At 62.1% G+C, this 220836-nt stretch carries 213 protein-coding genes, 8 tRNA genes, 1 other RNA gene, 1 pseudogene and 1 riboswitch (1 of these 224 running past the window's edge); of the genes and pseudogenes, 132 read left to right on the forward strand and 91 right to left on the reverse strand.

The features are described 5' to 3' along the window. The 7 genes in view from murA to mlaF are tightly spaced (at most 19 nt apart) and all read right to left on the reverse strand, a layout consistent with a single transcriptional unit that may run on beyond the window. Window positions 1-159: the 5' portion of a UDP-N-acetylglucosamine 1-carboxyvinyltransferase gene (murA, locus tag BN1133_RS10815; protein ID WP_050666538.1), read on the reverse strand. Its footprint begins 1098 nt before the window's first position; the window shows 159 of its 1257 coding nt (coding positions 1-159); the start codon lies at window positions 157-159; its stop codon lies beyond the left edge, outside the window. Between the two features lie 19 nt (window positions 160-178). After that, a complete protein-coding gene (gene ibaG, locus BN1133_RS10820) occupies window positions 179-436 on the reverse strand; it encodes a BolA family iron metabolism protein IbaG (protein WP_005349627.1) in 258 nt (85 codons plus the stop codon). Between the two features lie 8 nt (window positions 437-444). Next, window positions 445-699, reverse strand: a complete 255-nt coding sequence (locus tag BN1133_RS10825) for an STAS domain-containing protein (protein ID WP_050666539.1) — start codon at window positions 697-699, stop codon at window positions 445-447. Further along, on the reverse strand, window positions 696-1328 hold the full coding sequence (gene mlaC / locus BN1133_RS10830) for a phospholipid-binding protein MlaC (protein ID WP_050666540.1): 633 nt from the start codon (window positions 1326-1328) through the stop codon (window positions 696-698). Before mlaC ends, BN1133_RS10825 begins: the two co-directional genes overlap by 4 nt. A 5-nt stretch (window positions 1329-1333) precedes the next feature. Next, window positions 1334-1816 (reverse strand): outer membrane lipid asymmetry maintenance protein MlaD, encoded by a 483-nt coding sequence (gene mlaD / locus BN1133_RS10835; RefSeq protein WP_050666541.1) that lies wholly within the window; start codon window positions 1814-1816, stop codon window positions 1334-1336. A gap of 4 nt (window positions 1817-1820) precedes the next feature. Continuing rightward, the gene (gene mlaE / locus BN1133_RS10840) at window positions 1821-2600 is read right to left on the reverse strand and encodes a lipid asymmetry maintenance ABC transporter permease subunit MlaE (protein ID WP_050666542.1); all 780 of its coding nucleotides are present in this window, start codon (window positions 2598-2600) and stop codon (window positions 1821-1823) included. Then, the gene (mlaF, locus tag BN1133_RS10845; RefSeq protein WP_050666543.1) at window positions 2600-3400 is read right to left on the reverse strand and encodes a phospholipid ABC transporter ATP-binding protein MlaF; all 801 of its coding nucleotides are present in this window, start codon (window positions 3398-3400) and stop codon (window positions 2600-2602) included. Before mlaF ends, mlaE begins: the two co-directional genes overlap by 1 nt. 207 nt (window positions 3401-3607) lie before the next feature. Here mlaF and BN1133_RS10850 point away from each other — a divergent pair, with 207 nt between their 5' ends. From BN1133_RS10850 to npr, 10 genes are read left to right on the forward strand one after another with little or no spacing between them, the layout of a single operon-like run. After that, window positions 3608-4603, forward strand: a complete 996-nt coding sequence (locus BN1133_RS10850) for a KpsF/GutQ family sugar-phosphate isomerase (RefSeq protein WP_050666544.1) — start codon at window positions 3608-3610, stop codon at window positions 4601-4603. Then, complete coding sequence (kdsC, locus tag BN1133_RS10855) at window positions 4603-5157, forward strand: 3-deoxy-manno-octulosonate-8-phosphatase KdsC (protein WP_050666545.1); 555 nt, start codon at window positions 4603-4605, stop codon at window positions 5155-5157. The genes BN1133_RS10850 and kdsC overlap by 1 nt, the downstream gene beginning before the upstream one ends. Further along, window positions 5154-5714, forward strand: coding sequence for an LPS export ABC transporter periplasmic protein LptC (lptC, locus tag BN1133_RS10860; RefSeq protein ID WP_050666546.1), 561 nt, complete (start codon window positions 5154-5156; stop codon window positions 5712-5714). Before kdsC ends, lptC begins: the two co-directional genes overlap by 4 nt. Then, window positions 5701-6222 (forward strand): lipopolysaccharide transport periplasmic protein LptA, encoded by a 522-nt coding sequence (gene lptA / locus BN1133_RS10865; protein WP_050666547.1) that lies wholly within the window; start codon window positions 5701-5703, stop codon window positions 6220-6222. Before lptC ends, lptA begins: the two co-directional genes overlap by 14 nt. Before the next feature lie 4 nt (window positions 6223-6226). Beyond that, the gene (gene lptB / locus BN1133_RS10870; protein ID WP_050666548.1) at window positions 6227-6952 is read left to right on the forward strand and encodes an LPS export ABC transporter ATP-binding protein; all 726 of its coding nucleotides are present in this window, start codon (window positions 6227-6229) and stop codon (window positions 6950-6952) included. Between the two features lie 53 nt (window positions 6953-7005). Then, window positions 7006-8454: an RNA polymerase factor sigma-54 gene (locus BN1133_RS10875; RefSeq protein ID WP_050666549.1), complete on the forward strand. Its 1449-nt coding sequence runs from the start codon at window positions 7006-7008 to the stop codon at window positions 8452-8454. 21 nt (window positions 8455-8475) lie between these two features. Beyond that, complete coding sequence (gene hpf, locus BN1133_RS10880) at window positions 8476-8763, forward strand: ribosome hibernation promoting factor (RefSeq protein ID WP_005349651.1); 288 nt, start codon at window positions 8476-8478, stop codon at window positions 8761-8763. Window position 8764: 1 nt separating this feature from the next. Further along, window positions 8765-9211 carry a PTS IIA-like nitrogen regulatory protein PtsN gene (ptsN, locus tag BN1133_RS10885; protein ID WP_050666550.1) on the forward strand — a complete coding sequence of 149 codons (447 nt, stop codon included), beginning with the start codon at window positions 8765-8767 and terminating at the stop codon, window positions 9209-9211. A 37-nt stretch (window positions 9212-9248) separates the two neighbouring features. After that, the gene (gene rapZ, locus BN1133_RS10890) at window positions 9249-10121 is read left to right on the forward strand and encodes an RNase adapter RapZ (protein WP_050666551.1); all 873 of its coding nucleotides are present in this window, start codon (window positions 9249-9251) and stop codon (window positions 10119-10121) included. Continuing rightward, a complete protein-coding gene (gene npr, locus BN1133_RS10895; protein WP_050666552.1) occupies window positions 10118-10390 on the forward strand; it encodes a PTS phosphocarrier protein NPr in 273 nt (90 codons plus the stop codon). Before rapZ ends, npr begins: the two co-directional genes overlap by 4 nt. Here npr and BN1133_RS10900 read toward each other — a convergent pair. The 12 genes from BN1133_RS10900 to BN1133_RS10955 form a co-directional block, all read right to left on the reverse strand. Then, on the reverse strand, window positions 10387-12294 hold the full coding sequence (locus BN1133_RS10900; protein WP_050666553.1) for a BglG family transcription antiterminator: 1908 nt from the start codon (window positions 12292-12294) through the stop codon (window positions 10387-10389). The two genes, npr and BN1133_RS10900, sit on opposite strands and share 4 nt — an antisense overlap. 65 nt (window positions 12295-12359) lie before the next feature. Then, window positions 12360-13100 (reverse strand): 2-dehydro-3-deoxy-phosphogluconate aldolase, encoded by a 741-nt coding sequence (gene dagF / locus BN1133_RS10905; protein ID WP_050666554.1) that lies wholly within the window; start codon window positions 13098-13100, stop codon window positions 12360-12362. A 3-nt stretch (window positions 13101-13103) separates the two neighbouring features. Continuing rightward, the gene (locus BN1133_RS10910) at window positions 13104-14222 is read right to left on the reverse strand and encodes a DgaE family pyridoxal phosphate-dependent ammonia lyase (protein ID WP_050666555.1); all 1119 of its coding nucleotides are present in this window, start codon (window positions 14220-14222) and stop codon (window positions 13104-13106) included. Next, window positions 14206-15345 (reverse strand): amidohydrolase/deacetylase family metallohydrolase, encoded by a 1140-nt coding sequence (locus BN1133_RS10915; protein ID WP_050666556.1) that lies wholly within the window; start codon window positions 15343-15345, stop codon window positions 14206-14208. Before BN1133_RS10915 ends, BN1133_RS10910 begins: the two co-directional genes overlap by 17 nt. A 10-nt stretch (window positions 15346-15355) precedes the next feature. Next, window positions 15356-16006, reverse strand: a complete 651-nt coding sequence (locus BN1133_RS10920; RefSeq protein WP_050666557.1) for a DUF4310 family protein — start codon at window positions 16004-16006, stop codon at window positions 15356-15358. A gap of 10 nt (window positions 16007-16016) precedes the next feature. Further along, window positions 16017-16793: a DUF4311 domain-containing protein gene (locus BN1133_RS10925; protein WP_050666558.1), complete on the reverse strand. Its 777-nt coding sequence runs from the start codon at window positions 16791-16793 to the stop codon at window positions 16017-16019. Between the two features lie 26 nt (window positions 16794-16819). Then, entirely contained in the window at window positions 16820-17116 is a 297-nt protein-coding gene (locus BN1133_RS10930) for a DUF4312 family protein (RefSeq protein ID WP_050666559.1), read from the reverse strand. Continuing rightward, a complete protein-coding gene (locus BN1133_RS10935; RefSeq protein WP_050666560.1) occupies window positions 17116-17481 on the reverse strand; it encodes a glycine-rich SFCGS family protein in 366 nt (121 codons plus the stop codon). Before BN1133_RS10935 ends, BN1133_RS10930 begins: the two co-directional genes overlap by 1 nt. Further along, a complete protein-coding gene (locus BN1133_RS10940) occupies window positions 17482-17817 on the reverse strand; it encodes a transcriptional regulator (RefSeq protein ID WP_050666561.1) in 336 nt (111 codons plus the stop codon). A 230-nt stretch (window positions 17818-18047) separates the two neighbouring features. Next, the gene (gene degS, locus BN1133_RS10945; RefSeq protein WP_050666562.1) at window positions 18048-19136 is read right to left on the reverse strand and encodes an outer membrane-stress sensor serine endopeptidase DegS; all 1089 of its coding nucleotides are present in this window, start codon (window positions 19134-19136) and stop codon (window positions 18048-18050) included. 103 nt (window positions 19137-19239) lie between these two features. After that, window positions 19240-20619, reverse strand: coding sequence for a Do family serine endopeptidase (locus BN1133_RS10950; RefSeq protein ID WP_050666563.1), 1380 nt, complete (start codon window positions 20617-20619; stop codon window positions 19240-19242). Window positions 20620-20694: 75 nt separating this feature from the next. Further along, window positions 20695-21072 (reverse strand): Z-ring associated ZapG family protein, encoded by a 378-nt coding sequence (locus BN1133_RS10955; protein ID WP_050666564.1) that lies wholly within the window; start codon window positions 21070-21072, stop codon window positions 20695-20697. 139 nt (window positions 21073-21211) lie between these two features. On the opposite strand from BN1133_RS10955, the gene zapE reads away from it, so the two are divergent. The 8 genes from zapE (at window position 21212) to BN1133_RS10995 (ending at window position 27386) form a co-directional block, all read left to right on the forward strand. Beyond that, window positions 21212-22303, forward strand: a complete 1092-nt coding sequence (zapE, locus tag BN1133_RS10960) for a cell division protein ZapE (protein ID WP_050666565.1) — start codon at window positions 21212-21214, stop codon at window positions 22301-22303. Between the two features lie 268 nt (window positions 22304-22571). Next, complete coding sequence (rplM, locus tag BN1133_RS10965) at window positions 22572-23000, forward strand: 50S ribosomal protein L13 (protein ID WP_050666566.1); 429 nt, start codon at window positions 22572-22574, stop codon at window positions 22998-23000. Window positions 23001-23015: 15 nt separating this feature from the next. Continuing rightward, window positions 23016-23408: a 30S ribosomal protein S9 gene (gene rpsI, locus BN1133_RS10970; RefSeq protein WP_050666567.1), complete on the forward strand. Its 393-nt coding sequence runs from the start codon at window positions 23016-23018 to the stop codon at window positions 23406-23408. Between the two features lie 296 nt (window positions 23409-23704). Further along, window positions 23705-24295: a ubiquinol-cytochrome c reductase iron-sulfur subunit gene (gene petA, locus BN1133_RS10975; protein WP_050666568.1), complete on the forward strand. Its 591-nt coding sequence runs from the start codon at window positions 23705-23707 to the stop codon at window positions 24293-24295. A gap of 2 nt (window positions 24296-24297) precedes the next feature. Next, window positions 24298-25515, forward strand: a complete 1218-nt coding sequence (locus BN1133_RS10980) for a cytochrome b (RefSeq protein ID WP_050666569.1) — start codon at window positions 24298-24300, stop codon at window positions 25513-25515. Beyond that, the gene (locus tag BN1133_RS10985; protein WP_050666570.1) at window positions 25512-26249 is read left to right on the forward strand and encodes a cytochrome c1; all 738 of its coding nucleotides are present in this window, start codon (window positions 25512-25514) and stop codon (window positions 26247-26249) included. Before BN1133_RS10980 ends, BN1133_RS10985 begins: the two co-directional genes overlap by 4 nt. 85 nt (window positions 26250-26334) lie before the next feature. After that, entirely contained in the window at window positions 26335-26964 is a 630-nt protein-coding gene (sspA, locus tag BN1133_RS10990) for a stringent starvation protein SspA (RefSeq protein ID WP_005349678.1), read from the forward strand. Further along, entirely contained in the window at window positions 26961-27386 is a 426-nt protein-coding gene (locus tag BN1133_RS10995; RefSeq protein WP_193556649.1) for a ClpXP protease specificity-enhancing factor, read from the forward strand. Before sspA ends, BN1133_RS10995 begins: the two co-directional genes overlap by 4 nt. Before the next feature lie 49 nt (window positions 27387-27435). Here BN1133_RS10995 and dolP read toward each other — a convergent pair whose 3' ends face one another. The 4 genes from dolP to BN1133_RS11015 are packed head-to-tail and all read right to left on the reverse strand — an operon-like array spanning window position 27436 to window position 30860. After that, complete coding sequence (gene dolP, locus BN1133_RS11000; protein ID WP_050666572.1) at window positions 27436-28014, reverse strand: division/outer membrane stress-associated lipid-binding lipoprotein; 579 nt, start codon at window positions 28012-28014, stop codon at window positions 27436-27438. 4 nt (window positions 28015-28018) lie between these two features. After that, window positions 28019-28609 (reverse strand): D-sedoheptulose-7-phosphate isomerase, encoded by a 591-nt coding sequence (locus BN1133_RS11005; protein ID WP_050666573.1) that lies wholly within the window; start codon window positions 28607-28609, stop codon window positions 28019-28021. 9 nt (window positions 28610-28618) lie between these two features. Beyond that, window positions 28619-29017, reverse strand: coding sequence for a YraN family protein (locus tag BN1133_RS11010; RefSeq protein ID WP_231686263.1), 399 nt, complete (start codon window positions 29015-29017; stop codon window positions 28619-28621). Next, entirely contained in the window at window positions 28932-30860 is a 1929-nt protein-coding gene (locus tag BN1133_RS11015) for a penicillin-binding protein activator (protein WP_050666575.1), read from the reverse strand. Before BN1133_RS11015 ends, BN1133_RS11010 begins: the two co-directional genes overlap by 86 nt. 82 nt (window positions 30861-30942) lie before the next feature. On the opposite strand from BN1133_RS11015, the gene rsmI reads away from it, so the two are divergent. The 20 genes from rsmI (at window position 30943) to mutT (ending at window position 53473) form a co-directional block, all read left to right on the forward strand. After that, window positions 30943-31785, forward strand: a complete 843-nt coding sequence (rsmI, locus tag BN1133_RS11020) for a 16S rRNA (cytidine(1402)-2'-O)-methyltransferase (RefSeq protein ID WP_050666576.1) — start codon at window positions 30943-30945, stop codon at window positions 31783-31785. A gap of 52 nt (window positions 31786-31837) precedes the next feature. Then, window positions 31838-32223: RNase P RNA component class A (gene rnpB, locus BN1133_RS11915), an RNA gene on the forward strand. Window positions 32224-32540: 317 nt separating this feature from the next. After that, window positions 32541-32999 (forward strand): division/cell wall cluster transcriptional repressor MraZ, encoded by a 459-nt coding sequence (gene mraZ / locus BN1133_RS11025; RefSeq protein WP_050666577.1) that lies wholly within the window; start codon window positions 32541-32543, stop codon window positions 32997-32999. Then, entirely contained in the window at window positions 33000-33938 is a 939-nt protein-coding gene (rsmH, locus tag BN1133_RS11030; protein WP_050666578.1) for a 16S rRNA (cytosine(1402)-N(4))-methyltransferase RsmH, read from the forward strand. 2 nt (window positions 33939-33940) lie between these two features. Further along, window positions 33941-34255: a cell division protein FtsL gene (gene ftsL, locus BN1133_RS11035; protein WP_050666579.1), complete on the forward strand. Its 315-nt coding sequence runs from the start codon at window positions 33941-33943 to the stop codon at window positions 34253-34255. After that, entirely contained in the window at window positions 34252-36006 is a 1755-nt protein-coding gene (locus BN1133_RS11040; RefSeq protein WP_050666580.1) for a penicillin-binding transpeptidase domain-containing protein, read from the forward strand. The genes ftsL and BN1133_RS11040 overlap by 4 nt, the downstream gene beginning before the upstream one ends. Continuing rightward, window positions 35990-37471, forward strand: coding sequence for a UDP-N-acetylmuramoyl-L-alanyl-D-glutamate--2,6-diaminopimelate ligase (murE, locus tag BN1133_RS11045; RefSeq protein ID WP_050666581.1), 1482 nt, complete (start codon window positions 35990-35992; stop codon window positions 37469-37471). The genes BN1133_RS11040 and murE overlap by 17 nt, the downstream gene beginning before the upstream one ends. Then, window positions 37468-38823, forward strand: coding sequence for a UDP-N-acetylmuramoyl-tripeptide--D-alanyl-D-alanine ligase (gene murF / locus BN1133_RS11050; protein ID WP_050666582.1), 1356 nt, complete (start codon window positions 37468-37470; stop codon window positions 38821-38823). Before murE ends, murF begins: the two co-directional genes overlap by 4 nt. Then, window positions 38817-39899: a phospho-N-acetylmuramoyl-pentapeptide-transferase gene (gene mraY / locus BN1133_RS11055; RefSeq protein WP_050666583.1), complete on the forward strand. Its 1083-nt coding sequence runs from the start codon at window positions 38817-38819 to the stop codon at window positions 39897-39899. Before murF ends, mraY begins: the two co-directional genes overlap by 7 nt. Window positions 39900-39903: 4 nt before the next feature. Beyond that, a complete protein-coding gene (gene murD / locus BN1133_RS11060) occupies window positions 39904-41187 on the forward strand; it encodes a UDP-N-acetylmuramoyl-L-alanine--D-glutamate ligase (RefSeq protein WP_050666584.1) in 1284 nt (427 codons plus the stop codon). Beyond that, window positions 41184-42368 (forward strand): cell division protein FtsW, encoded by a 1185-nt coding sequence (gene ftsW, locus BN1133_RS11065; protein WP_050666585.1) that lies wholly within the window; start codon window positions 41184-41186, stop codon window positions 42366-42368. Before murD ends, ftsW begins: the two co-directional genes overlap by 4 nt. Beyond that, window positions 42368-43438, forward strand: a complete 1071-nt coding sequence (murG, locus tag BN1133_RS11070; protein ID WP_050666586.1) for an undecaprenyldiphospho-muramoylpentapeptide beta-N-acetylglucosaminyltransferase — start codon at window positions 42368-42370, stop codon at window positions 43436-43438. Before ftsW ends, murG begins: the two co-directional genes overlap by 1 nt. Window positions 43439-43447: 9 nt before the next feature. After that, complete coding sequence (gene murC, locus BN1133_RS11075) at window positions 43448-44902, forward strand: UDP-N-acetylmuramate--L-alanine ligase (protein WP_050666587.1); 1455 nt, start codon at window positions 43448-43450, stop codon at window positions 44900-44902. A 97-nt stretch (window positions 44903-44999) separates the two neighbouring features. Beyond that, a complete protein-coding gene (locus tag BN1133_RS11080) occupies window positions 45000-45752 on the forward strand; it encodes a cell division protein FtsQ/DivIB (protein ID WP_050666588.1) in 753 nt (250 codons plus the stop codon). Next, complete coding sequence (gene ftsA / locus BN1133_RS11085) at window positions 45733-46992, forward strand: cell division protein FtsA (protein ID WP_050666589.1); 1260 nt, start codon at window positions 45733-45735, stop codon at window positions 46990-46992. The genes BN1133_RS11080 and ftsA overlap by 20 nt, the downstream gene beginning before the upstream one ends. A 39-nt stretch (window positions 46993-47031) precedes the next feature. Further along, complete coding sequence (gene ftsZ, locus BN1133_RS11090; RefSeq protein ID WP_050666590.1) at window positions 47032-48180, forward strand: cell division protein FtsZ; 1149 nt, start codon at window positions 47032-47034, stop codon at window positions 48178-48180. Between the two features lie 98 nt (window positions 48181-48278). Continuing rightward, a complete protein-coding gene (gene lpxC / locus BN1133_RS11095) occupies window positions 48279-49202 on the forward strand; it encodes a UDP-3-O-acyl-N-acetylglucosamine deacetylase (protein ID WP_050666591.1) in 924 nt (307 codons plus the stop codon). Window positions 49203-49324: 122 nt separating this feature from the next. Beyond that, complete coding sequence (locus BN1133_RS11100) at window positions 49325-50230, forward strand: M23 family metallopeptidase (protein ID WP_050666592.1); 906 nt, start codon at window positions 49325-49327, stop codon at window positions 50228-50230. A 58-nt stretch (window positions 50231-50288) separates the two neighbouring features. After that, window positions 50289-53000 (forward strand): preprotein translocase subunit SecA, encoded by a 2712-nt coding sequence (secA, locus tag BN1133_RS11105; protein ID WP_050666593.1) that lies wholly within the window; start codon window positions 50289-50291, stop codon window positions 52998-53000. A gap of 62 nt (window positions 53001-53062) precedes the next feature. Beyond that, window positions 53063-53473: an 8-oxo-dGTP diphosphatase MutT gene (gene mutT, locus BN1133_RS11110; RefSeq protein ID WP_050666594.1), complete on the forward strand. Its 411-nt coding sequence runs from the start codon at window positions 53063-53065 to the stop codon at window positions 53471-53473. A 31-nt stretch (window positions 53474-53504) separates the two neighbouring features. Here the strand turns inward: mutT and yacG are convergent, their stop codons facing one another. The 9 genes from yacG to BN1133_RS11150 all read right to left on the reverse strand — a co-directional run bounded on the left by yacG (window position 53505) and on the right by BN1133_RS11150 (window position 60994). Then, window positions 53505-53693 carry a DNA gyrase inhibitor YacG gene (gene yacG / locus BN1133_RS11115; protein WP_050666595.1) on the reverse strand — a complete coding sequence of 63 codons (189 nt, stop codon included), beginning with the start codon at window positions 53691-53693 and terminating at the stop codon, window positions 53505-53507. Window positions 53694-53702: 9 nt separating this feature from the next. Beyond that, complete coding sequence (zapD, locus tag BN1133_RS11120; protein WP_050666596.1) at window positions 53703-54425, reverse strand: cell division protein ZapD; 723 nt, start codon at window positions 54423-54425, stop codon at window positions 53703-53705. Window positions 54426-54463: 38 nt separating this feature from the next. Beyond that, entirely contained in the window at window positions 54464-55078 is a 615-nt protein-coding gene (coaE, locus tag BN1133_RS11125) for a dephospho-CoA kinase (protein WP_050666597.1), read from the reverse strand. A 10-nt stretch (window positions 55079-55088) separates the two neighbouring features. Next, a complete protein-coding gene (locus tag BN1133_RS11130; protein WP_050666598.1) occupies window positions 55089-55958 on the reverse strand; it encodes a prepilin peptidase in 870 nt (289 codons plus the stop codon). Window positions 55959-55983: 25 nt separating this feature from the next. Continuing rightward, entirely contained in the window at window positions 55984-57222 is a 1239-nt protein-coding gene (locus BN1133_RS11135; protein ID WP_050666599.1) for a type II secretion system F family protein, read from the reverse strand. A gap of 20 nt (window positions 57223-57242) precedes the next feature. Further along, window positions 57243-58949, reverse strand: a complete 1707-nt coding sequence (tapB, locus tag BN1133_RS11140) for a PilB family type IVa pilus assembly ATPase TapB (protein WP_050666600.1) — start codon at window positions 58947-58949, stop codon at window positions 57243-57245. A gap of 6 nt (window positions 58950-58955) precedes the next feature. Further along, window positions 58956-59384, reverse strand: a complete 429-nt coding sequence (gene tapA / locus BN1133_RS19720) for a type IVa pilus major pilin TapA (RefSeq protein WP_082177989.1) — start codon at window positions 59382-59384, stop codon at window positions 58956-58958. A gap of 261 nt (window positions 59385-59645) precedes the next feature. Further along, on the reverse strand, window positions 59646-60506 hold the full coding sequence (gene nadC, locus BN1133_RS11145; RefSeq protein WP_050666601.1) for a carboxylating nicotinate-nucleotide diphosphorylase: 861 nt from the start codon (window positions 60504-60506) through the stop codon (window positions 59646-59648). Window positions 60507-60511: 5 nt separating this feature from the next. After that, on the reverse strand, window positions 60512-60994 hold the full coding sequence (locus BN1133_RS11150; RefSeq protein ID WP_050666602.1) for a retropepsin-like aspartic protease family protein: 483 nt from the start codon (window positions 60992-60994) through the stop codon (window positions 60512-60514). Window positions 60995-61018: 24 nt separating this feature from the next. On the opposite strand from BN1133_RS11150, the gene ampD reads away from it, so the two are divergent. The 7 genes from ampD (at window position 61019) to BN1133_RS11185 (ending at window position 70950) form a co-directional block, all read left to right on the forward strand. Next, on the forward strand, window positions 61019-61591 hold the full coding sequence (ampD, locus tag BN1133_RS11155; RefSeq protein WP_050666603.1) for a 1,6-anhydro-N-acetylmuramyl-L-alanine amidase AmpD: 573 nt from the start codon (window positions 61019-61021) through the stop codon (window positions 61589-61591). A 265-nt stretch (window positions 61592-61856) separates the two neighbouring features. Then, complete coding sequence (gene pdhR, locus BN1133_RS11160; protein WP_050666604.1) at window positions 61857-62612, forward strand: pyruvate dehydrogenase complex transcriptional repressor PdhR; 756 nt, start codon at window positions 61857-61859, stop codon at window positions 62610-62612. Between the two features lie 74 nt (window positions 62613-62686). Next, window positions 62687-65347 carry a pyruvate dehydrogenase (acetyl-transferring), homodimeric type gene (gene aceE / locus BN1133_RS11165; RefSeq protein WP_050666605.1) on the forward strand — a complete coding sequence of 887 codons (2661 nt, stop codon included), beginning with the start codon at window positions 62687-62689 and terminating at the stop codon, window positions 65345-65347. A gap of 104 nt (window positions 65348-65451) precedes the next feature. Beyond that, window positions 65452-67296, forward strand: coding sequence for a pyruvate dehydrogenase complex dihydrolipoyllysine-residue acetyltransferase (aceF, locus tag BN1133_RS11170; RefSeq protein WP_050666606.1), 1845 nt, complete (start codon window positions 65452-65454; stop codon window positions 67294-67296). A 152-nt stretch (window positions 67297-67448) separates the two neighbouring features. After that, window positions 67449-68876 carry a dihydrolipoyl dehydrogenase gene (gene lpdA, locus BN1133_RS11175; protein WP_050666607.1) on the forward strand — a complete coding sequence of 476 codons (1428 nt, stop codon included), beginning with the start codon at window positions 67449-67451 and terminating at the stop codon, window positions 68874-68876. 111 nt (window positions 68877-68987) lie between these two features. After that, window positions 68988-69968: a sensor domain-containing diguanylate cyclase gene (locus BN1133_RS11180; RefSeq protein WP_050666608.1), complete on the forward strand. Its 981-nt coding sequence runs from the start codon at window positions 68988-68990 to the stop codon at window positions 69966-69968. A 25-nt stretch (window positions 69969-69993) separates the two neighbouring features. Beyond that, a complete protein-coding gene (locus BN1133_RS11185) occupies window positions 69994-70950 on the forward strand; it encodes a GGDEF domain-containing protein (RefSeq protein ID WP_050666609.1) in 957 nt (318 codons plus the stop codon). On the opposite strand, the gene BN1133_RS11190 is transcribed toward BN1133_RS11185, so the two are convergent. Continuing rightward, window positions 70947-71126 carry a hypothetical protein gene (locus BN1133_RS11190; RefSeq protein ID WP_050666610.1) on the reverse strand — a complete coding sequence of 60 codons (180 nt, stop codon included), beginning with the start codon at window positions 71124-71126 and terminating at the stop codon, window positions 70947-70949. The genes BN1133_RS11185 and BN1133_RS11190 overlap by 4 nt on opposite strands. A gap of 138 nt (window positions 71127-71264) precedes the next feature. Further along, on the reverse strand, window positions 71265-73175 hold the full coding sequence (locus BN1133_RS11195; RefSeq protein WP_050666611.1) for a methyl-accepting chemotaxis protein: 1911 nt from the start codon (window positions 73173-73175) through the stop codon (window positions 71265-71267). 178 nt (window positions 73176-73353) lie between these two features. On the opposite strand from BN1133_RS11195, the gene BN1133_RS11200 reads away from it, so the two are divergent. Both BN1133_RS11200 and acnB read left to right on the forward strand, forming a co-directional pair. Next, window positions 73354-75621 carry a patatin-like phospholipase family protein gene (locus BN1133_RS11200; protein WP_050666612.1) on the forward strand — a complete coding sequence of 756 codons (2268 nt, stop codon included), beginning with the start codon at window positions 73354-73356 and terminating at the stop codon, window positions 75619-75621. A gap of 208 nt (window positions 75622-75829) precedes the next feature. Then, window positions 75830-78427: a bifunctional aconitate hydratase 2/2-methylisocitrate dehydratase gene (gene acnB / locus BN1133_RS11205; RefSeq protein ID WP_050666613.1), complete on the forward strand. Its 2598-nt coding sequence runs from the start codon at window positions 75830-75832 to the stop codon at window positions 78425-78427. 104 nt (window positions 78428-78531) lie between these two features. On the opposite strand, the gene BN1133_RS11210 is transcribed toward acnB, so the two are convergent. The 3 genes from BN1133_RS11210 to mscM all read right to left on the reverse strand — a co-directional run bounded on the left by BN1133_RS11210 (window position 78532) and on the right by mscM (window position 84494). Further along, window positions 78532-80409 carry a methyl-accepting chemotaxis protein gene (locus BN1133_RS11210; RefSeq protein WP_050666614.1) on the reverse strand — a complete coding sequence of 626 codons (1878 nt, stop codon included), beginning with the start codon at window positions 80407-80409 and terminating at the stop codon, window positions 78532-78534. 129 nt (window positions 80410-80538) lie between these two features. After that, entirely contained in the window at window positions 80539-81231 is a 693-nt protein-coding gene (locus tag BN1133_RS11215) for a glycerophosphodiester phosphodiesterase (RefSeq protein WP_050666615.1), read from the reverse strand. Between the two features lie 11 nt (window positions 81232-81242). Further along, window positions 81243-84494 carry a miniconductance mechanosensitive channel MscM gene (gene mscM / locus BN1133_RS11220; RefSeq protein WP_050666616.1) on the reverse strand — a complete coding sequence of 1084 codons (3252 nt, stop codon included), beginning with the start codon at window positions 84492-84494 and terminating at the stop codon, window positions 81243-81245. Between the two features lie 131 nt (window positions 84495-84625). On the opposite strand from mscM, the gene BN1133_RS11225 reads away from it, so the two are divergent. Continuing rightward, entirely contained in the window at window positions 84626-85957 is a 1332-nt protein-coding gene (locus BN1133_RS11225; RefSeq protein WP_050666617.1) for an MATE family efflux transporter, read from the forward strand. Here BN1133_RS11225 and BN1133_RS11230 read toward each other — a convergent pair. Continuing rightward, window positions 85948-86763 (reverse strand): hypothetical protein, encoded by an 816-nt coding sequence (locus tag BN1133_RS11230; protein ID WP_050666618.1) that lies wholly within the window; start codon window positions 86761-86763, stop codon window positions 85948-85950. The two genes, BN1133_RS11225 and BN1133_RS11230, sit on opposite strands and share 10 nt — an antisense overlap. 158 nt (window positions 86764-86921) lie before the next feature. Here BN1133_RS11230 and BN1133_RS11235 point away from each other — a divergent pair, with 158 nt between their 5' ends. Continuing rightward, entirely contained in the window at window positions 86922-87701 is a 780-nt protein-coding gene (locus tag BN1133_RS11235; protein ID WP_050666619.1) for a BPSS1780 family membrane protein, read from the forward strand. A gap of 31 nt (window positions 87702-87732) precedes the next feature. On the opposite strand, the gene BN1133_RS11240 is transcribed toward BN1133_RS11235, so the two are convergent. Then, entirely contained in the window at window positions 87733-88638 is a 906-nt protein-coding gene (locus BN1133_RS11240) for a LysR family transcriptional regulator (RefSeq protein WP_050666620.1), read from the reverse strand. Window positions 88639-88749: 111 nt separating this feature from the next. Between BN1133_RS11240 and BN1133_RS11245 the strand changes: the two genes are divergently transcribed. The 3 genes from BN1133_RS11245 to BN1133_RS11255 all read left to right on the forward strand — a co-directional run bounded on the left by BN1133_RS11245 (window position 88750) and on the right by BN1133_RS11255 (window position 92114). Beyond that, entirely contained in the window at window positions 88750-89607 is an 858-nt protein-coding gene (locus BN1133_RS11245) for a Vmh family MBL fold metallo-hydrolase (RefSeq protein WP_050666621.1), read from the forward strand. Window positions 89608-89649: 42 nt separating this feature from the next. Continuing rightward, window positions 89650-90300, forward strand: a complete 651-nt coding sequence (locus BN1133_RS11250; protein ID WP_050666622.1) for a DsbA family protein — start codon at window positions 89650-89652, stop codon at window positions 90298-90300. A gap of 170 nt (window positions 90301-90470) precedes the next feature. Beyond that, entirely contained in the window at window positions 90471-92114 is a 1644-nt protein-coding gene (locus BN1133_RS11255) for a methyl-accepting chemotaxis protein (RefSeq protein ID WP_050666623.1), read from the forward strand. A gap of 35 nt (window positions 92115-92149) precedes the next feature. Here BN1133_RS11255 and BN1133_RS11260 read toward each other — a convergent pair whose 3' ends face one another. Further along, the gene (locus tag BN1133_RS11260; protein ID WP_050666624.1) at window positions 92150-92707 is read right to left on the reverse strand and encodes a DUF2799 domain-containing protein; all 558 of its coding nucleotides are present in this window, start codon (window positions 92705-92707) and stop codon (window positions 92150-92152) included. 129 nt (window positions 92708-92836) lie between these two features. Between BN1133_RS11260 and BN1133_RS11265 the strand changes: the two genes are divergently transcribed. After that, window positions 92837-93676, forward strand: coding sequence for an isopenicillin N synthase family dioxygenase (locus tag BN1133_RS11265; RefSeq protein WP_050666625.1), 840 nt, complete (start codon window positions 92837-92839; stop codon window positions 93674-93676). A gap of 178 nt (window positions 93677-93854) precedes the next feature. Next, the gene (locus tag BN1133_RS11270) at window positions 93855-95165 is read left to right on the forward strand and encodes a sodium-dependent transporter (protein ID WP_050666626.1); all 1311 of its coding nucleotides are present in this window, start codon (window positions 93855-93857) and stop codon (window positions 95163-95165) included. 3 nt (window positions 95166-95168) lie between these two features. Here the strand turns inward: BN1133_RS11270 and BN1133_RS11275 are convergent. The 3 genes and pseudogenes from BN1133_RS11275 to BN1133_RS11285 all read right to left on the reverse strand — a co-directional run. Continuing rightward, a pseudogene (locus BN1133_RS11275) lies at window positions 95169-95603 on the reverse strand (hypothetical protein); the annotation flags it as partial. Window positions 95604-95666: 63 nt separating this feature from the next. After that, window positions 95667-97280 carry a hypothetical protein gene (locus BN1133_RS11280; RefSeq protein WP_050666627.1) on the reverse strand — a complete coding sequence of 538 codons (1614 nt, stop codon included), beginning with the start codon at window positions 97278-97280 and terminating at the stop codon, window positions 95667-95669. A gap of 187 nt (window positions 97281-97467) precedes the next feature. Continuing rightward, entirely contained in the window at window positions 97468-98844 is a 1377-nt protein-coding gene (locus tag BN1133_RS11285; RefSeq protein ID WP_050666628.1) for an aminotransferase-like domain-containing protein, read from the reverse strand. 117 nt (window positions 98845-98961) lie between these two features. Here BN1133_RS11285 and BN1133_RS11290 point away from each other — a divergent pair, with 117 nt between their 5' ends. From BN1133_RS11290 to BN1133_RS11315, 6 genes are all read left to right on the forward strand, one after another. After that, complete coding sequence (locus BN1133_RS11290; RefSeq protein WP_050666629.1) at window positions 98962-99558, forward strand: LysE family translocator; 597 nt, start codon at window positions 98962-98964, stop codon at window positions 99556-99558. 96 nt (window positions 99559-99654) lie between these two features. Continuing rightward, window positions 99655-100245 (forward strand): LysE family translocator, encoded by a 591-nt coding sequence (locus tag BN1133_RS11295; protein ID WP_050666630.1) that lies wholly within the window; start codon window positions 99655-99657, stop codon window positions 100243-100245. A gap of 50 nt (window positions 100246-100295) precedes the next feature. Further along, a complete protein-coding gene (locus tag BN1133_RS11300) occupies window positions 100296-100997 on the forward strand; it encodes an aspartate/glutamate racemase family protein (RefSeq protein WP_050666631.1) in 702 nt (233 codons plus the stop codon). Window positions 100998-101122: 125 nt separating this feature from the next. Further along, on the forward strand, window positions 101123-102229 hold the full coding sequence (locus tag BN1133_RS11305; protein WP_050666632.1) for a 1-acyl-sn-glycerol-3-phosphate acyltransferase: 1107 nt from the start codon (window positions 101123-101125) through the stop codon (window positions 102227-102229). Between the two features lie 164 nt (window positions 102230-102393). Further along, entirely contained in the window at window positions 102394-102858 is a 465-nt protein-coding gene (locus tag BN1133_RS11310) for a NanQ anomerase/TabA/YiaL family protein (protein ID WP_050666633.1), read from the forward strand. 117 nt (window positions 102859-102975) lie between these two features. Further along, the gene (locus tag BN1133_RS11315) at window positions 102976-104175 is read left to right on the forward strand and encodes an acetate kinase (protein WP_050666634.1); all 1200 of its coding nucleotides are present in this window, start codon (window positions 102976-102978) and stop codon (window positions 104173-104175) included. 96 nt (window positions 104176-104271) lie between these two features. On the opposite strand, the gene lipA is transcribed toward BN1133_RS11315, so the two are convergent. The 13 genes from lipA to leuS all read right to left on the reverse strand — a co-directional run bounded on the left by lipA (window position 104272) and on the right by leuS (window position 117278). Then, entirely contained in the window at window positions 104272-105237 is a 966-nt protein-coding gene (gene lipA, locus BN1133_RS11320; RefSeq protein ID WP_050666635.1) for a lipoyl synthase, read from the reverse strand. Continuing rightward, the gene (gene lipB / locus BN1133_RS11325) at window positions 105234-105890 is read right to left on the reverse strand and encodes a lipoyl(octanoyl) transferase LipB (RefSeq protein ID WP_050666636.1); all 657 of its coding nucleotides are present in this window, start codon (window positions 105888-105890) and stop codon (window positions 105234-105236) included. The genes lipA and lipB overlap by 4 nt, the downstream gene beginning before the upstream one ends. 50 nt (window positions 105891-105940) lie before the next feature. Then, window positions 105941-106204, reverse strand: coding sequence for a DUF493 family protein YbeD (gene ybeD, locus BN1133_RS11330; RefSeq protein WP_050666637.1), 264 nt, complete (start codon window positions 106202-106204; stop codon window positions 105941-105943). A gap of 213 nt (window positions 106205-106417) precedes the next feature. Beyond that, window positions 106418-107587, reverse strand: coding sequence for a D-alanyl-D-alanine carboxypeptidase family protein (locus tag BN1133_RS11335; RefSeq protein WP_050666638.1), 1170 nt, complete (start codon window positions 107585-107587; stop codon window positions 106418-106420). 113 nt (window positions 107588-107700) lie between these two features. Next, a complete protein-coding gene (locus BN1133_RS11340) occupies window positions 107701-108495 on the reverse strand; it encodes a septal ring lytic transglycosylase RlpA family protein (protein WP_050666639.1) in 795 nt (264 codons plus the stop codon). A gap of 125 nt (window positions 108496-108620) precedes the next feature. Continuing rightward, the gene (gene rodA / locus BN1133_RS11345; protein ID WP_050666640.1) at window positions 108621-109724 is read right to left on the reverse strand and encodes a rod shape-determining protein RodA; all 1104 of its coding nucleotides are present in this window, start codon (window positions 109722-109724) and stop codon (window positions 108621-108623) included. Beyond that, complete coding sequence (gene mrdA / locus BN1133_RS11350) at window positions 109717-111633, reverse strand: penicillin-binding protein 2 (protein WP_050666641.1); 1917 nt, start codon at window positions 111631-111633, stop codon at window positions 109717-109719. Before mrdA ends, rodA begins: the two co-directional genes overlap by 8 nt. A 33-nt stretch (window positions 111634-111666) precedes the next feature. Beyond that, entirely contained in the window at window positions 111667-112134 is a 468-nt protein-coding gene (gene rlmH / locus BN1133_RS20130; protein ID WP_050666642.1) for a 23S rRNA (pseudouridine(1915)-N(3))-methyltransferase RlmH, read from the reverse strand. A 3-nt stretch (window positions 112135-112137) separates the two neighbouring features. Beyond that, the gene (gene rsfS / locus BN1133_RS20135; RefSeq protein WP_050666643.1) at window positions 112138-112476 is read right to left on the reverse strand and encodes a ribosome silencing factor; all 339 of its coding nucleotides are present in this window, start codon (window positions 112474-112476) and stop codon (window positions 112138-112140) included. Window positions 112477-112515: 39 nt separating this feature from the next. Then, window positions 112516-113175, reverse strand: coding sequence for a nicotinate-nucleotide adenylyltransferase (gene nadD, locus BN1133_RS11365; RefSeq protein ID WP_050666644.1), 660 nt, complete (start codon window positions 113173-113175; stop codon window positions 112516-112518). Beyond that, entirely contained in the window at window positions 113169-114203 is a 1035-nt protein-coding gene (gene holA, locus BN1133_RS11370; protein WP_050666645.1) for a DNA polymerase III subunit delta, read from the reverse strand. The genes nadD and holA overlap by 7 nt, the downstream gene beginning before the upstream one ends. Beyond that, window positions 114203-114685 carry an LPS-assembly lipoprotein LptE gene (locus BN1133_RS11375; RefSeq protein WP_050666646.1) on the reverse strand — a complete coding sequence of 161 codons (483 nt, stop codon included), beginning with the start codon at window positions 114683-114685 and terminating at the stop codon, window positions 114203-114205. Before BN1133_RS11375 ends, holA begins: the two co-directional genes overlap by 1 nt. Before the next feature lie 16 nt (window positions 114686-114701). Beyond that, window positions 114702-117278 carry a leucine--tRNA ligase gene (gene leuS, locus BN1133_RS11380; protein ID WP_050666647.1) on the reverse strand — a complete coding sequence of 859 codons (2577 nt, stop codon included), beginning with the start codon at window positions 117276-117278 and terminating at the stop codon, window positions 114702-114704. A 117-nt stretch (window positions 117279-117395) separates the two neighbouring features. On the opposite strand from leuS, the gene BN1133_RS11385 reads away from it, so the two are divergent. Then, window positions 117396-117878, forward strand: coding sequence for a zinc ribbon-containing protein (locus BN1133_RS11385; RefSeq protein ID WP_050666648.1), 483 nt, complete (start codon window positions 117396-117398; stop codon window positions 117876-117878). A 54-nt stretch (window positions 117879-117932) separates the two neighbouring features. Here BN1133_RS11385 and lnt read toward each other — a convergent pair whose 3' ends face one another. The 5 genes from lnt to miaB form a co-directional block, all read right to left on the reverse strand. After that, window positions 117933-119465: an apolipoprotein N-acyltransferase gene (lnt, locus tag BN1133_RS11390; protein WP_050666649.1), complete on the reverse strand. Its 1533-nt coding sequence runs from the start codon at window positions 119463-119465 to the stop codon at window positions 117933-117935. A gap of 3 nt (window positions 119466-119468) precedes the next feature. Beyond that, window positions 119469-120347, reverse strand: a complete 879-nt coding sequence (gene corC, locus BN1133_RS11395) for a CNNM family magnesium/cobalt transport protein CorC (RefSeq protein WP_050666650.1) — start codon at window positions 120345-120347, stop codon at window positions 119469-119471. Window positions 120348-120419: 72 nt separating this feature from the next. Then, window positions 120420-120884, reverse strand: a complete 465-nt coding sequence (gene ybeY / locus BN1133_RS11400; RefSeq protein ID WP_050666651.1) for an rRNA maturation RNase YbeY — start codon at window positions 120882-120884, stop codon at window positions 120420-120422. Continuing rightward, on the reverse strand, window positions 120881-121939 hold the full coding sequence (locus BN1133_RS11405) for a PhoH family protein (RefSeq protein ID WP_050666652.1): 1059 nt from the start codon (window positions 121937-121939) through the stop codon (window positions 120881-120883). The genes ybeY and BN1133_RS11405 overlap by 4 nt, the downstream gene beginning before the upstream one ends. Window positions 121940-121991: 52 nt before the next feature. Next, a complete protein-coding gene (miaB, locus tag BN1133_RS11410) occupies window positions 121992-123425 on the reverse strand; it encodes a tRNA (N6-isopentenyl adenosine(37)-C2)-methylthiotransferase MiaB (protein WP_050666653.1) in 1434 nt (477 codons plus the stop codon). Between the two features lie 207 nt (window positions 123426-123632). Between miaB and BN1133_RS11415 the strand changes: the two genes are divergently transcribed. From BN1133_RS11415 to BN1133_RS11425, 3 genes are all read left to right on the forward strand, one after another. Further along, window positions 123633-124796: an FAD-dependent oxidoreductase gene (locus tag BN1133_RS11415; protein WP_050666742.1), complete on the forward strand. Its 1164-nt coding sequence runs from the start codon at window positions 123633-123635 to the stop codon at window positions 124794-124796. A gap of 9 nt (window positions 124797-124805) precedes the next feature. Continuing rightward, a complete protein-coding gene (locus BN1133_RS11420; RefSeq protein WP_153006752.1) occupies window positions 124806-125198 on the forward strand; it encodes a hypothetical protein in 393 nt (130 codons plus the stop codon). A gap of 107 nt (window positions 125199-125305) precedes the next feature. Beyond that, window positions 125306-125764 carry a methylglyoxal synthase gene (locus BN1133_RS11425; protein ID WP_050666655.1) on the forward strand — a complete coding sequence of 153 codons (459 nt, stop codon included), beginning with the start codon at window positions 125306-125308 and terminating at the stop codon, window positions 125762-125764. An 81-nt stretch (window positions 125765-125845) separates the two neighbouring features. Here BN1133_RS11425 and BN1133_RS11430 read toward each other — a convergent pair whose 3' ends face one another. Further along, window positions 125846-126460: a trimeric intracellular cation channel family protein gene (locus BN1133_RS11430; RefSeq protein ID WP_050666656.1), complete on the reverse strand. Its 615-nt coding sequence runs from the start codon at window positions 126458-126460 to the stop codon at window positions 125846-125848. 118 nt (window positions 126461-126578) lie between these two features. Further along, window positions 126579-127346 (reverse strand): sulfate transporter CysZ, encoded by a 768-nt coding sequence (gene cysZ, locus BN1133_RS11435; RefSeq protein WP_050666657.1) that lies wholly within the window; start codon window positions 127344-127346, stop codon window positions 126579-126581. Between the two features lie 99 nt (window positions 127347-127445). Here cysZ and BN1133_RS11440 point away from each other — a divergent pair, with 99 nt between their 5' ends. From BN1133_RS11440 to ligA, 3 genes are all read left to right on the forward strand, one after another. Beyond that, a complete protein-coding gene (locus BN1133_RS11440) occupies window positions 127446-130802 on the forward strand; it encodes an AAA family ATPase (protein WP_050666658.1) in 3357 nt (1118 codons plus the stop codon). Window positions 130803-130817: 15 nt separating this feature from the next. Continuing rightward, window positions 130818-131918: a cell division protein ZipA gene (zipA, locus tag BN1133_RS11445; RefSeq protein ID WP_050666659.1), complete on the forward strand. Its 1101-nt coding sequence runs from the start codon at window positions 130818-130820 to the stop codon at window positions 131916-131918. An 80-nt stretch (window positions 131919-131998) separates the two neighbouring features. Then, on the forward strand, window positions 131999-134011 hold the full coding sequence (gene ligA / locus BN1133_RS11450) for an NAD-dependent DNA ligase LigA (protein ID WP_050666660.1): 2013 nt from the start codon (window positions 131999-132001) through the stop codon (window positions 134009-134011). A 30-nt stretch (window positions 134012-134041) separates the two neighbouring features. Here ligA and BN1133_RS11455 read toward each other — a convergent pair whose 3' ends face one another. Continuing rightward, a complete protein-coding gene (locus BN1133_RS11455) occupies window positions 134042-135013 on the reverse strand; it encodes an ABC transporter substrate-binding protein (protein ID WP_050666661.1) in 972 nt (323 codons plus the stop codon). A gap of 412 nt (window positions 135014-135425) precedes the next feature. On the opposite strand from BN1133_RS11455, the gene nrdD reads away from it, so the two are divergent. The 3 genes from nrdD (at window position 135426) to nrdG (ending at window position 138846) form a co-directional block, all read left to right on the forward strand. After that, the gene (gene nrdD, locus BN1133_RS11460) at window positions 135426-137543 is read left to right on the forward strand and encodes an anaerobic ribonucleoside-triphosphate reductase (protein WP_050666662.1); all 2118 of its coding nucleotides are present in this window, start codon (window positions 135426-135428) and stop codon (window positions 137541-137543) included. Between the two features lie 64 nt (window positions 137544-137607). Next, window positions 137608-138354, forward strand: coding sequence for a BRO-N domain-containing protein (locus BN1133_RS19730; protein WP_082177990.1), 747 nt, complete (start codon window positions 137608-137610; stop codon window positions 138352-138354). Beyond that, window positions 138355-138846 carry an anaerobic ribonucleoside-triphosphate reductase-activating protein gene (gene nrdG / locus BN1133_RS11470; RefSeq protein ID WP_050666664.1) on the forward strand — a complete coding sequence of 164 codons (492 nt, stop codon included), beginning with the start codon at window positions 138355-138357 and terminating at the stop codon, window positions 138844-138846. It abuts the gene before it with no gap. A gap of 41 nt (window positions 138847-138887) precedes the next feature. Here the strand turns inward: nrdG and BN1133_RS11475 are convergent, their stop codons facing one another. Then, a complete protein-coding gene (locus BN1133_RS11475; protein ID WP_050666665.1) occupies window positions 138888-140339 on the reverse strand; it encodes an aminoacyl-histidine dipeptidase in 1452 nt (483 codons plus the stop codon). Between the two features lie 671 nt (window positions 140340-141010). On the opposite strand from BN1133_RS11475, the gene gpt reads away from it, so the two are divergent. The 6 genes from gpt to BN1133_RS11505 all read left to right on the forward strand — a co-directional run bounded on the left by gpt (window position 141011) and on the right by BN1133_RS11505 (window position 146555). Then, entirely contained in the window at window positions 141011-141478 is a 468-nt protein-coding gene (gene gpt / locus BN1133_RS11480) for a xanthine phosphoribosyltransferase (protein WP_050666743.1), read from the forward strand. Between the two features lie 126 nt (window positions 141479-141604). Next, window positions 141605-142873, forward strand: a complete 1269-nt coding sequence (gene frsA / locus BN1133_RS11485; RefSeq protein WP_050666666.1) for an esterase FrsA — start codon at window positions 141605-141607, stop codon at window positions 142871-142873. Window positions 142874-142942: 69 nt separating this feature from the next. Next, on the forward strand, window positions 142943-143335 hold the full coding sequence (crl, locus tag BN1133_RS11490; RefSeq protein ID WP_050666667.1) for a sigma factor-binding protein Crl: 393 nt from the start codon (window positions 142943-142945) through the stop codon (window positions 143333-143335). Window positions 143336-143414: 79 nt separating this feature from the next. Further along, window positions 143415-144518 (forward strand): glutamate 5-kinase, encoded by a 1104-nt coding sequence (proB, locus tag BN1133_RS11495; RefSeq protein WP_050666668.1) that lies wholly within the window; start codon window positions 143415-143417, stop codon window positions 144516-144518. A 32-nt stretch (window positions 144519-144550) separates the two neighbouring features. Then, window positions 144551-145822 carry a glutamate-5-semialdehyde dehydrogenase gene (locus BN1133_RS11500; RefSeq protein WP_231686264.1) on the forward strand — a complete coding sequence of 424 codons (1272 nt, stop codon included), beginning with the start codon at window positions 144551-144553 and terminating at the stop codon, window positions 145820-145822. A 109-nt stretch (window positions 145823-145931) separates the two neighbouring features. Next, on the forward strand, window positions 145932-146555 hold the full coding sequence (locus tag BN1133_RS11505; protein WP_050666669.1) for a murein L,D-transpeptidase catalytic domain family protein: 624 nt from the start codon (window positions 145932-145934) through the stop codon (window positions 146553-146555). Between the two features lie 53 nt (window positions 146556-146608). On the opposite strand, the gene ushA is transcribed toward BN1133_RS11505, so the two are convergent. Continuing rightward, complete coding sequence (gene ushA, locus BN1133_RS11510; RefSeq protein WP_050666670.1) at window positions 146609-148312, reverse strand: bifunctional UDP-sugar hydrolase/5'-nucleotidase UshA; 1704 nt, start codon at window positions 148310-148312, stop codon at window positions 146609-146611. Window positions 148313-148574: 262 nt separating this feature from the next. On the opposite strand from ushA, the gene BN1133_RS11515 reads away from it, so the two are divergent. The 3 genes from BN1133_RS11515 to BN1133_RS11525 all read left to right on the forward strand — a co-directional run bounded on the left by BN1133_RS11515 (window position 148575) and on the right by BN1133_RS11525 (window position 150291). Further along, window positions 148575-148907 carry a DUF2956 domain-containing protein gene (locus BN1133_RS11515; protein ID WP_050666671.1) on the forward strand — a complete coding sequence of 111 codons (333 nt, stop codon included), beginning with the start codon at window positions 148575-148577 and terminating at the stop codon, window positions 148905-148907. A 102-nt stretch (window positions 148908-149009) separates the two neighbouring features. After that, complete coding sequence (locus BN1133_RS11520; protein WP_050666672.1) at window positions 149010-149345, forward strand: hypothetical protein; 336 nt, start codon at window positions 149010-149012, stop codon at window positions 149343-149345. 70 nt (window positions 149346-149415) lie between these two features. Continuing rightward, entirely contained in the window at window positions 149416-150291 is an 876-nt protein-coding gene (locus BN1133_RS11525) for a tetratricopeptide repeat protein (RefSeq protein ID WP_050666673.1), read from the forward strand. A 4-nt stretch (window positions 150292-150295) separates the two neighbouring features. On the opposite strand, the gene BN1133_RS11530 is transcribed toward BN1133_RS11525, so the two are convergent. From BN1133_RS11530 to BN1133_RS11540, 3 genes are all read right to left on the reverse strand, one after another. Continuing rightward, window positions 150296-151693: a sigma-54-dependent transcriptional regulator gene (locus BN1133_RS11530; RefSeq protein WP_050666674.1), complete on the reverse strand. Its 1398-nt coding sequence runs from the start codon at window positions 151691-151693 to the stop codon at window positions 150296-150298. A 137-nt stretch (window positions 151694-151830) separates the two neighbouring features. Next, window positions 151831-152268: a universal stress protein gene (locus tag BN1133_RS11535; RefSeq protein WP_050666675.1), complete on the reverse strand. Its 438-nt coding sequence runs from the start codon at window positions 152266-152268 to the stop codon at window positions 151831-151833. A 169-nt stretch (window positions 152269-152437) separates the two neighbouring features. Further along, complete coding sequence (locus BN1133_RS11540; protein WP_050666676.1) at window positions 152438-152893, reverse strand: RNA methyltransferase; 456 nt, start codon at window positions 152891-152893, stop codon at window positions 152438-152440. Window positions 152894-153053: 160 nt separating this feature from the next. On the opposite strand from BN1133_RS11540, the gene BN1133_RS11545 reads away from it, so the two are divergent. Next, window positions 153054-154145, forward strand: a complete 1092-nt coding sequence (locus BN1133_RS11545) for a PfkB family carbohydrate kinase (RefSeq protein WP_050666677.1) — start codon at window positions 153054-153056, stop codon at window positions 154143-154145. Next, complete coding sequence (locus tag BN1133_RS11550) at window positions 154139-155047, forward strand: pseudouridine-5'-phosphate glycosidase (protein WP_050666678.1); 909 nt, start codon at window positions 154139-154141, stop codon at window positions 155045-155047. The genes BN1133_RS11545 and BN1133_RS11550 overlap by 7 nt, the downstream gene beginning before the upstream one ends. Before the next feature lie 38 nt (window positions 155048-155085). On the opposite strand, the gene BN1133_RS11555 is transcribed toward BN1133_RS11550, so the two are convergent. From BN1133_RS11555 to BN1133_RS11565, 3 genes are read right to left on the reverse strand one after another with little or no spacing between them, the layout of a single operon-like run. Then, on the reverse strand, window positions 155086-155283 hold the full coding sequence (locus BN1133_RS11555) for a hypothetical protein (protein ID WP_050666679.1): 198 nt from the start codon (window positions 155281-155283) through the stop codon (window positions 155086-155088). Between the two features lie 42 nt (window positions 155284-155325). Beyond that, the gene (locus tag BN1133_RS11560; RefSeq protein WP_050666680.1) at window positions 155326-156387 is read right to left on the reverse strand and encodes a class I SAM-dependent methyltransferase; all 1062 of its coding nucleotides are present in this window, start codon (window positions 156385-156387) and stop codon (window positions 155326-155328) included. A 12-nt stretch (window positions 156388-156399) separates the two neighbouring features. Continuing rightward, window positions 156400-156795: a hypothetical protein gene (locus BN1133_RS11565; protein ID WP_050666681.1), complete on the reverse strand. Its 396-nt coding sequence runs from the start codon at window positions 156793-156795 to the stop codon at window positions 156400-156402. 314 nt (window positions 156796-157109) lie between these two features. On the opposite strand from BN1133_RS11565, the gene BN1133_RS11570 reads away from it, so the two are divergent. The 17 genes from BN1133_RS11570 to BN1133_RS11650 are packed head-to-tail and all read left to right on the forward strand — an operon-like array spanning window position 157110 to window position 172004. After that, complete coding sequence (locus tag BN1133_RS11570) at window positions 157110-157763, forward strand: beta-ketoacyl synthase chain length factor (protein WP_050666682.1); 654 nt, start codon at window positions 157110-157112, stop codon at window positions 157761-157763. Continuing rightward, window positions 157748-158536, forward strand: coding sequence for a lysophospholipid acyltransferase family protein (locus tag BN1133_RS11575; RefSeq protein ID WP_050666683.1), 789 nt, complete (start codon window positions 157748-157750; stop codon window positions 158534-158536). The genes BN1133_RS11570 and BN1133_RS11575 overlap by 16 nt, the downstream gene beginning before the upstream one ends. Further along, window positions 158517-158777: a phosphopantetheine-binding protein gene (locus tag BN1133_RS11580; protein ID WP_050666745.1), complete on the forward strand. Its 261-nt coding sequence runs from the start codon at window positions 158517-158519 to the stop codon at window positions 158775-158777. Before BN1133_RS11575 ends, BN1133_RS11580 begins: the two co-directional genes overlap by 20 nt. 4 nt (window positions 158778-158781) lie before the next feature. Next, window positions 158782-159027, forward strand: a complete 246-nt coding sequence (locus tag BN1133_RS11585; protein ID WP_050666684.1) for an acyl carrier protein — start codon at window positions 158782-158784, stop codon at window positions 159025-159027. Further along, complete coding sequence (locus BN1133_RS11590; RefSeq protein ID WP_050666685.1) at window positions 159027-159590, forward strand: COG4648 family protein; 564 nt, start codon at window positions 159027-159029, stop codon at window positions 159588-159590. Before BN1133_RS11585 ends, BN1133_RS11590 begins: the two co-directional genes overlap by 1 nt. Next, window positions 159587-160963, forward strand: a complete 1377-nt coding sequence (locus BN1133_RS11595) for an AMP-binding protein (protein ID WP_050666686.1) — start codon at window positions 159587-159589, stop codon at window positions 160961-160963. The genes BN1133_RS11590 and BN1133_RS11595 overlap by 4 nt, the downstream gene beginning before the upstream one ends. Then, complete coding sequence (locus tag BN1133_RS11600) at window positions 160963-161328, forward strand: ApeI family dehydratase (RefSeq protein WP_050666687.1); 366 nt, start codon at window positions 160963-160965, stop codon at window positions 161326-161328. The genes BN1133_RS11595 and BN1133_RS11600 overlap by 1 nt, the downstream gene beginning before the upstream one ends. Further along, window positions 161325-163001: a glycosyltransferase family 2 protein gene (locus BN1133_RS11605; RefSeq protein ID WP_050666688.1), complete on the forward strand. Its 1677-nt coding sequence runs from the start codon at window positions 161325-161327 to the stop codon at window positions 162999-163001. Before BN1133_RS11600 ends, BN1133_RS11605 begins: the two co-directional genes overlap by 4 nt. 7 nt (window positions 163002-163008) lie before the next feature. Then, the gene (locus BN1133_RS11610) at window positions 163009-164559 is read left to right on the forward strand and encodes an HAL/PAL/TAL family ammonia-lyase (protein WP_407922050.1); all 1551 of its coding nucleotides are present in this window, start codon (window positions 163009-163011) and stop codon (window positions 164557-164559) included. Continuing rightward, window positions 164552-164974 carry an acyl-CoA thioesterase gene (locus BN1133_RS11615; protein ID WP_050666690.1) on the forward strand — a complete coding sequence of 141 codons (423 nt, stop codon included), beginning with the start codon at window positions 164552-164554 and terminating at the stop codon, window positions 164972-164974. Before BN1133_RS11610 ends, BN1133_RS11615 begins: the two co-directional genes overlap by 8 nt. Beyond that, window positions 164971-165573 (forward strand): outer membrane lipoprotein carrier protein LolA, encoded by a 603-nt coding sequence (locus BN1133_RS11620; protein WP_050666691.1) that lies wholly within the window; start codon window positions 164971-164973, stop codon window positions 165571-165573. The genes BN1133_RS11615 and BN1133_RS11620 overlap by 4 nt, the downstream gene beginning before the upstream one ends. After that, a complete protein-coding gene (locus tag BN1133_RS11625) occupies window positions 165560-167875 on the forward strand; it encodes an MMPL family transporter (RefSeq protein ID WP_050666692.1) in 2316 nt (771 codons plus the stop codon). The genes BN1133_RS11620 and BN1133_RS11625 overlap by 14 nt, the downstream gene beginning before the upstream one ends. Continuing rightward, window positions 167875-168429, forward strand: coding sequence for a DUF3261 domain-containing protein (locus BN1133_RS11630; RefSeq protein ID WP_153006750.1), 555 nt, complete (start codon window positions 167875-167877; stop codon window positions 168427-168429). The genes BN1133_RS11625 and BN1133_RS11630 overlap by 1 nt, the downstream gene beginning before the upstream one ends. Then, window positions 168426-169592 (forward strand): beta-ketoacyl-[acyl-carrier-protein] synthase family protein, encoded by a 1167-nt coding sequence (locus BN1133_RS11635; RefSeq protein WP_050666694.1) that lies wholly within the window; start codon window positions 168426-168428, stop codon window positions 169590-169592. Before BN1133_RS11630 ends, BN1133_RS11635 begins: the two co-directional genes overlap by 4 nt. Then, complete coding sequence (locus BN1133_RS11640; protein ID WP_050666695.1) at window positions 169589-170047, forward strand: hotdog family protein; 459 nt, start codon at window positions 169589-169591, stop codon at window positions 170045-170047. The genes BN1133_RS11635 and BN1133_RS11640 overlap by 4 nt, the downstream gene beginning before the upstream one ends. Then, the gene (locus BN1133_RS11645; protein ID WP_050666696.1) at window positions 170044-170769 is read left to right on the forward strand and encodes a 3-ketoacyl-ACP reductase FabG2; all 726 of its coding nucleotides are present in this window, start codon (window positions 170044-170046) and stop codon (window positions 170767-170769) included. The genes BN1133_RS11640 and BN1133_RS11645 overlap by 4 nt, the downstream gene beginning before the upstream one ends. Continuing rightward, window positions 170766-172004, forward strand: coding sequence for a beta-ketoacyl-ACP synthase (locus BN1133_RS11650; protein WP_050666697.1), 1239 nt, complete (start codon window positions 170766-170768; stop codon window positions 172002-172004). The genes BN1133_RS11645 and BN1133_RS11650 overlap by 4 nt, the downstream gene beginning before the upstream one ends. Window positions 172005-172046: 42 nt before the next feature. Here the strand turns inward: BN1133_RS11650 and BN1133_RS11655 are convergent, their stop codons facing one another. Continuing rightward, complete coding sequence (locus BN1133_RS11655) at window positions 172047-172775, reverse strand: carbonic anhydrase (protein ID WP_050666698.1); 729 nt, start codon at window positions 172773-172775, stop codon at window positions 172047-172049. A 380-nt stretch (window positions 172776-173155) separates the two neighbouring features. Here BN1133_RS11655 and BN1133_RS11660 point away from each other — a divergent pair, with 380 nt between their 5' ends. Next, window positions 173156-173914: a DNA/RNA non-specific endonuclease gene (locus BN1133_RS11660; protein WP_050666699.1), complete on the forward strand. Its 759-nt coding sequence runs from the start codon at window positions 173156-173158 to the stop codon at window positions 173912-173914. Between the two features lie 98 nt (window positions 173915-174012). Further along, window positions 174013-174360 carry a DUF2541 family protein gene (locus tag BN1133_RS11665; protein WP_224160292.1) on the forward strand — a complete coding sequence of 116 codons (348 nt, stop codon included), beginning with the start codon at window positions 174013-174015 and terminating at the stop codon, window positions 174358-174360. Window positions 174361-174395: 35 nt separating this feature from the next. Here BN1133_RS11665 and mog read toward each other — a convergent pair whose 3' ends face one another. Then, window positions 174396-174932 (reverse strand): molybdopterin adenylyltransferase, encoded by a 537-nt coding sequence (gene mog / locus BN1133_RS11670; protein ID WP_231686265.1) that lies wholly within the window; start codon window positions 174930-174932, stop codon window positions 174396-174398. Between the two features lie 323 nt (window positions 174933-175255). Here mog and BN1133_RS11675 point away from each other — a divergent pair, with 323 nt between their 5' ends. Then, window positions 175256-175600 (forward strand): DUF3135 domain-containing protein, encoded by a 345-nt coding sequence (locus BN1133_RS11675; protein WP_050666702.1) that lies wholly within the window; start codon window positions 175256-175258, stop codon window positions 175598-175600. A 19-nt stretch (window positions 175601-175619) separates the two neighbouring features. Here the strand turns inward: BN1133_RS11675 and BN1133_RS11680 are convergent, their stop codons facing one another. The 3 genes from BN1133_RS11680 to ettA all read right to left on the reverse strand — a co-directional run bounded on the left by BN1133_RS11680 (window position 175620) and on the right by ettA (window position 179178). After that, the gene (locus tag BN1133_RS11680) at window positions 175620-176945 is read right to left on the reverse strand and encodes an NCS2 family permease (RefSeq protein ID WP_050666703.1); all 1326 of its coding nucleotides are present in this window, start codon (window positions 176943-176945) and stop codon (window positions 175620-175622) included. A gap of 149 nt (window positions 176946-177094) precedes the next feature. Then, the gene (locus tag BN1133_RS11685) at window positions 177095-177418 is read right to left on the reverse strand and encodes a hypothetical protein (protein WP_050666704.1); all 324 of its coding nucleotides are present in this window, start codon (window positions 177416-177418) and stop codon (window positions 177095-177097) included. A 92-nt stretch (window positions 177419-177510) separates the two neighbouring features. Beyond that, window positions 177511-179178: an energy-dependent translational throttle protein EttA gene (gene ettA / locus BN1133_RS11690; RefSeq protein WP_050666705.1), complete on the reverse strand. Its 1668-nt coding sequence runs from the start codon at window positions 179176-179178 to the stop codon at window positions 177511-177513. 312 nt (window positions 179179-179490) lie between these two features. On the opposite strand from ettA, the gene BN1133_RS11695 reads away from it, so the two are divergent. Further along, window positions 179491-180852 carry a nucleobase:cation symporter-2 family protein gene (locus BN1133_RS11695; protein WP_050666706.1) on the forward strand — a complete coding sequence of 454 codons (1362 nt, stop codon included), beginning with the start codon at window positions 179491-179493 and terminating at the stop codon, window positions 180850-180852. On the opposite strand, the gene BN1133_RS11700 is transcribed toward BN1133_RS11695, so the two are convergent. Both BN1133_RS11700 and BN1133_RS11705 read right to left on the reverse strand, forming a co-directional pair. Continuing rightward, on the reverse strand, window positions 180844-181659 hold the full coding sequence (locus tag BN1133_RS11700; protein WP_082177992.1) for a lytic transglycosylase domain-containing protein: 816 nt from the start codon (window positions 181657-181659) through the stop codon (window positions 180844-180846). The genes BN1133_RS11695 and BN1133_RS11700 overlap by 9 nt on opposite strands. Before the next feature lie 121 nt (window positions 181660-181780). Beyond that, window positions 181781-181960: a hypothetical protein gene (locus tag BN1133_RS11705; RefSeq protein WP_050666708.1), complete on the reverse strand. Its 180-nt coding sequence runs from the start codon at window positions 181958-181960 to the stop codon at window positions 181781-181783. Window positions 181961-182218: 258 nt separating this feature from the next. Between BN1133_RS11705 and BN1133_RS11710 the strand changes: the two genes are divergently transcribed. Continuing rightward, window positions 182219-182818 carry a YitT family protein gene (locus BN1133_RS11710; RefSeq protein WP_050666709.1) on the forward strand — a complete coding sequence of 200 codons (600 nt, stop codon included), beginning with the start codon at window positions 182219-182221 and terminating at the stop codon, window positions 182816-182818. Here BN1133_RS11710 and BN1133_RS11715 read toward each other — a convergent pair. From BN1133_RS11715 to BN1133_RS11730, 4 genes are read right to left on the reverse strand one after another with little or no spacing between them, the layout of a single operon-like run. Then, complete coding sequence (locus BN1133_RS11715) at window positions 182806-183621, reverse strand: substrate-binding periplasmic protein (protein ID WP_050666710.1); 816 nt, start codon at window positions 183619-183621, stop codon at window positions 182806-182808. The two genes, BN1133_RS11710 and BN1133_RS11715, sit on opposite strands and share 13 nt — an antisense overlap. A 50-nt stretch (window positions 183622-183671) precedes the next feature. Beyond that, complete coding sequence (locus tag BN1133_RS11720; protein ID WP_050666711.1) at window positions 183672-184448, reverse strand: heme ABC transporter ATP-binding protein; 777 nt, start codon at window positions 184446-184448, stop codon at window positions 183672-183674. An 8-nt stretch (window positions 184449-184456) separates the two neighbouring features. Next, window positions 184457-185491 carry a FecCD family ABC transporter permease gene (locus tag BN1133_RS11725; RefSeq protein WP_050666712.1) on the reverse strand — a complete coding sequence of 345 codons (1035 nt, stop codon included), beginning with the start codon at window positions 185489-185491 and terminating at the stop codon, window positions 184457-184459. Continuing rightward, window positions 185488-186318 carry a heme/hemin ABC transporter substrate-binding protein gene (locus BN1133_RS11730; RefSeq protein WP_050666713.1) on the reverse strand — a complete coding sequence of 277 codons (831 nt, stop codon included), beginning with the start codon at window positions 186316-186318 and terminating at the stop codon, window positions 185488-185490. Before BN1133_RS11730 ends, BN1133_RS11725 begins: the two co-directional genes overlap by 4 nt. A 151-nt stretch (window positions 186319-186469) precedes the next feature. On the opposite strand from BN1133_RS11730, the gene hutX reads away from it, so the two are divergent. Together hutX and hutZ are read left to right on the forward strand one after the other, a co-directional pair. Beyond that, window positions 186470-186970, forward strand: a complete 501-nt coding sequence (gene hutX / locus BN1133_RS11735; RefSeq protein WP_050666714.1) for a heme utilization cystosolic carrier protein HutX — start codon at window positions 186470-186472, stop codon at window positions 186968-186970. Beyond that, window positions 186967-187524 carry a heme utilization protein HutZ gene (gene hutZ / locus BN1133_RS11740; protein ID WP_050666715.1) on the forward strand — a complete coding sequence of 186 codons (558 nt, stop codon included), beginning with the start codon at window positions 186967-186969 and terminating at the stop codon, window positions 187522-187524. The genes hutX and hutZ overlap by 4 nt, the downstream gene beginning before the upstream one ends. Window positions 187525-187570: 46 nt before the next feature. Here the strand turns inward: hutZ and BN1133_RS11745 are convergent, their stop codons facing one another. The 3 genes from BN1133_RS11745 to BN1133_RS11755 are packed head-to-tail and all read right to left on the reverse strand — an operon-like array spanning window position 187571 to window position 189452. Then, a complete protein-coding gene (locus BN1133_RS11745) occupies window positions 187571-187954 on the reverse strand; it encodes a hypothetical protein (protein WP_050666746.1) in 384 nt (127 codons plus the stop codon). Between the two features lie 12 nt (window positions 187955-187966). Further along, a complete protein-coding gene (locus BN1133_RS11750; RefSeq protein ID WP_050666716.1) occupies window positions 187967-188494 on the reverse strand; it encodes an isochorismatase family protein in 528 nt (175 codons plus the stop codon). A gap of 19 nt (window positions 188495-188513) precedes the next feature. Further along, complete coding sequence (locus BN1133_RS11755; protein WP_050666717.1) at window positions 188514-189452, reverse strand: ChaN family lipoprotein; 939 nt, start codon at window positions 189450-189452, stop codon at window positions 188514-188516. 149 nt (window positions 189453-189601) lie between these two features. Between BN1133_RS11755 and BN1133_RS11760 the strand changes: the two genes are divergently transcribed. Both BN1133_RS11760 and BN1133_RS11765 read left to right on the forward strand, forming a co-directional pair. Continuing rightward, window positions 189602-191704, forward strand: a complete 2103-nt coding sequence (locus BN1133_RS11760; RefSeq protein WP_050666718.1) for a TonB-dependent hemoglobin/transferrin/lactoferrin family receptor — start codon at window positions 189602-189604, stop codon at window positions 191702-191704. A 97-nt stretch (window positions 191705-191801) separates the two neighbouring features. Further along, entirely contained in the window at window positions 191802-192923 is a 1122-nt protein-coding gene (locus tag BN1133_RS11765) for a 3-phenylpropionate MFS transporter (RefSeq protein ID WP_050666719.1), read from the forward strand. 28 nt (window positions 192924-192951) lie between these two features. On the opposite strand, the gene BN1133_RS11770 is transcribed toward BN1133_RS11765, so the two are convergent. Genes BN1133_RS11770 through BN1133_RS11780 form a run of 3 tightly spaced genes read right to left on the reverse strand, consistent with a single transcriptional unit; the run spans window position 192952 to window position 194919 of the window. After that, complete coding sequence (locus BN1133_RS11770) at window positions 192952-194100, reverse strand: hypothetical protein (protein WP_050666720.1); 1149 nt, start codon at window positions 194098-194100, stop codon at window positions 192952-192954. Then, complete coding sequence (locus BN1133_RS11775) at window positions 194100-194309, reverse strand: helix-turn-helix domain-containing protein (RefSeq protein ID WP_005352490.1); 210 nt, start codon at window positions 194307-194309, stop codon at window positions 194100-194102. The genes BN1133_RS11770 and BN1133_RS11775 overlap by 1 nt, the downstream gene beginning before the upstream one ends. 7 nt (window positions 194310-194316) lie before the next feature. Further along, on the reverse strand, window positions 194317-194919 hold the full coding sequence (locus BN1133_RS11780; protein WP_050666721.1) for a DUF2975 domain-containing protein: 603 nt from the start codon (window positions 194917-194919) through the stop codon (window positions 194317-194319). Window positions 194920-195138: 219 nt separating this feature from the next. On the opposite strand from BN1133_RS11780, the gene BN1133_RS11785 reads away from it, so the two are divergent. From BN1133_RS11785 to BN1133_RS11800, 4 genes are all read left to right on the forward strand, one after another. Further along, window positions 195139-198600 (forward strand): hybrid sensor histidine kinase/response regulator, encoded by a 3462-nt coding sequence (locus BN1133_RS11785; protein ID WP_050666722.1) that lies wholly within the window; start codon window positions 195139-195141, stop codon window positions 198598-198600. Window positions 198601-198805: 205 nt separating this feature from the next. After that, a riboswitch (cyclic di-GMP riboswitch) is annotated at window positions 198806-198893 on the forward strand. A 321-nt stretch (window positions 198894-199214) separates the two neighbouring features. Next, complete coding sequence (locus tag BN1133_RS11790) at window positions 199215-201812, forward strand: glycosyl hydrolase family 18 protein (RefSeq protein WP_050666723.1); 2598 nt, start codon at window positions 199215-199217, stop codon at window positions 201810-201812. A gap of 20 nt (window positions 201813-201832) precedes the next feature. Next, the gene (locus BN1133_RS11795; protein ID WP_082177993.1) at window positions 201833-204244 is read left to right on the forward strand and encodes a M66 family metalloprotease; all 2412 of its coding nucleotides are present in this window, start codon (window positions 201833-201835) and stop codon (window positions 204242-204244) included. Window positions 204245-204331: 87 nt separating this feature from the next. Next, a complete protein-coding gene (locus BN1133_RS11800; RefSeq protein ID WP_050666725.1) occupies window positions 204332-206230 on the forward strand; it encodes a glycoside hydrolase family 19 protein in 1899 nt (632 codons plus the stop codon). 53 nt (window positions 206231-206283) lie between these two features. Here the strand turns inward: BN1133_RS11800 and BN1133_RS11805 are convergent, their stop codons facing one another. Beyond that, window positions 206284-208008 carry a proline--tRNA ligase gene (locus tag BN1133_RS11805; protein WP_050666726.1) on the reverse strand — a complete coding sequence of 575 codons (1725 nt, stop codon included), beginning with the start codon at window positions 208006-208008 and terminating at the stop codon, window positions 206284-206286. Between the two features lie 100 nt (window positions 208009-208108). Further along, complete coding sequence (locus BN1133_RS11810) at window positions 208109-208546, reverse strand: globin domain-containing protein (protein WP_231686266.1); 438 nt, start codon at window positions 208544-208546, stop codon at window positions 208109-208111. Between the two features lie 137 nt (window positions 208547-208683). On the opposite strand from BN1133_RS11810, the gene ruvA reads away from it, so the two are divergent. From ruvA to BN1133_RS11910, 21 genes are all read left to right on the forward strand, one after another. Beyond that, window positions 208684-209298, forward strand: a complete 615-nt coding sequence (gene ruvA, locus BN1133_RS11815; protein WP_050666727.1) for a Holliday junction branch migration protein RuvA — start codon at window positions 208684-208686, stop codon at window positions 209296-209298. Window positions 209299-209309: 11 nt separating this feature from the next. Beyond that, entirely contained in the window at window positions 209310-210323 is a 1014-nt protein-coding gene (gene ruvB / locus BN1133_RS11820; RefSeq protein WP_050666728.1) for a Holliday junction branch migration DNA helicase RuvB, read from the forward strand. Window positions 210324-211240: 917 nt separating this feature from the next. Next, the gene (locus tag BN1133_RS11825) at window positions 211241-212797 is read left to right on the forward strand and encodes a cytochrome ubiquinol oxidase subunit I (protein ID WP_050666729.1); all 1557 of its coding nucleotides are present in this window, start codon (window positions 211241-211243) and stop codon (window positions 212795-212797) included. 12 nt (window positions 212798-212809) lie between these two features. Then, window positions 212810-213946 (forward strand): cytochrome d ubiquinol oxidase subunit II, encoded by a 1137-nt coding sequence (gene cydB, locus BN1133_RS11830; RefSeq protein ID WP_050666730.1) that lies wholly within the window; start codon window positions 212810-212812, stop codon window positions 213944-213946. 15 nt (window positions 213947-213961) lie between these two features. Beyond that, on the forward strand, window positions 213962-214072 hold the full coding sequence (cydX, locus tag BN1133_RS19735) for a cytochrome bd-I oxidase subunit CydX (RefSeq protein ID WP_005352460.1): 111 nt from the start codon (window positions 213962-213964) through the stop codon (window positions 214070-214072). Further along, window positions 214065-214373 carry a cyd operon YbgE family protein gene (locus tag BN1133_RS11835; RefSeq protein ID WP_082177994.1) on the forward strand — a complete coding sequence of 103 codons (309 nt, stop codon included), beginning with the start codon at window positions 214065-214067 and terminating at the stop codon, window positions 214371-214373. Before cydX ends, BN1133_RS11835 begins: the two co-directional genes overlap by 8 nt. 96 nt (window positions 214374-214469) lie before the next feature. Beyond that, window positions 214470-214865: a tol-pal system-associated acyl-CoA thioesterase gene (ybgC, locus tag BN1133_RS11840; protein WP_050666731.1), complete on the forward strand. Its 396-nt coding sequence runs from the start codon at window positions 214470-214472 to the stop codon at window positions 214863-214865. Then, window positions 214866-215555, forward strand: a complete 690-nt coding sequence (tolQ, locus tag BN1133_RS11845) for a protein TolQ (protein ID WP_050666732.1) — start codon at window positions 214866-214868, stop codon at window positions 215553-215555. Continuing rightward, window positions 215555-216001: a protein TolR gene (gene tolR / locus BN1133_RS11850; RefSeq protein WP_050666733.1), complete on the forward strand. Its 447-nt coding sequence runs from the start codon at window positions 215555-215557 to the stop codon at window positions 215999-216001. Before tolQ ends, tolR begins: the two co-directional genes overlap by 1 nt. An 11-nt stretch (window positions 216002-216012) precedes the next feature. After that, entirely contained in the window at window positions 216013-217101 is a 1089-nt protein-coding gene (gene tolA / locus BN1133_RS11855; RefSeq protein WP_050666734.1) for a cell envelope integrity protein TolA, read from the forward strand. Between the two features lie 71 nt (window positions 217102-217172). Continuing rightward, window positions 217173-218492 (forward strand): Tol-Pal system beta propeller repeat protein TolB, encoded by a 1320-nt coding sequence (gene tolB, locus BN1133_RS11860; RefSeq protein WP_050666735.1) that lies wholly within the window; start codon window positions 217173-217175, stop codon window positions 218490-218492. Between the two features lie 46 nt (window positions 218493-218538). Further along, entirely contained in the window at window positions 218539-219060 is a 522-nt protein-coding gene (gene pal, locus BN1133_RS11865) for a peptidoglycan-associated lipoprotein Pal (protein WP_050666736.1), read from the forward strand. Between the two features lie 11 nt (window positions 219061-219071). Continuing rightward, complete coding sequence (ybgF, locus tag BN1133_RS11870; protein WP_050666737.1) at window positions 219072-219860, forward strand: tol-pal system protein YbgF; 789 nt, start codon at window positions 219072-219074, stop codon at window positions 219858-219860. Between the two features lie 175 nt (window positions 219861-220035). Beyond that, window positions 220036-220111: transfer RNA gene (locus tag BN1133_RS11875), tRNA-Lys, on the forward strand. Between the two features lie 17 nt (window positions 220112-220128). After that, a tRNA-Val gene (locus BN1133_RS11880) sits at window positions 220129-220204 on the forward strand. A gap of 44 nt (window positions 220205-220248) precedes the next feature. Then, a tRNA-Lys gene (locus BN1133_RS11885) sits at window positions 220249-220324 on the forward strand. 9 nt (window positions 220325-220333) lie between these two features. Continuing rightward, a tRNA-Val gene (locus BN1133_RS11890) sits at window positions 220334-220409 on the forward strand. 44 nt (window positions 220410-220453) lie between these two features. After that, a tRNA-Lys gene (locus BN1133_RS11895) sits at window positions 220454-220529 on the forward strand. Window positions 220530-220538: 9 nt separating this feature from the next. Then, window positions 220539-220614, forward strand: a tRNA-Val gene (locus tag BN1133_RS11900). 44 nt (window positions 220615-220658) lie between these two features. Continuing rightward, a tRNA-Lys gene (locus BN1133_RS11905) sits at window positions 220659-220734 on the forward strand. A 19-nt stretch (window positions 220735-220753) separates the two neighbouring features. Continuing rightward, a tRNA-Val gene (locus tag BN1133_RS11910) sits at window positions 220754-220829 on the forward strand. The last annotated feature ends 7 nt before the right edge of the window (window positions 220830-220836 follow it).

Below are 220836 nucleotides of genomic sequence, written 5' to 3' on the forward strand. Positions count from 1 at the left end.
CGTGGTGGCCACATCCTTGAGGCGTGGCACGTTGGAGAGCTGCACCTCTTCGTCGCACAGCAGGGTGGCGAACAGGATCGGCAGGGCGGCGTTCTTGGCGCCGGAGATGGTCACTTCACCAGAGAGGGTGCAGGGGCCGGTGATCTTGAATTTTTCCATGGTTTACTTCTTTACCAAATCAGGAGGGTAGCTGGAATTTACGCTCGCGTTTCCACTCGGCCTCGGTGTAGGCCTTGATCGAGAGCGCGTGGATCTCGTTGGTGGCGATCTTGTCCATCAGGGGGGCATAGATGGCCTGCTGTTTCTTTACACGGCTCATGCCGTCGAACAGGTCGGCCACGGCAATCACCTGGAAGTGGCTGCCGTCACCGGTTACGTGAACCTCGGACAGGGGCAGGGCCTCACGCAGGATTGCTTCAATTTCAGAGACTTGCATAGTCGTCCTTAGGCTTGGGTAGAAAAGAGCCCGGCCACACCGTAGAGGGTGGCCAGCTTGTCGAAGTCGTCGGGCATGCCGATAAGGGCAGGGGTCTGGCCACGCTCGCGCACGGCCTTGGCCCACTTGACCATGATGGCCACGCCGGCCGAGTCGATGGCGATGAGTTCGCGCAGATCCATGGTCTCGTCCTGCCACCACTGGTCACGGATGGCCCAGAGACGCCGGACCTGTTCCCCCTGCAGATCGCCGCTCAGCTTCATTTTTTCAGCACCAGCGGCTTGGCGTTGTGCTCATTGAGCTGTTTGATCACCGCATCGATGCCGTTCTGGCGAATGAGGCCACCCAGCTCGCTCTGCTTGGCAGAGAGCAGGCTGATCCCTTCGGCCACCATGTCGAAGGCCTTCCACTGTTCGGTCTTGTTGTTCTTGCGCAGCTTGAACTCGAGGTTGATATCGGGCTTGCCGGCCTCTTTCACGCTCAGGTTGACGGCGGTGATCTCCTTGCCATCGAGCGGCTTGGCCGGCTCGACCTGAACAGTCTGCTTGTCGTAATGGGCAAGGGCATCGGCGTAGGAGCTGATCATGTACTCGGTGAAGGCGCTCACAAAAGCGTCACGCTGCTCCGGGGTGGTTTGTTTAATCTGGTTGCCGAGCACCTTGTAGGCGGCGAAGCGGTTGTCGATGTAGGGCAGCAGCTCCTCGCGGATGATCACCCGCAGGTGGTCCGGATTGGTCTTGATCTGGGGTTGATCGCTCTTGAGGCGGGCAAAGGTCTTGTCGGCGGCCAGCTGGATCAGAGCATAGGGGTCAGCCGGATAGGTGTCGGCCCGGGCCACCAGAGAGAAGAGCAGGCCGGCCATGATGCCGAGCACTAACAGAATCTTTTTCATCGTGATTACTCCTTGCCGCTGTCTGACTTGCTGTAGAGGAATTTGCCGATCAAGTCCTCCAGGACGATGGCAGACTTGGTATCTTCCAACGTGTCTCCATCCTTGAGCTCACGGGTGCCCATCTCTTCATCGCTGAACCCGGGGACCAGGCCGATATATTGCTCACCGAGCAGACCGGATGTGAGGATGGAGAGGGTGCTGGTTTCGGAAAACTGGCCCGCCGATTTCTGCATCTGCATGGTCACCAGAGGTACCTGATTCTTGGGATCCAGGGTGATGTTGCTGACGCGGCCGACGACCACACCACCGACCTTGACCGGAGAGCGTACTTTCAGGCCGCCGATATTATCGAAATGGGCGTGAATGGTATAGGTTTCCCCTTCGCTCTTGAAGCTTAACCCCGCCACCTGCAGGGCCAGGGCCAGGATGGCGCCCATACCAGCCAGCATGAAGCTGCCGACCAGGAATTCTGTCTTGCTGAATTTCATCGATTTATCCAAACATGATGGCTGTGAGTACGAAGTCCAGGCCGAGCACGGCCAGGGATGAGTGGACCACGGTTCGGGTGGTCGCCTGGCTGATGCCGGCAGAGGTCGGTTTGGCATCGTAGCCATTGAACAGGGCGATCCAGGTCACCACCATGGCGAAGATGAGGCTCTTGATGGCGCCTTGCATGATGTCTTCATGCCAGTCGACGGCGGCCTGCATGGCGGACCAGAAGCCCCCCTCGTCGACCCCCAGCCAGTCGACCCCGACCAGCTTGCCACCCAGAATACCGATAAGGCTGAACATAAAGGCGAGCAGGGGCATGCTGATGACTCCGGCCCAGAAACGGGGAGCCACCACCCGACGCAGGGGGTCGATGGCCATCATCTCCAGGCTGGAGAGCTGTTCGGTCGCCTTCATCAGGCCGATTTCGGCGGTCAGGGCCGAGCCGGCGCGGCCGGCGAAGAGCAGGGCGGTGACCACGGGACCGAGTTCCCGCAGCAGCGAGAGCGATACCAGAGGGCCCAGGCTCTGTTCTGCCCCGAAGTCCACCAGTACGTTGTAGCCCTGCAGGGAGAGCACCATGCCGATGAACAGACCCGACACCAGTATGATGGCGACCGACTGGACGCCGACCACATAGAGCTGCTGGACCAGCAGTGGAAAGTGCTTGCGCGGGGCCGGCTTGCCCACCAGGGCGTGGAACAGCATGATGCCGGCCCGCCCGACGGCGGTGATGGCGCGCACTCCGCGGTGGCCCAACTGGCCAATCAAATCAATCAACATCAGAGATCCTGTAGCAGCTCGCCGGCCGGGAAGTGGAAGGGGACTGGGCCATCCGGCAGGCCGTTGAGGAACTGGGCCACCTCCGGGTTATCCTCGCGGCGCAACTGCTCCGGAGTGCCCTGGGCCACCACCTTGCGGTTGGCGATGATGTAGGCGTAGTCGGCGATGGTCATCACCTCGGTGACGTCGTGGGTGACGATGACGGAGGTGATGCCGAGGGCATCGTTGAGATCGCGAATGAGTTTCACCAGCACGCCCATGGTGATGGGGTCCTGCCCGACGAAGGGTTCGTCATACATGATGAGCTCGGGGTCGAGGGCTATCGCCCGGGCCAGGGCGGCGCGACGGGCCATGCCACCGGAGAGTTGGGAGGGCATCAGTCTGGCGGCGCCACGCAGGCCCACCGCCTCGAGCTTCATCATGACGATGGTGTGGATGAGCTCCTCGGGCAGTCCCGAGTGCTCGCGCAGGGGAAAGGCCACGTTGTCGAAGACGGTCATCCCGGTGAACAGGGCGCCGCTTTGAAACAGCATGCTCATGCGCTTGCGCAGCTCGTAGAGTCGGCTGCGCGGCAGCGCCGGAACATTCTCTCCATCGAACAGTACCTCGCCACTGGTGGGCTTCAACTGCCCGCCGATGAGGCGCAGCAAGGTGGTCTTGCCGATCCCGCTGGGTCCCATGATGGCGGTCACCTTGCCTCGGGGAATATGCAGGCTGATGCCGTCATAGAGGAGGCGATCCCCATGACTGAAGGTGAGGTTGTTGATGGTAATCAGGTCAGGATTCAAGCCTTGGTCCATCCAGTTGTGACAAGGGGCAAATTTTAGGGGCTAGTCTAGTGGGAAGCAATCTTCCGGAACAACTATTGAACAGGGGGAGATCGCCGCAGATGCGACAAATTTGTGTTGCCAAATGTGTCAATACTGATGAAAACGGAGCCGATTCGCTTATCCTGTCAGAGTTTTTTATAATCCCGCCTTTCCACCCTGTTTCGGAGCCCCCTTTTCATGTCCGATGTCAGCGAAAACGTCTCTGTGGTCTCCCGTTTCAAACTCAGTGCCAGCCGGGTGCTGGAGATTGAGCAGGAGGCGATCGCCGGCCTGCAGCAGTACCTCGATGAGGCCTTTGATCGGGCCTGTGAGATGATTTTGCATTGCGGGGGAAAGATAGTGGTGACCGGCATGGGCAAGTCGGGCCATATCGGCAGCAAGATCGCCGCCACCCTGGCCAGCACAGGGACCCCGGCGTTTTTCCTGCATCCCGGTGAGGCGAGCCACGGGGATCTGGGCATGATTTCAGAGGGCGATCTCATCGTTGCCATCTCCAACTCGGGAGAGAGCGACGAGATCCTGGCCCTGCTGCCGGTGCTCAAGCGTCGCGGGGTGCCGCTCATCTGTATGACCGGCAATCCGGCCTCCACCATGGCCCGTGAGGCCAATGTGCACCTCTGCATCCGGGTTGCTCGTGAAGCCTGCCCCCTCGGACTGGCGCCCACCTCAAGCACCACGGCGACCCTGGTGATGGGGGATGCCCTGGCGGTTGCCCTGCTTGAGGCGCGCGGCTTCACCGCCGACGATTTCGCCCTCTCTCATCCCGGCGGCTCTCTGGGCAAGCGGCTCCTGCTGCGGGTCTGCGACATCATGCACAAGGAGGCGATGTTGCCCCTGGTGAGCGTCGATGCCTCCATCAGCGAGGCGCTGCTGGAGGTGAGTCGCAAGGGGCTCGGCATGACCGGCGTAGTGGCTGCCGACGGTACCCTGGCGGGCCTCTTCACCGACGGGGATCTGCGCCGCATTCTGGACCAGCAGGTGGATATCCATCACACCCCCATCAGCCGGGTGATGACGGCCAACTGCATTACCGTGGGGCCTGCTATGATGGCCGCCGAGGCGGTGAAATTGATGGAAACCCGTAAAATCAATGGATTACTTGTGGTCGATGAGCATCGACGCCCGCTTGGGGCCTTCAACATGCACGACCTGCTGCGCGCGAGGGTCATTTGATGTCTGATGTGATGACGCCCTATGGCACCGTGCCGGCCGAGCTGATGGCCCGTGCCGCTCGCATCCGGCTGCTGGTGTGCGACGTGGACGGAGTGCTCTCCAATGGCTTCATCTATATGGGGAATAATGGGGAGGAGTTCAAAACCTTCTGCACCCGGGATGGCGCCGGCATGAAGGCGGTGATGAGAGCCGGCGTCGAGCTGGCCATCATCACGGGGCGCAGCTCACGTATCGTCGCCGATCGGATGACGAGCCTGGGGGTGCGGCATCTGGTGCAGGGCGCGGATGAGAAGCTGCCCCACTTCGAACGACTGCTGGCCGAGCTGGGGCTGTCTCCCGAGGAGGCCGCCTACGTGGGGGATGACACCATCGATCTGCCCGTGATGCAGGCGTGCGGCCTGGGGGTGGCGGTGGCGGATGCGCATCCGCTGGTGCTGGCCAGAGCCCATATGGTGACCCGACTCGGGGGAGGGCTCGGGGCGGTGCGCGAGGTGTGCGATCTGCTACTGCAGGCCAGAGGGCTGCTCGATGGCGGTGCGGAGGTGTCCGTATGAACCGCCAGACCCTGCTCTTTGGCGTGCTCTTTATCGTGGCACTGGCCTGTTGGCAGGTGCTGAACAAGCCGGTTGCGACGGTGGAGCCGACGCAGAAAGAGCATTTTCAGCCCGATTTTGTCGCTCGGGACATGGTGACCCTTCAATATGACGAGGAGGGACGATTGCAGGACCGTCTCGAATCTGTCTACGCCGAGTATTTCCGTGCCATCGAGATGGTCAACATGACTCAACCCATCTTCTATCGCTACGATGAGCAAGGGCGGCCCGAATGGCGCCTTACCGCCGAGGAGGGGGTGCTTAACGTCGGTGATAACGCCATCTTGCGCCGCAAGGTACAGGTGGACGGACTGCTGGAGGAGGGGCCGGTGAAGCGCCTCGATACCGAATATATGGAGCTGGACCTGAATAATCAGGACATACGCAGCAATCAAGAGGTCAAGATGCTTGGCAAGGACCTGCAGACCGGGGGACTCGGTCTCAGGGGCAATCTGGACAAGCGCTACTTTGAGTTACTGGAACAGAGTCATGCGATCTATTTCAATGAAAAACGTTAATCTCGCCCTGGTGGCCCTGCTCTGCTGCGGCACCCTGCAGGCCAAGCAGTCGGATTTCGCCGAGCCGGTCTATGTGGATGCGGTGACCCAGACGGCCGAGTTGCAGGATAACCGCCTCACCTTTACCAAGGATGTGATCATCACCCAGGGAACTATCAAGATCCACGCCGACAAGGTGGTCGTGGTGCGCGGGGCCGAGAAGGGTTCCGAGGTGATGACCGCTTATGGCAAACCGGCCACCTTCTTCCAGATCCTGGACAACGGCAAGCCGGTCAACGCCCATGGGGACACCATTCGCTATGAGCTCAAGAAGCGTCTGGTGACCATCACCGGCAATGGCCAGCTCAAGCAGGAAGATAGCCAGGTCAACGGCGATCTGATCCGCTATGACATCGTCAAACAGAAGATGATGGCCGAGAGCAGCGATACCGGCTCACGGGTCAAGACGGTCTTCCTCCCCGATCAGGTGGAGAGTTTTGACAAGCCGGCTGACGGCAAGAAGGAGTAAGCTCATGGCGGTATTGAAGGCGGTAGGCCTGCAGAAGAGCTACAAGAGCCGCATGGTGGTCAGCGACGTGAGTCTGGAGGTGGGCACGGGTCAGATCGTGGGCCTGCTAGGGCCGAACGGAGCCGGCAAGACCACCTCCTTTTACATGATTGTGGGCCTGGTTCAACGGGACGCGGGCCACATCACCATCGACGATCGTGATATCAGTGCCCAGCCGATGCACCAGCGTGCCCGTAACGGAATCGGCTACCTGCCCCAGGAGGCCTCCATCTTTCGTCGTCTCTCGGTCTACGACAACCTGATGGGGGTCATAGAGACGCGCAAGGGACTCTCCAAAGAGGAGCGGGTCGACCTGGTCGAGCAATTGCTGGAAGAGTTCAACATTACCCATATTCGGGACAACCTGGGCCAGAGTCTCTCCGGTGGCGAGCGCCGTCGGGTCGAGATCGCCCGAGCCCTGGCGGCGGATCCCCGCTTCATTCTGCTCGACGAGCCCTTTGCCGGCGTGGACCCGATTTCTGTGATAGACATCAAGAAGATCATCCAGCATCTCAAGGATCGCGGGCTTGGCGTCTTGATCACGGACCACAATGTCAGGGAGACTCTGGATGTATGCGAGAAGGCTTATATCGTCAGCCATGGCAAGATGATCGCCGAAGGAACCCCGGAGCAGATCCTGGCCGATGAACAGGTCAAGCGGGTCTATCTGGGGGATCAATTCAGTCTATAGTAAGGGTGATCTCCCCTCGCCTGAATGCTGAACATAAGGACATTCCAACGTAGATGAAGCCGACACTGCAGCTGCGTCTGGGTCAACAGCTGACCATGACGCCACAATTACAACAGGCCATCCGTTTACTCCAGCTTTCGTCCCTGGAACTTCAGCAGGAAATCCAGCAAGCCCTAGAGAGCAACCCATTGCTGGAGCAGGAGGAAAGTGATCTGGATCCGGATGGGCGAGAGCCTATGCCGGAAGTCGGCGATGCCAGCCAGATGGATAGCTCCGAGGCCATGTCCCAGGAGCAGATGCCTGACGAATTACCGGTTGATACGACCTGGGATGAGGTCTACTCGGCCGGCACGGCCCAGCTGGCGACGCCCTCCTTCGACGGGGAAGAGACCGTCTACCAGGGGGAAACCACCGAAAACCTGCAGGACTATCTGCTGTGGCAGATGCGTCTCACCCCCTTCTCCGATCTCGATGCCGCCATCGCCCTGGCCATTATCGATGCCATCGACGAGTCCGGCTACCTGACCGTGACCCTCGAAGATATTCAGATGGCAGTCAGCTCCGAAGAATACAGTGTGGAGATGGACGAGGTTGAAGCCGTGCTCAAACGGGTGCAGCATTTCGACCCCGTCGGGGTGGCCGCCCGCTCGGTGCAGGAGTGCCTGCTGATCCAGCTTGGCCAGTTTGAACCGACCCTCCCCTGGCTCAAAGAGGCGATCGAGGTGGTGACCGAGCACATGGATCTGCTGGGGGCCCGCGATTACCGGACACTGGCGCGCAAGACCCGGCTCAAGGAGAGCGAGCTCAAGGAGGTGCTCGACATGATCCTTCAGCTCGAGCCCCGCCCCGGTAATAGTGTGGTGCAGAGCGATTCCCAATACGTGATTCCGGATGTCTCCGTGGTCAAGAAGGGAAAGCGCTGGGTGGTCGAGCTCAATCCCGACAGCGCGCCGCGGATCAGGGTCAATGAGACCTATGCGGCCATGGCGCGTAACGCCCGCAGCAGCACAGATACCCAGTTTATCCGCTCCCATTTGCAGGAAGCTCGCTGGTTTATCAAGAGCCTGGAGAGCCGTAACGAGACCCTGCTCAAGGTGGCCAACTGCATCGTCGAGCAGCAGCAGGGCTTCTTCGAGTATGGGGAGGAGGCGATGAAGCCGATGGTGCTGAACGACATCGCCGAGGCGGTGGAGATGCACGAGTCGACCATCTCCCGGGTGACTACCCAGAAATTTATGCATACTCCCCGCGGTATTTTCGAGCTGAAGTACTTCTTCTCGAGCCATGTGAATACCGAAGGTGGGGGAGAATGTTCATCGACCGCCATCCGCGCCTTGATCAAGAAACTGGTGACGGCCGAAAACCCTGCCAAGCCGCTTAGCGACAGCAAGATCACCGATCTGCTGGCAGAGCAGGGGATCATGGTGGCACGAAGGACCATCGCCAAGTATCGCGAGTCCCTCATGATTCCACCCTCCAATCAGCGCAAACGCCTGGTGTAGGCAAAACAAAAGGAAGACGTTATGCAAATCAATCTGACTGGACACCATGTAGAGATCACCGAAGCACTGCGGGAGTACGTCAATAGCAAGTTTGCCAAGCTGGAGCGCCATTTCGACCATATCAACAACGTGCACGTGGTTCTCAATGTCGAGAAGCTCAAGCAGATCGCCGAGGCCAAGCTGCACGTCAACGGTGGCGAAGTCTTCGCCAACTCCGAGCATGCGGACATGTATGCCGCTATCGATACCCTGATCGACAAGCTGGATCGACAGATCATCAAGCACAAAGACAAGCTACAGCAAAAATAAGATGCAACTGGAACACATATTGAGCAGGGACTGCACCCGGAGTGCAGTCCCTTGTAGTAGTAAGAAGCGGGCGCTGGAACTCATCAGTGAGTTGGCGGCCGATCATCTGGGCACTTCTCGTCAGACCCTGTTCGAGTGCCTGTTGGCCCGTGAAAAGATGGGCAGTACCGGGATCGGCGGCGGTATCGCCATTCCCCATGGCCGTATCGGGGACGAATTTCCCCCGACCGCCGTGCTGCTCACCTTCGAAGAGCCCATCTCTTTCGATGCGATCGACAACCAACCGGTCGACCTTCTCTTTGCGCTGCTGGTTCCCGAGAGCGAATGCAAGCAGCACCTCAAGACACTCTCCATGATGGCCTCGCGGCTTGCTGACAAAGGCATCTGCCGTCAGTTGCGCCAGGCGGCCAGCGATGAAGAGCTCTACCAGATCATGATTTCCGCCTGAACCCCGCCGCGGGCTCTCCAGGATGTAAGGAGGAAGTATGCAACTCATCGTCGTCAGCGGCCGCTCCGGGGCCGGCAAGACGGTTGCCCTGAGGGTTCTGGAGGATCTGGGGTACTACTGTGTCGACAACTTGCCGGTTGTCCTGCTGCCCCAGCTTATCGTGGCGCTGGAGGGGCAGTACGACAAGCTGGCAGTGAGCATCGATGTGCGCAACCTGCCGCAGGTGCCCGATAAACTCGATGAGCTGCTGCGCCAGGTGCGCAGTGAGAAGCGGGTGGACTATTCGAGCTTCTTCTTCGATGCCGACAACAGCACCCTGCTGCGCCGCTACGGGGAGAGCCGCCGTCTGCACCCCCTGTCACGCAACCAGCTGACGCTGGATGAGGCCATCCGGGAGGAGACCCACCTCCTCTCGCCCCTCTCCTCCAGCGCCGATCTGCGGGTGGATACGACCAGCCTCAGCATTCACGACTTAAGCGAGCTCATCAAGACCCGGGTACTGGGCAAGAAAGAGAGCGAACTGGTCATGGTGTTCGAGTCGTTTGGTTTCAAATATGGCATCTCCAAGGATGCCGACTTCGTCTTCGATGCCCGTTTTCTGCCCAACCCCCACTGGATCCCCGAGCTCAAGCCTTTCACCGGCAAGGACCAGCCGGTCGCCGACTATCTGGCCAGCCAGAGTGATGTGATGCTCTTTATCCAGCAGATCGAGAGCATGTTGACGACCTGGTTGCCCCATTTGGAGCGCAACAACCGCAGCTACCTGACGGTCGGGATTGGCTGTACCGGCGGTCAGCACCGCTCCGTCTTTATCGCCGAGCGTCTGGCCGAGAGCTTTCGCAAGCTGGGCAAGAATGTACAGCTTCGCCACCGCACGCTGGAGAAGAGCGCCGCTAAGGATAAGCAATGACCCTGCACGCCTCGGTCGAGGTGAAAAACCGGCTGGGCATGCACGCCCGGCCCGCCATGATGCTCTTCGAGCTGGTACAGAAGTTTGATGCCCAGGTGTTGCTGCGCAACGAGACCGGCGTCGAGGCCGAGGCGAACAGCATCATCGCCATGCTGATGCTCGACTCCGCCCAGGGGGGGCACATCGAGGTGGTGGTAGAGGGGCCCGAGGAGGTCCAGGCCCTGGAGGCCGTGGTCGCCCTGTTTGCCAGCGGCTTCGACGAGGATTAGTCGAGCAGCCGCCGGGCCGCCTTGTAAAACGCCGTGAAGTCGTGACAAGCCAGCAGATCTCTGCTGGCTTTTTCATTCATCAGCGTCAGGAAGATGTCATAGAGCCCCATCGCCTCTTCGTAGTCGGAGTGGCCGATGGCGAGCAGGAAGATGACCTGGGCTCTCTCCCCCTGGCCCCACTCTATCCCTTCCGGCGCCAACACCGTATAGACGCAGGTCTGGTGAGCCAGGAGGGCCAGGGAGTGGGGGGTGGCGATGCCATCTCCCAGCCAGGTGGAGACGATTCGCTCGCGCTCGCACAGGGAGGCGTGAAACTCGGGGGGCACGCTCCCCTCATGTTCCAGTTGATGACACAGATGCCTGAACAGGGCCGCCTGACTCATCGTTTCTTCCAGATAGAGGAAGTGATGAGGGGAGAAGTATTTGTTCAGCAGATAGGGGCGGGTACGATCGCTGAGTACCAGCTTGCCGAGCTGCTCGAGCTGGGCCTGGGTCGGGAAGGGGTGAAGCTGCAGCAGGGGCAGCCCCTTCTCCTCCAGGCGGCTGGTGCTGATGACGAAGTCGGCATCCAGCTCGGCCCTCGCCTCATAGTCGCGCAGAGACCAGATCACCTCCAGAGCGAGTTGGGGGTAATCCCGGCGGATACGAGCCTCGAGCAGGCGCGCCGTTGCGTTCTCTCCGTCACACACCAGCAGGGCGCGTGGCGGCCGGCGATAGCCGATGTCGTAACGCCGCTCCAGCCCAACCCCTACGTGGATCACCAGATAGCCTATCTCGTGGTCGGTGAAGTCGTAGTGTTTGTGGTGACACCATTCGGCCAGCGCTCCCAGGGTGATGTCGTAGGCGAGGGGATAGTGCTGCTTGATATGGTCGGTGAGGGGATTATGACTGGCGATGTGATAGCGCACCCGCAGCAACATGGGCAGCACATGATTCAGGAGATCCCGCGCCAGTTGATCGTCATCGCCCAGCTCATAGCCGTACTGGATCGCAATATGCTCGAGCAGGTGCTTCACCAACTCCCGCCCTTCCTGCTCCTGGAGCGCCGTGAGCAGGCCTGCGGGCAGACTGGCCCGACCCTGCAACTGAATGGCGAGCAGGTTGATCTCGCCACTGCCCGGCTCGGTCAGGGTTGGCAGGGTGGAGAGGATGGTGCGGGCCAGGGTTACCGCCTGCGGGCAGATCTCGGGGCAGGATAGTGTCGGCTGGCTCTTTCCTGCGGCGAGACGGGCGAGCACGATGGCACAATAGAGGGCCAACTGTTGACGGCTATCGTCAGAGAAGCGCAGGGGGGAGAGATCGAGCAGGGGCTGGATCTGCTCCCGTACCACACCCAGCGTGTGGCTCGGACAGAGCAGATGGAGCAGCGTCTGGATCGGCTGCCCCTCTCTGAGCTCCTGGGCCAGCAGCTGTGCCAGGCAGGCGCGAATGGCGAGTTCGTCACCGACCAGCTGCAGCCCCTGATGGGCGCGGCTCTCCACCTGCAGGCCAAACCGGGCGAGGCGCTCGCGCACCTCCCCCATGTCACCCTGCAAGGCAGTACGGCTCAGGTACCAGGTATCGGCCAGTTCATCCAGTTTGATCCCCCGCTCGGCACCGAGCAGCAAAACCATCAGGTGAATGACCCGCTCGCGACTGGTGCGCGGCAGTGCCAGCTCTTCATCGAGCCTTCGCTGCAGTCGCTCGAAGCGCGCCGGATCGAACCGGGTAAGCTGGTAGCCCTCGCCCCTCGAATGGGCCAGGTGGGCACCATGGGGAGCGATGATCTCGTTGAGAAGGGCGACATCGCTGCGCACGGTGCGTGTTGAAACCTGCAGGCGTCGGGCCAGCTCCTCCTGAGACAGGGTCTCCTGGCGAAGGGCTTCAAACAGCTGGCGCAGGCGGGGGTGTGGGAAGGTGGCCATGCATGCAACTCCTGCTTAATCGCCCCAGCATGCCTGCCAGACATGGCCGGGGCAAGTCGGGGTGTCTAGCCCAGGCGCTCTTTGACCATCAGCAGCAACTCGCTGACCTGTGAGGGGCGGGTCAGGCCTGTCTGAGGATCCATTATGGAGCTGTAGACATGAGGGATGATTCGGCCCACCCCCGCCTCGAGAGCGATGTCGAGGATGGCGCCGACGTTATCGGGAGTGATGCCTCCGGTGGGCTCCAGCATGAAGTCGTTGCGGGCACAGGCTTCGGCCACCGCCCGATACTCCTCCCGGCAGGCGAGCCCCCCCATGGGGAAAAACTTCACCGAGCTGCCCCCCATGTCCTTGAGCAGGGCGATGGCGGTATCGATGGAGACCACGCCATCCGGTTGTGCTGCGCTGAGTGGGCCGGTGGCGATCTTCGCCATGCCCGGTGTGCCGGTGGGGGAGATGAGGCCATTGACCAGGCTATCGGCATCGCCCAGCAGGGCGCGGCTGGCGCCGACACCGGTAAACACCTGGTTGACGTGTTGTGGCTTGAGGCGCCCGGCCAGGGTCGCCACCATGGCGGACTGGCGCGGGTCACCGGCACCGAGACCAATAGAGAGGGCATTGTCGATGAGACCGGCATAGTCGCGCATGTCCGCCTCGGCGCTGTCGAGGTCCGGGTAGTTTTTGGAGAGGACCCCGACCAGTACATGGCCCTCGGCGGCGGTGAAAATATCGCGGGCATTCTGTTTGGAGCCGGCCAACACGTTGAGGCAGACACGGCCGCGGTAGAAACGATCGGAAAGAGACATGGGTTACTCCTGGCAAAGGTGGTGGATGGCATCACGGATCTGCAGCAGCTGGGTGGCCGATACGCTGCGCACATCGATCTCGATCACCCCCTCGTTGGCCCGGTAGCCGCGGCAGTAGATGGCCGGGTTGCCCCGCTCGAGACGTTTGACGACGTCGTTGGCGCTCAGGGGGAAGCGCTCGTCGAAGCGGATCTCGCAGCGGGCGATATCGCGTCCGGCGCTGTCCATCACAGGACGGCTGCTGACGCCGGGCAGGGCGTTCATGGCCTCGACCAGTGGCAGCATGCGTTCACCCATTGACTCTGCGCTTTCGGCATGGCGAGCCAGGTACTCCTCGATGGCTCGGGTCAGTCCCAGGATCCCCTCCTTGCCCACCTTCATGGCGCGGCCGATGCCGGCGGATTGCTGGCGTACCCAGGCGATATAGTCGCGTTTGCCGATGACCAGGCCACTGGTGGGCCCTTCAATGGCCTTGGCGCCGCTGTAGATCACCAGATCGGCCCCCAGCTCGTGATAGAGGCGCAGATCCTCTTCCGCAGCCGCATCGACGATGAGCGCAATGCGGTATGCCTGGGCCACGGCGGCGGCTTCAGCCACTCCCAGGATGCTCTTGTGCACACAGTGATGAGACTTGATGTAGAGGATGGCGGCAGTGTTCTCCGTGATGGCGGCGGCCAGCTGGGCGGCGGAACACTCGTTGGCATAGCCAGCCTCGACCACCTTGCCACCCCCCAGGTTGACCATGGTGCCGACCGGTGCGCCAAAGTTCACGTTGTGCCCCTTGGGCAGCACTATCTCGCACGGTACCTCGTGGGGGTGGGCGTGCAGGTGCTCGAGGCGATAGAGATCGCCGCGCACGATGAGGGCAGCCACACTCTGGGCGATGCCGGCGGCGGCGCAAGCCACCACCACCGCATCCTCCACCCCGATGAGGTGAGCCAGGTGGGCGCCGGTGCGTTCGACCAGATCGTTCATCTCGAAGTAGTGGCCGGCCCCCTGGGTCATGGCGGCGATCACCGCCTCGCTCGGGGTGGAAACCCCCAACTTGGTCATGCGGCCGGAGGCATTGATCACCTCCTTGAGGCCATAGCGGGCGTGCAGGGAATCAGGAGTGGAAGGCATGATGTGTAATCCCGTGGTCGGTGAGGGTCAGCTGGCCGGCCACGATGGCCGCCAGAGGTCGAATAAGCAGATGCCCGGAGCGCGGTGACTGCTCACAGTCGATAAAGAGATGGGGCTCGTCGTGCAGCTCGAAGAGCGTGAAATCGGCGGCCAGGCCAACGCTGAGGCGGCCCCGGTCGGTCAGGCGCAGGGCATGGGCTGGCGTCTCGGTCACGGCTTGGATCACCTGCTCCAGAGAGAGGCCAAGCAGCAGGAACTTGGACATGACGTGCGCCAGGGCAAACACAGGCCCCTGCTCGCGGTTCTTGCAGTAGATGTCGGAGCTGATGATGTGTGGGGCCATTCCTTGAGCCAGCGCCGCCTCTGCCACCTCGAAGCTGAAGCTGGCGCTGCCGTGGCCCACATCCAGCAGCAGGCCACGGTGCAGGGCCGCCGTGACCGCGGCGCGCACTTCGCCGCCCGGGTTCAGGATGCGGTTCGGCTTGCCGTTGTAGCAGTGGGTCAGAATATCCCCTTCTCCAAGACGGTCCACGATCTCGTCGAGGTCGGGGGGCGTATTGCCCACGTGCACCATGAGCGGCAGGCCGGGATGGCGGGCCTGCAACACCTTGGCCTGGGCGAGGGGCCAGAGTCCGTTCTCTCCCACCACGCTGGCGCTCATGCGCGCCTTGAGACCGACCAGGAAGTCGGGATGGCGGGCCAGGGCGGCCTCTGCCAGGGGGAGATCGAGATCGCGCCGGTCGGCCAGCTCATTCTGGTGCAGCAAGCCGATGCGTGACAGATTGAGCAGCGCGTGCACCCGTGTTTGGCAGCGGCAGGCTTGGGCCACAAAGGCATCCACGTCGTCGGCACCCGTGCTGCCGGCATCGATGACGGTGGTGACGCCACCGGCGACGCCGACCCGATCCGGCTCATCGCGATAGACAGGCGAGTCCGGGTAGCAGTGGGTGTGGCTGTCAATCCAGCCGGCGCTGAGCAGCACCTTGCCGGCGAGATCGAGGCTGTGGCTCGCCTCGGCACGCTCGGGCAGGGTGCCGAGGGCGGCAATGAGCCCCTCCTCGGTGGCGATGTCCAGCAATTGGCCATCCACAGTGCGAGCCCGGCGAATGATGAGATCGTACATGGTGCCGGCCTCAGGTCAGGGCGATGGGGAAGAGGGCACCGAGGGCCATGGCCCCCAGGATGGCGCCACCCGTGATGGGTTTACCCCAGATGTAGAACAGCAGGGCACCGAGCAGAGAGCCGATACCGATGGGGATGGAGGCGCTCATGGCCGAGAGGATGATGAGGGGGCCAAGGAAGCGTCCCGAGCTGTTGCCAGCCCCCATCATGACATCGGCGCCGTAGGTGGAGTCCCCCTGATTGATGGTGAACTTGCGCGCCAGGATGATCACGTAACCAATGGCCAGCCCCACGACCATGCCGGTGATCAGGGAGGCGAAGAAGTTCTCCACCGGATAGACGATGCCGGCCCCCAGCAGCAGGGCCGGAACCCCGAGGCCAACCCCGGTCTGGATGGCACCACCGATATCGAGGATCCCGACCAGGGAGCCCTCGATGATGCGGGCGAACAGGAAGCTGGCGCCGAAGGCGGCGACCGCCCCGTAGACGCCGCTGTCAATACCGGCTCTTAGCATGGAGACGAAGGCCACTTCGTTGAAGGCGCCAACCCCGTAGAGGTAGTACATATGGGTTCCGGCGAAGACACCGGCCGAGAGCAGCCCGACCAGAATGGGGAAGGACCAGTCGGCATACCAGAAGTTATTGCGTAATTTCTCGTCCATGGCTCGCTCCTTACTTGCCGCTCAGGGTGGTGTGGATGTAGTTCAGCCAGTCGGGAACCCCGAGCTGGAAGGACTCGATGAGCTTCATATCGAAGCCACGGAAGAAGGCACTCAGGACGAACAGTAGCACGATGGCCCCCATCATCACTCGGGTAACATGGTTCCAACCGCTCTCCTCGACCCCTTTGCCGATGAGGATCCCCAGCACCAGGCCAGGCACGGCGTTGCCCATGATGAGCTGGGCCAGGCCCCCGAAGATGGTGCCCCAGAAGCCGGAGCGCTTCCCCGCTTCGATGGCGGCGAGCCAGAAGATGACCGGCATGACGGTGTTGACCAGCAAGTTGGCGGCCGGTACCAGCACCTTGACGGCGGTCACCTGCAGGGCGGCGGGGACGGCGGCGGCTGTGCTGTTGAGGAAGGCGACGACGATGGCGCCAATGATGCCGCAGGCGATGGCCATCTTTCTGGGATCGTGCAGGGTGGTGGCGAGATCGCGGTTCTTCACCATCAGGGCGGCGGCCCCCCAGTTGGGCAGGATGCGGTGATCCACATCCTGGGTAAAGGCGCCGGCGGCCACGGTAGAGGCCCAGGCGTTGAAGAAGAAGCCGAGGCCGAAGGAGAAGTGGGCGGCCGGGTCTCCCTCGCAGGAGTTCAGCTCGCCCAGGGTTCTAAATGCCCCCATTCCCTGTACCGTGGGAGCGTGGAACATGCGGGCCGCACCGGCTCCGACCCCCACACCCACCAGTCCCCCTATGATGAGGGACTTGAGCAATATGATTGAAAGCATACTGTGTTCCTTGTTATTGATGCGACTCAGGTTCGGCTGAAGGTCACCGCGCTCGTATCCAGGCTGGTCATGCTCACCGTGATGTCGAGGGTGACGCTGTATTCCCGTTTCTCCCTTGGCAAAAACAGGAACAGAAAACGCTCGGTCCAGACGCGTTCCCGAGCCTCGACCACGTCGACCTCCAGCGGTTCGACGCGCAGGAGCACCTGTTCTCCTTCGCGCAGCAGGGTGGTCTGCACCTGTCCCAGGGCGGCTGCAAAGGCGTGTTGGCGTGAACTCCCCTTGCCGCTGACCCGGATCTGACGCCGGGTGACCACTTTCATCAGGCGACCCCGTGTTTTTTGATGAAGGCCTCGACCAGCTTCTGGCCCAGCTCCTCCTTGTCCATGAAACCAAAGCCCAGTACCACGCACCCTTCGTTGATGGCGGTGACGCCCTCTTCGACCGAGCGCATGCCGTAGCGGCAGCGGTAGCCATACTTGGTCTGGGCCGTGATGGCACCGGCACCGCCACTGCCACAGAAGGAGATACCGAGCTGGGCCTGCTCCTTGTTCATCACATCCCCCAGCTTCATGTCAGCCGCCATGCCCGGGATGACGGTGACGCTGGCTCCGGCGGATTCGGCTCCGGCCCCCACTTTCTGGCCCTTGCCGAGGCGATCGCCTATCACAACTTTGATTGCGGACATTTAGCACTCTCCTTTTACTGAGCTCAGTTCATTCTCTTTGGCCACTTCGAAGTGGACGGATAACAGGTGTGCCTCCTCGTAGGCCAGGCCATCGAGCCAGGCCGTGACCCGCTCGGCGAGCCGCAGCGAGAGAGGCGAGATCTCCTCAAACAGGGAGAGATCCACGTCGGGTAAGGGCTCGCTGCTGTGAGAGCGCCACACCATGGCCTTGAGGTGGGAGGCCAGCATCTGGCGCTGGACATCGTTGGGGTGAATCCCATGCTCCGACAGCAGGTTCAAGACGCGGACCAGCAGCAGATCGGTTTGCCTCTGGTGGGCGAGGTCATCGATGGTCAAGGGTTGTCTCCATTACGACTGAAGAGGATGGAGACACCTTATGCAGAGGACGCGGTGAGAGGGAGGGGCTCTTTTTCCAGTTACATCTGGAAAAGCCTTGCCAGGAGAGGCGATTGGGTGAAGGCGGTCACAAAAACGGCGCCCCCAAGGGGCGCCGTGTGTGAGGAACATCAAATTTAAGGGGGTGGGGGGCGAGAGCCCGCGCTTGTCAGGGTTGTGATCGGGATCGTCTATTGCTGCGGGTAGCGCATATCCTCTTCGATGGTCACCGGCAGCTCCAGGGTCTTGCCGTCGCGCACCACGCTCAGTTGCAACTGGCTGCCGGGGCGGCTCTCGACGATGCGATCCATGGCACTGCGGATCCCCTTGATGGCCTCTCCGTTAATCTTGAGCAGCACGTCGCCACGCTGTAGTCCTGCCTTGGCCGCCGGTCCTTTGGGGTCGATGCTCTCGACCACCAGTCCACGCAGGTCACCGAGGTTCATCATGCGGGCGATGATGGGATTGATCTCGATGCTGGAGATGCCGAGATAGCCGCGGATCACTCGGCCGTTGGCGATCAGCTCGTCCATGATGCGTTTGGCCAGCTTGTAGGGGATGGCGAAGCTGATGCCATAGCTTTCCTGATTGCCGTTGATATGGTAGGCGGCGGTGTTGATGCCGACCAGATCGCCCCTGGCGTTGACCAGGGCGCCGCCCGAATTGCCCTCGTTGATGGCGGCGTCGGTCTGCAACAGATCCTGGCGGCCATTACTCTCGGGCCCCATGCTGGAGAGGCCGATGCGGCCTGTGGCACTGATGATCCCCTGGGTGATGGTCTGTCCCACGTTGTAGGGGTTGCCGATAGCCAGTACCACGTCCCCCACATCAGGCTGATGGTCGGGGTTTTGCGGGATCACCGGCAGGTTGTCGGCTTCGATATAGAGCACGGCCAGATCGGTGAGCTTGTCCGAGCCCACCAACTCGGCGGTGAAGATGCGCCCGTCTTGCAGGGCAACGATGATCTGATCCGCCTCGGCGATCACATGGTAGTTGGTCAGGATGTGGCCGCGCTGGCTCATAATGACCCCGGAGCCGAGTCCCTGGGGTCTCAGCTCGGATTGATTGTTGCTGTCGCGGCTGAAGCTGCGTGTGTAGATGTTGACCACGGCAGGCCCCGCCCGATGAGCCGCATAGGAGAAGCTCAGATCGCGCCCCGAGCCGATGGAGATGGGTTCACCGCCCCTCAGATTGGGAAAAAGCAGCAGCAGTATGGCTGCCATCACGAGACCAAAGCCGACGGCTTTGCCCAGGTAGCTGAGAAGAGGTGGGGTTTTCATGAAGTGTTTATCCAAAGCGCGCACCGGCCGAGAATACCATCATCCATGGATAAAAATAAGCCGCGGGACAGGCCCGCGGCTCGATTGCACAGAGAGGAGGGGATTAGCGGATCACCAGGTAGAGTGACGCCTCGCCCCGCTGGATGTTGAGAGCCAGCACATCGCTCTTTTGCTTAAGCATCTTGGCCAGTTCGCTCAGGTTGTTGACGCGTACCCGGTTGATACCAAGGATGATGTCCCCCTTCTGCAGGCCGGTGGCCGCTGCGGGAGAGCGCGGGTTGATATCGCTGATCTCGACACCGTTCACCGGCTCGGTGACGTTGCTGAGCTTGGCGCCATCCAGTGCCGGGTGCAGTACATCGGCGCGCACATCGCTGTCGTCGGCCTGTTTGAGGGTCACCGTGGTCTCTTGCAGCTTGCCATCACGTACCAGCCCCAGTTTGACCTGTTTGCCGGCCCCCATGGTGGCGATCTTGGCGCGCAGTTCGCCGAAGGAGCGGATCTCCTTGCCGTCGATGCTGACGATGATGTCGCCGGCCTTGATACCTGCCTTATCGGCGGCCGAGCCCGGCATCACCTGATTGACGAAGGCGCCATACTGCTTGTCATAGCCGAACGTCTTGGCGATGTCGGAGGTGAGCTCCTGGCCCTGGATCCCCAGCTGGCCACGGCGGACCTCGCCAAACTTGACGATCTGCTCGGTCAGGTCACGCACCATGTTGGAGGGGATGGCGAAACCGATGCCGATGTTGCCGCCGTTTGGCCCCAGGATGGCGGTGTTGATGCCGATCAGCTCACCCTTGAGGTTGATAAGGGCGCCACCCGAGTTGCCCGAGTTGATGGCGGCGTCGGTCTGGATAAAGTTTTCGAAATTTTCGACGTTCAAGCCGCTGCGACCGAGCGCAGAGACGATGCCCGAGGTGACGGTCTGACCCAGGCCAAAGGGGTTGCCGATGGCGATGGCGTAGTCACCAACCCGCAGCTTGTCGGAGTCGGCCATCTGGATTTGGACCAGATTATCGGCCTTGATCTGCAGCAGGGCGATGTCGGATTGCTTGTCTTCACCGATCTTCTTGGCCTTGAACTCACGACCATCCTTGAGGCTCACCTTGATCTCGTCCGCCTCGTGAACCACGTGAGCGTTGGTGATGACGTAACCCTTCTTGGCATCGATGATGACGCCGGAGCCCAGTGCCTGGAAGGGCTGCTCCTGCACCTGCTCTGCCGGCATGTCGGGGCCGAAGAAGAAGCGGAAGGGTTCGGGCAGACGCTGCCGGGTGATCTTCTTGCCCGAGACAGAGATGTTGACCACGGCGGGGGTCACTTGCTCGATCATGGGGGCCAGACTCGGCATCTCGCTGTTGTTGGTGGCATTGTCGGAATTGCCAAACAGGGAAGGCAGTGCGGCCTGAGCCGGTGCGGCGGACAGGGCCATGCCGACACTCAGGGCGACAACACTAAGCAAGGAGAGAGATTTACGCATAGATAAGAATGCTCCCGAGATAAAAAACAGTGTTATACGACAAGGTCAGACCACGAGGCGGTGCGATTAGTTCAATCAGCCCTGTCCCGACTGCTTGAGCAGACCAGAAGCGCCGGCATAGTCGCGAGGCGGGAAGTCAGGTTCGGCGTTTTGGGGTTGGGGGGCTTCCTCGACCACCTTGAAGGGGCTCTCACCGTGCTTGGCCAGGAACTGGCTCTGCTGGGCCATGTGGCGATAGAGCTCCTGATACTGCTCGGCCATCTGCTCCATCAGGGCGGCGCTGTCGGCGAAGTGTGTGCTGATCTGGCTCTGATAGCTATCCAGCTCCTTATGGGCCTTTTTAAGCTCTTGCTCCAGACGCCCTGCATCACGACTGCGTACGCTGAGTCGCCCCAGCACTACGCCCAATACGAGGGCAACAACGGCGAAAACAATGGCACTTACCAGACTCATAAAAGCTCCTTAAAACCAGTACAAACAAGGGGTAACGACCATCCCGGCCGGTTTTATCCCGCTTGGCACTATACAGCGCCACCTGGGGGCGTGGTACCATTTTGTACCACATTCAGGGACTTGGAAGCGCGACATCGGGATGACAGTGCAACAGCGATATCAGCAGGATCTGCAGCGATCCGGTTACGTGGCCGACCCGGCCCAACAGGCCGCCGTGGCCGAGCTGGAGCGACTCTATCAGGATTTGCAGCAGCGCCCGACTCCGACCAGCCAGAAAGTGTGGTGGCGTCCCTGGCAAAAGCCTCAGTCTCTGGATCCCGTCACCGGGATCTATATGTGGGGTGGTGTCGGCAGAGGCAAGACCTGGTTGATGGATCTTTTTTTCGATGCCTTGCCGGGCGAGCGCAAGCTGCGCATGCATTTTCACCGCTTCATGTATCGCATTCACGCTGAACTCAAGGGGCTTGGCGGGGTGCCAGATCCACTCAAGCAGGTGGCCGCAAACCTCGCTGCAGAGGCGGATATACTCTGTTTTGACGAGTTTTTTGTCTCCGACATTACCGATGCCATGCTGCTCGGAACCTTGCTGCAGGAGCTGTTTGGTCGAGGCGTCACCCTGGTGGCCACCTCCAATATTCCCCCTGCCGAGCTCTATCGTAATGGCCTGCAACGAGCCCGTTTTCTGCCGGCGATCGCCCTTATCGAGCAACACTGTCGTGTAATCAACGTCGATGGTGGCACCGACTATCGGCTGCGGACCCTGGCGCAGGCGGAGATCTACCACTCCCCTCTGGACGAGAGGGCGGCAGAGAACCTGGTTCATTACTTTCAGCAGCTCAGCGGGTCATCCCCCCAGCACGGGGAGATGGAGCTGCTTGGTCGTCGACTCTCGACACTGGGGGCGCACGATGATCTGCTCTACATGGAGTTTGCCGAGCTCTGCTGTACCCCTCGTTCCCAGGCCGATTACATCGAGATCTCGCGTTGCTACCAGACGGTGTTGCTCGCCAATGTCCAACCCATGGGGGCGGGTAGCGATGATGCGGCGCGCCGCTTCATCGCCATGGTCGACGAGTTCTACGAGCGGCATGTGAAATTGATCATCTCGGCGGCGGTGCCCATGGATGAACTCTATGGCCAGGGGATGCTCAACTTCGAGTTTGCCCGCTGTCTCTCACGGCTACAGGAGATGCAATCGCACGAATACCTTGCCAGAGAGCACCTTCCTTAGTCACAATACCGCGCCTGCCAGTCGGATGGGCATCTGCGGCAGGTAGGGCCGGGCGACACTCGATGGTTTCATGGGCAGTGAAATTGGAGAGTGATCTTTAGGGTAACTTCACTTATAATCGCCCGGCCCACGTTACAAGCTGCCAACCTGGCGGCACTCTATCAGGTTTTACTTGTATTCGAAGGGGTACAGGTAGGCCATCGTTTGTTGTTTGTGGGTGAGCCCCCATAAGCAATTGGGTCTGTAACAGGTAATTGGGTTTAACTTAATGAAAACTTTCGTTGCCAAGCCAGAAACCGTAAAACGTGACTGGTACGTTGTTGACGCAGAAGGCAAGACTCTGGGTCGTATCGCCACTGAGATCGCTGCCCGCCTGCGTGGTAAGCACAAAGCTGAGTACACTCCGCACGTTGACACCGGTGATTACATCATCGTTATCAACGCTGAGAAGGTATGTGTAACCGGTAAGAAAACTACCGACAAGATGTACCATGCTCACTCCGGTTTCCCGGGTGGTATCAAGTCCATCAGCTTCGACAAGCTGATTCAGCGTAAGCCGGAAATGGTCATCGAAGCTGCCGTCAAGGGCATGCTGCCGAAGGGCCCGCTGGGCCGTGCCATGTTCCGTAAGCTGAAAGTTTACGCTGGCGCCGAGCACAACCACGCTGCTCAGCAACCTCAAGTACTGGATATCTAATCGGGAACTGGCAACATGGCAGAAAATCAATACTACGGTACCGGCCGTCGCAAAAGCTCCACTGCTCGCGTTTTCATCAAGGCAGGCAGCGGTAACATCATCATCAACCAGCGCTCCCTGGAGCAGTACTTCGGCCGTCCGACCGCTCGCATGGTCGTTCGTCAGCCGCTGGAACTGGTTGAGATGACCGAGAAACTGGATCTGTACATCACCGTTACCGGTGGTGGCATCTCCGGTCAAGCCGGTGCGATCCGTCACGGTATCACCCGTGCTCTGATGCAGTACGACGAGACTCTGCGCTCCGAACTGCGTAAAGCTGGCTTTGTTACTCGCGATGCCCGTAAGGTTGAGCGTAAGAAAGTCGGTCTGCACAAAGCTCGTAAGCGTCCGCAGTACTCCAAGCGTTAATTCGCGAGAGTTGCGAACCCTTATCGGGTTTCAAAAAGCCTGGCGCAAGCCAGGCTTTTTTTATGCGCATAAATTTCACTAATTAAATCCAACCCCTCGTCACAAAAGAGAAAAATTCTTTTTGTTATCGGTTTTGCCCCCTGCTTGTCATTCTTGTCAACTTGTTATCTTTTCTTTAAAATTTCCTCGATTTTTCTGTGACAATTGTAACTCCTGCTTCCGCCGCTGTTGTCACCGGAAAACCTTGAACAGGGAAACTATAAGAATGCGCGGAGTCCACATGGGAGAGTTTTTGGATGAGCAATGCGCCAGTTGATACCGGTCGCCGCAGATTCCTAACCTGGTCAACCATTGCGGTTGGCGGGGTGGGAGCTGCATTTACCGCAGTGCCTTTTATCAAGTCATGGAATCCGAGTGCCAAGGCCAAGGCCGCCGGCGCACCGGTGGAAGTGGACATCAGCAAACTGGAACCGGGTCAGCTGATCCGGGTGGAGTGGCGTGGCAAGCCGGTATGGGTGGTGAACCGTACCAAGGCGACCCTCGACGCCTTGCCGGAGCACGATGGCAAGCTGAGGGACCCGGGTTCCGAGGAGCCGCAGCAGCCCGATTACGCCCAGAATGGCTATCGCTCCATCAAGCCCGAGATCTTCGTTGCCGTGGGGCTCTGTACTCACCTGGGTTGTTCTCCGACCTATCTGCCCGACAGCTTTGGCGAGCAGGTAGAGGGAGTCACCTCGGGCTTCTTCTGCCCCTGCCACGGCTCCAAGTTCGACATGGCCGGTCGTGTCTTCCAGGGGGTGCCCGCACCGCTGAACCTGGTCATCCCGCCCTACCAGTTCCTCAATGACACCACCATTTTGGTGGGTGCCGACGGCAAGGAGGCTTGATCATGTTTGCCAAGTTGATGGGGTGGATCGACGATCGCTTTCCGCTCACCGCCATGTACAACGATCACATGGCCAAATATCCGGCACCCAAGAACCTGAACTTCTGGTACTTCTTCGGTTCTCTGGCCATGCTGGTGCTGGTCAACCAGATCATCACAGGTATCTGGCTGACCATGAACTATAACCCCTCTGCCGAGGGTGCCTTCGCCTCTGTCGAGTACATCATGCGCGACGTGGAGTACGGTTGGCTGCTGCGTTACATGCACTCTACCGGCGCTTCCGCCTTCTTCGTGGTGGTCTATCTGCACATGTTCCGCGGCCTCATCTACGGCTCCTACCAGAAGCCCCGTGAGCTGCTGTGGATCTTCGGCATGCTGATCTTCCTGGTACTGATGGCCGAGGCCTTCATGGGCTACCTGCTGCCCTGGGGTCAGATGTCCTTCTGGGGGGCCCAGGTGATCATCTCCCTGTTTGGGGCGATTCCCGTCATCGGTGACGATCTGACCCTCTGGATCCGTGGTGACTACGTCATCTCCGGTGCCACTCTGAACCGCTTCTTCGCCCTGCATGTCATCGCGTTGCCGCTGGTGCTGGTGATGCTGGTTGCCATGCACATCCTGGCGTTGCACGAGGTGGGGTCGAACAACCCGGACGGTATCGACATCAAGAAGCACAAGGATGAGAAGGGCTGGCCGCTGGATGCGGTGGCATTCCACCCCTATTTCACCGTGAAAGACATGATCGGTGTGGCCGGCTTCCTCTTCTTCTTCTGCGCCATCATCTTCTTCAAGCCGGACATGTGGGGTTACTTCCTCGAGAAGCCGAACTTTGAAGTGGCCAATGGCCTGAAGACCCCGGCACACATCGCTCCCGTGTGGTACTTCACCCCCTTCTATGCCATCTTGCGTGCGGTGCCGGACAAGCTGCTCGGTGTCATCATGATGGGCCTCTCCATCGTGGTGCTGTTCCTGTTGCCCTGGCTGGATCGCTGCAAGGTGCGTTCGGTGCGCTATCGCAGTGCCTTGCACAAGCTGAACATCGCCCAGTTCGTGGTCTGCTTTATCATCCTCGGGATTCTCGGGGTGCTGCCGTCGACCCCGACCCTGACACTGATCGCACAGATCTGTACGCTGGGTTACTTCGGTTTCTTCGTCCTGCTGTTCTTCTATAGCAAGAATGAACGTACCAAGCCGCTGCCGGAAAGGGTGACATCCAAATGAAAAAGATGATTATTGCCGTGCTCGCCCTGCTTCCGACTCTGGCCCTGGCCGCAGGGGGGGAGAATATCAAGCTCGACAAGGCTCACTATGACCTGACCGACAAGGCCTCCCTGCAACGGGGTGCCACCACCTTCATGAACTACTGCTCTGGCTGCCACAGCACCCAGTACCAGCGCTACAACCGGGTGGCCGAGGATCTCGGCATTCCGGAAGATATCATGAGGGAGAACCTCATCTTCAACGGCGCCAAGATAGGCGATCTGATGAAGAGTTCGGTCTCCGAGAAGGATGCCGCCAAGTGGTTCGGTGCCGCACCGCCTGACCTCACCCTGGTGGCCCGGGTGCGCGGAGCAGACTGGATTTATACCTATCTGCGCTCCTTCTACGTGGATCCGACCCGTCCGTTCGGGGTGAACAACCTGGTCTTCCCCTCTGTCGGGATGCCCCATGTGCTGGAGCCCCTGCAGGGCACTCCGCGTCTTCACTACTCCACCGAGGTGATCAACGGTGAAGAGGTGAAGGTGCCCCACAGCGTGGTCTCCGACGGGAATGGCGAGCTGAGCAACGAAGAATATGACCAGACCGTGCTCGATCTGGTAAACTTCCTGGTCTATTCGGGTGAGCCGGTCCAGCTCGAGCGTGAACGCATGGGCTTCTGGGTGCTTGGCTTCATCGTCATCTTCTTCATCTTTACCGTGCTGTTGAAGAAGGAATACTGGCGCGACGTTCACTAAGCGACCAGAAAAGGGTAAAATTGTGTACGGCAATGAGGCCCGTCGCTTCATTGCCGTTTCTGCTTTTAAATGACTGGAGGGGTCAATGGCTGTAGCTGCCAATAAGCGTTCTGTGATGACGCTGTTTTCCGGTGCCAACGATATGTTCAGCCATCAGGTGCGTATCGTATTGGCCGAGAAGGGTGTCACCGTAGATATTTGCCAGGTTGATATGGATCACCTGCCGGAAGAGCTGGCCGAGCTGAACCCGTACAACTCTGTACCGACGCTGGTGGATCGCGAGCTGGCGCTGTACACCTCTCGCATCATCATGGAATACCTGGACGAGCGTTTTCCCCATCCGCCCCTGATGCCGGTTTATCCGGTGGCCCGTGGTAACAGCCGTCTGATGATGCATCGCATCGAGCTGGACTGGTACACCCTGGCCGACAAGATCATGGCAGGTGTGGATGTGGAGGCTTCCCGCAACGAGCTGCGCGACAACCTGCTGGCCATTGCCCCCATCTTTACCGAGATGCCTTATTTCATGAGTGAGGAGTTCGGTCTGGTGGATTGCTACATGGCTCCGCTCTTGTGGCGTCTGCCGAGCCTGGGTATCGATCTGACCGGTCGTGGTGCCAAAGAGCTCAAGGCCTACATGGTGCGCCTGTTCGAGCGTGAATCTTTCCAGGCCTCCCTGACCGAGGTCGAGCGCGAAATCCGTCTCGGCGCATGAGCATGGAGATCAAGATGACGCCCAGCCGCCCCTATCTGCTGCGGGCGTTTTTCGATTGGCTGCTCGACAACGATCTGACCCCTCATCTGGTGGTGAACGTCAACGTGCCCCACGTCGCCGTTCCCCTGCAGTATGCCCAGGATGGGCAGATTGTGCTCAACATCGCCCCCCGGGCGGTGGTTGCATTCCAGATGGATAACGAGGCGGTGAGCTTTAGTGCCCGCTTCGGTGGTGTCTCCCAGCAGGTTTATATCCCGATGGCGGCTATCGTTGCCATTCATGCCCGTGAGAACGGGGTCGGTACCCTGTTCCCGCCCGAGCCGGCCTACGAGGCCTGGCTCGAGTCAGCCGGGGAGCCGGAGCAGCCGGACCCTGAGCCACCGCGCCCGAGTGGTCGTCCAACCCTCAAAGTGGTCAAGTGATGACGTAAAAAAACGCAGCCGATTGGCTGCGTTTTTTGTAGGCCGATAGTCACTGTTGGGTGTATTCGAAGGCCTTGATCACCTGCTTGACGCCACTGACATGGCGAGCGATGTTGACCGCCTGTTCTCCCTCCTGGCGTGTCACCAGGCCAATCAGGAAGACTTCGCTATTCTCGGTCACCACCTTTACCTTGCCACTGTCGAAGTTTTTGGCGGCCAGCATGTCGGCGCGCACCTTGGAGGTGATCCAGCTGTCATTGCTGCGGGTTGAGAGGCTGACAGGCTTGCCAATACGCAGCTCGTTGTAGACGTGACGAACCCCTTCGATGCGGCTGACGATACGACCGGCTTCGGCCTTGTAGGCTTCAGTCGGTGTCTGGCCGATCAGAATGGCACGACCGTTGTTGCTGTAAACGCTGATCTTGCTGTTGTCCGAGAGGGCCTTGTTGCCACCCAGCAGGTTGGCGGCCTTGAGCTCGATATTCTGATCGTCCCATTGGGTTCCGACGGTGCGTCGGTCGCCGGCGACCTTGGCGGTCGTCGCGGCGCCCCCGACGAAGAGGGCGGCACACCCTTGCAGCAGCAGAGAGCCGGTCAAGAGAGCAAGGAGCAGTATTGGCTTGCGCATGGTCTTAGTCTTCCTGTTGCGGGAAAAGAGTCTGGTCGATGAGATCACACAGGCAGTGCAGGGTCAACAGATTGACCTCGAGAATACGGGGGGTCCGTGTGGAGGGCACGCGGATCTCCACATCGTTGGGGCCCAGCAGGCCGGCGATCTCCCCACCGTCCCCGCCACTGAGCACGACGATGGTCATGTCGCGCGAGAGGGCGGCCTCGGCGGCCTTGATGAGGTTGCGGCTGTGTCCGGAGGTGGTCATGGCCACCAGGATATCACCCGGTTGCCCCAGCGCCCGTATCTGCTTGGCGTAGATCTCTTCAAACCCGCTGTCGGTGGCGATGGCGCTGATGGTGGCCATGTCCGGGGTCAGTGCCAGGCCCGGCAGGGAGGGGCGCTCTGTCTCGTAGCGGTTGACCAGCTCGGCGATAAAAAGCTGGGCCAGTGCAGCCGAAGGGCCATTACCGCAGGCCAGCACCTTGTTACCGTTGAGCAGGCAGATGGTAATCATCTGGGCCGCGGTGTGGATGGCCTCTGAGAGCGCCTCGGCTGCCGCAATCTTGGTCTGAATGCTCTCGGTGTAATTCTCTTTGATGCGGTCTGTCATCTTTTCCTCTTAAAACGCATTGGGGATCCACTCCGGTGTCTCCCCTTCAAACAGCACCACATCGAAGCGGCAGGACTGGCTCGCTTCATTGAGTCCATGCCGTTGCAGGTAGTGGCGCGCGGCCAATTGTACCCTGTGTTGCTTGGCTTTGGTGATGGATTCGGCGGCACCGCCGTGACTGCGGTTGGCGCGATAGCGCACCTCGACGAAGACCAGGGTCTGCCCCTGGCGCATGATAAGGTCTATTTCACCACCGCGGCAGCGATAATTGCGCCAAAGAGGCTGCAGCCCTGCGGCCTGCAGCCTCTGCTCGGCCATCACCTCAAAGCGGCTGCCCGGATGCGTCGGAGACGTCGTTGGCAGCAGGCTCAGCAGGTGCAGCTGCATCTGCTTGAGGAGTCGCTTCATCGGTCACCTGGGGGGTGGGGGCATTTTCGTCACGCAGGGTACCATTGCGGTAGGTCGCCCAGACGGGCTGACGCTGGATCACTCCGTCGCTGGCCACGCTGAGCTCACCGGTCAGACCGGGCATGCTCATGGTGGGCATGGCCCTCAACTGTTGCAACTTGCCGGTCAACGAGAAGGCGTCGTAGCCCATGGCAAACAGGCGCAGGGCATCCCCCTGCAGCTGCGGCCACAGTTGTTGAACCTGTGCCTTCAGCTCATCGTGATAGCCGAGCATGATGGGCATGTCCGAGATATGCAGCCCGTTGAGCTCCGGCAGTACTTCGCGCGACTGGCTGTCGTAGCCCCGTGCCGCGGTGAAGGTGGCCAGCCCGCCATTGGCCTGGCTCACATTGAAGTCGATATAAGGTTTGATAGTGCGGGTCTCGGTGGGGTTCCCCACGATATAGGCCGCATCGATGCCGTTGAAGGTATTGTGCTGGGGCTCAGCCGTACCATCCAGGGGGGCCACCTGCTGTACACGGCCTGCGGCACTGCCACTCAGGGCGTTGCGCACCATGCCCTGGATCTCCTGCCGGCCGCCATAGGTGGCGACGATGGCACGTCCCTGGCTGGCCTCTTGCCACGCCTTCTCGAAGCTCTGAACGCTGGCATAACCGATGCGGTCCTGCGCCGCCAACACCAGGGGCTGACGATATCCTTGCTGGTGCAGGTAGCGGGCGGCCTGCGCCGCATCGGCGCTGGCCGAGAGGGAGAAGAAGTAGAGTCGCTCGCCGGTGACCGGTTTGTCGAGTTCGTTGAGCGCCAGTACAGGCACTGTGGGTTTGAGGGCCAGCAGCTCCTGGACTCTCTCTTTGAGCAGTGGGCCGATGATCATATCGGCCCCTTCGGCTACGGCTTGCTGATAGAGGGGGGCGATTCCCTTGCTCTGGGTGTCGTAGAACTTCACCTTGAGCTCGCTGCCGCTTTGCTTGTAAGACATCAGAATGCCGTACTGGATAGCCTGCCCTTGCGAGGCGAGATTACCCGAGAGGGGCAGCAGTACGGCGGCCTGCAAGGGGACGCTAAACTCTGTGCTCAGCAGTTGCCCGAGCCCGGCCGGCATGTCGGTCAGTGCCGGGTGTTGCGGGAAACTGCGCTTCCAGATGTGAAGCTGACGGGTGAGCTGATCGGGCTGGGCACCGTATTGATTGACCAGGGCAGCCAGTTGCAACCAGCCTGTGGTTGCGTCGGGGGCCGGGGCCTCTTGCAGGGATTGCAGAGTGGCCGGAGTCATGCCTTGCAGCAGGGTCCAGATCTGGCGGTGATTCTCGCTCAGGGCCGCACCCTGCAGCACCGGGTCCATGGCAATGAGGCTCTTGGCGGCGCCAAAGCGATCGTTGTTGTCGAGCTGGAGGTTGGCCCGCTGCAGGTACCACTGCTTGTCGGTCTCCTGGTCGAGGACGGTGGCGGGTTTCTGCTCCAGCAGTGCCAGTGCGCCCTTGCTGTTGCCCTGAGCCAGCACGATCTGGGCCTCCAGCAGTTGCAGCTCAGCCAACTGCTCGGCACTCTTGGCCTGTTTGCGCAACTGTTGCAGCAAGGCTGCGGCAGGACCTGTCTTACCGACGGCCAGATAGCTGCGAGCCGCCAGGATCTGCCAGCTGAAGGCCTCGGCAGGCTTATTCTCGTCGACCCGATCCAGATACCAATCCGCTTCCTGGGTGATCTTGGCAAAGGGAGAGGGGGGGCCTTGGTGGGCGCCATCCTGACCCGGGCCAGAGGCACAGGAAGCAAGCAACAGAGCGGCAACCAGGATGCCGGCGAGTCGTGATACACTTAGCTGTTTTGTAAACCGGTTCAAGTTCATTCCCCGACCAGTGTTGAAAATTCCCCATAGTGTAAACGGGGCATAATGGCGACACAATTGTGTCGGGGCGCGCGGAGACTTCATGAACGTAATCCCCACTCTATATATTGTTCCCACTCCCATCGGAAACCTGGCGGACATCACCCAGCGTGCCCTCGACACCCTGCGCAGCGTCGATCTGGTGGCGGCCGAAGATACCCGCCACACCGGCATTCTGCTTAGCCACTACCAGATTTCGGTGCCCACCTTTGCCCTTCATGATCACAACGAGCAGCAGAAGGCCGAGGTGTTGATTGCGCGCATCAAGGAGGGCAAGAGCGTGGCCCTGGTCTCCGACGCCGGCACCCCGCTCATCAGCGACCCCGGTTATCACCTGGTGACCCGCTGTCGTGAGGCGGGAGTCAAGGTCGTGCCCTTGCCCGGCCCCTGCGCCGCCATCACGGCCCTCTCTGCCGCCGGCTTGCCGACCGATCGCTTCACCTTCGAAGGCTTCTTGCCGGCCAAGGCCAAAGGGCGGGACGACAAGTTGCAGGATCTGGCCGATGAGACAAGGACCATGGTCTTTTACGAGTCTCCACGACGGGTGCTGGAGACTATCGAGGCGATCGCCCGCATTCTGGGTGAGCGTCAGGTGGTGCTGGCACGGGAGTTGACCAAGACTTTCGAAACCATCCATGGTTTGCCCGCTTCCGAGCTGCTCGCCTGGCTGGGTGAAGATGAGCATCGTACCCGTGGCGAGATGGTGTTGATGGTCGCCGGGGCACGCAAGGATCCCGAGGATCTGCCTGCCGAGGCGATTCGCACCCTGGGGCTGCTGGTGGCCGAGCTTCCGCTCAAGAAGGCGGCGGCCCTGTGTGCCGAGATTCATGGGGTGAAGAAAAATGCCCTCTACAAATACGGCCTCGAACACCTCAGCGGTGAATAATCGGGATTTAACGGTTTACCCGCCCTCTTCCCTGAGGCTATAATCCGCGCCCGGAGTTGGCCGGGCAATCGCTGCTTCGTCGTTGTGTCCCTCGGGACAGACGGGCGGAGGGGAGGAAAGTCCGGGCTTCACAGGGCAGGGTGCCAGGTAACGCCTGGGAGGCGCGAGCCTACGACCAGTGCAACAGAGAGCAGACCGCCGATGGCCCGCAAGGGATCAGGTAAGGGTGAAAGGGTGCGGTAAGAGCGCACCGCGCGACTGGCAACAGTTCGTGGCACGGTAAACTCCACCCGAAGCAAGACCAAATAGGCCCCCTTTGGCGCGGCCCGCGTTGGGGGCGGGTAGGTTGCTGGAGCCTGCGAGTGATTGCAGGCCTAGAGGAATGGTTGCCACCGGGGAAATCCGGTACAGAACCCGGCTTACAGGCCAACTCCGACCCTATTTCAGAACCCCGCACCCGGTGCGGGGTTCTCCGTTTTACCGCCCCGCAAGACGGAGAGTCGGGCTGATGGCTTGCGGATCGGAGTGACTCGGCAATCAGTGACGCGCACTTTTCATCCAGTGGCCTGGCAATATCTTCTGTAAAATCAGCGCTCTTTATTTATTTCCTCGAATTACCCCCTCTTTTGGCTCCTATTGTGGCCCCTGCTTGCTTGAAAAGGATCTGTCCCCTCCTTAAACTTTACCGTGGAGAAAAGTGGATCAAAGTGGTTTTTCGATCCAGGGATAGGGCAAGCAAGGGATAATATAAGCGGGTGTTGCGTGGTGCTCATGCCATCAGCCTCGATACCAAGGGGCGGCTGGCTATACCGACCAGATTTCGTGATTGGCTTCGTGATGAGTGCGAGGGCCAGCTGGTTTGCACCATCGATCTGACCCATCCCTGCCTGCTGCTCTATCCACTGCCCGAGTGGGAAGAGATTGAACGCAAGTTGCGCACTCTCTCCAACATGAATCCCATGGAGCGGCGGGTGCAGCGCCTTCTGCTCGGCCATGCCAGCGAGTGTGAGCTGGATGGCAATGGACGTTTGCTGCTGAGTGCACCTCTGCGTACCCATGCCGGGCTGGACAAGCGGGTGATGCTGATAGGGCAGCTCAACAAGTTCGAGTTATGGGACGAAGAGCGCTGGCTCAAGCAAGTGGACGATGACATTCGGGACCTGCCGCAGGATGACTGGTCTGGCTCCGATCGACTACAGGACTTCTCTTTATAAATGACGCAAGGCTTTGAACACATCACGGTACTGCTCGACGAAGCGGTGGAAGGGCTGGCCATCAAGCCGGATGGCATCTACGTGGACGGCACCTTCGGTCGCGGCGGTCACTCCCGCCTGATCCTGCAGCAACTGGGTCCCGATGGGCGTCTTATCGCCATCGACAGGGATCCCCAGGCCATTGCCGAGGCGTCTACTATCGATGATCCCCGCTTCGAGATCGTCCACGGCCCCTTCTCCGGGGTGGCTGGCTATATTGCCGAGCGTGGGCTGACCGGCAAGATCGATGGTTTCTTGATGGATCTTGGGGTGTCATCACCCCAGCTGGATGATGCGGATCGCGGTTTCAGCTTTATGAAAGACGGTCCTCTCGACATGCGGATGGACCCGACCAGCGGTCAGAGTGCGGCCGAGTGGCTGGCCCACGCGGATATTGACGACATCGCCTGGGTCCTCAAGACCTTCGGAGAGGAGCGCTTTGCCAAGAAGATAGCGCGCGCCATCGTCCACGATCGGGACGAGACGCCCTTCACCCGCACCCGCCAGCTGGCCGAGATGATTGCCCGTGTCAATCCGAGCAAGGAGAAGGGCAAGCATGCCGCCACCCGCAGCTTCCAGGCGATCCGTATCTATATCAACAGCGAACTCGACGAGATCGAGTGCGCCCTCAATGCCTCCCTCTCCATTCTCAAACCGGGCGGGCGTTTGTCTGTGATAAGCTTCCACTCCCTCGAGGACCGCCTGGTCAAGCACTTCATTCGCAAGCATGAGAAGGGGCCCGAGATCCCCCGTGGTCTGCCCCTGACCGAGGCCCAGCTCAAGGGCGATCGTAAATTAAGAGGGATCGGCAAGGCGCTCAAGCCCTCCGATGACGAGGTCAACCAAAACAGTCGCTCCCGCAGCTCGGTGCTGCGAGTAGCCGAGCGGTTGCCGGAGTAGCCATGGCCGAGGAGCGCATCAACCTCTCTCGCGAGATCCTCTCCGACCTGGGGCGCCACAAGATCCAGCTCTTCCTGATCCTGGCGGTCCTGGTGACCGCCTTTGCCAGCATTTTGGTCACCAACATGACCCGTAGTACCACCTCCCGTTACAACGAGCTGATGGCCGAGCGTGACTCCCTCGAGATCGAGTGGCGTCACCTGCTCCTCGAGCAGAGCACCCTGGCAGAACACTCGCGGGTGGCGGCCCTGGCGATGGAGAAGCTGCAGATGGCGCGTCCCATCGTCACCACCGAGAAGGTGATCATAGAGCCATGAGCCGCAAACCGACCCCCAAGGCGGCCAAAAACGCCAAGCAGACGACCACGGTCCATCCGTGGCGCTTCCGTACCCTGATCGTCTTCATCGGCATCGCGTTTGTTGGCCTGGTGCTGCGCCTGGCCTGGATCCAGGTCATCGATCCGGATCGCCTGCGTCAGGAGGGGGACATGCGCTCCCTGCGTACCACAGAGACCCAGGCCGTGCGTGGCATGATCACCGATCGCAACGGGGAACAACTGGCGGTTTCTGTGCCGGTAGAGGCGGTGTGGGCCGACCCCAAGACGGTTCACGAATCCGGTGCCGTCAACAATGAACGCGCCTGGCAGGCGCTCTCCGAAGTGCTCAAAGTGGATCTCAAGAGTCTCAAGCACAAGGTGGCCAATCCCAAGAAGCGCTTCGTCTATCTGCAGCGTCAGGTCACGCCGGCGGTGGCCGAGTACATCAAGGGGCTCAAGCTCGGGGGCGTCTATCTTCGTCCCGAGTCGCGCCGTTTCTACCCGACCGGCGAGATCAGCGCTCACCTGGTGGGGGTGACCAACATCGACGGCCGCGGGATCGAAGGGATCGAGCGCAGCTATGACGACTGGTTGACCGCCACCCCGGGGGAGATGCGGGTACGCAAGGACCGGCATGGTCGGGTCATCGAGCATCTGGGGGTGGTCAAAGAGGGCAAAGATGCCAACGATCTGCACCTGAGCATCGATCAGCGGGTACAGTCCATCGCCTATCGGGCTCTCAAGAAGGCGACCGACGAGAATATGGCGACCTCCGGCTCCATGGTGATGCTGGATATCAAGACCGGTGAGGTGCTCGCCATGGTCAACTCCCCCTCCTACAACCCCAACAACCGGGGTCAGTATCAGAGCTTCCGGGTACGCAACCGGGTGGTGACCGATACCTATGAGCCGGGCTCCACTGTCAAGCCGTTGATCCTGCTCAGTGCCCTTCACGCAGGAGTGACCAGCTGGGATGACTTCATCGATTCCAAGCCTCTGTTTATCGGTGCCAAGCAGATCAAGGACGTGAGTATCCATCACGCCAACAACCTCCACGATATCCTGCGCTACTCCTCCAACATCGGCATGTCGCGTATCGCCCTGCGCATGCAGGCCCAGGACATGATCAACACCCTCAGTCTGCTTGGCTTCGGCATCGAGTCCGGTAGCGGCCTCATGGGAGAGAGCGGTGGCATGCTGCCCCAGCGTCGCCGCTGGTCCGATATCGAGCGTGCCACCCTGTCGTTTGGCTATGGCCTGCGAGTGACCCCGATGCAGCTGGTCTCGGCCTACTCCACCCTGGCCAACGGCGGCTGCCGGGTGCCCATCTCGGTCACCCGCCTCGACAAGGCTCCCACCTGCGAGCAGGTGATCAATCCCAAGGATGCCAAGGCGATGCTCGGTGCCCTCGAGTACGTGGTTGACAGCGCGATCCCCAAGGCCAAGGTTCCTGGCTATCGCATCGGTGGCAAGAGTGGTACCGCCAAGGTGGCGGTGGCCGGAGGCTACGGCAAGGATTACATGGCCTGGTTTGCCGGCTTTGCACCGGCCAGCGATCCCCGCTTCGCCATGGTCGTGGTCATCAACGAACCCAAGGGCAAGGCCTATTACGGGGGGGCCGTCGCGACGCCGCCGTTCGCCGAGGCCATGGGCGGTGTGCTGCAACTGTTCAACATCAGACCGGACGCCAACACGGCGCCCCAGGTCGGCAAACTCGCCCGTCAGGAGGCTCCCCTTGTTCCCCGCACTTGATCAACTGCTGCAACCCTTCGGCGTGAGTGCCCCTGCGCTCGCGCTGACCGGCCTAACCCTCGACAGCCGCGAAGCCGCTGAGGGGTGCCTGTTTGTGGCGGTCAAGGGTCATCAGGTGGATGGACGGCGCTTCATCGAACAGGCGGTGGCCAAGGGAGCCGCTGCCGTGTTGTTTGAGGCCGACGGGAGCTATGTTGCCCCCGATGTGGGCGTGCCCTGCGTGGGGCTTCACGACCTCCCGGTTCATCTTTCTGCATTGGCCGGTCGCTTCTATGGTGAGCCGGCGAGCCAGCTGCAACTGGTGGGGGTGACCGGGACCAACGGCAAGAGCACCACGGCGCTGCTGGTGGCCAATTGGCGCACCCTGCTGGGGGGGCGTGCCGGCGTCATGGGCACCGTGGGTAATGGTCTGTTTGGGGATCTGGTCGAGGCGGCCAATACCACCGGCAGCGCCATCGAGGTACAGGGTTCCCTGCGCGTCTTGCGTGAGCAGGGCGCCGATCTCGTCGCCATGGAGGTCTCCAGCCATGGTCTGGTGCAACACAGGGTGGCGGGTCTGCGCTTCGCCGCGGCCGCCTACACCAACCTGAGCCGGGATCATCTGGACTACCACGGCACCATGGACGCCTATGGGGCGGCCAAAGAACGGCTGCTGGATCGGGTCGATGAGTCCTGTTCCGTCATCAATGGGGACGACGAGGTGGGGCGCCAGTGGCTGGCGCGTCGACCCGCCGCCGTCGCTTACAGCCTGGAGGGTGGGGTGGCCGGCCATCCGGGGCCGCAGATCATTGCCTCGGACCTCGAATTTCATCAGCAGGGTTTTCGTGCCCGGATTAACTCCCCGTGGGGGAATGGTGTATTATCCGCCCCCTTGCTGGGCCGCTTCAACGTGGCCAATGCGCTGGCTGCCATGGGAGTCATGCTGGTGCTGGGTTATGAGTTCCATGCCCTGCTCGAGAGTGCACCCCGTCTACAGCCTGTCACCGGCCGCATGGAGTGCTTTGGCGGCCAGGGTAAACCCCTCGCCGTGGTCGACTATGCCCACACGCCGGATGCCCTGGAGAAGGCGCTGGCGGCCCTGCGAGTGCACTGTCATGGACGCCTCTGGTGCCTGATTGGCTGTGGCGGGGACAGGGACCGGGGCAAGCGGCCCATGATGGCGGCCATGGCCGAGCGTCATGCGGACCGGGTGATCCTGACCGACGATAACCCCCGCACCGAGGATCCGCGTCAGATCATGGCAGACATGGTTACCGGTTTGCAGCAGCCCGACGCGGTTCAAGTGGAGCACGATCGGGTGGCCGCCATTCGCTTGGCCCTGACTCAGGCGGGCCCGCAAGATATCGTCCTGGTGGCCGGAAAGGGGCACGAGGATTACCAGATCATTGGCAAGGACAAGCGCCACTACAGCGATCGTGAGACGGTCGCTGCCGTGCTGCAAACACTACCGGAGTCATTCAGATGATGACCCTTCAACTCACCGACATCGCCAACGCCATCGAGGCGCGCCTGGTCGGGGAGGATTGCCCCATTACCGCCGTCAGCACCGATACCCGTCAGCTGGCGCCCGGTTCCCTGTTCGTCGCCCTGCGTGGCGAGCGTTTCGATGCCCACGACTTCTGTGACCAGGCCCTCGCCGCCGGCGCCAGCGCCTTGCTGGTGGCGCGCGAGCTGCCCCTGGCCATTCCGCAACTCATCGTGAGCGATACCCTGCGTGGTCTCGGTCGTCTCGGTCGTCTGGTGCGCCAGCGAGTCAATCCCAAGGTGCTCGCCATCACCGGCAGCTGTGGCAAGACCACGGTCAAGGAGATGGCCTCGGCCATCCTCTCCCACGAAGGGAGGGTGCTGGCCACCGCCGGTAACTTCAATAACGAGGTGGGCGTTCCCCTGACCCTGCTGCGTCTCGAACCCGAGCACAGTTTCGCCGTGATGGAGCTTGGCGCCAATCACAAGGGGGAGATCGCCTGGACCACCTCCCTGGCCCTGCCCGATGCCGCCATCATCAACAACGTGGCGGCGGCCCATCTGGAGGGATTTGGCTCCCTCGAGGGGATCTACCACGCCAAGAGCGAGATCTTCGAGGGACTGGGCGAGGGGGGCACCGCCATCGTCAACGCCGACAACGAATTCTGGCCCAAGTGGCGGGAGCGGGGGATCCGCTGCGCCTTCTCCATCGAAGACCAGACCCAACCGTTCCACGCCCGCGATATCCGTATCAACGCAGCCGGCTGCGCCGAGTTTGTCATGGTCACCCCCGAGGGCGAAGTGGCGCTGACGCTGGCCATTCCGGGTCGTCACAATATCGCCAATGCCCTCTCGGCGGCGGCAGGATGTCAGGCGCTCGGCGCCTCTCTGGCCTCCATCAAGGCGGGACTGGAGAGGATGGCGCCGGTCAAGGGACGCTTCTGCGTCCAGCGCTGGGGTGGCCTCACCCTGATCGACGACACCTACAACGCCAGCGTGGAGTCTGTACTGGCGGGGATCGATGCCCTGCGCGAGATGGCCGGTTACCGGGTACTGGTGTTTGGCGACATGCGGGAGCTGGGCGCCGAGTCGGCCGAGCAGCACGCTCGCGTCGGCCGTCATGCTCGCGAGTGCGGTCTCGACGCCGTGCTCACGGTCGGAGAAGAGAGTCGCCATACCGCAGATGCCGCGGGTGGTCGTCATTTTGATAACAAGGCATCACTCTATGAAGTGCTGGCAACCATGATTGAAACCCATACAGAGATAGCGGTACTGGTGAAGGGGGCCCGAGGCTCCCGGATGGAAGATATCGTCGAGATGGTCAAGCACCATCAGGAGCAGGCATCATGCTAGTCTGGCTGGCGGAACTGCTCACCCCGCATTTCACCTTCTTCAACGTCTTCTCCTACCTGACGTTTCGTTCCATCCTGTCGATCCTGACCGGACTGTTCGTCGCCCTCTGGATGGGACCGCGCCTGATCCGTCGCCTGCAGATCCTCAAGTTTGGCCAGGTGATCCGCAACGACGGCCCCGAATCCCACCTGAGCAAGCGGGGCACCCCCACCATGGGCGGGCTGATGATCCTCGCCTCCATCTTTATCTCCGTGCTGCTCTGGTGCCGCCTCGACAACCCCTATGTCTGGCTGGTGCTGTTCGTGCTCGGTGCCTATGGCGCCATCGGTTTCGCCGATGACTACCTCAAGGTGGTGCGCAAGAACACCGATGGCCTCATCGCCCGCTGGAAGTATTTCTGGCAGTCGGCCGTGGCCCTGGTGGTCGCCTTCTACCTCTATGGAACCGCTACCCATGACGGTCAGACCCAGCTGGTGGTGCCCTTCCTCAAGGAGGTGATGCCCCAGCTCGGGCTGCTGTTCATCGTGCTGGCTTACTTCGTCATCGTCGGCACCTCCAATGCGGTCAACCTGACCGATGGTCTCGACGGGCTCGCCATCATGCCCACCGTCATGGTCGCCGCCGGCTTCGCCCTGATCGCCTGGGCCACCGGCAACGTCAACTTCGCCAGCTATCTGCACATTCCCTACGTGCCCTACACCTCCGAGCTGGTGGTGGTGTGCACCGCCATCATAGGCGCAGGTCTGGGATTCCTCTGGTTTAACACCTACCCGGCCCAGGTCTTTATGGGAGACGTTGGCTCCCTGGCGCTCGGCGGCGCGCTCGGCACCATTGCCGTGCTGGTGCGTCAGGAGTTTCTGCTGGTCATCATGGGCGGCGTCTTCGTGATGGAGACCCTGTCGGTGATCCTGCAGGTGGGCTCCTACAAGCTGCGCGGTGTGCGAATCTTCCGGATGGCTCCTATTCACCACCACTACGAGAAGAAGGGCTGGCCGGAGCCGCGCGTCATCGTGCGCTTCTGGATCATCACCCTCGTACTGGTACTGCTGGGTCTGGCGACCCTGAAGGTGAGGTAAGCCCATGGTCATCATCATCGGACTCGGCAAGACGGGCCTCTCCTGTGTGGAGTACTTCCTCGCCAAGGGCGTGACCCCTCTGGTGATGGATACCCGGGCCAATCCGCCCGGCCGTGATCAACTGCCTCCCGAGGTGGAGTTGGTTCAGGGACTGGATGGGGAGCGCCTGAACCAGGCGCACCTCATCGTCGCGAGCCCCGGCATCGCCCTGGCGACTCCCGAGCTCAAGGCCGCCGCCGAACGCGGCGTCGAGATCGTCGGCGACATCGAGCTGTTCGTGCGCGAGGCCAAGGCCCCCATCGTGGCCATTACTGGCTCCAACGGCAAGAGTACTGTTACCACCCTGGTCGGTGAGATGATCCAGGAAGCAGGCCTTCGGGTTGGCGTGGGGGGCAACATCGGGGTTCCTGCACTGGCGCTCCTCAACGCGCCCGCCGATCTCTATGTGCTGGAGCTCTCCAGCTTCCAGCTCGAGACCACTCACAGCCTGCAAGCGGCCGCTTCGGTGGTGCTCAACCTCTCGGAAGATCACATGGATCGCTACGAGGGGATGGCCGATTACCGCGCCGCCAAACAGAAGATCCATCAGCACTCTCGCCACATCCTGGTCAATCGGGACGATCCCCAGACCCTGCCCGATGTGGGGAGCGTCTGGAGCAGCTTTGGCCTTGACTGTAACGCCTACGGTCGCTGCGAGATCGACGGCAGTCCCTGGCTCACCCTGCACGGGGAGCCTCTGCTGGCGGTCGATGAGATGAAGATAGTGGGTGCCCATAACCAGGCCAATGCCCTGGCCGCCATGGCCCTGTGCGATGCGGTCGGCATCCCGCGTGAACCCCAGCTCACCGTGTTGCGTCGCTTCGAGGGCCTGGCCCATCGCGCCCGCTTCGTGCGCGAGGTGGGGGGCGTGCGCTGGATCAACGACTCCAAGGCGACCAATGTGGGCGCCACCCTGGCTGCCGTGGCCGGGGTGCGCGAGGCGGTGAAGGGGCGCTTGATCCTGTTGGCCGGCGGTCAGGGCAAGGGGCAGGACTTTAGTCCGCTGCAGGCCCTGCTCGGCAGCCAGATCGACAAGATGTACTGCTTCGGTCAGGATGGCGCCCTGCTGGCAGCCCTCGGTGAGCCGACCGAGCAGGTGGCTGACATGGGGCAGGCCGTTACCCGTGCCGCCGCCGAGGCTCGCCCCGGTGACTGGGTACTGCTGGCGCCCGCCTGTGCCAGCCTGGATCAGTTCAAATCCTTCGAGGAGCGGGGTGACCGCTTCACCGCACAGGTGATGAGCCTATGAAGGGGATGCTGCGATCGGTCGCCGTCTGGGTGTGGGGGGTGTTGATGCCCCAGCGTCCCGGTGCGCTTTATGATCGCCAGTTGGTGACCCTGGCCTTCTCCCTGATGATGGTGGGGCTGGTGATCGTCGCCTCTGCCTCTATTCCCGAGGGGATCTCCCTGGCGGGGGATCCCTTCCTGTTTGTGAAGCGTCATGGCACCTTCCTGGTGATGGCCGTCGGTATCGCCTGGTTTGTGCTGCAGGTGCCCATGATGCGCTGGCAGCAGTACAACGGCTCCATGCTGTTGCTCGCCATCATCATGCTGGTTCTGGTGCTGGTTGCCGGTCGCAGCGTCAACGGTTCGGTACGCTGGCTGCCGCTGGGTCCCTTCAACCTGCAGCCGGCCGAGTTTGCCAAGCTGGCCCTGTTTGTCTACTTGGCCGGCTATCTGGTGCGCCGCCAGCACGAGGTGCGCGAGCGGCTGATCGGCTTTATGAAGCCCCTGGCGGTGCTCTTTGTGCTCGCTATCTTGTTGTTGCTGCAGCCCGACCTGGGCTCTGTGGTGGTGATGTTTGTCACGACCCTCGGCATGCTGTTCCTGGCCGGGGCTCGTCTGATGCAGTTTATTGGCCTGATCCTGGCCGGTGTGGGGGCCGTGGTGACCCTGATCATCGCCGAGCCCTACCGGATGCGACGGGTCACCTCCTTCCTCGACCCCTGGGCCGATCCCTTTGGCAGCGGTTATCAGTTGACCCAGTCCCTGATGGCATTCGGCCGTGGCAGCTGGCTGGGGGAGGGGCTCGGTAACTCGATCCAGAAGCTTGAGTACCTGCCCGAGGCACACACCGACTTCGTCTTCGCCATCCTGGGTGAGGAGCTTGGCTATCTCGGTGTGCTGGCGGTGCTGGCCCTGCAGTTTTTCATGGCGGCCAAGGCGTTGCGTCTCGGTCACGCCTGCCTCCAGGCCCAGCGCCTCTACGAGGGCTACCTCGCTATCGGCATCGGCATCTGGTTCAGTTTTCAAACCTTCGTCAACGTGGGGGCAGCCAGCGGCATGATGCCCACCAAGGGATTGACCCTGCCCCTGGTGAGCTATGGCGGCTCCAGCCTCATCATCATGTCGGTGGCGGTGAGTATGTTGATTCGTATCGATTTTGAGTTGCGCCAGGCGAGTGCCCAGGCGCGCGTGCGGGAGGCGTAGTGAGCAAGACTCTGTTGGTGATGGCAGGTGGTACCGGGGGCCATGTGTTTCCCGGTCTGGCCGTGGCCGATCGGTTGAAGGCGCAGGGCTGGACCATCCACTGGCTCGGCACCGCCGACCGGATGGAGGCGGAGTTGGTGCCGGCCCACGGCTATCCCATCTCCTTTATCGATATTCAGGGGGTGCGCGGCAATGGCCTCAAGCGCCTGCTCGAGGCCCCCTATCGTATCGTCAAGTCGATCCTGCAGGCTCGCCAGGTGCTCAAGACCATCCGCCCCGATGTGGTGCTGGGCATGGGAGGCTTTGCCTCCGGCCCCGGTGGCGTGGCGGCCTGGCTCTCCGGCATTCCGCTGCTGCTGCACGAGCAGAATGCCTCCGCCGGCATGACCAACAAGCTGCTGGCACGCATCGCCAAGCGGGTATTGATGGCCTTTCCCGGCGCCTTTGCCCCGAGCCGCCGTACCGCCGTGGTGGGTAACCCGGTGCGTCCCGAGGTGGTTGCTCTGCCCGCTCCCGATGAGAGAATGGGGGGCGGTGAGCGCCCGCTTCGCCTGCTGATCATAGGTGGCAGCTTGGGAGCCCGGGTCCTGAATGAACAGGTCCCCCTGGCGGTGGCCGCGGCAGGCATCCCTGTCGAGGTGCGCCATCAGACCGGCAAGGGCAACCAGGAGGCCGTGGCCATGGCCTATGGCAAGCTGGGTCTCGAGGCCGAGGTGAGCGACTTTATCAAGGAGATGGCCGGGGCCTATGCCTGGGCCGATCTGGTGGTGTGCCGTGCCGGCGCACTGACCGTTTCCGAGGTGGCTGCCGCCGGCGTGGCCGCCATTTTTGTGCCGCTACCCCATGCGGTAGACGATCACCAGACCCGCAACGCCCTGACCCTGGTCGACGGCGGTGCGGCCGAGTTCCTGCCCCAGTCCGATCTGACACCGGCCTCTCTGGCTGCCCGTCTGGTCTGGCTGGCCGGTCGCAGGGATACATTGTTGAAGATGGCCCAGGCGGCTCGTCGCATCGCGATCACCGATGCGGCCGAGCGTGTTGCGGATGAATGCAAACGTCTGGCCGAGTGAGAGAGAGCTATGACCAAGGTTGAACTGGCAAAACTGCGTACCATGATTCCCCAGATGCGCCGCGTGCGTCGCATCCACTTTATCGGCATCGGTGGTGCCGGCATGGGGGGGATCGCCGAGGTCCTGGCCAACGAAGGATATCAGGTGAGCGGCTCGGATCTGGCACGTAACGCCGTGACCGAGCGTCTCGAGGCCCTGGGTGCCGAGATCTGCCTCGGCCACAGTGCCGAGCATGTGCAAGGGGCGAGCGTGGTCGTGGTCTCCACCGCCATCCGCCAGGATAACCCTGAGCTGCTGGCCGCCCGCGAGCTGCGCATCCCTGTGGTGCGCCGTGCCGAGATGCTGGCCGAGCTGATGCGTTTTCGTCACGGCATCGCCATCGCAGGCACCCATGGCAAGACCACCACCACCAGTCTGGTGGCGAGTATCTATGCCGAGGCTGAGCGGGATCCGACCTTTGTCATCGGTGGTCTGCTCAACAGTGCCGGCACCAATGCGCGTCTGGGCAGCAGCCGTTACCTTATCGCCGAGGCGGACGAGAGCGATGCCTCCTTCCTGCATCTGCAGCCGATGGTCTCTATCGTGACCAATATCGAGGCGGATCATATGGATACCTATGGCGGTGACTTCTCCCGCCTCAAGGCCACCTTCATCGAGTTTCTGCACAACCTCCCCTTCTATGGGTTGGCAGTGGTTTGCGTGGACGATCCTGTGATCCGTGGTCTGTTGTCCGACATTGGGCGCCCCACCATCACCTATGGCCTCTCTGATGATGCCGATGTGCAGGTGCTCGACTTCGTCCAGACCACCCACCACAGCTGCTTCAAGGTCCGCCGCAAGGAAGGGGGAGAGCTGGCGGTGAAGCTCAACCTGCCGGGTATTCACAATGCCCTGAATGCCGCCGCCGCCATCGCGGTCGCGACCGAAGATGGCATCGCCGATGAGGCTATCGTTCGTGCCCTCGAGAAGTTTGAAGGGGTAGGCCGCCGTTTCCAGCAGTTTGGCGAGTTTGAGACCGGCCGTGGCAAGGCGATGCTGGTGGATGACTACGGCCATCATCCGAGCGAGGTGAAGGTGACCATCAACGCCGCCCGTGCCGGTTGGCCCGAGAAGCGCCTGGTGATGGTGTTCCAACCCCACCGCTACACCCGGACCCGTGATCTCTACGAGGATTTTGCCGAGGTGCTCTCCAAGGTGGATGTGCTGGTGATGCTCGAAGTGTATGCTGCCGGTGAAGATCCCATTCCCGGTGCCGATGGGCGGGCACTGTGCCGCTCTATCCGCTCCCGTGGCAATCTCGAACCCATCTTCGTGGCGACGCCGGATGACGTGCCGGCGGTGCTGGCAGACATAGTGGGTGAGGGGGATCTGGTGCTGACTCAGGGGGCCGGCAACGTTGGCGCCCTCAGCCGACGCCTCGCCGAGATGAAATTGGACATAAACCGCATGAAATCGGACGTTTGAGTCCGTCATGGGGGTTTTGCCCCCCATGTCGGGGCCTATATAATGGCGAGTCCGGCGCTGGCGCCGGCGAGACAAGGGGTTGAACGGGGAGCGCAGGTTGGAGGCAAGGGCACAGCCGCGCACCAAAGGAGGCTTCCTCGCAGGGATCATCTTCTTCCTGCTGGTGATATGGGGCCTCTACCGGTGTGCATTGAATGTCAGCGACTGGCTGACGGATGCGAATCGGTTGCCCATGAGTGAGCTGTTGCTGCAGGGGCAACACGACTATGTGAAGCCCGAAGAGGTGCGAATCGCCGTGCTTGACGGTGCCGAGTCACGCAACTTCTTCGAGCTGGATGTGAATGCGGTCCAGGCGCGCCTGAATGCCCTGCCATGGGTGGCTCAGGTGTCGGTCCGCAAGAAGTGGCCGAACAAGATCAAGGTGTTCCTGACCGAGCAGACGGTGGCATCGCGCTGGAATGGCAACCGCTTCCTGAGCAAGGACGGGGTGATCTTCAAGGCGCCCGACCGGGTCAAGTTTCCTCTGGTTTCCCTGTCGGGGCCGGATGATCAGGCCAAGCGGGTGCTCGAGGCCTACTACGGGTATCAGGCGGTGTTGACACCGAAAGGGTTCAGGATCGCCAAGGTCAATCTCACGGCTCGTCATGCCTGGGAGTTGACCCTGGAAGGGGGCATCCAGCTGTTTCTCGGGCGCTCGGATGAGCTCTCGCGACTGCAGCGGTTTGTCGATGTCTTTCCGGATATCCAGCCCCGTGAGCTGATCGCTTACGTGGACCTGAGATACGACACCGGATTGGCGGTTGGATGGAAGAAGAACGAAGAGAAAGTGAATGACCAAAGCCGCAGATAGAAACCTGATTGTCGGACTGGACATCGGCACCAACAAGGTGGCGGTTCTGGTGGGTGAGGTATTGCCGGACGGTGAACTGAACGTCATCGGCATGGGCAGCCACACCTCGCGCGGCATGGACAAGGGGGGCGTCAATGACCTCGACTCCGTGGTCAAGTCGTTGCGTCGTGCCGTCGAAGAGGCCGAAATGATGGCCGACTGCCAGATCAGCTCCGTCTATCTGGGGCTCTCGGGCAAGCATATCGACTGTCGCAACGAGACCGGCATGGTGCCCATCTCCGACGAGGAGGTGACCCAGGAGGATGTGGACAACGTGATCCACACCGCCAAGTCGGTGCGTCTCTCCGACGAGCTGCGCGTGCTGCACGTGTTGCCCCAGGAGTTCGCCATCGACTACCAGGAGGGGATCAAGAATCCGGTTGGCCTCTCCGGCGTGCGGATGGCGGCCAAGGTGCATATCGTCACCTGCCATAACGACATGGCGCGCAATATCGAGAAATGTGTGGAGAAGGTGGGTCTGCGGGTTGATCAGCTGATCTTCTCTGCCCTAGCGTCCAGCTACGCCGTCCTCACCGAGGACGAGAAGGAGCTCGGCGTCTGCGTGGTGGATATCGGCGGTGGCACCATGGACATGTCGCTGTTTACCGGCGGAGCCCTGCGTCACACCAAGGTGATTCCTTACGCCGGCAGCACGGTCACCAGCGATATCGCCTACGCCTTTGGCACGCCGCCGCTGGATGCCGAGGCGATCAAGGTGCGTTATGGCTGCGCCCTGGGGCGTCTGGTCAGCAAGGAGGACACCATAGAGGTGCCGAGCGTGGGGGGACGTCCCGCCCGCAGCCTGCAGCGTCAGACCCTGGCCGAGGTGATCGAGCCGCGCTACACCGAACTGCTCTCCATGGTCCATGACGAGCTGGTGAAGGTGCAAAACGAATTGAAGCAGCAGGGGGTCAAGCATCAGCTGGCCGCCGGCGTGGTGCTCACCGGCGGTGCCGCCCAGATCGAGGGCATCGTTGAGTGTGCAGAACAGGTATTTCAGTGCCAGGTGCGAGTGGGGGAACCCCTCAACGTGCGTGGCCTGAGTGATTACGTGCAGGCGCCGGTCTATTCCACGGCCGTGGGCCTGCTGCAGTATGGCCGCACGCATCAGAGCAGCGGTCCGAGCAAGGAATATGCCGCCAAAGCGAGTGTCGGTGGGCTGGTCAAACGGGTCAGCAACTGGTTGCGTGGCGAGTTTTAAGAATTTTGCTGAAGTCAGCAAATAAAGCGGAGAGACATTATGTTTGAATTCATGGATAGCCATACGGACGAAGCCGTCATCAAGGTGGTGGGCGTAGGTGGTGGCGGTGGCAACGCCGTCGAGCACATGGTCCGTCAAAACATCGAGGGCGTGGAGTTCATCACGGTGAATACCGATGCCCAGGCCCTGCGCAACTCCAGCGCCAATACCACCCTGCAGATTGGTGGTGGCATCACCAAGGGTCTCGGCGCCGGCGCCAACCCGGAAGTGGGCCGTGACGCCGCCATGGAGGATCGTGAGAGCCTGCGTGAACTGCTGGCTGGTTCCGACATGGTCTTCATCGCCGCCGGTATGGGCGGTGGTACCGGTACCGGTGCCGCCCCGATCGTGGCCGAGGTGGCCCGCGAGATGGGTATCCTGACCGTGGCCGTGGTGACCAAGCCCTTCTCCTTCGAAGGGAAGAAGCGCATGGGCTTCGCCCAGCACGGTATCGAGGAGCTCTCCAAGAATGTGGACTCCCTGATCACCATCCCCAATGACAAGCTGCTCAAGGTGCTGGGTCGTGGCATCTCTCTGCTGGACGCCTTCAAGGCGGCCAACGATGTGCTGCTGGGGGCCGTGCAGGGCATTGCCGAGCTGATTACCCGTCCCGGCCTCATCAACGTCGACTTTGCGGACGTACGTACCGTAATGCGCGAGATGGGCACCGCCATGATGGGAACCGGCTCTGCCTCCGGTGACGATCGTGCCGAAGAGGCGGCCGAGAAGGCTATCTCCAGCCCGCTGCTGGAAGACGTGGATCTGGCCGGTGCCCGTGGCATCCTGGTCAACATCACCGCCGGCCTCGACATGACCATCGAAGAGTTCGAAACCGTGGGTAACGCGGTCAAGGCTTTCGCCTCCGAGAATGCCACCGTGGTGGTGGGTACCGTTATCGACCCGGAGATGCAGGACGAACTGCGTGTGACCGTGGTGGCCACCGGTATCGGTGCCGAGCGCAAGCCGGACATCACTCTGGTCAAGAACAACCAGGTTCAGGAGCGTCCGGTTCGTCAGCCGTTGGGTGAGATGATGCCCGGCCGTGTGATGGAAGAGGCCCCGGCCAAGGTGGTGAATGCCGAGCCTCAGGCCCGTCGCGAGCCCGATTATCTGGACATCCCGGCCTTCCTGCGCAAGCAAGCGGACTGAGGTCATCCGACCTCGGTTTGTTTGTTGTTTAAGGATTGTGCTAAGATGGGCAGCCACGGCTTTTTAGCCATGAATTTTGCTGTTGAGCGGATGCACCCATGATTAGACAAAGAACCTTGAAAACGAGTGTCCAGGCCACAGGCGTTGGTCTGCATTCTGGCCGGAAAGTCACCATGACGTTCCGTCCGGCTCCTGTTAACACAGGGATCGTTTACTTGCGTACCGATCTCAATCCTGTGGTGGAGTTGCCTGCCAACGCGGATCAGGTGCGTGACACCCTGCTCTGTACCGCCCTGGTCAACGACCAGGGGGTGCGTGTTTCGACCATCGAGCATCTCTCTGCCGCCTTGGCAGGTATGGGGATCGATAACCTCTATGTCGAGGTGGATGCACCGGAAGTGCCGGTGATGGATGGCAGTGCCCATCCCTTCATCTACCTGCTGCAGGAGGTCGGGGTTCGGGAACAGAATGCGCCCAAGCAGTTTGTGCGTATCAAGCAGAGCGTTCGGGTCGAAGACGGTGACAAGTGGGCGGAATTCCACCCCTATCACAACGGCTTCAAGATGGATCTCGAGATCGATTTCCAGCACCCCGTGTTTGCCGGCCGCAACCAGCGTTGCGTACTGGACTTCTCCGGTGCCTCCTTCGTCAAGGAGATCAGCCGCGCTCGTACCTTCGGTTTCATGCGCGACATCGAGTATCTGCGTTCCCAGAATCTGGCCCTCGGTGGCAGTCTGGAGAATGCGGTGGTACTCGATGACTACCGGGTCCTGAACGAAGAGGGGTTGCGTTACGAAGATGAGTTCGTCAAGCACAAGATGCTCGATGCCATCGGTGATCTCTACATGTGCAACCGCAGCATCATCGGCGAGTTCCGGGCCTTCAAGACCGGCCACGCGCTGAACAACAAGTTGCTGCGTGCCCTGCTCGCCAACCAGGAAGCCTGGGAACTGGTGACCTTCGAGGATGAGCAGGCCAAGGCCCCTATCGCCTACTACGACCACTCGCTGGTCCTGGCCTGATAGGATGAATGACAGGGCGTCGGTCTCCTCTCCGCACCGACGCCCCGTTTTTCTTACCCCCCTGATTAACACCGCCTCTCCCGGCCTGTTTTTCCAACGACCGAGCAGACAGTGATTATCCTATGAGTCTTACCCTGATCCTCAACGGCAAGCGGCGTCGCCGGCTTCATATCCCGCGTTGGCACCTGCTGGGTATCGGAACCCTACTCCTCTGCCTGACGGGCAGTGGCGGATGGCTGACCTGGAGTCACTGGCAGAGCAAGATCGCCTCCCTCGAGATGGCCCTGGATCTGGCCCAGCAACAGAGCGAAGCCACGGCCGAAGAGGCCTCCCGGCAGCAGCTAGCCATGCTGGCTGCCCAGGTGGGCACCATGCAGGCCCAACTGGGTCGTCTTAATGCCCTCGGCGAGCGGCTTACCGAAGAGGCCGAGCTCGATCCCGACGAATTCAATTTCAGTGAGGCTCCCCCCATGGGAGGGCCTTCTTATGATCCCGATCTGGAAGTGGGACTCAATGAGCTGCAAGAATCCATGAAAAACCTCAGTTATCAGCTGGGAAATCGCGAAGAGCAGCTCGCAGTCCTTGAATCCTTCGTGATGAATCACAATATAGTGGACAAGGGACTCATCGACGGAACGCCGGTGGCGGGTCGCCGTGCATGGGTCTCTTCCGGTTTTGGCGGCCGGGTCGACCCGTTCAACGGCCGCGCCAAGATGCACAAGGGGATCGATTTTCGCGGCAAGACCGGCACGCCGATCCTCGCCTCTGGCCCCGGTGTGGTGAGCTGGTCGGGTCGTCACCCCGAGTTTGGCATCATGATCGAGATCAGCCACGGCAATGGCCTGGTTACCCGCTATGCGCACAACTCCAAGGCCTTGGTGCAAGTGGGCACCCTGGTCGACAAGGGGCAGAAGATTGCCCTGATGGGACGTACCGGGCGTGCCACCGGTGTGCACCTGCATTATGAAGTCTTGAAAGATGGTCGTCAGGTCAACCCCTCCCGTTATATGACGGTCAAACGGGGTTAATGGTTTTCTTTTTTGTTCCCCTCCGGGGCGCGTTTATCATCAGAAACAGTTGGTACACATGATCAGCACACTGCTTACCAAGATTATCGGCAGCCGTAACGACAGAACTCTCAAGGCGTTACGCAAGATCGTCAAACAAATCAATGCGATGGAGCCGCAGTTTGAGGCTCTCTCCGATGCCGAACTGCAGGCCAAGACCGCCGAGTATCGTCAGCGTCTCGAGCAGGGTGAGACCCTGGAGCAGTTGTTGCCCGAGGCCTTTGCTACCGTGCGTGAGGCCTCCAAGCGGGTATTTGGCATGCGTCACTTCGACGTGCAGCTGATCGGTGGCATGGTGCTCGACTCCAACCGTATCGCCGAGATGAAGACGGGTGAAGGTAAGACCCTGACCGCTACCCTGCCGGCCTACTTGAATGCCCTGACCGGTCGCGGTGTTCACGTGGTGACCGTGAACGACTACCTGGCCAAGCGTGACGCCGAGGCCAACCGCCCCCTGTTTGCCTTCCTCGGCATGACGGTCGACTGTAACGTGCCTGGTATGGGCCCGGCCGAGAAGCGCGCCGCCTATGCTGCCGACATCACTTACGGTACCAACAACGAATTCGGTTTCGATTACCTGCGTGACAACATGGCTTTCTCGCCTGATCAGCGGGTTCAGCGTCCCCTCCACTACGCCCTGGTGGATGAGGTGGATTCGGTGCTCATCGATGAGGCACGTACGCCGCTTATCATCTCCGGTCCGGCCGAAGACAGCTCCGAGCTCTATATCCGTGTCAACAAGCTGATCCCGAATCTGGTCAAGCAGGATAAAGAGGATACCGAGGAGTACACGGGTGACGGCCACTACACGGTAGATGAGAAGAATCGTCAGGCTCTGCTGACCGAGAACGGTCAGATCTTTGTCGAAGAGTTGCTCAAGAAAGAGGGGCTCCTCGATGAGCACGATTCGCTCTTCTCCGCCAGCAACATCAGCCTGTTGCACCATGTTAACGCGGCCCTGCGTGCTCACACCCTGTTCGAGCGCAACGTGGACTACATAGTGCAAAATGGCGAGATCATCATAGTCGACGAGCACACCGGTCGTACCATGCCGGGTCGCCGTTGGTCCGATGGTCTGCACCAGGCGGTGGAAGCCAAGGAAGGGGTCAAGATCCAGAACGAAAACCAGACCCTGGCCTCTATCACCTTCCAGAACTACTTCCGTATTTATGACAAGCTGGCGGGCATGACGGGTACCGCCGATACCGAGGCGTTTGAATTCCGCCAGATTTATGGCCTGGATACTGTGGTTATCCCGACCAATCGCCCCATGGTGCGTAAAGACATGGGTGATCTGGTCTATCTCACGGCCAAGGAGAAATACGCCGCCATCGTGCAGGATATCCGCGAGTGTGTGCAGCGCGGTCAGCCGGTGCTGGTGGGTACTGTCTCTATCGAAAACTCAGAGCTTATCTCCAACATTCTGAAAAATGAGGGGATCGCTCACCAGGTGCTGAACGCCAAGTTCCACGCCATGGAAGCCGAAATTGTGGCCCAGGCAGGCAAGCCGGGTGCTGTCACCATCGCCACCAACATGGCCGGTCGTGGTACCGATATCGTACTGGGCGGTAACTGGCAATCTGAGCTGGCCAAACTGGAAAACCCGAGCGATGAACAGGTTGCTGCGCTCAAGGCCGAGTGGCAGCAGAGCCATGATGCGGTGATCGCCTCCGGTGGCCTGCATATCATAGGTACCGAGCGTCACGAGTCCCGTCGTATCGACAACCAGCTGCGTGGTCGTTCCGGCCGTCAGGGGGATCCGGGCTCTTCCCGTTTCTACCTCTCCATGGAAGACAGCCTGATGCGCATCTTCGCCTCCGATCGGGTGAGCGGGATGATGAAGAAGCTGGGGATGGAAGAGGGCGAGGCTATCGAGCACCCCTGGGTCACCAAGGCCATCGAGAATGCCCAACGCAAGGTGGAAGGACGCAACTTCGATATCCGCAAGAGCCTGCTCGAGTTTGACGACGTGGCCAACGACCAGCGTAAGGTGGTCTATGAGCAGCGTAACGAGTTGCTCGATACCGACGATATCTCCGAGACCATTCATGTGATCCGCGACGATGTCTACAGCAGCGTGATCGACGAGTACATTCCGCCCCAGTCCCTCGAGGAGATGTGGGATGTGCCGGGTCTGGAGGCCCGTCTCAAGGGTGACTTCTCCCTCGACCTGCCGATTGCCAAGTGGCTGGAAGAGGACGACAAGCTCTATGAAGAGAAGCTGCGCGAGCGGATCCTGGCCGAGGCAGCCCAGATCTATGCCCACAAGGAGGAGCGTGTCGGCAAGGAGGTGCTGCGCAACTTCGAGAAGGCGGTGATGATGCAAACGCTGGATGGTCTCTGGAAGGAGCATCTGGCGGCGATGGACTACCTGCGTCAGGGAATCCACCTGCGTGGCTACGCCCAGAAGAACCCCAAGCAGGAGTACAAGCGCGAGTCCTTCGAGCTCTTCACCCAGATGCTCGAGACCTTGAAGCGTGACGTCATCAGCATCCTGAGCCGGGTACAGGTGCAGGAGCGGGATGTGGAGACCATGGAGGAGCAGCAGCGTCAGCGTGCCGAGTCTGCCCCCCGTACATACTCCCACGCCGATGCCGAGAATCCGTTGGCCGAACCGCAGCAGGAGGGGAACACCACCTTCGTGCGCGATGAGCAGAAGGTGGGGCGTAACGACCCCTGCCCTTGCGGCTCTGGGAAGAAGTTCAAGCATTGCCACGGTCAGCTGAGCTGAGCCCTGGCCGAGTGAAACGAGGCGGGCCCGGGGCCCGCCTCGTTGCGTTGAGGAGATAGGCAATGGAAGAGAAAAAACGGGTCTGGGTGGCAGTCGGTGTCATCGAGAACGAACGGGGCGATATTCTGCTGGCCAAGCGCTCTGCCGATCGCCATCAGGGGGATCGCTGGGAATTTCCCGGTGGCAAGGTGGAGAGTGGGGAAGATCTGCTGACGGCCCTGGATCGGGAGCTGTGGGAAGAGATCGGTATTAGGGTGCTCGACTGTATCCCTTTTATGGAGCTCTGCCACGACTACCCGGAGAAGTCGGTGCTGCTCGACATCTGGAAGGTAACCCGCTTTGAAGGCGAGCCTTATGGTCGGGAAGGGCAGGAGTGCTGCTGGGTGCCTCTTGCCCGGTTACACGAGTATCACTTCCCCGATGCCAATGCGCCCATCGTCTCCAGGCTACAACAGGGGCTACACCGGCGATAAGAGAAAGGGTCCGTAAGGACCCTTTCTTCATTCAGTGCCACTCATCGTCGCCGAAGTCTGGCTGAGGATCCTCAGGCTCGGCTGGAATCCGTTTCTCTTCGTTGGCCCATTCGCCCAGATCGATCAGCTGACAGCGTTTGCTGCAAAAGGGGCGATAGGGGCTTTCGGGAGTCCACTCAACATCGGCCTGGCAGGTGGGGCATTTAACCTTGGTCACCATGATGGCTCCTTAGCAGCAGGCAAGCTGGAAGGTGACATCGCCGATAGCACTGTCGCTGGCCGGCAGGAAGCGGAGCGCAAAGCGGTTCTTGTGGCCGCTCAGGGTCGGGTAGCACTCCTGGCTGTGCTCGAGTCGAATACGGATCAGTTCGGCCCCTTCGGCCACATCCTGATAGAAGCCGTTGATGGCCACCTTGTCGGTAAAGGCGCCGGATTCACGCCACAGACGCAGCAGCATGCGAATGGCGTCGATCATCAGGGTGATATCGGCCAGCCACCCCCTCATCTGCGGAAGACGCCGGGCGTGAGGCTGTGCCAGCCAGTGGTGCAACTGGGGGACGTCGAAGGCGCACAGACCACCCGGGATGGAAAAGCGCTGGCGAATGGAGCCGAGTAGTCGATCCTCTTTCAGCCTGGCGCCCGGGCGAGGGGAGCTGAGCAGTTGACGGGAGAGGCTCACGATGTCGGTCTGCATATGGTCGATCTGCTCGAGATCGGCCTCTGGCAGGGCCGCCCATCGGTTCAGTCGTTGCCCGAGGCGCTCCAGATCCTTGATGAGATCGGCGCGCAGGTCCCCCCGTTCCAGCAGCTCTTGCAGGTCAAAGATGGCCTTGAAACAGGCGATGTGGCCCCAGGGAAGCTCTTGCTCCAGGTTGTCACCGATCTGGGAAAACAGGGACTCCAGACGCAGGTAGGTCCGGCTTTTTTCATTGAGAGGAAAATCGTAAATCATGCCTGCTCCTGGCCTCTTCTAAAACCGCGCTAGTGTACCTATTGAGTGTGGCCTTGTTGAGTGGCAAATGTCAGATATTGCTGGTGTAACCCTAAAATCTCGCTCTCCAGCTCAGCCTCTGAGCGATCCTGATTGACGATCACATCGTCGGCAACGGCAAGGCGTTCGTTGCGAGTCGCCTGGGAGGCGATGATGGCCTGTGCTTGCTCCGGGGTGACTCGGTCACGTCGACAAGTCCGCTCAACCTGGACCTCTTCGTCCACGTCGATGACCAGTACCCGCTGACCTAGGCCGGTGAGGCGGTTTTCTACCAAGAGGGGAACCACCAGCAGGCAGTAGGGGGAGTCGGCTTGCTGGCATTGACGAACCATCTCTTCACGGATGAGGGGATGAAGCAGGGCATTCAGCCATGCCTTTTCTGCCGGATGTGCGAAGATGCGCTCGCGCAGGGCTCGCCGATCCAGTGCCCCCCGGGGATCCAGAATGTGTGACCCGAAGTGTTCCCGAATCCGGGTGAGGGCCGGGCTCCCGGGCTCGACGACCTGACGGGCGATGAGATCAGCATCGACAATCCGAATACCGAGAGCGGCGAAGCGGTTGGCTACCGTGGTCTTGCCACTGCCGATCCCGCCGGTGAGGGTGACGATATACATAGTGGCCTCGTTACAGCACGGTGGAGAGGTACCAGCGGGTGATCCCGTCACCCCAGAGCAGGGCTATCCACCCGGCCATGGCGAGGTAGGGGCCAAAGGGGATGGGATTACCCTGCTGGTGGCGGCGAAGCAGAATCAGTGTGATACCAACCATGGCTCCGACCAGTGCCGAGAGCAGCAGGATCAGGGGCAGTGCCTGCCAGCCGAGCCAGGCGCCAAGGGCGGCAAGCAGTTTGAAGTCCCCATACCCCATCCCCTCTTTGCCGGTCAGCAGCTTGAAGGCCCAGTAGAGGCTCCACAGGGTCAGGTATCCGACCATGGCGCCGATCACCGCATCGGAGAGGGGGACAAAGCCATCGACAAGGTTGACCAGCACTCCTCCCCAGAGCAGGGGCAGGGTGATCTGGTCGGGCAGTAGCATGCGATCCAGATCGATCAGGGTCAGGGGGATAAGCGACCAGGTGAGCAGAAGCCCTGCCAGGGTGGGCCAACCGGCGGGAAGTTGCCAGGCCACCACCAGTGAGAGCAGAGCCGTGACCAACTCAACCAGCGGGTAGCGAGCCGAAATAGGTGCCTTACAGGCACTGCAACGGCCGCGTAACCAGAGCCAGCTCAGCAGGGGGATATTCTCGGCGGCCGTGATGCCGTGACCGCAGGCAGGGCAGCGGGAGCGCGGGACCATCAGATTGAAGGGGGCGGTCTCCGTTGCTTCATCCGGGGTGAAGTAGTCCCGATACTCCTCGCGCCACTGGCGCTCCAGCATGATGGGAAGGCGATGGATCACCACATTGAGGAAGCTGCCGACACAGAGGGCAAAGAGCGCCACCAGAAGATAGTAGAGCCAGGGCATGGCCTGGCTGAGTTGAAGCAACAGGGTCATAGGATTCGATAGCAGATGGTCGGGATCAACCCACCACATCCCCCAGCTTGAAGATGGGCAGGTACATGGCGATGACCATGCCCCCTACCAGTACCCCCAATACCACCATGATGAGGGGTTCGAGCAGGCTGGTCAGGCCATCGACGAGGTCATCCACCTCCTGTTCGAAGATGGTGGCGACCTTGGAGAGCATATCATCGATGGCCCCCGATTCCTCGCCGATCATCACCATCTGGATCACCATATCGGGGAAGAGATCGACCGTGCGCATGGCGACGTTGACCTGCATGCCGGCGATCACTTCGTTGCGAATGGCCATGATGGCGGTGCGATAGACATAGTTGCCCGAGGCCCCGGCCGAGGAGATCAGTGCGTCAACCAGCGGGATACCGGCGGCAAAGGTGGTGGCCAGGGTGCGGGCAAAACGGGCCATGGCCGCCTTGTGCAGTATCATGCCGACCACGGGGAGCTCGAGCACAAACTTGTCGGTTCGGTCTCGTACCTTCTCGGAGGCACGCCATGCCCGCACATAGAGGAAAATAACCAGGGCGGTACCGCCGAAGAAGACATACCACCAGTCTTGCATGAAGCGTGAGATGCCGATGACAAACTGGGTGAAGGCGGGGAGTTCGGCCCCGAAGCTCTTGAAGATATCCTCGAACTGGGGGATGACGAACAACAACAGGATAGAGGTCACGACGATGGCCACTATGATGACCATGGTGGGGTAGAACATGGCCTTCTTGATCTTCGACTTGAGTGCTTCGGTCTTCTCCCGATAGGTGGCGATGCGATCGAAAATGGTCTCGAGAGCTCCCGATTGTTCGCCGGCTTCCACCAGGTCGCAGTAGAGCTGATCGAACTGGCGTGGGTGTTGGCGCAGGGCTTCGGAGAGGGGGGTGCCCGTCTCCACATTGGCGGCGATCTCGCCGACGAGCTCGCGCATGGTTGCCTTCTCGTGGCTGCGGGCGATGACCTGAAGGGTCTGTACCAGAGGCACGCCGGCCGAGAGCATGGTAGTGATCTGGCGGGTGATGACGGCGATATCCATGGTATTGATCTTGGCCGCGCCCTTGGAGAAGAGCCCCTGGGACTTCTTGCTCACCTTGGAGACGGTCACCCCCTGCTTGCGCAGCTCAGCCTTGACGGTATTGACCGAGTCGGCCTGCATCTCGCCGGAGACTTTCTGTCCCTTGCGGTTCACGCCACTCCAGCGAAAGGCGGAGATCTTGGGCGATTTATTTTTCTGAGCCAGCGTTGCCATCCTTGCACTCCGTCTCTCGATCAGTTGGTGGTGACCCGATTCACCTCGGCCAGGCTGGTGACCCCAAGGCGCGCCTTCTCAAGCCCGGATTGACGCAGGGTGCGCATCCCCTCCTTCTGGGCCTGGGCGGAAATCAGCAAGGAGTTGCCTCCCTGCATGATGATGCGGGCGATATGTTCCGACATGGACATCATCTCATAGAGGCCGACACGCCCCTTATAACCCCCCGAACACTCCTTGCACCCCACCGCATGGTAGAGCTGGATCCCCGCCTCGACCTGTTGTTGGCTGTAGCCGAGTTTGAGCAGCTCCGCCTCGGGGATCGCCTCGGGCGTCTTGCAGTGAGGGCAGAGTTTGCGTGCCAGCCGTTGGGCCATGATGAGGGTCACCGAGGAGGCGATGTTAAACGCCGGCACTCCCATGTTCATCATCCGGGTGAGGGTCTCGGCGGCGGAGTTGGTGTGCAGGGTGGAGAGAACCAGGTGGCCGGTCTGGGCCGCCTTGATGGCGATCTCGGCGGTTTCCAGATCCCGGATCTCGCCGACCATCACCACATCCGGGTCTTGGCGCAGGAAGGCGCGCAGGGCGCTGGCAAAGGTCAGCCCCGCCTTGGGGTTGACCTGTACCTGATTGACGCCGGGCAAGTTAATCTCGACCGGGTCTTCGGCGGTAGAGATATTGCGCTCTATGGTGTTGAGAATGTTGAGGCCCGTATAGAGGGAGACCGTCTTGCCCGAGCCGGTGGGGCCGGTCACCAGTATCATCCCCTGAGGCTTGGAGAGGGCATCCAGATAGAGGGCTTTCTGTTTGTCGTCAAAGCCGAGCTGCTCTATGTTGAGGCGCGCCGCCGAGGAGTCGAGCAGGCGGATAACTACCTTCTCTCCCCACATGGTGGGCAGGGTGTTGACCCGCATGTCCATCGCCTTGTTGCGCGACAGCTTGAGCTTGATGCGTCCATCCTGGGGCAGGCGGCGCTCGGCGATGTCGAGGCGGGCCATCACCTTGAGACGGGCCGAGAAGCGGTTGGCCAGGTTGACCGGCGGTGTGGCCACCTCATGGAGTATGCCGTCGATACGAAAACGGATGCGGTACTTGGTCTCGTAGGGCTCGAAGTGCAGGTCGGATGCTCCCCGCTTGATGGCGTCCATCATGATCTTGTTGATGTATTTGACGATGGGGGCATCATCGTCGGCGGTGCTGACCGTCTCATCGAGCCGACTCTGCTCGTCGGCCACCTCGAGATCCGAGATCTCCGCCTCGTCGATGTTCTCCATGCCGAGGGCATCGCTGTCGCTCTCCAGCAGCTTGCCGATGGCGTGGACCAGCTTCTCCTCTTCGACCAGCAACGCCTCGGTGTGGAGTCCGAAGTTAAAGCCAAACTCCTCCAGTGCCGACACATTGGTCGGGTCTGACATGGCGATATAGAGGGTATGGCCCTGAGTGTAGATGGGGAGGGCGTGATGCTTTTCGATCAGCTTCTGGTTGATGTATTTCTGCGGGATCTCGGCTACATCGAAGGCATCCAGATCCAGCAGAGGTACACCATACTCCTGCTCACAAAAATCGGCGAGTTCCTTGCTGCCGAGAATCTCGTTTTCAATGAGGAAGGTGACAAACGGTTTGCGCTGGGCCTTGGCCTGACTCACGAAGCGTTGTGAGTCCTGCTCACTGATAAGGGAGGAAGCGGCCAGGCTAATGGCCAGGCCGCTATGGGGGCTAGAGGTCATACCGATTTAGCAAATACCATCAGCAACACAGCTACCTGTTTTCGCCCACGTTAGCTTGCCTGATGTTTGTAAAGTGGGAGTGAGTATATACGTATATGCTGCAGGTGTAGCTTGGTTATCTAGAATACCATTAGCTGTTGCTGTAATTGCTGCTGTTGTTGCATTTAGAGCAATACTACCTACGAAACCTTCGTTGGCAGCGGGTAATGCAGGGATACCATTGGTACCAGCAGTACCACACTGTGCAATCGTATTGCCATTTTGTACACAGAGTTCAATGGCGGTTTTGTATGGCCCTGTAGCTGCCACAACCTCTGAGAATCTGGCCTTTTTGGTGTAGGTTTGATACGCAGGCAGCGCAATGGCAGCCAATATGGCGACGATCGCAACCACGATCATCAGTTCGATAAGGGTAAAACCCGTCTGTTTTTTCATAGCAAAGTTCCTTTCTGCGTTGTACCCGAGAAGCTGGGAGCACTGATGAGTGCTCAATCACTATCCTGTCCGACTCCTTATCCCTAGACAACACCTCCCGTCACATATTTTAACAAGAATGTATCGAAAGCCTCTTTTGAAACAATAGGCTAGCTCTGATCCCCGGTCCAAGGCTCCGGCTACTCAGGGGGTCGACATCTGGAGCTTCATCTAATAGAAAAGGCGCCAGAGGCGCCTTTTGCAAGTTCGGCAAGGGGGGCGTCATGCAATAAAACGCATGGAGAGGTCGAGGGCCCGCACGTGCTTGGTCAGTGCGCCGACCGAGATAAAATCGACGCCGGTGGCGGCGTAGTCGGCCAGGGTCTCCAGGGTGACGTTGCCGGAGACCTCCAGTTTGGCACGACCTGCGTTGAGGGCGACGGCATCACGCATCATGGGCACGTCGAAGTTGTCGAGCATCACGATATCGGCAGCGGCGTCCAGCGCCTGCGCCAGCTCAGCCAGACTCTCCACCTCCACCTCCACCGGTTTGCCGGGGTTGAGGCGACGCGCCTCGGTAATGGCCTCGGCGATACCACCACAGGCCAGGATATGATTCTCCTTGATAAGGTAAGCGTCATAGAGACCGATACGGTGGTTCTTGCCGCCACCACAGGTGACCGCATATTTCTGGGCGGTGCGTAGTCCCGGAATCGTCTTGCGGGTATCGAGCAGACGACAGTGAGTGCCGGCGAGTTCTGCCACATAGCGGGCGGTGAGGGTGGCGACGCCGGAGAGAGTCTGCACGAAGTTAAGGGCGTTGCGCTCACCGGTGAGCAGCACGCGGGCCGGGCCGGTCAGGCGAAACAACTCCTGATTGGGAGCCAGGCGGTCGCCATCGGCCACAGACCAGACGATCTCTACCTCACCGCCTAATTGGGCAAACACCTCCTCCACCCAGGCTTTACCGCAGAAAATCCCCGCCTCACGGGTGATGATACGCGCGGTAGCGTGTCGGTCGGTCGGGATGAGCTGAGCCGTGATATCGGCACCGGCATCCGGTTGACCATCGGTAGTGAGGGCACCGCCGAGATCTTCGAGCAGTGCGGTGCGTACGGCGCGGGTGATGTCCTGTTGTAGCATGCCTTCTATTCCTGCAGGGGGCGAAGCAGCAGTTGCCGCTCCTTCTGTATGAGTTCGAGCCTGGCCAGCGCATTCATGCCGACCAGCACCTGCTGGCCGTCTTGCGCCGGGTTGATAAAGACCGCCAGATCGTACAGGGTCAGGGGGCCCATCTCCAGTGAATCGATGTGCCCCGTGCCGACCAGCACGGTACCGGCAGCGGTTGAGACCCTGGTTTGCCCGGTGGGGTGTATGCCGAGGCGATCGGCCACCGACTGAGGCAGGCTGATCAGGGTCGCGCCGGTGTCGAGCAGCAGTTGCACCGGTTGGCCGTTGATGGCACCCTCCAGCCGATAGTGGCCGCTGGCGTCCCGGGGCAGGAGCAGTGCACCATCGGCGCTGACGCCGGGACGGCTGCGCTCGCTGAAATAGAGGGTGAGCAGGCCCAGTAGGGCCAGCCAGGCCAGCAACCAGAACCAGCGGGCCGTCTTGGGGGCGATGCTGCTCATAGGCGGGTTCGCGACAGGAAAATGATGACTCAGCCTAACACAGTTTTTTCCATCGATTCAGATGGTTGGTGCGAACAAGCCCGGCCGGTCCCGTCACCACATCACAATGTGCGCCCGGTGGCAGAGGATATCTCCCTGTTGGTGGTGCACAACATCAGCCTGCCTCCCGGTGAGTTTGGGGGGCCCTGGATTGATGATCTCTTCCTCGGTCGGCTCGACCCTGACGCTCACCCTTATTTTGCTACCATCCACCATCTGAAGGTGTCGGCCCACTGTCTGATCCGCCGTGATGGCGAGCTGGTGCAATATGTTCCGTTTCATCTGCGGGCCTGGCATGCCGGCGTCTCCTCCTTTGCGGGGAGAGAGGGGTGCAATGACTTTTCCATCGGCATCGAGTTGGAGGGGACGGATGAGGTGCCATACACCAGGGTTCAATATGAAACCCTGGCAGGGCTGACCCGGGCCCTGATGGGCCGTTATCCGGCCATTACCCAGGAGCGCTTGACCGGCCACTGCGATATCGCTCCCGGGCGCAAGAGCGATCCCGGATCTGCCTTTGACTGGGTCCGTTATCGTCTCGGGGTTAATGGCGATTAAACTAAATTTTAATATTTCAAATCAAAGACTTGTCGCGTATGGCAGGCCTTTTTTGTTTGTTGCAATAATGTATTTTGTGAGCGAGCTCATGATTATTGGTCTTACCAATTTCTTTGATGCACATCATGAAGAGGCCTAAATACCTCCCCTTGGGTACTCCGCTTTCTTGATGTGGATCATCATTTCGTTGGACTTTCCTCGCCTCCTCTGCTAATTTTCGCCCCATCCATGAAATTGGTAATACCAATTTAACAAAGTCTCTCCCATGCCCTATCGCAAGATTACCCAGCCCAAGTTGGCCGATGCCATCGTGGCCGAGCTGGAAAACATGATTCTGGAAGGCAGCCTGCAGCCGGGTCAGAAGTTGCCCCCCGAGCGCGAGCTGGCCATCCAGTTTCAGGTATCGCGCCCCTCATTGCGGGAGGCGATTCAGCGCCTGGAGGCGCGCGGGCTGCTCTATCGGCGCCAGGGTGGGGGAACCTATGTGCAAAATGCCCTGAGCAAGGGGATGGCCGATCCCCTGTTTGAGCTGCTCTCCAGTCATCCGGAGGCCCAGTATGATTTGCTGGAATTCCGTCACGCGCTGGAGGGGATCTGCGCCTACTATGCCGCACTGCGTGGCACTGAGGGCGACTTCGAGCGGATTCGAGCCGCCCAGGCCGCCATCGAGGAGGCCGGCAAGCTCGGTCTGGCCGAAGAGTCGGTGGCCGTGACCGGCTTCTACCTGGCGGTGGCCGAGGCCTCTCACAACGTGGTGCTGCTGCACCTGTTGCGCGCCATGGGGTCGATGCTTGAACAAAACATTCTGCAAAATAATGAGATTTTGAATCGCCGTCCGGGAGTGGTAGTCAAGATCCGTCGCCATCGTGCGAATCTGATCGAGGCTATTCTTTCGGGGGCTCCGGAGCGGGCCAGGAGTGCTTGTCATGAGCACCTGGCCTTTATCGAGGACACCTTGTTGGACATGCAGCGGGAAGAGAGCAGGATCCAGCGCTCCATGCGCCGGATCCGTCAGCAGTAATCCCCATCCAACAAGGCTTAATTGTCGAATTTTCGCGCATCTTAATCGCCGTGCAATAACAATAGGAACCAGCCATGTCTGATATCCTGAAGAACGATGTGGACCCGATAGAAACGCTGGAGTGGCTCGCCTCTCTGGAATCCCTGCTGCGTGAAGAGGGTCCGGAACGCGCCCAATTCATCCTGGAACAGCTGGCCGAGAAGGCCCGCGCCAGCGGTGTGGACGTGGCTGCCAAGGCCAATCGCGACTACATCAACACCATCCCGTCCAGCGACGAGCCGGACTACCCGGGTGACCTGGAGATGGAGCGCCGCATTCGCGCCATCATCCGCTGGAACGCCATGATGATCGTGCTGCGCGCTTCCAAGAAAGATCTGGACCTGGGTGGGCACATGTCCTCCTTCGCTTCTTCTGCGACCATCTACGATGTCTGCTTCAACCACTTCTTCCGTGCTCGCAACGAGAAGGATGGCGGCGATCTGGTCTACTTCCAGGGGCACATCTCCCCGGGCATCTATGCCCGCGCCTTCGCCGAAGGTCGTCTGACCGAAGAGCAGCTGGACAACTTCCGTCAGGAAGTGGATGGCAAGGGCCTGCCCTCCTACCCGCACCCGAAATTGATGCCGGACTTCTGGCAGTTCCCGACCGTTTCCATGGGCCTGGGCCCCATCGCCGCCATCTATCAGGCTCGCTTCCTGAAGTACCTGACCGATCGTGGTATCAAGGATTGCTCCGAGCAGACCGTTTACGCCTTCCTGGGTGACGGCGAGATGGACGAGCCGGAAGCCAAGGGTGCCCTGACCGTCGCAGTGCGTGAAAAACTCGACAACCTGGTGTTCGTGGTCAACTGCAACCTGCAGCGTCTGGATGGCCCGGTGGTCGGCAACGGCAAGGTCATCAACGAGCTGGAAGGCCTGTTCGCCGGCGCTGGCTGGGACGTCACCAAGGTCATCTGGGGTCGCAAGTGGGATGAGCTGCTGAAGAAAGACACTTCCGGCAAGCTGATCCAGCTGATGAACGAGACCGTGGACGGTGACTACCAGACCATGAAGTCCCGCGACGGTGGCTACATCCGCGAGCACTTCTTCAACCGTTACCCGGAAACTGCCGCGCTGGTCAAAGACATGACCGATGAGGAGATCTTCTCCCTGAACCGCGGTGGTCACGATCCTCGTAAGCTGTTTGCTGCCTTCAACAAGGCGACCCAGACCAAGGGCAAGCCGACCGTTATCCTGGCCAAGACCATCAAGGGTTATGGCATGGGCGAAGCGGCCGAAGGCAAGAACATCGCTCACCAGGTCAAGAAGATGGAGCTGGACTCCGTGCGTCACCTGCGTGACCGCTTCAACCTGCCGGTCGCCGACGAACAGCTGGCCGATCTGCCTTACCTGAAGATCGAAGCCGGTTCTGCCGAGCACAAATACCTGCACGACCGTCGCACCGCTCTGAAAGGCTATGTGCCGACCCGTCTGCGCGAAAGCACCACCAAGCTGGAAATTCCCGCGCTGGATGCCTTCGGCCCGCTGCTGGGTGAACAGGCGCGCGAAATCTCCACCACCATGGCGTTCGTGCGTTCCCTGAACGTGATGCTGAAAGACAAGTCTATCGGCAAGCGCATCGTCCCGATCCTGGCTGACGAAGCCCGTACCTTCGGTATGGAAGGCCTGTTCCGTCAGATCGGTATCTACAGCCCGCACGGTCAGCAGTACACCCCGCAAGACCGTGACATCGTCTCCTACTACAAGGAAGACAAGCAGGGTCAGGTTCTGCAAGACGGTATCAACGAGCTGGGCGCCATGTCCTCCTGGCTGGCTGCTGCCACCTCTTACAGCACCAACGACTGCCCGATGATCCCGTTCTACATCTACTACTCCATGTTCGGCTTCCAGCGGATCGGCGACATGGCGTGGGCAGCCGGTGATCAGCAAGCCCGTGGCTTCCTGCTGGGCGCGACCTCCGGTCGTACTACCCTGAACGGCGAAGGTCTGCAGCACGAAGATGGTCACAGCCACATCCTGGCCAACACCATCCCGAACTGCATCTCTTACGACCCGTCTTACGCCTATGAAGTGGCGGTGATCGTACAGGACGGCCTGCGCCGCATGTACGGTGAGAACCCGGAGAACGTGTTCTACTACATCACCACTCTCAATGAAAATTATGCGATGCCGGCCATGCCGGAAGGCGCTGAAGAGGGTATCCGCAAGGGTATCTACAAGCTGGAAACCGTGGCCGGCACCAAGGCCAAGGTACAGCTGCTGGGTTGTGGCTCCATCCTGGGGCACGTTCGCAAGGCGGCCCAGATCCTGGCGAGCGAATACGGCATCGGCTCCGATGTGTTCAGCGTGACCTCCTTCAACGAACTGGCCCGTGACGGTCAGGACGCAGACCGCTGGAACATGCTGCACCCGACAGCCGACGCTCGCGTGCCTTACATCGCTCAGGTGCTGGGTACCGAGGCCACCATCGCCGCGACCGACTACATGAAGTCCTTCGCCGATCAGGTGCGTGCCTTCGTGCCGACCGAGCACTACCGCGTGCTGGGCACCGATGGTTACGGCCGTTCCGACAGCCGTGCCAACCTGCGCCGTCACTTCGAAGTGAACGAGTTCTATGTGGTAGTTGCTGCCCTGACCGAACTGGCCAAGCGCGGCGAGGTGGACAAGCAGGTTGTGGCCGAGGCCATTGCCAAGTACGGCATCGACGCCGACAAGGTCAACCCGCTGTACGCCTAAGAGGGTCAAGAGCCGCGCCAGAGATGGCGCGGCCTTGCAAAGGTTAACGCGAGATACGCATGACTGTGATTGTCATGCGGGTCTGCGCAAGAGGATAAAGCACAATGTCCAAACAGATTATGGTTCCGGATATCGGCGCCGATGAAGTTGAAGTCACGGAAATCATGGTGGCCGTGGGTGACAAGGTCGAACTCGACCAGTCCATCATCGCGGTAGAGGGTGACAAGGCCTCCATGGAAGTGCCGGCTCCGGCCGCTGGTATCGTCAAAGAGATCCTGATCAAGGTGGGTGACAAGGTTGCCACCGGTTCCCAGATCATGATCTTCGAAGCCGAGGGTGCTGCCGCGCCGGCTGCTGCTCCGACCGCTGCCGCTCGCCAGGACGTCAACGTACCGGACATCGGCGGTGACGAAGTCGAAGTCACCGAGATCATGGTAGCCGTGGGTGACATGGTCGAGGCCGATCAGTCCATCATCGCCGTAGAGGGTGACAAGGCTTCCATGGAAGTACCGGCTCCGTTCGCGGGCCGTGTGGTCGAGATCAAGGTTGCTGCTGGCGCCAAGGTCTCTACCGGCTCCCTGGTGATGGTCTTCGAAGTGGCGGGCGCTGCACCTGCCGCTGCTGCCGCGCCGGCTCCGGTTGCTGCACCTGCTGCCCCGGTTGTTGCCGCCGCCAAGGATGTCAACGTGCCGGATATCGGTGGCGATGAAGTCAGCGTGACCGAGATCATGGTGGCCGTGGGTGACAAGGTCGAGGCCGAGCAGTCCCTGATCACGGTGGAAGGCGACAAGGCCTCCATGGAAGTGCCGGCCCCGTTCGCCGGTGTGGTCAAGGAGATCAAGGTGAAGGCGGGTGACAAGGTCTCCACCGGATCGCTCATCATGGTGTTCGAAGTGGCTGGTGCTGCTCCGGTTGCCGCCCCGGTTGTTGCTGCCGCAGCTCCTGTTGCTGCTGCTCCGGTTGCTGCCGCCCCTGCGCCGGTTGCCCAGGCTGCTGCCGCCTCCGACTTCGTAGCCAACGACGCCTACGTGCACGCCTCCCCGGCGGTACGCCGCCTGGCGCGCGAGTTCGGCGTTAACCTTGCCAAGGTCAAGGGTTCCGGTCGCAAGGGCCGCATCGTCAAAGAAGACGTGCAGGCTTATGTGAAGGACGCCATCAAGCGTGCCGAGTCTGCACCGGCTGCAGGCCAAGGCACTGGTAACGGCATGAGCGTGCTGCCGTGGCCGAAGGTTGACTTTGCCAAGTTCGGTGACGTGGAAGAGGTCGAACTGACCCGCATCCAGAAGATCTCCGGTCCGAACCTGCATCGCAACTGGGCCATGATCCCCCATGTCACCCAGTTCGACGAGGCCGACACCACCGAGCTGGAAGCGTTCCGTAAAGAGCAGAACATTCTGGCCGAGAAGCAGAAGCTGGACGTGAAGATCACCCCGTTGGTGTTCATCCTGAAAGCCGCCGCCAAGGCCCTGGAAGCCCATCCGCGCTTCTGCAGCTCCCTGTCCGAAGACGGCAGCAAGCTCATCATGAAGAAGTACATCCACATCGGTGTGGCGGTGGATACCCCTAACGGTCTGGTGGTTCCGGTCGTGCGCGACGTCAACAAGAAGGGCATCATCGAGCTGTCTCGCGATCTGGCCGAGATCTCCAAGAAGGCTCGTGCCGGCAAGCTGACCGCAGCCGACATGCAGGGCGGTTGCTTCACCATCTCCAGCCTGGGTGGCATCGGTGGTACCAGCTTTACCCCGATCGTCAACGCGCCGGAAGTGGCCATCCTCGGCGTCTCCAAGTCAGACTTCAAACCGAAGTGGAACGGCAAGGAGTTCGTGCCGCGCCTGATGCTGCCGCTGGCCCTGAGCTATGACCACCGTGTCATCGACGGCGCCGACGGTGCTCGCTTCATCACCACCATGAATGGTGTCCTGTCCGACATTCGTCGACTGGTCCTGTAAGTGAGAGGGCGGGCCCATAGCCCGCCCTTTTTGCTTCTCAATTCGTTAACAGGATTGTAAACTTGCCCCGGTTTTTTTAAGCGCTGACAGCCCACCAATATGGCATTTCATACTGCGCTGTCCGGGGATATAAGAACGACAAAGAGGTCATGATGAGTAAAGAAATCAAAACCCAGGTCGTGGTTCTGGGTGCTGGCCCTGCCGGTTATTCTGCTGCCTTCCGTGCAGCCGACCTGGGCCTCGATACCATTATCGTCGAGCGTTACTCCACCCTGGGTGGCGTCTGCCTGAACGTGGGTTGCATCCCCTCCAAGGCCCTGCTGCACGTGGCCAAGGTGATCGAAGAGGCCAAGGCCCTGGCCGAGCACGGCATCGTCTTCGGCGAGCCGAAGACCGACATCACCAAGATCCGCCTGTGGAAAGAGAAGGTGATCAACCAGCTGACCGGCGGTCTGGCCGGCATGGCCAAGATGCGTAAGGTTCAGGTGGTGAATGGTCTGGGCAAGTTCACCGGTCCGAACACCCTCGAGGTAGAAGGCGCCGACGGCAAGACCACCGTCACCTTCGACAACGCCATCATCGCCGCCGGCTCCCGTCCGGTGAAGCTGCCCTTCATCCCGCACGACGATCCGCGCGTATGGGACTCCACCGACGCGCTGGAGCTGACCACTGTACCGGGCAAGCTGCTGGTGCTGGGTGGCGGCATCATCGGTCTGGAGATGGGTACCGTGTACTCCTCCCTGGGCTCCGAGATCGACGTGGTCGAGTTCGCCGATCAGCTGGTTCCGGCCGCTGACAAGGACATCGTCCGTGTCTACACCAAGCGTGTGGCCAAGAAGTTCAACATCATGCTGGAGACCAAGGTCACCGCCGTTGAAGCCCGCGAAGACGGTCTGTATGTCTCCTTCGAAGGCAAGCAGGCTCCGGCCGAGCCGGTTCGCTACGACAACGTGCTGGTCGCCGTTGGCCGTGTGCCGAATGGCAAGCTGCTGGATGCCGAGAAGGCCGGTGTCGCCGTCAACGAGCGTGGCTTCATCGAAGTGGACAAGCAGCTGCGTACCAACGTGCCGCACATCCACGCCATCGGTGACATCGTGGGTCAGCCCATGCTGGCGCACAAGGGTGTGCACGAAGGTCACGTGGCCGCCGAAGTCATCGCCGGCAAGAAGCACTACTTCGATCCCAAGGTGATCCCGTCCATTGCCTACACCGAGCCGGAGATGGCCTGGGTCGGTCTGACCGAGAAGGAAGCCAAGGAGAAGGGGATCACCTTCGAAGTGGCCAGTTTCCCGTGGGCAGCCTCTGGCCGCGCCATTGCCTCCGACTGCTCCGACGGCATGACCAAGCTGATCTTCGAGAAAGAGACCGGCCGCGTCATCGGTGGTGCCATCGTGGGCACCAACGGCGGCGAGCTGCTGGGTGAAATCGGTCTGGCCATCGAAATGGGTGCCGACGCCGAAGACATCGCCCTGACCATCCACGCCCACCCGACTCTGCACGAGTCCGTGGGCCTGGCTGCCGAAGTGTTCGAAGGCTCCATCACCGACCTGCCGAACGCCAAGGCCAAGAAGAAAAAATAAGTATAGTGAAGTGAGAAGGCGCCTTGGGGCGCCTTTTTGTTTGCAGGTGCGGGTGGGAGGGTGAGGATCTGACATACTAGAGGGTATCACCTATACACAGGAGTCTTGCCGATGAAGTGTCCCTCCCTGCCGGTCAACGAGGTGCTGCGCCTCGAGACCCTGCGTTCCCTGGCGATTCTCGATACCGCCTCCGAAGAGCGTTTCGATCGCCTGACCCGCATGGCGCGTCGCATGTTCGGCGTCCCCATCGCTCTGGTCAGCCTGGTGGATGCCGAGCGGCAGTGGTTCAAGTCTTGCCAGGGGCTTGATGCCAGTGAAACGGGACGGGATATCTCCTTCTGTGGTCATGCCATTCTGGGAACCGAGACCTTTGTGGTTCGCGATGCGGCGCTCGACGCCCGGTTCGCGGACAATCCCCTGGTGACCGGCGAGCCCCATATCCGTTTCTATGCAGGCTGTCCGCTTCGGATTTCCAATGGCTGTGCGCTGGGTACCCTCTGCATCATCGATCGTGAACCCAGGCATATGGACGATGAGGAGCTGACTCTGTTTGAGGATCTGGCTGCCATGGTCGTGCGTGAGCTGGAGGCCCTGCAGCTGTCGACCCTGGATGAGCTGACCCAGATCTCCAACCGCCGTGGCTTCACCATGTTGGCCGGGAAAAGCCTGCAGCAGGCTCACCGGCTTGGGCAGACGGTCAGTCTGGTCTATCTGGATATGGATGGCTTCAAGCAGATCAACGACACCTTTGGGCACGATGAGGGAGATCAGGCTTTGCGAGATTTTTCCAACCTGATCAATCACTCATTTCGGGATGCCGATGTTTACGCCCGCCTAGGAGGGGACGAGTTTGCGGTCTTGTTGGCCGGTGCCAATCAGGCTCAGGCGGCCGCTGCGATCGCCCGTTTCCACAAGGATCTTGCCCGTCACAATGGTTCCGGAAAACGAGGCTATCAACTCGCCTGCAGTGAGGGGATTGTCACTTATGATCCTTCGACTCCCCCTGATCTGGATGGACTTCTCAAACAGGCGGACAGCCTGATGTATGAGCGCAAGGTGGCGAAGCGTGCGGCGAAGGAGCCGGTACGCTAGGCCCAGAGAGCCAGGGAGGAGAGAGATGGAAGAGCCCGCCATGTCACCCGATGAACCACTGCGGCTGGAGACCCTGCGGCGCATCGGATTGCTCGATACCCCAGCAGAAGAGCGATTCGATCGCTTTACCCGTCTGGCTCGACGCATCTTTGGTGTGCCCATCGCCCTTATCTCGCTGATCGATCGGGAGCGCCAATGGTTCAAGTCAGCCTGGGGCATCAATATTGCGGAGACCCCGCGACAGGTCTCTTTCTGCGCTCATGCCATCCTGCAGTCAGAGCTGATGGTGGTGGAGGATACCCATCAGGATGTTCGTTTTTGGGATAATCCACTGGTGGTGGGCTCGCCCCACATCCGTTTCTATGCCGCCTATCCACTGAAAGCCAGCAATGGTTGCCGGCTGGGGACTATTTGCATTCTTGACCGCCAGCCCCGCCAATTCCACGAGCCGGAGAGGGCCTTGCTCAGGGAGCTGGGGCAGATCGTGGTCCATGAGATGGAGGCAGGGCAGTGGGCGACCCTGGACGAGCTGACCCAGATCTCCAATCGCAGGGGATTCATGATGTTGGCCGAGAAGAGCTTCCGTCTGGCGCAGCGTCAAGGGTATCCGGTGACTCTGCTCTATTTCGATCTGGACGGGTTCAAGCAGATCAATGATCACCTTGGACACAGGGTCGGTGACAGGGCGCTGCGCCGCTTTGCCGCCCTGATGGTTGAGACCTTTCGCGACGCCGACGTGTGCGCCAGGCTGGGGGGAGATGAGTTCGTTGCCTTGCTACCCTATACCGATAGTGCTCAGGCAGAGCTGGCCCTGCAGCGTTTTCGGCAGGTAATCGACAAGGAGAACCGCGAGCAGCCCGACTATCGACTCGACTTCTCTGTCGGAGCCGTCACCCATACGCCACAGGCGCCACTGGGCGATCTCGAGTCACTGCTGCATCATGCCGATACCCTGATGTATCGGCAGAAAAGGAGCCACTAGCAGCGCCCCTTCTTCGCCTGCCCTGGGGGGCAAAACGAGCCACCACTGTTGCCATCGCTGATGCGGATGTGGGTATCATCGAGCCGGATGTCGGCATCACGGATGCGCACCGCTCCTTGCTGGCTACAGGCCGATAGCAGCAGCGCCAGCATTATTACACCAAGACTCTTTCTCATCGTTCCTCCTGACAGAGGCGACGAGTATGGCTGCTTTGTGGCGGCTTTCCAGATGTTGTGGGTGACCCAGCGCCAGGAGTTGACCGGAGAAGGGGGGGACAGGCACAAGAAGGGGAGCGTGTGGCTCCCCTTTTCACATCACAGACGAAAGTGTCCGACCAATTGGTCCAATTGCTGCGACAACCGCTGCAGTCCCTGGCTGGAACGGGTCAACTGCTCTGCCAGATCGGCGGTCTCCATGGTCAGGTGATTGATCTCCTCGACGTTGCGATTGAGCTCGCCCACCACGCTCGATTGCTCTTCCGTTGCGGTGGCAACCTGAATGTTCATGTCGCTGATCTGGGCGATATGGGTTGTGATGAGGCCCAGGGCGCCGTTGGCCTCGTCAGCCTGGGTGACCACACCAAGGCTCTGCTCGCGGCCGCCACGCATCGCCTCGACGGCGCGACTCGATTGCTGTTGCAGGCGATTGATCATCCCCTGGATCTCCTCGGTCGAGGCGGCCGATCGACTGGCGAGATTGCGCACCTCGTCGGCCACGACGGCAAAACCGCGTCCCTGTTCGCCGGCCCGGGCGGCCTCGATGGCGGCATTGAGCGCCAGCAGGTTGGTCTGCTCCGAGATGCCGCGGATGGTATCGAGGATGCTACCGATGGAGTCGGTCTGGTTGGCCAGAGACTCAATCACCTCACTCACCTGTTCGATCTCCCCAGAGAGGGAGACGATGCTGGCCCGGGCGGTACCCACCAGTTGGGCCCCGATACCGGATTGGTCGTTGGCCAGGCGAGCCACCTCGGCGGCCTGGGAAGCATTGCCGGCAATCTCGTTGACCGTCGCACCCATCTCGTGGATGGCGGTGGCTACCTGCACGGTGCGATCCCGCTGGGCGGTGCAGTTGCTCTGGGTCAGGTGTGCCTTGCTTGCGACCTCGTTGGCGGTGAGGGCAAGCTGCCGTGAGTTTTCGGCGACCTCAGTGATGGAGGCATGGATCTTGGCCACGAAGTTGTTAAAGCCCTTGGCCACTTCGGCCAGCTCGTCGCCGCCATCGACCCTGAGCCTGTGGGTCAGATCCCCATCCCCGCTGCCCAGTTCACGGAACAGCCGAGCCAGCTGGTTGAGTGGGCGGCTTACCGAGCCGGCCAGCAACATGCCAAGCAGCCCCATAGCGGCGGCGATGGCGAGAGTGATGAGCAGGATCCGGGTGCGAGCCTGATTCAGGCCGGCAAAGATCTCCTCCTTGGGTACCTGGGCGACCAGATACCAGTCGAGCAGGGGAATATAGCTGGAGGCCAAAACCCGCTCTTCCCCCTGGGCGCTGGATTCGATCAGTGCGAACTCTTGCTTGCCAAGAAGACGCTGTGCATCAGCTCCCGCCAGCTGAGTCAGGGTATCCCGATCGATACGGGCAGCATCCGGATGCAGTTTCACCTTGCCCTGACCATCGACCATGAAGACAAACCCGCTCTGCCCGATGCGAAAGCCCGAGAGCATCGCGACCATGCTGTCGAGAGACTTGGCCAGTCCTGCCAGCCCGCGACCATTGAGCTGCTGATAGTTCACAAACAGTTTCACTTCACCGGTGGACTCGCGGAAGATGCTGAGCATCAGATCCTGTGAGCCTCGGGTATAGGCATAGAACCAGCCGTCCTGCTCCGGGGTGAGGTTACGCAAGAAGCCATCCTGGTTGTAGTAGGCCGCGCTCTGGCGATCGGCGAAGGAGGCGGTCACCAGACCATACTGATTGGCCACGTCCCTGAGCTGATCGATCACGATAGGCTCCTGCTCCTTGGGCATACCGCGAGAGACCCAGTCGAGCAGGAAGCGGTCGCTGGCGAGTTGCCGTGCCGCTCCGGCGACAGGATTGAGCTCGGCCTCTATCGACTTGCCGATACGTTGGGTCAGGTTGGGCAGCTCATGGGCAAAGAGCTGCTCTTCAATGAGCTGCTGTGCCGAGCGTTGGCTGAAGTAACCCACCAGCATGCAGGAGAGCACGACGGCCAATAACAGGGTTGAAACAATTTTTTGCTTCAGGGTGAGATGGTTAAACATGCTTAGATCCAATGGAGCGGAATCGCCGACGAAGAGTGTAGCGGCAGGGATTTTTATTACCTAAGGCCGAGCGAGTCGATATTGCAGCGATACGTTTGCGTTCACACTCCGGTTTGCGTCAGGGGGGTCTCCCTTTATAGTATTCCTCGCCCCTTTTCTGCTCTGGATGGATGCCTCTATGAGTCTCTTTTGGCGTGGGTTTGCCCTGGTCACCCTCACACTTGCTTCATTTGTCTCCCACGCCGCCGATCGCCCCAAGATTGCATTGGTGCTCAGTGGTGGCGGTGCCAAAGGATCGGCTCATATCGGCGTGCTCAAGGTGCTCGAAGAGAAACGCATACCGGTCGATATCGTGGTCGGCACCAGCATGGGCTCCTACGTGGCAGGACTCTATGCCATGGGGCTATCGGCCGAGGAGGTGGAGCAGACCACCCTCAATATCGACTGGAACAAGGGCTATAACGACAGGGTCAGCCGGGATGCTCTCTCCCTGCGCCAGAAGCAGCAGGACGAACTCTATCAGTTGCGCACCGACATAGGGATCAGTGGAGGCACGCTCAAATCGCCGGATGGCTTCTTTCAGGGCCAATCCATGGCTGCCCTGTTGCGCGATGCCACCTCCAACCTGCCGGTACAGAAGAGCTTCAACGATCTCCCCATTCCTTACCGTGCCGTCGCTACCGACATGGAGACGGTGACCCCCTTCGTGCTGGACCACGGCAGCCTGGCCAAGGCGATGCAGGCCTCCATGTCGATCCAGGGGATCCTCAAGCCGGTGGAGTGGGAGGGGCGGATCCTGGCCGACGGGGGGGCGGTCAACAATATGCCGGTGGATGTGGCCAAGAGTATGGGGGCCGATATTGTTATTGCCGTAGACATAGGAGCCAGGCTAAGGGACAAGAGCGAGTTGACCTCGGGTCTGGCCATGCTGGATCAGATGACCACCTATATGACCCAGGTTGGAACAGAGCGACAGAAGGCACTCCTCGGGGAGCGTGATATCCTGATTACCCCCGCATTCGGCAATATGGGGATTGCCGATTTCGCCCGTATGCCGGATGGCATCCACTATGGGGAAGAGGCGGCAAAACGGGTTGCGCTGCGCCTCGATGCGCTCTCTTTGTCCCCTGCCCGCTACAAGGCCTATCGGGATCAGAAGCTGAGCCGGCGCGCGCAAAACAGCGCCCTGCCCGCCTACTACATCGACAGGGTCGATATCGTCAACCAATCCTCCCTGGCCGATGAGACCATTCGTGCGGCGATGCAGGTCAAGCCTCACAAGGTGCAGACCCGTGAGAGCCTTGAGGCTGGGGTACGCCGTCTCTATGCCCTCGAGTCCTTCGATCGGGTTACCTATCAAATCGAGGAACGGGGAAATGAAAATGTGCTGGTGGTCGACGCCCATGAGAAGAACTGGGGACCGGGCTACCTCAACTTCCAGTTCGGTTTCACCGACGATTTTGAGAGTACCTCCAACTACAACGTGGGGGCGGCCTATACCCGCACCAATATCAACGAGTGGGGCGGGGAGTGGCACAGTGAGGCATCGCTCGGCACCTGGAAGCACCTCAAGACCGAGTTTTACAGCCCGCTTGAACCCTCTCAGACTTACTTCGGTCAGGTGAGCCTGGCCTATGACAAGGAGACCCGTCGCCTCTATTTGACCGACGAGGGGGGGCTGCGCCGTGGCCGCGAAGGCGGCAGCAGCCAGACCTACTATTTCGATAGCCAGTACGCCTTCTGGTCCGCTGAGGGGGCGGTCGGCTGGAATATTCACCCCTGGCAACGGGTCAGTCTCGGTGTCGCGGCCATGAAGGGCGATATCGGCATTGACAGCATAGGGATAAGCGATCTCTCGTCCAGCGCCTGGGGTCCCTTCCTGCGCCTCGAACACGACACCCTGGACAGCCGTTACTTCCCATACAATGGCCTCCTCTTCCAGGGGCAGATCGGCTATATGCACATCAATCAGGACGATGGTGAGGGGGGGCAGAGCCACTCCCATGGCAGCAGCTATGACGTCACCCTGATTAAACCCTGGTCCTGGGAGAGGCACAGTCTCAACCTGATGCTGGGTGCCGGTGGTACCCAAAGTGGCGAGGATTTGCCCCTGTTTGCCCAGGATCTCGGAGGCATGTTCACTCTGTCGGGCTTCAAGCCCCACGAGCTGTCGGGACGATATAGCCTGTTTGGCGGCCTGCGATATATCTATCGACTGGCGGACAACGACTTCGGCCCCTTCCGCCTGCCGCTCTATGTGGGGGGCTCACTCGAGCAGGGCGGAGTATGGGATCAGGGGCACGACATTCGCTTCGAGACCTCCTACACGGCGGGCTCGCTCTATATTGGCAGCGAGACCTTCCTCGGCCCCATCTTCTTCGGTGTGGGGGCCGCAGAGGGGGGGAGTCAGTCCATCTATCTGCAGCTAGGGAGTACCTTCCGTTGATGACAACTTATTAACGTTTCCGGCTATGGACACAGCGATGCTTTTATAACTGGCTGTTAATTAAATAAATGTGATTTTTTGACCGGCCAGCCGGTTCTGAGTGGATTTTAATTAGTCGTTAAAACTTATATAGTGGGGGGCACCCTACGGGTGTCCCGCAAGGACGATCGCCGCCGCGGCGACCCATAAGACCAAAGAGGAATTAGTCGTGCTTGAAACCTACCGTAAACACGTCGAAGAACGTGCTGCCGAGGGAGTGGTTCCCAAACCTCTGGACGCTGAGCAAGTCGCCGCCCTGGTCGAGCTGCTCAAGAATCCTCCCGCCGGTGAAGAGAGCTTTCTGAAAGAGTTATTGTCCGATCGCGTTCCCCCCGGTGTTGATGAAGCGGCCTATGTGAAGGCCGGTTTCCTCACCGCCGTGGCCAAGGGTGAGGCCAGCTCCCCCATCCTGAGCCGCGAAGAGGCGGTCACCCTGCTCGGCACCATGCAAGGTGGCTACAACATCCAGCCGCTCATCGACCTGCTGGACGACGCCGCCCTGGCCCCGCTGGCTGGCAAGGCCCTCTCCCACACTCTGCTGATGTTCGACTCCTTCCACGATGTGGAAGAGAAGGCCAAGGCCGGCAACGCCTTCGCCAGGCAGGTGATGCAATCCTGGGCCGATGCCGAGTGGTTCCTCTCCCGCCCGGCCCTGGCCGAGAAGCTGACCGTTACCGTGTTCAAGGTGCCGGGCGAAACCAACACCGACGACCTGTCGCCGGCCCCGGACGCCTGGTCCCGCCCCGATATTCCGCTGCACGCCCTGGCCATGCTGAAGATGGCCCGTCCCGGTATCACCCCGGACATGGACGGCACCATAGGTCCCATCAAGACCATCGAGACGCTGAAAGAGAAGGGCTTCCCGCTGGCCTATGTGGGCGACGTGGTGGGTACCGGCTCCTCCCGTAAATCCGCCACCAACTCGGTGCTGTGGTTCATGGGCGACGACATCCCCAACGTGCCCAACAAGCGTGCCGGCGGCATCTGTCTCGGTGGCAAGATCGCCCCCATCTTCTTCAACACCATGGAAGATGCCGGCGCCCTGCCCATCGAGGTGGATGTCTCTGCACTTGCGATGGGCGATGTCATCGACATCTACCCGTTCGCCGGCAAGATCTGCAAGCACGGCACCGACGAGGTGCTGGCCCGGTTCGAACTGAAAACTGACGTGCTGATCGACGAAGTGCGCGCCGGTGGCCGGATTCCGCTGATCATCGGCCGCGGCCTGACCGACAAGGCCCGTGAGGCGCTTGGTCTGCCCCACTCCGAGGTGTTCCGCCGTCCGCAACCGGTGGCCGACACCGGCAAGGGCTTCACCCTGGCCCAGAAGATGGTGGGCAAGGCCTGTGGCGTGCAGGGCATCCGCCCGGGCACCTACTGCGAGCCCAAGATGACCACGGTCGGCTCCCAGGACACCACTGGCCCCATGACCCGAGACGAGCTCAAAGATCTGGCCTGCCTCGGCTTCTCCGCCGACCTGACCATGCAGTCCTTCTGCCACACCGCCGCCTATCCCAAGCCGGTCGATGTGCAGACCCACCACACCCTGCCGGACTTCATCATGAACCGCGGCGGTGTGAGCTTGCGTCCGGGTGACGGCGTCATCCACTCCTGGCTGAACCGCATGCTGCTGCCGGATACCGTGGGTACCGGTGGTGACTCTCACACCCGCTTCCCCATCGGGATCTCCTTCCCGGCGGGCTCCGGTCTGGTGGCCTTCGCCGCCGCCACCGGCGTGATGCCGCTGGACATGCCGGAATCCGTGCTGGTGCGCTTCAAGGGCGAACTGCAACCGGGCATCACCTTGCGTGATCTGGTTCATGCCATTCCCTACGCCGCCATCCAGAAGGGGCTGCTGACCGTCGAGAAGGCGGGCAAGAAGAACATCTTCTCCGGCCGCATTCTCGAGATCGAAGGTCTGCCAACCCTCAAGGTGGAGCAGGCCTTCGAGCTGGCCGACGCCAGCGCCGAGCGCTCCGCCGCCGGTTGCACCATCAAGCTGGATAAAGAGCCGATCATCGAGTATCTGAAGTCCAATATTGTGATGCTCAAGTGGATGCTCAGTGAAGGCTACGGCGACGTGCGCACCATCACCCGTCGTATCAAGGGGATGGAAGAGTGGCTGGCCAACCCGACCCTGATGGAGGCGGACCAGGATGCCGAGTACGCCGAGATCATCGAAATCGATCTGGCCACCATCAAGGAGCCTATCCTGTGCGCGCCGAACGATCCGGACGATGCCCGTCTGCTGAGCAGTGTGGCTGGCGACAAGATCGACGAGGTGTTCATCGGCTCCTGCATGACCAACATCGGCCACTTCCGTGCCGCCGGCAAGCTGCTGGGCAAGTTCAGTGGCCAGCTGCCGACCCGCATGTGGATCGCCCCGCCGACCAAGATGGACAAGGACCAGCTGACCGAAGAGGGCTACTACGGCATCTTCGGCCGAGTCGGTGCCCGCATCGAGATCCCGGGCTGTTCCCTGTGCATGGGTAACCAGGCACGTGTGGCTGACGAGGCAACCGTAGTCTCCACCTCTACCCGCAACTTCCCGAACCGTCTGGGCAAGGGGGCCAACGTCTACCTGGCCTCTGCCGAACTGGCTGCGGTTGCCGCCATCCTCGGCAAGATCCCGACCGTGGAAGAGTACCTGCACTACGCCAAGGAGCTGGACGCCACCGCGGCCGACACCTACCGCTACCTGAATTTCAACGAGATCGCCACCTACACCAAGAAGGCGGACTCTGTGATTCTGCAGCAGGCGGTATAAGCATCCGAGTAATGAGAGAGCGGCCCGCGGGCCGCTCTTTTCGTTGAGGGTGATAGATCATCAGAAAGGGGAGCCATTGGCTCCCCTTGTCATGGTGAAGATCATCAGATGCGGAACATGCCGACCTGGCTGTTGAGCTCCCCGGAGATGTTCTTGAGCTGGTTGGCAATCTGGTTGGAGCTCTCGGCCTGCTCGGCCAGCTCGTCCGACACATCCTTGACCGCCTGGATATTGCGGCTCACCTCGTCGGTGACGGCCCGCTGCTCCTCTGCGGCGCTGGAGATCTGAGTGGCCATGTCGGAGATCTGACCGATGGATTCGACGATCTGCTCCAGAGCCTGGGTGGCATTGCTGGCGTCGTCCACGCTGTTTTGGGCCAGCAGCTTGCTCTCCTGCATGGTGCCCACGGCCCCCTGGGTGTTGCGTTGCAGGGTCTCGATCATGCTGCGGATCTCGACGGTCGAGCTGTGGGTCCGCTGGGAGAGAACCCGCACCTCGTCGGCCACCACCGCAAAGCCACGGCCCTGCTCGCCGGCCCGGGCCGCCTCGATGGCGGCATTGAGGGCCAGCAGGTTGGTCTGCTCGGCGATACCCTGAATAGTCGAGAGAATGGTGTTGATCTCCTGCGCGTTCTTCTCGAGCTCCTGGATGATGCCTGAGGCGTGCTCTACCTGAGAGGCCAGGTCTGTGATGGAGCGCTGGTTGCGGGCGATCACCTGCTTGCCCTCTTCACAGCTGCCGGCAGAGGCGCGTGCCGCCTCGGCGGTCTGCTCCGCATTGCTGGCCACCTCGACGGCGGTGGCTGACATCTCGTGCACTGCGGTGGCGATCTGGGAGATCTCGTTTTGCTGGCGTGAGAGACCCTGGTTGCTCTGCTGCGCCATCTGGTGGGAGGAGATGGCCTGTTGGTTGAGCTGCACCGAGGAGTTGGAGATGTCTTTGACCATCTCGTGGATACGGGTGATGAAGGTGTTGACGTGACGAGCCACCACACCGACCTCGTCGTCTCGCTCGATCTTGACGCGACGGGTCAGATCTCCGTTGCCACGGGAGAGATCGGCGATGGCCTCACCCAGGGTCTTGAGAGGCATCAGGGAGCCGCTGATGGCCAGGTAAGAGATGCCTGCGACGATGAGGATGGTGAGCAGTCCCTGCCAGATGGCGGAGGTGATCATCCGGGTGACCGCCTGATAGGCGATATCCTGATCGATGACGATGCCGTAGTACCAGGTGGTGTTGGGAATGGCGGTGAGGTCGAACACGCTCGGCTTGCCGGCCACCTCCAGCTCTGAGATGGTGCCGTCATGGCCCAGCTCCTTGATCTTGGCCGCGGTCAGCTCAGGAAAGATCTCGGTGCTCGGCTTCATGCTGAGACTCTTGTCCGGATGGGCGATGATGGTGCCGTTGCTGTCGAGCAGCATGACATAGGTGCCTTCCAGATCGATGGCGAGGATATCGCGGATCAGGGAGTCGATGGCGATGTCCCCGGCGATGACGCCCTTGGTATTACCCCGTTGGAAAGGTTCGGCGATGGTGATGACCAGGTTGCCGGTTGAGGCATCGGCATAGGGAGAGGTAATAGCCAGCTTGCCGGCGGCCATGGCGTCCTTGTACCAGGGGCGCTGACGGGGATCATAGCCGGGGGGGAGATCCGTGGCCTTACTCTGGATCATCTTGCCATCTTCGGTGCCCGCATAGACCAGGTCGAACCCGCCTGCCTTCTCGGCCTGGGAGAGGTAGGTGATAGGCTCATCCTGCTGGGTGAAGGCCTCCTTGACGGAGGTGACCATGCCGATGCGGGCATCGAGCCAGCGAGAGATGCCCTGAACGTTGGAGATGGACGCGATATCGACCGAGTTCCAGACCAGTTTGCGGGTCTCTTCGCGCAGCTGCGAGGTGTTGTACCACACCTGCAACCCTGTGATAACCAGGATGATGAGGCCTATGGCCAGCACCAGTTTGTTCTTGATGGAAAGGTTCATGGTGTATGTCCTTATAACCTTACGAGCATGTCGATGATTATTATGGTGTAGAGCCGGCGGTCGGGCTTCTCCAATAATATCGACTGATCCCTCATATTCCTGATAGTTCAGGCACTCTTAACCTATAGCTTAATTAGCGCTGGGCAGGGTGGCGCGTTCCGGGTGGTTGGTAAAGATTCCATCGACCCCTATTTCTGCCAGCCATTGCCACTCTTCCGGCCTGTCCACCGTGTAGACCAACACCTTGAGTCCTCTGGTGTGGGCATCGTTCACCAGCTCACCATCGACGAAGTCCACATCACAATTGATAGACCAGCACCCCATCTCGGCGGCGAAGCGGGCCAGATGGCGGGGCACGCCGGCAATGAGCGCCCCGAGGCGCACCTCGGGGCGCAGACGCTGGAAATGGAGCAGCTCCCTGTGGTCGAAGGAGGAGACCAGCCACCGTTGCGGGCCCACCTTCAATTCGATCTCGGCCCGTCGCATCAGCTCGGCGACCGGCTGGGCCGTGTCAGGGCCCTTGAGTTCGATATGGAGATCGCAGCGGCCCGCCACCAGAGTCATCACCTGCCACAGGGTGGGGATGGGCTCCCCATCGCCTGCATCGAGCCCCGCCAGGTACTCCCGGCTCTGCCGGGTGAGTACCCCGTGGCCATTGGTGCAGCGTTCCAGCCGGCGATCGTGAAAGACCCAGAGCTCTCCGTCGGCGTATTGCACGTCGAGCTCGATGGCGGCGACCCCTTGCTCCAGCGCCAGGTGGAATGCCTTGAGGGTATTTTCCGGTGCCAGGCCACTGGCACCGCGGTGGGCAATCAACAGCATCTTGTTACTCCTTACGCCCTGGAGAGGCGGATGTCGATCTGCTGGTGGGGCAGGGCCAGCCCCAGCTCCTTGAGCCTGCCCAGCACCCGGTTGTGCAGCTCGTGGGTGATGGGCATACGGTGATCCATGTTGTTGACGTAGACCCGCAGCTCATAGATAAGGGCCGAGTCGGTCAGCTCTACCAGAAAGGCTTCCGGTGTCGGGGTATCGAGCACCAGACTGCACTGGAGGATGGACTCCTCCAGCAGCCTCTGGATCTGGACTGGATCGGCATGCAGGGCGATACGGATGCGGATCTTGACCCGGGTGATGGCGTCCGACAGGGACCAGTTGATGAACTGCTCCGTGATGAAGGCCTTGTTGGGCATGATGATCTCCTTGCGGTCCCAGTCGACGATGGTGGTTGCCCGGGTCTTGATGCGGGATACGGTGCCGGTGAGATCGCGAATGGTGACCGTATCGCCAATACGGATCGGCTTTTCGAACAGGATGATGAGACCCGAGACGAAGTTGGCGAAGATCTCCTGCAACCCGAAGCCGAGGCCGACCGAGAGGGCCGCCACCAGCCACTGGGTCTTGGACCAGTCGATGCCGAGCAGGGAGAAACAGGAGAGGGCCCCCACCACGATCACCATATATTTGGCCATGGTGGTGATGGCAAAACCGGTTCCCGGTGTCAGGTTCAGATGCTGAAGCAAAGAGAGCTCCAGCAGGCTGGGCAGGTTGCGTGCGGTGACGACCGTGATGATGAGGACGAACAGGGTCAGGGCGAGATCCTTGATCGTGACCCCCTCCAGTTGGGCAATGCCCCCGACCGTGCTGCTTACCTGCCACAGCTCTATGTTGCCCAGGAAGCTGAAGGCCCCCATCAGATCAGACCACAAGAACATCAGCAGGGCCGTGTAACCCAGCATCAACAGGGTGCGAATGAGGCGCAGGGAGTGGGCACTCAGGGTATCGAGGTCCAGTTCCATCTCTTCGTTCGGCTCGCTGCTCTCCAGCAGCCCCTCCTCTTGCTCCCGCTGGGCCAGGATCTCGGCCCGGCGAGCCTTGGCCCGCTCAAACTGGAGGCGGCGCCGCTGGATCAGCATCCAGCGCCTGGCCAGATAATAGATGAGCATGAAGAGCAGGGCGCAGAGCAAGGAGACTTCCAGTTGGCGCAGCAGGGTGCGGGCGGTAAAGAAGTAGCCGAACAGGGCCCCACCCACCGCCAGCAGGGGGGCCAGCATCAGGCTGTTCCAGACGAAGTGGTGCAGCAGGTGCGGCTTGCTCATGTCACTCTGACCCCAGGTGAGGGGGAGTCGCTCCCGATTGAGGCGATAGAAGAAGAGCAGCAGCCACAGAGAACCGATGATAAAGGCGAGACGGCCCAGAGTGTCATAGAGGGCATGCCCCTGATAGGCATCTCCTATACCCTGAATAAAGAAGCTGGGGATGAGGATCAGCATCAGCACCCTGAAGTGCCCCCAGATCCGGGCCACCCGGTCGGGCTGCCAGCCGAAGTGCAGTGCCAGCAGCCCCCGATCCAGACAGAGATGCCGGGTGAAGAGGAGGGCAAACAGCAGGAACCAGAGCTCCCCCAGGCTGCTTATCACCGCATTGGCAAAGGGATACTCCCAGGCGCCCTGATAGAGGTAACGCAGCAAGAACACCATGGCTGGCAGAGGAAGGGAGGCGAGCAGGGCACGCAGCAGCAAGCGGCTGCTGAGGCTGAACTTGTCCTGGGTCACCTTGCCGATCCGCGGTGCTATGGCCTGGTTGACACGGAGCAGATCCCGGCCGAGACGCCACCAGAGATAGGCCAGGATCAGCAGGGCACTGAAGACGGTGACCCGGGTCGAAAGAGGGGGGACCTGCAGGGCTTCTATCAACTGCCGCCACTGGCCCGGTTTGAGGGCCAGCCCCAGAGCCGCAGGGGTGTCCAGCAGTAACTCACCGCTCACGGGGCGGGTGTCGGGCAGCCAAAACAGATGGTTGCTGCCCTGATCCCGTATCTCGGCAATCTTGCTGTTTTGCCGGCTATAGAGCAGCTTGAGCCGGGTCTGATCCTGCAGCAGGCTGTCGCTGGCATCGAGCAGTCGGGTCAGGAGCTGTCGACGGGCCTTGAGCAGGCTGTCGAGTACCAGCTGCTGGGGACGATCCAGGGTCTCTCCCTGCTCGACCCGGCTGCGGGCCTGGGCCAGATCCCCCAGTTCGGCCAGCTCGTTGTCATACTGACGCTTGGCGACCCGGGTCTTGACGATCAGGCTCTCCAGCTTCGGCAGGGGGTAAGGGGCCGGTAGCTCGGAGAGCTTGCCGCGCAGATCTTCCCCATAGGCATCACTGACCTGCAGCCACTCCATCTGTTCGCGCAGGGCACTGCCGAGTTCGCTCAGCTCCTGCAGGCGCTTGTCGACCCGGCTCTGCTCCTGGCGGACCCTGTCGATGGACTCCTCGATAGTCTCGAGCTGCAGGGAGAGAGAGCTGTTGTACTGCTGCTGCTCCTGCAAGAGGGGCTGATCCCCCTTGAGCTGTTTGCGCAGCCGTTCGCTCTCGGCCAGGATGCGCTCGCTCTTCTCCCGTCGCAGCTGATCCTGGCGGCTGACCAGGGTACTTTGCCACTCATCCTCATCGGTGATGGCGAGATTGACCTCCTGCAGTCTCAACTTGGCGAGGTCGATGCGCTGGGGGGCGGAGAGCTGGTCCAGCTCCAGCATGGCGATGCGCTCTCCGAGGCTCTGTTCGCGCACCTGCAACAGCAGGCGATTGGCCTCTGCGAGGCGGCCCGATTCGCCACCCAGTTGCAGCTTGTCGGCCTGCTGGCGGACCTGGATGAGCTGGCGACGCAGGGCGTCGACCCGCTGGTGATAGTCAAGACCACCACTCTCTATCTGGGAGAGCTCATCGAGCAGACCCTGACGCTGGCGTCTTAGCTCCAGCTGACGGCGTGCCGTCTTGCTCATCTCCAGACCCAGATTCGAGTCATTCAACTGCTCGGTGGGGAGGCGCCGTGGTGGCTGCCAGCCCTGCACCTGAGCCTTGAGCTGCGAAGAGGTCTGGTGGTAGTTGATGAGCTCGGTCTGGTATTTCTCGGCCAGCTCCCGGTAGTGGCTCGCCTCCCGCGCCGCCTGCAGCGCCTGTTGCAGCGGCTCGCGCAGTTTTTGGTTCTCCGGGGTGTCGGCCGAAGGGATGGCGGCCAGTTGTTGCTCTATCTGGATGAGCTGCTCCTCCCCATGTACAAGAGGCGCAAGGAAGAGGGCGAGCAACAGCAGGAGTCTTCTCATGGGGCGAGGTCCGGGGGAGAACAGGATCCCTAGCCTAAGGCAGCCAGCGAGGTGGGTAAAGGCGCGAGCGGGCAGATGCGCGACTAAAAATCGTTTATGATTCAGCCCCCTGCCTTTTTGAGTCTTGGTTGATGAGCCTATCAGATCTGGGAACGGCCCCCCTCACGCGCCTCTTCTGGCGCTATGTGACACCGACGGTCGCGGCCATGCTGGTTACCGGCATCTATGTGACCATAGACGGCATCTTCGTCGGCCATATTCTGGGTGAAGAGGGGTTGGCGGGGATCATGCTGGCCTATCCCATCTGCGCCGTGCTCTATGCCGCCGGCGCCCTCATCGGCATGGGGGCCTCATCCCTCGCCTCCTTCCACCTGGGCAAGGGGGAGGGGGGCGTGGCCCGCCATATAGTGGGCAACGCCCTCCTGATGGTGGTGCTGGCCTCCGTGCTGCTCGGTGGCATCGGTCTTATCCAGGGGGAGGCGCTGCTGCGCTGGATGGGTGCCGAGGGGGTCATCTTCGAGGCGGGTATCGACTATCTGCACTGGTATGCCGGTCTCGGCTTCTTCGCCGTGCTCTCCATGGCCTTTACCTCCCTGCTGCGCAACGATGGCCGACCGGGTCTCACTACCCTGATCCTGGTGACGGGAGGCGTGCTCAATGTGTTTCTGGACTGGCTCTTCATGGTGGTGCTGCCCTGGGGGCTGGCCGGCGCCGCCATCGCCACCATGCTCTCCCAGGCGGTGACCGGTGTCTGGGCCCTGAGCCACTTCTTTACGTCCCGCAGTGGTCTGCGGATCGGGCGGGATACCCTGAGACCCAATGGGCGATTGATGCTGCAGACCCTGCGTCTCGGTTTCTCCAGCTTCCTGATGTACCTCTATCTCTCTGTGGTACTGACACTGCACAACAAGGCGCTGCTCTGGGTAGGGAGCGCATTGCATGTGGCCGCCTATGGGGTCATCAGCTACACAGAGGCATTTTTCTATCTCATCTTCGAGGGGATCGCCATGGGGATCCAGCCCATCGCCAGCTTCAATGCCGGTGCCGGACACAGGGAGCGGGTGCTGCGCATCCGTAATCTGGCGCTTGCGGTGACCCTGCTGGTGGCGCTGGCCGGAGTGGTGCCGCTCTATCTCTGGCCTGAGGGGGCGGTCTGGCTCTTTGCCGGTGATAACGGAGCCCTGCTGCCGGTGGCGGTCTCCGGCATCTGGCTCTATTTCTGGGGGCTTCCCATGGAGGGGGTGTTGCTGGTGGGGGCCACCTACTTTCAGGCCATCAACCGGCCACGGGTAGCGACCCTGTTGACCGGTGGAAAGTTACTGCTCATCGGCGGCCTGCTGTTCGGCCTTGGTGCCCTCTTCGGTGTCTCCGGTGTCTGGCTGGCGCTCCCCTCCTGCAGCGTCTTGCTGACCCTGGTCATGGTGCTGGCCATGAGACGGGAGCGCCGGGGGGACTACTCCTGAGGCTCGACGCTGCGGTAGATCCGCTCCATCTGGGCGCTGACCTCCTGGCGTAGCAGCTCCAGCTCCAGCATCTCGCGCAGTACCTGATATTGGGTCGGATTGAGGAGCTGGTGTCCCTGCTCCAGCACCTCCTGGGTATAGACGCGCTGGCTCTCGAGCCAGCTGGCCGCATCCCCCGGCTCACTCTGATTGAGGTGGCGGTGAGCCTCCATCATCAGTCGGGTCATGGCATGCCGCTGAGTAGGCTCGAGAGGGGTGCTGCGCTCGGCGAGGCGCCCCTGCAGCTCCATCAGACGATAGGGATCGCCGCTGTAGAGCTCCTGCTCAAGCTGCTCACGGGCCTCGGTACCGGTCAGGGCGGCGATCTCCTGCCAGATCTGCTGGCTGCGCACCTCATATTGCTGAGGGGTGTCGAAGCCGAGGCGATAGAGCTCCTTGAGCAGATCGCTCACCTGGGGCCGTATTCCTTGTGCCAGATTGAGTCGCTCGAACAGTCGGGGTAACTGGCTACCTTGCTCGGCCTCGTAGAGCTTCTCCAGCAGCAGGCTGCCATCACTGCTCTGACTCCACTCGCTGACCGCCTGCTCCAGTTCTGCCGTCGGCGGCTCTGGCTGGGTCGCCGCGGGTTCGCTGCGCAGTGGCGGTGATGGGCGCCCGGAGGCGACCTGCTGTGGTGGGCAGGAGGGGGCCGGGGTTGCCTCGAACGATGAGGGAGGGGCACTCTGCTTGGCTTGGGGGCGCATCAGGAGCCATCCGTTGGTCCCCAGGGAGAGCAGTAACAGGAGAGTGAGTAGACGGCGGGACATGGCGGCTCCGTGATGAGGGGGATCGGGCCATCTTAACGGGAATCGGCCATCAACGGGGCCCCTTTTTGTTACCGCCTGTTGCCGTGGTCCGCGCCGCTCATGGCATGTTCACGCTTTTTATATAGAATCGACGGGTTATCTATTTCAGGAGTCAGTCTATGCAGGATATGCCCGCCCTGGTGGCGCCGCGCCAGTTTGGTATGGGTCGTGGTTGGTATTGGACCCGCCACGGTTTCGATCTCTTCAACCGGGGGCGCGGCGTCAGCGTGGCCATGGTGCTCTGCTGGCTGGTGGCCGGCGTCTTGCTGGAGAGCTTGCCGGCCGGCGGACTCATCTCCAATCTGCTCTATATGGTCTGGATGGCGGGGTGGATGGTGGCGGCGCACCACGCCCAGGTGCGGCAACAGATCGACTTTGGCGATCTCTTCGCCGGATTCCGTCGCCAGCTGACCCCGCTGGTGCTGGGGGGGCTGGTGATGAGTACTCTGGTGCTGTTGATCGTCCAGCTGGTGATGACCCTGCTCTCCCACTGGGGGGTTGCCGACCTGTTGGGACAGGATCCTGCCACCCTGGCGGCGACCCCGGAAGAGGCCAGGGCCGTGCTGCTCGCGATGCTGGCCGGACTGGTGCTGGTGGTGCCCGTGCTGATGGCGGTTACCTTTGCCCCGGCACTCATCTTCTTTCACCGGGTGCCCGTCTTGCTGGCCCTGCGCCTGAGCTTCCTCGGCTGTCTGCGCAACATGTGGCCCTTCCTCACCTGGAGTGTGCTGGCTTTCCTGTTGCTTCTGCTGGGGGGCATGCTCCTGCTGGTGGGGCTCTTGGTGGTGATGCCGGCCCTGAACTACTCCATCTATGTGGCCTATCGGGATATCTACCTCTCCGGGGAGGAGACGGAGCCCGAGATAGCCGCCGTGACAACCAACCATTTCGATGCATAAGAGAGCAAGCCACCCCAGGGTGGCTTTCTTGTTACTCGGCCCCCTGCCAGAGGGGATCCTCCCTCATTCGCGCGACCAGAAAGTCGAGGAAGCTGCGCAGCAGGGGAGACATCTGCTTGCGGGTGGCGTAGACCCCATAGACACCAAGTTGCCGCGGCTCGTACCCGGTGAGCAGAGGGATCAACTCGCCCCGTTCGATCAGCGGGGTGGCAGAGGCGAGGGGCTGCATGCTGATGCCGGTGCCGAGCCGGGTGGCGCGTAGCAACAGGTTGGAGATGTTACCGCTCAGGTTGCCGCTGACGGGGACCGATTCGGGGCCCTCGGGCCCCTCGAAGTGCCACAGACTCTTGCCGAAATAGGCATAGGTGAGGCAGTTGTGCAGGGCGAGATCCTGCACCTTCTGTGGTGTGCCGTGGGCGGCGAGATAGGCGGGGCTGGCGCAGATCACCGAGCGACAGCCACCGAGGCGACGCGCCACCAGGTTGGGATCGAGATCATTGGTGATACGCAAGGCCAGATCGATGCGCTCCTCCACCAGGTTGACGGTACGATCCACCAGCAGGATGTCGATGGCAGTCCCCGGCCAGCGGGCGAGATAGTCGTGGCTGGCGGGAATGAGAAAGGCGTCGGCCAGGGAGTAACTGCAGGTGACCCTCAGCTGTCCCTTGGGGGCGGCATCCTGGCGTATCGCCAGCTGGGCCATCTCGTCGCCGATGGCCAGCATGGCCCGCGCGTGGGAGAGGGCCTCTTCACCCGCACTGGTGAGACTCTGACGACGGGTGGTGCGATGCAGCAGTCGAGCCCCCATCCACTGCTCCAGCTCGGCCAGATAGCGGGAGACCATGGCGCGGGAGATGTCGAGTCGCTCGGCGGCAGCGCTGAGACTGCCTCTCTCGACGACGGTCACGAAGACCCTGAGTGCGGTGAGTCGATCCATTTATTTGCTCGATATGTGCAACAGTGATGTCGCTATTATGCGGTATTTTTAACCATTTTAATGAAATAGAGTGCTCTCCATCGCAACAACACTGCTTTTGAGGAGCACAATATGAAAACAGGTATCACCCCTCTGGCTTTGGCCACCGCATTGACCGCCACCGCTGCCGGTGCCGCCCCCCTGTCGATTGAAGTCTACAACCCGGGTGAAAATGCCATCTTTCCGGTCTCTTCCGAGCTGGTGCTTGGCGAGAAGGAAGCCATTCTGATCGACGCCCAGTTCGACGTGAAGAACGGCCAGGCGCTGGTCGACATGATCAAGCGCAGTGGCAAGACCCTCACCACCATCTACATCAGTGGCGGGGATCCTGACTTCTACTTCGGCCTCGAACCCATCGTTGCAGCCTTCCCCAACGCCAGGGTGGTCGCCAGCCAGCATGTGGTCGACCACATCAAGCAGACCAAGGATGCCAAGCTCGCCTATTGGGGTCCCATTCTGGGTGAAGGTGCTCCCAAGAGTCTGACCGTGCCCCAGGTGATGAATGCCTCTCATCTGACCCTCGAGGGAGAGACCATAGAGGTGAAGGGAATGAATACCCCGAGCGCCTTCCTCTGGGCCCCCTCGGTCAAGACCGCCTTCGGCGGGGTGGCCATCTACAGCGGCGTACATGTGTGGATGGCCGACAGTCAGACCCAGGCTGCGCGCGGTCAGTGGGTAGAGACCCTGAACCAGTTGGTGGCGCTCCAGCCCGAGCGTGTCATTCCTGGCCACTATCTGGGCGAGATGCCCAAGGGCGTCGACGCCGTCACCTTCACCCGCGACTACGTCCAGCGTTTCGAGGCCGAGCTGGCCAAGAGCAAGGACTCCGCCACCCTGATCGAGGCGATGAAACAGGCCTACCCGGCATTGCCGGTGGACGATGGCCTGGCCATCGGTGCCAAGGTCGCGACCGGCGAGATGAAGTGGTAAGGCAGAGCTGGGGCCGGGCGATCGGCCCCGCGAGGTAATGTAATGATTCAAGACACCCTGCATTATGTTTATGACCCTCTGTGCGGCTGGTGCTATGGCGCGGCCCCGCTGCTGAAGGTGGCCGCGACCCTGCCGGGTTTGCGTCTGCAATTGCACGGGGGCGGACTCTGGCTGGAGGAGCGTCGCCGGCCCATGGGGCGGGCCTTGCACGATTATGTGCGTCCCCATGACGAGCGGATCGCCGCCCTCACCGGTCAATCCTTCGGGGCTCGCTATTTCGACGAGCTACTGCTCGATGAGCAGGGCGTACTCGACTCGGAGCCTCCCCTGCGTGCCATCCTGGCGGTGACTGCGCTGGGGGGGCATCCCCTGACCCTGCTACGGCGCATTCAGGAGTGCCATTACCGGGACGGCCTCAGGGTTGGGCAGTTTTCCCTGTTGGCGAGCCTGGCGGCCGAGCAGGGCATCGAGTCCGGGGCATTTCGGGCGGCGTTTGATGCGGCCCCTCTGGTCGAGCATCTGCGAGATAGCCAGTGGTGGCTACGACGCATCGGTGGACAGGGGTATCCCACCCTGGCGCTGCAGCAGGGGGAGCGGTTGGAGCGGATCCAGATCGCCGGCATGCTGGGACACCCCGAAGCCCTGCTCGAATGGCTGGTGGTTGAGAGAAAGAAGAGACCCTGGCACGAGTGATAGCACTGTTATTAGTGCCACTTGAATCAAGGGGTTGGCCTTGGGGGTCGATATGAGATCGGAGGTGGGGAGTTCCTTGCGTTTTTACCCATCCAGCTATGCTCAATATGACCCCCTCCGGGTCCCCCTGTGGCGACCGGAGAGCCGATCAATTTCAAGGATGCTCCTTTATGTTTACAAACATGTCCATCGGTCAGAAGCTGAGTGCCGGGTTTACTTTTTTGGCCGTGTTGGTGCTTGGATTGGCCTGGTTTTCGACACTGCAGCTCTCCCGTTTTAACGATCAGACCACAGAGATCACCGACAACCTGATCCCCTCGATTCGTTTGGCCAGTCAGATGCAGCTGGCGCTGACCGATGCGCGCCGCGCCGAGTTGAGTCAGGCGGTGGCCGTGCTGAATCAGGATAGTGAAGAGTTTGATCGTTACACCCAGAGCTTTTCCAAGGCCAGATCCTCATTCGATGAGGCTTCCCAGAGCTATGGGCGACTTCCCTTCGACCCTTCAGGTCAGGAGGAGCAGACCTTTAATGCCCTTAATGAGACGGCCAAGCGCTACTTTGGCTATCACGAAACCTTGGTGGATGCCTTGCAGCGAAAAGATCTCGAGAAGGCCAGAAGCCTGCGCAAGAACGAAACATTGACAACGTTGGCCGAAGCCGCCACTCATGCCACGCGACTGCGGGAGATCAACGATCAACGTGCCAGTGTCATGAATCAGGAGATCGATCATTCCTATAGTAGTTCGCGCAATATCAACATCGTCATCGGCTTGCTGACGGTTGTCTTTGTGGTCGTGATCGCCTGGTTGCTGACGGCCCAGATCCGTAACCCCGTTATGGCGCTGCTGGAGCAGACACGCAAGGTGGCGGCCGGGGATCTCACTGTGCGGGTCGACAGTAGCCAGTTCAATAACGACGAGCTTGGCAAACTGGCGAAAGGGTTTGGCGAGATGCAGCAGAACCTGCGTCAGCTGGTCAGTGAAGTGTCCGGGGCCGTGGTGCAGATGAGCTCGGCCGTAGAGGAGATGAGCGCCGTCTCCAGCCAGTCAGCGGGCAATATGAATACCCAGCAGCACGAGCTCAATTCGCTGGCTACCGCCATGAACGAGATGCAGGCCACGGTGCAGGAGGTGTCCCGCAATACCAGCGAGGCGGCCAGTGCCGCCGGTCAGGCGAGCAAGCGCGCCGAACAGGGAGCCAAGACGGTGCAGGAGTCGATTCGTCGCATCGAGCAGGTGGCGGGGGCCATCGAGAGCACGGCCGCCGTCATTCGTCAGTTGGGTGATGACAGCCGCAATATCGGCGTGGTGCTCGAGGTGATCCGTGGCATTGCCGAGCAGACCAATCTGCTGGCCCTCAACGCCGCCATCGAGGCAGCCCGGGCCGGTGAGCAGGGACGTGGTTTCGCCGTGGTGGCCGACGAGGTGCGAACCCTGGCCAAGCGAACCCAGGATTCGACCACCCAGATCAACAGCATCATCGCCGAGTTGCAGCAGCGTGCCGAGCAGGCGGGAGCCACCATGCAGCAGAGTCAGGAGATGATGAGCTCGACTGTCGAGACGGCGCGGGATGCGGGGAGCTCCATCTCGGAGATAAGCGGTGCGGTGAGCAGCATCTCCAGTATGAATATTCAGATCGCCACGGCGACCGAGGAGCAGGGGGCCGTGACCGAAGAGCTCAACCGCAACGTGGTTAACATCAGCCACGCCTCGGAGGAGGTGACCGCCGGGGCCAATCAGATGGCGCAGGCATGCGGCGAGCTCAACCATCTGGCCACCCAGTTGCAGGAGATGGTGCGACGCTTTCGCACCTGAACATGACAGAGGGCGCCGTTGGCGCCCTCTTCACACTACAGCTTGAACTGGATAACGGTGGGTGGATTGCGCAGGCGCCAGATCTCCTGCTCGATGGCGGTGGCCCGCCGGTTGGCGCGATCCAGCTGGCTGCGGTAGTAGCTGCGATCCGAGCTCTCCTTGCTGTTGCGCAGTTGCATCTCCAGGGTACCTATGCTGGTGTTGAGAGTGCTCAGCTCCTGCTGCAGTTCACCGATGCGCTTCTCTACCAGGTATTCGTCCCGGCCACGCTGGTACTGCTTCATAAAGCTGGCGTCATTGGGACAAACCCCCTGATACTCATCACCATTACGCCCCTTGCGGTAGGCCAGCTCGGGAATGCAGTAGAGCTCCAGTCCCTTCTGATAACCCTTCTCCCACTCGGCTCTGTCTGGCTGGATCCCGTATTCGGCACAGCTTTGACCATACTGGCTTACCACATCGCGAGGACGCCCCCGCTCTCCATCCTGATAACCGAGGTGATGCCAGTTGACGGTTCGGCACTCCTCTTCGGAGAGGGCGCTACAACCACCGAGGATCAGGGGAAGAGAGAGCAGCAGCAGGCGTGCATTCATAAGAGAGTCTCGTCAGGAAAGAGAGGCCGATTCTATGCCGAAGCGAAGGCGCACTCAATTATCGGGACTTTGCAGCCGGGCCGCCAGGATCTAGAATGTCGCCTCCTTTAACATGAGCGAAACATAATAATGAAAGTTCTGACTGTCGACTACCGCGCCCCGGATGCGGCGGCCCGTTTCACCGAATCCCTGCGCACCACGGGTTTTGGTGTGCTGACCAACCATCCCATCCCCCGTGAGCTGGTTCAGGCAATCTATGACAACTGGCAGCAATTTTTTAACAGCGAGCGCAAGCACGACTTCCACTTCAACCGTGAGACTCAGGATGGTTACTTCCCCCCTTCCGTCTCCGAGGTGGCCAAGGGTCATACCAAGAAAGATATCAAGGAGTACTTCCATATCTATCCCTGGGGACAGATCCCGGAGGAGCTGAGCGCCCAGGCAATGGAGTACTACCGACTCGCCAACGAGCTGGCGGCCGAGCTGCTCTCCTGGGTCGAGCAACACACTCCCGCCGATATCGCGGCGCACTACAGTTGCCCCCTCTCCTCCATGATCGAGGGTAGCCAGAAGACCTTGCTGCGGGTGCTCCACTACCCGCCCCTGAATGGTACCGAAGAGGCCGGGGCCATTCGTGCCGCCGCCCACGAGGACATCAACCTGCTCACCATACTGCCGGCAGCCAGCGAGCCGGGCCTGCAGGTGATGGGGGCCGACGGAGAGTGGATGGATGTGCCCTGTGACTTTGGCACCCTTATCATCAACATAGGTGACATGTTGCAAGAGGCCTCTCAGGGCTATTACCCCTCAACCACCCACAGGGTGATCAACCCCACCGGTGGCAGCCTTAACAAGGCGCGAATCTCCCTGCCGCTGTTCCTCCATCCCCGTCCCGATGTGGTGCTCTCCGAGCGTCACACCGCCGACTCCTACCTGATGGAGCGACTGCGCGAGCTCGGGGTGATCTGAGGTCTGCGATCGGCCTGATAGCACAACCAATTTGGTTTCAGCCACCGGTTGGTGAGTCGTGCTAAAAATGGTGCGAATTGGTGGAATATCGTGGTAGTGATTGCCGGTTGTCACCGGTAACGTATGAACCGTGTGCGGGCCATCAGGGCCCGCCTTCTTTTTGACCGGAGTTCATACGATGCAGTCTCAATGGTCCTCTCGCCTCGGCCATATCCTCGCCTCTGTCGGCACCGCCGTCGGTCTCGGCGCCATCTGGAAGTTTCCCTATGTGACCGCGGCCAACGGTGGTGGTGCCTTTTTGCTGGTGTTTCTGCTCTTTAGCCTGACGCTGGGGGTCGCGGTATTGATGGCCGAGACCCTGCTCGGCAGCCTGACCCGCCAGGGGGTGGTGGGCGCCTTCGCCCGGCTGGCCGGAGGTCACTGGCGGCTGCTGGGCTGGATGGGGATCCTCTGCGGCTTTCTCATCTACAGCTTCTACAGCGTGGTGGGGGGCTGGACCCTGGGCTATGTGGCCATGGCGGCGAGCGGCAAGCTGGCCCATGGGGATGGCTCGGCCTTGACGGCCCTGTTTAACGGTTATGTGAGCCATCCCTGGTGGCCCCTGGTGACCCATATGCTGTTTGCCGGCATCACCTGGTGGCTGTTGCGCGGTGATATCCAGAAGGGAGTGGAGCGTTCCCTGCGCTGGATGATGCCCGCCCTGTTTGTGATGATGTTGCTGCTGGTGGGCGTTGGTCTGAGTCTGCCCGGCGCCTCTGCCGGTGTGCGTCACTTCCTCGAGCCCGACTTCTCCAAACTCGGGGTGGATGGCGTGTTGGACGCCATGGGGCTCGCCTTCTTCTCGCTCTCCATCGGTCTTGGCATCCACACCACCTACGGGGCCTATCTGCCGGATACCGCCGGGGTGGGGCGCTCCAGCCTCTGGGTCGTGATACTGGCGAGCCTCATCGCCGTGCTGGCGGGTCTGATGATCTTCCCGGCCCTGGCGGCCACGGGTATCGATCCCGCGGCGGGTCCCGGTCTTACCTTCATGACCATGCCTGCCATGTTCCAGCATATTCCACTGGGACAACCCCTGGCCGTCATCTTCTTCGTCCTGCTGGCCATGGCAGCTCTCTCCTCTTCCATCTCGCTGCTCGAGCACCTGGTGCGCTTCTGTTGTGAGCAGTGGGGGATGGCGCGGGGACGGGCCTCGGCCCTGGTCACCCTGGCCATCATGGGAACCGGCATTCCGGTGAGCCTCTCGTTCGGGCCCCTCTCGGGCGTTACCCTGTTTGGCAAGGGGATCTTCGATCTGCTGGACTTCGTCACCTCCAACCTGATGATGCCTCTGTTCGGGTTGGGTCTGACCCTGCTGCTGGGGTGGCGACTCGGGCGTCAGGCTCTGCCCGGCCAGTTAGCCCCCCACTGGCGGGTGGCCCTGCTCGGCTGCTGGCGCTGGCTCGCCCCCTTGCTCATCGGTGGCATCCTGGTGCGCGGCGTAGTCTGAGTCGGCGGGCCAGCGGCAGTCAGACTGACGCTGGCTCTGCGCTCCCCGCAGCTCGCCCCCTTGCCACTCGAGGTGCAGGGTGCCGAGGCGGCCGAGGCGGCGCAACTCAAACTCGTAGTCGTGGCAGGGAGCGGCGCTGAGTCTGCCGCCGGCTGGTGGTGTATCGAGCCGGTACTCATAGGTCAGCTCAGGGCCGTCGCTTAAGCGAACCCGAACGCCCTGGCTCTCCAGCTCGGCCAGATGCCGACGCAGGGAGAGGGGGGCATCGATGGCCTTCTGGTAGTGGAGGGCGTTGAGGCTCGCCAACTGCTCCTCCAGGCGCTGCAGCTCCCCCTCCAGCGTGGTGAGAGCCGAGCCCAGCTGGCGCTGATGCGGGGTGGCACAGGCGCTCAGCAGTAGCGCCAGCAGGGAGATGGCAAGAGGGCGAAGGCCTGACATGGCGGGGCTCCTGAGTGGGGGAGTTCCATTGTACCGACCCGCCTGATGAAGAGAAGCCGGGTCTCAGGGGGAGAGATGTTCGTCCAGATGGCGATGGATCTGTCCCAGCAGTGCGCCGTAACGCTCACCGTAGTGAGTCTGGAATCCGGCATCGCGATCCAGGCGCTGAGTGAGGCTCTCAACCAGCGATGCCACCTGGCTGGCCGGGGCATTACCGGGCCAGGCCCGGCTCAGCAAGTTGAGGGTGGCCCAGGCCTCTGCGGGGTAGGCGGGAAAATCGGTACAGAGGGTGATACTCAGTTGCAGGGCCCGTTGCCACTGATGATGACGGATAGCGTCGTTACGCGCGCTGCGAAGTTGCTCCAGCCGGTCGTCCTCCTCCTGCACAAACTGTCCTAGGCTCTCCAGCGTGCGATGCACCAGGGTGCCGAGCAGCGGCGAGAGAGGCGTGGGGGGCTGCAGGCTCCCCAGCTTCTCCAGACACTGGAGTGCTCTCTGGGTCAGGGTGCAGTGGTGGCTGAGGGCGAACTCAAGCAGGAGTGCGCCGGGTGCCGGATTCTCCTCGTCAGCCAGCGTGGTCAAGCGGGTCATGGCGCCATCGAAGTCGTTATCGAGTAAAGACCAGAGCGCCTGCACTACCCCGGCTTCGCGTTCGGACAGCTGCGGAGGGGAGAGAGGGCCCAGCTCTTGAAACTTCAGCGACAGGGTGTGGTCCCTTGGCAGGGTTGAGCGCTGCCAGAGTAACTTCAACGCCACTTCCAGCATGAATTGCTCGACACTGAGGCGCAGCCGCCCTTCGGGGAAGAAGGCCAGCTTTAGCTGTGCGATGTGATGGCACCCCATGTCGACATCATGCAGCAAGATGGCCAGTAGAATCGCTGCGTGCCGAAAGTCTGGATGATGTTGTTGATGGAGCAGCTTCTCGAGGTTCAGTTTGGCGGCAAACCAGCGCCCCTCCTGAACATCGAGGATCACGGTTAACTTGAGCAGACTGATCTCGCTCAACGATGAGGCCCGTAGTTCCAGATCCCGCTGGGCCACATCGAGGCGCCCCAAGCCAATCATGGCGAGAAAGAGGCCGCAGCGGGGCCAGCTAGCCGGGTATTCGGTGGCACACAGGGCGTAGTGTTGGCTCGCATCCAGATAGGCCCGTTGCTGCAAGAGCAGCATCCCCTTGAGGCGATCTAGGTGGAGCCTGACCAAGGGATGTTGAAACAGGCGAAATTGAATGTCTTCACACTGATGCAGGGTGAGAGCCCACTCTTGCCGCCGGATTGACGGGCACAAGGGCCGAGTGACGCGGGTAAGGTTGATGAGCTCTTGTGCACTGTCGTCCAGCGACTGGCTGGTGAATGGAATGGGGAGCTGCAACTCGAAGTGAATGGTCGAGAGACCCAGCGTCAGCGGCTCAGGATCCTCGTTGAGCAGAAAGAGGACCACTCCGGGCGGCAGTTGTGCTTGATAGTCGGCCTCTTGTAACAGCCTGATGCCTTCATGCCCCTGATAGTGACTCTGACGGCAGATGATGGCATCGAAGTGGTAATGATGAAGGAGAGAAGAGATGGCATGCAGGTCTTTACACTGCATCATCTCTTCCACGCCCAGGCCATGCTTGCGCAAGGTCAGGCAGATGGCGGTGCTGATCAGGGGGGTTTCTTCGACGATGAGAAATTGCATACCCGGAGAGCTCCCCGCAGAGGTAGATAAAAGAAGCGGATTCGATTGAGTTATTAATATAACAAGCTCGGCGGAGCATTGCGTAACCGGATGATTTTTCTGATGAGATATCGCCCCCATGCCACCCGCTGAGTGGGAAAAGGGGGCGTTATTTCCGGTGCGCTCTTCAGGCGCGAGTGAAATGTCCCTACAGGATGGGGACGATCGGAGGCGAGCCGGCCAGCAGATCGCGCAGCCGGGTCAGCCCTTCGGCGAGCAGAGCGTCACTGGAGGGTTGGCTCAGGCTAAGACGCACTCCTTGGGGGGCGGCATACTGGCCGGCGGCAAACAGCTCGCCGCTGGTGATGCCAACCCCGACCGCGTCGGCTGCTGCCACGAACTCCTGGCTGCGCCAGGGGGCAGGCAGGGGCAGCCAGGCGTGCATGGCGCCGCTGTGCCAGCGGGCCTCCGGCAGCAACTGGCGCAGCAGCTCGCCACGTCGACCCAGCACCCTGCGCTGCTCCTCGAGCAGGGGGGCCAGCCCTTGGCGTAACAGGCGGGAGGCGACCTCGAGCAGCAGCGGGCTCACCATCCAGCTCGACAGGCGCATCGCCTGGGCCAACGCGCTGTGCAGGCCTGGCGGGCAGAGCAGAAAGCCTACCCGCAGGCCACCGCAGGCAATCTTGGCCAGGCTGCCGAGGTGAATGACCCGCTCCGGTGCCAGCTCCACCATAGGAGTGGGGCGATCCAGAGGCAGCAGGCCGTTCACGTCATCTTCCACTACCCAGACTCCGTGCCGTTCGCACACGGCCAGCAGGGCGCGGCGGCGCGCCTCGCCCATCATGGCGGTGGTGGGGTTTTGCAGGGTCGGGGTGAGGTAGACCAGACGCGGTCGACGCTGGCGGCAGAGGGTGTCGAGCGCCTCAGGTAGCATCCCCTCGTCGTCCATGGCCACCGCAGTTACCTGGCAGCGCAGCTGGCGCGCCGCGCCAAGCAGGCCGGGGTAGGTCAGTCCCTCGCAGGCGATGCTCTCGCCGACGCAGCCGGTGGCCAGCAGGGTCAGCAGGATGCCGTGCTGGGCGCCGTTGCAAAACAAGAAGCGATCGTGCCCGGCCTGAATACCGAGGCTCCCCAGCCAGTCGAGGAAGGCCTGGCGCTGGTGCGGCCGGCCCGCCTCCTGGTCGTACCCGAGCAGGCGGTTGAGATGGGGGTCGTCAGCCAGCTGACGCAGCAGAGGTCCCACCAGGGAAGCCCGATCGAGAGGCACCGGCAGGTTCTGCCACAGCTCGATGCGCCCCTCCAGCTCTTCGCGCACCGGCCAGTCGGCTCCGCTGGTTTCCCCCTTCTCCCGCACCCAGGTACCGTTACCGACCCGAGCCGCGAGCAGGCCGCGCCGCTCCGCCTCGGCGTAGGCCCGGGTGATGGTGCCTACGGTCACCCCGAGCCGGTCGGCCAGGGCGCGTTGGGTCGGCAGTCGCGAGCCGGGGGGCAGTGTGCCCTCGGCGATGGCGTGCTCAATGGCTTGAGCCAGTCTCAGATAGAGGGGGCCGTCGTGGGCGGCGAGCTCCGGGGTCCAAATTGTCATGGTGACAATAAATCCATTGATCGAGAAATGAACTCAATATAGCGTTGCTTACAGGCAGTGCACAAGCAAAGTATCGGCATTGTATCGATACAATATGGTGAAACAGGAGCAACGCAGATGACACTCGAATGGTACGCCACCCTCTTTGGCTTTGCGGTACTGATGTGCGGTACCCCGGGCCCCAACAACCTGATGTTGACTGCCTCGGGTGCCAATTTCGGGGTGCGGCGCACCCTGCCACACCTTATCGGGGTGAGCGCTGGCCAACCTGTGCTGCAACTGGTGTTGGCCCTCGGTCTCTATCCCCTGTTCGAGGGGGGAGCATGGCTGAGAACCGGGTTGCAGATCGTCGGTAGCCTCTACCTGCTCTGGCTGGCGTGGCGTATCACCCTGGCTGGCTCGCCGGGGGACCCGGCCGGTCGTGCCCGTCCCATGACCCTGCTCGAGGGACTGGGCTTTCAGTTTCTCAATCCCAAGGCCTGGATGATGGGGATCTCGGCCATCAGCCTGTTTAGTCAGAATGGCGCCGGTTACTGGCCTAGCCAGCTCATCATCATGGCCAGCTTTGCCCTGGTAGCCCTGCCGGTCTGCTTCATCTGGGTGGTATTTGGTCGGCAGCTGGGCAACTGGATAAGCTCGGATCAGGGGTGGCGCCGTCTCAACGGTACCCTGGGGGGGCTGACGGCGCTGTGCGTGGTGACCCTCTGGATGTAAGAAAATGCATGCAAACAACCGGCATACAGGCGGCTTGTTATGCATGAAACCCCTGCGGCATAGTAGGGCCTTTCGCCCGAAAAGGATGATGTGACGATGGATCTCAACTGGTTACTGCCCCTGGCGGGGTTTGCCCTGGTCACCTGCGGAACGCCGGGCCCCAACAACATGCTGTTGACCAGCAGCGGGGCAGCCCAGGGTTTTCGCCGCAGTCTGCCCCTGTTGGTGGGGGTGGTGGGGGGCATCAACCTGATGATCCTGGCGATGGCTCTGGGGCTTGGGATCATCTTCGAGCAGCTGCCCCTGCTGCATGACTTGCTCAAGGTGGCGGGTTCGCTCTATCTGTTGTGGCTGGCCTGGAAGGTGGCCACTGCCTCGGGTCCGGCGGAGGGTAACCGCTCTCTGATCCCGGCCCACCAGGGGGCGCTGCTACAGTTGCTCAACCCCAAGGCGTGGATGATGGCCCTGTCGGCCATCGGTGGCTTCACCCTGGCCGGCGAGGCCTATTGGCCCTCCGCCCTCTGGGTGCTCGCCATCTTCTTCTGCACCGGCCTCTACACCGGCGCCTTCTGGGTGGTGTTTGGTGCCCAGGTGCGGCGCCTCATCCGCACGCCGCTTGGCTGGCGGCGCTTCAACCTCGGCATGGGCGTCGCCACGGCGGCCTGCGTGCTGATGATCTGGATCTAGACGTCTGTCTTGTTGGCCCTGCGGGGCCTTTTTTACGAAAGGAGTGAGCCATGCGCTGTATCGGTCTCTTGGGTGGCATGAGTTGGGAGTCGACCGTGAGCTATTACCAGGCCATCAACCGGGGCGTGCGTGGCGATCTGGGAGGATTGCACTCGGCGCGTATCCTGCTGCACAGCGTGGACTTTGCCGTCATCGAGCGGCTACAGGCGCAAGGGCGGTGGGAAGAAGCGGGGCGCGAGCTGGCCGCAGCCGCCCGCTCTCTGGAGGCCGGCGGCGCCGATTTTCTGCTGATCGCCACCAACACCATGCACAAGGTGGCGCACGATGTGGTCGCTGCGGTGTCGATCCCGCTGCTGCACATCGCCGACGCCACCGGTGAGCGGTTGGTGGCCGACGGGGTGCGCCGGGTCGGACTGCTCGGCACCCGTTTCACCATGGAGCAGGCGTTTTATCGCGCCCGCCTCGAGGAGCAGTTTGGCCTGGAGGTGGTAGTGCCCGGCGAGGCAGACAGGGAGCTGGTGCACAGGATCATCTACGATGAGCTCTGCCTCGGCGAGATCCGTGAGGCGTCACGCCAGGCCTATCTCGAGGTGATCGCGCGGCTGGCTGAAGAGGGGGCCGGTGCCGTGATCCTCGGTTGTACCGAGATTGCCCTGCTGGTGGGGGAGTGCGCGGCCGCCGTGCCGCTGTATGACACCACGGCGCTTCATGCCGAGGCTGCCGTGCGGTGGGCGCTGGCACCGGATACCTGATATTTTACTGGTCAGATCTCAGATCTCTTGGTGTTGCGTATCCCACAGTGGAAAAGCGTGTAAAATTGCGCCCTGAAATTTGAGGGTGCAGGGCACCTCTTTCCCCGAAGATAAAGGCACATACAGTGGCAGAAGTAGACAGATTTGCGGAGATCCGCCCCTACAACGACGACGAAGTGGCAGGGGCAATTGAACGCCTTGTTCAGGATGACGAGTTCATCGGCGCCATCGCCCGCTACCGCTTTGGCAACCTGGTCGGCTGGCTGGGCTGGGCCATTCGTCCCCTCATCCGTCTGGTGCTGCGTCGCAAGTGGGCCGGCGTCAATACGGTGCGCCAGGTTCAGCTCGGGGTGACCCGCTATATGGAGCGGATGATTGCCGGCTCCACCCGCGGCGTCACCTTCTCCGGCCTCGAGCACCTCGAGCCGGGCAAGGGTTATCTCTTCATCTCCAACCATCGCGACATCGCCATGGATCCTGCCTTCGTCAACTGGGGTCTGTTCAAGAACGGCTTCGATACCGTGCGCATCGCCATCGGTGACAACCTGCTGCGCAAGCCCTGCGCCACCGAGCTGATGCGATTGAACAAGAGCTTTATCGTCAAACGCTCCGCCAAGGGGCCGCGGGAGATGATGAAGACCTTTGGCGATCTCTCTGCCTATATCGGTGAATCCCTGGCGAGTGGTCACTCCATCTGGATCGCCCAGAAGGAGGGGCGGGCCAAGGATGGGGATGACAGAACCGATCCGGCCATCCTCAAGATGTTCTACATGGACGGCAAGAAGCAGAAGATCGAGTTTGCCGACTACATGCGCCATCTCAACATAGTGCCGGTCAGTATCTCCTACGAGTGTGATCCCACCGACATGGCCAAGGCGCGCGAGCTCTATGAGAAGGCACACACGGGGCGCTACGAGAAGGGGGAGTTCGAGGATATCGAGAGCATAGTCGCCGGTATCGTCGGTCAGAAGGGGCGGGTGCATGTGACCTTTGGGGCACCACTGCAGGAGGGATTCTCCGATCCCGACGAGCTGGCCGAGGTGATTGACCGGGTCATCTGGCGCAACTATCGCCTCTTTCCCAACAACTATCTGGCGGCCGGCGAGGCGGATCAGGTGGAGCAGGCCGAGCGGCAGGCATTTGAAGCGCGACTGGCTCAGGTACCCGAGGCACACAGGGATATCTGGCGGGCCATGTATGCACGTCCCGTTGAGAACCTAAAGAAAATTTGAATCATTTAAATATTTTTTATAAAACAGGAGCAGATGCTCCTGTTTTTGTTTCTGGTCAATATCAGGCGAAATTAGTTGGGTAATAATGTTGTTTCAACTGGTACGATGTTGATGACACTATCAGGGCCGTTTGGCCCTTTTTGTTGCGTTGAGCGAGGTCTTGCATGATCACAGGTAACCTGATGGCCCTTGACCAGGCCCTGCTCCCCCCGTCTCTGGCGGCGATTCTGCGCGATCTGGTCATCTCCGTCGAACACTGGGAGGGACACCCCATTGGACGGATGACGATCGATGGGGATCGCCTCTTCTGCCTGGTGCAAGAAGACCTCACCCAGCCAGCCGATGAGCGCCTGGGGGAGTTTCATCAGGAGTATCTCGACATCCAGTTGCTGCTTTCGGGACGCGAGTGGATCGGTGTCGGCCCCCAGCAATATCGGCTGGAGGGGCTCACTCATCCTCACCCCGACCTCTGGTTTGTGGAGGTGGAGCAGGAGAGTTGGTTGGCCATGCGACCCGGCGACTTCGCTATCTTCTATCCGGGTGAGCTACACCGTCCCCTCTGCACCCAGGGCCTGCCCGCGCCGGTACGCAAGCTGGTGGTCAAGGTACACAAGAGCCTGCTGGACTGAGCCGGCAACGAATTGAAAGATTGGCTGCCGAGGCGGCCATACAGCCCCACTGCGGGGATCCTGTCCCATGTGGATGTAACGACGCGGCGACAGCCGTATCACAGGAAGATTCTGAAGATGAGCAAGTTGGTATTGATCCTGAACTGCGGTAGCTCTTCCCTCAAATTCGCAGTCATGGATGCCGAGACCGGTGAGGCCAGCCTCTCCGGCCTGGCCGAGTGCTTCAACCTGGACGATGCCCGTATCAAGTGGAAACTGCACGGGGTCAAGGGCGAAGCCGAACTGGGAGCCGGTGCGGCTCACCAGGAGGCCCTCGACTTTATCGTGAACCATATCCTGAGCCAGGATCCCGCCCTGGCGGCCCAACTGGTCGCCATTGGTCACCGCATCGTGCACGGCGGTGAGCGGTTCTCCAGCTCGGTGCGCGTGGATGACGAGGTGATCGCCGGCATCGAGGCCGCCATCCCGTTCGCACCCCTGCACAACCCGGCACACCTCATCGGTATCCGGGCCGCTCTCAAGGTGTTCCCGCAGCTGGCCGACAAGAACGTGGTCGTTTTCGACACCGCCTTCCATCAGAGCCTGCCACAGGAAGCCTATCTCTACGCGCTGCCCTACAAGCTCTACGAAGAGCACGCCATTCGTCGCTACGGCGCCCATGGCACCTCCCACCGCTTCATCGCCGAAGAGGCCGCCAAGGCCCTGAACCTGCCGATTGATGAGCTCAATATCATCAACTGCCACCTGGGCAACGGCGCCTCTGTCTGTGCCATCAAGGGGGGCAAGTCGGTGGATACCTCCATGGGGCTGACCCCGTTGGAAGGGCTGGCCATGGGCACTCGCTCCGGTGACATCGATCCGGCCGTGGTCTTCTTCCTGCACGACAAGCTGGGTTACTCGGTCGACGAGATCAACACCCTGCTGACCAAGCACTCTGGCCTGCTCGGCCTGACCGAGGCGAGCAGTGACTGCCGCTATGCCACCACGAATTACGACACCGATGCCGGTGCCAAGCGTGCCGTGGATGTCTTCACCTACCGGGTGGCCAAGTACGTGGGGGCTTACGCCGCCGCCATGGAGGGTCGCCTCGACGCCCTGGTCTTCACCGGTGGTATCGGTGAGAACGCCGCCATTATCCGCGAGATGATCCTTGCTCGCCTGGCCCTGATGGGCTTCAAGGTCGATCAGGAGGCCAACAAGGCCGCCGTGCTCGGTGGCGAGGGGCTGATCACCACGGCCGACAGCCGTCCGGCACTGGTCATCCCGACCAACGAGGAGCTGGTCATCGCTCGCGATGCGCTTGCCCTGGTGGGCTAAGAGAGCCAGGACGCCCGCCACAGTGCGGGCGTTTTTTATGGCTGACAGAAAAGAGAGAGGGCGCCGATGGCGCCCTCTCTTTATGGCATGGGAGGCTTATTTCACCTCTTCGCCCTTGGCCTGCAGGTCGGCGTGGTAGGAGGAACGCACGAAGGGGCCACAGGCGGCATGACTGAAGCCAAGCCCCATCGCCACCTCTTTGAGTTCATCGAACTCGGCGGGCGGCACATAGCGCTTCACCGGCAGGTGGTGGCGGCTCGGTTGCAGATACTGCCCCAGGGTCAGCATGTTGACCCCGTGCTCACGCAAGTCCTTGAGCACCTGGACAATCTCTTCGTTGGTTTCACCCAGTCCCATCATCAGACCGGACTTGGTGGGCAGGTCCGGGTGCATCTCCTTGATGCGACGCAGCAGCTCCAGAGACCAGTGGTAGTCGGCGCCCGGGCGAGCGACCCGATACATGCGCGGGGCTGTCTCCAGATTGTGGTTGAACACATCCGGCGGGGTGTCGCGGAATACCTCGAGGGCCTGCTCCATACGACCGCGAAAGTCCGGGGTCAGGATCTCGATGCGGGTCTGGGGGCTGTGCTCGCGAATTTCGCGGATGCAGTCGGCAAAATGCTGGGCACCGCCGTCGCGCAGGTCGTCCCGGTCTACCGAGGTGATCACCACATAGCGCAGTCCCATCTCCTTGATGGTGAGGGCCAGCTTCTTAGGCTCTTCCGGATCCAGGGGCAGCGGACGGCCGTGGGCCACGTCGCAGAAGGGGCAACGGCGAGTACAGATGGCGCCCATGATCATGAAGGTGGCCGTGCCGTGGTTGAAGCACTCCGCCAGGTTGGGGCAAGAGGCCTCTTCACAGACCGAGTGCAGCTTGTTCTTGCGCAGGGTGCTTTTGATGTGATCGATCTTCTGGCTGCTGGGGGGGAGCTTGATCCGCATCCAGTCCGGCTTGCGCAGCAGCTCCTCGTTGGGATCCGGCATGAATTTCACCGGGATCAGGGCCATCTTGTCGGCATCGCGCAGTTTGACGCCCGGCTCCATACGAATGGGTTTGCTCATGATTCACTCTCGGAATTCGTTATTGTGTCGTAGCCGATAAGGCGGGCCAGTTCGGTGACCAGTGGGGCCGTCGCCTCGCTCACACTCTGGGGTCCACCCAGGCTGCTGGCCTGTGTCATCACCATGCCGGCGTAGCCGCACGGGTTGATGCGCTGGAACGGCGCCAGATCCATCTTGATGTTGAGGGCCAATCCGTGGAAGGAGCAGCCCTTGCGGATCCGAAGGCCCAGAGAGGCTATCTTGGCCCCATCCACATAGACACCCGGCGCATCCGGTTTGGCCGAGGAGGTGATGCCCCATTGTTGCAGGGTGGCAATGATGGCGTTTTCCAGCGCACTCACCAGATCCCGCACCGTCAGATGGCTGCGGCGCACATCTACCAGCACATAGAGCACCAGCTGTCCCGGCCCATGATAGGTGATCTGGCCACCCCGATCGCTCTGCACCACAGGAATATCGCCAGGATTGAGCAGGTGCTCTGCCTTGCCGGCCTGTCCCTGGGTGAAGACGGGATCGTGCTCCACCACCCAGAACTCGTCCGGGGTCTGTGGCGTGCGGTTATCGGTGAAGGCCTTCATGGCATCCCATACCGCCTGGTAGGGGCGGCGGCCGAGGTGGCGCACTATGAGAGGGGGGAGCGATGGCTCAGACATGGGACTCCTCGATGGCTGAAAAACAGAGCCCCGCCAGGCGGGGCCGGCGATCACAGGACGTAGCGGACCTGCTCGATCTCACCGAGGGCGGTGTACATGGCCTCGATGTGCTCCTTGCTTTGGGCGATCACGGTCACGGTGACCGAGTGGTAGTTACCCTTGCTGCTGGGGCGGACGACCGGGCTATAGGTACCGGGAGCGTGAAGCTGCAGCACCTCTACCACCCGCTCTGGCAGGACGGGATCGGCCACGCCCAGCACCTTGAAGGGGAACTTGCAGGGAAATTCGAGCAGCTCGTCAAACTTGGTATTCATCGCATTACCTACTCTGTGGCCGAGGGGATCGGCCGGTTGTTCGTCTCTCGGCTGAGTATGGGGGCAGGGTAGTCCCCCTTCAAGGGGAGGTCCCGGCAGCCCCAACACCGGGGTGCTGCTTTTTACCACAAATCGGTGATGGGCGGAACTGGCAAAGCGTACGGTTATTACAGTAGAAACAAAACGGCGCCCATTGGGCGCCGTCGCGGAGACTTACTTGAAGAGGCTCTGTACCAGCATCATCAGGTAATCCCAGATGCGGCTCAGCAGGTTGCCCTCTTGTACCTCCTCCAGTGCCACCAGCGGCACCTGGGCAATCTCTTTGTCACCCAGCTTGAGGAAGACGGTGCCCACACGCTGCCCCTTGCTCAGGGGCGCCTTCAGCTCGCTGTCGAGCTGGAAATCGGCCTTGAGTTTGTCGGACTGGCCACGGGTGATGGTCACCGCCACATCCTTGTCGACACCGAGTTTGACGGTGGACTTGTCACCCATCCAGATCTTCTGGGTCACCAGCTCGGTACCGGCCTTGTAGGGGGTCAGGGTCTGGAAGAAGCGAAAGCCGTAGGTCAGCAGCTTCTTGCTCTCTTCGGCACGCACGCGCTCGCTGGCGGTCCCCATCACCACGGAGATGAGGCGCATCCCTTCCTTGTTGGTGGCCGAGGCGACCAGGTTGTAGCCGATCTCGCTCACGTGACCTGTCTTGATGCCGTCGACGTTGAGGGAGGCGTCCCACAGCAGCTTGTTGCGGTTGTGCTGGGTGATGCCGTTGAACTGGAACGACTTCTGGGAGTAGATCTTGTACTCCTCGGGCACGTCACGCACCAGGGCCTGACCCAGCAGGGCCATGTCGCGGGCGGTGGAGTAGTGCTCGGCTTCGTGCAGGCCGTGGGGGTTCATGAAGTGGCTGTTGGTCATGCCAAGCTTGGCCGCCCAGGTGTTCATCAGGCTGGCGAAGGAGTCGGTGCTGCCGGCGATGTGCTCGGCCATGGCGACGCAGGCATCGTTGCCCGACTGGATGATGATGCCCTTGTTGAGATCGTCCACCGAGACCTGCTTGCCCACCTCGATAAACATCTTGGAGGAGTCGGAGTAGTTCTTGGACCAGGCGTTCTGACTGATGGTCACCATGTCTTCGCGCTTGATGTTCCCCTTGGCCAGCTCCTGGCCGACGATGTAGGAGGTCATCATCTTGGTCAGGCTGGCGGGGGGCAGACGCTCGTCGGCGTTCTGCTCCACCAGGGTCTGCCCTGTGTAGTAGTCCATCAGTATGTAGGACTTGGCGGCAATGGCGGGGGCGGAGGGCACCACGACCGGATCGGTACTGGCAGAGGCAGCGGTGCTGACCAGGGTGGTGAGGAGCAGCGATTTAACAAGTTTGGACATCTTCGACTTCCTGGGTGCCTGGCGGGAGCATGCGCGCCCCCATGAAACGGAAACGGCGACAACTATACCAGATGTGTCCCTTCGTCACAGGGGGAAGGGCACATGGATAGGGGTCAATTAATTAAAAATGCCTGGGGATAACCGGCGTTTTTGACATGCTTGAGCTCTCGTTGCTGGGCCTGGCTTGCTACCGGACCCAGGATCAGACGATAGAGGCGGCCCTGCCCCCTGACCTGATAGGGAAGGCCCAGCCTGGCCTGCAGGCGTTTCCCCTCGGCCACCAGCTTCTCCTTGTTGGCGCCACTCGCGACCTGGATACGTTTGCCCTTGACCGGGGCCGTGTGCTGCGGGGGCTGGGTGGCCTGCGCCGTCTGGCTGAGCGGTTTGGCTTCGGCACGGGCCGTCGCCCTGCTTACCGATTCGATTCGGACTCGGGCCTTGCCGCTGCGTACCATACCCAGCTCGCTGGCGGCGGCATGGGTCACGTCGATCAGCAGGTGGCGGTTGAAGGGGCCCCGATCGTTGATCTTGACGATCACCTGACGCCCGTTGCCCAGATTGGTCACCCGGACGTAGCTGCCAAGGGGCAGGGTGCGATGGGCGGCGGTGAAGCGGTGGCTGTTCATCACCTCACCGCTGGCGGTGCGTCGCCCGTCGAGGGAGCGCGAGAGCCAGGAGGCGGTGCCCGTGGTGCGATAGTGACCGCTGCCACTCCAGCCGCTCAGGGGCTCGGGTTGCTCGTCTCGCTCCGGCGCTTTCTGCGGTGTGGCGGCCCGGGCCAGCAGTTCATGCAAGGGGGGCTCGCTCGCTTCGCGAGAGGGGGAGGTGCTGACAGGCGGGGCCGCAGGGGTGGCACAGGCGGTCAGCAACAGGGCGAGCAGGCCACAGAGCAGAGGGCGAAGGATCATCGGATGAGGTTTCCAAGGGTCGATGTATCGGCCCCTGCCCTCGGTGAAATAATCGGCAGGGAGGGGCGCATCCTAGCATGGCCCGAAAGAAAATGCCTCCCCTGGGCGGGGAGGCATGCGACAGCTTATGCCAGCAGGCGCCGGTGGGTGTGGATTGACATCAGGATGCCGAATCCGGCCATCAGGGTCACCATGGAGGTGCCGCCGTAACTGACCAGAGGCAGGGGGACCCCCACCACCGGCAGTATGCCGCTCACCATGCCCATGTTGACGAACACATAGACGAAGAAGGTGAGGGTCAGGGCGCCCCCCAGCAGTCGCTCGAAGCTGTTTTGCGCCTGCATCGAGATATAGAGGCTGCGGCTGATGACATAGAGGTAGAGCACCAGCAGCAGGGCCACCCCGATGAGGCCGAACTCCTCGCTGTAGACGGCGAAAATAAAGTCGGTGTGGCGCTCGGGCAAGAACTCGAGCTGGGATTGGGTCCCCTCCAGCCACCCCTTGCCGAAGATGCCGCCGGAGCCGATGGCGATCTTGGACTGGATGATGTGGTAGCCACGGCCGAGGGGATCCTTCTCCGGATCGATCAGCATCAAGACCCGCTGGCGCTGGTAGTCGTGCATCAGGAAGAACCAGAGCACCGGCAGGAAGGCGGCCACCAGCAGTACGGCCAGGCCGATCAACCACCAGCTGATGCCGGCCAGGAAGATAACGAAGAAGCCCGATGCCGCCACCAGGATGGAGGTGCCGAGATCGGGTTGGGCCGCGATAAGCAGGGTGGGGAAGAGCACCAGCACTATGCTGATCACCAGATGACCCAGCTTGGGAGGCAGGGAGTGGCGGCTGAGCCAGACCGCGATCATGATGGGCATGGAGAGCTTCATCAATTCCGAAGGCTGGAACTTCATAAAGCCGAGATCGAGCCAGCGTTGGGCCCCCTTGCCGATATGGCCGAAGACATCCACGGCGATCAGCATCAGCACCACCACCACAAACAGGGGCACGGCCCAGCGGGCGTAGAAGCTGGGGCTGAACTGGGCCATCACCAGCATGATGGCCAGGGAGAGGCCACCGCGAATGGCCTGCTTGAGCAGGTCGTCCATGCTCTGGCCCGAGGCGGAGTAGAGCACCACCATGGAGAGGGCCATCACGGCCAGCAGGCCGAGCAGCAGGGGGAGATCGATATGCATCCGGTACCAGATGCTGGTGCGGCGCTCGGAATTACTCATGACTCTGGGTCTCCGGCTGAGGAACGGCCTTGCTGGGAGCCGGTGGCAATGGGGGGGAAGGAGGCAGCAACAGGGCGTCCAGCATGGCACGGGCCACCGGAGCCGCATTGCTACTGCCTCCCCCGGCGTTTTCCAGCACCAGGGCGACCACAGCTTCCGGTTTCTCATAGGGGGCAAAGGCGACGAACAGGGCGTTGTCCCTGTGCTCCACCTTCATCTTGCTGGCGTTGTAGACTTCGTTCTCCTTGAGGCTCACCACCTGGGCGGTACCCGACTTGCCGGCCGCCACATAAGGGGTGTTGGCAAAGGCCTTGCGACCGGTTCCCTCATGGCCGTTGATCACCCGCCACATCCCCTCCCGAGCCACACTCCAGTAGCTGTTGTCACGTACGGTGAGCGCCATATTGGGATTGACGGGGGCATCCTCGCTGCTGGTCGCCGTGGTGGTGCGCTTGAGCAGGTGCGGGGTCACATCGTGGCCATTCTGGGTCAGTATGCTGATGGCCTTGGCCAGTTGTATGGGCGTCGAGCTCCAGTAGCCCTGGCCGATGCCGATGGAGATGGTATCACCCTGGAACCAGGGCTGGCGCCAACGCTTGCGTTTCCACTCCCGGGACGGCATGACCCCACGGGTCTCCTCGTAGATATCGACCCCGCTGTACTGACCGAAACCGAACTTGGTCATGTACTCGTTGATACGGTCGATGCCGACCCGATAGGCGAGATCATAGAAGTAGGTATCCGCCGACACCTCGATGGCGCGGTAGACGTCGAGCCAGCCGTGCCCCCACTTCTTCCAGTCGCGAAACTTCTTGGTGGTGCCCGGGATAGAGTAGGTGGGACCGCCGAAGTAGCGGTAACCCGGCGTGATAGCCCCCTCGTTGAGCCCCATCACCGACATCAGCGGTTTGACCGTCGAGGCGGGGGAATAGATGCCCTGGGTGGTGCGGTTGACCAGGGGACGGGCCGGGTCATTGAGCAGGCCCGAATAGTTGGCGTTGGAGATGCCGGTCACAAACAGGTTGGGGTCATAGCTCGGGCTCGACTCCATGGCCAGAATGGCTCCGCTCCTGGGATCCATCATGACGATGGCGCCGCGCCGGCCGGCCAACTGCTGCTGGGCATAGAGCTGCAGGCGGATATCGATATTGAGATAGATATCCTTGCCCGGGATCGGCGGCTGGAACTTGAGGGTGCGCACGATCCGGCCACGGTTGTTCACCTCGACCTCCTGGTAACCGGCGGTGCCGTGCAGCTCATCCTCGTAGTACTTCTCTACCCCCTGCTTGCCAATGTCCTTGGTGGCTGCGTAGTTGGCGAGCTTCTCCTCCTTGTCGAGGCGCTCCACGTCGCGGGTATTGATCTTGGCCACATAACCGAGGGCGTGGGTGAGGGTGTCCCCAAACGGATAGTAACGTTTGAGATAGGCCTCTATGCTGGCACCCGGGTAGTTGTGCTGGTTGACCGAGAAGAGGGCTACCTGCTTCTCGGTGAGCTTCTCGTACAGGGGCACCGGCTTGAAGCGGCGCTGGCGCTTGGTCTCGGCGAGGAACTTCTCTTTGGTACCCTCCGGCAGACCGAGCAGGGCGATGAGATCGTCCGCCATCTTGTCCACATTCTTTGCCTCTTCCGGCACGATTTCCAGGCTGTAGACGGGGCGGTTCTCCGCCAGCAGCACTCCGTTGGTGTCGTAGATGAGACCACGGGTCGGTGCCACCGGCACCACCCGGATGCGGTTGTCGTTGGAGCGGGTCTGATAGGTGTCGTAGGAGAGCACCTGCAGATAGTAAAGGTTGCCAAAGAGCACCAGCATCAGCGCCACCATGCCGATGTAGGCGACCAGGGTCCGGCGGAAGAAGAGGCTGCCTTCGGCGCTGTGATCGCGCATCTCTACCCGTTGTTTCAGCATCGGGGCTCCCAAGCGGCGTGACTCATGGACTGACTATTCCCTGTGGTAGGGGTGATTGGTGGTGATACTCCAGGCCCGATAGAGGCTCTCGGCCACCAGTACCCGCACCAGAGGGTGGGGCAGGGTGAGTGGCGAGAGGGACCAGCTCTGCTCGGCGGCCTGCTTGCACTCGGGGGAGAGTCCCTCGGGCCCGCCGACCAGCAGGGCAACGTCGCGGCCATCCAGCTTCCAGGCCTCGAGTTGGCCGGCAAGCTGTTCCGTGGTCCAGGGTTTACCGGGGATATCGAGGGTGACGATGCGCGAGCGGCCGGCGGCGGCCAGCATGGCTTCCCCCTCTTTTTGCAGTATGCGGGGGATGTCGGCATTCTTGCCGCGCTTGCCGGCCGGGATCTCCTGCAGCTCGAAGGGCATATCCTTCGGAAAGCGGCGACGGTACTCCTGAAAGCCGTGCTCAACCCAGGCGGGCATCTTGGTACCCACCGCAATCAACTGTATCTTCATCAACTAGGCCGCTTCGACCGGGGCGCCGCCCCAGAGCTTTTCCAGTTGGTAGAAGTCGCGATATTCATCCTGCATCACGTGGACGATCACCTCGCCCAGATCCACCAGTACCCATTCACCCGTGTCTTCTCCCTCGACACTCAGCGGATCCTGACCCGCATGACGCATCTCGCTGGCCACATGGTCGGCGATGGAGCGAACATGACGGTTGGAGTTGCCGGAGCAGATGATAAGGGTATCCGTGATGGTGGACTTGCCGCGTACGTCCAGGGTGACGATGTCGCGGCCCTTCATGTCATCGATCTTGTCGATGATAAAGGCGTGAAGTGCGTTGCCTTGCAATGACCTTCTCCTGTATTGCGTCGCGTCGGGGGCGGCGGATTATAGCACGGGGCCACTCTTTCCCACATAGAGCCCGTTGTTGCGAATATAGTCCGCTACCGATTCAGGCAACAAATCCCGTGGATCGTTCCCCGCAGCGAGTCTGGCCCGGATTTCGGTAGAGGAGAGGGCGAGCGGCTCGTTATGGGCCAGCCAGATATGGCCGGCGCGGCGCTGGTGCAGGTCATCGACCCGCAGGGTGCCGTGATGCGCCAGCAGCGCCTGCACCGGTGTGGTGGCCTCGGCGGCGTCCCAGCCCGGACGCACGCTCACCACCAGATGAGCGAGGGTGAGCAACTCGTCCCAGCGGTGCCAGCTGGGCAGGGAGAGCAGGGAGTCCATCCCCATCAAAAAACAGAGAGGGGTCTCGGGCAGCTCGTGACGCAGCTCCTCGAGGGTATCGATAGTCCAGGAGGGGCGATCCCGCCGCAGCTCCCGCTCATCCACGCAGAGGCCAAATTCGTTGGCGGCCAGATGTACCATGGCCAGACGCTGTTCGGCGCTGCAGTGGGGGCTGGCTCTGTGCGGAGGGACCCGATTTGGCAGCAGGCGCAGCTCGTCAAGGCCCAGTGCATCGCGGGCCGCCAGGGCCGGCTTGATATGGCCCAGATGGATCGGGTCGAAAGTCCCCCCCAGCAAGCCGATGGGGGGGGTCAGCATGGAGAGTCTTCCGGCAGGGGGAGGAGGGCGGCGTCACGAAAGCCGAGGCAGAGGGTGGCCAATTGTAGCCAGCTCCCTTCACCGTCGAAGCGGCGCAGGCACTCGTCGAGGCGGGCCATCAGCGACCAGAGCTGACGTATCTTGGTTACCGGGAGGCGGTTAAGGGCCTGATTGATGAGCTGCTGGCGGCTCTGCCAGATGCGCAGCCGGCTGAAGTGCTCGGCCAGTGGCTGGCCGGCCTGACGGACCAGGGCCAGGGCTTCCAGCTGCTCCAGTTCGCGGGCCAGGGTCCAGGCCAGCTGGCCCGGCTCCGTGCCCTCGGCGCGCAGGGCGGCCAGGATGCGCTGGGCTCGATTGATCTTCCCCTCCAACAGGGTGTCGATAAGCTGAAAGGGGGTGAAGTGAGCGTGACGGGTGATGGTCTCCTGCAGGTAGGCAACCGTCACCGGCTGAGGGGGAGAGAGCAGGGTCAACTTCTCTATCTCTTGGCTGGCGGCCAGCAGATTCCCCTCATAGCTATGGCACATAAAGTTGATGGCATCAGGCTGGGCCTTGAGGCCGAAGCGCTGGAAGCGTGCCCCCATCCAGCGGGGGAAGAAGCGGGGCTCAGGGTGGTTGACGGGAACCCAGGTGCCCTGTTTCTCCAGCTTGTCGAACCAGGCCGCCTTGGTCTGGGCCGAGGTGAGGCGCCCTCCGGAGAGGATGAGCAGCAGATCGGGATGCAGCTGCTGGCCTATCTCTGTGATGCGGGCGGCGAGATCCTTGTCCACCTTGGCCGGCAGCTCCAGCTCGATGATCTGGCGGCTGGAGAAGAGTGAGAGGGCCTGGCAGGCGTCGTAGACCTGGCTCCACTCCAGTCCGGGCTCGACGGTGAAGCTGTGGCGCTCGTCGAAACCGCGCTCGCGAGCCACCCGACGCACCGTGTCGATGGCCTCGATCTTGAGCAGTGGCTCGTCGCCAAAAACGAGATAGCAGGGCCTAAGCCCTGCTCTCACGTGGTCATCGAGCTGTTCGGGAAACACTCGCATCAGAAGCTGACCTGACTGAGCTGCCGGATCACCTGATCAGCTGCCTGCTCCTGCATCTCCCGGTTGAGTTGCTCCTGCTCCCGGGAGGAGGCCAGGGCCGCATCGGGCTTGTTGAGGAAGCTGCGGTTGAAGGTGATGGGGAAGACCTGGGTCGGTTTGCCCGGTGCCGAGACGGTGAACTGGGTGCTAAAGCCCATCACATACTCTATCTCGGTACCCTGCACGTTGACCGAGGCCACCTGGTTGGAGCTCCCCACACCGCCCAGGGTGAGGACGGGGATCCCCTCCTTGTCGGCCAGGGTGACGCCAGACGCCCGTAACCGGGTGGTGACCATACGATAGAAATCGCTCTTGTTGTCACCGACCACCTTCATGGTCATCAGTTCGGGGGGAATAGCCATGCCACGCAGGTGGAAGCCACAGGCCTGCACCAGCAGGCCTGCAACCAGAACCACCAACCAGCGACGCATCAAGCGACTCATGGTGTCCTCTCTCTGATCAGTTGGCGACGATGTTGAGCAGCTTGCCCGCGACATAGATCACCTTGCGGATGGTCTTGCCCTCGGTGTGCTTCTGCACACCGGCATCGGTCATGGCCAGCTCCTCGACCTGTTGCTGGTTGATGTCGGCCGGCACCGTGATCTTGCCACGTACCTTGCCGTTCACCTGCAGCACCACCAGCTTCTCATTTTCGACCAGCGCGGCCTCGTCGGCGACCGGCCAGCTGGCGTCGTCGATCTCGCCACCCTGGCCAAGGGCACGCCACAGCTCGCAGCAGATGTGCGGAGTGATGGGGTAGAGCATGACGGCGATAGCCTCCAGCGCCTCCTGCATCAGGGCGCGATCCTGCTCCTCGTTGCCAAGCTTGGCCAGATGGTTCATCAGCTCCATGATGGCGGCGATGGCGGTGTTGAAGGTCTGACGGCGACCCACGTCGTCACTTACCTTCTTGATGGTCTTGTGCAGCTCGCGGCGCAGGGCCTGCTGGTCACCGCTCAGGGCGGCCACATTCAGGGCCGGTGCGGCGCCGGCACCCACATGCTCGAAGGTCATCCGCCACAGGCGGCGGAGGAAGCGCTGGGCACCTTCCACGCCGGAGTCAGACCACTCCAGGGTCATCTCGGCCGGGGAGGCGAACATCATAAACAGACGCACGGTATCGGCGCCGTAACGCTCCACCATCAGCTGGGGATCGATGCCGTTGTTCTTGGACTTGGACATCTTGGTCATGCCGGAGTGGATCACCTCACGACCCTCGTTATCCACCGCCTTGGTGATGCGCCCCTTCTCGTCGCGCTCGACGGTCACGTCCAGCGGGCTGACCCAGACCCGGCCACCCTTCTCGTCGTGGTAGTAGAAGGCGTCGGCCAGCACCATGCCCTGGCAGAGCAGGCGCTTGAACGGCTCGTCGCTGTTTACGAGTCCGGTGTCACGCAGCAGCTTGTGGAAGAAGCGGGCGTAGAGGAGGTGCATACAGGCGTGCTCGATACCGCCGATGTACTGATCCACCGGCAGCCAGTGGTTGGCGGCGGCCGGGTCCAGCATACCCTTGTCGTAGTCCGGGGAGCAGTAGCGCGCGTAGTACCAGGAGGACTCCATAAAGGTGTCGAAGGTATCGGTCTCGCGCAGCGCTTCCTGACCGTTATAAGTGGTCTTGGCCCACTCGGCGTCGGCCTTGATCGGACTCTGGATGCCGTCCATCACCACATCTTCCGGCAGCAGCACCGGCAGCTGATCGTCCGGGGTCGGCACCACGGTGCCGTCAGCCAGGGTCAGCATCGGGATGGGGGCGCCCCAGTAGCGCTGACGGGAGACACCCCAGTCGCGCAGACGGAAGTTGACGGTGCGCTTGCCGCAGCCAAGGCTCTCCAGTTTGTTGGCGATGGCATCGAAGGCACCCTGGAAGTCGAGACCGTCAAACTCGCCGGAGTTGAACAGCACGCCCTTCTCGGTGTAAGCGGCCTCGCTCACGTCGACGTCGCCATCGGCGGGCTTGATGACCGCCTTGATGTCGAGGCCGTACTTGGTGGCGAATTCGAAGTCACGCTGATCGTGGCCCGGCACTGCCATCACGGCGCCGGTGCCATAGTTCATCAGCACGAAGTTGGCGACCCAGACCGGGACCTTGCGGCCATCCAGCGGGTGAATGGCATAGAGGCCGGTGGCCATGCCCTTCTTCTCCATGGTAGCGAGCTCGGCTTCGGCCACCTTGGTGTTCTTGCACTCTTCGATAAAGGCGGCGAGCTCGGGGTTACCCTCGGCGGCCTGTTGAGCCAGGGGGTGGCCTGCGGCGATGCCCACATAGGTCACGCCCATGAAGGTGTCCGGACGAGTGGTGTAGACCTCCAGATGATCAGCCTGGCCTTCGATATTGAAGCTGATGTTGACCCCTTCGGAGCGGCCAATCCAGTTGCGCTGCATGGTCTTGACCATCTCCGGCCAGCCTTCCAGATTGTCGATGTCGCTCAGCAGCTCGTCGGCATAGTCGGTGATCTTGATAAACCACTGGGGGATCTCTTTTTGCTCCACCGGGGTGTCACAGCGCCAGCAGCAGTTGTCGACCACCTGCTCGTTGGCCAGCACCGTCATGTCGTTCGGGCACCAGTTGACCGAGGAGGTTTTCTTGTAGACCAGACCCTTCTCGTAGAGCTTGGTGAAGAACCACTGCTCCCAGCGGTAGTAGTCCGGCTTGCAGGTGGCCAGCTCGCGGTCCCAGTCATAGCCCAGACCCAGCATCTTGAGCTGGTTCTTCATGTACTCGATGTTTTCGTAGGTCCAGGGGGCTGGCGCCGTCTTGTTCTTGATGGCGGCGTTTTCGGCCGGCAGGCCGAAGGCGTCCCAGCCGATGGGCTGCAGCACGTTCTTGCCATTCAGTCGTTGATAGCGGGATACCACGTCACCTATGGTGTAGTTACGAACGTGCCCCATGTGTAGACGACCCGACGGATAGGGGAACATGGAGAGGCAGTAGAACTTCTCCTTGTCGACCTTCTCCACGGCCTTGAAGGTTTTCTGGGTGTCCCAGCGCTGCTGCACTGAGGGCTCGATCGTCTGGGGAACGTACTGTTCTTGCATTGGTGGCATCCGGATCTGTGAATTGGATTGGAACATCCAGCTGGAAAATCGCCATAGAATACCCAGTAACGGCGGCCGCAACAACCGGCCAGGACTGGCAAGGAGGGGGGAGAGACCATGGACAAGCAGAAAAAGGGCTACGAGGCCTTTATCGAGGAGCTGCGGGCCCAGTGGGAGGCCACCGGGCAGTATCAGGAGGAGCGCCTCAACCGGCTCATCGCCCGGGTGCAGGCCTATCTGGAGGCGGCCGGCGATCTGACCCGGGACGAGTGGGCCCTCATCGCCGAGTACGTCAAGCGGGATCTGGGCAACTTCGATGAGGGGCGTCAGGATACTCCGGAGTCTGAATTCACACTCCTGATCAAGGACTCCATCTGGTCCTGGTTGGTGGAGGCGACCGATCGCACCCAGGTGGAGTGGGCCGAGCTGGCGGCCGATCTCGAGCACAAGGGGGAGTATCGGTCCGGTGACTGGGTCGGGCTCGGGGTCATGGTGTGCCGCCTGTGCGGCCACCGTCATACTGTGCTGAGGCCGGAGCGGCTCGGTGAGTGCATCCAGTGCGGGGCCACAGCCTTCGTGCGCGAGCCCCTCTCACCGTGATGGGACGTCAAGAGAGGAAGAGGCGCCTGCGGGCGCCTCTTCTTATTGGGAGTCTCAGTCGTTTCGCTCGCTCCAGGGGTGAGCGCGCGGACGCAGCCAGAGGGCCAGCCCCAGCATCAGGGCCGAGAGGCCATAGAGGGGCCAACTGCCAACGCGCTGGTAGGGGGTCGCGCCGGTGGCGGGGCGAACCTCGACCCGCAACACCCCGTCCTCGAACTGGGGCAACTGGCCAAGGATATGGCCATCGCTCTCGGTGGCGACCGTGATCCCGGTGTTGGTGGCGCGCAGCAGGGGGCGAGAGAACTCCAGCGCCCGCATCCTGGCTATCTCCATGTGTTGCCAGGGGCCGATACTCTTGCCAAACCAGGCGTCGTTGGAGACGGTGAGCAGGAAGTCGGTCTGCTCGGTCACGTTACGGCGCAACTCCTCGGGGAAGATGATCTCGTAGCAGATGGCGGTGGCCAGACGCAGCCCCTTGGCCAGCAGGTTCTCCTGCACCGGCGCCCCTTCACTGAAGGAGGACATGGGCAGGTTGAAGAAGGGGGCGATGGGGCGCAGCAGATCGCCGAAGGGCACGTACTCGCCGATGGGCAGCAGGTGGACCTTGTTGTAGCGGTTGCCCTGCTCGTAGTGGTAGCTCTGCTTGCCGTCGAGATCCGTCATTCCCATGCCGAGCACCACGTTGTAGAAGCGGCGCTGGTCCATGTCGAAGTTGATGATGCCGGCGATGAGGGCGGTGTCGTTGACCTTCATCGCCTTGTCCAGGTTCTCCAGGTAGGGAACCATCTCCTTCTCGAGGGCCGGGATGGCGGACTCGGGCCAGACGATGATGTCGGCGTCCTGGTTCTGACGGCTCAAATCCTGATACTTGCGCACCGTGGGGACCAGCGTCTCCGGATCCCACTTCATGGACTGCTCGATATTGCCCTGTACCAGGGCCACCTTGACCGGCTCGCCGCGGGTCACCCAGCTGTGCTGCATGGAGAGCATGGCCAGGGCCACCAGGGCCGCCGGCACCGCCAGCCAGAGGAGGCGGCGGCTCTGCCACAACAGCCAGAGGCTGGAGGCGGTGAGCAGCAGGGCCAGGGTAATGGCCTGAACCCCGAGCAGGGGAGCCAGCCCCTTGAGAGGACCGTCGATCTGGGTGTAGCCAAACCAGAGCCAGGGGAAGCCGGTCAGCACCACGCCCCGCAGCCAGTCCGCCACCAGCCAGAGGGCCGGGAAGGCGAGCAGCCAGCGACTCCAGTGGCGCTGGCGAAAGAAGCGGGCAAAGGCCCAGCAGGCCAGCATCGGGTAGAGGGCCAGGTAGGCCGACAGGCCTGCCAGCAGCACGAAGGCCACCGGCAGCGGTATGCCGCCAAACTCGGTCATGCTGACGTGGATCCACCACAACCCCGGCAGAAACATCCCCATGGCGTAGCCAAAGCCACGCCAGGCGGCCTGCCTGGGGCTGGCCCTGTCGATCAGGGCATAGAGGCCGAGCAGGGAGGGAATGACCAGAGGCCAGTAGTTAAACGGTGAGAAGGCCATAACGGCGAGCGCCCCGAACAACAGGGCGCTAAGAGTGATCAGGAGTCTCGATTTCACGGATTATTGGGGCTCTGATTGGGCGGCAACATGGTCTTCCGGTATCTTAACCTGCAACTGCTGCAGACGGCGACGGTCGGCGTGCATCACCTTGAATTGATAGCCGTCGAGCACCACCTCTTCCCCCTTCTCGGGCAGGTGGCCAAAGGCGTGCATCACCAGGCCGCCCACCGTGTCCACCTCTTCGTCGCTGAACTCGCTGCCGAAGAAGTCGTTGAAGTCCTCGATCTCGGTGAGGGCGCTGACCGAGAAGACCCGCTTGCTGATGCGGCGGATCTCGTCGGGCTCGTTGTCATCGTCATCAAACTCGTCATCGATCTCGCCAACGATGAGCTCGAGGATATCCTCTATGGTCACCAGACCGGAGACACCGCCAAACTCGTCCACCACCATGGCCATGTGATAGCGCTCGGCCTGGAACTCCTTGAGCAGCCGGTCGACCCGCTTGCTCTCGGGGACGATGACCGCAGGGCGCAGGAAACGCTCGATGGAGAAGGGCTCCTCCTCCTGAGCCAGTCCCACCTTGAGCAGGTCTTTGGCGAGCAGGATCCCCTCCACGTGGTCCTTGTCTTCGTTGATCACCGGGAAGCGGGAGTGACCCGATTCGATGATGACGGGGAGGAAGGCCTCGATGGGTTGGGACTTCTCGATAGTCACCATCTGGGAGCGGGGGATCATGATGTCCCTGACCCTCAGTTCGGCGATCTCGAGCACGCCCTCTATCATGTCCTTGGTATCCTGGTCGATCAGATCGCGCTCTTCGGCGTCCTGAATCACTTCTACCAGGTCGTTACGGTCCTTGGGCTCGCCCTGGAACAGTTGGCTGAGTTTGTCGAGCCAGCTCTTCTTCGGCGAGCCGCTACTAGGGTGATCGTCGGTCATCTTGTCTCTTGATGGTTCACTTAAGGGGTGATGCGGCAGATATGAGGCTAAGCCCCAAGGGTTTCAAGGGGATTACTGCTCGTCATCGGCATAGGGGTCGGCGTAGCCCAGTTCGTGCATGATGTCGCGCTCAAGCTGCTCCATCTCTTCGGCTTCGTCGTCCTCAATATGGTCATAACCTAGCAGATGCAGGCAGCCGTGGACAACCATGTGTGCCCAGTGGGCCTCCAGGGGTTTGTCCTGTTCGATGGCCTCGCGCTCCACCACCTGGCGACAGATCACCAGATCCCCGAGCAGGGGCAGGTCGATGCCGGGCGGAGCCTCGAACGGGAAGGAGAGCACGTTGGTCGGCTTGTCCTTGCCCCGGTAGGTGAGGTTGAGATCCTGGCTCTCTGCCTCGTCTACCAGGCGCACGGTCACCTCGGCCTCCGGCTGAAAGCCCAGCACAGTGCCGTCCAGCCAGCGCTGGAAGTCGGCTTCGCTCGGCAGCCCTTGTTCATTTTCGCAGGCGAGCTGCAGATCCAGCATGACCTTCATGCCTGATTCTCCTTGTTGGCCTGACGCTCGGCGTCGGCACTGGCCTTCTGACGGGCCAGCTCGGCATCGAATGCCTCGTAGGCCTGGACGATGCGGGCGACCACCGGGTGGCGCACCACATCCTGGGACTGGAAGAAGTTAAACGAGAGTCCATCGACCCCCTGCAGCACCTCAAGGGCATGGCGTAGCCCCGATCTGGCACCCCGTGGCAGGTCGATCTGGGTGATGTCCCCGGTGATCACCGCCTTGGAGTTGAAGCCGATACGGGTCAGGAACATCTTCATCTGTTCTGTGGTGGTGTTTTGCGCCTCGTCGAGGATGATGAAGGCGTCGTTGAGGGTGCGGCCACGCATATAGGCGAGGGGGGCGACCTCGATGACGTTGCGCTCGATGAGTTTCTCCACCCGCTCGAAGCCCAGCATCTCGAACAGGGCGTCATAGAGAGGGCGCAGGTAGGGGTCCACCTTCTGGGAGAGATCCCCGGGCAGGAAGCCGAGCTTCTCGCCCGCTTCCACCGCCGGGCGGGTCAGCAGGATGCGGCGGATCTCCTGGCGCTCCAGGGCATCCACCGCGGCCGCTACCGCCAGATAGGTCTTGCCGGTGCCGGCCGGCCCTATGCCGAAGGTGATGTCGTGGCGCACTATGTTGGCGATGTACTGGGACTGGTTTTGGCTGCGGGCCTTGATCATGCCGCGCTTGGTCTTGATGTTGACCTCCTTGCCCCAGCTCATGCCCGGCTCCGGGCTCCCCTCATCCTGCTCCATGGCCTGGCTGCCGAGAATGGCCAGGTGCACCTGATCCGGCTCGATATCCGGGATCTGGTTGCCGCGCACCGGGGCCGTCTCCACGTAGAGCTGCTTGAGCAGCGCGGCGACAGCCTCTGCCTGGGCCGGCTTGCCCAGGATCTGGAAGTGGTTGTTGCGATAGCTGATCTCGACGCCCATGCGGCGCTCGAGTTGCTTGAGGTTGTCATCGAACGGGCCGCACAGGCTGGCCAGCCGGGCATTGTCGGCGGGTTCCAGGTGCAGGTTGATGGTAGAAATGTGTCGACTCAAGGGATCCTCGCAAGACGAAGCCGCCCGCCCGAAGGGCAGGCGGCTGATGGAATCAGTGGGGGGTAAAGCCGGCGACGCCCAGCTCGTCCGGCACGTTGTCCGGGCGGCGGGCCAGGATCTCGCCCGGTGCCGTGGCGACCCGCAGACCCATCGCCTCTTCCCCGTGCAGGAAGCGGCCGCGCAGGGAGTGGGGCATCACCTCGGTGATCTCCACGTCGGCGAAGTGACCGATGAGGCTGTGGGGACCCTCGAAGTTGACCACCCGGTTGTTCTCGGTGCGGCCACGCAGCTCCATGGGATTGAGCTTGGAGGGCCCCTCTACCAGGATGCGTTGGGTCGACCCCTGCATGGCGCGGCTCAGCTGCATCGCCTGGTTGTTGATGACGTGTTGCAGTCGATAGAGGCGCTCTTTCTTCACCTCCATATCCACATCATCCGGCAGGTCGGCGGCCGGGGTGCCCGGGCGCGGGCTGAAGATGAAGCTGAAGCTCATGTCGAAACCCACCTCCTCGATGAGCCTCATGGTGGCCTCGAAGTCCTCCTCGCTCTCGCCGGGGAAGCCGACGATAAAGTCGGAGCTGACGGTGATGTCCGGGCGGGCGGCTCGCAGGCGGCGGATCTTCGACTTGTACTCGAGGGCCGTGTGGGGGCGCTTCATCAGGGTCAGGATGCGGTCCGAGCCGCTTTGCACCGGCAGGTGCAGGAAGCTCACCAGCTCGGGGGTATCCTTGTACACCTCGATGATGTCGTCGGTGAACTCGATGGGGTGGCTGGTGGTGTAGCGAATGCGGTCGATGCCGTCGATGGCGGCCACCAGGCGCAGCAGCTCGGCGAAGGTGCAGATGCCGTCGTCATGGGTGGCACCACGCCAGGCGTTGACGTTCTGGCCCAGCAGGTTGACCTCGCGCACCCCCTGCTCGGCGAGTTGGGCGATCTCGTAGAGCACATCGTCCAGGGGACGGCTCACCTCTTCGCCACGGGTGTAGGGCACCACGCAGTAGGTGCAGTACTTGGAGCACCCCTCCATGATGGAGACATAGGCGGTGGGGCCTTCGGCACGGGGTTCGGGCAGCCGATCAAACTTCTCTATCTCGGGGAAGCTCACGTCCACCTGGGCGCCGCGGCCCTCCTGGACGCTCTTGATCATGGTCGGCAGGCGGTGCAGGGTCTGGGGGCCAAAGACGATGTCCACATAGGGGGCACGGCTGCGGATGGCGTCTCCCTCCTGGGAGGCGACACAGCCACCTACCCCGATTACCAGGGCGGGATTCTTCTCCTTGAGCAGCTTCCAGCGCCCCAGCTGGTGGAATACCTTCTCCTGCGCCTTCTCACGGATGGAGCAGGTATTCAGCAACAGCACATCGGCCTCTTCGGGCTCTTCGGTGAGCTGGTAACCGTTGCTGGCGTCGAGCAGGTCGGCCATCTTGGACGAGTCGTACTCGTTCATCTGGCAGCCCCAGGTCTTGATATGAAGTTTCTTGCTCATTGCTACTCTTGCGGGTGTTGATGTCGGCATGATCAAAGGACCGGGCATTTTACTCCGCAAAGGTGGCTCTGACCAGTTAATATCCAGAGGGGCAAATCCCTGCCTGGCATGCGGTTTTTGCGACTCCCCCACGCTGCCACGAGCCTCCAAAGCAGGCTACAATGGCCCCACTTTCCGCCAATGGAACCGTCCACGGAACAATCAATGATGCAATCTTGCGATATCGCCATCGTCGGCGGTGGCATGGTCGGCGCCGCGGCCGCCTGCCTGCTGGCGCGCCAGGGACTCGAGGTGAGTGTCATCGAGGCCGAGCTGCCCGCCCCCTTCGACCCGGCTCAGCCCATGGACCTGCGGGTCTCGGCCATCAGCGCCGCCTCGGTCTCTCTGCTCGAGCGAGCCGGCGCCTGGGAGGCTACCCGTGCCATGCGCGCCTGCCCCTATCGCCGCCTCGAGACCTGGGAGTGGGAGGGCTTTGCCACCCGCTTTTGTGCCGACGATCTGGGCTTGCCCCAGCTCGGCTATATCGTCGAGAACCGCCTGATCCAGCTGGGGCTGCTGGCGGCCATGGAAGCGTGGCCCAATGTGCACACCCTGACCCCGGCCCGCATCACGGCACTGGCCCAGACGCCTGAGTGTGCCACCCTGACGCTCGATGATGGCAGCCAGCTGCGGGCCCGCTGGGTGCTGGCCTGCGACGGGGCCGAGTCCCTCACCCGCCGGCTGGCCGGCATCGGGGTGTCGCGTTTCGAGTACCGTCAGCACTGCATGCTCATCAACATCGACACCGATGAGGGACAGCAGGATATGACCTGGCAGCAGTTTACCCCGAGCGGCCCGCGCGCCTTCCTGCCGCTTTGTGGAGCGCATGGCTCCCTGGTCTGGTATGACAGCCCGGCGCGCATCCGCGAGCTGATGGGGCTCACCCTGCCCGAGCTGGAACAGGCCGTTCGGGCCGCCTTCCCACACCGCCTCGGCGGTTTTCGGATCACCGGGCGCGGCAGCTTTCCTCTGGTGCGGCGCCATGCCAACCGCTATCACGCCGGTCGTGTGGTGCTGCTGGGGGACTCCGCCCATACCATCAATCCGTTGGCGGGTCAGGGGGTCAACCTCGGCTTCAAGGACGTGGCCTGCTGGTGCGACCTGCTGGCCAGGGCCGGGGAGCTGTGGCACGAGGCCTCGCTGGCCGGCCGCTATGAGCGTCGTCGCCGCCCCGACAACCAGCTGATGCAGTCGGGGATGGATCTCTTCTACGCCGCCTTTAGCAACCGGCTCGGGCCTCTGTCCGTGGTGCGCAACCTGGGGCTCAATCTGGCGGACAAGGCGGGGCCGCTCAAGGCGCTGGCCCTGCGTTATGCCCTCGGCTTGCAGTAGGGAAGCGGGATGACGCCTTGCCGATTTTTGAATGTGGATCTGGATCTGGCCTCTTGCGAGGATCTCACTCCCCTGGCCAGGGAGTTTGAGCTGGCGGGTATGTCGCGGCTGGCGTTGCACCCGGAGGGCGGCTCGTGGCTGGCCCGTTTCGAACTGGGTGAAGAGGGGGAAGGGCTCGAGGAGCCCGGTCCGGTGATCGAGAGGCTGGTGGCCCATATTGAGGCCCTGTCCACCGCCTCGGCGGCAATCTGGCGGCGCTGCGAGATGCGCCGCCTCGACATGGGCTACGAGAGCGGGGAGGGGGAGACCCTCATCCACACCCTGCCACCCCTGTTGCTGGCCAGGCTGGCCGCCCTCTCTGTGGCGCTGGGGATGACCCTCTATCCGGGCGGGCGCGACTAGGTAAAGCGCCGGCAGGATCACACTTATCGCCACGCGTCATGGGTAGTTGTCTCCCCTTTCGGGTAGCATGGCCCCCCCTGTTTTGGCAACTGACGACGGAATTGACGATGCGCAGCACCACACGCGAAATGGCGGCCCACAAGCGGGTTGCCCTGGTGGCCCACGACAACATGAAAGAGTCTCTTCAGCGCTGGGTACTACGGCGCAAGGAGGAGCTCAAGCTGCACCACCTCTATGCTACCGGTACCACGGGTACCCGGCTCGGCAAGGCGGCCTCGCTCCCCATTACCTGCCTCTTCTCCGGCCCCATGGGGGGGGATCAGCAGTTGGGTGCCCTCATCGCCGAGGGCAAAATCGATGTGCTCATCTTCTTCTGGGATCCCCTCAACGCCGTGCCCCACGATCCGGATGTGAAGGCCCTGTTGCGCCTGGCGGCGGTCTGGAACATTCCGGTTGCGACCAACGAGGCGACCGCCGATTTCCTGATGGACTGTCCCCACATGAACCGCGCTTTCACCGTCGAGATCCCCGACTATGCGGGGTATCTCAAGGAGCGCACCGAGTAAGTGCGGCGTCGTTGACGCGGCGACTCGGGCCCGATTGCAAAGAGAGAGGCCAGCCGGTGAACCGGCTGGCCTCTTCTGCGTTCAGTGGGCGGCGAACTGGTAGTGAAAGGTCGGAAGGCCCCACTTGTAGCGTACCGCCAGCAGGCGCAACACGAAGCCGATGCCGATGGCACCGAAGGCGGCCCATTCATTGGGCACCTGATGGGCCAGGGCCAGGCAGTAGAGGGCGGCCGTGACGAGGGAGACGGCGGCGTAGAGCTCCCGACGAAACACCAGGGGGATGCGTTGACAGAGGAGATCCCGCAGCACGCCGCCGAAGACGCCGGTCACCACCGCCATGATGCAGGCGATGGCGGGGCCGTGGCCCATCTCGATAGCCCGGGCCGCACCGAAGATGGAGAAGACCACCAGCCCCATGGCGTCGAGGGCGAGAAAGAGCTTGCCGAGGTAACGCATCAGGGGCGCCGAGACGACGCCAGCCATGGCAGAGGCGGCCACCAGCAGCACGTATTCCGGGTGCTCCACCCAGAGCAAAGGATAGTGACCGAGCAGCACATCACGGATGGTGCCGCCCCCGATGGCGGTGGCCGAGGCGATGATGATGACGCCAAAGAGATCCATTCGGCGGCGACCGGCGGCCAGGGCGCCGGTCATCCCCTCGGCGATGAGACCGATGATGAAGAGCAGGTGCAGCATGAGAAATCCCAGGGTATTCGAAAGCTGGGGATCCTACTCATGCAAGGAGCGTGGGGCAAATGCAAAAAATTAATGTTAGTTTTTCTAATGATGAGGGGCGCCGCGGCGCCCCTCTTGTTTACCCTGCCCGTCGTGGCAGGTGTTGTGTCCGGTATTGATCGACCCACATGGCGGTGGCGCCACAGATGGCGACCGGCATGACGAAGAGATTGACCACGGGGATAGAGGAGAAGAGGGTCACCAGGGCGCCGAAACTCAGGCACTTGCCCCGCCGCGCCTTGAGCGCCTCGCGCATGGTGACGAAATCGATCTTGTGGTTATCGAAGGGATAGTCCACGTACTGGATCGCCATCATCCAGGCGCTGAAGAGGAACCAGAGCAGGGGGGCCAGAGTTTGCCCCACCACGGGGATGAGGAACAGCAGCAGGCAGCCGATGGCCTTGGGCAGGTAGTACTTGAGCTTGAGCCATTCGCGACCGAAGGTGCGGGGGATATCCTTGACCACGTCCATCACGCCACTGTCGCTCGGGGTCTCGCCGGTCAGGGCCTGCTCCACCTTTTCGGCCAACAGGCCGTTGAAGGGGGCCGCTATCCAGTTGGCCACCGAGCTGAAGATGAAGGAGAAGAGCACCAGTATGGTGATGAGGGCCAGGGGCCAGAGCAGATAGTCGAGCCAGGAGAGCCACTCGGGGATCTGCCGGTGCAGCCAGGCAAACAGACCATCGAGCTGCAGCAGCAGGGCATAGAAGGCGGCGGCAAACAGCACCACGTTGACCAACAGGGGGATCAGCACGAAGGTGCGGATGCCCGGTTGGCGGATGAGGGAGAAGCCGCGCAGGAAGTAGTCTGCGCCGCTGACCGAATCTTTCACCAGGGGTTGCTTCATCAGGAGTCCATCTGTGGGTCGGAAGATGCCCGCATATTACAAACAAGCTGTCGATTTGGTAAAGTTGCCAGCCATTTCCCTCGACGATTGCCCCTCTCCATGCGTCTGAAATCGATCAAGCTTGCCGGCTTCAAGTCGTTTGTGGAGCCCACCCGGATCAGTCTGTCGGCGGACATGACGGCGGTCGTGGGGCCCAACGGCTGCGGCAAGTCCAACGTCATCGACGCAGTGCGCTGGGTATTGGGGGAGAGCTCGGCGCGCCATCTGCGTGGCGAGAACATGACAGACGTCATCTTCAATGGCTCCACCAACCGCTCCCCCCACTCCCGCGCCTCGGTCGAGCTGGTCTTCGACAATCCCCATCACCGGGTACCCGGCGAGTTTGGCCGCTTCAGCGAGATAGCGGTGCGCCGCGAGGTCTACCGGGATGGCAATAACCTCTACTTTATCAACGGCCAGAAGTGCCGGCGTAAGGATGTCACCGACCTCTTTCTCGGCACCGGGCTGGGCCCGCGCAGCTACGCCATCATAGAGCAGGGCACCGTCAGCCGGCTGGTGGAGTCCCGTCCGGCCGATCTCAAGCTGTTCCTCGAGGAGGCCGCCGGGGTGTCGCGCTACAAGGAGCGCCGGCGCGAGACCGAGCAGCGCATCCGTCACACCCGGGACAACCTGGAACGCCTCGGCGACATTCGGGGCGAGCTGGGGGAGCGGCTCTTGCACCTCAAGGCCCAGGCCGAGACGGCCGAGCGCTATCGTCAGCTCAAGGGGCGCAGCCGGGCGGCACGCAGCGAACTGATCGGCTCCGAGCTGTGGAGCATCGAAAACCGGCTGGTCGAGATCAAAGGGGCCCTCGCCGAACATGAGCAGGCCCTGGCGGCCCTCGATGCCCGCCGCACCCACGACGAGGCCCAAGCCCTGACTCTTGCCACCGCCCGCCAGGAGCGCCAGGCCGAGCAGGCCGAACGTCAGCAGCAGATCTTCCTCGGTGGTCAGGCCATCGCCCGTCTCGAGCAGCAGACCCTGCACCGGGCCGAGCAGGGCAGGGAGTGGCAGCGTCGGCGTGCCGCCCTGGCCGAGCGTATGCACCACCTGGGGCAGCAGTTGGCCCGGGAAGAGGCGCGGCTGGGCGAGTTGCAGCTGGAGGGGGAGAGGGCCGAGTTGCTCCTCGAGGAGGCCCAGGCCCGCCAGGAGGAGGCCCAAGGGCGTCAGCAGGCAGGTCAGGAGCGGGTCGTGCAGCTGCGCGGGTTGCGCGAGCAGTGGCAACTGCGCCTCGGGGAGCTGCAAGGGGAGCTGACTCGCCTCAACGCCGAGGTCAGCCACCGGCAAGAGCTGTTGGCCCGCATCCGTCTCGCCCGCCTCAAGCTCGAAGACGAGCGGGGCGAACCCGTCATGGGGGTCTCCCCGAGTCCTCTTCCCCCTCTCGAGGCGGCGCTCGCTGCAGCCCAGGCGAACCACGCCGGCGCCGCCGTCAGGCAGAGCCAGTGTCAGAGCGGGCTGCGGGAGGCTCAGGCCCGCTGGCAGGGTGCCCTGGGTGCCCTGCGCGAGCACAGGGCGCGCCTGCAGACCCTGGAGGCCCTGCTCGGCGAGGAGCCGCAGGAGGGGCTTGGGGATCACCTCACTCTGGACCAGGCCTGGGCCCAGGCCCTCGACAAGGTACTCGGTCACTGGCTGGGTGCCACCACGGGCGAGTCCGACCATGAGATCGTGCAGGGGCGCTTTGTGGGTCGGGCCGCCCCCCCCGCCGCCGGCTCGCTGGCCGAGCGGGTCAGGGGCGACTATCTGCCGGATTTTATCAATACCATTCGCACCGCGCCGGACAGGGCGGCTGCCCTTGCCCTGCGACCCACGCTGGCGCAGGGCGAGTCGGTGATCACCCCGCTCGGGGAGTGGTTTGGCCGTAACTGGGCCGATCTTGGACAGAGCCAGCGTTTGGGGCGCTTGTCCTTGCAGGCCGAGAGTGAGCGACTGGCCGGCGAGGCGGTGCACCTGGAGGCCGAGTCACTGCGCCTCGAAGCCCTGCACGAGCAGGCCGGGGTGATGGCGGCGAGTGCTGACGAGGCGCTGGCGCAGACGACGGCGCGGCTGCGCGAAGCCGAGCAGGGTCTGCAGCAGGCGCGGGAGCTGTGGCGACTCGAGGAGGGGCGCCAGAGCGAGCGTGGCGAGCGTCATCGGCGTATCGCCGGCGAGCTCGCTCGTCTGGATGAAGAGCTCGTGACCGAGCAGGCGCGTCAGGAGGCGGCCTGTGAGGCCAAGTTGCTGGCCGAGGAGCGCCTCGAGGAGTGGCAGAGCCGGGGAGAGGATGAGGCGCTGCAGCGGGCGCAGCGGGAGCAGCAGGGGCTCGACGAGAGTCTGGAGCAGGCCAGGCAGGCCAGGGAGCACGCCCACTCCGATGCCCAGCGTCTGCAGCAGGAGCGGGAGAGCTGCCGCCATCTGTGCGAGCTCCATCGCACCGAGCTGGTCCGGGTACGCGAAGAGCACGCCCAGTTGGCCCTGCCCGAGCGCGATGAGGCGGTGGATCTGCCCCCCCTGCTCGAGACCCAGCGCCGGCTGGAGGCGGAGCAACTGACCACCCATCAGGCGCTGGCCCACCTCGAAAGTGAGCTGACGGCCCTCGACAAACGTCGCCAGGAGGATCACAAGTCTCTGGTGGGGCTGCAAGAGAAGTTGGCACAGCTAAGGCTGGAGCGAGAGCGACTGCTCACTCGCAGGCAGGCACTGCACGAGCAGTTCGAGGAGCTGGGGGTGCGCTTTGCCGATCTCGATCAGGCCGCCCTGCTACAGGCGGATCGCGGCAAGCTGCGTCAGGAGATCCAGGCTCTGGAGGAGCAGGTGACGGCACTGGGCGCCATCAACCTGGCGGCGCTCGAGGAGTATGAAGAGGCGCGCACCCGCGCCGAATACATGGAAAACCAGTGCCAGGACCTCGAACAGGCCCTCGAAACCCTGGAGCAGGCCATCAAAAGAATCGACCGGGAGACACAAATCCGCTTCCGAGACACTTTCGATAAGGTCAACGAAGATTTAAAATCGCTGTTTCCAAAGGTATTTGGGGGTGGGAGCGCCTGGCTCGAACTCACTTCCGACGATCTGCTGGAGGCCGGGGTCACCATCATGGCGAGACCACCGGGGAAAAAGAATGCTACCATCGCCCTGTTGTCTGGAGGGGAGAAGGCGCTGACCGCGCTTGCGCTGGTTTTTGCCATCTTCAGACTCAATCCAGCACCTTTTTGTATGCTGGATGAGGTGGATGCACCGCTCGATGAAGTGAACGTGGGTCGCTTCTGTTCTCTTGTCAAAGAGATGTCGAGCACAGTACAGTTCGTTTACATCAGTCATAATAAGGTCTCCATGGAGATGGCCGAGCAGCTGGTCGGCGTGACGATGCAAGAGCCCGGGGTATCCCGCATCGTCTCGGTTGATATTGGTGAAGCCGTCGCTCTGGCTGAGCAAAACTAGAAAGAGAAGCAGCTAATGCAGGAATTGCGCTACATCTTGGTTGCCTTGGGCGGGATTGCCATCGCGGCATTGCTCATTCACGGGTTGTGGACTAACAGAAAGAATCGCAAGTCGCCCATCAAGGAGAAGCCTCTCGGCCGGGTCGAGACCCGCTCCCGCGATGACGACAGTTTCGATGATGATGGCATCGGTCAGGTGCGGGTGGTCAGCAGCCGTCGCGCCGAGCCCAAGATGCAGCCGGAGGAGCCCAAGCCGGCTCGCCGTGCCCCCCCCATCTATCGCCGCGAGGAAGAGGACGACGAAGACGAGCTGCCGCCTCTCGAGCCTCAGCCTCGTGTCGAGCCTGCCTATGCCCGTCAGCCGCGTCCGGCTGAACTGGCCTATGCCGAGCCGGCTCCGCGCATGAGCCCCCCCGCCTATGAGCCCGAGCCGGAGGAGGACGATGAGGTTCAACCAGAGCCTGCGCCGGTGCGCAAGCCCTCACCCGTGATTCGCCGCACACCGGTACAGCCTCGCAGCCGTCCCCAGCGCGAGCCCGTGATGAGCGCGCCCCTCGACGAGGAGCCGCAACCGCCGGCCTATGAGCCCGAACCCGAGCTGCGCGCCGAGCCCCGTTATGAGCCCGAGCCCGCACTGCGTGCCGAGCCCCCCTATGAGCCGGAGGCCGAACCGGTACGTGCGCCGGTCGAGAAGACCTGGCAGGACGTCTACGTGATGAACCTGATGGCTCGTCCCGGCCGCGAGCTGGAAGGGGGCACCCTGCTCTCCTCCCTGCTGGCGACCGGCTTCAAGTTCGGCGAGATGGAGATCTTCCACCGCCACGAGGATGCCGACGGTCACGGCGAGGTGCTCTTCTCCATCATCAACATGGTCAAGCCGGGTACCTTCAACCCCTACCGGATGGAGCAGTTCACCACTCCGGGGGTGTCGCTGTTTATGCAACTGCCCCTGCGCAGCAACGCCGCTCTGGCGTTTGAAGAGATGCTGCGCACCGCCGATCAGCTGGCCAGCGATCTCGACGCCATGCTGACCGACATGGAGCGCAGCCCCCTCAGCGACGAGACCATCGATCGTTGCCGCCGTGAGCTGGCCGCCTACGAGGCAAGCCGCGACTGAGGCAAGCGTTGAACCCATGACCCTTCCCGATGCGGTACTTTGGTGCCGCATCGTCATTTCTGGACCCCGGAAAGAAGACGATGAGCGATTATCAGACCCGTCACCGCCAACTAAGCCAGCAGCTGACCGAGTATGGCCATCAGTACTATGTGCTGGACACCCCGACCGTCACCGACGCCGAGTATGACCGCCTGATGCGCGAGCTGCTGGCCCTCGAGGCCGAGCATCCCGAGCTGCGCACTCCCGATTCCCCCAGCCAGCGTGTCGGTGCGGCCCCCCTGTCGGCCTTTGCCCAGGTGACCCACGAGATCCCCATGCTGAGTCTCGACAACGTCTTCAGTGACGAGGAGCTGCTGGCCTTCGAACAACGGATGCAGGACAGGCTCAAGCGCTCCCACACCTTCACCTTCTGCTGCGAGCCCAAGCTCGATGGTCTGGCGGTGAGCCTGCTCTATGTGGATGGCCTGCTGCTGCGCGCCGCCACCCGGGGCGATGGCAGCACGGGGGAGGAGATCACCGAGAACGTGCGCACCATCCGCACCATTCCCCTGCGCCTCAGCGGCGCTGGCTGGCCGGCACGCCTCGAGGTGCGCGGCGAGGTGTTTATGCCCAGGGCCGGGTTTGAGGCGATGAACGCCAGGGCCCTGGCCGCCGGCGAGAAGGTGTTCGTCAACCCGCGCAACGCCGCCGCCGGCAGCCTGCGCCAGCTCGATTCCCGCATCACCGCCTCCCGTCCCCTCGACTTCTACGCCTATGGGGTGGGTGTCGGTGGCGACGAGCTGGGAGGCTCTCACTTTGGTCGCTTGCAACAGCTACAGGCATGGGGGCTGCCCCTTAGCCCCGAGGTGAAACTGAAAGAGGGCGCCGCCGGCTGCCAGGCGTTCCACGACGACATCCTGGCCCGTCGGGACCGGCTTCCCTATGAGATCGACGGGGTGGTCTACAAGGTGGACGACATCGCCCTGCAGCAGGAGCTGGGTTTTGTGGCGCGCGCGCCCCGTTGGGCCACCGCCCACAAGTTCCCCGCCCAGGAGGAGATGACCGAGCTTGAGAACGTGGAGTTCCAGGTCGGCCGCACCGGCGCCATCACCCCGGTCGCCAAGCTCAAGCCCGTCTTCGTCGGCGGCGTTACCGTCTCCAACGCCACCTTGCACAACGGCGACGAGATAGCGCGCCTCGGCGTCATGGTCGGCGACACCGTGATCGTGCGCCGCGCCGGCGACGTGATCCCGCAGGTGGTCTCTGTGGTCGAGGCCAAGCGTCCGGCGGATGCCCGCGCCATCCTGTTCCCGGATGCCTGCCCTGTGTGTGGCTCGGCCATCGAGCGTATCGAGGGGGAGGCGGTGGCTCGCTGCTCCGGCGGTCTCTTCTGCGGCGCCCAGCGGGCGGCGGCCCTCAAGCACTTCGCGGCGCGCCGCGCCATGGACATAGAGGGACTGGGCGACAAGATCGTCGATCAGCTGGTTGAGCGGGAGCTGGTGAAGACCCCGGCCGACCTGTTTGGGCTTAACGCCATCGTGCTGGCCCGCCTGGAGCGAATGGGGCCCAAGTCGGCCCAGAATCTGGTGGCCGCCATCGACAAGGCGCGCAGCACCACCCTGCCGCGCTTCCTGTTTGCCCTGGGGATCCGTGAGGTGGGGGAGGCCACGGCCCTCAATCTGGCCAACCACTTCCTCACCCTGGAGGCCCTGCGTGCCGCCTCGGTCGAGCAACTGCTCGAGGTGGCCGACGTGGGTGAGGTGGTGGCCAAACACGTCTGGTTCTTCCTGCGACAACCTCACAACATCGAGGTACTCGAGGCCCTGCTGGCTGCGGGCATTCACTGGCCGGCCATCGAGAAGAAGGAGGCCAGCGAGCAACCCTTCGCCGGCAAGACCTTCGTGCTGACCGGCACCCTCACCACCCTGTCGCGCAATGACGCCAAGGCGGCCCTGCAGGCACTCGGCGCCAAGGTGGCAGGCTCGGTCTCGGCCAAGACCGACGTGCTGGTGGCGGGGGAGGCGGCGGGCTCCAAGCTTGCCAAGGCCCAGGAGCTTGGCATCACCATCTGGACCGAGGCCGAGTTGCAGCAGGCTCTGGCAGAGCAGGCATGATGCGAGAGGGCCCCTTGACGGGGCCCTCTGTTATTCCAGCCACTCCACCTTGTTAGCCCAGCGCTCCGGTGGTGTCAGCTTCCAGCGCGCCAATTCACTGCGGCTGAAAACATACTTGCCCCGCTGTGCGGCCCGGGGGGAGATGCTCTCTGGCCGGGCACCGTCCATGATGGCATTGAGCAGACCGGCTGCCATCATGCCCTGCTCTCGCCCGTCCAGTACCAGTCCCCCGGCCGCCTTGCCCTGGCCAACGGTAAACTCCCAGAAGCAGAACAGGGGGAGGGGGGCGTGGTGATTGCTCCAGTCCAGTACCTCGTTCTCACTGACGTGTCTCCCCTGCACGTCAGTCAGGGTGTGATAGAGGCCGATAAAGATGGCCTGATACCCCTGCTCTTTGGATTCCTGCAGCCGCTTCTGCCAGAGCGGGTAGTTGCCGATCAACTCTATGGTGACCTGGGTTTGCCCTATGTTCAGGTTGGTCTGGGTTCGAAACTCGTCATCCACCGAGGCCAGTGACACGTCACTGGAGTCGAATAAGACAAGCACCTTGTCGAGCCCCCCCATCATGCGCGACATCTCCTGAATATTGCGCTTGAGCAGGGGGCGCTCCAGCACGCCCGTGACGTTTTTTCGTCCCAGCAGCTCCTTGTGGCGCGGGTTCTCGTTCATGCCGAGAAAGACCACGGGAGTACCCGCATCGGCGATGGGGTGGGCCAGATAGTTGATGGCGTTATCATCCGAAAGCAAGACCCAGTCTGGCCTGACCTTGTGATAGAAGGCCAGGGCATCGGCCGCCTGCTGATCGAAGCGCTCGCGGGGAAGGCGCTTGGTGTCGAGATAGAAGCGGCTTATCTCGTGGTGACCCTTGAGCTGGCTCAGCACTCCCTGGTTGTAACTTATGTCCCAGGCATAGTCGGGGTGGTAGCTGCTGATGATAAGCAGCTTGCCGGCTTGCACACTCTGAACCGTGATGAGCAACAGCAGAAGTAGCATGGGTTTCATGAGGTGATCTCCCTAAGCGTCTGTTGAGCATAAACGCCCTTGTCGCCCTTTACCGACGGGCGAGTTTTTTTTCATTTCCTCTTGCAATCCATGCAGCCCAAGCGGGCTCTGCCCTGCTGTTGCGTGGGGTTCTTATGGCGCTGGTTGCGCCCTGGCCAGGGTTTCAAAAACCTGTTCTGGATCAATATTCCCGGCGATCGTTTCGGGCCTAATACACCCAACATATAGTTGCGCTATTTTGTTTTTCACCTATATGTTGTGTTTATAAGTTGTGCATAAGCTGTTCTCGTCTGCACTGTGTCCGGGTTTTCTCTAGCCGGGATACGGTCTGCTGCGTCCAGGGCCGGGCGCTGACGTGAACCATTCAAGGGCGACACCGGCTGGCAGGCCGGTTTTTTACGGGGAGTGAATCATGAAACCGGTTGTGATCAAGCGCGATGGCTGCCGAGCACCATTTGATGCCAATCTGATTGTCGAGGCGGTCGCCCGGGCTGCCGAGGCCGTCGCTCATCCCCAGCGTGAGTTGGCCGAAGAGATTGCTGCCCAGGTCTGCCTGGAGCTTGAAGGGCGCGGTGAGGTGGACATTCACGAGATCCAGACTCTGGTGGAAAACCGCCTGATGGCCTCGGATCACAAGGAGATCGCCCGCGTCTACATCGAATACCGTCACGACCGGGATCGCGAGCGCGAGACCCGTGGCCGCCTGGCCCGCGAGATCCGCGGCCTGGTGGAGCAGACCAATGCCGCCCTGCTCAACGAGAACGCCAACAAGGATTCCAAGGTGATCCCGACCCAGCGCGACCTGCTGGCAGGGATCGTGGCCAAGCACTATGCCACCACCTACATGCTGCCGCGTGATGTGGTACAGGCCCACGAGAGCGGGGCGCTGCACTTCCACGATCTCGATTACTCCCCCTTCTTTCCCATGTTCAACTGCATGTTGATCGATCTGAAGGGAATGTTGACCCACGGCTTCAAGATGGGCAACGCCGAGATCGACACCCCCAAATCCATCAGTACCGCCACCGCGGTCACTGCCCAGATCATCGCCCAGGTGGCGAGTCACATCTATGGCGGCACCACCATCAACCGTATCGATGAGGTGCTGGCCCCCTACGTGACCATCAGCTGGGAGAAGCACCGCGAGGTGGCACAGGAGTGGGGCATTGCGGACGCCGAAGGCTATGCCATGGCCCGTACCGAGAAGGAGTGCTATGACGCCTTCCAGTCCCTCGAGTACGAGGTGAACACCCTGCACACCGCCAACGGCCAGACCCCGTTTGTCACCTTCGGCTTTGGCCTTGGCGAGAGCTGGGAGTCGCGGATGATCCAGCGCGCCATCTTGCAAAACCGCATCGCCGGCCTTGGCAAGAACAAAAAGACCGCGGTCTTCCCGAAACTGGTGTTTGCCATCAGGGATGGTCTCAACCATCGGCCGGGCGATCCCAACTACGACATCAAGCAGCTGGCCCTGGAGTGCGCCTCCAAGCGCATGTACCCGGACATCCTCAACTACGACCAGGTGGTCAAGGTGACCGGCTCCTTCAAGACCCCCATGGGATGTCGCTCCTTCCTCGGTGCCTACGAGGAGAATGGCGAGCTCATTCACGAGGGGCGCAACAACCTGGGGGTAGTGAGCCTCAACCTGCCGCGCATCGCCCTGCAGGCTCGCGACGAGGCAGACTTCTTTGATCGTCTCGATGCCGCCCTGCGGGTTGCCAAAAAGGCACTGATGTACCGCATCGAGCGCCTCGACGGGGTCAAGGCCCGGGTCGCCCCCATCCTCTATATGGAAGGGGCCTGCGGTGTGCGCCTCAAGGCCGATGACAACATCAGCGAGATCTTCAAAAACGGTCGTGCCTCCATTTCGCTGGGCTATATCGGCCTTCACGAGACCATCAACGCCCTGTTTGGCAACCAGGTTCACGTCTTTGACGACGAGACCCTGCGCCAGAAGGCGGTGGCCATCGTGCAGCGCCTGCGCGATGCGGTCGATGGATGGAAGCGTGAGACCGGCTATGGCTTTAGCCTCTACTCCACCCCGAGCGAGAACCTCTGCACCCGTTTCTGCCGCGTCGATGCCAAGGAGTTCGGTGTGGTGCCGGGGGTGACCGACAAGGGTTACTACACCAACAGCTTCCACCTCGATGTGGAGAAGCAGGTCAACCCCTACGACAAGATCGACTTCGAGGCCCCCTATCCGCCCATCGCCAGCGGTGGCTTCATCTGTTACGGGGAGTATCCCAACATCCAGCACAATCTGGAGGCGCTGGAGAACGTATGGGACTACAGCTACGACAAGGTGCCCTACTATGGCACCAACACCCCCATCGACGAGTGCTACGACTGTGGTTTCACCGGCGAGTTCGAGTGCACCTCCAAGGGCTTCACCTGTCCGCGCTGCGGTAACCACGATCCCGCCAAGGTGTCGGTGACCCGCCGGGTGTGTGGCTACCTCGGTAGCCCGGATGCCCGTCCCTTCAATGCGGGCAAGCAGGAAGAGGTCAAGCGCCGCGTCAAACATATGTGATGTATTGGTTGCATTATCCATTTGGTTAATGCAACCATGCTTAAAAACATAAAGTGGGGTAAAAATGGATCTTTCTCTTCTTGTCTTATCTTATGAAACAGAACAGGGTCAAAATAAGATAAAAACAATAAATAGAGATGCAGAGGTTTTGTTTTCTCTTCCTGATGTTGTTCGTATATTAATTGCTGAAAATAGATTGCATTCGACAGGGAATGTAAATGTTGGGTTTGATGGTTTTTATCGTGCACAAATTGAAGCTCTCGAACCAGATGAACAGCAAATAATCCAAGGTGAACCGACTCTCGATAATCCAGGTCATGAATTGTATGTGACTCAACCAGGACTTCTTCGCTTGTTGTCGAGAGACAAGAGTCCTGCATGTAAGAGATTTCAACGCTGGGTTTTCCATGAAGTAATACCCTCCATTATAAAATTTGGCAACTATCCTCCACCTTCCCAGGCGGAGTCTGACCTGATGAGACTTGCAAAGCTAATGGTTAGTGAAATAGCAGCCAGAGAAAAGTTGGAAAGGGAAACCAAGGCTCAACTGGCCGAACATTCTGCCAGAATATCTCATCTATCCAATGAGGTCACTTTGATCAAAGAGAGCTCTAGTGATTTTGCACGGTTTGCTCATATTGACGAGTATTGTGATGGGATGGATGATGCGACTAAATACTATATATTCTGCATGTGCGATAAAGTATGTTTAGAAGGTCAGATAGAAACAAAGAAAATATCAATGGATGGGGTTGGATTTAATAAGCTTTTCCCTAGAGATGTTATTCTTTCTGTATTGAATAGAGATTAAATGTTTTATCACCAGTATTATCCAGTTGATGTGATCAATGGCCCGGGCACCCGGGCCACCCTGTTTGTATCGGGCTGCGAGCACCAGTGTCGTGGCTGTTACAACCAGTCCACCTGGCGCCTCGACAGCGGCCACCCGTTCGATCGGGCCATGAGCGATCGGGTGATCGCCGATTTAAGCGATACCCGCATCAAGCGGCGCGGTCTTTCGCTCTCCGGTGGCGACCCGCTTCACCCGGCCAACCTGGCCGACGTGCTGGCCCTGGTGAAACGGGTGCGCGCCGAGTGCCCGGACAAGGACATCTGGTGTTGGACCGGTTATCGCCTCGACGAGCTCACGGCGGCCCAGCAGGAGGTGGTGAGCCTCATCGACACCCTGGTCGATGGCCGCTTCGAGCAAGCGTTGGCCGATCCGGGCCTGGTGTGGCGTGGTAGTAGCAACCAGATCATTCATCGCTTTCGGCTCGGGGACGAAAGCGACGGCGAGCAATAAAAAAACCGGGCGTTCGCCCGGTTTTTTGTTTCGCTCATCCCTTACTTGGCGGGGATCTGCTCCAGCACACGGCTCAGCAACTGCCAGAAGCGCTCCACTGCGACGATATGTACACGCTCGTCCGGGGAGTGGGCGCCGCGGATGGTCGGGCCGAAGGAGACCATGTCCCACTCGGGGTAGGCGCTCTTGAACAGACCGCACTCGAGACCGGCGTGGATCACCATGATGTTGGGGCGGCTGCCAAACAGCTCCTGATAGGCGCCGCGGACCAGCTCCATGACCGGAGAGTTGACGTTCGGGGCCCAGCCCGGATAGGCACCGGTGAACTCGCAGCTGGCGCCGGCCAGGGCGAACAGGGAGCGGGTCATCTGCTCGATCTGGTCGCGACCCGAGTCGATGAGGGAGCGGATCAGGCACTGGATGTAAACCTCACCGTCCAGGGTCTTGATGACGCCCAGGTTGGTGGAGGTCTCGACCACACCGGCCATGCTGTCGCTCATGCGCATCACGCCGTTGGGACAGGCCATCAGGGCGTCCAGCAGGCGATCGCGCAGGGCGGTGCTCATCACTTTGGCAGGCGCCGTGGTCTGGGTCAGCAGCAGGGTGAGGTTGGGCTCGGTGGCCGCCAGCTCGCTTTGGTAGATGCCGGTGAAGCGATCGACCAGAGCCTTGAAGGCGTTGACGCTTGCGCCCGGCACAATCAGGGTGGCGCGGGCCTCACGGGGGATGGCGTTGCGCAGGGTGCCGCCGTGGATCTCGGCGAGCTCCACATTCAGATCCTGAGCGGCCTTGAGCAGGCGCACCAGCAGCTTGTTGGCATTGCCGCGGCCGCGATGGATGTCACCACCCGAGTGGCCGCCGACCAGACCCTTCACCTGCAGCTCGAATGCCTCGCCCGCGGGGGCTGCGATCAGCTCGAGGGGGAAGCGAATGTTGGCGTCGACGCCACCGGCGCAGCCCATATAGACCTCACCGTCCTCTTCGGAATCGGTGTTGATGAGGATCTCCCCCTCCAGCCAGCCGGCCTCGAGGCCGAAGGCGCCGGTCATGCCGGTCTCTTCATCGGAAGTGAGCAGCACCTCCAGCGGGCCGTGCTTGAGGCTCTTGTCGGCCAGCACCGCCAGGCAGGCGGCCATACCGATGCCATTGTCGGCACCCAGGGTGGTGCCGCGGGCGGTGACCCACTCACCATCCACATAGGCATCGATAGGGTCTTTGGTGAAGTCGTGCGGTGTGTCGGCATTGGCCTGGGGCACCATATCCAGGTGTGCCTGCAGCACCACCGGCTTGCGGTTCTCCATACCCGGGGTGGCGGGCTTCTTGATGAAGAGGTTACCGACCTTGTCCTGCTTCACCGCCAGCCCTTCGGCATTGGCCCACTCGGTGATCCAGCTGGCGAGGGCCTGCTCGTGCTTGGAGGGGTGGGGGATGGAGCAGATTTTCTCGAAGAAATGCCACACCAGGGTGGGGGAGAGGGAACTCAGTTGTGCCACGTCATGACTCCTTACACGGCAGGAAAGAGGGGTGGCAAGGATAATACAGTCAACGGCGCAAAAAGGTGAGCCAACTGTTCAAATGGAAAGTAAAGGAGTGTAAAGCCGGGGAGTCCGGGGTGATAAATCCCTTTTTTGTGATGTTCCTCACAAAAGTGTTGTGCAAAAAAGAGACCCGGTGTAGAGTACAAACCGTGATGAAGATCACGCTTCATGGACCGGACAATACGCCTCCAGGGAACAGAAGCAAAGCAAGTGCGCCTCCACGGAACCGAGTATCAGCTTATGGAAAAGCCCGCATCTAAGGTACGTTACTTGTTACGCATTAAGGAGTCTTGATATGGTCGGCAGCAACGCCTCTTACTGGTTTGCCAGCGCTCTCTACACCCAGAGCTTCCAGTATCCCAATCCCTTCCGCCGTTAATCCGGTGGAAAGCAAGACAGCAGGCCAGATGCCTGCTGTTTTTGTTTCTGCATTTCATACTGTGCGCCGGGACACAGAGTATGGTGAAAGTCGCTGGAAAAACGATTGTCACCTCACTATAATCCGCCGCAACTTTTATCCCCTGTCGTTGGATCATAGTGCCTGCCTGCTCGCCAGTGCCGGCCCTTTGTCGCATCTGCAGGAATCCATTTTTGCGCGTCAGCGCTCTGCCGCTCCCGAGGTCGTCATGCCGAAGAAGTTTTATGTGTCATGGGATAACCTGCAGCGTGAGGCTCGCCGCCTTGCCCGTCGTCAACTGCCCGTCAGCCAGTGGAAAGGGATCATCGCCGTCAGCCGTGGCGGTCTGGTGCCGGCGGCCCTGATGGCCCGTGAACTCGGTATTCGCAATGTGGAGACCCTGTGCATCTCCAGCTACGACCACGACAACCAGCGCGAGCTGGTCGTGGTCAAGCCGGCGACCACGGCCGGTGATGGCGAGGGGTGGCTGGTGGTCGATGATCTGGTCGATACCGGTGGTACCGCCAAGGCGATTCGTGAGCTGTATCCCCGCGCCAAGTTCATCACCATCTTCGCCAAGCCTCAGGGTGAGCCCCTGGTTGACGACTTCGAAGTCTCCATCCCCCAGGACACCTGGATAGAACAACCCTGGGACATGGCGCTGGAGTTTATGACGCCGATCTGTGACGAGGAGTAACTCTCCCGCCGTGACAAGGGGTCCAGATGGGCCCTTTTTGCTGGGCGCCGTAGCCCTTGGGGGTGATTTTCGCCCTCTCATCGGCTTAATATGGGAGTCATGTTTCCTACTCCTTGAGAGGCCCTTGTGGAACCGAATGATGAGCTCACCCTGACCGAGCGACTGTTTAGCCAGGTCAGGCGGGTTCGGGAAACCTCCCAGATATCCAATAGTTCCCCTGCCGAGCCGGAAGCGGTTCCGGGTGAGCGTCCCTTTATCGATGGCTCCTTCTCGACCCGCTGGTATCGCCTGCTGCGCCGCCCCGCCTGGGCCTGGCAGGGAGCCGATCCGGTCGAGGTCGAAGAGGTATTGTCCCGGATTGCGGCCGCCGATGGGGAACGCACCCATGAGCACTTTCTCGATACCATCAAGGGCTATGTTCCCGGTAACTGGATCTATGAGTGGAGCCAGTTGGCCGGCGACTATTACAAGCGTGGCCGGACGGCTCTGGCCGGTGACGAGCGCGACAGTGCCCGAGCCTTGTTGCTGCGGGCTGCCCGCTACTACTCCATCGCCAGCTATCCCCATCTCAAGGAGGACGAGTTGGCCGATCAGGCCCAGTTGCTTGGCAACATGGCCTATCGGGAGGCGGGCAAGCTCTTTACTGTCCCCCTCAAGGAGCTGCAGATCCCGTTCCGCGGCAAGAGCATCCAGGGATATTTGCACCTGCCCACTACCGAGCGCCCTGTGCCCCTGGTGATGGTGAGCGGCGGGATCGACTCGCTGCAGATCGACTTTGTGCAGCTCTATCTCAAGTATCTGGAGCCGGCCGGCATCGGCATGTTGTCGCTGGATATGCCGGGGATCGGTTATGCGGAGCATTGGCCCCTGGTGCAGGACACCAGCCGGCTACATCAGGCGGTGCTGCAGCACCTGTGCGAGGTGCCCTGGGTCGATCATCAGCGTATCGCCATGGTGGGATTTCGTCTGGCGGGTAACGTGGCGGCACGGCTCGCCTTCATCGAGCCTTTCAAGTTGCGTACCGTGGTCTGTCTCGGGGCGGGGGTGAACCAGGTCTTCACCCAGCCCGAACTCTTTGCCCGCTGTCCTCGCATGATGCGAGACAGTCTGGCCAATCGCCTCGGGGCCGATGCGGCCGACTGGGATCTGCTGCAGACCAAGAGCCAGGTTTTTTCGCTCAAGACCCAGGGACTGCTCAGCACCCGCACTTCCGTGCCGATATTGAGTATCGGGCACAAGCTGGATTTCATCTGTCCCGAAGCGGATGTCAGGGCCCTGGCCAACGCCAGTCGCAACGGCAAGGCGATCGTCTACGATCGCGAGGCGCTCTGGGATGTGTACGATAAGGGATTGATTGAAACCGTAAATTGGTTGAAGCTGCATCTGGTGGGGTGACAAGCCCCAGGTTGTAATGAGCCCGTGACCCCCAGGGGTCTCCTCTCACTTATTGACAAGGTGGTTGATATGTCTGAAGGCGTCTCTTACAAGCGCTTGCTACGCAAGTTTCTGGCCATTGGCCCCTATCTGCGCGAGGAGCAGTGCAGGGAAGGGTGTTATCGATTCGACTGTCTCTCGGTCTGCGTCAGTGCCAAGCCAGCCCCCGACCGACGGGAGTTCTGGGGGTGGTGGTTGACGCTGGAGCAGGAGGAGCGTGCCTTCACCTATCACTACCAGTTCGGTTTTTACGATGTGGAAGGGGTCTGGCAGGAGAAGGCCTTGCCCAAGAAGCATCAGGACGAGGTCGAGCGCACCCTGAACCAGTTTTACGAGCGCCTGTCGGCCCTGCTGGGGGACCTGGAGTGCCAGTTGATTCCGGCAGAGCATCTGGCGCAGGAGCGGGTGATCACGGCCGCCTGACGGGGGGCTTAATTCGCCTTGCAGGCCAGCAGGGGCGTGGGTATAAAGGGAATCCCCTAGCCCTTTTTCTGTTGGTTCCATGGAAAACAAAACCATAGTCGTCAAGTTGGGCACCAGCGTGCTCACGGGTGGTTCTTCCCGTCTCAACCGCGCCCATATGGTGGAACTCGTGCGCCAGTGTGCAGCCCTGCACCGGGATGGCCATCAGGTGGTGGTCGTCACCTCCGGCGCCATCGCCGCCGGACGCGAGCACCTTGGGCACCCCTCCATCGCCCCCACGCTGGCCAACAAGCAGATGCTGGCCGCAGTAGGACAGACCCAGATCATCCAGGTGTGGCAGGATCTCTTCAATCTCTATGGCCTGCATATCGGTCAGATGCTGTTGACCCGCGCCGATCTCGAGGATCGCGAACGCTATCTTAATGCCCGTGACACCCTGCGTGCCCTGCTCGATCACCGCATCATTCCGGTCATCAACGAGAATGACGCCGTCGCCACCGCCGAGATCAAGGTGGGGGACAACGATAACCTCTCGGCGCGCGCCGCCATCCTGGCCGATGCCGATCTCTTGATCCTGCTGACCGATCAGAAGGGGCTCTTCACCGCCGATCCGCGTACCAATCCCGATGCCCAGCTGATCGAAGAGGTGCAGACCATAGACGATACCCTGCGCAAGCTGGCCGGGGGCAGCGTCAGTGGCCTTGGCACCGGTGGCATGGCCACCAAGTTGCAGGCGGCCGATGTGGCGCGCCGCGCCGGTATTGATGTGGTGATCGCCACCGGTCAGGTGCCGGAAGTGGTCGGGCGTCTGGCCAAGGGGGAGCGCATCGGCACCCGTTTCCCGGCGATCGCCACTCCGCTCGAGGGGCGCAAGAGCTGGATCCTCGCCGGCCCCCCTCCTCACGGCGAGGTACATGTGGACGCCGGCGCCGTGCTGGCGGTGCGTGAGAAGGGATCCAGCCTGTTGCCCAAAGGCATAGTGCGGGTTTTGGGGGACTTCGTCCGTGGCGACGTGGTTCGTATTCTGAGCCCGGAAGGGGGCGAATTGGCCCGGGGCATCTGCCGCTACGATCACGAGGAGTTGGGTCGCCTGTGCGGGGTGCACTCGGATCAGATCGAGGCGGTGCTGGGGTATGGCTATGGCGCGGTCGCCATTCATCGGGACGACATGGTGCTGCTCTGAATGGCGGCACTCACAGTGAATAAGGAAGGTACATGAGCCAGGAAACTCTCTCTCCCCTGACCGCCATGGGGCAGGCGGCCCGCGAGGCCGCCTATCAGCTGGCCGTCACTCCGACGGCGGCCAAAAACCGGGCCTTGGCGGCCATCGCCGATGAGCTGGAGGCGCACAGTGCCGAGATCCTTGCGGCCAACGCCCAGGATATCGAGGCCGCCCGTGCCGGTGGCATGGGGGAGGCGATGCTCGATCGCCTGCTGCTAAACGAGTCGCGCCTGGCCGGCATCATCGGTGATGTACGCAAGGTGATCACTCTGGACGACCCGGTGGGCAGCGAGCTCGACTGCCGGATGCTGGAAAACGGCATGCGCCTGTCACGCCGTCGGGTGCCTATCGGTGTCATCGGGGTCATCTACGAGGCGCGCCCCAACGTCACCATCGACATCGCCAGCCTCTGCCTCAAGACCGGCAACGCCAGCATACTGCGTGGGGGCCGTGAGACCTTTCACTCCAACCAGGCCCTGGTGCGCGTCATTCAGCGGGCACTTGAGAAGAGCGGGCTGCCGGCCGCTGCGGTGCAATACATCGACAACCCGGATCGCGCCCTGGTGGGCGAGCTGCTGCGCCTGGACCGCTATGTGGACATGATCATTCCCCGCGGTGGTGCCGGCTTGCACAAGATGTGCAAGGAGCAGAGCACGATCCCCGTCATCATCGGTGGCTTCGGCATCAGCCATCTCTTCGTCGATGCGAGTGCCGATCTCCGCCGCTCTCTCGATGTGATCGACAACGCCAAGGTGCAGCGTCCCTCCGCCTGCAATGCCCTCGATACCCTGCTGGTCCATGAGGCCATCGCCGCCACCTTCCTGCCGGCACTGGCCGAGCGAATGAACCAGCGCCAGGTGACCCTGGTGGCCGATCCGAGTGCCAAGGGACTGCTGGCGAGCGCCACCGGGCTGCGTGATGCCGGGCCTGAGGATTTCGACACCGAGTGGCTGTCGCTTACCCTGGGGGTCAAGCTGGTGAAGGGGGTCGACGAGGCGCTGGCCCATATGCGCGAGCACAATGCCGGCCACTCCGATGCCATCCTCACCAACGATCTCGCCAACGCCGAGCGTTTCGTCAACGGTGCCGGCTCGGCGGCCGTCTATGTGAACGCCTCGACCCGCTTCACCGATGGCGGCCAGTTTGGCCTCGGCGCCGAGGTGGCGGTATCGACCCAGATGTTGCATGCCCGTGGCCCCATGGGGCTGACCGAACTGACCAGCTACAAGTGGGTGGGGCAGGCCGACTATCTGAGCCGCTCCTGAGGCGACACATTAGAGGGACAATGCCGGCATCATGCCGGCATTTTTCTTGCTGTGTCATCACGGAGGCTCTATAACTCTTTGAGTTGGCAGGCGATGACAGGGAGATGTCATGAGGAAGTGTCTATGGAGTATGGCCCTGCTCGGGCTCTGGGTGGGGTGGTCGTCGCCTGCGGTGGCTATCAATGAGAGTGCCCTCTACTATGGCTCGGGTCTCTCTCGCCTCATCTCCCCCCAGGTCTTCGAGGGGGCACTGCAGGGATATCGCCAGGTGCCCGGCAAGCGCAAGGCCCTGCTCACCATCATCGACTACAGCAAGCCCTCGAGTGAGCGTCGTCTCTTCATTCTGGACATGCTCAAGGGACGCCTGCTGGCGGCTACCTGGGTGAGCCATGGTCGCAACTCCGGGGATGAGCAGGCCTATGCCTTCTCGGATCGCCCCGAGTCGCGCCAGAGCTCCCTCGGTGTCTATCGCACCGCCGAGACCTACCTGGGTAAATACGGTTACTCCCTTCGCCTCGATGGCCTCACGCCGGGCAAGAACCTCAACGCCCGCAAGCGTGCCATCGTGCTGCATGGCGCCCCCTATGCCAGCCCGGCCCATCTCAAACGTTTTGGCAAGCTAGGGCGCAGTTGGGGGTGCCCGGTGGTCCCTCTGGAGCAGGCCCCGCGTATCATCCGTCTTATCGAAGGGGGCAGCGTCATCTACGCCTACGGTTCCAACCGGCAGGTGTAAGCATAAAAAAACCGGAACCCAAGGGTTCCGGTTTTTCTTTACCACGAAGTGGATTACTTACAGCCGTTGGCGTCGGCGCTGTTGATAAAGGTTACTTCACCGGCAGGCTGATAGTCGGCCACATTGATGGTCTGCTTGGCCTCCAGGTACTCCTTGAGGACACCTGCATCGACCAGACCGGCGTTGATGGTGTTGATCACCGGGTAACCGTCACCGCCGGCGGCGCTGAAGCTCGGGATGGCGAAGCTGTAGCTGGCATTGGCATCGAACGGCTTGCCGGCGATGGAGCTGATGGCCACGCTCTTGGCGCTGCAGTTGACCTCCATATTGATGCCGCCAAACTGGGGATAGCCGCCGGTGGTGATCGTCTTGGTGGCAACCTGACCCAGATAGGAGACCAGCTCGCTGCCCTTCATGGTGGCCTTGTTGACGGTGTTACCGAAGGGGTGCACGGTCAGCACATCGCGATAGGTGATGTCGCCGGTCTGGATGGAGGCACGCACGCCGCCCGAGTTGACGATACCGAAGTCGGCATTGAGGCGGGCCGTGGTTGCGGTGGTGATGAGGCGGCCCAGGTTGGTCTGCTTGCTACGGACATTGCTGCGCTCGCCGTCGAGCAGGCCATCGGTGGAGGCGATCCGGACGTTGAGCTCAGCCTCCCCCTTCTCCTGATAGACCTGCAGAGTGGATAGCAGGGTCGGATCCTTGATGATCTCGTCTTGAACGAACTTGGCGTTGCCGCTGCCATCCTTGAGCACGTTGTTCTTGGCATCACGTTGTACCAGGTTGACCGGGATCAGCTCATAGCTGGTCAGGGTCAGCTTGCCATTCTGGTAGTCGAACTGGGCGCGGCCCACATACTTGCCCCACTCGTGGGCCTGCATGATCCAGGTGCCATTCTGCTGATCCGGCATGCAGTTATCACCGGGCTTGAAGGTCGCGTACTTGTTCGGCGTTCCCGGCTCCATGCAGACCGGATTCTGGGAGTGACCGCCGATGATGGCATCGAGTTGACCGGCCGGCAGGGCACGGGCCATCTCAACATCGCCGGGAGCATTGCTGCCGTGTTGACCATCCGCATAGTGGCCCATGTGGGTGATGGCAAAGACCAGGCTGGCCTCTTTGTTGCTGCGGATCTGCTCGATGGTCTTGGCCGCTTCCTTGGTCGGATCGCGGAACTCGAGGGTCTTGACGTTGTTCGGGTCGACCAGCTGGGCGGTGTCTTCGGTGGTCAGGCCCACGACGGCGACCTTCATGCCGTTATCGAACTTGAAGACCTTATAGGGGTCGAAGTAGTGTTTACCGCTCGCCTTGTCATAGATGTTGGCGGAGAGCATGGGGAACTGGGCCCACTTGCGCTGCTTCTCCAGCACCTCAAGCGGGTTGTCAAATTCGTGGTTACCCACGGCCATGGCATCGTAGCGGATGCTGTTCATGGCGACGAAATCGGGCTCGGCATCCTGCATGTCGGACTCGGGTACGCCAGTGTTGACGTCACCTCCGGAGAGTACCAGCACCTCGCTACCCGCCGCCTTGGCCTCGGCCCGCAGGCGCTCGACCAGGGTCTTCTGGGCGGCCATGCCGTACTCACCATCCTTGTTGTGCCAGAAGCGGCCGTGGGTGTCGTTGGTGTGCAGCACGGTCAGCTTGCAGACGTTCTCGGTACAGGGGGCAACGCTCTCGTTGCTGGAGCTGTTACAACCACTCAGGGCAGCCAGCACAGCCAGCGCCACACTTCCTTTCAGCAGATTATTCATTTCCATAGCACCTTTTTCGTTATCGTGGGCCATCCATATTCGGCCGTGCGGCACTATAGCAAACATAAGATGACGTTTTTTCATCACCGAGTCAGAAAGTGCTGTAATTGTGATCGTGGGCTCACCCTCCACCTTATTGATTTAAATGATATTTAATAAAAACGTTTTCTATTTCTCCGAGGAGGAACGCTTTGATGGCCCGTCTCTGGTATTTCCGGGCTTTTTTTAGCAAAATCCGGCCTCTTTCCTGGTGGAGTCTATGATGGCCAAATATCAGAAAACCTCTCCCGAAACCCGGGCCGAGGCGCAGCGGCTGGCCCGCGCCAACCAGAAGCCCGGTCAAACCAAGGAGCAGACCCAACTGATCGCTCAGGGTATTCAGAAGGGGATTGAGGAGTACAAGAAGCAGCAGAAGGCCAAGGCTCGCGACCTCTCCCGCTACAAGAAGCTGCAGGCGAAGGCAAAGAGCCAAAATGAGATGGCCGAGGTGAGCGAGGAGGTGGAGATCCTGATCGAGCGTCGCCATCATCCACTGCCCTGGCTGTTGCTGTTGGCAAGCTGGGGCGCGTTTGGACTCTGGCTGCTGCTACGCTAATCGTTTGCCACGGGAGCGGGCTCACACCTGGCTTGCGTGGTGCTGGCATCAAGGCTATCCGGCTGGTTAAATCGCCTCCCTGCCTAGACTGGAGTCATCCCAATGAGCACCTCATCCCTTTTCCTGTTGGCCCCGCTGGCGCTGTTTCTGGTGGCCATGCTGTTGTGGCGTATCTCTCCGCTGCGTGCCATGGCCGCCGGCAGTGCCCGTTGGCTGGTCTTTCCTGCCTTTACCCTCTTTATCCTGCTGATCGTGGCCAACAATGGTATCGATCCCGCCTTGCGCAGCCCCGGCGTCAACTGGCTGATGCCGGGGTTGGGGTTTGCCCTCTCTATTTTTCCGGCACTGCCCAAGGCGCTGGTGCCCCGTCTGGCTCTGCGTGAGGGGGTCTTCTCCGCCCTCGGGCTGATGCTGATGAGCCTGGGATTGCTGCTCTAATTCTTGCCAGCACCCGGTCGCGGGGGCATCTTGGAAGGGCAGGATGGAGCCTGCCAACCCGGAGTCCCCGATGAACGGAATACCCGACTTTATGGCCTGCTGGGACTACACCCAGCCTGCCGCCACCGCCGAGCGTTTCCTCGCCCTGTTGCCACAACTGACCGAGAGTGGCGATCTCCAGGCTCTGCTCGAGCTCAAGACCCAGCTCGCCCGTACCCACTCCCTGCGCAGCCAGTTCGATGAGGCCCATACCCTGCTCGACGAGGTGGAGCAGGGGCTCACCGATGCCACGCCCCGCGCCCGATTGCGCTGTCTGCTCGAGCGGGGCCGCAGCTTTAACTCCGCCGGTCGGCGCAGCGAGGCATTGCCCTGTTTCGAGAAGGCCTGGCAGCTAGCTCTCAAGCACCATGAAGACGCATTGGCGGTGGATGCCGCCCACATGATGGCCATTGCGCTGCCCAGTGCCGAGCAGATCCGCTGGCACCAACAGGCGATCACCCTGGCCGAACGCAGCAAGGAAGAGGGGGCCCAGCGTTGGTTGCCGAGCCTGTGGAACAACCTCTCCTGGACGCTGTTTGATCAGGGGCGCCTCGATGAGGCCATGACCCTGCAGCACAAGTGTCTGGACTGGCACGAGGCGCACGAGCGTGTGAAACAGGCTTTTATCGCCCGCTGGAGCATAGGGCGGATCCTGCGTGAGCAGGGCAAGAGCGACGAGGCCTGGGTCAGCCAACTGGCGTTGCAGGAGGCGATGGATGAGGCCGGGCAGGCACCCGATGGTTATCTGTTCGAGGAGCTCGGGGAGCTGGCGCTGCTGCGCCAGGATCCTGAGGTCAATAGCGAGGAGTTTTTTGCCAGGGCCTGGTTTCTCCTGTCGCAGGAGGAGTGGCTGGTGCGTGAGGCTCCGGAGCGCCTGGCCAGGCTCAAGCGCCTCGCCAAGCTCTGAGGCATCAGACGATGCCCGCATCCTCCCAGGCCTGCTTCTTGCGATAGATGGTCGACGGGCTGATCTCGAGCAGGGCGGCCGCCTTGGGGATATTGCCGTCACACTGCCTGATGGCGTGTTCGATGGCCTCTTTCTCCACGATCCAGAGTGGGCGTACCGGCTGGGGCTGTGCCTCGGCGGTGACCGCGATGGGGTTGTCGGCAGGAGGCATCTGGATCGCCCCCCGGTTGCTCAAGGGAGGCGGCAGCATGGTCACCTCGACGCGCTCTCCGTCGTTGAGTACCACGGTATTGCGAATCACGTTTTGTAGCTCACGCACGTTGCCGGGCCAGGGGTAGTCGAGCAGCAGCCGCACCGCCTCGGGAGAGAAGTCGGTGAAGCGGCGTCCCTCTTCACGGGCATAGCGCGAGAGCAGCTCCCGGGCCAGCAGCAATATGTCCTCACCCCGTTCGCGTAAGGGCGGCAGGGTCAGGGGGATGACGTGCAGCCGGTAATAGAGATCCTCGCGAAAGCGGCCCGCCTTCACCTCGGCCAGGGGATCCCGGTTGGTGGCGCAGACGAAACGCACATCTACCGACTCCATCTTGCCGCTGCCCACCTTCTGGAAGCTGCCGGTTTGAATAAAGCGCAGCAACTTGCTCTGCAAGTCGAGATCCATCTCGCAGATCTCGTCGAGAAACAGGGTGCCCCCGTCGGCCAGACTGGCGGCGCCCTTGCGATCCCCGACGGCGCCGGTGAAGGAACCCTTCACATGGCCGAAGATCTCGCTCTCCATCAGGTCGTGGGGAATGGCGGCGCAGTTGAGGGCCACGAAGGGGTGCTCCCGACGGGGGCTGCTCTTGTGGATCGCCTCGGCACAGACCTCCTTGCCCGTACCGCTTTCGCCCGTGATAAACACGGTTGCCTTGCTCGGTGCCGCACTCTCTATGATGCGATAGACCGCCTGCATGGGCATGGAGGCGCCGATAAAGCCGGCGAAGGAGTTACGCTCGAAATTCTCCTTGTAGTGGGCAACCAGAGAACTCAGTTGCTGATGCTGCAGGGCGTTGCGGGCGGTGGCGCACAGACGCTTGCTGTCAAACGGTTTGGTCAGGAAGTCGAAGGCGCCGCAGCGCATCGCCTCCACGGCGATGTCGGCCGAGCCATGGGCGGTGATCACCACCACGGCACAGGGAAGTTGCTGTTCGGTGACCTGACGCAAGATGGTCATGCCGTCCATGTCCGGCAACTCGAGATCGAGCAGGATGAGGTGCACATTCTGGCTCTGCAGGATCTCGAGGGCCCGCTGGCCGCAATCGGCCATCACGACCTCATACCCCTCCTGGCGCAAGTACTGTTGATAGACAACGGCCAGGCTCAGGGTATCTTCCACCAACAGGATTCGAGAGGTTGACTGTGACACGGCAAGCATCCTTGATGATTGATTGTTAAGCACAATTTAGCCACGGACGGGCCTTGGGCTCAATCCAATTTAGGGTAATGCCTGTGCAAAATGCAAATGGAGGGGAAGCGGGCCGGCAGTGACCGGCCCGGAAAGAGTCACTCTTCTTGCTGGCGCACGATGAGCACGGGGCAGGGGGCGTGGCGCACCACGGCCTCGGCGACGCTGCGGACCAGCAGGTGGGCGAGGCCGGTGCGGCCATGGCTACCCATGATCAGCAGGTCACACTTGTCCTTGTCGGCCAGGGTCACGATCTCGTCCGGCGCGCGTCCGAAGCAGACCTCGAAGGTGGCCGGAACCGGCAGCTCGTCGAGCAGGGCGGTGAGATGTGCCTGGGCCTGCTGCTCGAGTTGGAAGGTGATCTCGGCGGCCGTCATGTGGAGGATCTTGTAGCTGTCGAAGCCCTGTAGCTGATCGACCACGTGCACCAGCTTGAGGCTGGCGTTGTGACTCTTGGCCATGAACACCGCATAGTCGAGCACCGGCTTGGACATGGGAGAGAAATCGACGGGACACATGATGCTCTTGATGGACATGGAGAGACTCCTCTGAGTAGGGCCACGCGGGGCCGGAACGAGCGGCGGGAAGACCTCGCCCTCGTCCCTATCTTACGGGGTAGGGGGGGAAAGAACACCGCCGCGGCACGGGAACATGAGCCAGGTCCGGTTTTTAATTGGTTTCAATGGGGGCTTGATTGTCCCGTCGTCAGGCCCCTCTGCAGGAGGCCTTGTGGGTCTTGGCCAGCCGGTCGTAGAGGATGACATTGACCGAGGCGGCCAAGTTCATGCAGCCTCGGGTCGGCACATAGATGACATCGCGGCACCACTGTGTGATGTCACTGCCCAGGGTGCCGTCTTCGGGCCCGAAAATATAGAAGGCATTCTCCGGGTGTTGGTAATCGGGCAGCGGGGTGGCTCCCTCGATAAGATCCACCGCCACCGGCACGGCCCCCTCAGGCAGGGCGGCGATCAGTGACTCGACCCCGACCAGAGGGATCTGCTGCACCATCTGCTTGGTGTCGGTGACGAAACGCTGGGCCAGCTCGAAGCGGACCCCGCTGTAGAAGACGGCGTCGGCGCCGTAGCAGCCGGCGGCGCGCAGCACGGCGCCCACGTTCTCCGGCGATTTGGGATTGACCAGCCCCAGGGTGACCTGACTCATGACGGCTCCTCGTGATAACGGGGCGCGATTATAGGCGCATGTGGCCAGCCGTGCACCTGGCGTCGATTTTGTGCGCTTCCCGACACTTTTTTGTACTGACCGTTGCGCTCTCCCGGGAATGGGAAATAATGGACAAACGTTTGCAATTGGATGTTTGTCTATGACTGAGCGTGAACAAGAGGTGCTGCATCTGCTGCGCGAGGACCCCATGATCGCCCAGCAGGATCTGGCGGACCGGCTCGGCATTAGCCGTTCGGCCCTGGCCAGCCACATCTCGAGCCTGATGCGTCAGGGTTACGTGATGGGGCGTGGCTACGTGCTGAGGGAGGGACCCTATGCGGTGGTGATTGGCGGGGCCAACATGGATATCTGCGGCAAGGCGCTCGGCGCGCTGACGCTCGGGGATTCGACCCCGGGGCGGGTGCACACGGCGGCTGGCGGCGTGGCGCGCAACATCGCCGAGAATCTGGCCAGGCTTGGCAGTGACACCCGCCTCATCACGACGGTGGGCAACGACGCTCACGGTCACCGCCTCATGGAGGTGAGCCAGCTGGCGGGCGTCAACATGCGCCACACCCTGGTGCTCGACGGCCACGCCACCTCCTGTTACCTCAGCCTGCATGACGGCAGCGGCGAGATGAGCTGCGCCATCAACGACATGGGGATCCTGGACGAGCTCACTCCCCAGCGCCTTGCCCTGCAAGATGGCCTGCTCTCGGGAGCCCGCGCCCTGGTGCTCGACACCAACCTCTCGAGCCAGACCCTGGCCTGGCTGTTCGATCGCTATGGTCACCTGCCCCTGTTTGTCGACACCGTCTCGGTGGCCAAGGTGGAGAAGATCCGTCCCTGGCTGCCGGCCATCCACACCCTGAAACCGAACCGGCTGGAGGCCGAGCGCCTCTGTGGCATGACCATCGCCGGGCCCGAGAGCTGGCCCATGGTGGCCGCCTGGTTCCACCGCGCCGGGGTGCAGCGCCTGTTCCTGAGTCTGGGGGAGCAGGGGATCTATTACAGCGACGGGGAGCAGCAGGCCCACCTGCCGGTGCTGCCCGTGCCCGTGGTCAACGTGACCGGCGGCGGGGATGCCTTCATGGGTGCCCTGGTTCACGCCTGGTTGCAGGAGACCCCCCTCGATGAGAGCGCCCGCTTCGCCCTGGCCTGCTCGGCCCTGGCGGTGGGCTGCGAAGACACCGTTTTTACCGGCCTCTCCCGGGCCGCCGCACTGAGAATCCTGGAGGAATACCCATGCTGAGCACCTATCTCGATATCCTGCCGGAAATTGCCGACGCCCTGGCCACCGGCAAACCGGTCGTGGCTCTCGAGTCCACCATCATCTCCCATGGCATGCCCTACCCGCAGAACGTGGAGACCGCTCGCCGGGTCGAGCAGGTCGTTCGCGACAACGGTGCCGTGCCGGCCACTATCGCCATCATGGACGGGCGTCTCAAGGTGGGACTGGATGCCGCCGCCCTGGAGGCCCTGGGCAAGGGGGGCCATGCCGTCACCAAGTGCAGCCGTCGTGACATCCCCTTCGTGCTGGCCGCCAAGCAGATGGGGGCGACCACGGTCGCCTCGACCATGATAGTCGCCGCCATGGCCGGGATCCGGGTGTTTGCTACCGGTGGTATCGGCGGGGTGCACCGTGGTGCGCCCGAGACCTTCGACATCTCGGCGGATCTGCAGGAGCTGGCCCACACCGGGGTGGCGGTGGTGTGCGCCGGGGCCAAGTCGATCCTCGACATCGGGTTGACGCTCGAATATCTGGAGACCCAGGGGGTGCCGGTGATCGGCTACCAGAGCGAGGAGTTGCCCGCCTTCTACACCCGCGAGAGCGGCTTCAAGGTGGACTACCGGCTCGATACTCCGGCGGCGATCGCCGAGGCGCTGCGTCTGAAATGGGAGCTGGGGTTGGCGGGGGGCGCCGTGGTGGCCAACCCGATCCCGGCCGAATACGCCATGCCCAGGGCCGACATCGATAGGGCCATCCAGCAGGCGCTGCGCGAGGCCGACGAGCAGGGGATCAAGGGCAAGGCATCGACCCCCTTCCTGCTGGCCCGCGTTTGCGAGCTGACCGGCGGCAACTCCCTGGCCGCCAACATCCAGCTGGTGCTCAGCAACGCCGCCCTGGGGGCGCGCATCGCCGCCGCCCTGTAGTGACCTATAAGAAGAGGGCCTGTTGGCCCTCTTGTGTGTCACTTGTTCTTTATCTCGTTACCGATGCCATTGACGGTGTCTCGTGTACCATGGCCAATCTCCCGGGTCACATCGCGGGTGGTGTGACCTATTTCCCGGGTGACGTCACGAGTGGTGTGGCCTATGGTACGACCCACCCCCTTGAGCTCGGCACAGCCCGCCAATAGCACGACGGTGATCAGCAGCAGATGTTTCATCGTGGCTCCATGCAGTCAGTCAGCCCTTACTGTTTACCCGCTTCACAGGGGGGTCGCAACCAGCAGGGTGTGACCCGGTCCCGGGATATCGTGATCCTCTTCCACATGAAATTCCGCTTCACGCAGGCACTGGTACAGCTCCTTGGAGTGGTAGAAGCGGCTGTTGCCATTGGCCAGGCAGGTGAAGTAGAGGGAGGTGGCATTGAGGCTGAAGGTGGCTGCCTCGAACGGTTGCCTGTCCCAAAACAGCTCCAGAATGCACAGGCGTGCCCCCGGCTTCATGCTGCGACGAATGCGCCGCAGCAGCCCCACGATCTCGTCGTGACCGAAGCAGTCGAGAAACTGGCTCATCCACCAGATATCCGCCTCACCGGGGAGCTCGCGCTCCTCGAGCAGGTTGATGGGATAACCGCGAACCCTCTGTGCCAGGCCGGCCTCGCGGATCTGCTCCTCGGCCATGGCGATCTGTTCGGGCAGATCGAGAATGGTGACCTCCAGCTCCGGGCTGCGCCGGGCACAGGAGATAGACCATTTGCCGGTATTGCCGCCGAGATCGTAGAGGTGGCGAGGTTCGTAGCCGAAGACCAGGTCTTGTACCTGCTTGAACGCCCAGTCCGAATAGAAGTGATCGAAGCGAAACCAGCTGCTTCGTGCCGGCTCGGGGAGATCCTTGAGATGGGGGTAGAGGCTCTGCCAGTCACCAAACTCCTTGAGGCCGGAGGGCTCTCCCCGCTCGATCGCCTGTTGCAGATGAGCGAGGGGTTTGTAGCAGACGTGCTGGACAAAATCCATGTTGACCCGGGTCATGGGGTCATTGAGCAGATAGTGTCCCACCTTGCCCAGACGATAGTGCTCCCCGCTCAGGTAACAGATTCCGCCCCCCAGCCCCATGTCCAGCAACACGCTCACCGCATACTCGGTCAGGCCGGTTTCAGTGGCCAACATGGCCACAGTGGCCCCCTCGGATGAGGAGGCCAGGGCTGCCAGTATGCCGGTTTCACGCAGGCTCCAGGCCGCCTGAAACAGCATGGGAGAAAAGGCGATCCGTTGAGCCTGACTAATCGCATCCAGCGCATTGTACTTATCGGACGGATAGTGATTCAAAAGACACCGACCTTACTTGTAGCTACTGGCGCGGTTGAGTTCGATCTGAATCGCCTGATTCAGTCCGTTGATCCAGCGGTTATAATTGCGATGGATTTTTCCACTGCCGGTATCATCTAAATTGACGCTGCTCACATAATTAATGGAGTAGCTCTGGGTATTGTACGGAATGTTAATTGTGGCCTGATGCTTGCGAACCTGAATATGACCACTAATTACCCCGGGGCTATCCTCGCGCATGACCCAGCGCTTGCTGACGCCGGCATTAATAATAGCTTGAGAAACAACCTGTTCGCTAAGGCCGGTGGGCACGGGGCTGCTGGCTACGTTCATGACGGGTTGGGTGGTCGAGCAGCCCGCGGACAGGGTTAATGCGAGCGCGGCAAAAATAATTTTTAATTGTTTCATTTTTTTACCTTTGTAAAAGTGATGACACCTGAAAAAAGCCGCCTAAATAAGACAATAAAATCCCGGTGCTTTCAATATGCGAGCCCATTTGTATTGTGTTTCTATCACCTCTATTGGTCTGCTCACACTTTGCCTCTGTTCATGAAGGAAAATGGTGGTAATATGCAGCTCCTATTTTGAATCCTTAACCGTGGCTGAACCGGCTTTCTGTGGAGCCGATCACAACTCCCCGCCACCTGTTATCGCATCAAGGTTGTTTTGTGCACAGTAAGCCCACTTTTTCCATCGTTGAAAGCCGAGCTTTGGCGCCGGGCATGTCGACTCGGGAGGAGTGGCTTGCATGGGGTCAGGATGGCCGTTGGCCCCTTGCTGCTTCGGCTGCGACGCCTCACATTCCCATGATGGTGGCCCGGCGTATGAGCCTGGGGGGACGCCTGGCGGTCGAGATCGCCCTTGAGCTGCTCGCCCGTCATCCGGTGGATGGCGCCGTATTTGCCAGCCGCCACGGTGAGCTGGAGCGCTCCCTGACCCTGCTCGGTGCCCTGGCCGAGCGGCGCAGCCTATCGCCTACCGACTTCTCTCAATCGGTGCATAACACCGCAGCAGGATTGACCTCTATTCAGGGCAAATACCCCGTTCCCATGAGTTCGGTGGCCGCCGGTAGCGGCAGTTTTTCCGCAGCCTTGCAGGAGGCGATGGGCATGCTGGCCGACGGCATGGACCGGGTGCTGGTGATCAGCTTCGAGGGCAAGATCCCCGCCTTCAGTCAGCCCTGGCTGGTCGATGAGGCGCCTCCCCATGCGGTGGGCCTGGTGTTGGCCAGGGGGGAGCAGTGGCAGGGTGTCGCGACGACCTCTGGCGCAACCGGCTCGGGAGATGCCCTCGCCTGCTGGCGGGCACAACTGCTCGAGGCCCCCTGTTTTTCTACCTTTGACGGACGTCGGGAGTGGCGATGGCAGCGAAACTGAATCGGCTCTGGCGCCTGTTTGCCACCATGCTGGGGTTTGCCCTGTTTGGCCTGGGCTGCCTGCTGCTGACCCTGTTCTGGTTTCCTCTGGTATGGCTCTGTGTGCGGGGAGAGATGCAGCGCCGCCTGGCCCAGAGCTCCATCCGTCTGACCTTTCGTCTGTTTATCAATATTCTCAGGGGGCTGGGGGTCATGGACTACCGTTTTGACGGGCTTACTCCCGGCCTGAGCGGCGTGTTGGTGATCGCCAATCACCCCAGTCTGCTCGACTACGTCTTGCTGGCGGCCCATCTGCCCGAATGCGACTGCATCGTCAAAGAGGCGCTCTGGCATCATCCCTTTGTCGCCGCTATTGTGCGGGCAGCCGGTTACATTCCCAACGTGGCGGCCGAGACCCTGTTGCCCCGGTGCAGCGAGCGTCTGCAACGGGGTGGCGTGTTGCTGATCTTCCCGGAGGGGACTCGCACCACGCCGGGCCAGCCGCTGCAACTGCAGCGGGGGGCGGCCCACCTCGCCGTGCGCTGCAATGCCAGGCTGCAACCGGTGCGCATTCACTGCTCGGCCCCCTTTCTGACCAAGCAGCACCCCTGGTTTCGGGTACCCGAGCACAAGCCGCTCTTTACGATCGCATTCATGCCCCAGTGCCAGGCGCTGGAGCTGGTGTCACAAGAGGCGCCCCCTTCGCTGGCGGCGCGTCACCTGACCCACTATTTCAAACGGGTATTGAGCCCGACCCCACCCTTATGGACTCAAGATGCAAGACACCTTAACTGAAGACATCAAACAACTGATCATCGACAGCCTCAACCTGGAGGGCATGACGCCGGACGATATCGATGCCGATGCCCCGCTCTTTAACGATGGTCTGGGGCTCGACTCCATCGATGCCCTGGAGCTGGGGCTGGCGATCAAGGGACGTTACGGCATCGTGCTCTCCGCCGATGACGAAAACACCCGTCGCCACTTTGCCAGCGTCACAGCACTGGCGGCCCTTGTCGCCGCACAGCGAGGATAACCCCATGACCAGAGACGATATCTTCAACGAGATCCGCAATGCCCTGGTCGAGCTGTTCGAGATCGATCCCGAGGCCGTGACCCTGGATGCCCAGCTCTACCAGCAACTCGAGCTCGACAGCATCGACGCCATCGATCTGGTGGTGCATCTGCAGAAGCTGACCGGCAAGAAGATCAAGCCGGAGGAGTTCAAGTCGGTGCGCACCGTCGCCGACGTGGTCGACGCGGTCGAGCGCTTGCTCGCAGAGTAATGGGGCGAGCCAACCTGCTGGCGGGCGCCCTGCTGCTGCTCTATCCCCTGCTGGTCTACCTCAGTGTCGTCTCGGGGAGGGGAGAGTGGCTGCCGCTGCTGCTGTTGCCGCTGTTTGCCATTCGTCTCATCGCCGGCTCGGCGATGCCGCCGGCCTGGCAATGGGTCACGCGTTGGCTCGGGGCCATCGGTCTGCTGCTGGTGGGGCTGAACCTCTGGTTTCGCGAGCATGACTGGCTGCTCTACTACCCGCTGGCGGTCAATGCCACCCTGCTGGCCATGTTTGGCGCGAGTCTGCGCCAGCCCATGACCCTGGTGGAGCGGCTGGCTCGGCTCTCCACGCCGGATTTGCCCGAGCAGGGGATTCGCTATACCCGCAAGGTCACGCAGGTGTGGTGCCTCTTCTTCATCGCCAACGGCGCCCTCTCCGCCTGGACCATCTGGCAGGGGAACCTGGCGCTCTGGAGTCTCTACAACGGCCTTGTCAGCTATCTGCTGATGGGTGCCCTGATGGGCGGCGAGTGGCTGATCCGGCAACGGGTAATGAGACGGGGTGACCCATGACCCTGCTGGATGAACTGCTGCAGGCCGATGGGGAGCGCATCGTCGCATTCGGTGCCCAGGGTGACGTCACCCTGGAGACCCTGCGCCGCACGGCCCTGACGTTGGCCGGTCAGCTGCAGGTTGGCACCACGACCCGCTGGGCGCTCTGCATGAGCGACAGCTATCACTTCACCGTGGCCCTGTTGGCCTGCGCCCTGGCCGATCACCAAGTGGTGCTGCCAGGCCACCTGCGCGTGGCCGCCCTGCAGGAGCTGCTCGAGCAAGAGGCCTTCGAGGGGGTGATCTGCAATGAGGCGCTCTCGCTGCCCTGTCCCGTCTTGTGGGTGGATAGTGTTGCTGGCGACGACGCACAGCCCATGAGCTGCCACGCCCCCTCCCTGGCCCCGACCCTCACCCTCTTCACCTCGGGCTCCAGCGGCCAACCCAAGGCCATCCCCAAGCCCTGGTCTCTGATCGAGGCGGAGGTGCGGGTGCAGGGGGCCCTGTGGGGCGCTGCCCTTATGGGCGCCCGTCTCTTTGCCAGCGTCAGCCACCAACATATCTACGGCCTGCTGTTTCGCATCCTGCTGCCGCTGAGCCTTGGCGTGCCGTTTGCCCGTCGCCAGACCGACTACCCGGAGCAGCTGCCTGGCCAGTGCCTGAGCTGGGTTCTGATCAGCTCGCCGGCGTTTCTCTCGCGCCTCGGCGAGGCTCTGAATGCCCCCGGCTGCCGGTGGGTGGTCTCCTCCGGTGGACCTCTCGCGTATGAGGATGCGCGCCAGTGCGCCGCCCGGCTCGGTCCCTTGCCGGTGGAGATCTACGGCAGCAGCGAGACCGGCGGCATCGGCTGGCGCCAGAGTCGCGGCCCTGATTGCTTCTGGACCCCCTTCCCCGGGGTCGAGGTTGGCTGTGACGAGCGGCAAGCCCTGCTGCTGAGCTCCCCCTTTATGGATGAGCCCGCCCCCTGGCGCGGGAGCGATCGCATCGTCCTGTGTGGCGAGCCGGGGCAGTTTCGCCTGCTGGGCCGCCTGGATCGCATCATCAAGGTCGAGGAGAAACGCATCTCTCTCGACGAGGTGGAGCAACGTCTCCTGGCCCTCGATGAGGTGTCTGATGCCGCCGTCCTGCCCCTCGAGCAGGGGGGGCGCCAGATCCTGGGGGCTGCCCTGGTGTTGACCCCGGAGGGGAGGGCGAACCTTGCCCGCCTCGGTCACGGTGCCTTCTTGCTGGCCCTGCGCCAACGGCTGCGCCCCTGGCTCGAGCCGGTGGCGTTGCCGCGCAGTCTCAGACTCTTTGAGGCTTTGCCTCTCACCGGCGCCGGCAAGTGCGATGGCGCCGCGCTGCGCCGCGCCTTCACCCTGCCGGCCCCCGAACAACCCGGAGAACACTCCTGATGGATATTTCACTGCTTCCCACGCAGCTGGCGCGTCAGGTCACCTCCGACGGCGTGCAGCTGCTGCTGCGCCTTGACGCCGGCCTGCCCTGGTTTAGTGGCCACTTCCCCGGTGCCCCCCTGTTGCCCGGGGTCGCCCAGCTGCACCTGGCCATTCACTTCGCCCGCGAGGAAAAGCTGCTTGATGGGCAATTTCAGGGGATGGATCAGCTCAAGTTTCAGCGTCCCCTGCGCCCGGATGAGCAGTGCTGGCTGAGGTTGCAAAGACAAGAGGACGGCCAGCTGCGTTTTGAGTACCGGGTCGGCTGCGCCGAGGCCCAGGCAGAGCTGCCCCTGGCGAGCAGTGGACGGGTCAAGGTATCGTGACGCCCTGCCTGATTATCCCCTGCTACAACCATGCCGCGCCCCTTGCCGGCGTGCTGATTGAGCTCGCCCCCCTCGGCCTGCCCTGCCTGCTGGTGGACGATGGCAGCGAACCGGTTGCCGCCGCCCGGCTGGACCAGCTGGCGGCCGAGCATGCCACCTGGGTCACCCTGCTGCGCCATGAGCGTAACCGGGGCAAGGGCGGGGCGGTCAAAACGGCCCTGCAGGCAGCCAGGGAGCGGGGTTTTAGTCACGCCCTGCAGGTCGATGCGGATGGCCAGCACGATCTTGCCCGCCTGCCGGATCTGCTGGCCGAGGCACAGCGTTACCCCGAGGCGCTCATCTCCGGCGCCCCCCAGTACGATGAGTCGGTGCCCAAGGGGCGACTCTATGGCCGCTACCTGACCCATGTCTGGGTCTGGATAGAGACCCTCTCGTTCGAGATAAGAGACAGCATGTGTGGCCTGCGGGTCTATCCGGTGGCGACGAGCTGCGATCTGCTCGAGCAGTGCGCCCTCGGGGAGCGGATGGATTTTGATATCGAGGTGATGGTGCGCCTGCACTGGCGCGGGGTACCGGTGCGCTTTATCCCGGTGAGGGTGCACTATCCCGAGGATGGCCTCTCCCACTTCAACCCGCTGCACGACAACCTGCGCATCTCCTGGATGCACACCCGGCTGGTATTGACCCTGCTGCGCGATGGCGCCGTCCACCTGCTGCGCGGGCCCAGGCGGCTGCTGGACCGGGGGAGGGCACACTGGTCGCGTACCCCCGAGCGTGGCACCCTGCTCGGCATCCGCACCCTGCTGTGGAGCTACCAACTGCTCGGACGCCCCGGCTTTCGGGTGATCTCGCTGCCGGTCATCGCCTACTTCTGGCTGACCGGTCGCCGCCAGCGCGAGGCCTCCCGCGACTATCTGGCCCGCCTCTCCGCCCGCGCCCATGCGCTTGGCCATCCCCTGCCCGAGCGGGTGGGGAGCCTGCGCCACTTCCTGCGCTTTGGCGAGGCGGCCCTCGACAAGCTGGCCGCTTGGCGCGGCGACATCCGCCTCGACGATATCGAGCTGGTCAACCGCGAGCACTACGAGGCCGCCCGAGGTCAGGGGGCGCTTATCATCGGTTCGCACCTGGGCAACCTGGAGCTGTGCCGCGCCCTCGGTAGCCAGGAGCAGGGAGTGCGCATCACGGCCCTGGTCTTCACCCGCCACGCCGCCCGCTTCAACGCCCTGATGCAAGAGGTAAACCCCGATGCGGGCCTCAACCTGGTACAGGTGCAGGCGCTCGGGCCCGATACCGCCATCATGCTCAAATCCCGCATCGAGGCGGGGGAGTGGGTGGTGATCGTGGGGGATCGCACCTCGGTGACCAAAGAAAAACGGGTGGTCTGGGCCGAGTTTCTCGGGGAGAGGGCGCCCTTTCCTCTGGGCCCCTTTGCCCTGTCGGCGGTGCTCGGCTGCCCCACCTATCTGATGTTCGGGTTGCGCGAGAAGGGGCGTTTTCGGGTCCATTTCGAGCCCTTTGCCGATGGCCTGCCCCTGCCCCGTGCCGAGCGCCAGCAGCGCCTCGAGGCCAGGGTGCAACACTACGCCGACCGGCTGGAATACCACTGCCTGCGGGCGCCGCTGGAGTGGTTCAACTTCTTTGACTTTTGGCATCTGACCGATGAGCAGGATTGAGCAAGGTATGCACGAGATCGTATTCGGGGTCCGTCCCCTCACCATTGAAGAGGTGGTCGCCCTGGCCGAGCGCCGCGCCACCCCGACGCTCAACCCCGAGCCCGCCTTTCGTGCCCGTATCCAACGCGGGGCCGACTATCTGGACCGGCTGCTGGCCGACGAGGGGGTCATCTACGGGGTCACCACCGGCTACGGTGACTCGGTCACCCGCGCCGTGCCTCTGGGTCTGGTCGATGCCCTGCCTTTGCACCTGACCCGTTTCCACGGCTGTGGCCTGGGCGAGAATCTCAGCCCGGCCGCCACCCGCGCCGTGCTGGCCACCCGCCTCAACTCCCTGGCGCAGGGGGTCTCCGGGGTCAGCGTTACCCTGCTCGAGCGCCTCACCTGGCTGCTGGAGCAAGATCTTCTGCCGCGCATTCCCGAGGAGGGCTCGGTCGGTGCCAGCGGCGATCTGACCCCCCTCTCCTATGTGGCGGCGGCCTTGGTGGGAGAGCGCGATCTCTATCGGGACGGCCAGCTGATGGGGGCGGCGGATCTCTATCGGGAGCTCGGCATGAGCCCCCTCAAGCTGCGCCCGAAAGAGGGACTGGCGCTGATGAACGGCACCTCCGTGATGACGGCGCTCGCCTGCCTCGCCTTCGCCCGCTGCGACTACCTGATGCGCCTGTGTACCCGCATCACGGCGCTGGTGAGCGTGGCCATGGAGGGCAACGCCTTCCACTTCGACGAGCGCCTGTTTGCCGCCAAGCCCCACCCGGGCCAGCAGCAGATCGCCGCCTGGCTGCGCGCGGATCTGCAAAGCGGCGAGCTGCCCCACCACAGCAACCGGCTGCAGGACAGATACTCCCTGCGCTGCGCCCCCCACGTCATCGGCGTGGTGGCCGACAGCCTGCCCTGGTGGCGCCAGCTCATCGAAAACGAGCTCAACAGCGCCAACGACAACCCCCTCATCGACGGTGACGGGGAGCATGTGATGCACGGCGGTCACTTCTACGGCGGCCACATCGCCATGGCCATGGACAGCATGAAGGTGGCGGTGGCCAACCTGGCCGATCTGCTCGACCGCCAGCTGGCCCAGCTGGTGGACACCAAGTTCAATCAGGGGCTGCCGAGCAACCTCTCGGGTGCCAGTGAATCGCTGCGCTTCATCAACCACGGCTTCAAGGCGGTGCAGATCGGCGCCTCCGCCTGGACCGCCGAGGCCCTCAAGCACACCATGCCCGCCAGCGTCTTCTCCCGCTCCACCGAGTGCCACAATCAGGACAAGGTGAGCATGGGCACCATCGCGGCCCGCGACGCCCTGCGGGTGCTGACCCTGACCGAGCAGGTGGCGAGTGCCAGCCTGCTGGCTGCGGTGCAGGGGGTGGAGCTGCGTCTCGCCCTGCAGGGCAAGGGGCCAGGCGCCCTTAGCCCGGCGCTGGCTCACACGGTGGAGGCGGTGCGCCGGGATCACCCCTTCCTGACCGAAGATCGCCCGCTGGAGGCCGAGCTGCGCGCCCTGATGGGGCGCCTGCAGGCCCGTCACTACCCGCTCTATGACGAGGTGCCCCATGGCTGAGCCCTGGCAACTGAGCGCCGAAGTCGACGTCACAGTCCCGTTTCACGACGTGGACATGATGGCCGTCGCCTGGCACGGCCACTACCTGCGCTACATCGAGCTGGCCCGCTGCGCCCTGCTCGATCGCATCGACTACAACTACCCGCAGATGGAGGCCTCCGGCTACCTCTGGCCGGTCATCGACGTGCGCATGAAGTACGTGGCACCCCTGCGTTTTGGCCAGACGGTGCGGGTGCGTGCCACCCTGGCGGAGTACCAGAACCGCCTCAAGATTGACTACCTGCTCTACGATCCCGCGACCCATCAACGCACCAGCAAGGGCTACACGGTGCAGGTGGCGGTCAGCAAGGAGAGCGGCGAGATGTGCCTCGCCTCGCCCCGGGTGCTGCTCGACAGGCTGGGGGTGACAGAGTGAGAAAGTGCCTCTGGCTGCTGCTGGCCCTGCTCCCCTGGCCCCTGCTGGCCGGTCAGATCACCCTGGCCGAGGTGCAGCGCCAGCTCACCGCCGCCGATGCCCGCAGCGCCCGCTTCGAGCAGGAGCGCCAGATAAGCGGCCTGAGCCAACCCTTGCGATCCGGTGGCGAGATCCTGCTGGTCAAGGGCCAGGGGCTCTGGTGGCAGCAGCAAAAACCCTTTCCCCTGACCCTGACGCTCACCCCGACCCGCATGGTGCAGCAGTTGCCAGGCCAACCGGCCCAGACCCTGGACACCCCCCAGCTGCTGGAGTTCAGCAGCCTGATGCTGGCCCTGTTTGACCCGAGCGAAGCGGCCCTGGCGAGCTATTTTCGTCACACCCTCACCAGCGAGGGAGAGGAGTGGACCCTGACGCTTGAGCCCATCCGCGCCCCCCTCGACAAGGTCTTCGCCACCCTGGTGCTCACGGGGAGTCATGAGCTCAGGTCGCTGGCCATCCACGACAGGCAGGGGGATGTCACCCTGATCCGCTTTTCCAACTGGCAGCTCAAGCCCCTGCCACTGAGCGCCGAGGAGCAGTCCCGCTTTGATGCTCACTGAACGACACTGGCGCCTGCTGGGGCGGGCCTGGCTGCTGCTCTGCGTGGCGGTCTGCATCGTTCTGGCGCTGGCCCTGCCCCGCGCCCGTTTCAACACCAGCGTGATGGATCTGCTGCCCAAAGAGGAGCATCAGCAGTGGCACCCCGAGCTGCGGGCCGGGCTGCTTGCCAATCTGGACCGGCAGCTGGTGTGGCTGGTGAGCCTGCCCCCTGGCAAGGACGGGGAGGCGGCCGCAACCGGGTGGAGCCGGCGGCTGCAAGCCATCGACGCCCTGGCGCAGGTGAAGGGGGCTCAGCCCGAGCTCGCGGGAGCCTGGCAAGCCTATCTGCAGCAGATGGCGTGGCAGCACCTCACCCCGGCCGCCCGGGCGCGGCTGGCGGGGGGCGCCAGCGTCTGGAGCCAGTGGGTGCTGGGGCAGATCTACTCCCCCTTCGGCGGCGTCTCCCGGGCCGAGTGGCAGGCAGACCCCATGTTGCTCACCCGCGCGGCCGTGCTCGAGCAAAAGAGCCCGATGCAGCTTGGCGAACAGGGCTGGTTGAGTGCCCTGGGGCCCGATGGCCGGCGCTGGTATCTGGTGCGCGCCGAGCTCAACCTCTCGGCCTTCGACATGGCCCGCAACCGGCAGCTGCTGGCCGAGCTGACCCGCGCCGAAGATGCGCTGAAACAGGACTACCCCGGGGCCGAGCTGCTGCGCCGCGGCACCCTGTTTTACAGCCAGCACGCCAGCACCCTGGCCGAGCAGGATATCTCCACCATCGGCCTGGGATCGCTCTTTGGGGTGGTGCTGCTCATCTGGCTGGCGTTTCGCTCCCTGCGGGCCCTGCTGCTCTCCCTGTTGCCGCTGGCCACGGGGATGCTGTGGGGACTCGGCGCCGTGCTGCTGGTGTTCGGGGAGATCCACGTCTTCACCCTGGTGATCAGCACCAGCCTCATCGGCATCTCCATCGACTATGCGCTCCACTTCATGAGCGAGCGGCGCCTGCACGGCCACGAGACGCCGGCCCAGACCCGCGCCCACCTGCTGCCGGGCCTGAGCCTGGCCCTGCTCACCACCCTCATCGGTTATGCCCTGCTCTGGCTCGCCCCCTTCCCGGGGCTGCAGCAGCTGGCGGTCTGCGCCCTGGCCGGCCTGCTGGCCGCCTTCCTGACCGTGTTGCTGCTCTTCCCGGCCTGGCTCGGGGAGTTGTCGCAGGGGCCGCTCCCCATCCGCCGCTGGCAGGCGCGCTGGATTGCCGCCTGGCGCGCGCCTGCAGGCCTGCGCCGCTGGCTGCCGCTGCTGGCGCTCGTCGTCAGCGCCATCGGCGTGAGTCGCCTGGTGGTGGATGACGACATCCAGAAGTTGCAACCCCTGCCGCACCAGTTGCAGGCACAGGAGCGCCAGATCCAGCAGCTGACCGGCCAGCAGGGGGGCATGACCGGCTATCTGGTGGTCGGGCGCGATGGCGAGCAGGCCCTCACCCGCCTCGAGACCCTGGCTGGCCACCTCGAGCAGGCCCGCCAGCGCGGGCAGCTGGATCACTTCGTTGCCATCAGCCAGTGGCTCCCCTCCCTGGCCCGCCAGCAGGGGGACCATCACGCCATCGCGAAGCTGCAACCAGGCGTCATCGCGGCGCTCCAGGGGGCCGGCCTGCCGGTGGAGGCCAAGACGCGCCCCTTCTCGCCGCTCACCCCCGAAGCCTGGCTGGCGAGCCCGGTCAGCGAAGGGAGCCGGTTGCTCTGGCATGCCTTGCCTGACGGCCGGGTCGGCATCTGGGTGCCGCTTGCCGGTATTCACGACGCCGCCGCCCTGGCCAACCTCGCCACCGAACTGGATGGCGTGGTGTGGCAGGATCAGCGTAGCCAGTGGAGCCAGCTCTTCGCCGACTATCGCCTCAAGCTGGCCGAGCTGCTGCTGGTAGCGGTATTGCTGGTGACCGGGCTGCTCTGGCGGCGCGTCGGCTGGCGCGTCGCGGCGCGGATCCTGCTGGTCAACGCCCTGGCCATCGCCATGGGGCTGGCCCTGCTCGGTTTCAGCCAGCAGCCGCTGACCCTCTTCGGGGTGCTGGCGCTCGGCCTCATCTTCGGCATCGGCATCGACTACGGCCTCTTCTTCGCCCACTGCGGCGAGGATCCGGGGCGCCAGCAGTCGACCCTGCTGGCCATTTTGCTCGCCCACCTCACCACCCTGCTGGCCTTCGGCCTGCTGGCGCTTAGCCACACCCCGGCCATCGCCGGCTTTGGCATAGTGCTGAGCGGCGGGATCTTTACCGCGTTTTTGTTATCGCCCATGGTGCTGGCCCCGCGGCCGGCTGCGGAGTCATGATGAGATATCTGATGTGTTTGCTGTTGCTGCTGGGCGGCTGCAGCAGCCGGCAGGGGGTGGAGGCCTTTATCGCCCCGAACGTCCCCCTGTCGTTGCCGGCGCCCACCCTGGCCGAGCCTCTCACCCGCCAGCAACTGCTACGGGCCAGCGCCCAGGGCAAGCAGTACCAGCTGCTCACCGCCCTGGAGGCGGGCCCGCAGGGGATCACCCTGGTCGGCCTGATGCCCACCGGGGCACGCCTGTTCAAGGTGCGTTACGATCGAAGCGGCATTCATAGCGAGCGCCTGCTGCCTCTGCCGGGTAACGCCCTGCCGCCCCCCGCCCAGGTGCTGGCGGATGTCATGCTCTGCTACTGGCCCGTGGCCGACTGGCAGCCCCGCCTGCCCGCCGGCTGGCAGCTCAAGGACGAGGGAGATGTCCGGCGCCTCACCGACCCCGCCGGAGAGCTGGTCACCGAGATCCACTATCAAACCTGGCAGGGCCAGCGCGAGCCGGTCAGCCTGACCCAGCACCGCTTCGGCTATGCCCTGACACTGGAGAGCCTGGCCCCATGACCCTCTACATTCACGCCTACAGCCTCATCAATGCCCTCGGCCGCGGCAAGGCGGCGGTGTGCGACGCCCTGAGTGCGTGGCATAGCCGGGGTGAGAGCCCCCTTGATAAAGAGCGCTGGACCCTGGTCGATGGCCGCACCTCGCCGGTGGGGCGGGTGAGCGATCCGCTGCCCGAGGTGGCGCAGCCCCGCCACGACTCGCGCAACAACCAATTGCTGCTCGCCGCCCTGGCCGATATCGACGCCGAGGTGAGCGCGGCCATCAGCCGGGTGGGCTCGGATCGGGTAGCCCTGGTGCTCGGCACCAGCACCTCCGGCATCGGCGAGGCCGAGGAAGCCGTGGCGGCGCAGCTAAGAGGCGAAGCGATGTCGCCTCGCTTCGACTATGCCCAGCAGGAGCTGGGATCCCCGTCGACCTTTCTTGCCGAGCATCTGGGCATACTGGGACCGGCGATGACCCTCTCGACCGCCTGTTCGTCGAGCGCGCGGGCCTTTATCACGGCGCGCCGCCTGCTCGAGAGCGGCCAGGCCGATGTGGCCCTGGTCGGCGGCGCCGACGCCCTGTGCGGCCTCACCCTGAACGGTTTCGACAGCCTGGAGTCCTTGAGCGAGCGGCGCTGCCGTCCGTTTGCGGCGGGGCGCGACGGCATCAACATCGGTGAAGGAGCGGCCCTGTTTCTGGTGAGCCGCGATCCCGCCCCCCTGGCCCTGCTGGGGGATGGGGAGTCGTCGGATGCCTGGCACATCTCGGCGCCGCACCCGCAAGGGGAAGGGGCCGAGCGGGCCATGCGCATGGCGCTGGCGCGCGCCGGTCTCGAGGCCGAGCGCATCGACTACGTCAACGCCCACGGTACCGCCACCCGTCTCAATGACGAGATGGAGAGCCTGGCCCTGTCGCGCCTCTTCCCCCACGGGGTGGCGGTGAGCTCTACCAAGGTGCTGACCGGCCACACCCTGGGGGCGGCCGGGGCCACCGAGGCGGCCCTTTGCTGCCTGCTCCTGGAGCGCGCCCTGCCGCTGCCCCCGCAGGGGGAAGCGCAAGACCCGCGCCTGCCCCCGCTGACGCTGGTCAGGGAGGCCGGGGCGGCCCGCATCATCATGTCCAACTCGTTTGCCTTCGGTGGCAACAACGTCAGCCTTATCTTTGGCAAAGAGGCGCCATGACTTTTCCTCCCATAGAACAACTGCTGCCCCACCAGGCGCCCATGTTGCTGCTCGATCGCGTCATTGCGTCTGAGCCCCAGAGCATCAGCTGCGAGACCCGGGTGGGGGAGCGGCACGCCCTGCTGCTCGATGCACAGGGCAATCTGCCCGGCTGGTGCGGCATCGAGCTGATGGCCCAGGCCATCGCCGCCTGGGCCGGCTTGCAGGCGCATCAGCGTAGCGAGCCGGTGCGCATCGGTATGCTGCTCGGCACCCGCAAATACGAGAGCCAATGGCCCACCTTTGCCGCCGGCAGCCTGCTGCACATCGAGGCGCACTGCCTGCTGCAGGACGCCGGCATGGCCAGCTTCGAGTGCCGCATCCTGCAAGGTGAGACCCTGTGCGCCAAGGCGCGCCTGAGCACCTACCAGCCCACGGCGGCCCAACTGACAGATTTACTGGAGCAGAAACAATGAACTCGACCGTATTGGTAACCGGCGCCAGCAAGGGGATTGGCCGGGCCATCGCCCTGAAACTGGCCGCCGACGGCTTTGCCGTGGTGGTCCACTATCACGGGGATCAGCAGGGCGCCCAAGGGACCCTCGATGAGATCGTCGCCCAGGGCGGGAGCGGGCGCCTGATCCAGTTCGATATCGGCGACAGGGAGCAGTGCCGTGCGCGCCTTGAGGCCGACATCGAGCAGCACGGCGCCTACTACGGCGTGGTCTGCAACGCCGGTATCGTGCGCGACGGCGCCTTCCCGGCCCTGACGGATGGGGAGTGGGACGACGTCATCCACACCAACCTCGACGGCTTCTATAACCTGCTCAAGCCCTGCATCATGCCGATGATCGGGCTGCGCCGCGGCGGGCGCATCGTCACCCTGTCGTCGGTCTCCGGCATCATGGGCAACCGTGGCCAGGTGAACTACAGCGCCTCCAAGGCGGGCCTCATCGGCGCCACCAAGGCGCTGGCACTGGAGCTGGCCAAGCGGCGTATTACGGTCAACTGCGTGGCCCCCGGCCTTATCGACACCGGCATGGTGAGCCCCGAGGTAGAGAGCGAGGCGCTCAAGATGATCCCCCTCAAGCGGATGGGGCAGGCGGATGAGGTGGCGGGTCTGGTCTCCTACCTGATGTCCGACATCGCCGGCTACGTGACCCGACAAGTGATTTCCATCAATGGAGGCCTGATATGAACCGACGTGTCGTCGTCACCGGCATGGCCGGTGTGACCGCCTTTGGCAACGACTGGGCCCGCGTGAAGGCGCGCCTGCAGGCAGGGCGCAGCGCCGTGGTAACCATGCCCCAGTGGGCCGTCTACGACGGGCTCAACACCCGGCTGGCGGCCCCCATCACCGATTTCTCCCTGCCGGCCCACTATCCGCGCAAGAAGACCCGCGCCATGGGTCGCGTCTCCGAGATGTCTACCGTCGCCACCGAGCTGGCGCTGGAGCAGGCCAGGCTGCTGAGTGATCCTGTGCTGACCGATGGCCGCACCGGCATCGCCTACGGCTCCTCCACCGGCAGCACGGCCCCCATCAGCGCCTTTGGCGCCATGCTCAACGACAAGACCACCGCCAGCATCACCGCCACCACCTATGTGCAGATGATGCCCCATACGGCGGCGGTCAATACCGGTCTCTTCTTCGGCCTGCGCGGTCGGGTCATCCCCACCTCCAGCGCCTGCACCTCCGGCAGCCAGGGGATTGGGTATGCCTATGAGGCGATCCGTCACGGCTACCAGACAGTGATGGTGGCGGGCGGCGCCGAGGAGCTCTGCCCGTCGGAGGCCGTGGTGTTCGACACCCTGTTCGCCACCAGTCAGCTCAACGACACCCCCGAGCTTAGCCCGCGCCCGTTCGATCGGGATCGCGACGGTCTGGTCATCGGTGAGGGGGCCGGCACCCTGGTGCTGGAGGAGCTGGAGCACGCCCTCTCGCGCGGCGCCCCCATCATCGCCGAGCTGGTGGGCTTTGCCACCAACTGCGACGCGGCCCACGTCACCCAGCCCCAGAGCCAGACCATGCAGCTGTGCATGCAGATGGCGCTGGATCAGGCAGGGCTGACCCCCGAGCAGATTGGTTACATCAGTGCCCATGGCACCGCCACCGAGCGCGGCGACATCGCCGAGAGCCAGGCGACCGCCGCCATCTTCGGTGACCAGACCCCCATCTCGTCTCTCAAGAGCTACTTCGGCCACACCCTGGGAGCCTGCGGCGCCATCGAGGCCTGGCTCGCCCTGGAGATGATGCACGATGGCTGGTTTGCCCCAACCCTCAACCTCGCCCACCCGGATCCCGCCTGTGCCCCCCTCGATCACATCACGGGGGCGGGCCGCGAGCTGCCGGAGATCGAATACCTGATGTCCAACAACTTCGCCTTTGGTGGCATCAACACCTCCCTCATCTTCCGGCGCTGGCCACACGCCTGAGGGAAGTGACACCATGAAAAGAGGGCCGTTCGGCCCTCTTTTTTATTCCAGAATGGTGCGGGCGCCCAGAGGCTGCGCCGGCCGGTTGTTGGGGTGGTGCATCACCGCTTTGAAGGCGTCGATCTGTGCCTGACTGGCGGTGACGGGGTGCTTGAGCACCAGCCAGCGCACCCCCTCGCTGCAGGGTGGCGTGGTGAGCGAGCCGTTGAAGCGATAGTAATCGAGGTTCCGGGGTAGCAGGGCTCGCACATCGAGGGGCCGAGTCAGGGTAGCCGTCGTGCCTGATTGCGTCGGGATCTGACGCCATGCCGTGGTGAGCAGGGGATTGCCTGCCCCCACCTCGAACATGACCGCCAGCACCAGCAGCGCCCCTTGCTCGCTGGTGTGGACCAGGTGCGCCTCGAGGGGATAGTGGCGACCCTGGATCAGGTTTTCGCTCGGGGCGTGAAAGTGAAACTGTTTGAGGGTGAAGGCTTGCCCGTCCAGGGTGAGCGTGCTGCCCGGGGCATAGTCGACCTGTATCGTGTGACCATTGTTGACCAGGGCAGTGGCCCCCGTCTGGTAGTGGAGGGTGAGCGGCGCCAGGGCCGATTTGATGGTGCCCTTGATGTCGACCGGTGACTGGTTGTGGCCGTTGCAGGCGGAAAATTCCGGGGTGAGGCTGGCCCAGTGCTCGGGCCCTTCGGCGCCGGCGTAGCCCCAGTGGGGGGCGGCGAAGGTGGTGGAGGAGAGCAGCAGTGTCGTGGTGAGCCAGCAGGCGTTGATCTTCATATCCCTATCCGATAACAAAAATGAGCGTGCCTCCACGAGGGAGGAGTGAGTGAGGTGACCATGTATTGTGGTTATGATGGGGCACTACCCCTAAGGGGGGTGATCGATGATGCGTGAAAAGGGGAGGGTGCGATACGAACTCAATTAATCAAGGTGACTTGTTTGATTAAATTGGTGGCAAGTGGGCCGGCTGCGAAAGCGGTGGGCTAAACCAAGCAGTATCTCACTTATCAACTCGCTGATTTAAAGCATATTAACGTCTGTTCAGCCGGATATCGGGGGCCAGTCACAGTTTCGAAATGTGTAAAAAAACTGCAATTGATGCACTGGTCTGATCTCGTGTCAAATTGCTCCGCCTACTAAACTGGAGCAATACAAAAATGATAAAAATCAATAAATTGGTTCTGGCTGTCACCCTCTCTCTCGGCTCTGCCCCCCTGCTGGCGGCGGGCTTTGCCTGTGGAGAGCATGTGCGCTTCGGCATTCCGTCCGAATCGAGTCAGAAGTTGTGTCGTGTCGGCTATGCGGTCGGCTACAACTATGACTACAAGGTCGCTGACTGGGTCTCTTACCAGATGACCAGCGAGAGCGCCCAGGGCCCGACCAAGCGTAAAGATGCCTTCGCCGAGGACAAGGAGATCCCGGTGGCCTACCGTGCCACCCTGGCCGATTACAAACGCTCTGGCTATGACCGTGGCCACCAGGCACCGGCTGCCGATATGGCCGCCACCGCCACCACCATGAAGCAGAGCTTCTTGCTCTCCAACATGACGCCGCAACTGCCCGCCCTCAACCAGAAGGCGTGGCGCATCCTGGAGGAGAAGGTGCGTAACTGGGCCATCGCCCGTGGCGATGTCCAGGTCATCACTGGCCCCATCTTCACCGGCAACGAGGACTCCATCGGTAATGGGGTCGGCATCCCGAGTGCCTACTACAAGGTGGTGATGGATCCCTACCGCCTGCAGGCCATCGCCTTCATCCTGCCCCAGGAAGATGTGCCCATGAGCCAGCTGGCCAACTACCGTGTCTCGGTACGCGATGTGGAGCAGCAGACCGGTCTCGACTTCTTCAGTGACCTGCCCTACGACCAGCAGGATACCCTGGAAGAGCGTGTCTCCCCCATGTGGAGCGACCGCTGAGCTGAATAGGGGCTGTATGGTACAGCCCCGGTTTAGCTTCAGGGAGTAGAATGGCCCTCCATTTTCCGGAGGGCTTTTTCTTGTCCAAGTACGCTTTCATGTTGGCCACGCTGCTGGCCGCCCCGCAGGCTCTGGCCGACGATCAGTTCACCCTGGGTCGCACCATATTGCTCGGCATGGGGGACAGGGGGGCCGTCATCCCGCTGGTGCTCTGCCGCCCCACCAAGTACGTCAAGGTCAAGGCCGAGCGGGAGCTGACCCTGGATCGGTTGGTGGTGACCTATGGGGACGATCGCACTCGTACCGTGCGTTTTGACAGGGAGATGGACAAGGAGCAGGAGACAGAGTGGAAATCTCTGGGCACCCGTCGCTGCGTCAAGAAGATCGAGGTCTATGGCAACGCGGAAGGGAGCAAGGCCGGGGTCAAGGTCTTCGGCCGCCGCTGAGTCGAGACAAGAAGAGCGCCTGATGGCGCTCTTTCTCATTTCTTGGGGCGAAACGGCTTGATGACGCTCTCGTCACACTCCAGACGGGGCCCCTCCATCAGATCGATGCAGTAGGGGATGGCGGGGAAGACGGCGTCGAGGCACTCGCGGATCGACTTGGGCTTGCCCGGCAGGTTGACGATCAGGGTGTCACCGCGCAGGCCTGCGGTCTGGCGCGAGAGGATGGCGGTGGGTACAAACTTGAGGGACTCGGCGCGCATCAGCTCCCCAAAGCCCGGCATCATGCGATCGCACACCGCCTCGGTAGCTTCCGGGGTCACGTCACGTTTGGCAGGCCCCGTGCCCCCCGTGGTGACGATGAGGCAGCACTCCTCCTCGTCTGCCAGGGCAGTCAGGGTCTGCTCTATCAGAGACTGCTCGTCGGGGATGAGGCGATAGACGGGCTCCCACTCCGAGCTCAGGTAGGCGCTCAGGGTATCTATGATGGCTTGTCCCGACAGATCCTCGTAGACACCGGCACTGGCGCGGTCGCTGACGGTGACGATACCGATTCTGGCTCTCTGTGATTTCACTCTCATACTCCTCCCGTTTCGTGGCGGCCACACCTTAGCACGCAGGCCCTGTGCCGGCCCAGTCTCGGCTGTGTACATGTATGCAAAATGGTCTATTTGACGCGGCTTTAGAGAAAGATGGTCTAACCGTAAGCAGAGGGGAGGGCAAGAGGTAACTTATTGAATAAATAATGTTTTATGGGCTGGAATTAAAAGAGGTTGCGAAGTGGGGAAACGTCTGGCTCCGGGGGGGAATTGCCCTGCTGCGCCGCCCATGCTGTATTGCTCGTTAAGTGAACAGACGAAGTGCATCCGGCCGGGTGCCCCGACATGGGAGGGAGCTTATGTCGCTGCCGGATTTCGATACCCTCAAGGCCATAGCCGAGGAAGATGAAGCCGCACTGGATGCGTTGCTTCACGAGCAGGTGGAGGCGCTGGTGGCGGCGGCCCACCCCCAGTTTCAAGAGCGGCTGCGCGGCCTGCAGTTCGAGATCGACTGTCAGAAGCGGCTGGCTCGCAATCCCATCGACCGCTGTGTGCGCCTCTCTCGCATGATGCACAGCCGTTGCTATCAGCTGCACGAGACATTGCGCAACCTGCAGCACAATCAGCTGGAGTTGCCCGAGCCCGATGCCCCCTGCGAGGTGGTGGAGCTCAAGACCTGGCGCCATAAAAAACGGCCGACATGATGTCGGCCGTTTCGCAGGATCAGTGATCGACCCAGACAAACTTGAGGATAAAGAGCAGGGCCACGGCCAGCACGCAGGGGTTCACCTCGCGCCAGCGGCCGGTGCCCGCCTTCATCACGCAGTAGGAGATAAAGCCCACGGCGATCCCCTCGGTGATGGAGAAGCTGAACGGCATCATGACGGTGGTCATGAAGGCCGGTACGGCCTCGGTCAGATCGTCCCACTCTACCCGGGTCAGCTCCGAGCACATCAAGACCCCCACATACATCAGGGCGCCGGCGGCGGCATAGGCCGGTACCATGGCGGCGAGGGGGGAGAAGAAGATGGCGAGCAGGAACAGCAGACCCACCACCACGGCGGTCAGGCCGCTGCGTCCACCCACGGCGACCCCGGAGCTGCTCTCGATATAGGCGGTCACGGAGGAGGTGCCCATAAAGGCGCCGCCCACCGAGCTGACACTGTCCACCATCAGGGCCTGCTTCATGCGCGGGAAGTGTCCCTTGTCGTCGGCCAGCTTGGCACGGTTGGTCACCCCGATCAGGGTGCCCGATGAATCAAAGAGATTGACCAGCATAAAGGAGAAGATGACGCCGGCCAGGCCGATGTCGAGCGATCCCATCAGATCGAGTTGGCCGAACACCGGCGTGATGCTCGGCGGCAGGGAGACCAGGCCCTGGAAGGTGACATCACCGAAGGCCCAGCCCAGGGTGGTGGTGACGGCGATGGCGATCAGCACAGCCGAGTGGATCCCCTTGGAGGAGAGAATACAGATGAGGAAGAAGCCCAGCGCCCCCAGCAGGCAGGGGAGGGAGGTGAGTTTGCCCACAGTCACCATGGTGGCCGGGCTCGCCACCACCATGCCGGCGTTGTGCATGCCGAGCAGGGCGATCAGCAGGCCAATGCCGGCGGTGATGCCGACCCGCAGGGAGAGCGGAATGTTACCGATGAGCCAGTAGCGGACTCGAAACAGGGTGAGGATCAGCAGACCCACGGCGCCCCAGAAGATGGTGCCCATGCCCACCTGCCAGGAGTAGCCCATGCCGCCGACCACCACGAAGGCGAAAAAGGCGTTGAGACCCATGGCCGGCGCCAGGGCGATGGGCAGGTTGGCGAGCAGACCCATCAGTATGCTGCCGATACCGGCGATGAGGCAGGTGGTGACGAACACGGCCTGGGTGTCCATGCCCGCATTGGAGAGGATCTGCGGGTTGACGAACACTATGTAGACCATGGTGAGGAAGGTGGTGATGCCGGCGATCACCTCGGTTCTGGCATCGGTGGCGTGGGCCTTGAGGCCAAAGAGGCGCTCGAGCAGGCCGCCACGGGCGTGTTGGGGTTGACTCATCTCTATTGTTACCAATGATTTCGTGTGTGGGGGGCGGCCACCCGGGGTGGCCGACCGCGCATTTTGGCACAGATGAGGGGTGACCCCAAAACAGAAAAGGGAGTGAGACGAGTGAGGGGTAAACGTTTTTCTGGCGGATTCCCGCTTTATCAGGGGAGTGAGTCCAGGTAGCGCTCCACCAGCATGGCCAGGGTCTCGTCGATGCGCTCCTTGAGGTGGTCGAGATCGCAGCCGGCCCGGTGCAGGTATTGATCCGCCTGATCCTCGCTCATGCGACGGCCGGCCAGGTGAAACTCCATCTCGTCGAGCTTCTTGTCGTGGCGCGGTACGATTTCCCAGTTGAGCAGGTCGGGCTCGAGGCGGGGGAAGACCTGCATGGCGAGGGTGCAGAAGGTGTCGATATGCTGCTTGCCTTCCGGCCCCAGACAACCGGGTTCGACCCGAAACAGCAGGGTGAGTTTGGGCACAGACATGATGACCTCGTGAAGCTGGGTTATTCCCGACATTATGGCAGCAATAAGAAGGGGAGCCGAGGCTCCCCTTGCAAGATCGTCGTGGCAATCCCTTATTTGGTGATGCGCTTGTACTTGGCGCGATGCGGTTGGACCGCTTCGGCACCATAGGTCTTCTTCTTCCACTCTTCGTATTCGGTAAAGTTACCTTCGAAGAATTCGATCTTGCCCTCGTCCTGATAGTCCAGGATGTGGGTGGCGATGCGGTCGAGGAACCAGCGATCGTGGGAGATGACCATGGCACAACCGGGGAACTCCAGCAGGGCGTTCTCCAGGGCGCGCAGGGTTTCGATGTCCAGATCGTTGGTCGGTTCATCGAGCAGCAGCACGTTGCCGCCGGTCTGCAGCAGCTTGGCCAGATGCAGACGACCCCGTTCACCCCCGGAGAGCTCGCCGACCCGCTTCTGCTGATCGGAGCCCTTGAAGTTGAAGCGGCCGATGTAGGCGCGGCTCGGGAACTCGTAGTTGCCGATGCGCAGGATATCCTGACCGTCGGCCACCTCTTCGAACACCGTCTTCTTGTCGTTCATCTGGTCGCGGAACTGATCCACCGAGGCCAGCACTACGGTCTCGCCCAGGGTGATGGCGCCGCTGTCCGGCAGCTCCTGGCCCGACATCATGCGGAACAGGGTCGACTTACCGGCACCGTTGGGACCTATGATGCCGACGATGGCCCCCTTGGGAATGGTGAACGACAGATCGTCGATCAGCACCCGATCCCCGTAGGATTTGCGCAGGTTGGCCACTTCCACCACCTTGTCGCCGAGACGCGGCCCGGGCGGAATGAACAGCTCGTTGGTCTCGTTACGCTTCTGGTAGTCGTTGGTGTTGAGCTCCTCGAAGCGAGCCATACGGGCCTTGGACTTGGCCTGGCGACCCTTCGGATTTTGGCGAACCCACTCCAGCTCCTTCTCGATGGACTTGCGACGAGCCGCTTCGGTGCTTGCCTCCTGGGCCAGACGAGCGTCTTTTTGCTCCAGCCAGGAGGAGTAGTTGCCTTCCCACGGGATACCTTCACCGCGGTCCAGCTCCAGGATCCAGCCTGCCACGTTGTCGAGGAAGTAACGGTCGTGGGTGATGGCCACGACGGTGCCCTCGTAGTCGTGCAGGAAGCGCTCCAGCCAGGCCACGGACTCGGCGTCCAGGTGGTTGGTCGGCTCGTCGAGCAGCAGCATGTCCGGCTTTTCCAGCAGCAGGCGGCACAGGGCGACCCGGCGACGCTCACCCCCGGAGAGGTGCTTGATCTGGGCATCCCAGGCGGGCAGACGCAGGGCGTCGGCGGCGCGCTCGAGCTGGTTGTCCACGTTGTGGCCGTCGTGAGCCTGGATGATGGCTTCCAGCTCACCCTGCTCCTTGGCCAGCTTGTCGAAGTCGGCGTCCGGATCGGCGTAGGCGGCATAGACCTCGTCGAGGCGGGCCATGGCGCGCTTCACATCACCCATCGCCTCTTCGACGGCGTCGCGTACGGTCTGCTCCGGATCCAGCTTCGGCTCCTGGGGCAGGTAGCCGATCTTGATGCCGGGCTGCGGGCGGGCTTCCCCTTCGATCTCGGTGTCGAGCCCGGCCATGATGCGCAGCAGGGTGGACTTACCGGCGCCGTTCAGACCCAAGACACCAATCTTGGCGCCCGGGAAGAAGGAGAGGGAGATGTTTTTGAGGATATGACGCTTGGGCGGCACGACCTTGCCGACCCTGTTCATGGTGTAAATAAATTGAGCCATTGGCTAATTCTCTTTGGTTTCAGTGCGTTGGCTGTGATGCCCTCGCTCTGGGGCCGTGGTGGGGCCGGGGGCTGGCCCCGGTTCCAAAAAACCCGTCGATTGTAAACCAAGGGGGAAGGGGGGGCAAAGCGGCCCCGTTGGCTCAGAATGATAATCCTCCCTATCAAAGTGAGCGGGTGATAGGGCCTCCCGCCCGCTTTCTGTGAGCCGGGGCTCACTTCTCGAGTGAGCAGAGAGGGCATGACCCTTGCTGTAAAGCCCCGGTGCCTGCCTCGGGCAGGTCAAGTCACCGGGACCCCCAAGGAGTATCCCATGAGAGTGAATCCCTCCCCTGTGGATCAGGAGGACGAAGTCGAGGCCCTGCTGCCCGCCGGTCAATTGCTGACCCTGGGACTGCAGCACGTGTTGGTCATGTATGCGGGGGCGGTCGCCGTGCCCCTGGTCATCGGCGGCAGCCTGGGGCTGCCCAAGGAGCAGATCGCCTTTCTCATCAGCGCCGATCTCTTCTGCTGCGGCATAGTGACCCTGCTGCAGTGTCTCGGGATAGGGCGCTTCGCCGGCATCCGGCTGCCGGTCATCATGTCGGTGACCTTCGCGGCCGTCATGCCCATGCTGGCCATAGGGGCGGATCCCAATCTCGGGCTCAACGGCATCTTCGGTGCCACCATAGCGGCCGGGGTGCTCTCGACCCTCTGCGTCCCCCTGATCGGGCGGCTCATGCCCCTCTTTCCCAACCTGGTGACCGGGGTGGTGATCACCTCCATCGGGGTGAGCATCATGGGGGTGGGGATCGACTGGGCCGCCGGCGGGCGTGGCAACCCCGACTACGGGGATCCCCGCTACATAGGGGTGAGCATGGCGGTGTTGCTCTTCATCCTGCTGGTGACCCGCTTTGCCAAAGGATTTATGGCCAATGTCTCCGTACTGCTCGGCATCCTCTTCGGCTTCGCCATCGCCATCATGATGGGGGAGGTGAGCTTCGCCGGCCTGCAGGAGGCGGCCTGGTTCTCCCCCATCCGCCCCTTCGCCTTCGGCTGGCCCACCTTCGATCCCATCGCCATCATCACCCTGACCGTGGTCATGCTCATCACCTTCATCGAGTCCATGGGCATGTTTATGGCCCTGGGGGAGATAGTGGGTCATCCGACCCGGCGTGGCGACATAGTGCGTGGTCTGCGGGTCGACGGGATTGGTACCGTGATAGGGGGGCTCTTCAACAGCTTCCCCCACACCTCGTTTTCGCAAAACATCGGCCTGGTGGGGGTGACGGGCGTCCACAGTCGCTGGGTCTGCGTCATGTCCGGTGGGATCTTGCTGCTCTTCGGTCTGGTACCCAAGATGGCGGTGGTGATCGCCTCGGTGCCGAGTTTCGTCATGGGCGGCGCTGGGATCGTCATGTTTGGCATGGTGCTGGCGACCGGCATCCGCATCCTCTCCCGGGTGGACTACAGCCATAACCGCTACAACGCCTATGTGGTGGCCATCAGCCTGGGGCTGGGTCTGATCCCCTCCTTCTCGCCTCACTTCTTCGCCCGTTTCCCCGGCTTCCTGCAGCCCCTGCTTCACAGCGGCATACTGCTGGCAACCGTATCGGCGGTGCTGCTCAACCTCTATTTCAACGGTTATCGGCGCAAGGAGGCACCGGCAGCGGTGGAGGCCGAGGCCTCAGTGTGAGGATTGCCCGGCGTAGTAGAGCACCCGCTGCACATAGTCCCGGGTCTCCTGATAGGGGGGGATGCCGCCGTAGCGGGTCACCGCCTTCTCGCCGGCATTATAGGCGGCGCTGATGCGAACCCAGTCCTGCCCAAACTCTCCCTCGAGCCACTTGAGGTAGGCCATGGCGCCACGAATGTTCTGCTCGGGATCGAACGGTTTGGTCACACCGAAGCGGGCCTGGGTCTCGGGGATGAGCTGCATTAACCCCTGAGCCTGCTTGGGAGAGACGGCAAGGGGATTGAGGTTGGACTCGGCGATGGCGATGGCCAGCGCCAGCCTGGGATCGACCCTGTGGCGCAGGGCTGCCTTGCGGATCTGCTCGGCCAGCTGCTGTTTGGCACGGGATTGGCGGGCGATGTAGTGCTCCATGTCGAACGGGGTGCCGGGTTGTACCCAGGGGGCGTCGCCACCGCCGGCACCGCAACTGCCGAGGGGGGCGTTGCCGACTCTGTAGTTGTAATAACGGCCCGCCTGTTGGCTTCCCAGTCGCATCGCCATGGCAAGGTAGGCGTTGGCCCGGCGTGGACTGCGGATCTCGCCCGGCCCGCGGGCCAGCAGGCGGCCGATGCGAAAGTAAGCCTCCGGATTACCGAGGCGTGCCGCGGCGCAGTAGTAAGCGATGGCCTGGTGCGGATCGCTGCGCTCCAGGGCCGCACCCTGACGCAGGGCGGTCGCGACCCTGGGGGGTTGGCGAAAGGTCTCGGCGTGCAGGGGAGAAGCACCGATCAGCAGCAGAAGCGAGCCCCAGAAGAGGATGCGATCCATGGATCTGTTCTCTTGGTGTTGTCCAAGAAACATAGGTCGTCATCGCGGACGTCGCTATCCGGGCAGTGGATCCTGTGGTTATGTGCCGGAAACCCAGAGAACTAAATATTCTGGAACTCCCTTAGAAGGGGTGGTGGTAGTCCTGTTTCGGGGAGTCCAGGGTGCGGATGACGTGGCGCACCTCGAGCAGCGTCCAGAGGGTGGCCTGACCCAGCATGGCCAGCAGGGGGAGCAGTTCGTGGGTGGTTTGCAAGGTCAGGGCGGCGAGCAGGGTACCCAGGGGTAACAGGCGACGAATCATGGGTTCACTCCATTGAATCAGGTTCCTTCAGTCTTCTTTTAGGTACTACCCGATTCGGGGAGGCGAGTCCAGCGCCTCATCCCCTGCCATATCTTGGTGCAATAGCTGTAACGTAAAAAATACGCGCCCCATTTTGGGGCGTTTTGGTGTCGGCTTGTGATCTTGCTCACCGAAAATAGACTCGGAAACCATAACGAGATCCTGATGACAGGATCCAGTGCTGTGCCCCTTTTACTTCGCCGCCAACAGGAACACGTTATGGATAACCGCACTCACCCTCTCCATGAGGATCTGCTCGCCCTGCTGACCGCCTCGGGTTTCGTCTCCCTCGGCATCTATCTGTTTCATCAGGTGGGTCTACTGACCGGCGGCACTGCCGGCCTGGCCCTGTTGCTGCAAAAAATGACCGGATTGAGCTTTGGCCTGATCTTTTTCGGCATCAATCTTCCCTTCTACGCCCTGGCCTGGCTCAGGATGGGGCCGCGTTTTACCCTCAACACCTTCATCTCGGTGGCGACCGTCTCCTGGGTGACCGATCACCTCAACGCCGTATTGCAGATTGGCAAGATCGAGCCCGTCTATGCGGCCCTCATCGGCGGCACCCTGATCGGCATGGGGCTGCTCATCATGTTCCGCCACAAGTCGAGCCTCGGGGGCTTCAACATACTGGCGCTCTTTATTCAGGAGAGGTTCGGCCTTCGGGCGGGCAAGCTGCAAATGGGGCTCGATTGTGCCATCGTCATCGCCTCCTTCTTCGTGGTGCCGCTCTGGATCCTGCTGCTGTCCGTGGTCGCCGCCATCATCTGTAACCTGGTGTTGACGCTCAACCACAGGCCGGGGCGTTATCAGTTGGCCTGATGGTGTCGCGGCTCGGGGGGAAACAGGGTGTGCAGCCGGTGATCGGGCAGCGGGGAGGAGAGTCCCCAGCGCACCCGGTGACGCAGCAGATTGCCCTGGGCCTCGAGTCGGCTCAGGATCTGGTTGAAGGCGTTGAGCCTGGCTTCGCTCACCCGTTCCCGGTTGAAGGCGATGTAGTAGTTGGCCTCGTGGCTCTTCTTCCAGAGCCGGATCTGTGACTCCCCGCTGAGGTTGAGCCGATGCAGGGCCACATCGATGTTCGAGAAGTAGAGGCTGTAGCGCCCCTGTCGCTCCAGCTTGAGCAGGCTGGCATAGTCGTCGTTGACGTTGAGGTCGAGGCGCATCGGCGGCAGCCCTTGCTGGCGCAATGCTGCATCCAGATGGCGTAGCAGGGTCTCGCTAAACGAGCCCTTGGTCACCCCGATCCGCTCGTCACCCAGTCGGGCCAGGGTAAGAGGCCTGTCTGTCTCCTCACTGCGGGCGAAGATGCCCCAGCTCGCCTTGCACAGGGGGAGCGAGTAGCGCAGGGTCCTGGCTCTTGTCTCACTCCAGGCGAGGGGGAACATGCCGTCGGCTTCCCCCAGCTCCAGTAGCTTGCGTGCCCTCAGATTGGGCAGCAGGGTGATCTGGCACCCCTCCGGCCAGTAGTTGCACGCCTCTTTGACCATCTCTACCGTGGCCCCTGCCGGTTGATGGTCACTGCCGGCAAAGCTGTAGGGGGCGAACTCCTGCACCACCAGGTGCAGGGGGGCCGCAAGGCAGAGGGGCGAGAGAGTCCAGAGCAGCAACAGACGACCTAGCATGGGGCACGACTCCATGAGTGATTCCCTAGCAGTATGGATGAGAAACCACGCTACAGGACGACCGGTTGCCCTCCCTGCGGGTCGGCGATCACCCTGGCCGGGTAGCCGTATAGCCGCTCGATCAGGGGGGCCCTGAGCACCTCCCCGGGAGAGCCATCCGCGATCAGTTTTCCCCCCTCCAGCATCAGCAGTCGATCCCCGTAACGGGCCGCCAGATTGAGATCGTGCAGTACCACCAGCACCGCAGTCTGTTCGCCGGCCAGTGCCCGAGCCATGGCCAGCAGTTGATGCTGATGTTTGAGATCCAGGGCCGAGGTGGGCTCGTCGAGCAGCAGCAGTCGGGGGCATGGCTCATCCCGGTTCCCTTGCCAGATCTGGGCCAGTACCCGGGCAAACTGCACCCGTTGTCGCTCCCCCCCGGAGAGGGCGGGATAGAGGCGATCCTTGAGATGGCCGACTCCGGCATGGTCCATGGCGGCGGCCACGATGCGGGCTTGCGCCGACCTTGGCTCCCTGTGGGGCAATCGCCCCATGGCGACGACCTCCTGACAGAGGAAGGGGAAGGTCAGCGAGGCGCTCTGGGGCAGGACGCCCACCTGACGGGCGAGGGCGTCGGCCGGCCAGGAGGCCTGGAGGCGGCCGAACAGGTGGATCTCCCCGTTGGGGACCAGCTCACCCGTGATGCACTTGAGCAGGGTACTCTTGCCCGCCCCGTTGGGGCCGAGCAGCACGGTCACCGAGCCCGCCTCCAGCGACAGCGTGAAGTCGTCGAGCAGGAGGCGACCGCCACGGGAGAGGGTCAGCTGACGACAGGAAAGCAGGGACATGACAACTCCTAAAGATGGCGGCGTCCTTGCACCAGCAGCCAGAGAAAGAAGGGGGCGCCTATCAGGGCCGTGATGATGCCGACCGGCAGCTCGGCCGGCGCCAGCAGGACGCGGGCCACCATGTCGGCAGCCAGCAGCAGGGCGGCGCCGAGCAGTGCCGAGAGTGGCAGCAACCTGTGGTGATCGGGGCCTGCCAGCAGGCGTACCAGATGCGGCACCACCAGGCCGACGAAGCCGATGAGGCCGCTCACCGCGACCGCGACGCCGATCCCGGCGGCAGTGAACAAGATAAGGCGGCGCTTGAGGGGTTGTACCGCCACCCCCAGGTGGCGCGCCTCCGACTCCCCCAGCAACAGGGCGTTGAGGGGACCTGCGTCACGCAGGAAGAGCAGCAGCAGGACGGTCAGGGTCGCCAGGGCGAGCAGTATGTCGGCCGGCTTGCCGGCGGCCAGACTCCCCATCTGCCACAGGCTCAGGTTGCGCAGCATCTGATCGTCGGCGAGATAGGTAAGCAGACCGATGGCGGCGCCACAGAGGGCCGTGATGGCAACACCGGCCAGCAGCATGACGGTGACCGAGGTGCCTTCGGCCCGGGTGCCGAGCAGATAGACCAGGGTGGTGGTTAGCGCCCCGCCGAGGAAGGCCATCATGGGCAGCAGGCCGACCCCGAGCTGGCCTTGTAGTTCGGCTCCGAGGGGCGCCAGCAGCACGATAGCCAGGGCCGCCCCCAGGGCGGCGCCACCAGAGACGCCTATGATGCCGGGGTCGGCCAGGGGATTGCGAAACAGCCCCTGCATGACGGCACCACACAGGCCGAGGATCCCGCCGACGGCGATGCAGAGCAGGGTGCGTGGCAGGCGGATCTCTTGCACCACCATCTGCAGGTGGGGGGCGAGGGAGGTGTCCGGCAGCAAGGCCCCCAGGCTCTGACTCAAGGTCAGGGGCAGGGGGCCGGTGCCGAGTGACAGGGTCGCCAGCATTCCCAGCAGGCAGGCCAAGCCGCCCAGCAGGGGGGGGAGAGAGAGACGGCGGACCCGGCTCATGGGATGGCGGTCAGCCAGGTTGCGATATGACGGGCCTGCGCCAGGGAGGAGAGGGAGAGCCCCCCCTGCAGGGCGTGGCCATCCACCGCATGGAGGCGGCCATGTTGACCCGCCGGGGTGGAGGCGAGGGCCGGCACCTCGGCCAGTACGGTGGCGGGATCCCGGTAGGCTTGCCAGTCACGGCCACTGACCAGCACCAGATCCGGCTGCATCTGGATGAGGGCCTCGGCAGAGAGGGGCTTGTAGCCACTCGACCCCTTGCCGAGGTTTTCGCCTCCCGCCAGCGCGATAAGGGCATCCCCCGTGGTATCACCGCCCGCCAGGCTTAAGGGCTGCCCCTTGTGCAGCAGCAACAGGGCCACCCTGGGCGGGTGCTGCCGCTTGGTCTGCCTGGCCAGGGCATCGACCTCGTCGGCGATCCTGGCCTTGAGCTCCTTGCCCCTGGCCTCGGCACCGAGCAGACTGGCCAGGGTATCGATACGCAGACGCAGGTTTTCAAGGGTTGGTGCGGTCGCCAGCACCTCAACCTTGACGCCGGCACGGCTGAGCTGCTCCAGGGTCGAAGGGGGGCCCATCTCGTCGCTGCCGATGACCCGGGTCGGCGCCATGCTGAGGATCCCCTCGGCGGCCAGGGCTCTGTGATACCCCACCCTGGGCACCGTGAGCCCCTGGCTGCTGACGTCGGTGGCGACGATCTCGGTCTCGGCCCCCAGCGCCTGTAGCAGCTCGGTGGTGGCCGGCCCTATGCTGACGATGCGTTCGGCCCCCTGGAGGGCAGACGTGGTGAGTAGGGGAAACAGCAGCAACAGTCGGTGCAGAGGGATCATGGGTTATGCTCCACAAACGGGGTGACAGGCCGGGGAGCATAGCAGGCAGCACACGCTCTGTATAGATAATGAAAATTATTATCAATTGCATCTTGTCGCCTCTATCCCTTAGAGTATGACCCACCAATCGTGTGCACCGGATGGAGAGAGCATGACCATTGCACAGCAGATCCACGACCTGTTAAACGAAGACCCGGGGGCTCACCCCTCGGCCATTGCCGCCAGACTGGCGGTGAGCGAGTGGGAGGTGGTTCGTCACCTTCCCGCTGAGTTGGCGACCCTGTTGCCGGGTGAGCGCGCCGAGGCGCTGCTGGCCGACCTCGCCGACTGGGGGCCGGTGACCACCATCATCGAATCGTCCGGCTCCATCTTCGAGGTGAAGGCCCCCTTCCCCAAAGGCAAGAGCGCCCGCGGTTATTACAACCTGATGGGGCGCGACGGTGAGCTGCACGGCCACCTCAAACTCGACAACGTGGTCGGCATCGCCCTGGTGAGCAAGCTCTTCATGGGTAAGGAGGGGCACTCCTTCCAGTTCTTCGATGGGGCCGGCCGCTGTATCTTCAAGGTTTATCTGGGGCGTGATGAGCAGCGTAACCTGCTGCCGGAACAGGTGGCGCGCTTTATGGCCCTGCGCGAGGAGAATCAGGCATGAGTGAACGTCAAGAGCGTCTGCAGGGTCGTCTGCAGCCGGAGATCCGCGAGTTTCGGGACGCTTGCCGTACCCTGCAGTTGGCCACGGTCGATGCCGACGGCACCCCCAATGCCAGCTATGCCCCCTTTGTGCTGCAGGAGGATGGCTACTATGTGCTCATCTCCGAGATCGCCCGCCATGCACGCAACCTGCAACAGGTGCCGCGTGTCTCCCTGATGCTGATCGAGGATGAGGGCTCGGCCCGTGAGCTGTTTGCCAGAAAGCGCCTCACCTTCGATGCCTGCGCCGAGGTGGTATCCCGTGACGACGTGCGTTGGGAACAGGCCATCGCCGCACTCGAGGGGCGTTTTGGGGAGATCGTCAAGGGGCTCTCCAACCTGCAGGACTTCGTTCTGTTTCGCTTGAGGCCCGAGCAGGGGCTCTTCGTGAAGGGGTTTGGCCAGGCGTTTCGCGTCAGCGGCGATGAACTGGTGGATGTCGTCCACCTGGTCGAGGGGCACAAGCGGATCGACAGTGGCGAAGAGATCGCCGCGGCGACCGATCCCCTGCGCTAACCCCGGTGATACGGAACGGGCAGCCTCGGCTGCCCGTTTTCATTGGTTACTCTTCCCACTGCGGCGTGTTGGGGAAGCGCTGGCGATCCGCCGTGCTGGCCCCCTCGTTACACTCGCCCCGTACCTTCCACGAGGTGCGCGTCAGCACGATAAAGCCCTGATGGCAGAACTGCTTCTCTGTCATCCACTGACTCAGTTGCTCCTCCTGAATGGCCTCCCGGGTCTCGAGCAGGCTCTTGCGTGGTCGCTCCAGCTTACCGTCGGCCGGGAGCCGGACGGGCAGGCGCTCCAGGGGGGCGGCCTCAAACACGAAGCGCTTGCTCCCCTCCTGGTTGATATGGGTGGCAAAGAGGGGAGGGGGAGCATCGCCACGCTGGCTTGAGGAGCAGGCGGCGAGCAGCAACAGGGGGAAGAGCAGTAACAGGCGCAAGGAGAACTCCATTCAGACCAGCCGTTCGGTGGGGTGCAGGGTAACACGTTTGCCAGCGGGCAGGATCAGCCCCTCCCACATCCAGTGGTGGTGGGCGATGATCTGCGCCGCGCCCAGATGGGGGCGGTCGGCCGTGGTGTGGGCATCACTCACTGCCACCACATTAAACCCCTGGGCGGCGGCGCTGCGCAGGGTGGTATCGACACAAAAATCGGTGGCGCAGCCACAGATGAGCAGGCGACGGGGGGAGAGGATTCGAAGGCGAGCCGCGAGATCGGTGCCAAGGAAGCTGTCGCAGGCGTTCTTGCCGAGGTATCCATCCTCTGCGCCGACCTCGAGTCCGGGATGAAGTGCCCAACCCGGGCTGCCCGGCTCGAGATCCTCTCCCGGCCGGCCATCATGGCGCACATAGATGACATGGCCAGCGCGCGCTCGTACCGCTGCGGCCAGACGATTGATATTCCCGATCACCTCTGCCGCCCGGTGACGGGGCTGCTCGAACAATCCCTGCTGCATATCGATTACCAGCAATACATCCATCCTGCCTCTCCTTGGTCGTTCAGGGTTGCTGCCAGCGGCTGCAGTCGCGTTCGCGGGCACGGTGTAATGATGCCATCTCCCGTTTCATCTCTTCACGACTTTTCCAGCGCTCGGGCAGGGGGGCGATGTGCAGCTCCAGGTCGGCCTGACGGCCGCTGGCGCCGGACTGTGGTTCGCTGACCGGTATCACCAGGGCCACCTTGAGGGCCGGGTTGCGCGCCGCGATACGGCTGGCGAGCCCCCATCCCCCCTCCACGTGGAAGTTGCCGGCGATATGCATGATGCGCCGGCCCGGGTGAGCCGCGAGGTAGGTCACCATGCTCTCGGCCATGGTGTCGTCCCAGGCGGTCTGGGCGGCAAAACGGCGGGCATTGCTGTCATTGTCACCATGGTGCAGGGAGGCCATAAAGCGTTGACGATAGCCATCCTCCCCCAGGGTGAGGTGGGCGGCTACCAGGCGGCGATGATTGGCGGGCAGGGTATCGAGCCACGCAGGCCCCTGCTCACCGATACAGCTGACCAGCCCCTTGGGGGCGTTGGCGGCGATGACGGGCATCTGTCGGGCCTTGGCAAATTCCACCAGGGGTCGGTAGTCGCTCTGGTAGTTGGGCCAGGCGTGGCCGGCCCTCATCAGCGCCGACTCGCCGATCCGCCCGGCCAGATAGGCATCTACCACGGCTTGATCGGCGCGGCTGAACTGCTCCATGGAGAGGGTGAGCGCCCGCGGTGACAGGCTCAGCTGTGCCAGCAGGCGGGCCTGGAACAGATGCACCGCCGGATGGCTGTGCAGCTCCCCCACCAGGATGATATCCGCCCCCTGCAGACGCTCGGTGGCAGCCGTCAGGCTCAAGGGGGTGTCGCCCGCTTGCAGGCGATAGTCATAGAGGGTGGGGAGGGGAGAGGGAGGCGTGGCACAACCGGCCAGCAGGGCGGTCAAAACAAGGGATAGCAGTCGCATCTTGGCTCTCGTCGGTATGGGTCGGGGGGATTGTAGCCAAGTTTTTACGCGCATCAATCAAATGATAATGATTTTCGTTAGCATTGATCTTTTTTCATTCACGGGTAAGATGCGACAGGTTGATAATAATTCTCATTAAGGATGTTGCAGTGAAACAGACCCCTTTCACCCTGGTGGCCCTCTCGGTAGCCGCCGCCCTCTCCATCCCGGTCCAGGCCAGCGGCCACAAGAGCGATGAGGTCGTGGTCGTGAGCGGCTCGCGCATGGCCCAGAAGCTGGAGGATGTCTCCGGTCCCATCACCGTCATCACGGAGCAGCAGATCGAGGAGCAGGGGGTCACCAATGCCGCCGAGCTCTTTCGCTATGAGCCCGGGGTGAGTGTCAAAGGGGGGAACGGGGGCGATCAGACCTTTATCATTCGTGGCATGGGGGAGAACCGGGTCAAGGTGATTCAGGATGGCGTACGTCAAAACGATGCCTACAGCAAGGGAGGGGTGGGGCAGGGCTATTTTGACACCGACATGATCAAGCAGGTGGAGGTGGTCAAGGGCCCCGCCTCGGCAGCCTATGGCTCGGATGCCCTCGGCGGGGTGATCGCCATCACCACCAAGGAGGCCGCGGACTATCTGAAAAACGGGGATCACTATCTGGACGCCAGTGCCGGCTATGCCGGTGCCAATAGCCAGGGGATGGGGGGGATCACCGGAGCCATCAGAACGGGGGATGTGGAGACCCTGCTGCGTTATACCCGCCGTGACGGCGGTGTCACCCAGGATTATCACGACCGCAAGAACGAGTTCGATATCGTGAGCGACGCCCTGTTGCTCAAGAGCCGCTGGCAGATCTCCGAGGCCCAGTTCCTCAAGCTCACCGCCGACTACTTCCAGGAGGGGCAGGACCCGGATGCGGTCAAGCTCAACAAGGTCGGCAGCGGCCGGGCCAGGGTCTTCGATCAGCCCGTCACCGACAAGCAGAGCGAGAATCTCTCCCTCATCCTGGATCACGGCCTGGAGCTCAATCTGGCCTGGGTGGATCGCATGGAGAGCAAGCTCTACTTTACCCGGATGGCGCAGACCCTGGATCAGTACGCCTCTTCCAAATATCCCGTCATGGCGGGCAACCCTTATGTGACCAAGAACTCCCTCGATCACAACCGCTTCCGCCAGGAGAACCTGGGGGCCCAGATGCAGTTCTCCAAGGCCCTTGCGAGCCAGCGTCTGGCCTGGGGCATCGAGTATGAGCACAGCGACAATCGCCGCGAGCGCTACAAGGGGCCCACAGTGCCCGGTGACTTCCCCGGTTACGACGAGCTGAGCTTCCCCTCTACCGTCAGCCAGCGCGGCGGGCTCTGGGCCTTTGACGAGATCCGCTTCGGTGAGCGCTGGGTGCTGACCCCGGGCCTGCGTTATGACTACTACCGCATGAGCCCGGATGACGATCCCGCCTATCAGGGCGAGCAACTGCAGACCTTCTCGGAAGGGGAGCTCTCCCCCAGACTGGGGCTGGTGTTCAAGGCTCACGAGGCGGTCAACCTGTTCGCCCAGTACAGCCACGGCTTCAAGGCCCCCATGTATGACACCGCCTTCTCGACCCTGAACCATCAGGCCTATGGCTACCGCTTCGAGCCCAACCCCAACCTCAAGGCCGAGACCAGTGATGGCATCGACGTGGGGATGCGCGGCAATACCGAGCGCCTGGGCTACGAGCTGTCGGCCTTCTACACCCGCTTCGAGGATTTCATCTCCCAGCAGCAGATCGCCCGGGAGGGACGCACCAGCGTCTATCAATACCGCAATCTCGATGAGGTGAAGACCCGCGGAGTCGAGGCCAGGGCCGACTACTGGGTGACCGACTCGGTCAACCTCTGGGGTAACCTCGCCTATGTGACCGGCAAGGACGGTGAGGGGCACTACATCAACGAGCTGAGCCCGCTGCAGGGAAGCCTGGGAGTCCGCTTCGAGCAGGCGCGGTGGAACCTCAACGGGGCGCTGCGCTTCGCCGACGACATGAACAAGGTGGGGCAGGATGCCAGCGGCAAGGAGACCCTGCAGAGCGCCGGCTGGGGTGTGGTGGATCTCTATGCCCAGTTCACCCCCATGGAAGATCTGAAGCTCAACGTCGGCCTCTTTAACCTGTTTGATAAAGAGGTGCTGGCCTATGAGTCGGTGGCCGGCCTCGCCCAGGGTAGCGATACCACCCGTCTGATCGAGCCGGGGCGAACCCTCAGCGCCCGGGTCAAGTACGTCTTCTGAACGTGCAGAGGGGGGCCGTCAGGCCCCTCTCATTTCACTCCAGCAGGGGGGGAAGATGGGGTATGATTGGTGCCCCCTACACAGCCGTCGAGTTCCCATGCCCGCCTTCTCCTGGTTAGCCCTCTTCTTCGGGGCCTTCTACTTTGTCTATGGCGCCTATCTGCCATTCTGGTCCCTCTGGCTGGAAGGAGTCGGGCTGACCCCGGATCTTATCGGCTTGCTGCTCGGGGCCGGCATGGCCATCCGTTTTGCCGGCAACCTGCTTATCATGGGGCGCATCAAGGGGGCGGCCAACCTGCTGCCCATGACCCGGCTGCTCTCCCTGCTCTCCCTGCTGAGCTTCATCGGTTTCTACCTCGGCCACTCCCCCTGGTGGCTGGTGGCCCTGACCCTGGTGACCAACTTCATCTACCCGACCCTGATGCCCATGGGGGAGGCGCTCGCCACCCGCATGGTGGTGCAGGTGCATCTCGACTACGGCAAGGTGCGCCTGTGCGGCTCCTTTGCCTTTATCGTGGCCTCCACCCTGGTCGGGGTGCTGGTTGGCAAGTGGGGCAGCAACTGGGTGCTGCACACCATGGTGGCCGGCCTGGTATTGATGTTGCTGCTGAGCTGGTTGCCCCTCTCACCGGCTCCCAGAGACATCGCCGGTGAGCGGGCCCGCGCCAGCCTGTGGGAGACTTTTCGGGATCCCGCCGTGCGCCGTTTGCTCCTCATCGCCTGCCTGCTGCAGGGAAGTCATGCGGCCTACTATGGCTTTAGCGCCATCCACTGGAAGGCGGCCGGCTACAGCGGCAGCACCATTGGCTACCTCTGGGCCCTGGGGGTGGTGGCAGAGATCTGCATGTTTGCCGCCGATCGCCGCTTTCTCTCCCGTTTCCCGGCCCGCACCCTGTTCCTGGTGGGGGGGATCGGCTGTCTGGTGCGCTGGGCCCTGATGGGGGCGAGTACCGATCTCTGGGTGCTGCTGCTTGCTCAACTGCTCCATGCGGTCACCTTCTGCGTCAGCCACCTGGGGGCGGTCCGCTTCATCACCCGGGAGCTTCCCCCCGAGCGGCAGATCCCGACCCAGGCCCTCTATTCGGCTCTGGCGCTGGGCATGACGGTGGCCATCCTGATGGCCTTCTGTGGCCAGCTCTACCAGAGCCTGCAGGGGGGGATCTTCTGGCTGATGATGGGGGTGGCGCTGCCCGCTCTCTTCCTCAAGCCCCGCCAATGAACAGAGGCGCCCGAGGGCGCCTCTTGCATCACTTCAGATAGCGTTGCTCCAGTCCCTGCCAGCGCAGGGGACCCAGGACCTCTTCCAGCCAGCGCTGGCTGCCTGCATCCAGCTGCCCCTGTTCGTCGAAGGTGAGGCGGGCGGGCCAGCTGCCCGGCGAGATCCCCTGACTCGCGAGCCGGTGATCGAGCTCCTCCCAGAAGGCGGCCCCCTTGACGTAGAAGAGGGGGTAGAGGGAGGGGTCTCCCTCGCGCAGCCGTTCATAGGCCAGGTAGAGGCCGCTGCGTTTGTCGGGCAGAGCACGCGCCTGCCACTCGTCGACCGCACGCTCCCCCTGTAGTCGAAAGTGGCGCAGGCTCTTGATGGCCAGGTACTCCGCCAATCCCTCAGCAGCCCAGGCCGGCCAATCTTCGGTCAGCAGCTGGTGCACCGCCTCATGGGCACTGATGCGCAGCAGTCGCTGGGTCGCCTCGGCGGTGGGCTCTCCCCGCCGTACCGGGTAGTTGGCCACGAACAGGTTGCCCCCGGCGGCGCCACCCAGGGAGTGGCTCTCCACATCCCGGGCCAGCCAGATGAGGTGCCAGTCGGGCGGCATGGGGCGATCGAGCTGCTCACCCAGATAGGCGAGGATGGCCTCGAGCTGCCCCTGCAGGGAGTCGAGGGGCAGGCGCTCTGCCATGGCATCGTGGGTTATCCGCACGTTGGCCCGGGATTGGGTCTTCAGGGTGGCGAGCCCCTGACTGAGAAAGAGCGGTGGTGCCGAGAGGGGGGGCAGGGGAGTACAGCTGCCATCGGGCAGGCAGACCCTGGCCTCACCCCCGGTGCGGGGAAAGTTGCCCCACTCGCTCACCAGCCAGCTGCCCGGGCCGAGCCGCACACTCTGCTGAAGGGCGGCATCGACGCCTTCGGCCGGTGCCGGAGTGAGGGGGATAGACCACTGCCACTGGCGACAGTGGGTCAGGGCCCCCATCCCCCCCTTCTTGTCATCCAGGCAGACGGGGGTGACCCCCGCCTGGCCGGGCTGGCTGCGGGAGGGGGAGAGGCGATAGGGGGCGTTGCCCTCAACCGAGAGGGTCACCCTGAGGCGCAGGGGATCGTCGGTCTCCTCCAGTTGATAGAGGCTGGCCGCCTGCAGGGTCGGCAGCAGGCCGAGGACACACCAGATGAGGGGGCGCATCAGCTCTCCTCCTCGTGGGCGAGCAGATCCCCCGGCTGGCACTGCAGCTCGCGACAGAGGGCCTCCAGGGTCGAGAAGCGCACCGCCTTGGCATGGCCCTTCTTGAGGATCGAGAGGTTGGCCTCTGTGATGCCGATGCGCTGGGCCAGCTCGCGAGAGGTCATCTTGCGCTCCGCAAGGAGGGCGTCGAGTCGAATGATGATGGGCATGTTTGCCTCACACCGTCAGGGCTTGATCGTCGGCCAGGCGCTTGGCCTCGCCCATCACCAGGGCCAGGGCCAAGACAATGAGTCCTGCCAGAAGGGTACGAAAATCCGCTGAGCCAACGGTGATGCTACCGTGCAGCTTCGGGCCATTCATCGTCAGGACGGCACCGAGCAGAGGGGTCGTCAGTTGGCTCACGACAAAACTGCTACATAGGCCAAGCCCGATCATGCGGTAGCGGCCAATCTGGCTCAGGGTGAAGAGCATTCCGTGGCGGTAGCCACTAAATAGCTGATGCAGTTGCCACAAGATCAGCATTTGAACCACATCTGGCAACAAGATGACCAGAGTGGCCAATAGCCGAGTCGATATGGTCAATGGATATGCATCGAGTGAATGAGGGGTAGCATGAATCCGGGTTGTACCGCTTGCGTCATAGCCGAAGTGAGCACCAGAACCACCCAGCACATTAATTAGCTGATCTTGGAGAAAGTCGTTACTACCCAAAAGATAGGACCATGACATGGCAATGGTCAGCAGCGGTGTTGCCAGCATGGCGAACAGTAATATCCATTCGATCAGGGTACTCATGCGTTCGAGCTTGTTGGATGTCATATAAACCTCATGGCAGACGGAGTGCGTCGACAGAGCGAGCTGCACTTACTGTTTATCGATAATCTGGTGCCATTGTTTATTGTTTTTCGATATTCTGTCAAAGGGTATATATCGAAAAACAATAAATATTCCTGTTCGAGAAGGAGTGACATTTTTCGATGACCTCTCTAGACTGCGGTCTATCTCGCCTAAATTCTCAATCTTGACAAGAGGTTAGTGATGCAACAGGGATGGTTGCTGATCGGGGTTTCGCTGGCCTATCTGGGGCTCTTGTTCCTCATCGCCTATGTGGCCGACAAGCACCGCCGGGCCCGTCTGCCGGGTCAGCCCCTGCTCTACAGCCTCTCGCTCGCCGTCTACTGCACCTCCTGGACCTTCTATGGCACGGTCGGCCAGGCGAGTCTGGACCCCTGGTCCCCCCTGCCCATCTATCTCGGTCCCATGCTGGTCTTCCTGCTGGGATGGCGGGTGTTGGCGCGCCTCATCCTGGTGGCCAAGCGTGAGCACATCACCTCGATTGCCGACTTCATCGCCGCCCGTTATGGCAAGTCCCAGCATCTGGCCATGCTGGTGGCCCTGGTGGCGATCCTCGGGGTGCTGCCCTATCTGGTGCTTCAGCTCAAGGCGATCGTCATCGGCCTGGAGCTGTTGACCAACGGGGCGGCGGGGGCCAGCATGGGAGGCGGGCGTGCCGGCCTGGCCCTGGGGGTCGGCCTGCTGCTCGCCCTCTTTAGCATACTGTTTGGCACCCGACACCTGGACGCCACCGAGCACCACAGGGGCATGGTGGTGGCCATCGCCTTCGAGTCCGTGATCAAGCTGCTCGCCTTTCTGCTGGTGGGGGGCTTCTCCCTCTGGCTGCTGTGGGGAGAGCCCAGAGTCTGGCAGACGGCGGCGAGCCAGGAGTTCATCCGGGGTGCGAGCGAGCTGCGCGGCAGTCAGCTGCTGGAGCTGGCTATCTACACCCTGCTTGCCATGTGCGCCATCGTCTGTCTGCCGCGCCAGTTTCATGTGACTGTGGTGGAGAACAATCAGGGGCATGATCTCCACTGGGCGCGTTGGCTCTTCCCCGTTTATCTGTTTCTGATGGGGATCTTCATCTGGCCCCTGGCTCTGGCCGGTCGCCACTGGCTGGGGGAGGGGGTCTCGCCCGATACCTTCGTCATCAGCCTGCCCCATACCCTGGGTTACGACGCCGCGGCGCTGCTCGCCTTCCTCGGGGGGACCTCGGCCGCGACCGGCATGGTGATCGTCTCGACCCTGGCGCTCGCCATCATGGTGAGCAACGATCTGGTGTTGCCCCTGCTGCTGCGCCGCTATTGGCAGCGACGCCAGGACGATCGGCTCGGTCGCCTGCTGCTGCGGGTGCGCCGGGCCGCCATCCTGCTCATCCTGCTGGCCGCCTGGGGGCTCTACCTCTGGCTCGGGGAGATGACCAGTCTCTCGGGGATCGGCTTTCTCTCCTTCGGGGCGGTCGCCCAGTTTGCGCCGGCCCTGCTGCTCGGTCTCTACTGGCGTCGTGGCAATCGCAAGGGGGTCTACCTGGGGCTGATCCCCGGCCTGACCCTCTGGCTGCTGACCCTGCTGCACGAGAGCGGCATGCTGGCCGGCTCCCCCCTGGCGAGCCTGTTGGCACCGCCGGATCTGCCCTGGCTGCGGGAGGTGAGCGTCACCGCCTGGTGCCTGCTGCTGAGCCTGCTGCTCAACCTCGCCGGCTATGTGGCCGGGTCACTGCTGGCCAGGCCCGCAGTGAGCGAGCGGCTGCAGGCAGCCAACTTCGTCGGCAAGCCGAGCCGGGACACCTCGGCCCTCTATCAGGCCAGGGTGACGGTGAAGGAGCTGGAGATGCTGGCCACCCGCTTCCTCGGACCGAGCCGGGTCAAGCGTGCCTTCGGCCGCTTCGCCGCCGAACGCGGCGGCACCCTGGCCCCGCACATGCAGGCCACTCCCGAGCTTATCGTGCATACGGAGCGGCTGCTGGCCGGGGTGTTTGGCACCTCGTCGGCGCGCTTGGTGCTCGCCTCCGCCCTGCAGGGGCACAACATGCAGCTCGAGGAGATCGCCACCATCGTCGATGAGGCCTCGGATCTGCTGCGTTTCAACCGAGATCTGCTGCAGGGGGCCATCGAGCACATAGGCCAGGGGATCTCGGTGGTGGACAGGGAGCTCAAGCTGGTGGCCTGGAACCGTCGCTACGTCGAGCTGTTCAGTTATCCCCCTGGTCTCATCCAGGCGGGGCGTCCCATCGAAGAGATCATTCGCCACAACGCCAGTCAGGGGCTGTGCGGCCCCGGGGAGATCGAGGCCCAGGTGGCGCGGCGGGTGGCCCACATGCGCAGCGGCAGCCGCCACGTCTCCGCCAGGGAGCGCCCGGATGGCCGGGTTATCGAGATGCAGGGCAACCCCATGCCGGGGGGCGGCTTCGTCATGACCTTCACCGACATCACCCCGTTTCGCGAGGCGGAACGGGTGCTGCGTGAGGCCAACGAGCTGCTCGAGGCCCGGGTCGCCGAGCGCACCCGCGAGCTCTCGGCGCTCAACACTCAGCTGTTGGCGGTCAACCAGCAGGTGGAGCGGGCCAACCACTCCAAGAGCCGTTTTCTCGCCGCGGTGAGCCACGATCTCACCCAGCCCCTCAATGCCGCCAAGTTGTTTGCGTCGGCCCTGCGCGAGCAGCTGCCGCCGGGTGAGCCGGCGCACCTGGCCGAGCGCATCGACACGGCCCTGGAGGCGGCCGAGGATCTCATCTCGGACTTGCTCGATATCTCCCGCCTCGAGGCCGGCAAGTTCAAGGCGCGCAAGAGCGACTTTCTCCTGGCCGGGGTGCTGGAGACCCTCCAGGCGGAGTTCGGGGTGCTGGCCAAGGCGGGCGGGATGGACCTCACTGTGGTGCCCTGCTCCCTGACGGTTCACTCGGACGCCAGGCTGCTGCGCCGGGTGCTGCAAAACTTCCTCACCAACGCCTTTCGCTATAACCCGGGGGGCAAGGTGTTGCTCGGCTGTCGACGGGTCGGCGATCGAGTGCGCATCGAGGTATGGGACAACGGCCCCGGCATACCGCAAGAGAAGCAGAGCGAGATCTTCGAGGAGTTTCTGCGCCTCGACCACTCCCGCACCGCCATGGAGCAGGGGCTCGGACTCGGACTGGCTATCGCCCGTGGCATCGCCACCGTGCTGGGCCATCAGATAGGGATGCGCAGCTGGCCCGGGCGTGGCTCAGTCTTCTCCCTTACCCTGGCCTGCGTCGCCCCCCTCGGGGTCAGCCTCAGCCCGAGTATGCCTGTGGCCGCCAGCGACTCACTGCTGGCGGGGTGCCGGGTGATCTGCATCGACAACGAGCCGGAGATCCTGCTGGCCATGGAGTCCCTGTTGCGCCGCTGGGGATGCGAGGTGCGCTGTGTGGCGGATGCCGAGGGGGCCAGCAACGCCGTGGAGAGCGGGTTTGTGCCGGATCTGGTGCTCTCCGATTACCACCTGGATCGCGGACAGAGTGGTCTGCAGGCGCTGGAGCGGTTGCGGCTTCTTCATGGTGAGCCGATCCGCGGCATCATCATCAGCGCCGATCGTAACCCTGATCTGCTGCGCCGTATCCGGGAGCAGGGCCACGGTTATGTGAGCAAGCCGGTCAAACCTCTCAAGCTGCGAGCCCTGATGAACAGCCTGCTTGGCGACGTGGCGTGACGCAGCTCCCATTATTCATCACAGAATAGAAGTGGCTTGTTGCAGTGGAAACGGGGGAGTTAGCCCCCCATTGGGGGATGTTTATCGTCCGTTTCCCGTAACAGGACCACTTTGAATACTTATCACCTGTCATTTTTACTAGGTGGCCTTTCTTCCCGCTCCCCCCCTATATTCGGTGTGCGATTTATTTTCGTCGCGAAACAAGTTGTGTTAAGGGCAAACCGGTCGAAAGGTCGGGACGCAAAGCCTCCGGTCTAAGGGTCTGAAAGACCTAAGATAGCGGGGCCTCCACGGGTTGTTGGGCCGCCTTTGCCAAGGGGTAGCCCGTACCTGTCCGTTGCGTTCACCTGTTCGGCTATTACCGGGGTAGCGCCTCCTCTGGCACTGCTCCCGGTGCAACCTCTCCCGATGATGTATCGGGCGATGACCAAAAAAACGACACAATTTCGAAAGCAGCGGTATCGCCGGGTGCCTATAACAGGCACACCTCGATGCCAACGGCTTGCTGCAATGCTGCTCTGATCATCTGGCCTTGCCCTGGGTCCGATGGCTCGGCGGTGATACACCCTCGTGCCAAGCGGGGGAAAACTCCATAACAAACAGGGATTTTCACTATGCTAAGTCCAAAACTCACACCGCTGGCCCTGCTGGTCGGCATCCTGGCGGCGACCACTGCGCATGCGGCGGCACCGGGTAAACCCACCATAGGTTGGGGTGAGACCAAATTCGCCATCATCGAGGTGGATCAGGCTGCCACCGCCTACAACAAGCTGGTCAAGGTCAAAGATGCTGCCGATGTCAGCGTGAGCTGGAACCTCTGGAGTGGCGATGTCGGCCAGACTGCCAAGGTGTTGCTCGATGGCAAGGAGGTGTGGTCCGGTCCGGCTGCGGCCTCCGGCACGGCCACCTTCAAGGTGAGCAAAGGGGGGCGTTACCAGATGCAGGTGGCCCTCTGTAATGGGGATGGCTGCACCCTCTCAGACGCCAAGGAGATAGTGGTGGCCGACACCGACGGCAGCCACCTCAAACCCCTCAAGGCGCCGCTGCAGGAGAACAACAAGCCCTACGTCAACAAGTCGGGCAAGGTGGTGGGCGCCTACTACGTGGAGTGGGGTGTCTATGGTCGCAAATTTACCGTGGACAAGATCCCGGCCCAAAACCTCACCCATATCCTCTACGGTTTCACCCCCATCTGCGGTGGCAACGGCATCAATGACAGCCTCAAGGCCATCGAGGGGAGCTTCGAGGCGTTGCAGCGTGCCTGTGCCGGTCGTGAAGATTTCAAGGTGGCCATGCACGATCCCTGGGCCGCCATCCAGATGCCCCAGAGCGGCCTGACCGCCTATGACGAGCCCTACAAGGGGAACTTCGGTGCCCTGATGGCGCTCAAGCAGGCTTACCCGGATCTCAAGATCCTCCCCTCCGTGGGCGGCTGGACCCTCTCCGACCCCTTCTACTTCCTCGGTGACAAGAGCAAGCGCGATACCTTCGTCGCCTCGGTGAAAGAGTTCCTGCAGACCTGGAAGTTCTTCGACGGGGTGGATATCGACTGGGAGTTCCCGGGTGGACAGGGGGCCAATCCCGGCCTGGGTGGGCCGAACGATGGCCAGACCTATGTGACCTTGATGAAAGAGCTGCGTGCCATGCTCGACGAGCTGGAGGCCCAGACCGGGCGCAAGTATGAGCTCACCTCGGCCATCAGTGCCGGTGGCGACAAGATCGCCAAGGTGGACTACAAGGCGGCCCAGCCCTACATGGATCACATCTTCCTGATGAGCTACGACTTCAACGGCGCCTGGAGCAATACCGAGTTGGGTCACCAGACCAACCTCTACGCGGCGAGCTGGGATCCGGCCACCAAGTACACCACCGACAAGGGGGTGAAGGCGATGCTGGATCAGGGGGTCGAGCCCGGCAAGCTGGTGGTGGGTGCCGCCATGTATGGTCGGGGCTGGACCGGGGTGAGTGGCTATCAGGCCGGCAATCCCTTCACCGGTACCGCCACCGGCCCGGTCAAGGGAACCTGGGAGAACGGCGTCGTGGATTATCGCGACATCGTCAACAACCGCATGGGCGCCGGTTGGGAGAAGGGGTATGACGAGATGGCCGAGGCCCCCTATCTGTTCAACGCCGGTACCGGCGATCTGATCAGCTTCGACAACGACCGCTCGGTCAAGGCCAAGGGACAGTACGTGCTGGCCAACCAGCTGGGTGGTCTGTTCGCCTGGGAGATCGACGCCGATAACGGCGACATCCTCAACGCCATGCACGAAGGGCTTGGGCATGGGGATGGTGGCACCACTCCGCCGGTCAACAAGCCGCCGGTGGCCAATGCCGGCAGCGATGTGAGCGCGACCGGCCCGACCGAGGTCATCCTCAACGGCAGCGCCTCTCACGATCCGGAAAATGGTGTGCTGACCTACAGCTGGAAGCAGCTCTCGGGCCCGCAAGCCTCTCTGCTCGACGCCAGTCAGGCCAAGGCCAGAGTGGTGCTCGACGGGGTCAGTTCCGACATCAATCTGGTGTTCGAACTGACCGTCACCGACGATCAGGGGCTCAAGGCCAGCGATCAGGTGGTGGTGACCAACAAGGCACCCCAGCCCAATCTGCCTCCCGTGGTCACTGTGCCGGCCAGCGCCAGCGTGGAGTCAGGCAAGCAGGTGACCATCCAGGCCAGCGCCAGCGATCCCAACGGGGACGCGCTCACCTATCAGTGGACGGTGCCCGCCGGCCTCACCGCCACCGGGCAAACCGGTGCCACCCTGGTGGTCACAGGCCCGAGCGTTACCACCGATACCCCCTATGATCTGACCCTGACCGTCTCCGACGGCGCGCTGGATACCAGCGTGGCGACGCGCCTGACCGTCAAGCCCGCCAGCACCGGGGGCGGTTGCCAGACCACTGACCCGGATGCGGCCAACTGGCCTGCATGGCAGGGGAGCAAGACCTATAACGGCGGCGAGAAGGTGAGCCACAACCAGCTGGTGTGGCAGGCCAAGTACTGGACTCAGGGTAATGAACCTGGCCGTACTGCCGACCAGTGGCAGTTGCTGAGCCAGGTACAGCTCGGTTGGGATGCCGGTGTCGCCTACAACGGCGGCGATCGGGTCAACCACAACGGCCGTCAGTGGAAGGCCCAGTACTGGACCCGCGGCAACGAGCCCGGCAAGCACGACGTCTGGCAAGACGTGGGAGCCGCCAGCTGTAACTAATCTTCGTGAATACCCGGGGCATGCCGTTGGTATGCCCCACCCCGCCAACAACGAGAACAACAATGCGTATCACACACACGACCAGGCTCATCATGGCGGCCCTGGCAGGCCTCTCTTTACCTGCTGCCGCCACCCCCCTTCTCTTCAACGACACCCGGGGGCCCAACGATCTGGTGGGCTCTCTGGCGGCCCGGGTGCAGTTTGCCCAGAGCCAGATTCTGCCCGCCCATCCCGGGGAGGGAGATCGTCAGCCCACCCTGACTGCGCTTCGCAAGAGCCTGCTGCTGGTGCAGCCACTCCAGTCCGACGGCGTGACGCCGATGCAACTCGAGGCCCGTAACGGGAGCGGCCAGCTGCTTGGCACCCTCTCTCTGGCGCCTCCCTCGGCCCTGCCCCGGACCGTCTATCACCTCTCCGGTGTGCCGGACGAGGGGGTGGACTTCACCCCGCCCCAGGGGGATCCGCTCATCATCAGCAGCAGTGCCGAGCTGGCCAGACTGGATGACAAGAGCGGCGCCTTCCTCGGGGAGAAGTTGGCGCAGAGCCCCCTGGTGGAGATCCGGACCGCCGACGGGCGCTGGGTACGCAACATCTACCTGCCCCTCGGGGAGCTGGAGGGCAAGATGGTGCGCATTCGTTCCGATGCGGGCTACAACTCGACCCTCTTCTATGGCGATCGCCAGGTGACCGTCTCCCGGGGTCAAACCCTGCAGTTCAAGTTCGTTAACGGTCAGTGGTTCCGGGAAGGAGAGCTGGAGAACAACCGTATCGCCTATGCGCCGGATACCTGGAGCGGCGAGTTGCCCGCCGACTGGATAGTACCGGGGCTCAGGCTCACCCTGCGTCAGGGTGCGCTCAGCGGTGAGCTGACCGACCTCAGGGTGGGGGCGCCCGGGGAGCTGCTGCTTCACACCATCGATATCGGCATGTTGACGACCCCGCGTGGTCGCTTCGACTTCGCCGGGGACCAAGAGGCGCAGCGGGAATATTTCCAGACCATTCCGGCCAGCCGGATGGTCGTCAGCCAGTATGCGCCCCTCTACCTGACCGAGGTCATGCTGCCCGATGGCACCCTGCTGACCGATGTGGATCCGAGTCAGGGGGGATGGCACACGGGCACCATGCGCCAGCGTATCGGCAAGGAGCTCATCTCCCACGGGATCGACAATGCCAACTACGGCATCAACAGCACGGCCGGCGAAGGGGAGGGGAGCCATCCCTTCGTGGTGGCCCAGCTGACGGCGCACAACAGCCGCGGCAACTATGCCAATGGGGTTCAGGTGCACGGGGGCTCGGGCGGGGGCGGCATCGTCACCCTGGATGCCTCCCTTGGCAACGAGTTCAGTCATGAGGTGGGGCACAACTTCGGTCTTGGCCACTATGTGGACGGCTTTCGTGGCTCGGTCCATCGCAGCGCCGATCAGATCAACTCCGCCTGGGGTTGGGACGGGGACAAGGGGCGCTTCATCCCCAACTTCTTCCCCACCCGCAGCGACCAGGCGGCCTGTCTGGACGGTGAGTGCCAACCGCCGTTCGACGGGCGCACCTTTGGTTTTGATGCGATGGCCGGAGGCAAGCCCTTCTCGGGGGCCAACCGATTCACCCTCTACACCCCCAACTCGGCGGCCATCATACAGGGCTTCCTGGAGAGCAAGGCGGTGTTCGACGCCGCCTCCCCCACCGGTTTTAGCAAGTGGAACGCCGCAGAGGCCAGGATGGAGCCCTATCAGCACAGGGTCGAGGGCATCGAGAAGGTGGATGCCCCCATGAATGCCCTGACCGAGGCGGGTCTGGCCCCCTTGCTGGCCGATTATGAGCTGGTGCGGGTTGCCATGTGGGACGGTCACTGGACGCGGGACATCCGGGTCCCCGCCGCCTCTGCCGAGAACCGGGGGCGCAGCCTGATCATAGATCACGGCGCCGGCTATAACAGTCACCTCTTCATCAATGGCATGGATCTCCTGGTGAGCCGGGGCTTCAAGAAGAGCTTTACCTCGGATGGCCAGAGCTGGTTGGAGGTACCCCTCATCGACACCCGGGTGGCGCGCAAGCCGACGCAGTTCGGGGTGCCGGTGACCACATTGGTGGGGTACTACGATCCGCAAGGCTCCCTGCCCAGCTACCTCTATCCGGCCCTGCACGGTGCCTATGGTTTCACCTACCCGGATGACGGCACCACCCTGGCCGATAGCGACTGCCAGCTGCAGGTGGAGACCCGGGATGGCGTGCTGCGCTTCAGGCTGGCCAATCACCGCAGTAACGGGGCCGTGATGAACAAGTTCCACGTCAACGTGCCTACCGCCAGCGAGCCGCGTCGGGCCAGCCTGCTGTGCCGTGGCCAGCCGTTGGATCAGGAAGGGGTGCTGCCCCCTCCCGCGGGATTGGCATTCAACGTCTACGGGCGAGCGCTGACGGCCTCATCCGTTCAATAAGGAGAGAGAGGGGCCAAGGCCCCGTCTCTACCTGGCCTGGTGGGGTGATGCCCCGCCGGCTCCCGTCATGACAGGAGATCAATAACAATGAAACCGAATCGCATCGCACTACTGCTTGCCGGCATGATGCTCAGTGGCCACCTCTGGGCCGCCGAGGCTTATGACATCAACAAGTCCTATGGAGGAGGGAGTCAGGTCAGCTACAACGGCCAGATCTACGAGGCCAAGTGGTGGGTCAATCCCGGCCAGAGCCCGGGGATGGAAGTGGCCAATGAATGGGACTCTCCATGGAGCCTGGTGGGGGAGGGCGGGGCCACGCCACCCGATGGGGGCGAGCCGGTCGCACCACCGACTCAGCCCGACGGGACGGCGCCGGTCTACATGACGCCGGCCGAGCTCACGGCCAGAGAGCAGGCGCTCACCGACTTTCCCCAGATGGCCGTGGTGAAGGCGTCTATCGCTACCCGCGACAACCTGGTGGTCGAGGCGGTGCAGCCGGGGCGTGCCGACAACCCGGGTAACGTCAAGCGGGTCGAGAGCCTGCTTGGCGAAAGCCAGTTTAACTACCTCTTCCCCCTGCGCGCCCCCGAGTACACCTATCGCGGGCTGCTCCAGGCGGCGGCCAAGTTCCCGGCCCTGTGCGGTGACTACAGTGACGGGCGCGATGCCGATGCCATCTGCCGCAAGACCCTGGCAACCATGTTTGCCCACTTCGCCCAGGAGACCGGTGGCCACGAGAGCTGGCGCCCGGAGGCGCAGTGGCGTCAGGCACTGGTTCATGTGCGCGAGATGGGATGGAGCGAGACCATGCGCGGCGGCTACAACGCCGAGTGCCGTCCGGACGTGTGGCAGGGACAGCAGTGGCCCTGTGGCACCTTTGAGAACGGGGAGTTCAAGAGCTATTTCGGTCGTGGTGCCAAGCAGCTCTCTTATAACTACAACTATGGCCCCTTCTCCGAGGCCATGTATGGCACGGTACGCACCCTGCTCGATCGGCCGGATCTGGTGGCCGACACCTGGCTCAACCTGGCCAGTGCCATCTTCTTCTACACCTATCCCCAGCCGCCCAAGCCCTCCATGCTCCATGTGATCGACGGCACCTGGCAGCCCAATGAGCACGACCGCCAGAGCGGGCTGGTGCCGGGCTTCGGGGTGACCACCCAGATCATCAACGGTGGCGTGGAGTGCGGTGGCAGCAGCGAGCATGCCCAGTCCCAGAACCGTATCGACTACTACCGGGAGTTTGCCAACTACTTCGGAGTACCGGTGCCGGCCGACGAGGTCCTCGGCTGCAAGGGGATGAAGGTCTTCGACGACGGGGGCGCAGGAGCCCTGCCCATCTATTGGGAGCAGGACTGGAGCTATGTGGCCGGTAACCCCAATGGTGGCAAGAGCTACGCCTGCAAGCTGGTGGGTTACCAGACCCGCTTCAGCGCCTTCAAAGAGGGGGATTATGCCCGTTGCGTGCAGCACTTCTTCCCCGAGGTGGTCGTCGAAGATAACGGCGGCGGCAGCAACCAGCCTCCGGTTGCCGCCATCACGGGACCGAGCGAGGCGCAGGGCGCAAGCACTGTGACCCTCTCGGGCCAGCACTCCAGCGATCCCGAGGGCAAGCCCCTGACCTACGCCTGGACACTGCCGGCCGGAACCTCGGCGCCGGTGCTGGATGAGGTCACCCTGGCGCTGACCTTGCCCACGCCGGCGAGTGATACTCCTCTCGAGGTCAGGTTAACGGTGACCGACGAGGGGAACCTCAGTCGCACGACCAGCCATGCCCTGTTGGTGAAGGGGGAGGGGGGGACCACCCCGCCCGACGCCCCGGCCTACAAGGAAGGAACGCCCTACAAGGCGGGAGAGTGGGTCAGCAATGATGGCGCCATTTACGAATGCAAGCCACACCCCTATACGGGCTGGTGTGCCGGGGCGGCCTGGGCCTATGAACCCGGAAAGGGAACTGCCTGGCAGGATGCTTGGATAAGGCATTGATAATAAAATAAAAAAAGCGCGCCGTAGGGCGCGCTTTCTCTTTCCGGAGCGGATTAACGGCTCAGCTTGGCCTTGAGCAGGGCGACCACGTCGTCGATGGCGACCTCCTGCTTCTCACCGCTGCGGCGGCACTTGTACTCCACCACGCCGTTGTCGAGACCGCGCTCGCCGATGACGATGGCGTGCGGGATGCCGATAAGCTCCATGTCGGCGAACATGACCCCCGGACGCTCTTTGCGATCATCGAACAAGACGTCGATACGGGCGGCCTTGAGCTCGCCGTAGAAGCGCTCGGCCAGTTCGGCGACGCGCACGGACTTGTGCATGTTCATGGGGATGACCGCCACCTCGAACGGGGCGATCGCCTCCGGCCAGATGATACCGTACTGGTCGTTGTTCTGCTCGATGGCGGCCGCCACCACGCGGGAGACACCGATGCCGTAGCAACCCATCTCCATCACCACGGACTTGCCCTCTTCGTTGAGGACGGTGGCCTTCATGGCCTCGGAGTACTTGGTGCCGAGCTGGAAGATGTGGCCCACTTCGATGCCGCGCTTGAGCAGCAGGGTGCCGGTACCGCAGGGGCTGGGATCCCCCTCGACCACGTTGCGGATATCGGCCACTTCATAGCCCTTCACATCGCGATCCCAGTTAGCGCCGGTCAGGTGGAAGCCGGTCTCGTTGGCCCCGCAGACGAAGTCGGCCAGGTGGGCGGCGCTGCGGTCGACCACGACGCGCCCCTTGAAGCCGACCGGGCCAATGGAGCCGGCGTCACAACCGGCGGCGGCCTTGATCTGCTCGTCGTTGGCGAAGGTCATGGGCTTGGCCACGCCGGCCAGCTTCTCGGCCTTGACGTCGTTGAGCTCGTGGTCGCCGCGCAGCACTAGGGCGATCACCGGTTGCTCACCTTGCTCGTTCTCTTCGCCCAGCACCAGCAGGGTCTTGGCGATGGCAGTGGGAGCGACCTTCAGGAAGGCGCTGACCTCATCGATAGTGTGCACATCGGGAGTGGCCACCTTGGTCAGCGCCGCGCTGGCAGCCGGGCGCTCACCGGCCGGCGCCAGGGCTTCGGCCATCTCGATGTTGGCGGCGTAGTCGGAGCTGTTGGAGAAGGCGATGAGATCTTCACCGCTCTCGGCCAGCACCTGGAACTCGTGGGAGCCGGTGCCACCGATGGAGCCGGTGTCGGCCTGCACCGGGCGGAAATCCAGGCCCATGCGGGTGAAGGCGGCGCAGTAGGCGGCGTGCATCTTCTCGTAGGTGTCGACCAGGCTCGGCTTGTCGATGTGGAAGGAGTAGGCATCCTTCATCAGGAATTCGCGGCCGCGCATTACGCCGAAACGGGGGCGCACCTCGTCACGGAACTTGGTCTGGATCTGGTAGAGGTTCAGGGGCAGCTGCTTGTAGCTGTTGACCTCGTAACGCACCATGGCGGTGATCACCTCTTCGTGGGTCGGACCCAGCACGAAGGGGCGGTTGTGACGGTCGGTCAGGCGGCACAGCTCGGGGCCGTAGGCATCCCAGCGACCGGACTCCTGCCACAGCTCGGCCGGTTGCACCACAGGCATGGAGACCTCGATAGCGCCGGCGTTGTTCATCTCTTCGCGAACGATATTCTCGACCTTCTTCAGCACGCGCAGGCCGGTGGGCAGCCAGGTGTACATGCCGGAGGCGAGTTTACGGATCATGCCGGCACGCAGCATCAGCTGGTGGCTGATGACTTCCGCATCGGACGGGGTTTCCTTGAGAGTGGAAAGCAGGTAGTTGCTGGTACGCATCGCTCGTGACCTTCAAATGGTGCGGGCCCGTGCCCGCAGAGAAAAATTCAAGGGCGAAATAGTAACAGGGAGCAGGGGAGGAGCCCAAGGGATAAATGGGTCACTCCTCCGTGGCGAGCCCCTCCAGCATGATATTGCTGATGGCCCAGTAGGCCCGTGACCAGGCCCGGGCCAGTTCGGGGGTAAATTCATCCCCCAGACGCCGTGCCAGCACCAGGGTCATCGCCTCCTCCAGGGTAGTGAAGTGGGCCGGCTCCACCTGCCACTTGCGATGGCGGTGGCCCAGATCGCGGATGATAAAGGCGAGGCTGTCGAGCTCGGCCAAGCTGGTGAGCACCGTATTGAGGGTGTCATGGAGCTTGGACTGCAGTTGATGGGGAGGTGAAATAAAACGGGTTTTGAGCTCGGGGGCCAGAATGAAGAGTTCATCGTAGACCGCATGAACGTAACTGTGGCCGATGGCCACCCGGGCCCAGGCATTTTGCACCAGGCGGATTTCGTTGGCGGTCAGGGGCGGGTAGGCAAGGGGGGAGGACATGCAGGTGTGCTCACTGCTGGAGAGATACCAGAAAGCATAATCCCATTCGAGCCGGCTCGCTCGGGGGGATATGCTGGATACTTATCCAGTTATTCTTTATGCTATGGCCAGTTTTATCGCCGGTTGAGGTAGGAAGCGTGATAGGTCGTCTGCGTGGCATCGTGATTGAGAAACAACCCCCCGAGGTCGTGCTGGAGGTGGGCGGTGTGGGCTATGAGGTGCACATGCCCATGAGCTGCTTCTATGATCTCCCCGAGCTGGGCAAAGAGGCGCTGATCTACACCCACTTCGTGGTGCGGGAAGATGCGCAACTGCTCTATGGTTTCAACCACAAGCAGGAGCGGGCCCTGTTTCGCGAGCTGATCAAGGCCAATGGCGTCGGCCCCAAGTTAGCCCTGGCCATCCTCTCCGGCATGAGTGCCAGCCAGTTTGTCCTGTGCGTGGAGCAGGAGGATATCTCTACCCTGGTGAAGTTGCCCGGCGTCGGCAAGAAGACCGCAGAGCGGCTGGTGGTCGAGCTCAAAGACCGCCTCTCGGGCTGGGTCAGCCAGGATCTCTTTACCCCGGCTGCGGTCAAGCTGCCCGAGCCGGTCTCCGGTCTGCGTGAGCCGGATGCGGTGGAGGAAGCGGCCAGCGCCCTGGTGGCGCTCGGTTACAAGCCGGCCCAGGCCAGCCAGGTGGTGGGCAAGGTGGCCAAGGAGGGGATGTCGGTCGAGGCGATCATCCGCGATGCCCTGCGCAGCCTGGTGTGACGAGGTAACCCATGATCGAAGCCGACCGTCTTATCTCAGCCTCTGCCGCCGGCCACGACGAGGATCTGATCGATCGCGCCATCCGTCCCAAGTCGCTTTCGGACTACAAGGGGCAGGATCATGTGCGCGAGCAGATGGAGATCTTCATCGAGGCGGCTCGCCAGCGCGGCGAGGCCCTCGACCATCTGCTTATTTTCGGCCCTCCCGGTCTTGGCAAGACCACGCTGGCCAACATAGTGGCCAACGAGATGGGGGTGAACATCAAGACCACCTCCGGCCCCGTGCTGGAGAAGGCCGGCGATCTGGCGGCACTGCTGACCAACCTCGAGCCCAATGATGTGCTCTTTATCGACGAGATCCATCGCCTGAGCCCTGTGGTGGAGGAGGTGCTCTATCCCGCGATGGAGGATTACCAGCTCGACATCATGATTGGAGAGGGGCCGGCGGCCCGCTCCATCAAGCTAGACCTTCCTCCCTTTACCCTGATCGGGGCCACTACCCGGGCCGGTTCTCTCACCAGTCCGCTCAGGGATCGTTTCGGCATCGTCCAGCGCCTGGAGTTTTACAGCGTGACCGATCTGGCCGATATCGTGGCCCGCAGCGCTCGTTGTCTGGGGCTCGACATGGGGGCCGATGGCGCCCACGAGGTGGCCCGCCGCTCCCGCGGTACACCGCGTATTGCCAACCGGCTGCTGCGCCGGGTTCGTGACTTTGCCCAGGTCAAGTCTGATGGCACCATAGACGGCGTTATCGCCGCCCGAGCCATGGATATGCTGGATGTGGACAACGAGGGTTTTGACTTCATGGACCGCAAGCTGCTGCTGGCGGTGATCGACAAATTTCTCGGTGGTCCTGTGGGGCTCGACAACCTGGCGGCGGCCATCGGTGAGGAGAAGGACACCATTGAAGATGTGCTGGAACCCTATCTTATCCAGCAGGGCTTTCTGCAGCGTACGCCAAGAGGGCGGATTGCGACCCCGCGCGCCTATCTCCACTTCGGCCTTGAACGACCGGAAAATGGCTAAAACAGCCTCTTGATGCAAACACCGCCCCTCGGGGCGGTTTTTTTATATTGATAAAAAAAAGCCCACGGCAGATGCGGTGGGCAAGACAATTCAGGATGGATGTTCACATACAGAGTAAGGCGCGGCGGAGATCCGGGCGTTGGGGTCATGGGGACCTTACAGGCGGTTCAGCTGATACATCTGAACAAAGGAAAGCTTGTAATAACGAAGGGTGCGCTCAACAAACTTTTTCATCTCGTCGTCACTCATAACAGGAGAAATGGAACGGTGGCAAGGTGGCCTGTCAACCAGGATCTACCGTGCCGGACTTAATCTGCGAGGCGAATTTTAGGGAGGAGACGAGAGTCGGGCAAACTAGAAAAATTGCAGAAGTTGGGTTAGAAAAACTAATTCATATATTCATCCACGGAATCAACATTCTGATGCATTTTGGTAAGGGTGCGGCTCTCGTTATAGCCCATGATTATAAAGCGTGACATTTGCCAAAATGCCCTCTTATGAGGGCTTGTCACCGGCACTGGGTCAGAATGGAAGAAATGAAATAAAATCCTTATGTAGCAACATGTTGAATTTATGTTGAAGTGTGATGCTGCTCACTTTTTAAACGCCTTTCCCGGTCGAAAGGTGTATTTTTCATGGCGGTTTCTTCGCCGCCTTCACATTGATTTCCGTCAAATAAAGGTGATATAACACGGCGGTATTTTTGCGTCTTTGCTGAGAGAAAGAAGTTGTTTATCGCATGTTAAACATTAGCTTTTTTTCTCTTTTTTGTTGCCGTTAGGTTAACGCTTTGACGTCTTGTTGGTCTTTTGCATGGCGTTTTTCTTTGCGACTCCAGGCGTGCAGGGGACCAGGTGATCGGAAGCTTTTCATTAACTACTCCCAATAGCCGTGCCAATAATCGGTGAGGAAACATCATGATTGCTGAGCATGTGGTTGACCTGTCGCGGATCCAGTTTGCTGCGACGGCCCTCTATCACTTCCTGTTTGTACCCCTGACGCTAGGGATGGCCTTCATCCTGGCGATCATGGAATCGGTCTATGTCATGACCAACAACCCTGTCTACCGGGATATGACCAAGTTCTGGGGCAAGTTGTTTGGTATCAACTTCGCCCTCGGTGTCACCACCGGCCTGACCATGGAGTTCCAGTTCGGTACCAACTGGGCCTATTACTCCCACTATGTGGGGGACATCTTCGGGGCGCCGCTGGCGATCGAGGGGCTGATGGCCTTCTTCCTCGAATCCACTTTCGTCGGCATGTTCTTCTTCGGTTGGGATCGTCTGAGCAAGACCCAGCACCTGGCAGCCACCTGGCTGATGGCGCTCGGGACCAACCTCTCCGCCCTCTGGATCCTGGTCGCCAATGGCTGGATGCAGAACCCGGTGGGGGCCGAGTTCAACTTTGAAAGCATGCGTATGGAGATGGCGAGCTTCGCCGACGTGGTGTTCAACCCCGTCGCCCAGGTGAAGTTCGTGCACACAGTGGCCGCCGGTTACACCACGGGGGCCATGTTCGTGCTGGGGATCTCCTCTTACTACCTGCTGAAGAACCGTGATGTGGCGTTTGCCCGCCGCTCCTTCGCCATCGCCGCCGCCTTCGGCATGGCCTCCATCCTCTCTGTTATCGTGCTGGGCGACGAATCCGGCTACGAGACCGGTGAGGTGCAGCGGGTCAAACTGGCGGCCATCGAGGCGGAGTGGGATACCCACCCGGCCCCGGCCTCCTTCACCCTGTTCGGCATTCCGAACCAGGAAGAGATGCGCACCGATTACGCCATCAAGATCCCTTACGCCCTCGGTATCATCGCCACCCGCTCCCTCGACGAGCAGGTGACCGGCATCAAGGATCTCAAGAGTGAGCACGAACTGCGCGTGCGTAACGGCATGGTCGCCTATGATCTGCTGACCCAGCTGCAGTCGGGCGACAAGTCCGAGGAGACCCGTGCCCGCTTCGACGAGGTGAAACAGGATCTCGGCTACGGCCTGTTGCTCAAGCGCTACACCGACAAGGTGACCGATGCGACTGACGAGCAGGTCAAGGCCGCCGTGGATGACTCCATCCCGAATGTGCTGCCGCTCTTCTTCACCTTCCGCATCATGGTTGCCTGTGGCTTCCTGATGCTGGCACTGATCGCCGTGGCCTTCTATGACAGCGCCCGCCATCAGATCGGCAAGCGCAGGTGGCTGCTCAAGGCTCTGCTGTGGGGGATCCCGCTGCCCTGGATCGCCGCCGAGTGTGGCTGGTTCGTGGCCGAGTATGGCCGTCAGCCCTGGACCATCTCCGAGGTGCTGCCGACCTTTATGTCTGCCTCCAATGTGCCGGCCTCCGAGATCTGGTTCTCCCTGATCGGCATCTGCCTCTTCTATAGCGTGCTGTTGGTCATCGAGATGTACTTGATGTTCAAGTATGCCCGTCTCGGCCCGAGTAGCCTCAAGACCGGCAAGTACCACTTCGAGCAGCTCAAGGCATAAGGAGAGCCACTCATGTTTGATTACGAAGTTTTGCGCGTCATCTGGTGGGTTCTGGTCGGCGTGCTGCTGATCGGCTTTGCCATCACGGACGGTTTCGACATGGGGGTGGGTAGCCTGCTCCCCTTCGTCGGCAAGAAGGACGTGGAGCGCCGCGTCATGCTCAACACCATGGGCCCTCACTGGGAGGGGAACCAGGTGTGGCTGGTGACCGCCGGCGGTGCCCTCTTTGCCGCCTGGCCCTATGTCTATGCGGCCGCCTTCTCCGGCTTCTATGTGGCCATGATCCTGACCCTGATGGCGCTCTTTTTCCGTCCGGTCGGCTTCAAGTATCGCTCCCTGCAGACCGATCCCAAGTGGCGTAGCACCTGGGACTGGTGCCTGTTTATCGGCAGCGCCGTACCGCCCATCGTATTCGGGGTCGCCTTCGGTAACCTGTTGCAGGGTGTACCGTTTAGCTTCAACCAGTACCTGATGGTGACCTACACCGGCAACTTCTTCGGTCTGCTCAACCCGCTAGGCCTGCTGGCCGGTCTGGTGAGCCTCTTCATGATCGTGACCCAGGGTGCCACCTGGTTGATGATGAAGACCGAGGGTGAAGTGCTGGCTCGCTCCCGCAGTGCCGCCATGCTCTGCTCTCTGGTGACCCTGGTACTGTTTGCCATCGGTGGACTCTGGGTGAGCGGCATGGATGGTTACGTGCTGGTCAGCTCTGCCGGCGGCAACGCGGTGGCCAACCCCCTCAACAAAGAGGTGGTGCTGGAAGCCGGTGCCTGGATGAAGAACTATGATCTCTACCCCTGGATGATGGCCGCTCCGGTCTTGGGTCTGGCCATGAGCCTGCTGACCGCCCTGTTTGCCAAGTTGAACAAGGGGTGGGTGGCCTTCCTCTGCTCTTCCCTGGCGATCGCCGGCATCATACTGACCGCAGGTTTCTCCCTGTTCCCGTTTGTGATGCCCTCCAGCCTCGAGCCGAGCCACAGCCTGACTATGTGGGATGCGACCTCTTCGTTCAACACCCTCAAGGTGATGACGGTGGTGGCGGCGGTGTTCGTGCCTATCGTGCTGAGCTACACCATCTGGACCTACATCAAGATGTTTGGCCGCGTCAGCACCAAGCATGTGGAAGAGAACCAGCACTCGCTGTATTGATAGGAGAGCAACACTATGTGGTATTTCACCTGGATCCTGGGTCTCCTGCTGGCGTGTGCCTTTGGCATCATCAACGCCCTCTGGCTGGAGCATACCGAGAACATGGATCGCACGATCGATGAGTAACGCCCTCCTTGCCCGGCTCTACGCTCCCCTGTGGCGCCAGCCGTGGCAGGGGCTGCTGTTGGTGGCCGCCGTTTTGCTGGCGGTCGCCATACTGCAGGCTTCCCATCTGGTGGCGGCCAACACCAGTGGCCTCGGCCACTGGGTGGCACCGCTGCTGATGTGGGCCGTGTGTGCCGGCTTTATCAACGGCATGGGGTTTCATCCCCGCTCGGTCGTGGCAAGGCTGCTGCTTTGCCCCTGGCTTGCCTGGCCCCTCATCCTGTGGGGACTCTGGCTAACACGGACATACTTTATTGCATAAAAAACGGGGGGGAGCAGGGCTTCCCCCCGTTTCTTTCCTGTTCAGGGCTGAGCTATCATAGGCGCCCATCTTATTGTCGTATGGATCACAGATCCCATGGCCGATTCTTTCGTGTTTCCGGTGCGCGTCTACTACGAAGACACGGACGCCGGCGGCATCGTCTATAACGCTAACTACCTTAAATTCATGGAGCGTGCGCGCACTGAGTATCTGCGCGTGCGTGGCATCGAGCAGGATGCCCTGTTGGCGGAAGGGATCGCCTTCGTGGTCACCCGTACCGAGATCGATTTTCGCTCTGCGGCTCGTTTCAACGAGCTGCTCTCGGTGGTGACCCGGCTTGCCGAGTGCAAGCGGGCCTCCATGCGCTTTGAGCAAGAGATTTTTGCCGGTGATGGACGACTGGTTACCCGGTCCCAGGTGCAAATTGCCTGTGTTTCCATGCCGCAAATGAAACCCGTAGCCATACCTGAACATGTAAAGGGAGTGCTGTAAGTGCACGCTGAAATTTCGTTTATTGGGCTCTTTTGGCAGGCCAGCCTGCTGGTAAAGCTGGTGATGCTGACCCTGATGGGAATGTCGGTGACCTCGTGGGCGCTGATCATCCAGCGCACCAAGGTGATCAAGGCGGCCCAGGCCGCCTCGGAGCAGTTTGAGGATCGCTTCTGGTCCGGGGTCGATCTCAACCGTCTCTATCAGGAGTCCTCCTCCCGCCGTGATGACATCGAGGGGATGGAAGACATCTTCTACTCCGGCTTCAAGGAGTATGCCCGCCTGCTCAAGGCCGGTGCCCGTAGCCAGGAGGCCGTGATGGACGGCACCTATCGTGCCATGCGTGTCTCTCTCTCCCGCGCGGTGGACGATCTCGAGTCCAACCTGCCGGTGCTCGCCACCATCGGCTCCATCAGCCCCTATATCGGCCTGTTTGGTACCGTATGGGGGATCATGAACGCCTTTATCGCCCTGGGTCAGGTGCAGCAGGCCACCCTGCAGATGGTGGCGCCGGGTATCGCCGAGGCGTTGATCGCCACCGCCATCGGTCTGTTCGCGGCCATCCCGGCCGTGGTGGGGTATAACCGCTTCTCCAACAAGGTGGAGAAGCTGGAGAACGCCTACGTCAACTTTATGGACGAGTTCACCACCATACTGAACCGCCAGATTGCACAGCAGCAGGGTGAGCGCTAATGCAGACCTATCAACGGATCCGGCGCAAGAAGGTGGCCGAGATCAACGTGGTGCCCTATATCGACGTCATGTTGGTGCTACTCATCATCTTCATGGCGGTGACTCCGGTGATCACCCAAGGGGTGAAGGTAGATCTGCCCCAGGCCGAATCCGAACAGCTGCCGGAAGATGCCAAGCCCCCCTTCATCGTCAGCGTCACCGCAGAAGGGGAGTACAGCATCAAGGCCGGCGAGGCCGATTCCGAGCCAGTGCCACCCGGTGACAAGGGGGCCATGGAGCAGTACATCACCGAGAAGGCGATGGGCTATCTCGCCATCAATCAGGGGGCTCCCGTGGTGGTGGCTGGCGACAAGTCTGTTCGCTACGAAGAGGTGATCCTGCTGATGGTGGCCCTGAAGAAGGCCGGGGTGCCCCAGGTTGGTCTGATGACCGAGTCACCCAACTAAGGGAGTGGGATGTGAAGCGCGGATTATCGAGTTACGTCATTGCGTCGCTTCTGCTGCACCTCATCATCGGCATCGTGTTGCTGGTCGGGCTCGACTTTAGCAAGCCCAAGCGGCCGGCGGCTTCGGGACAGATAGTCCAGGCGGTTATGCTCGACGACAACTTCCTCAACCAGCAGGCCGAGCAGATCCAGCAGAAGCAGGCCAAGCAGCAGGCGGTGAAGAAGGAAAAAGAGGACGCCGAGCGCGCCCGCCGTGAGGCGATCGAGGAGCAGCAGCGCAAGCTGGAGGCCGAGCAGCAGCGCAAGGCGACCGAAGTGGCCGAGCGCAAGGCCGAGGCCGAGAAGCAGATGAAGATCGCCGAGCAGAAGCGTGCCGAAGAGAAGGCCAAGGCCGCCGAGGAGGCGCGCAAGGTCGAGGAGGCACGTAAGGCAGAAGAGGCCAAGGCGCTGGCCCTCAAGAAAAAGAAGCAAGAGGAAGAGCGCAAGAAACTGGAGGCCGAGAAGAAGGCCGAGGCTGACAAGAAAGCCAAGGCGGAGGCCGAGAAGAAGGCCAAGGCAGAGGCTGAGAAGAAGGCCAAGGCGGAGGCCGAGAAGAAAGCCAAGGCGGAGGCTGAGAAGAAGGCCAAGGCTGAAGCTGAGAAGAAAGCTAAGGCGGAGGCTGAGAAGAAGGCCAAGGAAGCCGCGGCCAAGAAGGCTAAAGCCGATGCCGAGCGCAAGCGCAAGGCTGAAGAGGCGCGCCTGCAGGCCGAGCTGGAAGCCCAGATGCAGCAGGGGCTGGAGGCGGAAGCGAATGCCCGAAGCCAGGCCGCTGCCGCGGCTGCCAGTGGTGAGCTTGACCGGTATGGCGCCATGATATTGGCAACGCTCGAGCGTCATCTGCTGAAAGACCAAACCATGAGAGGCAAAACCTGTTACCTGTTCCTGAAATTGGCGCCAGATGGCTTTATCATATCGGCGGAAACTTCCGGAGGGGACCCCGGGGTCTGCCGGGCGGCCAAGGCGGCGGCCCTGAAGGCGGGCAAGGTGCCCGTGTCCAAGGATCCGGCTGTTTTTGCCGAGATGAAAGAGATCAAACTGCTGGTCGATCCGTTCGGCGGCTGATGAGGGGGGAGCCTTGGCTCCCCTTGGTAGAGTGGTTGTTTTTCTAACCTCCAAATGGAGTTGAACACGCGATGTTGAAACGGCTGGTTTTATTGTTCGTGAGTGCCTTCCTGCTCACCTCTCCTGCCCATGCGGCACTGGAGTTGGTGTTGACGGGGGGGATCGATAGCGCTCGCCCGGTGGCGGTGGCGCCCTTTAAGTGGATCGGTGAGGGTCAATTGCCCCAGGATGTGGCGGAGATCATCTCCTCGGATCTGCTGCGCAGCGGCAAGTTCAAGCCCCTGACTCGTCAGCAGATGCCCCAGTCTCCCTCCACCAGTGCCGAAATCAACTTCGGTCCCTGGGCCTCGCAAGGGGTGGAGGCGGTCGTCGTCGGCTCTATCGAGCCCGCTGGCGGCGGTTACCAGATCCGCTTCGAGCTGGTCGATGTGCTCAAGGGGCAGGCCCTCAAGGCCATGGGGGGCGATGCCAATGGCTATGTGCTCGACAGCCGCACCGCCACCGTGCCGGCCGCCCAGTTGCGCCAGTTTGCTCACCGCATCTCCGACATCGTCTACGAGCGCCTGACCGGTGAACGTGGTGCCTTCCTGACCCGTCTGGCCTATGTGGCCATCGAGCGCGGCACCCAGTACCCCTATCAGTTGCGTATCTCCGACTATGACGGCTACAACGAGAAGACCCTGCTGCGCTCCCGTGAGCCCCTGATGTCTCCCTCCTGGTCGCCCGATGGCAGCAAGCTCGCCTATGTCAGCTTCGAGAACCAGCGTCCCGAGATCTATGTCCAGGATATCTACACTCAGCAGCGTTCTCTGCTGACCAGTTTCCGCGGGATTAACGGGGCGCCCAAGTGGTCTCCGGATGGCAGCCGTCTGGCCGTGGTGCTCTCCAAGGATGGCCAGCCGGACATCTACATCATCGACGTGGCGAGCAAGCAATTGCGCCGCGTGACCGACAGCCGCTCCATCGATACCGAGCCGGCCTGGCTCGATTCCCAGACCCTGATCTTCACCTCAGAACGTGGTGGCAAACCCCAGATTTATAGCGTAAATTTGGCGTCTGGAATGACTCGCCGAATGACCTGGGAGGGTGAGTCTAATCAGGGTTCTTCCATTACCCCGGACGGCAAGTCCATGGTGATGGTGACCCGGATTCAGGGTCAGTACCGGATCGCCCGTCAGGATCTCGAGAGTGGCGGTCTGATGGTCCTCTCCCAGAGTGCGTTGGACGAGTCACCCAGCGTGGCGCCCAACGGTAGCATGATCATCTACACCACCGTCTACCAGGGCAAAAAGAGCCTGGCACTGGTGTCCACAGATGGCCGCTTCAGAGCAGTGCTGCCCACCAGCACTGGTGAAGTCCGTGCTCCGGCATGGTCTCCCTTTCTAAACTAATAAATGTGTCCTTTTTTGTTTTGTAACAAAGGTTTAAGGAATTAGCATGCAACTCAACAAACTGCTCAAGGGCCTGGCTATCGCTCTGCCGCTGTTCACCCTGGCGGCCTGTAGCTCCACTTCCGACTCCGACGCCTCCGGCGCCGAGTCCGGCATGGGCGCCAACGGTGGCGTCATGACCGGTGGTGCCGACGGTATGCTCTCCCCGGAAGAGCAGATGCGTCAGCGTATGGAAGCCCTGCAGCGTGACAACACCATCTACTTCGGCTTCGACAGCAACGAGATCCAGGGCCAGTACGCCGACCTGCTGGACACCCACTCCAGCTATCTGCGTGAAAACCCGGCCGTTAAGGTTCTGATCGAAGGCCACACCGACGAGCGCGGCACCCCCGAGTACAACATCGCCCTGGGCGAGCGTCGTGCCAAAGCCGTTGCCAAGTACATGCAGACTCTGGGTGTGCAGGCTGACCAGCTCTCCATCGTCTCCTACGGCGAAGAGAAGCCGCTGGATCCGGGCCACTCCGAGGATGCCTATGCCAAGAACCGCCGCGCGGTCCTGGTCTACTAAGGTTTTGACGGATGAAGTGTGTGTTTAAGACGGCGGCCATCACGGCCGCCCTTTTATTTCAGTTCCAGGCCATGGCCGCCGCACCGGTCAGCGAGCTGGGGGGCGGAGCCGTTACCCTGAGCGGCAACAACGGCGCCATCGTCCCCACCGGTAGTCTGGAGGATCGGGTCGCCCTGCTCGAGCGCACCCTCAACGCCCGTCTGCGGGTTCAGGCCGATCTGCAGCAGCAGGTGGACTCCCTGCAGCAGGAGGTCGACTCTCTGCGCGGTCAGCTGGAGCAGCAAGGCTACCAGATGGAGCAGTCCGAGCAGCGCCAGCGTCAGCTCTATCAGGAGCTCGACAAGGTCAATAGCCAACAGGCGGCCACACCGGCTCCTGCGGCCAACCCGGCAGCACCGGCGGCGAGTGCCAACTACTCCAGCAATCAGGATGAGAATCAGGCCTATGATGCTGCGGTCAATCTGGTGCTCAAAGAGAAGAACTACGACAAGGCCATCCCGGCGTTCCAGGGATTTATCAAGCAGTACCCCAACTCCTCCTACGCACCCAATGCCCACTACTGGCTGGGGCAGTTGCTCTTCAACAAGGGGGATCGTGCGGGCGCCAAGGAGCAGTTCCAGACCTTGGTGAGCAAGTATCCCAAGTCGCCGAAGCGGGCCGATGCCCTGCTCAAGCTGGGCATGCTGTCGCAACTCGAGGGCAAGAAGGCGGATGCCAAGAGCTTCTATGAGCAGGTGATCAAGGGCTATCCCAACACCTCTGCGGCGCAACTGGCTCAACAGAGCCTCTCAAAGCTCTGATTTGTCGATAAAAAACGCAAGCGGCGTGACGAGTGTGTTAATTTTGCACCAAATTGTACGCGCCGCGAGCAAACGGATTTAAATCACGATTTTTCTGTTGCGTCAGAGAATTAAATCCGTAATATAAGCCGCCGTTGGCGCCGCTGGATTGAACCGGTAGCGACAGCTGATGAGTGGGTCGTTAGCTCAGTCGGTAGAGCAGTTGACTTTTAATCAATTGGTCGCAGGTTCGAATCCTGCACGACCCACCACTTAAAGCAGTATCCCAGGTCGCTTAGCTCAGCTGGGAGAGCACCTCCCTTACAAGGAGGGGGTCACTGGTTCGAGCCCAGTAGCGACCACCAGATTGAAGATGTCCGGCCAAGGCGGGGCAAAAAAAAGATTTCGTGGGTCGTTAGCTCAGTTGGTAGAGCAGTTGACTCTTAATCAATTGGTCGTAGGTTCGAGCCCTACACGACCCACCACGAATCCCAGGTCGCTTAGCTCAGCTGGGAGAGCACCTCCCTTACAAGGAGGGGGTCACTGGTTCGATCCCAGTAGCGACCACCATATTGACGATGTCCGGCCAAGGCGGGACAGAAAAAAGATTTCGTGGGTCGTTAGCTCAGTTGGTAGAGCAGTTGACTCTTAATCAATTGGTCGTAGGTTCGAGCCCTACACGACCCACCACGAATCCCAGGTCGCTTAGCTCAGCTGGGAGAGCACCTCCCTTACAAGGAGGGGGTCACTGGTTCGATCCCAGTAGCGACCACCAATTTTGATGCGGATGGCGAAGCCTCCGGTCACCCGGTACAAAGTGGGTCGTTAGCTCAGTCGGTAGAGCAGTTGACTTTTAATCAATTGGTCGCAGGTTCGAATCCTGCACGACCCACCACTTTTAAAGCAGTATCCCAGGTCGCTTAGCTCAGCTGGGAGAGCACCTCCCTTACAAGGAGGGGGTCACTGGTTCGATCCCAGTAGCGACCACCAATTTTGA

The sequence above is a fragment of the Aeromonas schubertii genome, from assembly GCF_000820105.1.
Classification (GTDB): domain Bacteria; phylum Pseudomonadota; class Gammaproteobacteria; order Enterobacterales; family Aeromonadaceae; genus Aeromonas; species Aeromonas schubertii.

What these genes read in the sequence shown, in the direction of transcription:
- lptA (WP_050666547.1), top strand. Translation starts at nt 5,701, where the DNA reads ATGAAAAACGTTAATCTCGCCCTGGTGGCCCTGCTCTGCTGCGGCACC.
- ybgC (WP_050666731.1), top strand. Translation starts at nt 214,470, where the DNA reads ATGGCCGATTCTTTCGTGTTTCCGGTGCGCGTCTACTACGAAGACACG.
- rsmI (WP_050666576.1), top strand. Translation starts at nt 30,943, where the DNA reads ATGAACGTAATCCCCACTCTATATATTGTTCCCACTCCCATCGGAAAC.
- murC (WP_050666587.1), top strand. Translation starts at nt 43,448, where the DNA reads ATGACCAAGGTTGAACTGGCAAAACTGCGTACCATGATTCCCCAGATG.
- BN1133_RS11525 (WP_050666673.1), top strand. Translation starts at nt 149,416, where the DNA reads ATGAACGGAATACCCGACTTTATGGCCTGCTGGGACTACACCCAGCCT.
- leuS (WP_050666647.1), bottom strand. Translation starts at nt 117,278, where the DNA reads ATGCAAGAACAGTACGTTCCCCAGACGATCGAGCCCTCAGTGCAGCAG.
- BN1133_RS11635 (WP_050666694.1), top strand. Translation starts at nt 168,426, where the DNA reads ATGACCCTCTACATTCACGCCTACAGCCTCATCAATGCCCTCGGCCGC.
- BN1133_RS11255 (WP_050666623.1), top strand. Translation starts at nt 90,471, where the DNA reads ATGTTTACAAACATGTCCATCGGTCAGAAGCTGAGTGCCGGGTTTACT.
- tolB (WP_050666735.1), top strand. Translation starts at nt 217,173, where the DNA reads ATGTTGAAACGGCTGGTTTTATTGTTCGTGAGTGCCTTCCTGCTCACC.
- rodA (WP_050666640.1), bottom strand. Translation starts at nt 109,724, where the DNA reads ATGAGTAATTCCGAGCGCCGCACCAGCATCTGGTACCGGATGCATATC.
- ftsL (WP_050666579.1), top strand. Translation starts at nt 33,941, where the DNA reads ATGGCCGAGGAGCGCATCAACCTCTCTCGCGAGATCCTCTCCGACCTG.
- cydX (WP_005352460.1), top strand. Translation starts at nt 213,962, where the DNA reads ATGTGGTATTTCACCTGGATCCTGGGTCTCCTGCTGGCGTGTGCCTTT.
- BN1133_RS11190 (WP_050666610.1), bottom strand. Translation starts at nt 71,126, where the DNA reads ATGAGAAAGAGTCTTGGTGTAATAATGCTGGCGCTGCTGCTATCGGCC.
- zapE (WP_050666565.1), top strand. Translation starts at nt 21,212, where the DNA reads ATGACAGTGCAACAGCGATATCAGCAGGATCTGCAGCGATCCGGTTAC.
- yacG (WP_050666595.1), bottom strand. Translation starts at nt 53,693, where the DNA reads ATGGTGACCAAGGTTAAATGCCCCACCTGCCAGGCCGATGTTGAGTGG.
- cysZ (WP_050666657.1), bottom strand. Translation starts at nt 127,346, where the DNA reads ATGAAGCAACCCCTGGTGAAAGATTCGGTCAGCGGCGCAGACTACTTC.
- mlaD (WP_050666541.1), bottom strand. Translation starts at nt 1,816, where the DNA reads ATGAAATTCAGCAAGACAGAATTCCTGGTCGGCAGCTTCATGCTGGCT.
- BN1133_RS11685 (WP_050666704.1), bottom strand. Translation starts at nt 177,418, where the DNA reads ATGTCTGTGCCCAAACTCACCCTGCTGTTTCGGGTCGAACCCGGTTGT.
- ushA (WP_050666670.1), bottom strand. Translation starts at nt 148,312, where the DNA reads ATGAATAATCTGCTGAAAGGAAGTGTGGCGCTGGCTGTGCTGGCTGCC.
- rapZ (WP_050666551.1), top strand. Translation starts at nt 9,249, where the DNA reads ATGCAACTCATCGTCGTCAGCGGCCGCTCCGGGGCCGGCAAGACGGTT.
- BN1133_RS11535 (WP_050666675.1), bottom strand. Translation starts at nt 152,268, where the DNA reads ATGTCCATCAAGAGCATCATGTGTCCCGTCGATTTCTCTCCCATGTCC.
- BN1133_RS11500 (WP_231686264.1), top strand. Translation starts at nt 144,551, where the DNA reads ATGAGCCAGGAAACTCTCTCTCCCCTGACCGCCATGGGGCAGGCGGCC.
- BN1133_RS11775 (WP_005352490.1), bottom strand. Translation starts at nt 194,309, where the DNA reads ATGCCCATCATCATTCGACTCGACGCCCTCCTTGCGGAGCGCAAGATG.
- BN1133_RS11640 (WP_050666695.1), top strand. Translation starts at nt 169,589, where the DNA reads ATGACTTTTCCTCCCATAGAACAACTGCTGCCCCACCAGGCGCCCATG.
- BN1133_RS11130 (WP_050666598.1), bottom strand. Translation starts at nt 55,958, where the DNA reads ATGACCCTGTTGCTTCAACTCAGCCAGGCCATGCCCTGGCTCTACTAT.
- BN1133_RS10955 (WP_050666564.1), bottom strand. Translation starts at nt 21,072, where the DNA reads ATGAGTCTGGTAAGTGCCATTGTTTTCGCCGTTGTTGCCCTCGTATTG.
- dolP (WP_050666572.1), bottom strand. Translation starts at nt 28,014, where the DNA reads ATGCGCAAGCCAATACTGCTCCTTGCTCTCTTGACCGGCTCTCTGCTG.
- BN1133_RS11700 (WP_082177992.1), bottom strand. Translation starts at nt 181,659, where the DNA reads ATGGATCGCATCCTCTTCTGGGGCTCGCTTCTGCTGCTGATCGGTGCT.
- aceE (WP_050666605.1), top strand. Translation starts at nt 62,687, where the DNA reads ATGTCTGATATCCTGAAGAACGATGTGGACCCGATAGAAACGCTGGAG.
- BN1133_RS11585 (WP_050666684.1), top strand. Translation starts at nt 158,782, where the DNA reads ATGACCAGAGACGATATCTTCAACGAGATCCGCAATGCCCTGGTCGAG.
- BN1133_RS11650 (WP_050666697.1), top strand. Translation starts at nt 170,766, where the DNA reads ATGAACCGACGTGTCGTCGTCACCGGCATGGCCGGTGTGACCGCCTTT.
- BN1133_RS10930 (WP_050666559.1), bottom strand. Translation starts at nt 17,116, where the DNA reads ATGAAAGTGGTCACCCGGCGTCAGATCCGGGTCAGCGGCAAGGGGAGT.
- BN1133_RS11310 (WP_050666633.1), top strand. Translation starts at nt 102,394, where the DNA reads ATGATCACAGGTAACCTGATGGCCCTTGACCAGGCCCTGCTCCCCCCG.
- BN1133_RS11135 (WP_050666599.1), bottom strand. Translation starts at nt 57,222, where the DNA reads ATGGCAACGCTGGCTCAGAAAAATAAATCGCCCAAGATCTCCGCCTTT.
- npr (WP_050666552.1), top strand. Translation starts at nt 10,118, where the DNA reads ATGACCCTGCACGCCTCGGTCGAGGTGAAAAACCGGCTGGGCATGCAC.
- BN1133_RS11505 (WP_050666669.1), top strand. Translation starts at nt 145,932, where the DNA reads ATGAGGAAGTGTCTATGGAGTATGGCCCTGCTCGGGCTCTGGGTGGGG.
- BN1133_RS11810 (WP_231686266.1), bottom strand. Translation starts at nt 208,546, where the DNA reads ATGTCCTCCCCCCTTGCCTACCCGCCCCTGACCGCCAACGAAATCCGC.
- zipA (WP_050666659.1), top strand. Translation starts at nt 130,818, where the DNA reads ATGCAGGAATTGCGCTACATCTTGGTTGCCTTGGGCGGGATTGCCATC.
- BN1133_RS11610 (WP_407922050.1), top strand. Translation starts at nt 163,009, where the DNA reads ATGCACGAGATCGTATTCGGGGTCCGTCCCCTCACCATTGAAGAGGTG.
- rlmH (WP_050666642.1), bottom strand. Translation starts at nt 112,134, where the DNA reads ATGAAGATACAGTTGATTGCGGTGGGTACCAAGATGCCCGCCTGGGTT.
- lptC (WP_050666546.1), top strand. Translation starts at nt 5,154, where the DNA reads ATGAACCGCCAGACCCTGCTCTTTGGCGTGCTCTTTATCGTGGCACTG.
- BN1133_RS10825 (WP_050666539.1), bottom strand. Translation starts at nt 699, where the DNA reads ATGAAGCTGAGCGGCGATCTGCAGGGGGAACAGGTCCGGCGTCTCTGG.
- BN1133_RS11010 (WP_231686263.1), bottom strand. Translation starts at nt 29,017, where the DNA reads ATGAAGCGACTCCTCAAGCAGATGCAGCTGCACCTGCTGAGCCTGCTG.
- lipA (WP_050666635.1), bottom strand. Translation starts at nt 105,237, where the DNA reads ATGAGCAAACCCATTCGTATGGAGCCGGGCGTCAAACTGCGCGATGCC.
- BN1133_RS11680 (WP_050666703.1), bottom strand. Translation starts at nt 176,945, where the DNA reads ATGAGTCAACCCCAACACGCCCGTGGCGGCCTGCTCGAGCGCCTCTTT.
- BN1133_RS11570 (WP_050666682.1), top strand. Translation starts at nt 157,110, where the DNA reads ATGTCGACTCGGGAGGAGTGGCTTGCATGGGGTCAGGATGGCCGTTGG.
- lpxC (WP_050666591.1), top strand. Translation starts at nt 48,279, where the DNA reads ATGATTAGACAAAGAACCTTGAAAACGAGTGTCCAGGCCACAGGCGTT.
- corC (WP_050666650.1), bottom strand. Translation starts at nt 120,347, where the DNA reads ATGACCGACGATCACCCTAGTAGCGGCTCGCCGAAGAAGAGCTGGCTC.
- lipB (WP_050666636.1), bottom strand. Translation starts at nt 105,890, where the DNA reads ATGTCTGAGCCATCGCTCCCCCCTCTCATAGTGCGCCACCTCGGCCGC.
- ettA (WP_050666705.1), bottom strand. Translation starts at nt 179,178, where the DNA reads ATGGCTCAATTTATTTACACCATGAACAGGGTCGGCAAGGTCGTGCCG.
- BN1133_RS11695 (WP_050666706.1), top strand. Translation starts at nt 179,491, where the DNA reads ATGAGAGTGAATCCCTCCCCTGTGGATCAGGAGGACGAAGTCGAGGCC.
- miaB (WP_050666653.1), bottom strand. Translation starts at nt 123,425, where the DNA reads ATGAGCAAGAAACTTCATATCAAGACCTGGGGCTGCCAGATGAACGAG.
- BN1133_RS11285 (WP_050666628.1), bottom strand. Translation starts at nt 98,844, where the DNA reads ATGACAATTTGGACCCCGGAGCTCGCCGCCCACGACGGCCCCCTCTAT.
- ruvB (WP_050666728.1), top strand. Translation starts at nt 209,310, where the DNA reads ATGATCGAAGCCGACCGTCTTATCTCAGCCTCTGCCGCCGGCCACGAC.
- ampD (WP_050666603.1), top strand. Translation starts at nt 61,019, where the DNA reads ATGACTCAGCCTAACACAGTTTTTTCCATCGATTCAGATGGTTGGTGC.
- BN1133_RS11750 (WP_050666716.1), bottom strand. Translation starts at nt 188,494, where the DNA reads ATGGATGTATTGCTGGTAATCGATATGCAGCAGGGATTGTTCGAGCAG.
- BN1133_RS11150 (WP_050666602.1), bottom strand. Translation starts at nt 60,994, where the DNA reads ATGAGCAGCATCGCCCCCAAGACGGCCCGCTGGTTCTGGTTGCTGGCC.
- tolR (WP_050666733.1), top strand. Translation starts at nt 215,555, where the DNA reads ATGCAGACCTATCAACGGATCCGGCGCAAGAAGGTGGCCGAGATCAAC.
- BN1133_RS11180 (WP_050666608.1), top strand. Translation starts at nt 68,988, where the DNA reads ATGAAGTGTCCCTCCCTGCCGGTCAACGAGGTGCTGCGCCTCGAGACC.
- BN1133_RS11765 (WP_050666719.1), top strand. Translation starts at nt 191,802, where the DNA reads ATGCCCGCCTTCTCCTGGTTAGCCCTCTTCTTCGGGGCCTTCTACTTT.
- tapB (WP_050666600.1), bottom strand. Translation starts at nt 58,949, where the DNA reads ATGACCTCTAGCCCCCATAGCGGCCTGGCCATTAGCCTGGCCGCTTCC.
- BN1133_RS11595 (WP_050666686.1), top strand. Translation starts at nt 159,587, where the DNA reads ATGACCCTGCTGGATGAACTGCTGCAGGCCGATGGGGAGCGCATCGTC.
- BN1133_RS11340 (WP_050666639.1), bottom strand. Translation starts at nt 108,495, where the DNA reads ATGATCCTTCGCCCTCTGCTCTGTGGCCTGCTCGCCCTGTTGCTGACC.
- rplM (WP_050666566.1), top strand. Translation starts at nt 22,572, where the DNA reads ATGAAAACTTTCGTTGCCAAGCCAGAAACCGTAAAACGTGACTGGTAC.
- BN1133_RS11755 (WP_050666717.1), bottom strand. Translation starts at nt 189,452, where the DNA reads ATGCGACTGCTATCCCTTGTTTTGACCGCCCTGCTGGCCGGTTGTGCC.
- BN1133_RS11420 (WP_153006752.1), top strand. Translation starts at nt 124,806, where the DNA reads ATGACGCCTTGCCGATTTTTGAATGTGGATCTGGATCTGGCCTCTTGC.
- ybeY (WP_050666651.1), bottom strand. Translation starts at nt 120,884, where the DNA reads ATGAAGGTCATGCTGGATCTGCAGCTCGCCTGCGAAAATGAACAAGGG.
- zapD (WP_050666596.1), bottom strand. Translation starts at nt 54,425, where the DNA reads ATGATTTACGATTTTCCTCTCAATGAAAAAAGCCGGACCTACCTGCGT.
- BN1133_RS11705 (WP_050666708.1), bottom strand. Translation starts at nt 181,960, where the DNA reads ATGATTCGTCGCCTGTTACCCCTGGGTACCCTGCTCGCCGCCCTGACC.
- BN1133_RS11250 (WP_050666622.1), top strand. Translation starts at nt 89,650, where the DNA reads ATGATTCAAGACACCCTGCATTATGTTTATGACCCTCTGTGCGGCTGG.
- secA (WP_050666593.1), top strand. Translation starts at nt 50,289, where the DNA reads ATGATCAGCACACTGCTTACCAAGATTATCGGCAGCCGTAACGACAGA.
- BN1133_RS11785 (WP_050666722.1), top strand. Translation starts at nt 195,139, where the DNA reads ATGCAACAGGGATGGTTGCTGATCGGGGTTTCGCTGGCCTATCTGGGG.
- ftsZ (WP_050666590.1), top strand. Translation starts at nt 47,032, where the DNA reads ATGTTTGAATTCATGGATAGCCATACGGACGAAGCCGTCATCAAGGTG.
- BN1133_RS11315 (WP_050666634.1), top strand. Translation starts at nt 102,976, where the DNA reads ATGAGCAAGTTGGTATTGATCCTGAACTGCGGTAGCTCTTCCCTCAAA.
- BN1133_RS11295 (WP_050666630.1), top strand. Translation starts at nt 99,655, where the DNA reads ATGGATCTCAACTGGTTACTGCCCCTGGCGGGGTTTGCCCTGGTCACC.
- BN1133_RS11795 (WP_082177993.1), top strand. Translation starts at nt 201,833, where the DNA reads ATGCCGTTGGTATGCCCCACCCCGCCAACAACGAGAACAACAATGCGT.
- BN1133_RS11240 (WP_050666620.1), bottom strand. Translation starts at nt 88,638, where the DNA reads ATGGATCGACTCACCGCACTCAGGGTCTTCGTGACCGTCGTCGAGAGA.
- BN1133_RS11270 (WP_050666626.1), top strand. Translation starts at nt 93,855, where the DNA reads ATGCAGTCTCAATGGTCCTCTCGCCTCGGCCATATCCTCGCCTCTGTC.
- BN1133_RS11600 (WP_050666687.1), top strand. Translation starts at nt 160,963, where the DNA reads ATGGATATTTCACTGCTTCCCACGCAGCTGGCGCGTCAGGTCACCTCC.
- BN1133_RS10920 (WP_050666557.1), bottom strand. Translation starts at nt 16,006, where the DNA reads ATGGACGAGAAATTACGCAATAACTTCTGGTATGCCGACTGGTCCTTC.
- BN1133_RS11230 (WP_050666618.1), bottom strand. Translation starts at nt 86,763, where the DNA reads ATGTCCCGCCGTCTACTCACTCTCCTGTTACTGCTCTCCCTGGGGACC.
- BN1133_RS11665 (WP_224160292.1), top strand. Translation starts at nt 174,013, where the DNA reads ATGTTGGCCACGCTGCTGGCCGCCCCGCAGGCTCTGGCCGACGATCAG.
- nrdD (WP_050666662.1), top strand. Translation starts at nt 135,426, where the DNA reads ATGAAACCGGTTGTGATCAAGCGCGATGGCTGCCGAGCACCATTTGAT.
- BN1133_RS11415 (WP_050666742.1), top strand. Translation starts at nt 123,633, where the DNA reads ATGCAATCTTGCGATATCGCCATCGTCGGCGGTGGCATGGTCGGCGCC.
- BN1133_RS19730 (WP_082177990.1), top strand. Translation starts at nt 137,608, where the DNA reads ATGGATCTTTCTCTTCTTGTCTTATCTTATGAAACAGAACAGGGTCAA.
- BN1133_RS11260 (WP_050666624.1), bottom strand. Translation starts at nt 92,707, where the DNA reads ATGAATGCACGCCTGCTGCTGCTCTCTCTTCCCCTGATCCTCGGTGGT.
- BN1133_RS10995 (WP_193556649.1), top strand. Translation starts at nt 26,961, where the DNA reads ATGAGCATGGAGATCAAGATGACGCCCAGCCGCCCCTATCTGCTGCGG.
- mrdA (WP_050666641.1), bottom strand. Translation starts at nt 111,633, where the DNA reads ATGCTGAAACAACGGGTAGAGATGCGCGATCACAGCGCCGAAGGCAGC.
- BN1133_RS11580 (WP_050666745.1), top strand. Translation starts at nt 158,517, where the DNA reads ATGCAAGACACCTTAACTGAAGACATCAAACAACTGATCATCGACAGC.
- petA (WP_050666568.1), top strand. Translation starts at nt 23,705, where the DNA reads ATGAGCAATGCGCCAGTTGATACCGGTCGCCGCAGATTCCTAACCTGG.
- BN1133_RS11375 (WP_050666646.1), bottom strand. Translation starts at nt 114,685, where the DNA reads ATGAGTCGCTTGATGCGTCGCTGGTTGGTGGTTCTGGTTGCAGGCCTG.
- BN1133_RS11550 (WP_050666678.1), top strand. Translation starts at nt 154,139, where the DNA reads ATGCTGAGCACCTATCTCGATATCCTGCCGGAAATTGCCGACGCCCTG.
- BN1133_RS11710 (WP_050666709.1), top strand. Translation starts at nt 182,219, where the DNA reads ATGGATAACCGCACTCACCCTCTCCATGAGGATCTGCTCGCCCTGCTG.
- gpt (WP_050666743.1), top strand. Translation starts at nt 141,011, where the DNA reads ATGCCGAAGAAGTTTTATGTGTCATGGGATAACCTGCAGCGTGAGGCT.
- proB (WP_050666668.1), top strand. Translation starts at nt 143,415, where the DNA reads ATGGAAAACAAAACCATAGTCGTCAAGTTGGGCACCAGCGTGCTCACG.
- BN1133_RS11200 (WP_050666612.1), top strand. Translation starts at nt 73,354, where the DNA reads ATGAGTCTCTTTTGGCGTGGGTTTGCCCTGGTCACCCTCACACTTGCT.
- BN1133_RS11825 (WP_050666729.1), top strand. Translation starts at nt 211,241, where the DNA reads ATGATTGCTGAGCATGTGGTTGACCTGTCGCGGATCCAGTTTGCTGCG.
- BN1133_RS11280 (WP_050666627.1), bottom strand. Translation starts at nt 97,280, where the DNA reads ATGCAATTTCTCATCGTCGAAGAAACCCCCCTGATCAGCACCGCCATC.
- BN1133_RS11385 (WP_050666648.1), top strand. Translation starts at nt 117,396, where the DNA reads ATGGACAAGCAGAAAAAGGGCTACGAGGCCTTTATCGAGGAGCTGCGG.
- BN1133_RS11725 (WP_050666712.1), bottom strand. Translation starts at nt 185,491, where the DNA reads ATGAGCCGGGTCCGCCGTCTCTCTCTCCCCCCCCTGCTGGGCGGCTTG.
- mlaC (WP_050666540.1), bottom strand. Translation starts at nt 1,328, where the DNA reads ATGAAAAAGATTCTGTTAGTGCTCGGCATCATGGCCGGCCTGCTCTTC.
- BN1133_RS11215 (WP_050666615.1), bottom strand. Translation starts at nt 81,231, where the DNA reads ATGCTGTTGATTGCCCACCGCGGTGCCAGTGGCCTGGCACCGGAAAAT.
- pal (WP_050666736.1), top strand. Translation starts at nt 218,539, where the DNA reads ATGCAACTCAACAAACTGCTCAAGGGCCTGGCTATCGCTCTGCCGCTG.
- nadC (WP_050666601.1), bottom strand. Translation starts at nt 60,506, where the DNA reads ATGCTACAACAGGACATCACCCGCGCCGTACGCACCGCACTGCTCGAA.
- ybgF (WP_050666737.1), top strand. Translation starts at nt 219,072, where the DNA reads ATGAAGTGTGTGTTTAAGACGGCGGCCATCACGGCCGCCCTTTTATTT.
- BN1133_RS11675 (WP_050666702.1), top strand. Translation starts at nt 175,256, where the DNA reads ATGTCGCTGCCGGATTTCGATACCCTCAAGGCCATAGCCGAGGAAGAT.
- BN1133_RS11015 (WP_050666575.1), bottom strand. Translation starts at nt 30,860, where the DNA reads ATGAACTTGAACCGGTTTACAAAACAGCTAAGTGTATCACGACTCGCC.
- nadD (WP_050666644.1), bottom strand. Translation starts at nt 113,175, where the DNA reads ATGCTGACCCCCCCCATCGGCTTGCTGGGGGGGACTTTCGACCCGATC.
- ptsN (WP_050666550.1), top strand. Translation starts at nt 8,765, where the DNA reads ATGCAACTGGAACACATATTGAGCAGGGACTGCACCCGGAGTGCAGTC.
- aceF (WP_050666606.1), top strand. Translation starts at nt 65,452, where the DNA reads ATGTCCAAACAGATTATGGTTCCGGATATCGGCGCCGATGAAGTTGAA.
- BN1133_RS11335 (WP_050666638.1), bottom strand. Translation starts at nt 107,587, where the DNA reads ATGTCCAAACTTGTTAAATCGCTGCTCCTCACCACCCTGGTCAGCACC.
- BN1133_RS11555 (WP_050666679.1), bottom strand. Translation starts at nt 155,283, where the DNA reads ATGAAACATCTGCTGCTGATCACCGTCGTGCTATTGGCGGGCTGTGCC.
- BN1133_RS11235 (WP_050666619.1), top strand. Translation starts at nt 86,922, where the DNA reads ATGCAGGATATGCCCGCCCTGGTGGCGCCGCGCCAGTTTGGTATGGGT.
- ftsW (WP_050666585.1), top strand. Translation starts at nt 41,184, where the DNA reads ATGAAGGGGATGCTGCGATCGGTCGCCGTCTGGGTGTGGGGGGTGTTG.
- BN1133_RS11800 (WP_050666725.1), top strand. Translation starts at nt 204,332, where the DNA reads ATGAAACCGAATCGCATCGCACTACTGCTTGCCGGCATGATGCTCAGT.
- BN1133_RS10980 (WP_050666569.1), top strand. Translation starts at nt 24,298, where the DNA reads ATGTTTGCCAAGTTGATGGGGTGGATCGACGATCGCTTTCCGCTCACC.
- BN1133_RS10935 (WP_050666560.1), bottom strand. Translation starts at nt 17,481, where the DNA reads ATGTCCGCAATCAAAGTTGTGATAGGCGATCGCCTCGGCAAGGGCCAG.
- ybeD (WP_050666637.1), bottom strand. Translation starts at nt 106,204, where the DNA reads ATGAATACCAAGTTTGACGAGCTGCTCGAATTTCCCTGCAAGTTCCCC.
- BN1133_RS11575 (WP_050666683.1), top strand. Translation starts at nt 157,748, where the DNA reads ATGGCAGCGAAACTGAATCGGCTCTGGCGCCTGTTTGCCACCATGCTG.
- BN1133_RS11730 (WP_050666713.1), bottom strand. Translation starts at nt 186,318, where the DNA reads ATGATCCCTCTGCACCGACTGTTGCTGCTGTTTCCCCTACTCACCACG.
- dagF (WP_050666554.1), bottom strand. Translation starts at nt 13,100, where the DNA reads ATGTCTCTTTCCGATCGTTTCTACCGCGGCCGTGTCTGCCTCAACGTG.
- BN1133_RS11195 (WP_050666611.1), bottom strand. Translation starts at nt 73,175, where the DNA reads ATGTTTAACCATCTCACCCTGAAGCAAAAAATTGTTTCAACCCTGTTA.
- BN1133_RS11770 (WP_050666720.1), bottom strand. Translation starts at nt 194,100, where the DNA reads ATGCGCCCCCTCATCTGGTGTGTCCTCGGCCTGCTGCCGACCCTGCAG.
- cydB (WP_050666730.1), top strand. Translation starts at nt 212,810, where the DNA reads ATGTTTGATTACGAAGTTTTGCGCGTCATCTGGTGGGTTCTGGTCGGC.
- BN1133_RS11540 (WP_050666676.1), bottom strand. Translation starts at nt 152,893, where the DNA reads ATGAGTCAGGTCACCCTGGGGCTGGTCAATCCCAAATCGCCGGAGAAC.
- crl (WP_050666667.1), top strand. Translation starts at nt 142,943, where the DNA reads ATGTCTGAAGGCGTCTCTTACAAGCGCTTGCTACGCAAGTTTCTGGCC.
- tapA (WP_082177989.1), bottom strand. Translation starts at nt 59,384, where the DNA reads ATGAAAAAACAGACGGGTTTTACCCTTATCGAACTGATGATCGTGGTT.
- BN1133_RS11440 (WP_050666658.1), top strand. Translation starts at nt 127,446, where the DNA reads ATGCGTCTGAAATCGATCAAGCTTGCCGGCTTCAAGTCGTTTGTGGAG.
- rpsI (WP_050666567.1), top strand. Translation starts at nt 23,016, where the DNA reads ATGGCAGAAAATCAATACTACGGTACCGGCCGTCGCAAAAGCTCCACT.
- rsmH (WP_050666578.1), top strand. Translation starts at nt 33,000, where the DNA reads ATGACGCAAGGCTTTGAACACATCACGGTACTGCTCGACGAAGCGGTG.
- BN1133_RS10910 (WP_050666555.1), bottom strand. Translation starts at nt 14,222, where the DNA reads ATGCCTTCCACTCCTGATTCCCTGCACGCCCGCTATGGCCTCAAGGAG.
- BN1133_RS11655 (WP_050666698.1), bottom strand. Translation starts at nt 172,775, where the DNA reads ATGAAGATCAACGCCTGCTGGCTCACCACGACACTGCTGCTCTCCTCC.
- mraY (WP_050666583.1), top strand. Translation starts at nt 38,817, where the DNA reads ATGCTAGTCTGGCTGGCGGAACTGCTCACCCCGCATTTCACCTTCTTC.
- BN1133_RS11790 (WP_050666723.1), top strand. Translation starts at nt 199,215, where the DNA reads ATGCTAAGTCCAAAACTCACACCGCTGGCCCTGCTGGTCGGCATCCTG.
- coaE (WP_050666597.1), bottom strand. Translation starts at nt 55,078, where the DNA reads ATGTATATCGTCACCCTCACCGGCGGGATCGGCAGTGGCAAGACCACG.
- ligA (WP_050666660.1), top strand. Translation starts at nt 131,999, where the DNA reads ATGAGCGATTATCAGACCCGTCACCGCCAACTAAGCCAGCAGCTGACC.
- mutT (WP_050666594.1), top strand. Translation starts at nt 53,063, where the DNA reads ATGGAAGAGAAAAAACGGGTCTGGGTGGCAGTCGGTGTCATCGAGAAC.
- BN1133_RS11425 (WP_050666655.1), top strand. Translation starts at nt 125,306, where the DNA reads ATGCGCAGCACCACACGCGAAATGGCGGCCCACAAGCGGGTTGCCCTG.
- mlaE (WP_050666542.1), bottom strand. Translation starts at nt 2,600, where the DNA reads ATGTTGATTGATTTGATTGGCCAGTTGGGCCACCGCGGAGTGCGCGCC.
- BN1133_RS11455 (WP_050666661.1), bottom strand. Translation starts at nt 135,013, where the DNA reads ATGAAACCCATGCTACTTCTGCTGTTGCTCATCACGGTTCAGAGTGTG.
- hutX (WP_050666714.1), top strand. Translation starts at nt 186,470, where the DNA reads ATGACCATTGCACAGCAGATCCACGACCTGTTAAACGAAGACCCGGGG.
- BN1133_RS11005 (WP_050666573.1), bottom strand. Translation starts at nt 28,609, where the DNA reads ATGACAGACCGCATCAAAGAGAATTACACCGAGAGCATTCAGACCAAG.
- ftsA (WP_050666589.1), top strand. Translation starts at nt 45,733, where the DNA reads ATGACCAAAGCCGCAGATAGAAACCTGATTGTCGGACTGGACATCGGC.
- BN1133_RS10900 (WP_050666553.1), bottom strand. Translation starts at nt 12,294, where the DNA reads ATGGCCACCTTCCCACACCCCCGCCTGCGCCAGCTGTTTGAAGCCCTT.
- holA (WP_050666645.1), bottom strand. Translation starts at nt 114,203, where the DNA reads ATGCGAGTGTTTCCCGAACAGCTCGATGACCACGTGAGAGCAGGGCTT.
- hpf (WP_005349651.1), top strand. Translation starts at nt 8,476, where the DNA reads ATGCAAATCAATCTGACTGGACACCATGTAGAGATCACCGAAGCACTG.
- BN1133_RS10915 (WP_050666556.1), bottom strand. Translation starts at nt 15,345, where the DNA reads ATGTACGATCTCATCATTCGCCGGGCTCGCACTGTGGATGGCCAATTG.
- BN1133_RS11630 (WP_153006750.1), top strand. Translation starts at nt 167,875, where the DNA reads ATGAGATATCTGATGTGTTTGCTGTTGCTGCTGGGCGGCTGCAGCAGC.
- BN1133_RS11590 (WP_050666685.1), top strand. Translation starts at nt 159,027, where the DNA reads ATGGGGCGAGCCAACCTGCTGGCGGGCGCCCTGCTGCTGCTCTATCCC.
- BN1133_RS10985 (WP_050666570.1), top strand. Translation starts at nt 25,512, where the DNA reads ATGAAAAAGATGATTATTGCCGTGCTCGCCCTGCTTCCGACTCTGGCC.
- BN1133_RS11210 (WP_050666614.1), bottom strand. Translation starts at nt 80,409, where the DNA reads ATGAACCTTTCCATCAAGAACAAACTGGTGCTGGCCATAGGCCTCATC.
- degS (WP_050666562.1), bottom strand. Translation starts at nt 19,136, where the DNA reads ATGAAAACCCCACCTCTTCTCAGCTACCTGGGCAAAGCCGTCGGCTTT.
- BN1133_RS11225 (WP_050666617.1), top strand. Translation starts at nt 84,626, where the DNA reads ATGAGCCTATCAGATCTGGGAACGGCCCCCCTCACGCGCCTCTTCTGG.
- lptB (WP_050666548.1), top strand. Translation starts at nt 6,227, where the DNA reads ATGGCGGTATTGAAGGCGGTAGGCCTGCAGAAGAGCTACAAGAGCCGC.
- BN1133_RS11715 (WP_050666710.1), bottom strand. Translation starts at nt 183,621, where the DNA reads ATGCTAGGTCGTCTGTTGCTGCTCTGGACTCTCTCGCCCCTCTGCCTT.
- hutZ (WP_050666715.1), top strand. Translation starts at nt 186,967, where the DNA reads ATGAGTGAACGTCAAGAGCGTCTGCAGGGTCGTCTGCAGCCGGAGATC.
- BN1133_RS10875 (WP_050666549.1), top strand. Translation starts at nt 7,006, where the DNA reads ATGAAGCCGACACTGCAGCTGCGTCTGGGTCAACAGCTGACCATGACG.
- BN1133_RS11660 (WP_050666699.1), top strand. Translation starts at nt 173,156, where the DNA reads ATGATAAAAATCAATAAATTGGTTCTGGCTGTCACCCTCTCTCTCGGC.
- BN1133_RS11720 (WP_050666711.1), bottom strand. Translation starts at nt 184,448, where the DNA reads ATGTCCCTGCTTTCCTGTCGTCAGCTGACCCTCTCCCGTGGCGGTCGC.
- BN1133_RS11545 (WP_050666677.1), top strand. Translation starts at nt 153,054, where the DNA reads ATGACTGAGCGTGAACAAGAGGTGCTGCATCTGCTGCGCGAGGACCCC.
- lpdA (WP_050666607.1), top strand. Translation starts at nt 67,449, where the DNA reads ATGAGTAAAGAAATCAAAACCCAGGTCGTGGTTCTGGGTGCTGGCCCT.
- ibaG (WP_005349627.1), bottom strand. Translation starts at nt 436, where the DNA reads ATGCAAGTCTCTGAAATTGAAGCAATCCTGCGTGAGGCCCTGCCCCTG.
- BN1133_RS11515 (WP_050666671.1), top strand. Translation starts at nt 148,575, where the DNA reads ATGGCCAAATATCAGAAAACCTCTCCCGAAACCCGGGCCGAGGCGCAG.
- pdhR (WP_050666604.1), top strand. Translation starts at nt 61,857, where the DNA reads ATGCCCTATCGCAAGATTACCCAGCCCAAGTTGGCCGATGCCATCGTG.
- sspA (WP_005349678.1), top strand. Translation starts at nt 26,335, where the DNA reads ATGGCTGTAGCTGCCAATAAGCGTTCTGTGATGACGCTGTTTTCCGGT.
- BN1133_RS11185 (WP_050666609.1), top strand. Translation starts at nt 69,994, where the DNA reads ATGGAAGAGCCCGCCATGTCACCCGATGAACCACTGCGGCTGGAGACC.
- murF (WP_050666582.1), top strand. Translation starts at nt 37,468, where the DNA reads ATGATGACCCTTCAACTCACCGACATCGCCAACGCCATCGAGGCGCGC.
- BN1133_RS11265 (WP_050666625.1), top strand. Translation starts at nt 92,837, where the DNA reads ATGAAAGTTCTGACTGTCGACTACCGCGCCCCGGATGCGGCGGCCCGT.
- BN1133_RS11615 (WP_050666690.1), top strand. Translation starts at nt 164,552, where the DNA reads ATGGCTGAGCCCTGGCAACTGAGCGCCGAAGTCGACGTCACAGTCCCG.
- BN1133_RS11040 (WP_050666580.1), top strand. Translation starts at nt 34,252, where the DNA reads ATGAGCCGCAAACCGACCCCCAAGGCGGCCAAAAACGCCAAGCAGACG.
- kdsC (WP_050666545.1), top strand. Translation starts at nt 4,603, where the DNA reads ATGTCTGATGTGATGACGCCCTATGGCACCGTGCCGGCCGAGCTGATG.
- BN1133_RS11300 (WP_050666631.1), top strand. Translation starts at nt 100,296, where the DNA reads ATGCGCTGTATCGGTCTCTTGGGTGGCATGAGTTGGGAGTCGACCGTG.
- BN1133_RS11100 (WP_050666592.1), top strand. Translation starts at nt 49,325, where the DNA reads ATGAGTCTTACCCTGATCCTCAACGGCAAGCGGCGTCGCCGGCTTCAT.
- BN1133_RS11780 (WP_050666721.1), bottom strand. Translation starts at nt 194,919, where the DNA reads ATGACATCCAACAAGCTCGAACGCATGAGTACCCTGATCGAATGGATA.
- murD (WP_050666584.1), top strand. Translation starts at nt 39,904, where the DNA reads ATGGTCATCATCATCGGACTCGGCAAGACGGGCCTCTCCTGTGTGGAG.
- BN1133_RS11805 (WP_050666726.1), bottom strand. Translation starts at nt 208,008, where the DNA reads ATGCGTACCAGCAACTACCTGCTTTCCACTCTCAAGGAAACCCCGTCC.
- BN1133_RS10850 (WP_050666544.1), top strand. Translation starts at nt 3,608, where the DNA reads ATGTCCGATGTCAGCGAAAACGTCTCTGTGGTCTCCCGTTTCAAACTC.
- nrdG (WP_050666664.1), top strand. Translation starts at nt 138,355, where the DNA reads ATGTTTTATCACCAGTATTATCCAGTTGATGTGATCAATGGCCCGGGC.
- BN1133_RS11290 (WP_050666629.1), top strand. Translation starts at nt 98,962, where the DNA reads ATGACACTCGAATGGTACGCCACCCTCTTTGGCTTTGCGGTACTGATG.
- BN1133_RS11645 (WP_050666696.1), top strand. Translation starts at nt 170,044, where the DNA reads ATGAACTCGACCGTATTGGTAACCGGCGCCAGCAAGGGGATTGGCCGG.
- BN1133_RS10950 (WP_050666563.1), bottom strand. Translation starts at nt 20,619, where the DNA reads ATGCGTAAATCTCTCTCCTTGCTTAGTGTTGTCGCCCTGAGTGTCGGC.
- BN1133_RS11430 (WP_050666656.1), bottom strand. Translation starts at nt 126,460, where the DNA reads ATGCTGCACCTGCTCTTCATCATCGGTCTCATCGCCGAGGGGATGACC.
- BN1133_RS11565 (WP_050666681.1), bottom strand. Translation starts at nt 156,795, where the DNA reads ATGAAACAATTAAAAATTATTTTTGCCGCGCTCGCATTAACCCTGTCC.
- mscM (WP_050666616.1), bottom strand. Translation starts at nt 84,494, where the DNA reads ATGAGAAGACTCCTGCTGTTGCTCGCCCTCTTCCTTGCGCCTCTTGTA.
- BN1133_RS11835 (WP_082177994.1), top strand. Translation starts at nt 214,065, where the DNA reads ATGAGTAACGCCCTCCTTGCCCGGCTCTACGCTCCCCTGTGGCGCCAG.
- mlaF (WP_050666543.1), bottom strand. Translation starts at nt 3,400, where the DNA reads ATGGACCAAGGCTTGAATCCTGACCTGATTACCATCAACAACCTCACC.
- BN1133_RS11245 (WP_050666621.1), top strand. Translation starts at nt 88,750, where the DNA reads ATGAAAACAGGTATCACCCCTCTGGCTTTGGCCACCGCATTGACCGCC.
- BN1133_RS11520 (WP_050666672.1), top strand. Translation starts at nt 149,010, where the DNA reads ATGAGCACCTCATCCCTTTTCCTGTTGGCCCCGCTGGCGCTGTTTCTG.
- BN1133_RS10925 (WP_050666558.1), bottom strand. Translation starts at nt 16,793, where the DNA reads ATGCTTTCAATCATATTGCTCAAGTCCCTCATCATAGGGGGACTGGTG.